This is a genomic window from Pseudomonas sp. NLJ1 (assembly GCF_049486705.1).
In the GTDB taxonomy this organism is placed as follows: Bacteria; Pseudomonadota; Gammaproteobacteria; order Pseudomonadales; family Pseudomonadaceae; genus Aquipseudomonas; species Aquipseudomonas inefficax.
Map to the genome: position 1 here is coordinate 4449420 of NZ_CP137735.1, position 229102 is coordinate 4678521.

General features: G+C 64.1%; 191 protein-coding genes, 5 tRNA genes and 1 pseudogene (2 of these 197 only partly in view). 115 read left to right on the forward strand and 82 right to left on the reverse strand.

Going from position 1 to position 229102, the window contains the following annotated elements; all coding sequences use genetic code 11:
• From R9B85_RS20170 to R9B85_RS20230, 13 genes are all read left to right on the forward strand, one after another.
• Positions 1-55, forward strand: partial view of a phosphoribosylanthranilate isomerase gene (locus tag R9B85_RS20170; RefSeq protein WP_025338242.1) — the 3' end only. It extends 566 nt beyond the left edge of the window; the window shows 55 of its 621 coding nt (coding positions 567-621); its start codon lies beyond the left edge, outside the window; the stop codon is at positions 53-55.
• A 222-nt stretch (positions 56-277) separates the two neighbouring features.
• On the forward strand, positions 278-1171 hold the full coding sequence (gene accD / locus R9B85_RS20175) for an acetyl-CoA carboxylase, carboxyltransferase subunit beta (RefSeq protein ID WP_013971609.1): 894 nt from the start codon (positions 278-280) through the stop codon (positions 1169-1171).
• Positions 1171-2478, forward strand: a complete 1308-nt coding sequence (gene folC, locus R9B85_RS20180) for a bifunctional tetrahydrofolate synthase/dihydrofolate synthase (protein WP_112251851.1) — start codon at positions 1171-1173, stop codon at positions 2476-2478. Before accD ends, folC begins: the two co-directional genes overlap by 1 nt.
• Complete coding sequence (locus tag R9B85_RS20185) at positions 2462-3124, forward strand: SPOR domain-containing protein (protein WP_207879929.1); 663 nt, start codon at positions 2462-2464, stop codon at positions 3122-3124. Before folC ends, R9B85_RS20185 begins: the two co-directional genes overlap by 17 nt.
• A 198-nt stretch (positions 3125-3322) precedes the next feature.
• Entirely contained in the window at positions 3323-3880 is a 558-nt protein-coding gene (locus R9B85_RS20190; RefSeq protein ID WP_013971612.1) for a CvpA family protein, read from the forward strand.
• 42 nt (positions 3881-3922) lie between these two features.
• Entirely contained in the window at positions 3923-5428 is a 1506-nt protein-coding gene (gene purF / locus R9B85_RS20195; protein WP_085625289.1) for an amidophosphoribosyltransferase, read from the forward strand.
• 16 nt (positions 5429-5444) lie between these two features.
• Positions 5445-6656 carry an O-succinylhomoserine sulfhydrylase gene (locus R9B85_RS20200; RefSeq protein WP_025338247.1) on the forward strand — a complete coding sequence of 404 codons (1212 nt, stop codon included), beginning with the start codon at positions 5445-5447 and terminating at the stop codon, positions 6654-6656.
• Positions 6653-7426, forward strand: a complete 774-nt coding sequence (locus tag R9B85_RS20205; RefSeq protein ID WP_013971614.1) for an SDR family oxidoreductase — start codon at positions 6653-6655, stop codon at positions 7424-7426. The genes R9B85_RS20200 and R9B85_RS20205 overlap by 4 nt, the downstream gene beginning before the upstream one ends.
• A gap of 238 nt (positions 7427-7664) precedes the next feature.
• Positions 7665-7740 (forward strand) — tRNA-Val (locus R9B85_RS20210).
• 66 nt (positions 7741-7806) lie between these two features.
• A tRNA-Asp gene (locus R9B85_RS20215) sits at positions 7807-7883 on the forward strand.
• A 99-nt stretch (positions 7884-7982) separates the two neighbouring features.
• Positions 7983-8059, forward strand: a tRNA-Asp gene (locus R9B85_RS20220).
• Between the two features lie 142 nt (positions 8060-8201).
• A tRNA-Asp gene (locus R9B85_RS20225) sits at positions 8202-8278 on the forward strand.
• A gap of 200 nt (positions 8279-8478) precedes the next feature.
• Complete coding sequence (locus R9B85_RS20230; protein ID WP_215521129.1) at positions 8479-9318, forward strand: DUF2242 domain-containing protein; 840 nt, start codon at positions 8479-8481, stop codon at positions 9316-9318.
• Positions 9319-9669: 351 nt separating this feature from the next.
• On the opposite strand, the gene R9B85_RS20235 is transcribed toward R9B85_RS20230, so the two are convergent.
• Both R9B85_RS20235 and R9B85_RS20240 read right to left on the reverse strand, forming a co-directional pair.
• Positions 9670-10710, reverse strand: coding sequence for an AraC family transcriptional regulator (locus R9B85_RS20235; RefSeq protein WP_423770516.1), 1041 nt, complete (start codon positions 10708-10710; stop codon positions 9670-9672).
• A gap of 4 nt (positions 10711-10714) precedes the next feature.
• A complete protein-coding gene (locus tag R9B85_RS20240) occupies positions 10715-11833 on the reverse strand; it encodes a carbon-nitrogen hydrolase family protein (RefSeq protein WP_252378828.1) in 1119 nt (372 codons plus the stop codon).
• Positions 11834-12026: 193 nt separating this feature from the next.
• Between R9B85_RS20240 and R9B85_RS20245 the strand changes: the two genes are divergently transcribed.
• Positions 12027-14063, forward strand: a complete 2037-nt coding sequence (locus tag R9B85_RS20245; protein ID WP_215521130.1) for an NADPH-dependent 2,4-dienoyl-CoA reductase — start codon at positions 12027-12029, stop codon at positions 14061-14063.
• A gap of 152 nt (positions 14064-14215) precedes the next feature.
• Positions 14216-15109, forward strand: a complete 894-nt coding sequence (locus tag R9B85_RS20250) for a 1-aminocyclopropane-1-carboxylate deaminase/D-cysteine desulfhydrase (RefSeq protein ID WP_313853456.1) — start codon at positions 14216-14218, stop codon at positions 15107-15109.
• Here the strand turns inward: R9B85_RS20250 and R9B85_RS20255 are convergent.
• Both R9B85_RS20255 and R9B85_RS20260 read right to left on the reverse strand, forming a co-directional pair.
• Positions 15100-15645, reverse strand: coding sequence for a cytochrome b (locus tag R9B85_RS20255; protein WP_423770517.1), 546 nt, complete (start codon positions 15643-15645; stop codon positions 15100-15102). The genes R9B85_RS20250 and R9B85_RS20255 overlap by 10 nt on opposite strands.
• A 225-nt stretch (positions 15646-15870) precedes the next feature.
• Complete coding sequence (locus tag R9B85_RS20260) at positions 15871-16803, reverse strand: DUF1853 family protein (protein WP_423770518.1); 933 nt, start codon at positions 16801-16803, stop codon at positions 15871-15873.
• A gap of 88 nt (positions 16804-16891) precedes the next feature.
• Here R9B85_RS20260 and R9B85_RS20265 point away from each other — a divergent pair, with 88 nt between their 5' ends.
• The 11 genes from R9B85_RS20265 to R9B85_RS20315 all read left to right on the forward strand — a co-directional run bounded on the left by R9B85_RS20265 (position 16892) and on the right by R9B85_RS20315 (position 28942).
• The gene (locus R9B85_RS20265) at positions 16892-17782 is read left to right on the forward strand and encodes an NAD(+) kinase (RefSeq protein WP_112252068.1); all 891 of its coding nucleotides are present in this window, start codon (positions 16892-16894) and stop codon (positions 17780-17782) included.
• Positions 17782-18753: a metallophosphoesterase gene (locus R9B85_RS20270; protein WP_423770519.1), complete on the forward strand. Its 972-nt coding sequence runs from the start codon at positions 17782-17784 to the stop codon at positions 18751-18753. The genes R9B85_RS20265 and R9B85_RS20270 overlap by 1 nt, the downstream gene beginning before the upstream one ends.
• Positions 18750-19637: a rhomboid family intramembrane serine protease gene (locus R9B85_RS20275; RefSeq protein ID WP_112252070.1), complete on the forward strand. Its 888-nt coding sequence runs from the start codon at positions 18750-18752 to the stop codon at positions 19635-19637. The genes R9B85_RS20270 and R9B85_RS20275 overlap by 4 nt, the downstream gene beginning before the upstream one ends.
• 13 nt (positions 19638-19650) lie before the next feature.
• The gene (locus tag R9B85_RS20280; RefSeq protein ID WP_003260154.1) at positions 19651-19911 is read left to right on the forward strand and encodes a YeaC family protein; all 261 of its coding nucleotides are present in this window, start codon (positions 19651-19653) and stop codon (positions 19909-19911) included.
• A complete protein-coding gene (locus R9B85_RS20285) occupies positions 19908-20738 on the forward strand; it encodes a DUF2797 domain-containing protein (RefSeq protein ID WP_112252071.1) in 831 nt (276 codons plus the stop codon). Before R9B85_RS20280 ends, R9B85_RS20285 begins: the two co-directional genes overlap by 4 nt.
• Positions 20739-20750: 12 nt before the next feature.
• Positions 20751-23408, forward strand: coding sequence for an aminopeptidase N (gene pepN / locus R9B85_RS20290; protein ID WP_207880010.1), 2658 nt, complete (start codon positions 20751-20753; stop codon positions 23406-23408).
• 265 nt (positions 23409-23673) lie between these two features.
• On the forward strand, positions 23674-24693 hold the full coding sequence (locus R9B85_RS20295; protein WP_252378823.1) for a WD40/YVTN/BNR-like repeat-containing protein: 1020 nt from the start codon (positions 23674-23676) through the stop codon (positions 24691-24693).
• A 20-nt stretch (positions 24694-24713) separates the two neighbouring features.
• The gene (locus tag R9B85_RS20300) at positions 24714-27089 is read left to right on the forward strand and encodes an efflux RND transporter permease subunit (protein ID WP_112252168.1); all 2376 of its coding nucleotides are present in this window, start codon (positions 24714-24716) and stop codon (positions 27087-27089) included.
• A 164-nt stretch (positions 27090-27253) separates the two neighbouring features.
• A complete protein-coding gene (locus R9B85_RS20305) occupies positions 27254-27544 on the forward strand; it encodes a DUF5629 family protein (RefSeq protein ID WP_112252074.1) in 291 nt (96 codons plus the stop codon).
• Positions 27510-28640 carry a lactonase family protein gene (locus R9B85_RS20310; RefSeq protein WP_423770520.1) on the forward strand — a complete coding sequence of 377 codons (1131 nt, stop codon included), beginning with the start codon at positions 27510-27512 and terminating at the stop codon, positions 28638-28640. The genes R9B85_RS20305 and R9B85_RS20310 overlap by 35 nt, the downstream gene beginning before the upstream one ends.
• Positions 28641-28762: 122 nt before the next feature.
• The gene (locus R9B85_RS20315) at positions 28763-28942 is read left to right on the forward strand and encodes a hypothetical protein (protein WP_063913828.1); all 180 of its coding nucleotides are present in this window, start codon (positions 28763-28765) and stop codon (positions 28940-28942) included.
• A 147-nt stretch (positions 28943-29089) separates the two neighbouring features.
• Here the strand turns inward: R9B85_RS20315 and R9B85_RS20320 are convergent, their stop codons facing one another.
• The 9 genes from R9B85_RS20320 to R9B85_RS20360 all read right to left on the reverse strand — a co-directional run bounded on the left by R9B85_RS20320 (position 29090) and on the right by R9B85_RS20360 (position 41732).
• Positions 29090-29683, reverse strand: coding sequence for a glutathione S-transferase (locus tag R9B85_RS20320; protein ID WP_423770521.1), 594 nt, complete (start codon positions 29681-29683; stop codon positions 29090-29092).
• Entirely contained in the window at positions 29680-33324 is a 3645-nt protein-coding gene (locus R9B85_RS20325; RefSeq protein WP_112252077.1) for an AAA family ATPase, read from the reverse strand. The genes R9B85_RS20320 and R9B85_RS20325 overlap by 4 nt, the downstream gene beginning before the upstream one ends.
• The gene (locus tag R9B85_RS20330) at positions 33321-34559 is read right to left on the reverse strand and encodes an exonuclease SbcCD subunit D C-terminal domain-containing protein (protein WP_112252078.1); all 1239 of its coding nucleotides are present in this window, start codon (positions 34557-34559) and stop codon (positions 33321-33323) included. Before R9B85_RS20330 ends, R9B85_RS20325 begins: the two co-directional genes overlap by 4 nt.
• A gap of 341 nt (positions 34560-34900) precedes the next feature.
• Complete coding sequence (locus R9B85_RS20335) at positions 34901-36535, reverse strand: BatD family protein (RefSeq protein WP_112252079.1); 1635 nt, start codon at positions 36533-36535, stop codon at positions 34901-34903.
• Positions 36532-38250, reverse strand: a complete 1719-nt coding sequence (locus tag R9B85_RS20340) for a tetratricopeptide repeat protein (protein WP_423770522.1) — start codon at positions 38248-38250, stop codon at positions 36532-36534. The genes R9B85_RS20335 and R9B85_RS20340 overlap by 4 nt, the downstream gene beginning before the upstream one ends.
• Positions 38247-39323, reverse strand: coding sequence for a vWA domain-containing protein (locus R9B85_RS20345; RefSeq protein ID WP_112252081.1), 1077 nt, complete (start codon positions 39321-39323; stop codon positions 38247-38249). Before R9B85_RS20345 ends, R9B85_RS20340 begins: the two co-directional genes overlap by 4 nt.
• The gene (locus tag R9B85_RS20350; protein ID WP_085625249.1) at positions 39316-39810 is read right to left on the reverse strand and encodes a DUF4381 domain-containing protein; all 495 of its coding nucleotides are present in this window, start codon (positions 39808-39810) and stop codon (positions 39316-39318) included. Before R9B85_RS20350 ends, R9B85_RS20345 begins: the two co-directional genes overlap by 8 nt.
• Before the next feature lie 13 nt (positions 39811-39823).
• Positions 39824-40768 carry a DUF58 domain-containing protein gene (locus tag R9B85_RS20355; protein ID WP_025338269.1) on the reverse strand — a complete coding sequence of 315 codons (945 nt, stop codon included), beginning with the start codon at positions 40766-40768 and terminating at the stop codon, positions 39824-39826.
• Between the two features lie 4 nt (positions 40769-40772).
• Complete coding sequence (locus R9B85_RS20360; RefSeq protein WP_112252082.1) at positions 40773-41732, reverse strand: AAA family ATPase; 960 nt, start codon at positions 41730-41732, stop codon at positions 40773-40775.
• A gap of 231 nt (positions 41733-41963) precedes the next feature.
• On the opposite strand from R9B85_RS20360, the gene R9B85_RS20365 reads away from it, so the two are divergent.
• A complete protein-coding gene (locus tag R9B85_RS20365; RefSeq protein ID WP_313853479.1) occupies positions 41964-43271 on the forward strand; it encodes a DUF2235 domain-containing protein in 1308 nt (435 codons plus the stop codon).
• A 77-nt stretch (positions 43272-43348) separates the two neighbouring features.
• On the opposite strand, the gene R9B85_RS20370 is transcribed toward R9B85_RS20365, so the two are convergent.
• From R9B85_RS20370 to R9B85_RS20380, 3 genes are all read right to left on the reverse strand, one after another.
• A complete protein-coding gene (locus tag R9B85_RS20370) occupies positions 43349-44239 on the reverse strand; it encodes a dihydrodipicolinate synthase family protein (protein WP_112252084.1) in 891 nt (296 codons plus the stop codon).
• 44 nt (positions 44240-44283) lie between these two features.
• Positions 44284-45066, reverse strand: coding sequence for an aldolase (locus tag R9B85_RS20375; RefSeq protein ID WP_047932985.1), 783 nt, complete (start codon positions 45064-45066; stop codon positions 44284-44286).
• Between the two features lie 221 nt (positions 45067-45287).
• Complete coding sequence (locus R9B85_RS20380) at positions 45288-46148, reverse strand: CAP domain-containing protein (protein ID WP_215521139.1); 861 nt, start codon at positions 46146-46148, stop codon at positions 45288-45290.
• A gap of 142 nt (positions 46149-46290) precedes the next feature.
• Here R9B85_RS20380 and R9B85_RS20385 point away from each other — a divergent pair, with 142 nt between their 5' ends.
• Complete coding sequence (locus R9B85_RS20385; RefSeq protein ID WP_112252086.1) at positions 46291-46587, forward strand: DUF3144 domain-containing protein; 297 nt, start codon at positions 46291-46293, stop codon at positions 46585-46587.
• Between the two features lie 191 nt (positions 46588-46778).
• On the opposite strand, the gene soxR is transcribed toward R9B85_RS20385, so the two are convergent.
• On the reverse strand, positions 46779-47234 hold the full coding sequence (gene soxR, locus R9B85_RS20390; RefSeq protein WP_016500816.1) for a redox-sensitive transcriptional activator SoxR: 456 nt from the start codon (positions 47232-47234) through the stop codon (positions 46779-46781).
• An 85-nt stretch (positions 47235-47319) separates the two neighbouring features.
• On the opposite strand from soxR, the gene R9B85_RS20395 reads away from it, so the two are divergent.
• Together R9B85_RS20395 and R9B85_RS20400 are read left to right on the forward strand one after the other, a co-directional pair.
• A complete protein-coding gene (locus R9B85_RS20395; protein ID WP_112252087.1) occupies positions 47320-48417 on the forward strand; it encodes an efflux RND transporter periplasmic adaptor subunit in 1098 nt (365 codons plus the stop codon).
• On the forward strand, positions 48414-51494 hold the full coding sequence (locus R9B85_RS20400; RefSeq protein ID WP_423770523.1) for a MexW/MexI family multidrug efflux RND transporter permease subunit: 3081 nt from the start codon (positions 48414-48416) through the stop codon (positions 51492-51494). Before R9B85_RS20395 ends, R9B85_RS20400 begins: the two co-directional genes overlap by 4 nt.
• Before the next feature lie 46 nt (positions 51495-51540).
• Here R9B85_RS20400 and R9B85_RS20405 read toward each other — a convergent pair whose 3' ends face one another.
• The 3 genes from R9B85_RS20405 to lysA form a co-directional block, all read right to left on the reverse strand.
• A complete protein-coding gene (locus tag R9B85_RS20405; RefSeq protein ID WP_423770524.1) occupies positions 51541-52278 on the reverse strand; it encodes a GntR family transcriptional regulator in 738 nt (245 codons plus the stop codon).
• Between the two features lie 57 nt (positions 52279-52335).
• A complete protein-coding gene (locus tag R9B85_RS20410) occupies positions 52336-52779 on the reverse strand; it encodes an acetyltransferase (RefSeq protein WP_112252090.1) in 444 nt (147 codons plus the stop codon).
• A gap of 313 nt (positions 52780-53092) precedes the next feature.
• The gene (lysA, locus tag R9B85_RS20415) at positions 53093-54325 is read right to left on the reverse strand and encodes a diaminopimelate decarboxylase (protein ID WP_207879710.1); all 1233 of its coding nucleotides are present in this window, start codon (positions 54323-54325) and stop codon (positions 53093-53095) included.
• Between the two features lie 123 nt (positions 54326-54448).
• Here lysA and R9B85_RS20420 point away from each other — a divergent pair, with 123 nt between their 5' ends.
• On the forward strand, positions 54449-55354 hold the full coding sequence (locus R9B85_RS20420; RefSeq protein WP_112252092.1) for a LysR family transcriptional regulator: 906 nt from the start codon (positions 54449-54451) through the stop codon (positions 55352-55354).
• A gap of 185 nt (positions 55355-55539) precedes the next feature.
• Here R9B85_RS20420 and R9B85_RS20425 read toward each other — a convergent pair whose 3' ends face one another.
• On the reverse strand, positions 55540-55893 hold the full coding sequence (locus R9B85_RS20425) for a hypothetical protein (protein ID WP_112252093.1): 354 nt from the start codon (positions 55891-55893) through the stop codon (positions 55540-55542).
• A 274-nt stretch (positions 55894-56167) separates the two neighbouring features.
• Between R9B85_RS20425 and R9B85_RS20430 the strand changes: the two genes are divergently transcribed.
• Positions 56168-61033: an NAD-glutamate dehydrogenase gene (locus tag R9B85_RS20430; RefSeq protein ID WP_207879706.1), complete on the forward strand. Its 4866-nt coding sequence runs from the start codon at positions 56168-56170 to the stop codon at positions 61031-61033.
• Positions 61034-61197: 164 nt separating this feature from the next.
• Here R9B85_RS20430 and ppsR read toward each other — a convergent pair whose 3' ends face one another.
• The gene (gene ppsR, locus R9B85_RS20435) at positions 61198-62016 is read right to left on the reverse strand and encodes a posphoenolpyruvate synthetase regulatory kinase/phosphorylase PpsR (protein WP_009684026.1); all 819 of its coding nucleotides are present in this window, start codon (positions 62014-62016) and stop codon (positions 61198-61200) included.
• 177 nt (positions 62017-62193) lie between these two features.
• Between ppsR and ppsA the strand changes: the two genes are divergently transcribed.
• The 8 genes from ppsA (at position 62194) to R9B85_RS20475 (ending at position 70540) form a co-directional block, all read left to right on the forward strand.
• Entirely contained in the window at positions 62194-64569 is a 2376-nt protein-coding gene (gene ppsA / locus R9B85_RS20440; RefSeq protein ID WP_112252095.1) for a phosphoenolpyruvate synthase, read from the forward strand.
• 102 nt (positions 64570-64671) lie between these two features.
• Positions 64672-65664 carry an alpha/beta fold hydrolase gene (locus R9B85_RS20445; protein WP_423770525.1) on the forward strand — a complete coding sequence of 331 codons (993 nt, stop codon included), beginning with the start codon at positions 64672-64674 and terminating at the stop codon, positions 65662-65664.
• Between the two features lie 219 nt (positions 65665-65883).
• Positions 65884-66375: a ribonuclease E activity regulator RraA gene (gene rraA / locus R9B85_RS20450; RefSeq protein ID WP_013971668.1), complete on the forward strand. Its 492-nt coding sequence runs from the start codon at positions 65884-65886 to the stop codon at positions 66373-66375.
• A 27-nt stretch (positions 66376-66402) separates the two neighbouring features.
• Complete coding sequence (locus tag R9B85_RS20455; protein WP_063913854.1) at positions 66403-67398, forward strand: zinc transporter ZntB; 996 nt, start codon at positions 66403-66405, stop codon at positions 67396-67398.
• A gap of 214 nt (positions 67399-67612) precedes the next feature.
• A complete protein-coding gene (locus tag R9B85_RS20460) occupies positions 67613-67885 on the forward strand; it encodes a hypothetical protein (RefSeq protein ID WP_004376140.1) in 273 nt (90 codons plus the stop codon).
• 2 nt (positions 67886-67887) lie between these two features.
• Positions 67888-68712, forward strand: a complete 825-nt coding sequence (locus R9B85_RS20465) for a mechanosensitive ion channel family protein (protein WP_133970849.1) — start codon at positions 67888-67890, stop codon at positions 68710-68712.
• A gap of 112 nt (positions 68713-68824) precedes the next feature.
• Positions 68825-69391 (forward strand): RNA polymerase sigma factor SigX, encoded by a 567-nt coding sequence (sigX, locus tag R9B85_RS20470; protein ID WP_003248665.1) that lies wholly within the window; start codon positions 68825-68827, stop codon positions 69389-69391.
• A 111-nt stretch (positions 69392-69502) separates the two neighbouring features.
• Positions 69503-70540 (forward strand): OmpA family protein, encoded by a 1038-nt coding sequence (locus R9B85_RS20475; protein ID WP_004376136.1) that lies wholly within the window; start codon positions 69503-69505, stop codon positions 70538-70540.
• 182 nt (positions 70541-70722) lie between these two features.
• Here R9B85_RS20475 and cobA read toward each other — a convergent pair whose 3' ends face one another.
• From cobA to R9B85_RS20500, 5 genes are all read right to left on the reverse strand, one after another.
• Positions 70723-71463, reverse strand: coding sequence for a uroporphyrinogen-III C-methyltransferase (gene cobA, locus R9B85_RS20480; protein ID WP_112252098.1), 741 nt, complete (start codon positions 71461-71463; stop codon positions 70723-70725).
• A 27-nt stretch (positions 71464-71490) separates the two neighbouring features.
• Positions 71491-73161, reverse strand: a complete 1671-nt coding sequence (locus tag R9B85_RS20485; protein ID WP_112252099.1) for a bifunctional protein-serine/threonine kinase/phosphatase — start codon at positions 73159-73161, stop codon at positions 71491-71493.
• Between the two features lie 9 nt (positions 73162-73170).
• Complete coding sequence (locus R9B85_RS20490; RefSeq protein ID WP_207878722.1) at positions 73171-74382, reverse strand: nitrate/nitrite transporter; 1212 nt, start codon at positions 74380-74382, stop codon at positions 73171-73173.
• A gap of 306 nt (positions 74383-74688) precedes the next feature.
• A complete protein-coding gene (locus R9B85_RS20495; protein WP_112252101.1) occupies positions 74689-75264 on the reverse strand; it encodes an ANTAR domain-containing response regulator in 576 nt (191 codons plus the stop codon).
• Between the two features lie 12 nt (positions 75265-75276).
• A complete protein-coding gene (locus tag R9B85_RS20500; protein WP_112252102.1) occupies positions 75277-76488 on the reverse strand; it encodes a CmpA/NrtA family ABC transporter substrate-binding protein in 1212 nt (403 codons plus the stop codon).
• Between the two features lie 321 nt (positions 76489-76809).
• Here R9B85_RS20500 and R9B85_RS20505 point away from each other — a divergent pair, with 321 nt between their 5' ends.
• Positions 76810-77832 carry a quinone-dependent dihydroorotate dehydrogenase gene (locus R9B85_RS20505; protein WP_423770526.1) on the forward strand — a complete coding sequence of 341 codons (1023 nt, stop codon included), beginning with the start codon at positions 76810-76812 and terminating at the stop codon, positions 77830-77832.
• A 215-nt stretch (positions 77833-78047) separates the two neighbouring features.
• On the opposite strand, the gene rmf is transcribed toward R9B85_RS20505, so the two are convergent.
• On the reverse strand, positions 78048-78263 hold the full coding sequence (rmf, locus tag R9B85_RS20510) for a ribosome modulation factor (RefSeq protein ID WP_003248687.1): 216 nt from the start codon (positions 78261-78263) through the stop codon (positions 78048-78050).
• 561 nt (positions 78264-78824) lie between these two features.
• Between rmf and rlmKL the strand changes: the two genes are divergently transcribed.
• Together rlmKL and R9B85_RS20520 are read left to right on the forward strand one after the other, a co-directional pair.
• Positions 78825-81017, forward strand: coding sequence for a bifunctional 23S rRNA (guanine(2069)-N(7))-methyltransferase RlmK/23S rRNA (guanine(2445)-N(2))-methyltransferase RlmL (rlmKL, locus tag R9B85_RS20515; protein WP_112252105.1), 2193 nt, complete (start codon positions 78825-78827; stop codon positions 81015-81017).
• Positions 81018-81111: 94 nt separating this feature from the next.
• Entirely contained in the window at positions 81112-83502 is a 2391-nt protein-coding gene (locus R9B85_RS20520) for a sensor domain-containing diguanylate cyclase (protein WP_215521148.1), read from the forward strand.
• A gap of 130 nt (positions 83503-83632) precedes the next feature.
• Here R9B85_RS20520 and dacB read toward each other — a convergent pair whose 3' ends face one another.
• The 8 genes from dacB to R9B85_RS20560 all read right to left on the reverse strand — a co-directional run bounded on the left by dacB (position 83633) and on the right by R9B85_RS20560 (position 92728).
• Positions 83633-85090, reverse strand: a complete 1458-nt coding sequence (gene dacB / locus R9B85_RS20525; RefSeq protein WP_085625203.1) for a D-alanyl-D-alanine carboxypeptidase/D-alanyl-D-alanine endopeptidase — start codon at positions 85088-85090, stop codon at positions 83633-83635.
• A gap of 185 nt (positions 85091-85275) precedes the next feature.
• Positions 85276-85620, reverse strand: a complete 345-nt coding sequence (locus tag R9B85_RS20530) for a YggL family protein (RefSeq protein WP_003248695.1) — start codon at positions 85618-85620, stop codon at positions 85276-85278.
• Between the two features lie 41 nt (positions 85621-85661).
• On the reverse strand, positions 85662-89294 hold the full coding sequence (locus R9B85_RS20535; protein WP_112252107.1) for an ATP-binding protein: 3633 nt from the start codon (positions 89292-89294) through the stop codon (positions 85662-85664).
• Positions 89295-89302: 8 nt separating this feature from the next.
• Positions 89303-89920, reverse strand: coding sequence for a response regulator transcription factor (locus R9B85_RS20540; protein WP_112252108.1), 618 nt, complete (start codon positions 89918-89920; stop codon positions 89303-89305).
• Positions 89921-90203: 283 nt separating this feature from the next.
• Positions 90204-91535: a deoxyguanosinetriphosphate triphosphohydrolase gene (locus R9B85_RS20545; RefSeq protein ID WP_423770527.1), complete on the reverse strand. Its 1332-nt coding sequence runs from the start codon at positions 91533-91535 to the stop codon at positions 90204-90206.
• Between the two features lie 168 nt (positions 91536-91703).
• Positions 91704-92033, reverse strand: coding sequence for a hypothetical protein (locus R9B85_RS20550; RefSeq protein WP_112252110.1), 330 nt, complete (start codon positions 92031-92033; stop codon positions 91704-91706).
• Positions 92030-92404: a phage holin family protein gene (locus tag R9B85_RS20555; protein ID WP_013971683.1), complete on the reverse strand. Its 375-nt coding sequence runs from the start codon at positions 92402-92404 to the stop codon at positions 92030-92032. The genes R9B85_RS20550 and R9B85_RS20555 overlap by 4 nt, the downstream gene beginning before the upstream one ends.
• Positions 92405-92413: 9 nt before the next feature.
• Positions 92414-92728 (reverse strand): DUF883 family protein, encoded by a 315-nt coding sequence (locus R9B85_RS20560; RefSeq protein WP_085625198.1) that lies wholly within the window; start codon positions 92726-92728, stop codon positions 92414-92416.
• 313 nt (positions 92729-93041) lie between these two features.
• On the opposite strand from R9B85_RS20560, the gene R9B85_RS20565 reads away from it, so the two are divergent.
• From R9B85_RS20565 to R9B85_RS20585, 5 genes are all read left to right on the forward strand, one after another.
• Positions 93042-94250, forward strand: coding sequence for an ammonium transporter (locus tag R9B85_RS20565; RefSeq protein WP_207878718.1), 1209 nt, complete (start codon positions 93042-93044; stop codon positions 94248-94250).
• A 71-nt stretch (positions 94251-94321) separates the two neighbouring features.
• Entirely contained in the window at positions 94322-94561 is a 240-nt protein-coding gene (locus tag R9B85_RS20570) for a glutaredoxin family protein (protein ID WP_063913871.1), read from the forward strand.
• A gap of 108 nt (positions 94562-94669) precedes the next feature.
• The gene (locus tag R9B85_RS20575; RefSeq protein WP_112252112.1) at positions 94670-95101 is read left to right on the forward strand and encodes a D-Ala-D-Ala carboxypeptidase family metallohydrolase; all 432 of its coding nucleotides are present in this window, start codon (positions 94670-94672) and stop codon (positions 95099-95101) included.
• A 65-nt stretch (positions 95102-95166) separates the two neighbouring features.
• Positions 95167-95475, forward strand: coding sequence for a hypothetical protein (locus R9B85_RS20580; protein WP_004376097.1), 309 nt, complete (start codon positions 95167-95169; stop codon positions 95473-95475).
• 51 nt (positions 95476-95526) lie between these two features.
• On the forward strand, positions 95527-96411 hold the full coding sequence (locus R9B85_RS20585; RefSeq protein ID WP_375149583.1) for a pseudouridine synthase: 885 nt from the start codon (positions 95527-95529) through the stop codon (positions 96409-96411).
• A gap of 239 nt (positions 96412-96650) precedes the next feature.
• On the opposite strand, the gene R9B85_RS20590 is transcribed toward R9B85_RS20585, so the two are convergent.
• From R9B85_RS20590 to acnA, 3 genes are all read right to left on the reverse strand, one after another.
• Positions 96651-98216, reverse strand: a complete 1566-nt coding sequence (locus tag R9B85_RS20590; RefSeq protein ID WP_252379095.1) for a methyl-accepting chemotaxis protein — start codon at positions 98214-98216, stop codon at positions 96651-96653.
• Between the two features lie 198 nt (positions 98217-98414).
• On the reverse strand, positions 98415-99191 hold the full coding sequence (locus R9B85_RS20595) for a type II CAAX prenyl endopeptidase Rce1 family protein (RefSeq protein ID WP_423770528.1): 777 nt from the start codon (positions 99189-99191) through the stop codon (positions 98415-98417).
• Positions 99192-99494: 303 nt separating this feature from the next.
• Entirely contained in the window at positions 99495-102236 is a 2742-nt protein-coding gene (gene acnA, locus R9B85_RS20600) for an aconitate hydratase AcnA (protein WP_207878712.1), read from the reverse strand.
• 216 nt (positions 102237-102452) lie between these two features.
• On the opposite strand from acnA, the gene rlmM reads away from it, so the two are divergent.
• The 3 genes from rlmM to pdxB all read left to right on the forward strand — a co-directional run bounded on the left by rlmM (position 102453) and on the right by pdxB (position 105138).
• Positions 102453-103517 (forward strand): 23S rRNA (cytidine(2498)-2'-O)-methyltransferase RlmM, encoded by a 1065-nt coding sequence (gene rlmM, locus R9B85_RS20605; protein WP_423770529.1) that lies wholly within the window; start codon positions 102453-102455, stop codon positions 103515-103517.
• Positions 103518-103692: 175 nt separating this feature from the next.
• Positions 103693-103935 carry a sulfurtransferase TusA gene (gene tusA / locus R9B85_RS20610; RefSeq protein WP_112252118.1) on the forward strand — a complete coding sequence of 81 codons (243 nt, stop codon included), beginning with the start codon at positions 103693-103695 and terminating at the stop codon, positions 103933-103935.
• A 60-nt stretch (positions 103936-103995) separates the two neighbouring features.
• Positions 103996-105138 (forward strand): 4-phosphoerythronate dehydrogenase PdxB, encoded by a 1143-nt coding sequence (pdxB, locus tag R9B85_RS20615; protein WP_207878710.1) that lies wholly within the window; start codon positions 103996-103998, stop codon positions 105136-105138.
• Between the two features lie 173 nt (positions 105139-105311).
• Here the strand turns inward: pdxB and R9B85_RS20620 are convergent, their stop codons facing one another.
• Positions 105312-105485: a PA1571 family protein gene (locus R9B85_RS20620; protein ID WP_166674232.1), complete on the reverse strand. Its 174-nt coding sequence runs from the start codon at positions 105483-105485 to the stop codon at positions 105312-105314.
• 212 nt (positions 105486-105697) lie between these two features.
• Here R9B85_RS20620 and R9B85_RS20625 point away from each other — a divergent pair, with 212 nt between their 5' ends.
• The 4 genes and pseudogenes from R9B85_RS20625 (at position 105698) to mqo (ending at position 111155) form a co-directional block, all read left to right on the forward strand.
• Entirely contained in the window at positions 105698-107461 is a 1764-nt protein-coding gene (locus R9B85_RS20625) for an ABC transporter transmembrane domain-containing protein (RefSeq protein WP_112252169.1), read from the forward strand.
• Between the two features lie 764 nt (positions 107462-108225).
• A pseudogene (locus tag R9B85_RS20630) lies at positions 108226-108336 on the forward strand (hypothetical protein); the annotation flags it as partial.
• 228 nt (positions 108337-108564) lie between these two features.
• A complete protein-coding gene (locus tag R9B85_RS20635) occupies positions 108565-109269 on the forward strand; it encodes a methyl-accepting chemotaxis protein (RefSeq protein WP_372239047.1) in 705 nt (234 codons plus the stop codon).
• A gap of 311 nt (positions 109270-109580) precedes the next feature.
• Positions 109581-111155 (forward strand): malate dehydrogenase (quinone), encoded by a 1575-nt coding sequence (gene mqo, locus R9B85_RS20640; protein WP_207878708.1) that lies wholly within the window; start codon positions 109581-109583, stop codon positions 111153-111155.
• A gap of 190 nt (positions 111156-111345) precedes the next feature.
• Here mqo and R9B85_RS20645 read toward each other — a convergent pair.
• Both R9B85_RS20645 and R9B85_RS20650 read right to left on the reverse strand, forming a co-directional pair.
• Positions 111346-111422 (reverse strand) — tRNA-Pro (locus R9B85_RS20645).
• 80 nt (positions 111423-111502) lie between these two features.
• Complete coding sequence (locus R9B85_RS20650) at positions 111503-111724, reverse strand: YgdI/YgdR family lipoprotein (protein ID WP_025338312.1); 222 nt, start codon at positions 111722-111724, stop codon at positions 111503-111505.
• Positions 111725-111912: 188 nt separating this feature from the next.
• Here R9B85_RS20650 and moaB point away from each other — a divergent pair, with 188 nt between their 5' ends.
• Positions 111913-112452 (forward strand): molybdenum cofactor biosynthesis protein B, encoded by a 540-nt coding sequence (moaB, locus tag R9B85_RS20655; RefSeq protein ID WP_025338313.1) that lies wholly within the window; start codon positions 111913-111915, stop codon positions 112450-112452.
• Positions 112453-112474: 22 nt separating this feature from the next.
• Entirely contained in the window at positions 112475-113662 is a 1188-nt protein-coding gene (gene glp, locus R9B85_RS20660; RefSeq protein ID WP_112252170.1) for a gephyrin-like molybdotransferase Glp, read from the forward strand.
• A 9-nt stretch (positions 113663-113671) separates the two neighbouring features.
• Here the strand turns inward: glp and R9B85_RS20665 are convergent, their stop codons facing one another.
• Positions 113672-114898, reverse strand: coding sequence for a glycosyltransferase family 4 protein (locus tag R9B85_RS20665; protein WP_112252122.1), 1227 nt, complete (start codon positions 114896-114898; stop codon positions 113672-113674).
• Positions 114899-115340: 442 nt separating this feature from the next.
• Between R9B85_RS20665 and yegS the strand changes: the two genes are divergently transcribed.
• Positions 115341-116228: a lipid kinase YegS gene (gene yegS / locus R9B85_RS20670; RefSeq protein WP_252379100.1), complete on the forward strand. Its 888-nt coding sequence runs from the start codon at positions 115341-115343 to the stop codon at positions 116226-116228.
• Here the strand turns inward: yegS and R9B85_RS20675 are convergent.
• From R9B85_RS20675 to R9B85_RS20685, 3 genes are all read right to left on the reverse strand, one after another.
• Entirely contained in the window at positions 116212-116871 is a 660-nt protein-coding gene (locus R9B85_RS20675; RefSeq protein WP_207878707.1) for a response regulator, read from the reverse strand. The genes yegS and R9B85_RS20675 overlap by 17 nt on opposite strands.
• Entirely contained in the window at positions 116861-117757 is an 897-nt protein-coding gene (locus R9B85_RS20680) for a sensor histidine kinase (RefSeq protein ID WP_112252125.1), read from the reverse strand. Before R9B85_RS20680 ends, R9B85_RS20675 begins: the two co-directional genes overlap by 11 nt.
• Positions 117758-118132: 375 nt before the next feature.
• Positions 118133-118642 carry a histidine kinase gene (locus tag R9B85_RS20685; protein ID WP_112252126.1) on the reverse strand — a complete coding sequence of 170 codons (510 nt, stop codon included), beginning with the start codon at positions 118640-118642 and terminating at the stop codon, positions 118133-118135.
• Between the two features lie 350 nt (positions 118643-118992).
• Here R9B85_RS20685 and R9B85_RS20690 point away from each other — a divergent pair, with 350 nt between their 5' ends.
• A complete protein-coding gene (locus R9B85_RS20690) occupies positions 118993-119928 on the forward strand; it encodes a chemotaxis protein CheV (RefSeq protein ID WP_112252127.1) in 936 nt (311 codons plus the stop codon).
• A gap of 57 nt (positions 119929-119985) precedes the next feature.
• A complete protein-coding gene (locus tag R9B85_RS20695; protein WP_112252128.1) occupies positions 119986-120789 on the forward strand; it encodes an MOSC domain-containing protein in 804 nt (267 codons plus the stop codon).
• Positions 120790-120918: 129 nt separating this feature from the next.
• Here the strand turns inward: R9B85_RS20695 and R9B85_RS20700 are convergent, their stop codons facing one another.
• Positions 120919-122844 (reverse strand): transglycosylase SLT domain-containing protein, encoded by a 1926-nt coding sequence (locus tag R9B85_RS20700; protein WP_112252129.1) that lies wholly within the window; start codon positions 122842-122844, stop codon positions 120919-120921.
• 221 nt (positions 122845-123065) lie between these two features.
• Between R9B85_RS20700 and R9B85_RS20705 the strand changes: the two genes are divergently transcribed.
• Positions 123066-124994, forward strand: coding sequence for an ATP-binding cassette domain-containing protein (locus tag R9B85_RS20705; protein WP_215521156.1), 1929 nt, complete (start codon positions 123066-123068; stop codon positions 124992-124994).
• A gap of 125 nt (positions 124995-125119) precedes the next feature.
• Here R9B85_RS20705 and R9B85_RS20710 read toward each other — a convergent pair whose 3' ends face one another.
• Positions 125120-125560 carry a universal stress protein gene (locus tag R9B85_RS20710; RefSeq protein WP_013971709.1) on the reverse strand — a complete coding sequence of 147 codons (441 nt, stop codon included), beginning with the start codon at positions 125558-125560 and terminating at the stop codon, positions 125120-125122.
• 110 nt (positions 125561-125670) lie between these two features.
• Here R9B85_RS20710 and R9B85_RS20715 point away from each other — a divergent pair, with 110 nt between their 5' ends.
• The 7 genes from R9B85_RS20715 (at position 125671) to R9B85_RS20745 (ending at position 134158) form a co-directional block, all read left to right on the forward strand.
• The gene (locus R9B85_RS20715) at positions 125671-126108 is read left to right on the forward strand and encodes a hypothetical protein (protein WP_112252131.1); all 438 of its coding nucleotides are present in this window, start codon (positions 125671-125673) and stop codon (positions 126106-126108) included.
• A gap of 598 nt (positions 126109-126706) precedes the next feature.
• A complete protein-coding gene (fadB, locus tag R9B85_RS20720) occupies positions 126707-128854 on the forward strand; it encodes a fatty acid oxidation complex subunit alpha FadB (RefSeq protein WP_112252132.1) in 2148 nt (715 codons plus the stop codon).
• Positions 128855-128885: 31 nt separating this feature from the next.
• Positions 128886-130061, forward strand: coding sequence for an acetyl-CoA C-acyltransferase FadA (fadA, locus tag R9B85_RS20725; RefSeq protein ID WP_112252133.1), 1176 nt, complete (start codon positions 128886-128888; stop codon positions 130059-130061).
• A 77-nt stretch (positions 130062-130138) separates the two neighbouring features.
• Positions 130139-130390 carry a DUF1653 domain-containing protein gene (locus R9B85_RS20730; protein ID WP_112252134.1) on the forward strand — a complete coding sequence of 84 codons (252 nt, stop codon included), beginning with the start codon at positions 130139-130141 and terminating at the stop codon, positions 130388-130390.
• A 100-nt stretch (positions 130391-130490) separates the two neighbouring features.
• Positions 130491-133100 carry a type I DNA topoisomerase gene (topA, locus tag R9B85_RS20735; RefSeq protein ID WP_133970878.1) on the forward strand — a complete coding sequence of 870 codons (2610 nt, stop codon included), beginning with the start codon at positions 130491-130493 and terminating at the stop codon, positions 133098-133100.
• Between the two features lie 258 nt (positions 133101-133358).
• Entirely contained in the window at positions 133359-133874 is a 516-nt protein-coding gene (locus tag R9B85_RS20740; RefSeq protein WP_423770530.1) for a DUF6586 family protein, read from the forward strand.
• A 50-nt stretch (positions 133875-133924) separates the two neighbouring features.
• Positions 133925-134158 carry a hypothetical protein gene (locus R9B85_RS20745; RefSeq protein WP_004376430.1) on the forward strand — a complete coding sequence of 78 codons (234 nt, stop codon included), beginning with the start codon at positions 133925-133927 and terminating at the stop codon, positions 134156-134158.
• A 49-nt stretch (positions 134159-134207) separates the two neighbouring features.
• Here the strand turns inward: R9B85_RS20745 and sulA are convergent, their stop codons facing one another.
• Both sulA and lexA read right to left on the reverse strand, forming a co-directional pair.
• Entirely contained in the window at positions 134208-134684 is a 477-nt protein-coding gene (sulA, locus tag R9B85_RS20750) for an SOS-induced cell division inhibitor SulA (RefSeq protein ID WP_112252137.1), read from the reverse strand.
• A gap of 13 nt (positions 134685-134697) precedes the next feature.
• Positions 134698-135306 carry a transcriptional repressor LexA gene (gene lexA / locus R9B85_RS20755; protein ID WP_004376420.1) on the reverse strand — a complete coding sequence of 203 codons (609 nt, stop codon included), beginning with the start codon at positions 135304-135306 and terminating at the stop codon, positions 134698-134700.
• 214 nt (positions 135307-135520) lie between these two features.
• Here lexA and R9B85_RS20760 point away from each other — a divergent pair, with 214 nt between their 5' ends.
• From R9B85_RS20760 to nagZ (R9B85_RS20775), 4 genes are all read left to right on the forward strand, one after another.
• A complete protein-coding gene (locus R9B85_RS20760; RefSeq protein ID WP_112252138.1) occupies positions 135521-136234 on the forward strand; it encodes a TetR/AcrR family transcriptional regulator in 714 nt (237 codons plus the stop codon).
• A 40-nt stretch (positions 136235-136274) separates the two neighbouring features.
• On the forward strand, positions 136275-136799 hold the full coding sequence (locus tag R9B85_RS20765) for a L,D-transpeptidase (protein ID WP_112252139.1): 525 nt from the start codon (positions 136275-136277) through the stop codon (positions 136797-136799).
• Between the two features lie 22 nt (positions 136800-136821).
• Entirely contained in the window at positions 136822-137820 is a 999-nt protein-coding gene (gene nagZ, locus R9B85_RS20770) for a beta-N-acetylhexosaminidase (protein ID WP_181457339.1), read from the forward strand.
• Positions 137821-138014: 194 nt separating this feature from the next.
• Positions 138015-139013, forward strand: a complete 999-nt coding sequence (gene nagZ, locus R9B85_RS20775) for a beta-N-acetylhexosaminidase (protein WP_112252173.1) — start codon at positions 138015-138017, stop codon at positions 139011-139013.
• Positions 139014-139254: 241 nt separating this feature from the next.
• Here nagZ (R9B85_RS20775) and R9B85_RS20780 read toward each other — a convergent pair whose 3' ends face one another.
• From R9B85_RS20780 to mfd, 3 genes are read right to left on the reverse strand one after another with little or no spacing between them, the layout of a single operon-like run.
• Positions 139255-142599 carry a DEAD/DEAH box helicase gene (locus R9B85_RS20780; RefSeq protein WP_215521157.1) on the reverse strand — a complete coding sequence of 1115 codons (3345 nt, stop codon included), beginning with the start codon at positions 142597-142599 and terminating at the stop codon, positions 139255-139257.
• A 1-nt stretch (position 142600) separates the two neighbouring features.
• Positions 142601-143173 carry a CsiV family protein gene (locus tag R9B85_RS20785; RefSeq protein ID WP_039614135.1) on the reverse strand — a complete coding sequence of 191 codons (573 nt, stop codon included), beginning with the start codon at positions 143171-143173 and terminating at the stop codon, positions 142601-142603.
• Between the two features lie 9 nt (positions 143174-143182).
• Complete coding sequence (gene mfd, locus R9B85_RS20790) at positions 143183-146632, reverse strand: transcription-repair coupling factor (RefSeq protein ID WP_112252143.1); 3450 nt, start codon at positions 146630-146632, stop codon at positions 143183-143185.
• A gap of 167 nt (positions 146633-146799) precedes the next feature.
• On the opposite strand from mfd, the gene R9B85_RS20795 reads away from it, so the two are divergent.
• From R9B85_RS20795 to sthA, 3 genes are all read left to right on the forward strand, one after another.
• Entirely contained in the window at positions 146800-148263 is a 1464-nt protein-coding gene (locus tag R9B85_RS20795) for a glyceraldehyde-3-phosphate dehydrogenase (protein ID WP_112252144.1), read from the forward strand.
• A 195-nt stretch (positions 148264-148458) separates the two neighbouring features.
• On the forward strand, positions 148459-149457 hold the full coding sequence (locus R9B85_RS20800) for an FAD:protein FMN transferase (protein WP_112252145.1): 999 nt from the start codon (positions 148459-148461) through the stop codon (positions 149455-149457).
• Between the two features lie 202 nt (positions 149458-149659).
• On the forward strand, positions 149660-151054 hold the full coding sequence (gene sthA / locus R9B85_RS20805) for a Si-specific NAD(P)(+) transhydrogenase (RefSeq protein WP_112252146.1): 1395 nt from the start codon (positions 149660-149662) through the stop codon (positions 151052-151054).
• Between the two features lie 42 nt (positions 151055-151096).
• Here the strand turns inward: sthA and R9B85_RS20810 are convergent, their stop codons facing one another.
• Together R9B85_RS20810 and R9B85_RS20815 are read right to left on the reverse strand one after the other, a co-directional pair.
• Positions 151097-151819 carry a glycerophosphodiester phosphodiesterase gene (locus R9B85_RS20810; protein ID WP_375149580.1) on the reverse strand — a complete coding sequence of 241 codons (723 nt, stop codon included), beginning with the start codon at positions 151817-151819 and terminating at the stop codon, positions 151097-151099.
• A 31-nt stretch (positions 151820-151850) separates the two neighbouring features.
• Positions 151851-152435: a PilZ domain-containing protein gene (locus tag R9B85_RS20815; RefSeq protein ID WP_112252174.1), complete on the reverse strand. Its 585-nt coding sequence runs from the start codon at positions 152433-152435 to the stop codon at positions 151851-151853.
• Between the two features lie 93 nt (positions 152436-152528).
• Here R9B85_RS20815 and R9B85_RS20820 point away from each other — a divergent pair, with 93 nt between their 5' ends.
• The 3 genes from R9B85_RS20820 (at position 152529) to R9B85_RS20830 (ending at position 155773) form a co-directional block, all read left to right on the forward strand.
• Entirely contained in the window at positions 152529-153779 is a 1251-nt protein-coding gene (locus R9B85_RS20820) for a lipoprotein-releasing ABC transporter permease subunit (RefSeq protein ID WP_207878693.1), read from the forward strand.
• Positions 153780-153786: 7 nt separating this feature from the next.
• On the forward strand, positions 153787-154470 hold the full coding sequence (gene lolD, locus R9B85_RS20825) for a lipoprotein-releasing ABC transporter ATP-binding protein LolD (protein WP_313853580.1): 684 nt from the start codon (positions 153787-153789) through the stop codon (positions 154468-154470).
• Between the two features lie 61 nt (positions 154471-154531).
• Positions 154532-155773, forward strand: a complete 1242-nt coding sequence (locus R9B85_RS20830) for a lipoprotein-releasing ABC transporter permease subunit (RefSeq protein ID WP_313853582.1) — start codon at positions 154532-154534, stop codon at positions 155771-155773.
• Between the two features lie 181 nt (positions 155774-155954).
• Here R9B85_RS20830 and R9B85_RS20835 read toward each other — a convergent pair whose 3' ends face one another.
• Both R9B85_RS20835 and cinR read right to left on the reverse strand, forming a co-directional pair.
• Entirely contained in the window at positions 155955-157307 is a 1353-nt protein-coding gene (locus R9B85_RS20835) for a heavy metal sensor histidine kinase (RefSeq protein ID WP_423770531.1), read from the reverse strand.
• On the reverse strand, positions 157304-157984 hold the full coding sequence (gene cinR / locus R9B85_RS20840) for a two-component system response regulator CinR (RefSeq protein ID WP_112252152.1): 681 nt from the start codon (positions 157982-157984) through the stop codon (positions 157304-157306). The genes R9B85_RS20835 and cinR overlap by 4 nt, the downstream gene beginning before the upstream one ends.
• 264 nt (positions 157985-158248) lie before the next feature.
• Between cinR and queF the strand changes: the two genes are divergently transcribed.
• On the forward strand, positions 158249-159079 hold the full coding sequence (queF, locus tag R9B85_RS20845) for an NADPH-dependent 7-cyano-7-deazaguanine reductase QueF (protein ID WP_423770532.1): 831 nt from the start codon (positions 158249-158251) through the stop codon (positions 159077-159079).
• A gap of 105 nt (positions 159080-159184) precedes the next feature.
• Here the strand turns inward: queF and R9B85_RS20850 are convergent, their stop codons facing one another.
• Positions 159185-159448, reverse strand: coding sequence for a DUF4404 family protein (locus tag R9B85_RS20850; RefSeq protein ID WP_004376395.1), 264 nt, complete (start codon positions 159446-159448; stop codon positions 159185-159187).
• A 122-nt stretch (positions 159449-159570) separates the two neighbouring features.
• Positions 159571-160137: a phosphonoacetaldehyde phosphonohydrolase-related protein gene (locus R9B85_RS20855; RefSeq protein ID WP_112252154.1), complete on the reverse strand. Its 567-nt coding sequence runs from the start codon at positions 160135-160137 to the stop codon at positions 159571-159573.
• A 200-nt stretch (positions 160138-160337) separates the two neighbouring features.
• On the opposite strand from R9B85_RS20855, the gene R9B85_RS20860 reads away from it, so the two are divergent.
• A complete protein-coding gene (locus R9B85_RS20860; protein WP_112252155.1) occupies positions 160338-161045 on the forward strand; it encodes an MlaA family lipoprotein in 708 nt (235 codons plus the stop codon).
• Positions 161046-161153: 108 nt separating this feature from the next.
• Here the strand turns inward: R9B85_RS20860 and R9B85_RS20865 are convergent, their stop codons facing one another.
• The gene (locus tag R9B85_RS20865) at positions 161154-161453 is read right to left on the reverse strand and encodes a PilZ domain-containing protein (RefSeq protein WP_112252156.1); all 300 of its coding nucleotides are present in this window, start codon (positions 161451-161453) and stop codon (positions 161154-161156) included.
• Positions 161454-161734: 281 nt separating this feature from the next.
• Here R9B85_RS20865 and rssB point away from each other — a divergent pair, with 281 nt between their 5' ends.
• Positions 161735-162916, forward strand: coding sequence for a two-component system response regulator RssB (rssB, locus tag R9B85_RS20870; RefSeq protein WP_112252175.1), 1182 nt, complete (start codon positions 161735-161737; stop codon positions 162914-162916).
• On the forward strand, positions 162913-163395 hold the full coding sequence (rssC, locus tag R9B85_RS20875; RefSeq protein ID WP_013971741.1) for an anti-sigma factor antagonist RssC: 483 nt from the start codon (positions 162913-162915) through the stop codon (positions 163393-163395). Before rssB ends, rssC begins: the two co-directional genes overlap by 4 nt.
• Positions 163396-163559: 164 nt before the next feature.
• Here the strand turns inward: rssC and R9B85_RS20880 are convergent, their stop codons facing one another.
• The 5 genes from R9B85_RS20880 to R9B85_RS20900 all read right to left on the reverse strand — a co-directional run bounded on the left by R9B85_RS20880 (position 163560) and on the right by R9B85_RS20900 (position 171787).
• Entirely contained in the window at positions 163560-165422 is a 1863-nt protein-coding gene (locus tag R9B85_RS20880) for an alkaline phosphatase D family protein (protein WP_423770533.1), read from the reverse strand.
• Between the two features lie 206 nt (positions 165423-165628).
• Positions 165629-166555, reverse strand: a complete 927-nt coding sequence (gene tal / locus R9B85_RS20885; RefSeq protein WP_087503032.1) for a transaldolase — start codon at positions 166553-166555, stop codon at positions 165629-165631.
• A 345-nt stretch (positions 166556-166900) separates the two neighbouring features.
• Positions 166901-167911 carry a tRNA dihydrouridine(20/20a) synthase DusA gene (dusA, locus tag R9B85_RS20890; RefSeq protein WP_215521160.1) on the reverse strand — a complete coding sequence of 337 codons (1011 nt, stop codon included), beginning with the start codon at positions 167909-167911 and terminating at the stop codon, positions 166901-166903.
• A gap of 289 nt (positions 167912-168200) precedes the next feature.
• Entirely contained in the window at positions 168201-169070 is an 870-nt protein-coding gene (locus R9B85_RS20895; protein WP_215521161.1) for an AraC family transcriptional regulator, read from the reverse strand.
• A 305-nt stretch (positions 169071-169375) separates the two neighbouring features.
• Positions 169376-171787, reverse strand: coding sequence for a TonB-dependent siderophore receptor (locus R9B85_RS20900; RefSeq protein WP_423770534.1), 2412 nt, complete (start codon positions 171785-171787; stop codon positions 169376-169378).
• Positions 171788-172031: 244 nt separating this feature from the next.
• Between R9B85_RS20900 and R9B85_RS20905 the strand changes: the two genes are divergently transcribed.
• Positions 172032-173069 (forward strand): sterol desaturase family protein, encoded by a 1038-nt coding sequence (locus R9B85_RS20905; protein WP_313853694.1) that lies wholly within the window; start codon positions 172032-172034, stop codon positions 173067-173069.
• Here R9B85_RS20905 and R9B85_RS20910 read toward each other — a convergent pair.
• Entirely contained in the window at positions 173066-173971 is a 906-nt protein-coding gene (locus R9B85_RS20910) for a LysR family transcriptional regulator (protein ID WP_207878175.1), read from the reverse strand. The genes R9B85_RS20905 and R9B85_RS20910 overlap by 4 nt on opposite strands.
• Positions 173972-174183: 212 nt before the next feature.
• On the opposite strand from R9B85_RS20910, the gene R9B85_RS20915 reads away from it, so the two are divergent.
• The 8 genes from R9B85_RS20915 (at position 174184) to R9B85_RS20950 (ending at position 183158) form a co-directional block, all read left to right on the forward strand.
• Complete coding sequence (locus R9B85_RS20915; RefSeq protein ID WP_112253306.1) at positions 174184-174870, forward strand: hydrolase; 687 nt, start codon at positions 174184-174186, stop codon at positions 174868-174870.
• A 701-nt stretch (positions 174871-175571) separates the two neighbouring features.
• Positions 175572-175829, forward strand: a complete 258-nt coding sequence (locus tag R9B85_RS20920; RefSeq protein ID WP_112253305.1) for a hypothetical protein — start codon at positions 175572-175574, stop codon at positions 175827-175829.
• A gap of 102 nt (positions 175830-175931) precedes the next feature.
• Positions 175932-176219, forward strand: a complete 288-nt coding sequence (locus R9B85_RS20925) for a DUF3077 domain-containing protein (protein WP_039614149.1) — start codon at positions 175932-175934, stop codon at positions 176217-176219.
• 176 nt (positions 176220-176395) lie between these two features.
• Positions 176396-177490, forward strand: a complete 1095-nt coding sequence (gene sfnG / locus R9B85_RS20930; RefSeq protein ID WP_313853700.1) for a dimethylsulfone monooxygenase SfnG — start codon at positions 176396-176398, stop codon at positions 177488-177490.
• A gap of 553 nt (positions 177491-178043) precedes the next feature.
• Entirely contained in the window at positions 178044-178526 is a 483-nt protein-coding gene (locus R9B85_RS20935) for a formate dehydrogenase subunit gamma (protein ID WP_054572333.1), read from the forward strand.
• The gene (locus R9B85_RS20940; protein ID WP_207878173.1) at positions 178520-180079 is read left to right on the forward strand and encodes a formate dehydrogenase beta subunit; all 1560 of its coding nucleotides are present in this window, start codon (positions 178520-178522) and stop codon (positions 180077-180079) included. Before R9B85_RS20935 ends, R9B85_RS20940 begins: the two co-directional genes overlap by 7 nt.
• On the forward strand, positions 180076-182958 hold the full coding sequence (gene fdhF / locus R9B85_RS20945) for a formate dehydrogenase subunit alpha (RefSeq protein ID WP_207878172.1): 2883 nt from the start codon (positions 180076-180078) through the stop codon (positions 182956-182958). Before R9B85_RS20940 ends, fdhF begins: the two co-directional genes overlap by 4 nt.
• Entirely contained in the window at positions 182955-183158 is a 204-nt protein-coding gene (locus R9B85_RS20950; protein WP_112253301.1) for a formate dehydrogenase subunit delta, read from the forward strand. Before fdhF ends, R9B85_RS20950 begins: the two co-directional genes overlap by 4 nt.
• Positions 183159-183301: 143 nt before the next feature.
• Here the strand turns inward: R9B85_RS20950 and R9B85_RS20955 are convergent, their stop codons facing one another.
• The gene (locus R9B85_RS20955; RefSeq protein ID WP_112253300.1) at positions 183302-184165 is read right to left on the reverse strand and encodes a universal stress protein; all 864 of its coding nucleotides are present in this window, start codon (positions 184163-184165) and stop codon (positions 183302-183304) included.
• Between the two features lie 153 nt (positions 184166-184318).
• On the opposite strand from R9B85_RS20955, the gene R9B85_RS20960 reads away from it, so the two are divergent.
• A complete protein-coding gene (locus tag R9B85_RS20960; RefSeq protein WP_015269630.1) occupies positions 184319-184936 on the forward strand; it encodes a tRNA-(ms[2]io[6]A)-hydroxylase in 618 nt (205 codons plus the stop codon).
• Between the two features lie 22 nt (positions 184937-184958).
• Here R9B85_RS20960 and R9B85_RS20965 read toward each other — a convergent pair whose 3' ends face one another.
• Positions 184959-185279: a DUF883 family protein gene (locus R9B85_RS20965; protein WP_112253299.1), complete on the reverse strand. Its 321-nt coding sequence runs from the start codon at positions 185277-185279 to the stop codon at positions 184959-184961.
• Between the two features lie 129 nt (positions 185280-185408).
• Here R9B85_RS20965 and R9B85_RS20970 point away from each other — a divergent pair, with 129 nt between their 5' ends.
• Complete coding sequence (locus tag R9B85_RS20970) at positions 185409-185672, forward strand: hypothetical protein (RefSeq protein ID WP_003256287.1); 264 nt, start codon at positions 185409-185411, stop codon at positions 185670-185672.
• 18 nt (positions 185673-185690) lie between these two features.
• Here R9B85_RS20970 and R9B85_RS20975 read toward each other — a convergent pair whose 3' ends face one another.
• On the reverse strand, positions 185691-186173 hold the full coding sequence (locus R9B85_RS20975) for an LEA type 2 family protein (protein ID WP_112253298.1): 483 nt from the start codon (positions 186171-186173) through the stop codon (positions 185691-185693).
• A gap of 135 nt (positions 186174-186308) precedes the next feature.
• On the opposite strand from R9B85_RS20975, the gene R9B85_RS20980 reads away from it, so the two are divergent.
• Complete coding sequence (locus tag R9B85_RS20980) at positions 186309-187430, forward strand: sigma-70 family RNA polymerase sigma factor (RefSeq protein WP_423770535.1); 1122 nt, start codon at positions 186309-186311, stop codon at positions 187428-187430.
• 226 nt (positions 187431-187656) lie between these two features.
• Positions 187657-190083 (forward strand): TonB-dependent receptor, encoded by a 2427-nt coding sequence (locus R9B85_RS20985; protein WP_207878221.1) that lies wholly within the window; start codon positions 187657-187659, stop codon positions 190081-190083.
• Positions 190084-190279: 196 nt separating this feature from the next.
• On the opposite strand, the gene R9B85_RS20990 is transcribed toward R9B85_RS20985, so the two are convergent.
• A complete protein-coding gene (locus R9B85_RS20990) occupies positions 190280-191170 on the reverse strand; it encodes a LysR family transcriptional regulator (protein WP_112253295.1) in 891 nt (296 codons plus the stop codon).
• 102 nt (positions 191171-191272) lie between these two features.
• Here R9B85_RS20990 and R9B85_RS20995 point away from each other — a divergent pair, with 102 nt between their 5' ends.
• From R9B85_RS20995 to R9B85_RS21020, 6 genes are all read left to right on the forward strand, one after another.
• The gene (locus R9B85_RS20995) at positions 191273-192352 is read left to right on the forward strand and encodes an extracellular solute-binding protein (RefSeq protein ID WP_112253294.1); all 1080 of its coding nucleotides are present in this window, start codon (positions 191273-191275) and stop codon (positions 192350-192352) included.
• Positions 192353-192377: 25 nt separating this feature from the next.
• On the forward strand, positions 192378-193343 hold the full coding sequence (speB, locus tag R9B85_RS21000) for an agmatinase (RefSeq protein ID WP_112253293.1): 966 nt from the start codon (positions 192378-192380) through the stop codon (positions 193341-193343).
• A 226-nt stretch (positions 193344-193569) separates the two neighbouring features.
• The gene (locus tag R9B85_RS21005; RefSeq protein WP_207878168.1) at positions 193570-193887 is read left to right on the forward strand and encodes a hypothetical protein; all 318 of its coding nucleotides are present in this window, start codon (positions 193570-193572) and stop codon (positions 193885-193887) included.
• Positions 193888-193910: 23 nt separating this feature from the next.
• Positions 193911-195059, forward strand: coding sequence for a PQQ-dependent sugar dehydrogenase (locus R9B85_RS21010; RefSeq protein WP_112253291.1), 1149 nt, complete (start codon positions 193911-193913; stop codon positions 195057-195059).
• A gap of 204 nt (positions 195060-195263) precedes the next feature.
• A complete protein-coding gene (gene zapE / locus R9B85_RS21015) occupies positions 195264-196370 on the forward strand; it encodes a cell division protein ZapE (protein WP_375149569.1) in 1107 nt (368 codons plus the stop codon).
• A gap of 14 nt (positions 196371-196384) precedes the next feature.
• On the forward strand, positions 196385-196966 hold the full coding sequence (locus R9B85_RS21020; RefSeq protein ID WP_133970941.1) for a DinB family protein: 582 nt from the start codon (positions 196385-196387) through the stop codon (positions 196964-196966).
• A gap of 31 nt (positions 196967-196997) precedes the next feature.
• Here the strand turns inward: R9B85_RS21020 and R9B85_RS21025 are convergent, their stop codons facing one another.
• The 4 genes from R9B85_RS21025 to yegQ form a co-directional block, all read right to left on the reverse strand.
• Positions 196998-197996, reverse strand: a complete 999-nt coding sequence (locus R9B85_RS21025) for an alpha/beta fold hydrolase (RefSeq protein WP_112253288.1) — start codon at positions 197994-197996, stop codon at positions 196998-197000.
• Positions 197997-198071: 75 nt separating this feature from the next.
• Positions 198072-198509, reverse strand: coding sequence for a YqaA family protein (locus R9B85_RS21030; protein WP_207878164.1), 438 nt, complete (start codon positions 198507-198509; stop codon positions 198072-198074).
• Positions 198509-198937 carry a DUF411 domain-containing protein gene (locus tag R9B85_RS21035; RefSeq protein ID WP_112253307.1) on the reverse strand — a complete coding sequence of 143 codons (429 nt, stop codon included), beginning with the start codon at positions 198935-198937 and terminating at the stop codon, positions 198509-198511. The genes R9B85_RS21030 and R9B85_RS21035 overlap by 1 nt, the downstream gene beginning before the upstream one ends.
• A 106-nt stretch (positions 198938-199043) precedes the next feature.
• A complete protein-coding gene (yegQ, locus tag R9B85_RS21040) occupies positions 199044-200378 on the reverse strand; it encodes a tRNA 5-hydroxyuridine modification protein YegQ (protein WP_112253286.1) in 1335 nt (444 codons plus the stop codon).
• Between the two features lie 133 nt (positions 200379-200511).
• On the opposite strand from yegQ, the gene R9B85_RS21045 reads away from it, so the two are divergent.
• Entirely contained in the window at positions 200512-201576 is a 1065-nt protein-coding gene (locus R9B85_RS21045; protein ID WP_112253285.1) for an AI-2E family transporter, read from the forward strand.
• Positions 201577-201619: 43 nt separating this feature from the next.
• Here the strand turns inward: R9B85_RS21045 and phnX are convergent, their stop codons facing one another.
• Positions 201620-202447: a phosphonoacetaldehyde hydrolase gene (phnX, locus tag R9B85_RS21050; RefSeq protein ID WP_207878163.1), complete on the reverse strand. Its 828-nt coding sequence runs from the start codon at positions 202445-202447 to the stop codon at positions 201620-201622.
• 34 nt (positions 202448-202481) lie between these two features.
• Positions 202482-203588 carry a 2-aminoethylphosphonate--pyruvate transaminase gene (locus R9B85_RS21055; protein WP_423770536.1) on the reverse strand — a complete coding sequence of 369 codons (1107 nt, stop codon included), beginning with the start codon at positions 203586-203588 and terminating at the stop codon, positions 202482-202484.
• A 357-nt stretch (positions 203589-203945) separates the two neighbouring features.
• Between R9B85_RS21055 and R9B85_RS21060 the strand changes: the two genes are divergently transcribed.
• The 13 genes from R9B85_RS21060 to R9B85_RS21120 all read left to right on the forward strand — a co-directional run bounded on the left by R9B85_RS21060 (position 203946) and on the right by R9B85_RS21120 (position 223315).
• The gene (locus R9B85_RS21060) at positions 203946-204809 is read left to right on the forward strand and encodes a LysR substrate-binding domain-containing protein (protein WP_112253282.1); all 864 of its coding nucleotides are present in this window, start codon (positions 203946-203948) and stop codon (positions 204807-204809) included.
• 54 nt (positions 204810-204863) lie between these two features.
• Positions 204864-205883, forward strand: coding sequence for an AraC family transcriptional regulator (locus R9B85_RS21065; RefSeq protein WP_207878162.1), 1020 nt, complete (start codon positions 204864-204866; stop codon positions 205881-205883).
• Between the two features lie 99 nt (positions 205884-205982).
• Entirely contained in the window at positions 205983-210470 is a 4488-nt protein-coding gene (locus R9B85_RS21070; protein WP_423770537.1) for an NEL-type E3 ubiquitin ligase domain-containing protein, read from the forward strand.
• A gap of 118 nt (positions 210471-210588) precedes the next feature.
• Positions 210589-215145 (forward strand): NEL-type E3 ubiquitin ligase domain-containing protein, encoded by a 4557-nt coding sequence (locus tag R9B85_RS21075; RefSeq protein ID WP_112253279.1) that lies wholly within the window; start codon positions 210589-210591, stop codon positions 215143-215145.
• 121 nt (positions 215146-215266) lie between these two features.
• A complete protein-coding gene (locus R9B85_RS21080; RefSeq protein WP_215521169.1) occupies positions 215267-216913 on the forward strand; it encodes an acyl-CoA synthetase in 1647 nt (548 codons plus the stop codon).
• Between the two features lie 13 nt (positions 216914-216926).
• Positions 216927-217694, forward strand: coding sequence for an SDR family NAD(P)-dependent oxidoreductase (locus R9B85_RS21085; protein ID WP_207878159.1), 768 nt, complete (start codon positions 216927-216929; stop codon positions 217692-217694).
• Positions 217695-217705: 11 nt separating this feature from the next.
• Positions 217706-218899, forward strand: a complete 1194-nt coding sequence (locus tag R9B85_RS21090; RefSeq protein ID WP_215521170.1) for an acetyl-CoA C-acyltransferase — start codon at positions 217706-217708, stop codon at positions 218897-218899.
• Between the two features lie 8 nt (positions 218900-218907).
• Positions 218908-220035: an acyl-CoA dehydrogenase gene (locus tag R9B85_RS21095; protein ID WP_025338375.1), complete on the forward strand. Its 1128-nt coding sequence runs from the start codon at positions 218908-218910 to the stop codon at positions 220033-220035.
• Between the two features lie 13 nt (positions 220036-220048).
• Positions 220049-220822, forward strand: coding sequence for an enoyl-CoA hydratase (locus R9B85_RS21100; protein ID WP_050704987.1), 774 nt, complete (start codon positions 220049-220051; stop codon positions 220820-220822).
• A 629-nt stretch (positions 220823-221451) separates the two neighbouring features.
• Positions 221452-221856, forward strand: coding sequence for a TraR/DksA family transcriptional regulator (locus R9B85_RS21105; protein ID WP_003259022.1), 405 nt, complete (start codon positions 221452-221454; stop codon positions 221854-221856).
• 178 nt (positions 221857-222034) lie between these two features.
• Entirely contained in the window at positions 222035-222229 is a 195-nt protein-coding gene (locus R9B85_RS21110; protein ID WP_112253275.1) for a hypothetical protein, read from the forward strand.
• A gap of 406 nt (positions 222230-222635) precedes the next feature.
• The gene (locus R9B85_RS21115) at positions 222636-223106 is read left to right on the forward strand and encodes a hypothetical protein (protein WP_003259020.1); all 471 of its coding nucleotides are present in this window, start codon (positions 222636-222638) and stop codon (positions 223104-223106) included.
• Complete coding sequence (locus R9B85_RS21120) at positions 223103-223315, forward strand: hypothetical protein (protein ID WP_112253274.1); 213 nt, start codon at positions 223103-223105, stop codon at positions 223313-223315. The genes R9B85_RS21115 and R9B85_RS21120 overlap by 4 nt, the downstream gene beginning before the upstream one ends.
• A gap of 12 nt (positions 223316-223327) precedes the next feature.
• On the opposite strand, the gene R9B85_RS21125 is transcribed toward R9B85_RS21120, so the two are convergent.
• The 6 genes in view from R9B85_RS21125 to R9B85_RS21150 are tightly spaced (each overlapping or abutting the next) and all read right to left on the reverse strand, a layout consistent with a single transcriptional unit that may run on beyond the window.
• A complete protein-coding gene (locus tag R9B85_RS21125) occupies positions 223328-223693 on the reverse strand; it encodes a Na+/H+ antiporter subunit G (protein WP_112253273.1) in 366 nt (121 codons plus the stop codon).
• A complete protein-coding gene (locus R9B85_RS21130; RefSeq protein WP_003259015.1) occupies positions 223690-223968 on the reverse strand; it encodes a K+/H+ antiporter subunit F in 279 nt (92 codons plus the stop codon). The genes R9B85_RS21125 and R9B85_RS21130 overlap by 4 nt, the downstream gene beginning before the upstream one ends.
• Entirely contained in the window at positions 223965-224453 is a 489-nt protein-coding gene (locus R9B85_RS21135; RefSeq protein WP_252379127.1) for a Na+/H+ antiporter subunit E, read from the reverse strand. Before R9B85_RS21135 ends, R9B85_RS21130 begins: the two co-directional genes overlap by 4 nt.
• Positions 224450-226129 carry a monovalent cation/H+ antiporter subunit D gene (locus R9B85_RS21140; protein WP_112253271.1) on the reverse strand — a complete coding sequence of 560 codons (1680 nt, stop codon included), beginning with the start codon at positions 226127-226129 and terminating at the stop codon, positions 224450-224452. Before R9B85_RS21140 ends, R9B85_RS21135 begins: the two co-directional genes overlap by 4 nt.
• Positions 226126-226470 carry a Na+/H+ antiporter subunit C gene (locus tag R9B85_RS21145; protein ID WP_013971840.1) on the reverse strand — a complete coding sequence of 115 codons (345 nt, stop codon included), beginning with the start codon at positions 226468-226470 and terminating at the stop codon, positions 226126-226128. Before R9B85_RS21145 ends, R9B85_RS21140 begins: the two co-directional genes overlap by 4 nt.
• Positions 226470-229102, reverse strand: the 3' portion of a protein-coding gene (locus R9B85_RS21150; RefSeq protein WP_207878155.1) for a monovalent cation/H+ antiporter subunit A. It continues 283 nt past the right edge of the window; the window shows 2633 of its 2916 coding nt (coding positions 284-2916); its start codon lies beyond the right edge, outside the window; the stop codon is at positions 226470-226472. Before R9B85_RS21150 ends, R9B85_RS21145 begins: the two co-directional genes overlap by 1 nt.

The window sequence follows — 229102 nt, forward strand, 5'->3', positions numbered from 1 at the left end:
CATCAAGGACGCGGCGAAGATCGAGGCATTCATGCGTGCGGTGAAACAGGCGTGATAGCAGATGTGACGGCTGGCTGCGCGCCATCGTCCATAGCTTTCGCAGCCCTGCGGGGCAGCCGCCTGCGCCTGTGGCGGCAAGACAACACATTAGCGGTGGGGTGGCGCGCTGGAAGTCCTGGCGGCCGGTCCATCATCGTTTCATGAAAGATTTTGAGCTCAAGGGCAGGGTAGGGCCGGCGACACCGGCCCACGCCTGCCAATACTGGAGAAAGAAAGCATGAGCAACTGGTTAGTCGACAAACTGATCCCTTCGATCATGCGTTCCGAGGTGAAGAAGAGCTCGGTGCCTGAAGGCCTGTGGCACAAGTGCCCGGCCTGCGAGGCCGTGCTGTATCGTCCGGAGCTGGAAAAGACCCTGGATGTCTGCCCCAAGTGCAACCATCACATGCGCATCGGCGCACGTGCGCGCATCGATATCTTCCTCGACGCCGACGGCCGTGCCGAGCTGGGCGCCGACCTGGAGCCGGTCGACCGCCTGAAGTTCCGTGATGGCAAGAAGTACAAGGACCGCCTGGCAGGCGCGCAGAAGCAGACTGGCGAGAAAGACGCCCTGATTTCCATGAGCGGTACCCTGATGGGCATGCCGATCGTGGTCAGCGCCTTCGAGTTCTCGTTCATGGGTGGCTCCATGGGTGCCATCGTCGGCGAGCGCTTCGTGCGCGCGGCCAACTATGCCCTGGAGCACCGCTGCCCGATGGTCTGCTTCTCCGCCTCGGGCGGTGCACGCATGCAGGAAGCGCTGATTTCGCTGATGCAGATGGCCAAGACCTCGGCCGTGCTGGCGCGCCTGCGCGAAGAAGGCATCCCGTTCATCTCGGTACTGACCGACCCTGTGTACGGTGGTGTTTCCGCCAGCCTGGCCATGCTCGGTGATGTGATCGTCGGCGAGCCGAAGGCGCTGATCGGCTTCGCCGGCCCGCGCGTTATCGAGCAGACTGTGCGCGAGAAGCTGCCGGAAGGCTTCCAGCGCAGCGAGTTCCTGCTGGAGCACGGCGCCATCGACCTGATTATCTCCCGTGGCGAGCTGCGCCCGCGTCTGGCCCGCCTGCTGGCGCAGATGACCGGCCAGGAAACCCCGGAGCAAGCGCGTGAGGCGGCTGCCGTCGCGTGATGAAACAACGATCCCTGGGCGAATGGCTCGCCTACCTCGAGCAGTTGCACCCCTCGGCCATCGACATGGGCCTGGAGCGGTCGCAGAAGGTGCTGGCCCGGTTGGCGCTGGGTAAGCTGGCGCCACGCGTGGTGACGGTAACCGGCACCAACGGCAAGGGCTCGACCTGCGCCTTCGTGGCCTCGCTGCTGCGTGCCCAGGGGCTCAAGGTCGGCGTGTACAGCTCGCCGCACCTGTTGCGTTACAACGAGCGGGTGCTGATCGATGGCCAAGAGGCCAGCGATGAGCGCCTGTGCGATGCCTTCGCCGCCGTCGAGGCGGCGCGGGGCGAAATTTCCCTGACCTACTTCGAGATGGGTACCCTGGCCGCTTTCTGGTTGTTCTACCAGTCGCAGCTGGATGCCGTGGTGCTGGAAGTGGGCCTTGGTGGCCGCCTGGACACCGTGAACGTGGTGGATGCCGACCTGGCCCTGGTGACCAGTATCGGCGTCGATCATGTCGATTACCTGGGGGATACCCGCGAGCTGGTGGCTTTCGAGAAGGCCGGCATCTTCCGTCAGGGCAAGCCGGCACTGTGCGGTGACCTGGATCCGCCGCAGCCGTTGCTGGACAAGGCTGCCGAACTGGCCGCGCCGCTGTTCCTGCGCGGGCGTGACTTCGACCTGGCCAGTGCCGATGGCAGCTGGATCTGGCGCGGTATTACGGCTGATGGTGCGCAGGTAGAGCTGCGTGACCTGCCTTTGCTTGACCTGCCCATGGAAAACGCCACGCTGGCCCTGCAGGCCTACCTGCTGATGGGCCTGCCCTGGGACGCCGGGCAGATTCGCCAGGCGTTGTTGGCTACGCGCATCACTGGCCGCCTCGACCGCCGCCTGCTGAGCTGGCAGGGCAAGCCGGTGGAGCTGTTGCTGGATGTGGGGCACAACCCGCATGCTGCGCAATACCTGGCCCGGCGCCTGGCGGCTCGGCCGCTCAAGGGGCGCCGCCTGGCGGTGTTCGGCCTGCTCGCCGACAAGGACCTGGACGGTGTTGTCGCGCCGTTGCAGGGCCTGATTCACGACTGGGCGGTGGCGCCGCTGGATACCCCGCGCAGCCGCCCGGCTGCGGAGCTGGCCACGGCCTTGACGAACGTCGGCGCCGCGGTGAAGTCTTATGCCAGCGTCGACGCTGCCCTTGAAGGGCAGTGCGCGCAGGCAACGGCGGATGACCAGATCTTGCTGTTCGGTTCGTTTTTCTGTGTTGCCCAGGCACTGGAATGGCTGGAGCGGCACGCCCAGGAGGGTGGAGTAGATGGCAGTGCTGGATAAAGGGATGAAACAGCGCATGGTCGGTGCGTTGGTGCTGGTGGCGCTGGCGGTGATTTTCCTGCCGATGCTGTTCACCCGCGAGGACGAGATGCGTCAGGTGCGCGTCGAGGCCCCGCAGGCGCCGGCCATGCCAAGCCTGCCGGAAGTGAAGGTGGAGCCGGTCGCCGTGCCGGAGCCGCAGGCTATTGCGCAAGAGCCGCAACAGCCACCGGTGGTGGTGGACGAGTCCACCGCGCCGGCGAGCACGCCCAGCCAGCCGATTACACCCTCACCTCAGACCCAGCCTCAGGTGCAGGCACAGGCGCAGGCACAGGCCCAGCCCGCCAAGCCGCAGGCGCCCGTGTCCAAGGTCGAGCCTCAGCCGGCAGCCAAGCCGGCCGCGCCGTCGAAGATCGACGTCAATGGCCTGCCGGTCAGTTGGTCCATCCAGTTGGCCAGCCTGTCCAACCGTGCCGGGGCCGAGAAACTGCAGCAAACCTTGCGTAGCCAGGGTTACAACGCCTATATCCGCTCGGCCGGTGGCATGAACCGCGTTTACGTAGGGCCGCTGATCGAGCGTGCCGAGGCCGAACGCGTACGTGACGCGATCAATCGCCAGAACAGCCTCAAGGGCTTTGTGGTGCGCTTCCAGCCTGAGCGCAGCTGATATCCCTGGGGCGGCTTTGCCGCCCATTCGCGGGTGAACCCGCTCCCACAGGGAGCGCGCAATGGCAGGGTTTGCACATCACCTGTGGGAGCGGGTTTACCCGCGAATGATCCAGCACCAATCCACCTGACATTCCGCTTACCCAACCCCCCACCGCTCTGTTAAAATGCGCCGCCTCAAACGTCTGCAGGCAGCACCGTGGCATTTACCTTGGTCGATTGGGCGATCATCGCGATCATCGCCGTCTCCACACTGATCAGTCTCAAGCGCGGCTTCGTCAAGGAAGCCTTGTCCTTGCTCATCTGGATCATTGCCGGTGCGGTTGCCTGGATGTTCGGCGGTTCGCTCTCGGTGTATCTTGAAAGCTACATCCAGACACCGTCGATGCGCGTCATCGCCGGCTGCGCCATTCTTTTTGTCGCCACCTTGCTGGTGGGGGCCATGATCAACTTCCTCATCGGCGAGCTGATCCGCGTGACCGGGCTGTCCGGTACCGATCGTTTCCTGGGCATGGCCTTCGGCGCCGCGCGCGGGGCCTTGCTGGTGGTGGTGGCCATCGGGCTGATCAGCCTGGGGCCGGTTCAACAGGACACCTGGTGGCAGGAATCACGCCTGATACCACAATTTCTCTTGGTCGCCGACTGGTCGAAAAACCTGATCCTGGGTTTTACCGGCCAGTGGACACCCAGTGGGCTGATCGGCACTCCAGCTGATCTTCCGTTCAAGGAACAGTTGCTCGGGCCGGCAAAGCCCTGAGCGCTATTCACTCAAGTTTCGTCAAAGTAGGGGTTGCGTCGCATGTGTGGCATCGTCGGTATCGTCGGTAAGTCGAACGTCAATCAGGCGCTGTATGACGCGCTTACGGTCCTCCAGCATCGCGGCCAGGACGCTGCCGGTATCGTGACCAGCCATGACGGCCGGTTGTTCCTGCGCAAGGATAATGGCCTGGTGCGCGACGTGTTCCAGCAGCGCCACATGCAGCGCCTGGTCGGCAGCATCGGCATCGGCCACGTGCGCTACCCGACCGCGGGCAGCTCTACCTCGGCCGAGGCCCAGCCGTTCTACGTCAACTCGCCGTACGGCATCACCCTGGCACACAACGGCAACCTGACCAACGTCGAACAGCTGGCCAAGGAGATCTACGAGTCCGACCTGCGCCACGTCAACACCAACTCCGACTCGGAAGTCCTGCTGAACGTGTTCGCCCATGAGCTGGCGGTGCGTGGCAAGCTGCAGCCGACCGAAGAAGACGTGTTCGCCGCGGTTTCCCACGTGCATAGCCGCTGTGTCGGCGGTTACGCCGTGGTGGCGATGATCACCGGCTACGGCATCGTCGGTTTCCGTGACCCCAACGGCATCCGCCCGGTGGTGTTCGGCCAGCGTCACACCGACGAAGGCGTGGAATACATGATCGCCTCGGAAAGCGTGGCCCTGGACGTGCTCGGCTTCACCCTGATCCGCGACCTGGCGCCGGGCGAAGCGGTGTACATCACCGAAGAAGGTCAGCTGTATACCAAGCAGTGCGCCGAAGCACCGAAGCTGCAGCCGTGCATCTTCGAGCATGTCTACCTGGCCCGCCCGGACTCGATCATGGATGGCGTGTCGGTGTACAAGGCCCGTCTGCGCATGGGTGAAAAACTGGCCGACAAGATCATGCGCGAGCGCCCCGAGCACGACATCGACGTGGTCATCCCGATCCCGGACACCAGCCGCACCGCGGCCCTGGAGCTGGCCAACCGCCTGGGCGTGAAGTTCCGCGAAGGTTTCGTCAAGAACCGCTACATCGGCCGTACCTTCATCATGCCCGGCCAGGCCGCGCGCAAGAAATCGGTACGCCAGAAGCTCAACGCCATCGAGCTGGAGTTCCGCGGCAAGAACGTGATGCTGGTGGACGACTCGATCGTGCGTGGCACCACTTGCAAGCAGATCATCCAGATGGCCCGCGAAGCCGGCGCCAAGAACGTCTACTTCTGCTCCGCAGCGCCTGCGGTGCGCTACCCCAACGTCTACGGCATCGACATGCCGAGTGTTCACGAACTGATCGCCCACAACCGTACCACCGAACAAGTGGCCGAGTTGATTGGCGCCGACTGGCTGGTCTACCAGGACCTGCCGGACCTGATCGACTCGGTCGGCGGCGGCAAGATCAAGATCGACCACTTCGATTGCGCGGTATTCAACGGTGAGTACGTCACCGGCGATATCGACGAAGCCTACCTTGACCGTATCGAGCAGGCTCGTAACGACCTGGCCAAGGTCAAGAACCAGGCGGTCAGTGCGATCATCGACCTCTACAACAACTGATTTCGGGAGCGACGGCATGACGGATCAATGGGATGCCGGGCGACTGGACAGTGACCTCGAGGGTGTCGGCTTCGACACCCTGGCGGTGCGCGCCGGTCAAAACCGTACACCGGAGGCCGAGCACAGCGAAGCGCTGTTCCTGACCTCCAGCTATGTGTTCCGCACGGCTGCCGACGCGGCCGCACGCTTTGCCGGCGAAACGCCGGGCAACGTCTATTCGCGCTACACCAACCCGTCTGTGCGTGCCTTCGAGGAGCGCCTGGCGGCCATGGAAGGCGCCGAGCAGGCCGTGGGCACCTCCACCGGCATGGCGGCGATCCTTGCCGTAGTGATGTCGTTGTGCAGTGCCGGTGACCATGTGCTGGTTTCGCAGAGCGTCTTCGGCTCGACCATCAGCCTGTTCGAGAAGTACTTCAAGCGCTTTGGCGTGCAGGTGGACTATGTGCCACTGGTCGATCTCGCTGGCTGGGAAAAGGCCATCAAGGCCAATACCAAGCTGCTGATCGTCGAGTCGCCGTCCAACCCGCTGGCCGAGCTGGTCGATATCACCGCGCTCAGCGAAATCGCCCATGCCCATGGTGCCATGCTGGTGGTGGACAACTGCTTCAGCACCCCGGCGCTGCAGCAGCCTTTGAAACTGGGGGCCGACATCGTGTTCCACTCGGCCACCAAGTTCATCGACGGCCAGGGCCGCTGCATGGGTGGCGTGGTTGCCGGCCGTGCCGAGCAGATGAAAGAAGTGGTGGGTTTCCTGCGTACCGCAGGCCCGACCCTCAGCCCGTTCAACGCCTGGATCTTCACCAAGGGCCTGGAAACCTTGCGCCTGCGCATGCGTGCGCACTGCGAAAGCGCCCAGGTACTGGCCGAATGGCTGGAGCAGCAGGAGGGCGTGGAGAAGGTGCACTATGCCGGCCTGCCGAGCCACCCGCAGCACGAACTGGCCAAGCGCCAGATGAGTGGCTTTGGTGCGGTGGTCAGCTTCGAGGTCAAGGGTGGCAAAGAGGGCGCCTGGCGCTTCATCGACGCTACCCGGGTGATTTCCATCACCACCAACCTGGGTGACAGCAAGACCACCATCGCCCACCCGGCCACCACCTCCCACGGCCGCCTGACGCCGCAGGAGCGTGAAGCCGCCGGTATCCGCGACAGCCTGATCCGCGTTGCCGTGGGCCTGGAAGATGTGGCCGATCTGCAGGCCGACCTGGCGCGCGGGTTGGCTGCCCTGTGATTGAAATCCGCGGCGGTACGCCCGGCCATAACGGCCGGGTAGCCCTGGTGACCGGTGCCGCGCGCGGCATCGGCCTGGGCATTGCCGCGTGGTTGATCTGCGAAGGCTGGCAGGTGGTGCTCAGTGACCTCGATCGCCAGCGCGGCGCCAAGGCGGCCAAGGCCCTGGGCGACAATGCCTGGTTCATCACCATGGACGTTGCCGATGAGGCCCAGGTCAGCGCGGGGGTGTCCGAGGTGCTGGGGCAGTTTGGCCGCCTGGACGCGCTGGTGTGCAATGCGGCCATCGCCAACCCGCACAACCAGACCCTGGAAAGCCTGAGCCTGGCGCAGTGGAACCGAGTGCTGGCGGTCAACCTCAATGGCCCGATGCTGCTGGCCAAGCATTGTGCGCCGTACCTGCGTGCGCACAATGGGGCGATCGTCAATCTCACCTCCACCCGGGCGCGGCAGTCCGAGCCCGATACCGAGGCCTACGCGGCGAGCAAGGGCGGCCTGGTGGCCTTGACCCATGCACTGGCCATGAGCCTGGGCCCGGAGATCCGCGTCAATGCGGTGAGCCCGGGCTGGATCGATGCCCGTGATCCGTCGCAGCGCCGTGCCGAGCCGTTGACCGAGGCGGACCATGCCCAGCACCCGACGGGCAGGGTAGGGACGGTGGAAGACGTTGCGGCCATGGTGGCCTGGTTGTTGTCTCGGCAAGCAGCGTTCGTCACCGGCCAGGAGTTCGTGGTCGATGGCGGCATGACCCGCAAGATGATCTACACCTGAGCATTCTGCATATCCTGTACCGGCCTCTTCGCGGGTAAACCCGCTCCCACAGGTACTGCACAGTTCTCAAGACCTGTGCAGTACCTGTGGGAGCGGGTTTACCCGCGAAGAGGCCGGCACAGACAACCACACCGCTTTTGCTTTTTTGAAAAAAATCCAACGGGGCTATTGACTTAGCTTCGCCATCTGCGTAAATTTCGCGGCCTCAGCGAAGCAAACGCAACAAGCAACATCGCGAGGGTGATTAGCTCAGCCGGGAGAGCATCTGCCTTACAAGCAGAGGGTCGGCGGTTCGATCCCGTCATCACCCACCACTTCCTGAGATGTTCCTGGTGCTTCAGGTTTCGCAAGAAGCCGATAGCCAGAGAGGAACGCACTGCGCAGCGGTAGTTCAGTCGGTTAGAATACCGGCCTGTCACGCCGGGGGTCGCGGGTTCGAGTCCCGTCCGCTGCGCCATTTTTCAGTACAGATGGGTGCCTGGCACCGGTCTGAAGCCACAAGGTAAAACGCCTTGGGCTGATCCCAGTTTCAATCGGGCGAAAGCCTGAACGATACGCAGCGGTAGTTCAGTCGGTTAGAATACCGGCCTGTCACGCCGGGGGTCGCGGGTTCGAGTCCCGTCCGCTGCGCCATCTTCGTTTCAAGGTCCCTTGAACACCTTGAAGCAAACACAAGAGAAGCGATCATGTTATCGCTTTTTTTTGTGCCTGCCCTGAGGCCATCGCGCCGAATGGGTAGACCCAGGTTTCAATCGGGCGCAAGCCTGAATGATACGCAGCGGTAGTTCAGTCGGTTAGAATACCGGCCTGTCACGCCGGGGGTCGCGGGTTCGAGTCCCGTCCGCTGCGCCATCTTCGCCTCGAGGCCCCTTGAACGCCTCGAAGCCACGAGAAAGCGACCTTCGGGTCGCTTTTTTCGTTTTTGCGCTTGGCAATTGCCGCCGTTGACCCAGATTTACACGAACCTGACAGACTCTTCACCGATCAGCGGTTCCTGTGCCTGCCTGCTGTGTTGCACAATAGGCACCTTCTCGACTTACCCGGAATTCGCAATGACCAGATCTTCCGTCTTTGGTGCGCTCGGGCTGGCCCTGGTGCTGGCGGGCGTGACCGGTTGTTCCTCGAAAAAAACCGCCGTCTACGAGCACGAGAACTTCGATGACTCGGGCACCTTCTCGCGCAGCTTCCCGGTGACCGATGCCGGCTCCTGCGAGGCCGCCCGGCGCGCCTTGCTCAGCCAGGGCTACATCATCACCAGCAGCGGCGCCAACCAGGTAGTGGGCAACAAGAGCTTCCAGCAGAACAGCGAGAACCACCTGCAGATCAGCTTCAACGTCACCTGTGCGCCGGATGTGAGCGACGAGCAGCGTTCGACCATGTTCGCCAACGCCCTGCAGGACCGCTACGCCCTGAAAAAGTCCAATACCTCCGCCAGCCTGGGCGTTGGTGTACTGGGATCGGTGTCGATGCCGATCGGCTCCAGCGACGACTCGATGGTCAAAGTGGCCAGCGAGACGGTGACGGCGGCGCAGTTCTATGACCGTTATTTCGCCCTGGTGGAGAGCTACCTGCCAAAGCCCAGGCCTGAACAGCAGAGCAAGACCAAGGTCGAGCAGCCCGCGCCGAAGGTCGAAGCGCCGGCGGCTGCCCTGGGGCTCCCGGAGCAGGCTGCGGCGGCGCCGGTGGCACCGGCCCCGACAGCGGCACCTTTGGTTGAAGCGGCGCCCGCCCCGGCTGCCGTCACCCCAGCCAGCGAGGCAGTAGCGGCACCGGTGGTGGATGACAGCCAGGGCTCGCAACCGGTGGCCCCGCCAGCGGAGGCGGCACCTATTGAAGTACAGCAGCAAGCCCAGCCTGCCGAGGCCGACGAGACCGCGGCCCCCGCACTTTGATGGCTTGCCTGTACCGGCCTCTTCGCGGGTAAACCCGCTCCCACAGGTACTGCGCAGAGGTTGAGAACTGCGCAGTACCTGTGGGAGCGGGTTTACCCGCGAAGAGGCCGGCGCAGCCAGTGCACATCCCCTGTTACAGACACCCGCTGATAACTTCTTGAACACCTGCTACGTTTACCACTCATAAGCTTGTCATCATTCCTTCACTCCACCTGCTTAGGTTGAAGGCGACACCGATAAAGATCATGAGATGAGAGGACGCAGGGCTATGGACGAATATCAGGAAGAGCTTCTCGAATTCCAGGCTTATGAACTGGACACCCCGGAGCCGGCTGACGACGCTACCGAGCTCTAGCCTACCCGCCGCTGGCTGCGGCGGAACTCCCCCGGTGTAAGGCCCGTCCAGCGCTTGAAGGCGCGCTGGAAGGCCTCGGCCGATGCAAACCCCAGCAGATAGGCAATTTCGCCGAAGGCCAGCTCCGTATCGCGGATATAGGTCTCGGCGAGGTCGCGCCGTGTTTCGTTGAGCAGGTCGCGAAAGCGCGTGCCTTCCTCGGCCAGTTTGCGGCGCAAGGTCCAGGTTGGCAGCTGCAGGTGCAGCGCCACTTCTTCCAGGTCCGGTTCACGGCCACCATTGAGCAACGGGCCCAGCAGATGGGTGATGCGCTCACCCAGGCTGCGTACGCGCGTGCGTTGCAGCATCTCCGTTTCGCACAACTGCAGCAGGTGCTGCCAGGTGCTCGGGCAGTGCCTGGGGTTGGCCAGTTGCAGCGTGGCACGGCTCAGGCGCAGCTGGTTGGCGTCGGCCGCGAACTGCACGGTTGCGCTACATAGTGGTTGGTAGCGCGCGGCGTAGGCGGGTGCGGTGAACTCGATATCCATATGTTCGGCCTGCACCGCCGTACCGACCAGGTCGGCGAGCTGGGCAAGCCAGCCGGCGAGTAGCGAATCGACCACGAAACGGTTGTAGGCGTTGTAGGGGCTGATGGAGTAGAAGCGTAGCCAGGCGCCCTGGGCATCTTCCTGAAAACTGGAGTGGCCGCGGTAGTTGGCGGCGTAAAGGGGCTCGAAGCGCAACAGGGTGCGTGCCGCCTCGCCCAGGTTCGGCGCCTGCGCAGCGGTGACCCCGGCCAGGCCTGCATGCGCCAGGCGGCTCAGGCGCCCCATGTGCAGGCCAAGTGCAGCCTCGCCGCACAGTTCGATGGCGGCGTGCCCCAGGTGCATGTAGCGCGGGATCGACAAGCGTGCATTGGCCTCGCCCAGGCGTGCCGCGTCCAGGCCATAGCGCTGCAGCAGCGGCTCCGGGTCGTGGCCGAGCTCGCGCAGGGACTCGCTCAGCGGCTGGACAAAGCCGACCGAAAGGTCGCCCAGGCGCACACGGGGGCGAGCCATTGGCCTACAACCACAGGTTCAACAGGCGGGCGCCAGGGCTGGGCGTTCCCGCCAGCAGTTCGCCGGCCTGGCGGGCAAAGCCCTGGCCGTCGCTACCCTGTTCCCAGAACTGCCCGCGCATGAACACGCTCATGCTGCTGACGCCGGCCCCGCCTGCCTCGGTCAGGCGTTGCCAGGCGGCCTGTTCACTGACTTCGCCGCGCTGCAAGGCCAGCCCGGCGCTGGCATCCTGATGGCGATTGCCGCGCCACGGCGCTTGCCAGCTGCCCTTGCCGCTTAGAAACACCGGGTTGGCGACCAGTTGTACCGCCTGTCGTGCCAGTTGCTGGTGGTTTTCCGGGTACCAGCTGTCACTGCCCACCAGTACGCCCAGGCGCCCCGCAGGGGTTTGCAATACCTGCAGCGGGTGCTGGCGGCCATCTTGCACATAACGGCGCATTTCGCTGTCGGGGAACTGCTGGTGTTGCGGTTGGCCCAGCAGCGAGCCGTCACCGGCGAACACCACGCTGCTGTTGAACAGCGGGCCGCTACCGGCATGCAGCACACCCTGTTTCACGTAGGGGGCGGGCAGCACGATGGAGCCGGCTACCAAAGTGACGTTGAATTCCTTGGCCAGGCCACCGAACAGTTGCTGGTAGTCCGCAGCCATCTGCTCGGCCTTCATGCGCAGGTGCGCGTCGGCGCGCCAGTCGTCCCCGTCGGCACGGAGCATGGCCAGGCCATAGCGCAGCGGGTTGCTCAGTTCCAGCCATTGCAGGGCTTCACGGCTTTGCGTGACCTGGTACAACTCGTTCTTTTCCCCACGCGCCCACAGCCAGGTACCGATGTGCTCCGGTAGCACCACCACCGTGCGCGGGCCCACCAGCCCTTGGGCGCGGGCCTGCTCCAGGTACGCCGCGAGCTTGCGACGCAGGCGTTGCAGGTTCTGGTAATCGCCAGGGTAGAGCACCGGCTCGATACCCAGCAGGTTGCCGTGCTCGCCCGGCACGCCATGGTTGAGCGCCAGTTCGATTCGTAAATCGGAAAGGTAGTGGCCTTCCGGGCGTTGCATCGTCCAGAAGCCATAGCCGCAGAGGGCGGCGATCATCACCAGCGCCAGGGCGCTTGCCAGGAGTTTTCGCATGGAGCAGAACAGCGCCTTGGAAACGAGAGTTTCCTAGGGTAGTCGCGCTGTGCGCGAGGATCAATAACTTGTCAGTTTCGATCATTGAGCCCATTCAAACGGCTGTTTAATGTCGCAGGCAGACAAACGACGGGGCCCGCCAGCCGGTGCGGCGCCCGCATCCCGTGATCACGCCACCTGGGGACCTTCTTCCATGGCCGCCGACCGCTACCCGCACCTGCTTGCCCCGCTCGACCTGGGCTTCACTACCCTGCGCAACCGCACCCTGATGGGCTCGATGCACACTGGCCTCGAAGAGCGCCCGGGCGGCTTCGAGCGCATGGCGGCGTACTTTGCCGAGCGCGCCCGCGGTGGCGTCGGCCTGATGGTCACCGGCGGCATTGCACCCAACGATGAGGGCGGGGTGTATTCCGGCGCGGCCAAGCTCAGCACCGAGGAAGAGGCCGACAAGCATCGTATCGTCACCGATGCCGTGCATGCCGCCGGTGGCAAGATCTGCCTGCAGATCCTGCATGCCGGGCGCTATGCCTACAGCCCGCGCCAGGTGGCGCCCAGCGCGATCCAGGCGCCGATCAACCCGTTCAAGCCCAAGGAACTGGACGAGGCGGGTATCGAGAAGCAGATCGCCGACTTCGTCAATTGCGCAGTGCTGGCCCAGCGCGCTGGTTACGACGGCGTCGAGATCATGGGTTCGGAAGGCTACTTCATCAACCAGTTCCTCGCCGCCCACACCAACCACCGTACCGACCGCTGGGGCGGCAGCTATGAAAACCGCATGCGCCTGGCGGTGGAAATCGTCAGCCGGGTGCGCGAAGCGGTAGGGCCGAACTTCATCATCATCTTCCGCCTGTCGATGCTCGACCTGGTCGAGGGCGGCAGCACCTGGGATGAAATCGAGCTGCTGGCCAAGGCTATCGAGAAAGCCGGCGCGACCTTGATCAATACCGGCATCGGCTGGCACGAAGCGCGTATCCCGACCATTGCCACCAAGGTGCCGCGGGCAGCATTCAGCAAGGTCACCGCCAAGCTGCGTGGCGTGGTGAACATTCCGCTGATCACTACCAACCGCATCAACACCCCGGAAGTTGCCGAGGCGGTGCTGGCGGAGGGCGATGCCGACATGGTCTCGATGGCTCGGCCTTTCCTGGCCGACCCGGACTTCGTCAACAAGGCCGCTGCCGGCCGCGGCGACGAGATCAACACCTGCATCGGCTGCAACCAGGCCTGCCTGGACCATACTTTCGGCGGCAAGCTGACCAGTTGCCTGGTCAACCCGCGTGCCTGCCACGAGACCGAGCTCAACTACCTGCCGGTGCGCACCGTCAAGCGCATTGCCGTGGTCGGCGCCGGCCCGGCGGGCCTGGCAGCGGCTACGGTAGCGGCCGAGCGTGGCCACGTGGTGACCTTGTTCGACAGCGCCAGCGAAATCGGTGGCCAGTTCAATGTGGCCAAGCGGGTGCCGGGCAAGGAAGAGTTCCATGAAACCCTGCGCTACTTCCGCAACAAGGTCGCCAGCACCGGCGTGGACCTGCGCCTGAACACCCGGGTCGATGTGCAGGCCCTGGTGGACGGTGGCTACGACGAGATTATCCTGGCCACCGGCATCGCCCCGCGCACGCCGGCCATCCCCGGTATCGAGCATGCCAAGGTGCTCAGCTACCTGGACGTGCTGCTCGAGCGCAAGCCGGTGGGCAAGGCTGTCGCGGTAATTGGCGCGGGTGGCATCGGCTTCGACGTTTCCGAGTACCTGGTGCATCAGGGCGTGGCCACCAGCCAGGACCGTGAGGCGTTCTGGAGGGAGTGGGGTATCGACACCCACCTGCAGGCACGCGGTGGCGTGGCCGGGATCAAGGCCGAGCCGCATGCCCCGGCGCGGCAGGTGTACCTGTTGCAGCGCAAGAAATCCAAGGTGGGTGACGGCCTGGGCAAGACTACCGGCTGGATTCACCGTACCGGGTTGAAGAACAAGCGGGTGCAGATGCTCAACAGCGTCGAATACCTGGGCATCGACGATGCCGGCCTGCATATTCGCGTGGCCGATGGCGAGCCGCAGATGCTGGCGGTGGACAACGTGGTGATCTGTGCCGGGCAGGAACCGCTGCGCGAACTGCAGGACGGGCTTGTGGCGACGGGGCAGTCGGTGCACTTGATCGGTGGCGCTGATGTGGCGGCCGAGCTGGATGCCAAGCGGGCGATCAACCAGGGTTCGAGATTGGCGGCTGAACTCTGAGATCGCCGGGCCGCTGCGCGGCCCTGTGGGAGCGGGTTCACCCGCGAAGAAGGGCACGCGGTGCATGGCACCGGCTCTGCCGGTGTTCGCGGGTGAACCCGCTCCCACAGGGGCGTAACGGGCTCCCAAGGTTTCCCTGTAAACTGCGATCCATGCCTGCACTCGACCTTCCCCAAGCCCCATTGCACCCCCTGAACCTGCCCTGGCTGCAGCAAGCCAAGGTCGCAGCCGCCATCCTGCGCCTGGACCTGATCGACCCGCTGATCAGTGGCAACAAGTGGTTCAAGCTTCGCCACCACCTGCAACAGGCCAGCGCCAGCAACGCCCCGGGCCTGATCAGCCTGGGCGGCAACCATTCCAACCACCTGCACGCCCTGGCAACCGCTGGCAAGCGCTTCGGCTTCGCCACCGCCGGCCTGCTGCGTGGCCACGCCCAGGACACGCCAACCGTGCGTGACCTGCAGGCGCTGGGCATGCAACTGCACTGGCTGGGCTATGGCGGCTACCGTGCACGAAACGAAGCGGGTTTCTGGGAGCCCTGGCAGGCACGCTACCCGGGTTGGCACTGCATCCCCGAAGGGGGCGGCGGGCTGGCCGGAGCACAGGGCTGCGCGCTGATCATGCAACAGGCGCAAGCGCAGATCGCGGCACTGGGCTGGTCGGGCTACGACGCCTGGTGGCTGGCCAGCGGAACGGGGACTACCTTGGCCGGCCTGGTAATGGCCGAGGCGGGCGCACATGTCGTGCATGGTGCATTGGCTGTACCCAGGAGCCATGGTGTACCGGAGGCGGTAGCGACATTGGCCGGTGCGCATGGCTACCAGCTGCACGACGCCTGCCGTGGCGGTTTCGGCAAGTTCGACGCTGAGCTGCTGGCGTTCGTTGCCGACTGCGAGCGGCACACCGGCGTGCCGCTCGAAGCCCTGTACACCGGCAAAGCCCTGCTGGCCCTGCGTGAGCAGGTCGAGGCCGGGCTGTTCGCGCCCGGCACCCGTCTGCTCTTCGTACACACCGGCGGCCTGCAGGGCCGGCGCGGTTACTTGTAGGGCAGCATGCGCAACAGCGTGTTGTCGCGCTTGATGTAGTGGTGGTACAGGCCGGCCACCGCGTGCAGGCCGATCAGCCAGTAGCCCCAGCTGCCGATGCGTTCATGCCAGCCTTTGATGAACTTGGCCTGGTCCGGGTTCGGGCCGATCAGGTGCGGCAGCTCCAGGCCGAAGAACGGCACCGGCTTGTCGGCGGCGCTGAGGATCAGCCAGCCGGCCAGCGGCAGGATGACCATCAGCAGGTACAACGCCAGGTGCATCAGGTGCGCCAGGCCGGTCTGCCAAGCTGCAGGCTTGGGCACGATGGGTGGGGTCGGGCGGCTCAGGCGGATGGCCAGGCGCAACCAGACCAGCACGAACACGCTGAGCCCGAGCATGAAGTGCAAGTCCTTCATCAGGTTGCGTTCGACGCTGTCCTTGGGGAACAGGCCACGCAGTTCGATAAGGGCATAGACAGCGGCCAGCAGCACCAGCATCAGCCAATGCAAGGCGATGGACAGGCGCGCGTAATGGGTCGCGGAGGTGGATGAAACCATTGATCGGTCCTCGTCATCAGGTCGGAATGGCGCTCTTGCTGGCGCTCAGGTAGTACTGTAATGGCTATGGGGGCACAAATCTTTGCGCCAGGTCTGTGAAAATTGTGTTGTCTGCACCGGCCTCTTCGCGGGTAAACCCGCTCCCACAAGGACTGCACAGTCTTCATGTGCTGCGCGGAACCTGTGGGAGCGGGTTTACCCGCGAAAGGGCCAGTAAAGGCAACATCAGACATCGGGTAGATGCGGCCAATCGTCAGCCACCAGAAACACCCGCTCGGCCTCCTGCCACGCCCCGTCAGCCTCTTGCTCCAACCTCACCAGCAACTGCGCCGGAGCCTGCCGCTCCAGCACGTAAAGCCACGCCGCAAACTGCTCCACCGCCCAGCACTCATGCGCCTCGACCCGCGCCAGCGCCAGCCAGGCATGCCGTTGCAGCGGCTGCCATCGCTCACCTTCGCCCATGACCCAGTCTCGCCGCCGCAGCCAGCGCCCGCGCAAATGCTGCGGGTTGGCGCCCAGTGGTGGCTGCGCATGCCCAGGCCACGGGTAGAACAGATAGCCACTCAGCCACACATGCGCCTGCACCTGCTCCACCCCCAGCCGCGCCAGTACCTCGCGGCTGTGCGCCGCCGACGACATGGGCAACTGGTGGCGTGCCAGGTGCGCCAGTTTGCTTCCCAGGCGGTCATGGCAGCCTGGCCCCAGCCAGGCGCCGGGGTCGCGCCCGGCGTGTTCCGGGCCCAGGTACAGCTTGATGGCCAGTTCCAGGTGGTGCACGCCGTCGCGGTCGCGCAGCACCACATCCAGCTCACCCAGGGTGCGCCCGGCTTCGCGAATCGCCAGGTTGGCCGCCAGCAGTTCGATGCCCGGCGCCTGGCCCAGGGCGAATTGCCACAGCCGTTCGTAGTAGTGCCCCAGGCGCCGGCTGCCCAGTTGCGCCAGCCAGTCGCGCAAGGGGCGGTCATCGTCATCCAGCGCCCGCAGCCAGTCTGCCAGGCACTGTGGCTGCTCCGCCCACAGGCTGCCCGCCAGCGGGTGGCGCTGGGGGCAGGGCGGGGCGCTGAGCAACGGGGGCGACAGCAGGGCCCAGGCCAGGTCGCGCACGTTGGGGCGACGTAGTTGCCGGGGCAGGTCGTGGAGCAGGGCGAATGGCATCATCCTGCGAGCATAGCCGGTTTGCCGCTAGCCGGTGGTTTCGCCCATAATCGCGGCATAGTCACCCGCCGCAGAGCCTCGCAGGAGCCCCATGGAGCAATTTCGCAATATCGGTATCATCGGCCGCCTTGGTAGCTCGCAGGTGCTCGACACCATTCGCCGACTGAAAAAATTCCTCCTCGAGCGGCACCTGCACGTGATCCTCGAGGACACCATTGCCGAAGTGCTGCCCGGCCATGGCCTGCAAACCTCAACCCGCAAGTTGCTGGGCGAGGTCTGCGACCTGGTCATCGTGGTCGGCGGCGACGGTAGCCTGCTGGGCGCCGCCCGCGCCTTGGCCCGGCACAACATTCCAGTGCTGGGCATCAACCGTGGCAACCTGGGCTTCCTCACCGACATCCGCCCTGACGAACTGGAACAGAAGGTCGCCGAAGTGCTCGACGGCCACTACCTGGTAGAAAACCGCTTCCTGCTGCAGGCCGAGGTTCGCCGCCACAACGAAGCCATTGGCCAGGGTGATGCACTGAACGACGTGGTACTGCACCCGGGCAAGTCCACGCGCATGATCGAGTTCGAGATCTACATCGATGGCCAGTTCGTCTGCAGCCAGAAGGCCGACGGCCTGATCGTCGCCACCCCCACCGGCTCCACCGCCTACGCGCTGTCGGCCGGCGGCCCGATCATGCACCCCAAGCTCGACGCCATCGTCATCGTGCCGATGTACCCGCACACCCTGTCGGGCCGGCCGATCGTGGTCGACGGCAACAGCGAGCTGAAGATCGTGGTGTCCAAGGACCTGCAGATCTACCCGCAAGTATCCTGTGATGGCCAGAACCACTTCACCTGCGCCCCCGGCGACACCATCACGGTGAGCAAGAAGCCGCAGAAGCTGCGCCTGATCCACCCGCTGGACCACAATTACTACGAGGTCTGCCGCACCAAGCTCGGCTGGGGCAGCCGCCTGGGAAGCAGGGACGACTGATGCTCGATCCGGCGCGTAGTTTCGACATCATCGGTGACGTGCACGGTTGTGCGCTGACCCTTGAACGCCTGCTCGACGCCCTCGGTTACAAGCGTGTGGCAGGTGTGTGGCGTCACCCACGGCGCCAGGCGCTGTTCCTTGGCGACATCGTCGACCGCGGGCCACGCATCCGCGAGGCGCTGCACATCGTCCACGACATGGTCGAGGCCGGCCAGGCGTTCTGCATCATGGGTAACCACGAGTACAACGCCCTGGGCTGGGTCACCCCGGCACTGCCTGGCAGCGGCAAGGCCTTCGTGCGCGAGCATACGCCGCGCCACGCCCGGTTGATCGACGAAACCCTGACCCAGTTTGCCCACCACCCCGCCGACTGGCACGACTTCGTCAACTGGTTCTACGAATTGCCGCTGTTCGTCGACGCCGGGCGCTTCCGCCTGGTGCATGCCTGCTGGGACCCGAGGCTGATCGAGCCGCTGCGCCAGCAGTACCCCGACGGGCGCATCGACGAGCACTTCATCCAGGCCTCGGCGGTGAGTAGCAGCTTTGCCGCTACCGTGTGCAATCGCCTGTTGCGCGGTACCGACATGCGCCTGCCGGACGGCCTGACCCTCACCGGTGGCGACGGCCTGACCCGTGCCTTCTTCCGTACCAAGTTCTGGGAAGAAGACCCGCAAACCTACGGCGACATCGTGTTCCAGCCAGACGCCCTGCCCGCGGAAGTGGCCAACACCCCGCTCAGCCACAGCCAGAAGAACGCCTTGCTGCGCTATGCCGAAGACGAGCCCATGCTGTTCGTCGGCCACTACTGGCGCAGCGGCCGCCCGGCGCCGATCCGCACCAACCTGGCCTGCCTGGACTACAGCGCCGTGCTCTACGGCAAGCTGGCTGCCTACCGGCTGGATGATGAAACCCGCATCGACCCGCACAAGTTCGTCTGGGTCGATGTCGACCGCCCACAGGCCAGCCAATGAACATTATCGAAGTGATGCGCCTGCCGCTGTCGGTCGATCTCAGCGGCTTCGTTCACCTGCTGCAGCGCCTGCAAGTGCCGCACCGGGTCAGCGAGGAGGGCGATGCCCAGGTGCTCTGGGCCCCCGACACCCTGGCCGATGACGTCCGCGAACTCTACCAGCGCTACCCTGACGGCAACGCCGACCTCGAACTTGCAAAGGGCCCTGTGGGAGCGGGTTCACCCGCGAATAGCCCCACACAGCCCTCCCTTGCGGAACAGGCCAAAGCCTGCAAAGTCACCACTATCACCCTGCTGCTGTGCTTCATCGTCGCCGGCCTGACCGGCCTGGGCGACAACTTCACCACCATCAGCTGGTTCACCTTCCTCGATTTCCGCGTGCAGGGCGACTACCTGTACTTCAGCCCGCTGGCGCAAAGCCTGGACGAAGGCCAGTGGTGGCGACTGGTATCGCCCATGCTGTTGCATTTCGGCGTGCTGCACCTGGCCATGAACAGCCTGTGGTACTGGGAGCTGGGCAAACGCATCGAATTGCGCCAGGGCCCGTGGGCGCTGCTGGGCCTGACCTTGCTGTTCAGCCTGGTGTCCAACCTGGCCCAGCACTACAGCAGCGGGCCGAGCCTGTTCGGTGGCTTGTCTGGTGTGCTGTACGGCCTGCTCGGGCACATCTGGCTGTTCCAGTGGCTGGCGCCAAACCGTTACTTCAACCTGCCCAAGGGCGTGCTGGTGATGATGCTGATCTGGCTGGTGGTGTGCCTGAGCGGCGTGATCGACACCCTGGGCCTTGGCCAGATCGCCAACGCCGCCCACGTCGGCGGGCTGCTCATCGGATGCCTGACCGGGCTCTTGGGTGGGGCGCTGGCCCGGCGTAAACTGTCGGCTTGAATCAGGAGACACTATGTCCACTTTCGCGCAAATGATTGAAAACATCACCCCTGAAATCTACGAGAGCCTGAAACTGGCCGTGGAAATCGGCAAATGGTCGGACGGCCGCAAGCTCACTGCCGAGCAGAAAGAGCTGTCGCTGCAAGCGGTAATCGCCTGGGAGATGAAAAACCTGCCCGAAGACCAGCGTACCGGCTACATGGGGCCGCAGGAATGCGCCTCGAAGTCCGCGCCGATCGCCAACATTCTGTTCAAGTCGGACTCGGTACATTGATCGAACTCGCTCGTGGCTCGTTGAGCAAGATGGCGGTAAGCCTGCAGGCGCCAGTGGTGCAGTACAGCTTCCGCCTGGATGACACCCAGGTGCCGGTCAACCCGCTGATCGGCCAGCGCCTGCGCCTTGAATACCTCGGCGCCATTCACTGCAGCCATTGTGGCAAGCGCACCAAGACCAGCTTCAGCCAGGGTTACTGCTACCCGTGCATGACCAAACTGGCCCAGTGCGATGTGTGCATCATGGCCCCGGAAAAGTGCCACTACGACGCTGGCACCTGCCGTGAACCGTCGTGGGGCGAACAGTTCTGCATGACCGACCATGTGGTCTACCTGGCCAATTCGTCGGGGATCAAGGTCGGTATCACCCGCGCCACCCAGCTACCCACCCGCTGGCTCGACCAAGGTGCCAGCCAGGCCCTGCCGATCATGCGCGTGGCCACCCGCCAGCAGTCCGGCCTGGTCGAAGACTTGCTGCGCAGCCAGGTGCCGGACCGCACCAACTGGCGCGCCCTGCTCAAGGGCGATGCCGAGGAGCTCGACCTGGTCGCCATTCGTGAACAGGTGTTCGACGCCTGCGCCGACGGCCTGCGCGAGCTGCAGGGGCGCTTCGGCCTGCAGGCCATCCAGCCGCTGGCCGACGCCGAAGTGGTGCAGATGAAGTACCCGGTCGAGGCCTACCCCTCGAAGATCGTCAGCTTCAACCTCGACAAGGACCCGGTAGTGGAAGGCACGCTGCTGGGCATCAAGGGCCAGTACCTGATCTTCGACACCGGTGTGATCAATATTCGCAAGTACACGGCCTACCAGTTGGCCGTGCTCCAGTAAAAGGACCTGCACATGCGTACCGAACAACCGCAAGTGATCTACCTCAAGGATTACCAGGCGCCCGAGTACCTGATCGACGAGACGCACCTGACCTTCGAGCTGTTCGAGGACCACACCCTGGTTCACGCGCAACTGGTCATGCGCCGCAACCCGGCACGCGGTGCCGGCCTGCCGCCACTGGAACTCGATGGCCAGCAGCTGGAGTTGCTGCGCGCCGCGCTGGATGACCAGGAGCTGCAGCCGGGCGATTACCAGCTCGATGCCGACAGCCTGACCTTGCAGCCCAAGGCCGAGCGCTTCACCCTCGACACCAGCGTGAAGATCCACCCCGAGAGCAACACCGCACTGGAAGGCCTGTACAAGTCGGGCAAGATGTTCTGCACCCAGTGCGAGGCCGAAGGCTTCCGCAAAATTACCTACTACCTCGACCGCCCGGACGTGATGAGCACCTTCACCACCACGGTCATCGCCGAACAGCATCGCTACCCGGTGTTGCTGTCGAACGGCAACCCCATCGGCAGCGGGCCGGCAGAAGACGGCCGCCACTGGGCGACCTGGGAAGACCCGTTCATGAAGCCGGCCTACCTGTTCGCCCTGGTGGCCGGTGACCTGTGGTGCGTCGAGGACAGCTTCACCCGCCAGTCCGGCCGTGATGTGACCCTGCGCATCTACGTAGAGCCCGAGAACATCGACAAGTGCGACCACGCCATGGTCAGCCTGAAGAAGTCCATGCGCTGGGACGAAGAAGTCTATGGCCGCGAGTACGACCTGGACATCTTCATGATTGTCGCGGTCAACGACTTCAACATGGGTGCCATGGAAAACAAGGGCCTGAACATCTTCAACTCCAGCTGTGTACTGGCTCGTGCCGAAACGGCCACCGACGCCGCGCACCAGCGTGTTGAAGGCGTGGTTGCCCACGAGTATTTCCACAACTGGTCGGGCAACCGCGTCACTTGCCGTGACTGGTTCCAGCTGTCGCTGAAAGAAGGCTTCACGGTGTTCCGCGATGCCGAATTCAGCGCCGACATGAACTCGCGCACGGTCAAGCGCATCGAAGACGTGGCCTACCTGCGAACTCACCAGTTCGCCGAAGATGCTGGCCCCATGGCCCACCCGGTACGCCCGGACAGCTTCATCGAGATCTCCAACTTCTACACCCTGACCGTGTACGAGAAGGGCGCCGAAGTGGTGCGCATGGTTCGTACCCTGCTGGGCGCCGACGGCTTCCGCAAGGGCAGCGACCTGTACTTCGAGCGCCATGATGGCCAGGCGGTGACCACCGACGATTTCATCAAGGCCATGGAAGACGCCAACGGCGTCGACTTCACCCAGTTCAAACGCTGGTACAACCAGGCCGGCACCCCGCGCCTGGAAGTCAGCGAGGCCTATGACGCGGCCGCGCAGACCTACAGCCTGACCTTCCGCCAGAGCTGCCCGCAGACCCCGGACAAGGCCGAAAAGCTGCCGTTCGTGATCCCGGTGGAGCTTGGCCTGCTGGATGCCGCAGGCAACGACCTGCCGCTGCAGCTGGCTGGTGAAGCTGCGGCGCAGGGCACCAGCCGCGTACTGTCGGTGACAGAAGCCGAGCAGACCTTCACCTTCCAGGGCATCCAGGCCAAGCCGCTGCCGTCGCTGCTGCGTGGTTTCAGCGCACCGGTCAAGCTGAGCTTCCCCTATGACCGGGACCAGCTGATGTTCCTGATGCAGCATGACAGCGATGGCTTCAACCGCTGGGAGGCGGGGCAGCAGTTGTCGGTGCAGGTGCTGCAGGAGCTGATCGGCCAGCATCAGCGTGGCGAAGCACTCAAGCTCGACCAGCGCCTGATCACCGCCCTTGGCACCGTGCTCGGCAACGAGTCGCTGGACCCGGCCATGGTTGCCGAAATGCTTTCGCTGCCAGGTGAGGCCTACCTTACCGAAATCAGCCAGGTGGCCGACGTGGACGCCATCCACGCCGCCCGCGAGTTCGCCCGCCAGCAGATCGCCGAGCAGTTGTTCGACGCCCTGTGGGCGCGCTACCAGGCCAACCGCGAAGTGTCGCGCAGCACCGCCTATGTGGCCTCGGCCGAGCATTTCGCCCGCCGCAGCCTGCAGAACATCGCGCTGTCGTACCTGATGCAGAGCGGCAAGCCGCAGGTGCTGCAGGCGACCCTGGAGCAGTTCAAGCACTGCGACAACATGACCGAGCGCCTTACCGCGCTGGCCGTGCTGGTCAACTCGCCGTTCGAGGCCGAACGCGCGAAAGCGCTGGAAGCCTTTGCCGAGCATTTCAAGGACAACCCGCTGGTCATGGACCAGTGGTTCAGCGTGCAGGCAGCCAGTGCGCTGCCGGGCGGGCTGGCGCGGGTCAAGGCGCTGATGCAGCACCCGGCGTTCACCCTGAAGAACCCGAACAAGGTACGTGCGCTGATTGGCGCCTTCGCCGGGCAGAACCTGGTCAACTTCCATGCGGCGGATGGCTCGGGCTATCGCTTCCTGGCGGACCTGGTGATCGAGCTGAATGCGTTGAACCCGCAGATTGCCTCGCGGCAACTGGCACCGCTGACCCGCTGGCGCAAGTATGACGATGCGCGTCAGGCCCTGATGAAGGGCGAGCTGGAGCGGATTCTGGCTTCTGGGGAGCTGTCCAGTGATGTGTATGAAGTGGTGAGCAAGAGCCTGGCTTGAGTTTTCTGTAGCCTGAGCTGGCCTCTTCGCGGGTAAACCCGCTCCCACAGGTACTGCACTGCTTTCATGGGCGGTGGAGGACCTGTGGGAGCGGGTTTACCCGCGAAGCTTTTTGGGCCGATAACAAAACATAACACCCCGTTCGTTGTGTTCCCGCAAACATCCCCGCTACGATCCCCTCAAGCTATTGCAGGCCTCTAGATCAGGCTTTTCGCAGTACCTGCAATGCATTGACCCGCCAAATAAAAACACAAAGGGGACAGTCATGAGGGAACAGAACAGGCGCTTTGCCTGGCCATTGGCAGCCGGCGCGGTACTGGCGCTGGGGCTTGGCGTGTGGGCTGACAGCGTGCAAGCCGCTGCCGCCGACGAATACTCCACCGAATCGGCCAAGGCCAGCCAAAGCCTGCTGATCGATGCCACACACGCCGGCAAGCGTCTGGTGGTGGTGGGCGATCGCGGTCATATCCTGTTCTCCGACGACCAGGGCAGCACCTGGACCCAGGCGCGGGTGCCCACCCGGCAACTGCTGACAGCAGTGTTCTTCCTCGACGACAAGCGCGGCTGGGCCGTCGGCCATGATGCGCTGGTCCTTGCCAGCAGCGATGGTGGTGCCACCTGGAGCAAGCAGTTCGAAGACCTGTCCCGCGAAGCACCCTTGCTCGATGTCGCCTTCCTCGATGCCCGGCACGGCTTTGCCGTCGGTGCCTACGGCGCCTTGCTGGAAACCACCGATGGTGGTCAGCACTGGCAGGACGTGGCCGAGCGCCTGGACAACCCCGACCAGTTGCACCTGAACGGTATCGCCCAGGTGCGCGATGCTGGCCTGTTCATCGTCGGCGAGCAGGGCGGCATGTTCCGCTCCGCCGACAACGGCCAGACCTGGGCCAAGGTCGAGGGCCCATACGAGGGGTCGCTGTTCGGCGTGATCGGTACTGCCCGGCCGCACACCCTGCTGGCCTACGGCCTGCGCGGCAACCTGTTCCGTTCCACCGACTTCGGTGACAGCTGGCAGCCGATCGAACTCAAGGCCGCACGTGGCACCCTCGAATTCGGCCTGGCAGGCGCTACGCTTGTCGAGGACGGTAGCCTGGTGCTGGTCGGCAACGGCGGCAGCGTGCTGCGCAGTACCGATGATGGCCAGACCTTCAGTGTCTACAACCGCGCCGACCGCATCGCCCTGGCCGGCGTCAGTGGCCGGGCCGATGGCGGCCTGCTGCTGGTAGGGCAGGGTGGCGTGCACCTGGCTGACCCGCAGGGTGCTGACCAGGAGGTGCGTCCATGACCAGCAGGGAGAGCATCACCATGCACCCGCATCACCAGGACAAGGCCACGCTGCTCGAACGCCTGATCTTCAACAATCGCCCCGTGGTCATCGCCCTGTGCGTACTGGTCAGCATCTTCCTGTTCTGGCAGGCCACGCAGATCCGCCCGTCCACCAGCTTCGAGAAGATGATCCCGCTGCAGCACCCGTTCATCGAGCAGATGATGGAGCACCGCAACGACCTGGCCAACCTCGGCAACACCGTGCGCATCTCGGTGGAGGCGGTGAATGGCGACATCTTCGACAAGGATTACATGGAGACCCTGCGGCAGATCCATGACGAAGTGTTCTACATCCCTGGCGTCGACCGTGCCGGGCTGAAGTCGCTGTGGAGCCCCAGCGTGCGCTGGAGCGAGGTCACCGAAGAAGGCTTTTCCGGTGGCGAGGTGATCCCCAACACCTACAACGGCTCGCAGGACAGCCTCGACACCTTGCGCGACAACGTGCTCAAGTCGGGCCAGGTGGGGCGCCTGGTGGGCAACAACTTCAAGTCCAGCATCGTCGATGTGCCGCTGCTGGAGAGCTACCCCGACCCGCAGGACCCGGGCAAGCAGGTGAAGCTGGACTACCAGCAGTTCTCGCACCAGCTGGAAGAAAAGATCCGTGACAAGTTCCAGGCGCAGAACCCCAACGTGAAGGTCCACATCGTCGGTTTCGCCAAGAAGGTCGGCGACCTGATCGACGGCCTGGTGATGGTGGCGATGTTCTTCGGTGTCGCCCTGGCCATCACCTGGGTGCTGTTGTACTGGTTCACCTGGTGCATCCGCAGCACCATCGCCGTGCTCATCACCACCCTGGTGGCGGTGGTCTGGCAACTGGGCCTGATGCATGCGGTGGGCTTTGGCCTGGACCCGTACTCGATGCTGGTGCCGTTCCTGATCTTCGCCATCGGCATTTCCCACGGGGTGCAGAAGATCAACGGTATCGCCCTGCAGTCGAGTGGCGCCGACAACGCCCTGACCGCCGCCCGGCGCACCTTCAGGCAGCTGTTCCTGCCGGGGATGATCGCCATTCTTGCCGACGCCGTGGGCTTCATCACCCTGCTGATCATCGACATCGGGGTGATCCGTGAGCTGGCCATCGGAGCTTCCATCGGTGTGGCGGTGATCGTGTTCACCAACCTCATCCTGCTGCCGGTAGCCATCTCCTATGTCGGCATCAGCAAGAAGGCCGTAGAGCGCAGCAAGCAGGACGCCACCCGCGAGCACCCGTTCTGGCGCCTGTTGTCGAACTTTGCCAGTGCCAAGGTGGCGCCCGTGTCGGTGGCTCTGGCGCTGGTCGCCTTCGCCGGTGGCCTGTGGTACAGCCAGAACCTGAAGATCGGCGACCTCGACCAGGGTGCGCCGGAACTGCGCCCCGACTCGCGCTACAACCAGGACAACAACTTCATCATCAGCAACTATTCGACCAGTTCCGACGTGCTGGTGATCATGGTCAAGACCCCACCGGAAAGCTGCTCGATCCACTCGACCATGGCGCCGATCGACGAGCTGATGTGGACCATGCAGAACACCCCTGGCGTGCAGTCGGCAATTTCCCTGGTGACCGTGTCCAAGCAGGTGATCAAGGGCATGAACGAGGGCAGCCTGAAATGGGAAACCCTGTCGCGCAATCCGGACATCCTCAACAACTCCATCGCCCGTGCCGATGGCCTGTACAACGGCGACTGCTCGCTGGCGCCGGTACTGGTGTTCCTCAACGACCACAAGGCCGAAACCCTGGAGCGGGTCACTGCCGTGGCCAAGGCGTTTGCCGACAGCCACAACAAGGAAGGCCTGCAGTTCCTGCTGGCAGCGGGCAACGCCGGGATCGAGGCAGCGACCAACGAGGTGATCAAGTCGGCCGAGCTGACCATTCTGATCCTGGTGTACATCTGTGTGGCGGTGATGTGCCTGATTACCTTCCGCTCGTTTGCCGCCACCCTGTGCATCGTCCTGCCGCTGGTGCTGACCTCGGTGCTGGGTAACGCGCTGATGGCCTACATGGGCATCGGCGTCAAGGTGGCGACCTTGCCGGTGGTGGCGCTGGGTGTGGGCATTGGCGTGGACTATGGCATCTACATCTACAGCCGGCTGGAAAGCTTCCTGCGCGCCGGGTTGCCGTTGCAGGAGGCTTATTACGAGACCCTGCGCTCGACTGGCAAGGCGGTGCTGTTCACCGGCTTGTGCCTGGCCATCGGCGTGTGCACCTGGATCTTCTCGGCAATCAAGTTCCAGGCGGACATGGGGCTGATGCTGACCTTCATGCTGCTGTGGAACATGTTTGGCGCGCTGTGGCTGCTGCCGGCGTTGGCGCGGTTCCTGATCAAGCCGGAGAAGATGGTGGGCAAGGAGGGCGGGTCGATTTTCGCCCATTGAATTGCAGGGGGGCCGCTTTGCGGCCCATCGCGACACAAGGCCGCTCCTACAGGGAACGCGTATTCGCAGATTGACGCGCTCCCTGTAGGAGCGGCCTTGTGTCGCGATGGGCTGCAAAGCAGCCCCAGGGTTATAATGCCGCTACATCCCTCACAGGTACCCCCATGTCCCCCCTCGCCACCGCCCTGCAGTCCTGCGACATGCTCCTGATCGACGGCCTGCACGCCTTCGACTTCACCTCCGATGAATCCGGCCTCACCATCGAATGCATGGACGGCCGCCAGCTCCGCCGCTGGTCGTTCACCCCCGAGCAAATCACCGCCGCTATCGCCAGCGGTGATGAATGGCAGCTCGACGATGCCAACGGCGCGCATCGGCTAGTCTGTATGAGTGCCTTTCGCGCCCCGGATGATGACGAAGATGAACCGGACCTGGACGAGCCTGCTGACCGCTAGCCTGATGAGCCTGACCCTCCACGCCCACGCCGCCACCTTGCTGGTGGGCAGTTACACCGATGGCGCCAGCCAGGGCATCTACCGCTATCAGTTCGACGAAAAGACCGGCCATATCGACCCTGCCCCCCAGCAGGTGGTGAAGAGTGTCAGCCCTTCGTGGCTGGTATTGTCGGCCGATCAACGCCAGCTGTTCGCGGTCAACGAAACCCCGAACGGCCATGCCAGCAGTTTCAGCGTCAGTGCAAAAGGCGAGATCAAGCTCCTCAACCAGGTGGCCAGCCAAGGTGATGAGCCGACCCACGCCAGCCTCAGCCAGGACCAGCGTTATCTGTTCGTGGCCAACTACGCGGTCAAGCCCGACCCCGGCGGCAGCCTGGTGGTTGTCCCGGTGGCCAAGGACGGCAAGCTCAAGCCGGTAGTGCAACAGGCTCGCCACAAGGCGAGCGGGGTCAACCCCGAGCGCCAGGCCGGCGCCCATGTGCATTCGCTGGTGCTGTCACCGGATGGCCAACACCTGTATGCCAGCGATCTGGGTGCCGACAAGGTGTTCATCTACCGTTACGATGGTGCCAGCGCAGACCACCCACTGACACCGGCAATACCCGCGTCGGTGGGCCTGCCGCCGGGCAGCGGGCCGCGCCATCTGTTGTTCGACGCCAGGGGCCGGCATGCCTACCTGACCCTGGAGATGAGTGCCGAAGTGGTGATGTTCGATGTGCAGGAGGGCAACCTGGTCGAACGCCAGCGCCTGCCCCTGACCGAGAGCAAGGAGGCTGCGGCGAAAGCGGCAGGTGGCTTGCACCTGTCGGCAGACGGTCGCTTCCTGTATGTGAGCAACCGTGGTACGGCCAACGAGATCGTGGCGTTCAGCGTGGGCAAGCAGGACGGCCAACTGGCATTCCTGCAGCGCCGTTCGGTGGAGGGGGATCATCCCCGCGAGTTCGCCCTCGACCCGAGTGACAACTTCCTGCTGGTGGCCAACCAGAAGAGCAACCAGATCGTGGTGATACGCCGCGATCCGCGCAGCGGCAAGCTGTTGGAGACGGTGCAGACGCTGAAGCAGGATGCACCGTCGGACCTGAAGTTCATCGAGTGATATCGATCGGCGTAATAATCGATACTGCCGCAATGAATTTTTGCCTGCGGCTTCGGCGGCGTAAGTTTGACCCAAGGCCCAGAAGGGCCAACGTCAAACCACCGCCGTCGAGGTCAGCCCAGATGAACTTCAATCTCTTCCCGGTCATTGCCGCATCCGCCATTTCCGCTTCGGTCGTATTGCCGACGCATGCCCATGCCGACAGCAGCGGCAAGGCGTCCGCTACGCATAGCTACACCGAACAGTACCTGCGCCAGAGCGCCAATTTTCATGCGGCCTTGAGTGGCAAGCACCACCATTGAACCTGACTCGGTCCCCTGTAGGAGCGGCCTTGTGTCGCGATAGGGCCGCAGAGCGGCCCCGGCAATTTCTGCTGTGACGCAAAAACCTGGGGCCGCTGCGCGCCCCTATCGCGACACAAGGCCGCTCCTACAAGGGATCGCGCGAAGCTACCTGGCCATGACTGCCCTGAACAGCTCCGAAGCCAACCACCCCTCCAGCCAGCTCCGCACCCGCGGATAAGCCGCCTCGGCGAACCACTGCGGTTCGACCCCGGCAAACTGGCGCATCAGGGGCAGCAACGCGGCATCGGCAATGCTCGGGTGTGTGGCCAGCAAGTAGGGCCTGCCTGCCAGCAGGCCTTCGAGCTCCGCCAGCCACGCTTCGGCCTGCTGGCGGTAATGCTCGCGGGTATGCTCGGGGTAGCGTTCGGCATACTTGTACAGGTTGACCTGCGCCTTGAACGTGCTGTCGTTGCGCGCAATCAGTGTTTCAGCATGCTGCGCTGCCACAGGGTCGGCCTTTAGCTGCCAGTCCTGCGGGTCGTTTTGCGCCAGCGCCCAGCGCATGATGTCCAGGCTTTCTTCAAGCACCCCGGCACCGGTATCCAGTACCGGCACCGTGCCCTTGGGTGACAAGGCCAGCAGTTCTGCCGGCTTGTTTTTCATCGCCACCTCGCGAATCTCCACCTCGCACCCCGCATAGCGCAGGGCCAGGCGCGCGCGCATGGCCCAAGGGCAGCGGCGGAACAAGTAGAGGATCACCCGCACACCTCCACATCACTCAGGCCATTGCCTTGGCGGCGCACCTGGATCTGCACCGGGATGCGTTCGTGCATTTCCTGCACGTGGGAAATCACCGCGACCTTGCGGCCCTGGGCCTGCAAGCCGTCGAGGGCATCCATGGCCAGCTGCAGCGACTCGGGGTCGAGGCTGCCGAAGCCTTCGTCGATGAACAGCGATTCGATGCGCAGCGTGCTGGAGGCCATCGAGGCCAGGCCCAAGGCCAGGGCCAGCGACACCAGGAAGGTTTCCCCGCCAGACAGCGAGTGCACCGAACGCAGTTCGTCACCCATCTCGGTGTCCAGCACCAGCAGGCCGAGGGCGCTGCCGCCGCGCTTGAGGCGGTAGCGGCGGGCCAGCTGGCGCAGTTGGGTGTTGGCGTGGTGCAACAGCAGGTCGAGGTTGTAGCCCTGGGCGATCTTGCGGAACACATCACCCGAGGCCGAACCGATCAGGGCGTTCAGGCGAGCCCAGCGTTGCCACTGCTGGTGGGCCTGTTCGATTTCCGCTGCCAGCGCCTGGTGCGCCTGTTGGCGACGCTGGTCATCGGCCTGCTGTGCACGCAGTTCGGCGCATTGCTGCTCATGCCCGGCCAGGCGCTCGCGCAATTCGGCAAGGGCCTGTTCCAAGGCATCGGCCGAGGTGTCCACGGTCATTTGCGCGGCATGTTGCTGCAGGCGTTGTTCACGTTCCTGCAACAGCACGCGGCCTTGTTCGATGGCCTTTTCGGCGCCTTGCAGACGCTGGCGCAGTTCGTTGACCTGCGTGTCCTCCATGGCCAGCAGGCGATCCAGGCCGGCGTCGTCCAGTTCCGGGTGCTCACCGCGCCACTGGGCGATCTGGCCCTGCAGCTGCTGACACTCGGCGGCCAGCGCTTGCTGCTGCTGGGTGTTGGCCTTGAGTTCGCTGGCCAGTTGCACGCCCTGGGTGCGCAGGTCTTGCAGGCGCTGGGCAGTGTCGGCGTCGAGGGCGCGGGCCTGCTCCAGCGCGGCGTCCATGTGCTGTTGCCAGGCCTCGGCGCTGGCGTGCTCGCCAAGCAGTCCGCCGAGCGAAGCCTGGGCCTGCTGGCGCTGCTCGTCGAGGGCGGCAAGTTTCTGCTGCAGCTGCTGTTGGGTCTGCACGCGCGCCTGCTGCTGGTCGCGCAGCTTGTCCAGCTGGGCCTGGCGGGCTTGCTGTTCTTCCTGCTCGTCCTTGCGCTGTTCCAGTTGCTGCAGGCGTTGGGCGATCTGCTGGTCCAGGGCGAGGAAGGCATTGGCCGGGTCGTCGTTCAAGGCTTTGAGGGCCTCTTCGGGCAACACGTCGGCCAGGTCGTCAAGGCCTTGCTGCAACTGCTGCTCGTCGCTGGCCAGGGCCTGGTGCTGTTGCTCCAGGTGGCGCTGGGCCTGCTGCTGGGCCTGTTGGGCGGCCTGCAGTTGCTGGTTGAGACGGGCTGCATCCTTTTGCAGGGCGAGCAGGGCGCTCTGGCGTTTCTCGTCCTTGCTGATTTCTTCTTCCAGGCGCTGCAGCTGGCTGTCGAGCCAGGCACTGCGGGCCTTGTCATCCTGCGGCGCCAAGGCTGGCCACAAGCTGTGCGCCTGCACCTGGGCCACCAGCGGTTGCAACTGTTCGCCCAGTTGCTGTTGTTGCTGCTGGTAATCCTTGAGCTGGGCGTTGACCACTCCCAGCTGGGTGCGCAGTTCCACCAGCTTGCCGTTGAGGGTTTCGACCTGCTTCTGCGCGGCGTCTTCCTCGGCCTGGTCATGGCGACCCAGGCTTTGCAGCAGCGCTTCAGGCTGGTGGAACGGGTGCTCGGCGCTGCCGCATACCGGGCATGGCTCACCGTCGCGCAATTGGCCGCGCAATTCTTCGACGCTGGTGTTACGTGCCAGGCGCTGGCGCTCCAGCAACTGGCGGGTGAGGTTGAGCGCTTGCTCGGCGGCTTCCAGCTCGGCCTTGGCGGCGGTGCCTTCGCCAATCAGCTGCTGGCGCTGCTGCATGGCCTGCTGCTGACGCACGCGCACGGCCTCCAGCTGCTGGCGCAGTTCCAGTTCACGGCCATGCAGGCGTGACAGTTCTTCCACGGCGCGTTGCTGCTTGCGGTTGTCCTGCAACATGCCACCCAGCAGGTCGATCTGTTCTGCCAAGGCCTGGGGTTCGGCCTTGGCTTCGCGGAACAGCAGCTCGAATGCATCGCGCTCGGCCTGCAAGTGTGCATTGGCCTGGCTGGCCTGGGCCTGCAGGCCGGGCAGCTCCTCACGGCCCTTGGCCAGGCGGCCACCGATCAGCATCACTTGCTTCAGTTGTGGCAGGTAGGCGTGCCAGGCATTGGCCAGGCCCGCAAGGTGCTGGCTGTCGGCGAGCGCGGCGTCGATCTGCGCCAGTTGCTGCAGGCTGCGCTGCTGGTTGTCTTCCAGTTGCTGCAAGTGCTGCTGGCCTTCGGCTACCTGCAGCTCGGCCTGCTCACTGGCGCTGCGCTGTGTTGCCAGCTCCTGCTCCAGGCGGGCCAGGTTGTCCTGGGCGGCAAAGGCCTGGCGCAGGCGAGGGGCGTTCTCGCTGTGTTGCACCTGGCTATCGGCAAGCGCCTGGCGCGCAGCGTCCAGCGCCTGTTCGAGCTCGCCGGTGCGCACTTGCAGTTCGGCTTGCTGCTGCTGTTGCTCGCTGATCTTCGCTGCCACCGGCGCCAGTTGTGCGGCCAGTGTCTGCTGGCGGTGGAACTGGTGGCGCTGCGGGGCCAGGCGCTCCAGGCGCACGAGGTCCAGGCGCTGGTCAGCCAGTTGCTGCCAGTCTTGTTCGGCAGCCTGCAGTGCGACGCCGGCCTCGGCGTGCTGGGCCTGCAGCTGGCGCTGCTCGTTCAGCCAGTTGCGTTGCTGTTCCAGCTGGCGCTCGCCGGCCTGGTCGGCCTTGAATTGCAGTTGCGCCTGCTCCAGGCGCTGGTCGAGCTCGGCGCGGGCTTCGGCGGCCATCGGCAGCAGATGGCTGGCACGGTCCTTCAGGGCATTGTGGGCCTCGCCGGCTTCGCGCGCCTTGCTGAAGGCGCGCTGGCCCAGGCGGGTGTAGATGGCGGTGTTGGTGAGCTTTTCCAGCAGCTCGCTGCGCTCTTTGTCGTCGGCCTTGAGGAAGGCGCCAAATTCGCTCTGGGCCAGCATCACCGCGCGGGTGAACTGTTCGAAGTTCAGGCCCAGGCGGGCTTCGACCAGTTGCTTGTATTCGTTCTTGCCGCTGCCCAGTACCTGCTCGCTGTCCAGGTCGTAGAAACTCTGGCGGCTGTGCTGCAGCTTGCCGTTGGCCTTGTCGCGGGCGCGGTTGGCTTCCCAGCGGGCGCGGTAGCGGCGGCCATCGATGCCGACGAAATCGACTTCGGCAAAGCCGCTGCCGGTACCGCGGCGCAGCAGATTGCGTGGGTCGGAGGTAGGGATTTCACCGTCGGCATCCGGTACCTTGGCCTCGCGGCCAATGTCGTTCAGCCGTGGCACGGTGCCAAACAACGCCAGGCACAGGGCGTCGAGCAGGGTACTTTTGCCCGCCCCCGTAGGCCCGGTGATGGCGAACAGGCCGGCGCTGGCCAGCGGTTCGGCGGTGAAATCGATGTCGACCGGGCCGGCCAGGGAGGCCAGGTTCTTCAGGCGGATGGCAAGAATCTTCATGGCTGTTCCTCTTCCTGCTGCACGTCCTGCAGCAGCAGGGCGAAGTCGGCCAGCGCCTGTTCGTCGGCGGGGTTGCCATAGGCCTGCTCCCAGGCGCGGCTGAACAGGTCTTGCGGGGTCATCTGGGCCAGTTCGACAAAGGCCAGGTCATCGTCTTCGGTGTTGTTGCGGCCGGCGTATTCGGCGCTGATGCGGATCAAGCGCACGGCCTTGCCTTGCAGTGCGGTTTCGATCTGCTGGCGCAGGTCGGGTTGCGGCTCGTCCAGTATCACCCGCACCTCCAGCCAGGGCTGGCGGTTGGGGTCTTCGAGCAGGTCGATCACTGGCAGGTCGGCCAACTGCTCCAGCAGTTCGCCCAGTGGTGCCGGGCCGACCCGCTGCAGGGCCACGGCGCGCGGCACCGGGCGCGGTTCGACGCTGACCAGGCCGGTGCCGTCCAGCTCCACTTCCAGTACCTGGTGCGGGTAGTTGATTTCGGCGAACGACAGCGGGATCGGCGAGCCGCTGTAGCGGATGCGTTCTTCGCGGTTGACCTTCTGCGGCTTGTGCAGATGGCCCAGGGCGACGTAGCTGATGGCCTTGTCGAACAGCTTGGCCGGTAGCGCCTCGGCGTTGCCGATGATCAGGCTGCGCTCGGAGTCCTCCGACACTGCGCCACCGGCCATGTGCGCGTGGCTGATGGCGATCAGCGCCTGGTCCTTCTTGCGCTTCTTTTGCGCGGCGGCGATCAGCTGCTGGTGCACCTGGGTGATGCCTTGCAGGTAATCGTCGCCCAATTGCGGGCCAGTCACCTCGGCCGGGCGCAGGAAGGGCAGGGCCAGGCACCAGGCGGCGACCTTGCCCCGGCCGTTGGTCAGCGGAATCAGCAGGCGCTCGGCATCCAGCTGGCCCTCGTCCAGCCAGTGCACACGGCCCAGGGCATGGGTGCGCAGACGCCGCATCAGCGCCGCGGGCAGCTCGATGCGCGAGCCGGAGTCGTGGTTGCCGGCGATCATCACAATGTCCAGCTTCGGCTGTTGTTCGTGGGCCTGGACGATGAAGTCGTAGAGACGTTCCTGGGCTTTGACCGGCGGGTTGACCGTGTCGAAGATATCGCCGGCGATCAGCAGCGCATCCGGCTGGCGCAGGCGCAGCTGGCCGAGCAGCCAGTCGAGGAAGCAGGCGTGTTCGAAGTCGCGTTCCTGGCCGTGCAGGCTTTGGCCCAGGTGCCAGTCGGAGGTATGAAACAGACGCATGGATGACCTGTTGGTGTCGAGTCGAGCAAGCGGAGAAAGGGCGGTATGGTAACCCAAGCATGGGGCCGCTGTGCGGCCCAATCGCCGGCAAGCCAGCTCCCACAGGTTCTGCACTGTCCTTGAGCTTTGTGCAGTACCTTTGGGAGCTGGCTTGCCGGCGCTGAGGCCGGTCGACTTTCCCTCAATACCAGGTAATATCACCGGTATGCCGGGGTGCCTGGCACCGGCTGCGCCGGTGTTCGCGGGTGAACCCGCTCCCACAGGTACTGCGCAAGGTTCTCGGCGTACGCGGTCATTGTGGGAGCGGGTTTACCCGCGAAGAGGCCTGCACAGGCAGCACATCACTTGGGATAGAGCGGCGGCAAGCTGCCGTTCTCCCCGGCTGGCAACAACACCTGCTCAGCCGGCGGAATCGTACCAATCGCCCGCCACAAATCCTCACCCTGCCAATACTGGCCACTCTCGCTGTACAGCGCCCCGTTCAACCCATCCAGCGCATCCGACAACGGCACAAAGCGCGCCGCCATCTCGGCCAGGGTTTCCGGCTGCTGCCGGGCCCAGGCGTCCAGCGCCTGGCGGGTGGCCTGCGGGTCGTTGGCCTGGCACGCGCGCTTGAGATCATCCAGCAAGGTACGCGGGCTCGGCCCGGCCTGCGCGGCGCGCAGCACCGCTGGCTGCGAGCGGGCGCGCCACCACAGGGCAAAGCCCAGCAACGTGGTGAGGGCGAACACCAGGGTGGCCAGCTGCCAGGGCCACAGCAAGCTGCTGGCACTGCTGTTGTCACCAACCGGGGTGTCGGCGCTCAGTGCCGGGTTGTCCTGCACGTTCAGCGTGCGCGCCGGCAAGCTGCTGTGCTCCAGGTGGTCTTCGCGGGTGTTCCACCAGGCCACTTCCAGCGCCGGCAGGGCCAGCGTACCGCTGTGGGTCGGCACCAGGGCTTCGCGCTCTTCGCGGTTGGCGGTCATGCCGCGGTCGCTGATTTCGTTGCGCAGCAACGGCTGGTCGGGATAGCGGCGCAGGCCGGTGATTTCGGTGGCTGGCAGCGGCGGCAGTTGGGTGCTGGACAAGCCTTCGGCACGCAAGGTGATGTTGCGGGTCAGCGAGTCGCCAATCTGCACCTGCTGGTTGCCAGGGTCGGGGTTCCAGTGCTCTTCCAGAGTCAGGCTGCGGGCCGGTAGCCATGGCACGCCAGCAGGCCAGGCCGCCGGAATCGGCCGTACGGCCAGGCGCAATGGCAGCGAGCTGACCTGCACCTGGTGGCCGGCCCGGGCCGTGCCGTTGGCTTGTGGGGCTTGGTCCGGGCTGGCGGCGGCGGTGGCGGTGAAGGTCAGTGGCGGGATTTCGAGGGTGCCGCTTTGCTGGGCATACACGGCATAGCGGGTTTCGATCACGCCGTGGCGGACGCCGTTGATTTCCTTTTCATAGGTGCGCGATTCACCCAGCGGTTCGACTTTGGCCTTCTCCAGTTGAAGCGGGCTGAGGCTGCTGTCGTCGTACAGTGCCACCGAATGGTAGATGCGCAGGGTGAGCACGGCCTGGGCCTGGACGTAGACCTCGCTGCTGTCGAGCGTGGCTTCGATGAACACCTGCGAGGCACTGTCCTGGCGGCTGGCATCGGCCTGCAGCACTTGCAGTTCGATGGCCTGGCTGTGCGACTGGCCCAGTTGCAGTTCGGGGATGCGCAGGCTGCCGCTGCGCCGCGGCAGCAGGGTGATGATCCAGCGGGTGCTGGCGCGGGTTTCGCCGTCGAGGCTGTGCAGGCTGTTCAGCTGGCGCGTGCCGCGCACTTCGAAGTCACCCTCCAGCGCGCGCAGGTCGGGCTTGCCGAACTGGGTGACGTCCTGGCTTTCCAGGGTCAGCTCCAGGCTTTCGCCGGCTTCCAGGCGGGTACGGTCGACGCTGGCTCGCAGCAACGGTTCGGCCTGGGCCTGCACGGCCCACAGCAGACTGAGGAGAAAGACGCCGAAGCGACTCATCGTGGGGTTTCCTGATGCAATTGCTGTTCATACCAGAATTTGCGCCGCAGCAGCTCCGCCGGGTTGTCGGGGATCTCCCGCAGCCATTGTTCCAGGGCCTGGCGCTGTTCGGCATCGAGGCTGGTCGATACCGGGCGCTGCGGCGGCTGGATGACGCTGTCATCCGCGCCCGCCTGGTTGCCGGGCGCTACCTGGCTGTTGCTGCTGCCTTCGCCGGGCTGTTCGGCGCTGGCTTGTTCGTCGTTGCCGGGCGTGCCCTGGGCCGGGCTGCTGGCCGAGCTGCTGTTGCCTTCGGTTTCGCTGCCGGGCGTGCCTTGGGCATCGCTGCTGGCCGGTTGTTCCTCGGCCTTGGCTTCGCGCTGTTGCAGCAGTTGCTGCACCAGGGCCTGGTTATCCAGCGCCGCTTGCAGGTCGGGCTGGCGTTCCAGGGCTTGTTCGTAGGCGTCCAGGGCGGCTTCCAGTTCACCGCTATGGGCCAGGGCATTGCCTCGATTGTAGTGGGCGGCGGCAGTGTCGCCTTGGGAAAAGGCTTCGGCGGCGCCAGCATAGTCGCCCGCCTGGTACAGGGCCATGCCGCGCCATTGCGGGTCCTGGAACTGGCGCGCGGCACTGGCGGGGCGGTTCTGCTCCAGCAGGCGCTGGCCTTGCTGGTCGGGGCGCAGCCACAGGTCGTTGAACTCGAAGGCCTGGCTGGGCTGGGGCAGGGCCAGCAGCAGCGGCAGGCAGAACAGCCAGCCGCGTCGGCCGGCACAGGCGGCCAGCAGCAACAGCGGCAGCAGCAGCCAGTAACCTTGGTCGGCCCAGCTGTCCAGTTGCAGGGTCTGGCCGTCATTGCGCCCGGCGCGCGGGTTGTCGAACAGGCCCAGGCCACGCAGGTCGAGGTCGTCGATGCGGGCATGGCGGTAGCGCCCGCCGGTGCTGCTGATGAAACCCTTGAGGCTGGCACTGTCCAGGCGCGGCAACAGGATGCCGCCCTGGTCGTCCTTGAGGTATTCGCCGTTGGCCTGGCGCACGGGTGTGCCTTCGCGGCTGCCGATGCCCAACATCAGCAAGCTCGGGCCCTGGCGGCCGAGGGCCTGGGCGATGCCTTGGCGCTCCGGGGCGCTGAGCGAGGAGCCGACAAGCAGCAGGCGGCCCTGGCCCAGGCCGCTCTGGGCCAGCAGGGCCAGGCCTTTTTGCACGGCCAGGTCGGCGCGCTGGCCGGGTTTGGGCATGATCGACGGGTCGATCGCCTCGAGCAGGTTGCGGCTGGTGGCCAGGTCGTCGGACAGCGGCACCAGGGTGTGCGCGGAGCCAGCATAGACCACCAGCGCGGTCTGGCTGTCGCGGCGGTGCTCCAGCAGGTCGAGGATTTTGCGCCGTGCCTGCTCCAGGCGGTTGGGCGGGCTGTCTTCGGCGAGCATCTGCGGGGTCAGTTCCAGCAGGATCACCAGTGGGTCGGCCGGGCGCTGGCGGCTTTCCTCGACGCGCTGCCAGCTGGGCCCGAGCAAGGCCAGGATCACCAGCGTCCAGGCCAGGCCCAGCGCTACCCACGGCAGCTTGCTGGTGCTGCCGCTGCCACCGCCGAGCAGCACGCCATGGAACGCCGGTGGCAGAATCATCTGCCAGCGCCCGGCGCGCTTGCGCCGGTGCCACAGTTTGTACAGCAGCCAACCGAGCAGGGGCACGGCCAGCAGCCACAGCGGGCGCAACCATTCGGGCCACAGTTGGATCATCGCCGCCTCCTCAGGCGCAGGCGCTTCAGGCGCTGGCGCCATTCCGGGTGCGGTTGCAGGAAGCGCGGCTTGCGCAGCAGGCGGTGCAGCAGGTTGTCGGGCCATTGCACGGCCAGCACCAGTAGCACGCTCAGCAGCAGGGCCAGGGCCAGGGGCCAGGCATACAGCGCCTTGGCGGTGCGTGCCTGGGTCGGTTGCTGGGCCACCGGTTCGAGTTGGTCGAGGGTGTCGCCAATGGCGTCCAGTTCGGCGCCGTCATGGGCGCGGAAGTAGCTGCCGTGGGTGATGTCGGCAACTTCCTTGAGCGAGGCTTCGTCCAGGTCCAGGCTCGGGTTCAGGCCGAGCAGGCCAGGGGTGCCGCTGGCTTCGGGGTTGGCGCCGATGCCGATGGTATAGATACGCACGCCTTCCTGGGCGGCCAGGCGGGCGGCAGTCAGCGGGTGGATCTGCCCGCCGTTATTGGCGCCGTCGGTGATCAGCACCAGCACCCGGCTTTGTGCCGGGCGTTGGCGCAGGCGCTTGACCGCCAGGCCAATGGCGTCGCCGATGGCGGTGTTCTTGCCGGCGATGCCGATCTGCGCCTCGTCGAGGAAGGTGCGCACGGTGCGCCGGTCGAAGGTGAGCGGGGCCTGCAGGTAGGCCTGGCTGCCGAACAGGATCAGGCCCACGCGGTCGCCCTCGCGGTCCTGCAGGAAGTCGCCGAGCAGCGCCTTGACCAGGTCGAGGCGGCTGATCTCTTCGTTCTGCCATTGCATGTCGGGGAAGTCCATCGACCCGGACACATCCACCGCCACCAGCAGGTCGCGGCCGCTGGCAGCTACCGGCACCGGCTCGCCCAGCCATTGCGGGCGGGCGGCGGCGCACAGCAGCAACAGCCAGATGACGACAAAGGGCGCCTGTTGGCGCCAGGTCGGCAGGTTGAGCCGCGCGCGGCGCCCGGCCAGGCTTTCCAGCTCGTCGAGGAAGCCCACCTTGAGCACCGGTTCGCCGCTGTCGGCGGCCGGTAGCACCAGGCGCGCCAGCCACGGCAGCGGCAACAGGACGAACACCCACGGCCAGGCCAGTTCAAACATGCTTGCGAATCCAGGTTTCGACGGCCTGGCTGAGCCCGGCGATGGCCTTGTCGTCGAGCTTGCACTCGGGTTTGTAGGCGCCTTCGACCAGTACCATCCAGCGGGTCAGGCCGGCGGCCGGGCAGCGGTTGTCGAGAAACGCCAGCCACTGGCGGCCGTTGAGGGTATGGCTGTTGGCGCCCGGGTAGTGGCTGCGGCACAGGCGCTTGAGCAGGGCGTTGATCTGTTGCAGCCATGCCCCGGCCGGGGCGCCGTCATAGGGGCGCGGCAGGCGCGCCAGTTCGGCCAGCGCTTCCACGCGTACCGGGTCCAAGGGTTGTTCGGCACGCACGATGCGGCGTTTGCCCGGGCGCCAGCGGCGCACCCGCCACAGGCCCCAGGCCAGCAGCGGCAGCACGGCCAGCAGCAGCCACCAGCCAGGTGCCGGTGGCCACAGGCCGATCGGCGCGGGGGCGATCAGCGGCTGCAGTTGGTCAAGCGGGTTCATTGGCCGCTGCTCTTCATGACGCGCTCCGCGGCCGCTGGGCATTCAGGTATTCGCGCAGTTGCTCGATCATTTCGCTTTGGGTACTCAGGGGCATCAACAGCACACGCAGCTTTTGCGCCATCAGTTCCCAGCGCTCGATACGCGCTTCGGCCTGCTGGCGGTAGGCCTGGCGCAGGTTGGCGTCCAGGGTGTCGAGCTCCAGCTGTGCGCTACGCTGGGCGAAGCGCAGCAGGCCGGCGGCGGGCAGGGCGTGGTCGAGCGGGTCTGACACCGGCATCAGCAGCAGGTCGCAATGGCGCGAGAGCATGGCCAGGTGCTGCTCCACCTGGGCGGTGAGCGAGCGCTCATCGCAGATCACGATGGCCAGGCTGCCGGGGCGCAGCACTTCGCGGGCGCGGCGCAGGGCCAGGCCGAGGCTGTCGGCGCCGGGGCTGGCTTCGGTGTGCAGCGCCTGGTTGACCTTGGCCAGGCGGTTGAGCAGTTGCAGCAGGCTCTGCTTGCTGCGCCGGGGCTTGATTTCGTGGTGCTCGTTGTCGCCGAACACCAACCCGCCGATGCGGTCGTTATGGCCCAGTGCGGCCCAGCCGAACAGCGCTGCGGCCTGGGCGGCCAGCACCGACTTGAACATCAGCCCCGAGCCGAAGAACAGCCGTTGGCTCTGCTCGACGAGGATGAAGATGGGGCGTTCGCGCTCTTCATGGAACAGCTTGGTGTGCGGCTCCTGGGTACGCGCGGTAACTCGCCAGTCGATGTTGCGTACATCGTCGCCGGCCTGGTACACGCGCACTTGGTCGAAGTCCACACCGCGTCCGCGCAATTTGGAGTGATGCAGGCCCACCAGCGGGCTGCGCTGGCCGGGCCGGGAAAACAGCTGGATTTCGCGCACGCGGTGGCGCATGTCGATCAGCTCGGCAAGGCCGATGCGGATGCCGGGTTCGGCCAGCGACGCGGTGGGCATGGGCTCAGGCAACGGCGACGACGTCGAGGATGCGCTGGACCACGCGGTCCTGGTCGATCCCTGCCGCCTCGGCCTCGAAGGAGAGGATTATGCGGTGACGCAGCACGTCGAACAGCACCGCCTGGATGTCTTCGGGGCTGACGAAATCGCGCCCGGCCAGCCAGGCGTGGGCACGCGCGCAGCGGTCCAGCGAAATGGACCCACGCGGGCTGGCGCCGTAGGCGATCCAGTCGGCCAGTTCGCTATCGAACTTGGCCGGGGTGCGGGTGGCCATCACCAGCTGCACCAGGTATTCCTCCACCGCGTCGGCCATGTACAGGCCGAGGATTTCCTTGCGGGCAGCGAAGATCGCCTGCTGGCTGACCCGGCGCTCGGGCTTGGTCTCGCCGCCCAGGGCTTCACCACGGGCCTGCAGCAGGATGCGCCGCTCTACCGCAGCGTCGGGGAAGCCGATTTTCACGTGCATCAGGAAGCGGTCGAGCTGGGCTTCGGGCAGCGGGTAGGTGCCTTCCTGCTCGATCGGGTTCTGCGTGGCCATCACCAGGAACAGCGGCGACAGGTCGTAGGTGCTGCGGCCCACGCTGACCTGGCGTTCGGCCATGGCTTCGAGCAGGGCGGACTGTACCTTGGCCGGGGCACGGTTGATTTCGTCGGCCAGCACCAGGTTGTGGAAGATCGGCCCCTGCTGGAACACGAAGCTGCCGGTTTCCGGGCGGTAGATTTCGGTACCGGTGATGTCGGCCGGGAGCAGGTCGGGGGTGAACTGGATGCGATGGAACTGCGCCTCGATGCCTTCGGCGAGCTCTTTGATGGCCTTGGTCTTGGCCAGGCCCGGCGCGCCTTCGACCAGCATGTGGCCGTCGGCCAGGAGCACGATCAACAGCCGCTCGACCAGTTTCTCCTGGCCGAGGATCTGGGAAGAAAGAAAGGTGCGCAGCGCGATCAGCGCTTCACGGTGTTCCATCGGTGACGGTTCCTGGTATGGGGCCGCAGGCGGCTGGAAGCAGCTGCCCTGGCAAGGGGTGATACTTTAATCCATCCGGGGGGGTGGCGACCAATGGCGGCAGGGAAATTTATCCTTGCCAGGGGCCATGCAGGTCCGGAATTGTCCTGCATGTGGCTGGCCATTGGCTGATAGCCCGCAGCGGTGTGCTGGCGCCTGCTTGTGCTTTTTGCACAAGCAGGAGGCACCAAGATGGACCTGAACAGCTGTAGCACTGCACGCATCACGCCGCTCACCCTGCGTTTTGGCGTGTTCTTCGATGGCACCGGTAACAACCATCACAATGTGATGGCGGTGGATGCACCGGCGGGCAAGGGGGCGAGTTATGCCAATGCCTTGAGCAATGTGGCCCTGTTGCATGCGCTATACCCGGCGCAGGGGGCCAATGCTGACGGGACCATGGCGTTTCTGAAGCGCTATGTCGAGGGCGTGGGCACCCTGGCGGGGGAGGCGGACCATGCCTATGCCTCGGCCACCGGGTGCGGAAGCAGGGGGACCGAGGCGCGGGTCGAGGAGGCCTTGGCGGGGATTGCCGGGCAGCTGCGGGACTGGCTTCGGGCGCACCCACAGGCAAGGCTCGAGCGGGTCGAGTTCGACCTGTTCGGTTTCAGCCGGGGCGCGGCGGCGGTGCGGCATCTGGCCAACCTCTTGCACGATGGCGGCGGCGAACGCTTGGCTGCACCCTGCGGCATCGTGATCAACTTCATCGGCCTGTTCGACACAGTGGCGGCGATCATCGCGCCGCTGCAGGGTGACTTCGATCCCGCCGACGACCGCCATGGTGGCTTGCGCCTGGGCCTGGGCGCGGGCATTGCCCGGCAAATGGTGCAACTGGTGGCGGGTGACGAGCAGCGGCACAACTTCCCGCTGGTGCGCAGTGGCCATGACATCCTGTTGCCGGGCGTGCATTCGAACATTGGCGGTGGTTACCCGGATACCGCGCAGGAGCAGGTGCTGCTGTGCAAACCGCAGTCACAGCGGGTGCCGCAGGGTATGCGCGCCGAGAAGACTCGCGTGCATGCCAGCGTCAGTGCCTTGCTGGGGTCGGCATTCGGCGAACTGGGGGCGCCCAGGCCGCAGGTGCTGGTCTGGGAGGAGCCGATTCCCGGTGGCCTGCCGAGCGAGGCGCAGAAGCAGGTTTATGCGGCGGTGTATCGCGAGCGGGAAGTAGCGGGGCAGCTTTCCCGGGTTTACCTGAGCATCATGCGCGAGTTGGCGGTGCGGGCGGGTGTGCCGTTTGCGCCTTTGGGCGGGCAGGCTGAGCATCGGTTGCCGGAGGAGTTGCTGGGCATCAGCCGCAAGTTGCACGGATTTGCTTTGGGTGAATGCGAAGAGCCTGGGTTGACCGAGGATGAGCTGTGTTTGTTGCGCGACAGGTATGTGCATGCGTCGGCGAACTGGAATGCGTTGAAGGGGTTGCGTAACAGTGTGCTGGATGTGTTGTTCGTCAATCGGCCGAGGGCAGGGGGGCGGGTGATGCATGCCAATCCAGTCGCTTGAGCCGCCTGTGGGAGGGGGTTTGCATGGCACCAGCTGCGCCGGTGTTCGCGGGTCAACCCGCTCCCACAGGACCTGCGTCAATTGCCGAGAACGGCGTCCAGCAGGCCCTTCAGGTAGGCGCTGCCTTGCGCATCCAGCGGCTGCAGGGGCAGGCGTGGAGCGCCGACATCCTGGCCGAGCATCTGCAAACCGGCCTTGATGGTGGTGGGCAGGCCGCGCCGGGTGATGTACTCCAACAGTTCGTACTGGCGGTAGAACAGCGCGCGGGCTTCAGCCAGGTCGCCTTGCTGGACCGCATCCCACAGCGCCAGGTTCAGCGTCGGGATCAGGTTGGGCGCGGCGGTGCACCAGCCGGTGGCACCGGCCACCAGGGCTTCCAGGGTGAGCGGGTTGCAACCGTTGTAGAAGGCCACCTGGCCATCGGTGGCCTTGAACAGGCGGTGCATGCGCTGGATGTCGCCGGTGCTTTCCTTGACCATGGTCACATTGTGCACTTCGCCGAGGATGCGCAGGATCAGCTCCACCGACAGGTCGGTGCCGCTGGTGCCCGGGTTGTTGTAGAGCATGATCGGAATGTCGATGGCCGTACCCACCGCCTTGTAGTGGGCAACCACTTCGGCTTCGGTGAGCTTCCAGTAGGAGATGGGCAGTACCATCACCGCCGTGGCACCGCATGCCTGTGCCAGGCGGGCGCGTTGCACGGTGCGCGCGGTGGTCAGGTCGGAGACGCTGACCACGCTGGGCACGCGGCCGGCAATGCGCGCTTGGCTGAAGCGCACCACGGTTTCCCATTCGCTGTCGGACAGGTAGGCGCCTTCGCCGGTGCTGCCCAGCGGTGCGATGGCGTGCACGCCGTCGGCGATCAGGCGGTCGATGGACAGGCCCAGGGCATCCAGGTCGAGCGTGCCGTCTGCCATGAAGGGAGTGATGGTGTAACCGATAACGCCGCGAATTACAGGTGTAGACATAACCAGGCACCTCTGCCGTTGTTGGGGAAAGCGTACAGCTTCAGTCAGCCCAGGCAGTCGCCATGGGCACGCAAGGCACGGCGCGCGTAGTAGCTGAACGCGGCACCATGACGTTTGGGGGTGGAGATCCAGTCGTGGGCTTCCTTGCCCAGGGCATCCGGGATGGGGCGGATGTCACCGGCACCCATGGCCAGCAGCTGCATCTTTGCTGCGCGCTCGAACAGCATGGCAAGGACGCAGGCTTCCTCGATCGAGCGACCGGCGATCAGCAAGCCGTGGTGGGAAAGCAGGATCGCGCGCTTGTCGCCGATCGCCCTGGAGATGATTTCACCCTCTTCGTTGCCCACCGGTACGCCGGGCCATTCCTTTAGAAACGCGCAGTCGTCGAACAGCGGGCACAAGTCCATGTGCGAGATGGCCAGTGGCACTTCCAGCATCGACAGGGCGGCGCTGTGCAGTGGGTGGGTGTGGATGATGCAATTGACGTCGGGGCGTGCGCGGTACAGCCAGCTATGGAAGCGGTTGGCCGGGTTGGCCATGCCGCGGCCTTGCAGCACGGTGAGGTCTTCGTCGACCACCAGCAGGTTGGAAGCGGCGATCTCGTCGAAGCCCAGGCCAAGTTGTTGCGTGTAGTAGGTGCCAGGCTGCTCGGCGCGGGCGGTGATCTGCCCGGCCAGGCCGGAGTCGTGGCCACCGTCGAACAGGATGCGGCAGGTGAGGGCGAGTTTCTGTCGAGGGGTGTAGGTGTTGTCGGCCAGCGCCGTCAGCATCTGCTGCTGGGCGAGTTTGACCAGTTGGTCCTTGGGGGTCTGCATGGTGGTCGTCATGGGCGGTACCTGCACGGAAAGGGCGATGGTTGGCTGATCGGCGAGGAACACCGTCAGGACACAGCTGCGATATTAATGACACAAAGTGTCATATGCAAGCGATGTGTCATCGACAGCGCCAGTCATGCGGACTGCGCGGCGGCGAGGTATGGCGGGTTGTCAGAGGTGGTGCAGGCAACGATCGGCAGGCCAGCCCTGATCACAGGGCTGGCACGTGCCCTTCAAGGCGCGCCGAACAGCATCGTCCAGTAAACGCCGTTATCGCTACGCGAGTTCTCGGCAAAGGCCGCGCCCACCTGGGTAAACATCGGGTTCATCAGGTTGGCGCAATGCCCGGGGCTGGCCAGCCAGCCTGCCATCGCCTTGCTCGGTGAGCCCTGGCCTGCGGCAATGTTCTCGCCGATCTGCCGCCCACGGTAGCCGGCATCCCAGGCCCGATCCGCGGGTAGATCACCGTCGAGGTCGCGGTGCGCGAAGAAATTGTCGTTGGCCATCGCCCGGCTGTGGCGCTGCGCCGCCGTTCCCAGGGCGGTGCTCCAGGTCAACGGGCGTGCAGCGGCAAAGCGCTTGCGACCACACAGGCGCGGCTTCGCCCGTGCAGCGTTCACCTGTGCCAGCAACGCGTTGCTGGCCGATCGCCCATCGCCGAGCTGGGCGTCGAGCAGAGGCCGAGCCAGCAGCACCCGCCATTCGTTGCGTGAGCGACTGACGCCGATATCGGCATATTGGCTATCGAGCAGGGCTGCGCAGTAGTCGCTGCGGAGCATGTCAAAGGCCTCCTCGGCATCTAGCGCGCCGACCAGACGGATGGCCCGCACCTTCACCGCCTGATAACCCGCAGCTTTCAATCCCTGCCGCAACTCCCCGCTGTAGCCGACCGGCAACGCCAGTTTCGGCTTCAGTACCAGCGGCGTCGAGCCTCGGATCACGCGCCGTTCGCAGCGCTGTGGCTGGGCGCGATAATCGTTGATGGCTGCCACAAGCTGCCTTTCCCCACTGGCATGGGCGGGGTTGGCGAACAGAGGGAACAAAGGAATGAGGCAGAGCGAGACGAAGGGGGAGCGACGGACTGCTTGGCGCATGGGGTGAATGGCTCGGGTGAATGACGGCGGCAAAGCCGAATTGAGGGCTCGGCTAAGACTGTGCGCCTCAATACAGGTTCACGTGCACGGGGTACAATTTTTCGCTAGTACTCAACTTGAATGCTGCAACAAGGTAAACGCAATGACACAAGCTACCGATCAGGCTTTTTATGACCGCGCCGATGCGCATATCGACCTGGCGAACCAGCAGATCGAGAAAATCGAAGACCTGGGCAAGGTCAGTGCCTCACTGACCTTCGGCGCCTCGCGCTTCAATGCCTGGATGAGCGCCCGCAGCTTCAAGACCAGTGCCGAGCTGGCTGCCGCGCGGGAGGAGCTGTTGAAGTATTTCTGCGAGCAGTACCGGATGATGCTCGAGGACAACCTGGACGAGCACATCGAGCATTTTGACCGGTTTGTGCTGGGTAAAGGCGACTGAACCATGGGGGCGCGATCTCATGGAACTGCACACGGCTCATTGAACTAGCAGGGACCCTGTGGGAGCGGCTTTAGCCGCGAACACCGGCGCAGCCGGTGCCATGCACCGCGTTGGATTCTTCGCGGCTAAAGCCGCTCCCACAGGGTACGCGGACCGCTTGCGGATTCAGTCCTCTACCTGCCAGTGCAGCCTTATCGGGCCTTCTTCTCCAGAATCCGCGCCCCGGTACCTTCCTTGCCCAGCACATCTTCGGGGTTGCGCAGCGGGCAATCCTCCAGCGACAGGCAGCCGCAACCAATGCAGTTGTCCAGGCTGTCGCGCAACGCTTCCAGGGTGCGAATGCGGGCGTTCAGGTCTTCGCGCCAGGCGGTCGACATCTCGCCCCATTGCGCTGCCGTGAGCTTGCTGTTGGGCGCATAGCGGCTGAAGGCCTGCTTGATCTCCTCAAGCGGAATACCCGTGCGCTGCGCCACCTTGATGATGGCCAGCGTGCGCAAAACCAGTGAAGGATAGCGGCGCTGGTTACCCGCAGTACGCACGCTGGCGATCAGCCCCTTGGTCTCGTAGAAGTGCAGCGCAGACACCGCCACGCCGCTGCGCTTGGCCACTTCCCCTACCGTCAGCATCCGTGTGTTGTCCGCTGCCATGCCTGTTGACCTCAAGTTAAGTTGAGCTCTTATAGTCCTGCCCGATCTTCTCCGCAACCGCTTTCCCTGATGATCGGAGCACTGCATGAACAAAAGGACGTTACTGGCCTGGGCTGGCGCTGTTGCAGGTGTGCTGGGCGCTGCCCATGCATTGGTCGGCAGCGGCTCGGCGCCACCGGCTGCAGCGGCATGGCCGGCGACCAAGGTGGCCCTGGCCACGGCCGAGCAGGTGCAGCTGGCACGGCAGAACTTTGCCTCGGGAGAGCTGGAGGCGGTCAACCAGGTACAGGTGGCGGCCGAGACGGCGGGGCGCATCACCCGCATCGCCTTCGAGTCGGGGCAATTGGTGAGTGCAGGGCAGTTGCTGGTGCAGCTGAACGATGCCCCGGAGCAAGCCCAGCGTGTGCAGTTGCGGGCCAGGCTGCGCAATGCCGAAGTGGTGCTGCAGCGCAGCCGCAAGCTGCGCGCGGTGAACGCCGTGTCACAGGAGCTGCTGGACAATGCCGCCACCGCCGTGGACGTGGCCAGCGGTGAGCTGCAGCATGTCGAGGCGTTGATCGCGCAAAAGGCCATACGTGCACCGTTTGCCGGCAAGCTCGGCATTCGCCGGGTGCATCAGGGCCAGTACCTGAGCGCTGGTGAGACCATCGCCAGCCTGGCCGATATCAGCCAGCTGCATGTCAATTTTTCCCTGGGCGAGCAAGCCGCCCCGCAGGTGCACGTGGGGCAACCGCTGGCGCTTACGGTGGATGCGGTGCACGGGCAGGACTTCCAGGCCCGGGTGGTAGCGGTGGACCCGGTGGTCAGCAAGGCGCGCCTGGTGCAGGTGCAGGCGGCCTTGCCGAACCCGGGCGGGCAGTTGCAGCCGGGCATGTACGCCGGCGTGCGTCTGGATGCCGCGCAGCCGTCAAGCGTGCTGGCCGTGCCGGAAACCGCGATCACCTACACCGCCTACGGGCAGACGGTGTTCGTCGCTACCCGGGACCCGCAGCATGGCACCCGGGTCAGCCGGGTACGGGTGACTACCGGCGAGCGCTGGCAAGGGCGGGTGGAGATCACCTCAGGCCTGGCGCCCGGTGACCAGGTGGTGGTTTCCGGGCAGCTGAAACTGAGCGACGGCATGCCGGTCGAGCCCGTGGCGCAGGACAGCCTGCAGGCCAGCCAGGGAGGGCGGCAATCGTGAAGTTCACCGACCTCTTTGTCCGCCGCCCGGTACTGGCGCTGGTGGTCAGCAGCCTGATCATCCTGCTGGGGCTGTTTGCCATGGGCAAGCTGCCGATCCGCCAGTACCCGCTGCTGGAAACCTCCACCATCACCATCAGCACCGAGTACCCCGGTGCCTCCGCCGAGCTGATGCAAGGCTTCGTGACCCAGCCGATCACCCAGGCGGTGTCGTCGGTCGAGGGCATCGACTACCTGTCCTCGTCGTCGCAGCAGGGGCGCAGCCTGATCACCTTGCGCATGGTGCTCGATCGCGACTCGACCCAGGCACTTGCCGAGACCATGGCCAAGGTCAACCAGGTGCGCTATCGCCTGCCGGAAAAGGCCTACGACCCTGTGGTGGAGCTGTCGGCAGGTGACTCCACCGCGGTGGCCTACGTGGGCTTTGCCAGCGAAACCTTGTCGATACCCGAACTTAGCGATTACCTGTCGCGGGTGGTGGAACCGCAGTTCTCCGGCATCGACGGTGTGGCCAAGGTGCAGTCGTTCGGCGGGCAGCGCCTGGCCATGCGCCTGTGGCTGGACAGCGAGCAGATGGCCGGGCGCGGTGTGACGGCCGCGGATGTGGCACAGGCGGTGCGTGCCAACAACTACCAGGCGACGCCGGGGCAGGTGCGTGGGCAGTATGTGCTGGCCGATATCCAGGTCGATACCGACCTGACCCGGGTCGAGGACTTCCGCGAGCTGATCATTCGCAACGATGGCACCGACCTGGTGCGCCTGCGCGATGTCGGTACCGTCGAGCTGAGCGCGGCAGCCACCCAGACCAGCGCCACCATGAACGGCAAACCCGCCGTGCACCTGGGGCTGTTCCCCACCCCGACCGGCAACCCGCTGGTGATCGTCGAAGGCATTCGCCAGCTGCTGCCGCAGATCCGCCAGACCCTGCCACCTGGGGTGGAGGTGGCGCTGGCCTACGAGACCGCACGCTTCATCGACGCCTCGATCGACGAAGTGCTGCGCACCCTGGTGGAAGCCATGCTGATCGTGGTGCTGGTGATCTGGCTGTGCCTGGGTTCGCTGCGCAGCGTGGTGATCGCAGTGGTGGCCATCCCGCTGTCGATGCTCGGTGCGGCGGGCTTGATGCTGCTGTTCGGCTTCAGCCTGAACCTGCTGACCTTGCTGGCGATGGTGCTGGCCATCGGCCTGGTGGTGGACGATGCCATCGTGGTGGTGGAGAACGTGCACCGCCATATCGAAGAGGGCAAGTCGCCGGTTGTCGCGGCGCTGGCCGGGGCGCGGGAAATCGCCGGGCCGGTGATCGCCATGACCCTGACCCTGGCCGCCGTATACGCGCCAATCGGCTTGATGGGCGGGCTGACCGGCACGCTGTTCCGTGAGTTTGCCCTGACCCTGGCCGGGGCGGTGATCGTGTCCGGCATCGTCGCGCTCACCCTGTCGCCGGTGATGAGTTCGCTGTTGTTGCAACCCGGCCAGCAGCATGGCGCCATGGCCAACATGGCCGACCGCCTGTTCGGCATGCTGACCGGGGCCTATGGGCGAGTACTCGCCTACACCCTGGCGCATCGCTGGATCAGTGGTGGGGTGGCGCTTCTGGTGTGCCTGAGCCTGCCTTGGCTGTACCTGCTGCCGCAGCGCGAACTGGCCCCGCCCGAGGACCAGGCGGCGGTGCTGACAGCCATCAAGTCGCCGCAGCATGCCAGCCTGGATTATGTGGAGCGCTTTGGTCTGAAGCTGGACCAGGTGATGAAGTCCCTCGCCGAAACCACCGACACCTGGATCATCAACGGCACCGACGGCCCGGCCGCCAGTTTCGGCGGCATCAACCTCAGCGCCTGGCAGGCCCGCGAGCGTTCCGCCGCGCAGGTGCAGGCGCAGTTGCAGCAGGCCGTGGCGGACATCGAGGGCAGCAGCATCTTCGCCTTCCAGGTGGCCTCGCTGCCGGGTTCCAGCGGTGGCTTGCCGGTGCAGATGGTGTTGCGCAGCGCACAGGACTACCCCAAGCTGTACCAGACCATGGAGATGATCAAGCAGCGCGCCCGTGACGGCGGCCTGTTCAGCGTGGTGGACAGCGACCTCGACTACAACAACCCGGTGGTCAAGGTGCGCATCGACCGGGCCAAGGCGGCCAGCCTGGGCATCAGCATGCAGGCCATCGGCGAGTCACTGGGTGTGCTGGTGGGCGAGCAGTACCTCAACCGCTTCGCCCTGTTCGGGCGCTCCTACGATGTGATCCCGCAAAGCATCCAGGACCAGCGCCTGACGCCGGCGGCGCTGAACCGCCAGTACGTACGCGCCGAAAACGGCAGTCTGGTGCCGCTGGCCACGGTGGTGCACCTGGACATCGAAGTGGCGCCCAACCGCTTGCTGCAGTTCGACCAGCAGAACGCCAGTACCCTGCAGGCGATCCCGGCGCCCGGTGTGTCGATGGGCAATGCCGTGGCATTTCTCGAACAGCTTGCCGCCGAACTGCCACCTGGCTTCAGCCATGACTGGCAGTCGGAGTCGCGCCAGTACGTGCAGGAGGGCTTTGCCCTGATGTGGGCATTTCTCGCCGCCCTGGTGGTGATCTACCTGGTGCTGGCCGCGCAGTACGAAAGCCTGGTGGACCCGCTGATCATCCTGGTGACCGTGCCGCTGTCGATCTGCGGTGCGCTGCTGCCGCTGGCGCTGGGCTGGGCCACGCTGAACATCTACACGCAGATCGGCCTGGTGACCCTGATCGGCCTGATCAGCAAGCACGGCATCCTGATGGTGGAGTTCGCCAACGAGATCCAGGTGCGTGACAACCTCGACCGTGCCAGCGCCATCGTCCGCGCTGCGCAGATACGCCTGCGGCCGGTGCTGATGACCACGGCGGCGATGACCTTCGGCGTGCTGCCGCTGCTGTTCGCCAGCGGCGCCGGGGCCAACAGTCGCTTTGGCCTGGGAGTGGTGATCGTGTGCGGGATGCTGGTGGGGACCTTGTTTACCCTGTTTGTGCTGCCGACGATCTATGCCTTGCTGGCGCGAGACCATCGGGTGACCACGGTGCGGGGGCGGCAGTTGGCGGAGGCTGAGCGGGTGCTGGGTATGTGAAGGGGAACCGGGCCATTGGGGCCGCATAGCGGCCCCGATTACTCGATCAGGACGGTGACCTGTCCCGGCGCATCTGGGTAACGAGGGTAAAGCGGTCATCCGGGTGCACCGTCTCGGACACCGCCATCAGGTCGCCGTTTTCCTCGCGGTAATGGCGAATGATCTTCAGCCCCGGCGCGCCTGCGTCGGCCATCAGCACCCGGGCCATTTCCGCGCTCAGCAACACTGCCCGCACCTGCTGGTCGACCACCGCGATCGCCCGGCCATAGTGCTGCTCGATCAGCCCCGCAATCAGCTGGTCGGGGTGTTCGCGGGCCAACTCGATGACCTCGGCATAGTCGCGCTGCGCGTACACATCGGTCCAGCACAGCGGCGCCGCGTTGTGCGCGCGGTCGACACGGATGCTCGACACGCAGAAGTAGTGCTCGCCCGGAACCAGCCCCAGCCGCGCCGCCTCGCTCAGGTCGGCGACGAAGTGGCGCACGTCCTGGATTTCCCGTTGCTGGGTTTCTGCCAGGTGCGCCAGTTCCGCCACGCTGGCCAGTGACTGCGAGTAGCCACCGCGCGGGCTGCTGGCCTCCACCCGGGTACCCACGCGCTTGCGCCGCGATACCAGCCCTTGGTCGAGCAACTGGTTGATCGCCGCGCGCACCGTGTGTCGGCTCACATCGTACAGGTCGCACAGCTCGAACTCGGTTGGCAGCAGGCTGCCCACCGGGTAGCGGCCGCTGGCGATGCCTTCCATCAAGTCCTTTGCCACGATGGAATAGCGCGTCGGGTTCATAGCTTTGGTCTGTCTCGCAAATTTGTAACAGCGGCGGGGGCAAAGCGGCCCCGGAAATCAAGCCTGCGCGGGCAAGCTCATATGCAACAAAGGGAACGGCCGGCCTTCGCCATCCAGCGGTGAGCGGCCAGTCTGGATGAAGCCGTAATGCTGGTAGAAGCCCACTGCCTGCGGGTTCTGCTCGTTGACATCGACGCTCATCGTGCTGCGCGATTGGCGGCCGAAATCCAGCAGTGCGCGGCCTATGCCCTGGCCGTGACGCTCAGGGTCGACGAAGAGCATTTCCACGTGGTCGCCATTGAAACCGATGAAGCCCAGCGGGCGGTCTTCGCTGTCAACCGCAACCCAGAGTTCGACGGCCTGAAAGTAGACGTCGCGCAGTTGTGGCAGCAGCGCGTCGATGTCGGAGGCTTGCAGAAAATGATGGGTGGCGCGTACGGCGCGCAGCCAGATATCGAGCAGTTGCAGGTGATCTGCAGCGATGCTTTGGCGAATGATCATGGAGTCGTGCCTGGCGGTATATGGTCGGGGCAGGGAGGAAGAAAAAGGGTACCCGGATTATGTGAGGCGGGGCAATGGACGGTGGGGCAAGGCACCAGCTGATGTGTCGCCCGGGCCGGCCCTTTCGCGGGTAAACCCGCTCCCACAAGCAAGCACTGCCCTCAAGCCCGGCGCCGTACCTGTGGGGGGCGCCATACCTGTGGGAGCGGCTTTAGCCGCGAACACCGGCGCAGCCGGTGCCATGCACCGAGTTGGATTCTTCGCGGCTGAAGCCGCTCCCACAGAGGTTGCGCACATGCCTGGAAAACAGTGTCTAGAAGCCCGCCTCCAGGCCCAGCAGGTCCTGCACCGTCTGCCTGCGGCGAATCATCCGCAGCGCCCCATCCTCGATCAGGAATTCCGGCAGCAACGGCCGGCTGTTGTAGTTTGACGACATCGACGCGCCATAGGCCCCGGCGTCGTGGATCACCAGCAGGTCACCCACCTGCGCCTGGGGCAGGTCATGTGGGGTCAGTTCCTGGTCATCCTGGGTAAATACATCACCCGACTCGCACAGCGGCCCGGCCACCACGGTCGGCTGACATGGGCGCTGCACCGGATGGCCGTCGGCGTCGAGCAGGGTCATGCTGTGGTAGGCGCCGTACATCGCAGGGCGTATCAGGTCGTTGAAGCCGGCGTCGATCATGACGAAGGTATTGCGGCCCACCTGCTTCACGGCGCGTACCTCGGCCACCAGGTAGCCCGATTCCGCCACCAGGAAGCGCCCTGGCTCGATCTCCATGCGCACGGGGTGGCCCAGCATCGCTTCGATCTCCTTGCGGGCCACGGCCCAGGTCCGGGCGTAGCGTTGCAGGTCGACCGGCTTGTCGCTGCTGCGGTACGGGGTGGAAAGGCCGCCGCCAATGGAGAACGCTTCGATGTCCACGCCCAGGCGGCCGATCAGCTCGATCATCGAGCGCGCCACTTGCTCCAGATGCTGATAATCCACCCCCGAGCCGATGTGCATGTGCACCCCTACCAGGTGCAGGCCATGGGTTTTCACGCAGGCCAGCGCTTCGCCCAGCTCTTCATGCCAGATGCCGTGCTTGCTGTTCTCGCCGCCAGTGTTGGTCTTGCGGCTGTGGCCGTGACCGAAGCCGGGGTTGATGCGGATCCACACGCGGTGGCCGGGCGAACGTTCACCCAGTTGGCGCAGCATGTCGATGGAGCCGGCGTTGACTTCGATCTTCGAGGCCACCACCCGCTCCAGGGTTGGCCGATCCAGCGCGTCGCAGGTCAGCACCACGCCGGCAGGGTCGCCATCTACGCTTGCACCCGCAGCAAAAGCCCGTTCCATTTCGCCCAGCGACACTGCGTCCAGCACCAGGCCGTGGGCGCGCATCAGGCGCAGCACATGCAGGTTGGGGTTGGCCTTCTGGGCGAAGCGCACGGTGTCGAACACCTTCAGCTGTTCGACACGCTCGGCGATGGTGCCGGCGTCGTAGGCCCACAGCGGCGAGCCGTGCTGGCGGACAGCCTCGGCCAGAAGAGTGAAGGGTGCAGTCATGGCGGCGCTACTCATATAAAGAAGGCCATGAGGATGAGCCAAAGCAGGAATTCAGAAAAATAGCTATTTTTCTGTCAGCCATTCATATCTGATATGGCTATTGCCGACTTACCAGGTATCGCTGTGAAACTGTCCGTCCGCCATATCGAAGTGTTCCGCGCCATCATGGCCGCTGGCAGCGTCACCGGGGCTGCGCGCCTGCTGTTCACCTCGCAGCCCACTGTCAGCCGCGAACTGGCGCGGCTGGAGCAGGTTACCGGGCTGAACCTGTTCGAGCGCGAAGGTGGCCGCCTGGTGGCGACGGCCCAGGCGCTGCTGTTGATCGAGGAGGTTGAGCGGGCTTACGTGGGGCTGGAGCGCATCGACCGCTTTGCCCAGGCCATCCGCAATTTCGAGCAGGGCCGGCTGGCCATTACCTGCCTGCCGCTGTTTTCCCAGACCTTGCTGCCCAAGGCTTGCCAGCGCTTTCACCAGCAGCACCGGGGCGTGAGCGTGAGTATCCTGGCGCAGGAGTCGCCGTTGCTGGAGGAATCACTGGTGGCCCAGCAGCATGACCTGGGCCTGACCGAGGTCGAGCAGATACCGCGTGGCGCCTACGGCGAATTGCTGTTCAGTGCCAACATGGTGTGCGTGCTGCCCGACGGGCACCCGTTGCAGGCCAGGGCAGAGCTGGAACTGAGCGATTTCCACGAGGTTGACTTCATCAACCTGGCCAGCCTGGACACCTACCGGCAACGCCTGGACCAGCACTTTCGCGCGGCAGGGGTGAACCGCCGCACGGTCATCGAGACCACCAGTGCTGCCTCGGTCTGCGCCATGGTCAGGCAGGGCCTGGGGGTGGCAATCATCAACCCGCTGAGCGGCCTGGAGGCGGCGCAGGGCGGGTTGCCGATCCGGCGCTTGCGGGTGTCGGTGCCGTATCAGGTGATGCTGATCAGGCCGGACCACCGGCCGGCGTCGGCGGCGGTGGAGCCGTTTTGTGAGGCGTTGCGGCAACAGGCCCAAGAGATGCAGGCGGCACTGATCTGATGCCCTCTGAGCCACCGCGGCGCCTGCTTCGCGGGTAAACCCGGTCCCATAGGGATCGCGCAGGTTTCGGGTTCATGCGGTCCCTGTGGGAGCGGCCGTGGCCGCGAACACCGGCGTAGCCGGTGCCAGCCACCGCGTCGCCTGCTTCGCGGGCACGCCCGCTCCCACAGGGGCCGCGCAAGTGTTCAGATTTCGCAGACGAAGGTACCAGTCCCGGCCAGGATGTTCTCCAGGGTTTCCTTCACTTCATCCATGTCGCTCAACTCGCTGGTCAGGTTGATTTCCAGCACCTCATCGCCCTTCAGTGCGTCGCGGTCGCCGGCCGCCACCTCGATCAGCAGGCGCTTGGCGCTCAGGGTCACTTTCAGGCCATCCAGCGTCGACGGCTCGTCATCCAGTGTCAGGTCAACGGTGTCTTCGTCCGGGTAGCGGGTCAGCAGGAACATCTGACCCTTGTCGCTGTGGCAGCACAGGGTCGCCATGTTGTCTTCCTCGTCATCGCAAGGGGTGGCGAACAGCAGGGCAGTATTGATTTGCATGGACAAGGCTCGGATCAAGGGGAACGGAAGGGAATTCTGACAGCCTTGCCGACAGGCATAAACGTAAAGTTACCCCCCCTTGACCGAAATTGTCGCAGCGCTGCAAGCCTTGATGACCGATCAGTCGTTAAGCTTCGGCGAGCCCTGGGCGTGCCTGCGCACGTTCAACGCCTGGTTTTACCGTCCGCCTTGCCACGGGTTGGCTATCGTTGATCCGTACACGGCGCACGCAGCGACGCTTCAATTATTACAAAGCCCAAGCGGAGTACCACAGATGGCGTTCTTCACCGCAGCCAGCAAAGCCGACTTCCAGCATCAACTGCAAGCGGCCCTGGCGCAGCACATCAGCGAACAGTCCCTGCCACAAGTTGCGCTGTTCGCCGAGCAGTTCTTCGGCATCATCTCTCTGGACGAACTCACCCAGCGCAGGCTTTCCGACCTGGCCGGCTGCACCCTGTCAGCCTGGCGCATCATCGAGCGTTTCGACCCTGAGTACCCGCAAGTACGGGTGTACAACCCCGACTACGAACGCAATGGCTGGCAATCGACCCACAGCGTGGTCGAAGTGCTGCACCACGACCTGCCGTTCCTGGTCGACTCGGTACGCACCGAGCTCAACCGCCGCGGCTACAGCATCCACACCCTGCAGACCACCGTGCTCAGTGTGCGCCGCGGCGCCAAGGGCGAGCTGCTGGAACTGCTGCCCAAGGGCACCCAGGGCGAGGGCGTACGCCATGAGTCGCTGATGTACCTGGAGATTGACCGTTGCGCCAACGCTGCCGAACTGACGGTACTGGCCCGCGAGATCGAGCAGGTGCTGGCCGAGGTGCGGGTGGTGGTGGCCGACTTCGAACCGATGAAGGCCAAGCTGCGTGAAGTGGTGGCGGAGGTGGAGCAGACCGCCTTTGGCCCGGCGCACCACGAAAAGGGCGAGGTCAAGGCGTTCCTCGAGTGGCTGCTGGACAACCACTTCACCTTCCTGGGCTATGAAGAATTCACCGTCAAGGGCGACGCCGATGGCGGCCAGATGGTCTACGACGAGCAGTCGTTCCTCGGCCTGCCGCGCCGCCTGCGCGTGGGCCTGACGAGCGACGAGCTGCGCATCGAAGACTACGCCGTGGCCTACCTCAACGAACCGTTGCTGCTGTCCTTCGCGAAGGCCGCCCTGCCAAGCCGCGTACACCGCCCGGCCTACCCGGACTACGTGTCGATCCGCCAGCTGGACGCCGATGGCAAGGTGATCAAGGAACATCGCTTCATGGGCCTGTACACCTCGTCGGTGTACGGTGAAAGCGTGCATGCCATCCCTTATATCCGGCAGAAGGTCACCGAAGTCGAGCGCCGCTCTGGCTTCGATCCCAAGGCCCACCTGGGCAAGGAACTGGCCCAGGTGCTGGAAGTGCTGCCGCGCGACGACCTGTTCCAGACCCCGGTCGACGAGCTGTTCAGCACTGTCATGTCGATCGTGCAGATCCAGGAACGCAACAAGATCCGCGTGTTCCTGCGCAAGGACCCATACGGCCGCTTCTGCTACTGCCTGGCCTATGTACCGCGGGAAATCTACTCCACCGAAGTGCGGCAGAAGATCCAGCAGGTGCTGATGGAGCGCCTGAAGGCCAGCGACTGCGAATTCTGGACCTTCTTCTCCGAATCGGTGCTGGCCCGTGTACAGCTGATTCTGCGGGTAGACCCGAAAAACCGCATCGACATCGACCCGCAGCAGCTGGAACGCGAAGTGATCCAGGCCTGCCGTTCGTGGCATGACGACTACTCGGCGCTGGTAATCGAAAACTTCGGCGAAGCCCAGGGCACCAACATCCTCGCCGACTTCCCCAAAGGTTTCCCGGCTGGCTACCGCGAGCGCTTTGCCGCGCATTCGGCAGTGGTCGACCTGCAGCACGTGCTGAACCTGTCGGAAAGCAAGCCGCTGGCGATGAGCTTCTACCAGCCGCTGACCCAGGTCGGCGAGCGCACCCTGCACTGCAAGCTGTACCACGCCGACACGCCGCTGGCGCTGTCCGACGTGCTGCCGATCCTGGAGAACCTTGGCCTGCGCGTGCTCGGCGAGTTCCCGTACCGCCTGCGCCATGCCAATGGCCGCGGCTACTGGATCCACGACTTCGCCTTCACCTACAGCGAAGGCCTGAGCCTGGACATCCAGCAGCTCAACGACACCCTGCAGGACGCCTTCATCCACATCGTCCGCGGCGATGCCGAGAACGACGCCTTCAACCGCCTGGTGCTTACCGCCGGCCTGCCATGGCGTGATGTGGCGCTGCTGCGCGCCTACGCCCGTTACCTGAAGCAGATTCGCCTGGGCTTCGACCTGGGCTACATCGCCAGCACCCTGAACAACCACACCGACATCGCCCGCGAGCTGACCCGGTTATTCAAGACCCGCTTCTACCTGGCGCGCAAGCTCACCCAGGAGGACCTGGATGACAAGCAGCTGCGCCTGGAACAAGCCATCCTGACCGCGCTGGACGACGTACAGGTACTCAACGAAGACCGCATCCTGCGCCGCTACCTGGACCTGATCAAGGCCACCCTGCGCACCAACTTCTACCAGCCGGACGCCAACGGCCTCAACAAGTCGTACTTCAGCTTCAAGTTCAACCCCAAGTTGATCCCCGAGCTGCCCAAACCTGTGCCAAAGTTCGAGATCTTCGTCTACTCGCCACGGGTCGAGGGCGTGCACCTGCGCTTTGGCAACGTGGCCCGCGGTGGGCTGCGCTGGTCCGATCGCGAGGAAGACTTCCGCACCGAGGTGCTGGGCCTGGTCAAAGCCCAGCAGGTGAAGAACTCGGTCATCGTGCCGGTCGGCGCCAAGGGCGGCTTCCTGCCGCGCCGCCTGCCGCTGGGCGGCAGCCGTGACGAGATCGCCGCCGAGGGCGTGGCGTGCTACCGCATCTTCATTTCCGGCCTGCTCGACATCACCGACAACCTCAAGGACGGTGGCGTGGTGCCGCCGGCCAACGTGGTACGCCATGACGATGACGACCCGTACCTGGTGGTGGCGGCCGACAAGGGCACCGCGACCTTCTCGGACATCGCCAACGGCATTGCCATCGACTACGGCTTCTGGCTGGGCGACGCCTTCGCCTCGGGCGGCTCGGCCGGTTACGACCACAAGAAGATGGGCATTACCGCGCGCGGCGCCTGGGTGGGCGTACAGCGCCACTTCCGCGAGCGCGGCATCAATGTGCAGGAAGACCCGATCACCGTCATTGGCGTCGGCGACATGGCCGGCGACGTGTTCGGCAACGGCCTGCTGATGTCCGACAAGCTGCAACTGGTGGCCGCGTTCAACCACCTGCACATCTTCATCGACCCGAACCCGGAGCCAGCCGCAAGCTTTGCCGAACGCAAGCGCCTGTTCGACCTGCCGCGCTCGGCCTGGAGCGACTACGACACCAGCATCATGTCCGAAGGCGGCGGGATCTTCCCGCGCAGTGCCAAGAGCATCGCCATCAGCCCGCAGATGAAAGAGCGCTTCGCCATCGACGCCGACCGCCTGACCCCGACCGAGCTGCTCAATGCGCTGCTCAAGGCACCGGTAGACCTGCTGTGGAACGGTGGCATCGGTACCTACGTCAAGGCCAGTACCGAGAGCCATGCCGATGTCGGCGACAAGGCCAACGACGCGCTGCGGGTCAATGGCAACGAACTGCGCTGCAAGGTGGTGGGCGAGGGCGGCAACCTGGGCATGACCCAGCTTGGCCGGGTCGAGTTCGGCCTGCACGGCGGCGCCACCAACACCGACTTCATCGACAACGCCGGCGGCGTGGACTGCTCCGACCACGAGGTCAACATCAAGATCCTGCTCAACGAAGTGGTGCAGGGTGGCGACATGACCGAGAAGCAGCGCAACCAGCTGCTGGGCAGCATGACCGACGAAGTGGCCGGCCTGGTGCTGGGCAACAACTACAAGCAGACCCAGGCGTTGTCGCTGGCGGCCCGCCGTGCCCGCGAGCGCATTGCCGAGTACAAGCGCCTGATGGCCGACCTGGAAGCCCGTGGCAAGCTGGACCGCGCCATCGAGTTCCTGCCGTCCGAGGAACAGTTGGCCGAGCGCCTGGCCGCCGGCCAGGGCCTGACCCGCGCCGAGCTGTCGGTGCTGATCTCGTACAGCAAGATCGACCTCAAGGAACAGCTGCTCAAGTCGCTGGTGCCGGACGACGACTACCTGACCCGCGACATGGAAACCGCCTTCCCACCGTCGCTGGTCAGCAAGTTCGCCGAATCCATGCGCCGTCACCGCCTGAAGCGCGAGATCGTCAGCACCCAGATCGCCAACGACCTGGTCAACAACATGGGCATCACCTTCGTCCAGCGCCTGAAGGAGTCGACCGGCATGAGCCCGGCCAACGTGGCCGGGGCCTATGTGATCGTGCGCGACATCTTCCACCTGCCGCACTGGTTCCGCCAGATCGAGGCACTGGACTACCAGGTGCCGGCGGAGATCCAGCTGACCCTGATGGACGAGCTGATGCGCCTGGGCCGCCGTGCCACCCGCTGGTTCCTGCGCAGCCGCCGCAACGAGCAGGACGCCGGGCGTGACACCGCGCACTTCGGGCCGAAGATCGCGCAACTGGGGCTCAAGCTCGACGAGTTGCTCGAAGGCCCGACCCGCGAGCGCTGGATGGTGCGTTACCAGGGCTTCGTCGACGCCGGTGTGCCGGAATTGCTGGCGCGCATGGTGGCTGGCACCAGCCATCTGTACACCCTGCTGCCGATCATCGAGGCGGCTGATGTCACCGGCCATGAGCCGGCGCAGGTGGCCAAGGCGTTCTTCGCCGTGGGCAGCGCGCTGGACCTGACCTGGTACCTGCAGGAAATCAGCAACCTGCCGGTGGAGAACAACTGGCAGGCGCTGGCCCGCGAGGCGTTCCGCGACGACATCGACCTGCAGCAGCGGGCGATCACCATCTCGGTATTGCAGATGGCCGATGCGCCGGAAGACATGGACGCCCGCGTGGCGCTGTGGGCCGAGCAGCACCGGGTGATGGTGGAGCGCTGGCGCGCCATGCTGGATGACCTGCGCAATGCTACCGGTACCGACTATGCGATGTACGCGGTGGCCAACCGCGAGCTGGTCGACCTGGCCATGAGCGGGCAGGCGGCGGTGGTGCCGTCCTGAGCCATGAGCTGAAATGAAAAGCCCCGGCAGTGATGCCGGGGCTTTTTTTGTATTCCTGTGCTGGCCCTTTCGCGGGTGAACCCGCTCCCACAGGGATATCACAAGACTTGAGTGTAGTGAGTCCCTGTGGGAGCGGGTTTACCCGCGAAGAGGCCGGTACAGGCTTACTTGAACCTGCGCTCCACCCCTTTCTCGACCAGGATCTTCGCCGAAATCTCCTCCACGGAAAAATGCGTGGAATTGATGTTGGGAATGTTCTCCCGGCGGAACAGGCTTTCCACCTCGCGCACTTCGAACTCGCACTGGGCAAAGCTGGAATAGCGGCTGTTGGGCTTGCGTTCATGGCGGATGGCGGTCAGCCGGTCCGGGTCGATGGTCAGGCCGAACAGCTTGTTGTGGTGCTTTTTCAGCACCGCCGGCAGTTGCAGGCGCTCCATGTCGTCCTCGGTCAGCGGGTAGTTGGCGGCGCGGATGCCGAACTGCATGGCCATGTACAGGCAGGTTGGGGTCTTGCCGCAGCGCGATACGCCTACCAGGATCAGGTCGGCCTTGTCGTAGTAGTGGGTCCGCGCGCCGTCGTCGTTGTCGAGGGCGAAATTCACCGCCTCGATGCGTTCCATGTAGTTGGAATTGCCGCCGATCGAGTGCGATTTGCCGACGGAATACGACGAATGGGCAGTCAATTCCTGCTCAAGCGGGGACAAAAACGAAGAAAAGATGTCGATCATGAAGCCATTCGAGGTCGCCAGTATCTCACGGATGTCCTGGTTGACGATGGTGTCGAAGATGATCGGGCGTACACCATCGCGCTCGGCCGCAGCGTTGATTTGCTGGACCATGGTCCGCGCCTTTTCCGGCGAATCGATGTAGGGACGGGTGAATTTATTGAACGGAATGCTCTCGAATTGAGCGAGCAGACTCTGGCCCAGGGTTTCGGCAGTGATGCCGGTGCCGTCGGAGATGAAGAACGCGGTTCGTTTCATTTGCGATCTGGGCCTTAAGCTGATGACGTTTTCTGGATATGATAAGTTCGGTTTGCCGAATGCGGCTGTCGGCATTCTCACTTATTTTCCGGGTACAGGCCACAAGCGTCCGGCCAAGTCAACGAAGGCAGGCGGGCGCCCTTGAGCTTTTCCAACACAGTTAGTGGAGAGATCACCTTGGTAGAGTACGTAGTTTCCCTCGATAAGCTCGGCGTCCATGATGTGGAGCATGTGGGGGGCAAGAACGCATCCCTGGGCGAGATGATCAGCAACCTCGCAGGTGCTGGTGTATCGGTGCCGGGCGGCTTTGCCACTACGGCGCAGGCGTACCGCGATTTTCTCGAACAGAGTGGTCTCAACGACCGTATCCACGCCGCGCTCGACGCACTCGATGTGGATGACATCAACGCCCTGACCAAGACCGGCGCGCAGATTCGCCAGTGGGTCATGGAAGCCGACTTCCCGGCCCGTCTGGATTCGGAAATCCGTACGGCCTTCGCCGAAATGGCTGCCGGCAACGACAACATGGCGGTTGCCGTGCGTTCCTCGGCCACTGCCGAAGACTTGCCGGACGCCTCGTTCGCCGGCCAGCAGGAAACCTTCCTCAACATCCGTGGCGTCGACAACGTGATCCGCGCGGCCAAGGAAGTGTTCGCCTCGCTGTTCAACGACCGCGCCATCGCCTACCGCGTGCACCAGGGCTTCGATCACAAGCTGGTGGCCCTGTCCGCCGGCGTGCAGCGCATGGTCCGTTCCGAAACCGGCACTGCCGGCGTCATGTTCACCCTTGACACCGAGTCGGGCTTCCGCGACGTGGTGTTCATCACCGGCGCCTACGGCCTGGGCGAAACCGTGGTGCAGGGTGCGGTCAACCCTGACGAATTCTACGTGCACAAACAAACCCTGGAGGCCGGCCGCCCGGCCATCCTGCGCCGCAACCTGGGCAGCAAGGCGATCAAGATGGTCTACGGCGAAGAAGCCAAGGCCGGCCGTTCGGTCAAGACTGTCGAAGTGGACCGTGCCGAGCGCGCGCGCTTCTGCCTGACCGATGCCGAGGTCAGCGAGCTGGCCAAGCAGGCCATGATCATCGAGCAGCACTACCAGCGCCCGATGGACATCGAATGGGCCAAGGACGGTGACGACGGCAAGCTGTACATCGTCCAGGCGCGCCCCGAAACGGTAAAAAGCCGCTCCAGCGCCAACGTCATGGAACGCTACCTGCTGAAAGAGAAGGGCACCGTGCTGGTCGAAGGCCGTGCCATCGGCCAGCGCATCGGCGCCGGCAAGGTTCGCGTGATCAACGACGTATCGGAAATGGACAAGGTCCAGCCGGGCGATGTGCTGGTTTCCGACATGACCGACCCGGACTGGGAACCGGTAATGAAGCGCGCCAGCGCCATCGTCACCAACCGCGGCGGGCGCACCTGCCACGCAGCGATCATCGCCCGTGAGCTGGGTATTCCGGCCGTGGTCGGTTGCGGCAACGCCACCCAGGTGCTGAAAGACGGCCAAGGCGTGACCGTTTCTTGCGCCGAAGGCGATACCGGCTTCATCTTCGAGGGCGAGCTGGGCTTCGACATCAAGCAGAACTCGGTCGATGCCATGCCCGACCTGCCGTTCAAGATCATGATGAACGTCGGCAACCCGGACCGCGCCTTCGATTTCGCCCAGCTGCCCAACGCCGGTGTCGGCCTGGCGCGCCTGGAGTTCATCATCAACCGCATGATCGGCGTGCACCCCAAGGCGCTGCTGAACTATGCAGGCCTGCCTGCCGACCTGAAAGACAGCGTCGACAAGCGCATCGCCGGCTACAACGACCCGGTAGGCTTCTATGTCGAGAAGCTGGTCGAGGGTATCAGCACCCTGGCTGCGGCCTTCTACCCGAAAAAGGTCATCGTGCGCCTGTCGGACTTCAAGTCCAACGAGTACGCCAACCTGATCGGCGGCAAGCTGTACGAGCCGGAAGAAGAAAACCCGATGCTGGGCTTCCGTGGCGCTTCGCGTTACATCAGCGAATCGTTCCGTGACTGCTTCGAGCTCGAATGCCGTGCGCTCAAGCGCGTGCGCAACGAAATGGGCCTGACCAACGTCGAGATCATGGTGCCGTTCGTGCGTACCCTGGGCGAAGCCAGCCAGGTCGTCGACCTGCTCGCCGAAAACGGCCTGGCCCGTGGCGACAACGGCCTGCGCGTGATCATGATGTGCGAACTGCCGTCCAACGCCATCCTCGCCGAAGAGTTCCTGGAATACTTCGACGGCTTCTCGATCGGCTCCAACGACCTGACCCAGCTGACCCTGGGCCTGGACCGTGATTCGGGCATCATTGCCCACCTGTTCGACGAGCGAAATCCTGCGGTGAAGAAGCTGCTGGCCAACGCCATTGCCGCGTGCAACAAGGCTGGCAAGTACATCGGCATCTGCGGCCAGGGCCCGTCGGACCACCCGGACCTGGCCAAGTGGCTGATGGAACAGGGCATCGACAGCGTGTCGCTGAACCCGGACTCGGTACTCGAAACCTGGTTCTACCTGGCCGAAGGGCAAGGCGCGGTCTGAAGCAGTAAAACGCGGGGGTACGTCTGGCGTATCCCCGCCTGGTTTTTTCCAGGGCGAGCTCCAGTAATGGATCCCGCCCTTTTTTGTGCACCAAGCAACCTTATGCAAAGCAGCAGCACTCTATTCCCCGTGGCCTTGCTCAGTGCCGAACGCCGCGGCGACCTCAGCGAAGACGTGTACCGGATCAAGGCCGGCAACAGCCCTGACCCCAGCGTCGAGCTGGCCGTCACCCGCCTGGGGCTGGCCGATCAGGGCCAGGCCCAGGGCGTGCCGGTCATTCTCCTGCATGGCAGCTTTTCCAACCGCCGCTTCTGGTACTCGCCCAAAGGGGTTGGCCTGGGGGCCTATCTCGCCCGCGCCGGCTTCGATGTGTGGATCCCGGAAATGCGCGGCCACGGCCTGTCGCCGCGCAACCATGACTGGAAGCACAACAGCGTTGCCGCCTATGCCCGCGATGACCTGCCGCTGATTGCCGCGTTCGTGCGCGAGCAATCGGGCCAGGCGCCGCACTGGGTCGGCCATTCCCTGGGTGGTACGACCCTGGCGGCAGCGCTGGGCGGTGGCTTTCTGCCTGCCGAGCAGGTGGCCAGCGTGGCGCTGTTCGGTACCCAGATCAGCCGCGTGTACTGGCCGTTGAAGGTGCCGCCGCTGGCCTGGGGGGCGAAGCTGCTGCTCAAGCGCTGGGGGCAGATTTCCGGTCCGCGCTTCAAGCGTGGGCCGGAGGACGAGCCGATTGGCCTGGCCCTGGAAAGCATGCGCTGGCATGGCCTGTTCGGGCGCTTTGGCGACAAGCAGAGCGACTGGTGGGCGGGGCTGGCCGAGGTGGATGTGCTGCTGCTGGCGGTGGCGGGTGCGGGAGACTTCCAGGACCCGGTGTGGGCTTGCCGCAAGCTGTTCGAGCAATTGGGCGGTGAGCGCAAGCAGTTTCTGCGGCTGGGCCCCGAGGAAGGCTTCGAGGCTTTCGGGCATGTCGACATGCTGGTGAGCAAGGCCGCGCAGGTGCAGGTGTGGCCGCTGGTGGAACGGTGGCTGCGTGACCCGCTGGTGCCGGTGCATGAGTCCACTGTGGTGGCGGAGCCGGTGCCCGCCAGTTGAATGGATTGCGCCTGTACTGGCCTCTTCGCGGGTAAACCCGCTCCCACAGGAACTCCACAGGGCTCGAGTGCAGTGAGGACTCTGTGGGAGCGGGTTTACCCGCGAAGAGGCCGGTACAGGCAAAACACAACTGACTGCTTGGTCCCGGATGACTGCAATGGGCTCTACGGTGTAGCCTTGGCCGATACCCGCTTTCGTTGTGACTGACAGGAGCTTCCCATGCAGCATTACGTTACGCCCGACCTGTGTGATGCCTACCCGGACCTGGTGCAGGTGCTGGAACCGATGTTCAGCAATTTCGGCGGCCGCGATTCGTTCGGTGGCCAGATCGTCACCATCAAATGCTTCGAAGACAACTCGCTGGTCAAGGAGCAGGTCGAACTCGATGGCAAGGGCAAGGTCCTGGTCGTCGATGGTGGTGGTTCGCTGCGCCGCGCACTGCTCGGTGACATGCTCGCCGAAAAGGCTGCCAGGAACGGCTGGGAAGGGCTGGTGATCTACGGCTGCGTGCGTGACGTCGATGTGCTGATCCAGACCGACGTCGGCGTGCAGGCGCTGGCCAGCCACCCTATGAAGACCGACAAGCGCGGCATCGGCGACCTCAACGTGCCAGTGACCTTCGCCGGGGTGACCTTCCGCCCGGGCGAGTATGTGTATGCCGACAACAATGGCGTGCTGGTCTCGCCAAGCCCGCTGAAAATGCCTGAGTGAGGCGCCGCCCGCGCTGATGGAGCTTTGATGTTCGAGGAAGACAACGCGCAGTGGGGGCTGGTACACGCCCTGGTGCTCGATGGCAAAGGCGGGGCGCGCTCGATTGCCCGTACCGAACTGGACGACCTGCAGCTGCAACCCGAGCAGAGCCTGTGGCTGCACTGGGACCGCAGCCATCCGCAAACCCGTACCTGGCTGCTGCACGACAGCGGCCTGAGTGCGTTCGCCTGCGAGCTTCTGCTGGAAGAAAACACCCGGCCGCGCCTGCTGCCCATGGCCGATGAACAGTTGTTGCTGTTCCTGCGTGGGGTCAACCTCAACCCGGGGGCAGAGCCTGAAGACATGGTCTCGGTGCGCATCTTCGCCGAGGCGCAGCGGGTCATCTCGCTGCGCCTGCGGCCGTTGCGCGCCAGTGACGAGATTCTTCAGCAGCTCGAAGAGGGCAGGGGCCCGAAATCGGCTTCCGAGCTGTTGCTGCTGATGGGCGAACTGCTGACCGAAAAGGTCCAGGGCCTGGTCAGCGACCTGTCCGAACTGGTCGACCTGGAAGAAGAAAAGGTCGAATCCGACGAACGGTACACCCCGGAGAATGGCTGCCTGCAGCAGATCCGCCGGCGTGCCGCCGGCCTGCGGCGTTTCCTGGCTCCGCAGCGGGAGATCTACGCCCAGCTGTCGCGTAGCAAATGGAGCTGGTTCGTCGATGCCGACGCCGATTACTGGAACGAGCTGAACAACAGCCTGATCCGCTACCTCGAAGAGCTGGAACTGACCCGCGAACGGGCCGCCCTGGTGCTGGAAAGCCAGGATCGCCGGCGCAGCGAGCGCATGAACCGCACCATGTACCGCTTTGGCATCATCACCTGCATCTTCCTGCCCATGAGCTTCATCACCGGGCTGCTGGGCATCAATGTCGGCGGCATCCCGGGGGCGGAAAACCCCTATGGCTTCCTGTTTGCCTGCATCGTCGTGCTGGGGCTGGCGGTGGGGCAGTGGTGGCTGTTCCGGCGGTTGCGGTGGGTATAGATGCTCATTGACCTGCACCGGCCCTATCGCCGGCAAGCCAGCTCCCACAGGTGCACCACAGGTTTCAAGGCTTGTGGTACCCCTGTGGGAGCTGGCTTGCCGGCGATAGGGCCAGTGCAGGCAAGCGCCATTCATTTTGAAACACTCGTCCCAATGCGATGTGTGACCCATCGACCGGCCATCTCGTCTCTGACTGACACTGCGCGAGGTGCCCATGCACGATCCGTTTGAAGAATCCCTGCGCGACCTGCTCAAGGCGTCACCCTCCGGCAATGACCGGGACGACCGGGACGACGCCGCCTGCCTGGGTCGCGTGCTGAAAACCGCCAACCGCCAGGTTGGCGCGGGTGATCTGTTCAGCCTGCTTGGCCGCTGGAGCCAGGCGCTGCTGATCGCCGTGAACAATGGCGCGGCGCATGTTGCGCCGGTGCGTCGACACTCTTCCCGCAACGCTGCCAACGGCAGCAAAGCAGATAAGGCCGATTGAATATGGAACTCGATCTCTGGACCCAGAGCCTGGTCACCGCCATGACTGCCCTTTGGACCAAGGTAGCGAACTTCATCCCCAACCTGTTCGGCGCGCTGGTCGTGGTGCTGCTCGGTTTCGTGGTGGCCAAGCTGCTCGACACACTGCTGTCCAAACTGCTGGCCAAGTTCGGCCTGGACCGCCTGATGGGCGGCACCGGCCTGACCAAGATGCTCGGCCGGGTCGGCATCCAGGTGCCGATCTCCACCTTGATTGGCAAGATCGTCTACTGGTTCGTGCTGCTCATCTTCCTGGTCTCGGCCGCCGAGTCGCTGGGCCTGGAGCGGGTCTCGGCAACCCTCGACATGCTTGCCCTGTACCTGCCGAAGGTGTTCGGCGCAGCCTTGGTGCTGCTGGCTGGCGTGCTGCTGGCCCAGGTGGCAAACGGCCTGGTACGCGGCGCAGCCGAAGGCATCGGCCTGGAATACTCGGCAGGCCTGGGGCGTATCACCCAGGGCCTGGTGATCATCATCAGCATCTCGGTGGCCATCAGCCAGCTGGAGGTGAAAACCGACCTGCTGAACCATGTGATCGTGATCGGGCTGATTACCGTTGGTCTGGCCGTTGCGCTGGCAATGGGCCTGGGCAGCCGCGAAATCGCCGGGCAGATCCTGGCCGGCATCTACGTGCGCGAACTGTATCAGGTCGGCCAGCAGGTGCGGATTGGAGAGGTCGAAGGGCATATCGAGGAGATCGGTACGGTCAAGACGACGCTGCTGACCGATGATGGCGAACTGGTGTCGCTGTCCAATCGCGAGTTGCTTGAACAGCGAGTCAATAGCCGCTAACCGCACAAAGCTGTTAATGTATGCCGCCGCGAAAATCGACCCACGGGGTCGCGCGGCGACATTGACCTGACTGTCGGCCAGATCCGTTTTGAATAAAGTTCATTCGCCGCCCATGCGTTATGACCCCCGCGAGCTCACCGACGAAGAGTTGGTGGCGCGTTCGCATGAGGAGCTGTACCACGTTACCCGCGCCTATGAGGAGCTCATGCGGCGCTACCAACGGACCCTGTTCAACGTCTGCGCGCGTTATCTGGGGAACGACCGTGACGCGGACGATGTCTGTCAGGAAGTCATGTTGAAAGTGCTGTACGGGCTGAAGAACTTCGAGGGTAAGTCCAAGTTCAAGACCTGGCTCTACAGCATCACCTACAACGAATGCATTACCCAGTACCGCAAAGAGCGCCGTAAACGCCGGTTGATGGATGCCTTGAGTCTGGACCCTGTGGAAGAGGCGTCCGAAGACAAGGCGCCGAAGCCGGAAGAAAAGGGCGGGCTGGACAAGTGGCTGGTGCATGTGAACCCGATTGACCGGGAAATCCTGGTGCTGCGTTTTGTCGCAGAGCTGGAATTTCAGGAAATTGCCGACATCATGCACATGGGCCTGAGCGCGACGAAAATGCGCTACAAGCGCGCGCTAGACAAGCTTCGGGAGAAATTTGCCGGCCTCGATGAAACTTAGTGGCATGCAAATATCTCTAACGAACCGGCGAGTTCTGCTAGACTTGCCGTCGAGTTGTCCCCCTTGTTTGTGGTGGGACTGCTTAACTATCACCAGATGGGGATTTAACGGATGAAATTGAAAAACACCTTGGGCTTGGCCATTGGCTCGCTCGTCGCTGCTACTTCGTTCGGCGTTCTGGCTCAAGGCCAAGGCGCTGTGGAAATCGAAGGCAACGTTACCAAGCAGTACTACGACAGCGAACGTAACTTCAAGAACGACGGCACCAATCCTGGTGTTCGCCTGGGCTACTTCCTGACCGACGACGTTTCCCTGGACCTCGGCTACAACGAGACCCACAACGCTCGTGGTGAAGTCTTCAACAAAGACATCAAAGGTTCCAAGGCCAAGCTCGACGCTACCTACCACTTCGGTACCGTCGGCGACGCTCTGCGTCCGTACGTTTCCGCCGGTTTCGCTCACGAGAGCCTGGGCCAGGCCACTCGTAGCGGCCGCGACCACTCCACCTTCGCCAACGTTGGCGCTGGCGCCAAGTGGTACATCACCGACATGTTCTTTGCCCGTGCCGGCGTAGAAGCCATGTACAACATCGACAACGGCAACACCGAGTGGGGTCCGACCGTTGGTGTTGGTCTGAACTTCGGCGGCAGCCCGAAGCAAGCTGAAGTCGCTCCGGCTCCAGTTGCCGAAGTGTGCTCCGACTCCGACAACGACGGCGTTTGCGACAACGTCGACAAGTGCCCTGACACCCCGGCCAACGTTACCGTTGACGCTGATGGCTGCCCGGCTGTTGCCGAAGTCGTTCGCGTTGAGCTGGACGTCAAGTTCGACTTCGACAAGTCGGTCGTCAAGCCAAACAGCTACGGCGACATCAAGAACCTGGCTGACTTCATGAAGCAGTACCCACAGACCACCACCACCGTGGAAGGTCACACTGACTCCGTCGGCCCAGACGCTTACAACCAGAAGCTGTCCGAGCGTCGTGCCAACGCTGTCAAGCAGGTCCTGACCCAGCAGTACGGCGTAGAATCCAGCCGTGTTGACTCGGTTGGCTACGGCGAAACCCGTCCGGTTGCCGACAACGCCACCGAAGAAGGCCGCGCTGTCAACCGTCGCGTTGAAGCTCAGGTAGAAGCCCAGGCCAAGTAATTGGTTTGAAGCTTCATGAAAAACCCGGCCTCGGCCGGGTTTTTCTTTGCCCGTAATTTGTGCCACTTGTGACGGCCCTTTCGCGGGTAAACCCGCTCCCACAGGTACTGCACCGATTTCAGCAGAGGTACAGTACCTGTGGGAGCGGGTTTACCCGCGAAGAGGCCAGATCAGGCACCCTATCATCCAGCAATTGCCACAAGGTCCCGCGCCACCTGCCCCCCAACCACCTCCCCAATCACCAATATCGCCGGGCTACGCAAGCCAAACCCCCGCGCATCCTCAACCATCCCCCGCACATCGCTCCTGCACTCCCGCTGCTGCGGCAACGAGGCATTTTCGATCATCGCCACCGGCGTCCCCGGTGCCATGCCCCCGTCCAGCAACCCTTGGCGCACCTGCTCCAGCCTGGCCACACCCATGTACACCACCAGCGTCGTCCCGCCCTGGGCCAAGGCTGCCCAGTTCAGTTCGCTGTCGTCCTGGGTATGTGCCGTGACCAGCGTCACGCCCCGGCTCACGCCTCGCGAGGTCAGGGAAATCCCGCATTGCGTGGCGCCGGCCAGACCGGCGGTGATGCCGTTGACCACTTCCACCTCGATGCCATGCCCCTGCAGCCACAGCGCCTCTTCACCGCCACGGCCGAAGATGCATGGGTCGCCGCCCTTGAGCCGCACCACGCAGCGCCCTTGCCGTGCATGGCGCAGCATCAGGCGCTGGATGAACGCCTGTGGCGTGGAGCGGCAGCCGCCGCGCTTGCCCACGGCGATCACCCGGGCCTGCGGGCAATGCTCCAGCACCACCGGGTTGACCAGGTCGTCGATCATCACCACCGCAGCTTGCTGCAACGCGCGTACAGCCTTGAGGGTGAGCAGTTCTGGGTCGCCAGGGCCAGCGCCAACCAGCCAGACTTTCGCATTCATCAGGGTTTCCTCATCGGCAAGGTGCGTTCAGCCCTTGAGCAGGGTGAGCAGCAATATCAGGTTGAACAGCAAGGACAGCAGCGCCAGGGTGCGCCATACCTTCAATGGCTCTCGCTCCAGCAACGGCCGTGGCCGGCTGGGCAGTTCCTGGCGGTCGCCACGTTCGAGCAGCAGCAGCCATTGTTCGGCGGTTTCGAAGCGCTGCGCCGGGTCGGCTGCCAGTGCCTGCTGCAGGTTGTGCTGCAGCCATTCCGGCAGGTCGGGGCGGTAGCGTGCGGCGTTGACCGGCTGGCCGAAGCGCGGGCGCTGGAAGGCCTCCACTTCACCGTAGGGGTAGTGCCCGGTCAGCAGGTGATACAGCGTCACGCCCACGGCATACAGGTCCTGACGTGGGCTGGGCGGTTGGCCATCGAATGCTTCCGGGGCAATGTATGACGGCGTGCCCGGCAACTCGTGCAGCGGGTCTTCGGACAAGCCCGGGCAGTAGGCCAGGCCGAAGTCCAGCAGGCGCAGCTGGCCATCGCTGCCCAGGTGCAGGTTCTCTGGCTTGATGTCGCGGTGCAGCAGGTTACGCCGGTGCAATACGCCGACCGCCTGCAGCAGTTGCCGGGCCAGCTCCAGCCACTGCGGCATGGGCAGCGGGCCGTGCTCGGCCAGCAGCGCTGCCAGGCTCTGGCCGGGGTATTCGCGCATCACGTAGTACAGGTGCTGGCGCTGGCTGGCGGTGTGCAGCTCGGGGAAGTGCCGGCCAGCGACCCGGCGCAGGAACCATTCTTCCAGCAACAGCCCTTGCGCTGCGCCAGGCTCCTGCCCGCGCGCGGGTGGCAGCGTCTTCAGCAGCCAGGCTCGGCCATGGCCATCGCGCACCCGGTACAGCAGCGACTGGCGGCTGTGCGAAAGCAGCTTTTCGGTTTGCCAGCCATCGATTACCTGGCCTTCACGCAGCGGGCCGGGCACAGGCCATTGCTGCAGTTGCGCCAAGGTGTCGCCCAGGTTGGCTGTGCCCAGTTGCTCGACCTGCACCAGCAAGGCACTGGCGTTGTCCTGGCTGCCGTTGAGGTGCGCGCTGGCGACCAGGGTGTCGACGGCCAGTTGCAGGTCGGGTTGCTCGCGCAGCACCGCCTGGATGTGTTGGTCGCCCAGGCTGGCCCATACGCCATCGCTCAACAGCAGGAAGCTCTCGCCCGGCTGCAGTTCGCCTTCCAGGTAATCCACCAGCAAGTGCTGGTCCAGGCCCAGCGCGCGCTTCAGCACATGCTGCATGCCGGGCTGATCCCATACGTGGTCTTCGCTCAGGCATTGCAGGCGCCCGGCGTGCCAGCGGTACGCGCGACAGTCCCCTACGTGGGCCAAGGTAAAGCGCCGGCCACGCAGCACCAACGCGCTGAGGGTGGTCAAAAGTGGCTGGCCGCTGCCTTGGGCGCGCAACCAGCGGTTCTGTGCCAGCAGCAGGCGGTCGAGTGCCTGGGCCACGCTCCAGGTCGCAGGGGTGGCGTAATAGTCCAGAGCCAGCGCCTGCAGGCTGGCACGGGCTGCCAGGCCACCATCGGCACATTGGCTGACGCCGTCGGCGAGGGCGAACAGGTAGCCCTTGCTGGCAGCCAGCTCCGGCGCCGGGGTAACCAGGCGCAGAGCGTCCTGGTTTTCCTCGCGCGGCCCGGTGGCGCTGGCCTGGGCAAACTTAAGTTGCAGGCTCATGGCTGTGCCTCAGACTCGCGCCGCAGTAACCGCAGCCGAGCCCCAGGTGGTGCGCCAGCGCTGTTTCACGCCGTGCAGGCCGAACCAGGCCAGCAAGCCCAGGCTGGCGAACAGCCACAGCCCCAGTTGGTAGTCTCCGGTGTGCTGCTTGATGGTGCCAAGCCCGGCGGCCAGCAGGAAGCCTCCGATGCCGCCGGCCATGCCGATCAGCCCGGTCATCACGCCGATCTCCTGGCGGAAGCGTTGCGGCACCAGCTGGAACACTGCGCCATTGCCGGCCCCCAGGCCGAGCATGGCGCTGACGAACAGGGCCAGTGCAGCGGCGGCGCTAGGCAGGTTGAAGCCGACTGCGGCGATGCAGATGGCCGCCACGCTGTACATGCCCAGCAAAGTGCGGATACCGCCGAAGCGGTCGGCCAGGGCGCCGCCGAGTGGGCGCATCAGGCTGCCGGCGAACACGCAGGCAGCGGTGTAGTAGCCGGCGGTGATCGGGCTCAGGCCATACTGGTCGCTGAAATAGCCGGGCAGGGCGCTGGCCAGGCCGATGAAGCCGCCGAAGGTGACGCTGTAGAAGAACATGAACCACCAGCTGTCACGGTCGCCCAGGGCCTTGAGGTAGTCGGCCATGGCTTTTGGCTTGGGGCGCTGCGGGGCATTGCGTGCCAGCAGGGCGAACACCAACAGGGCCAGCGACAGCGGGATCAGCGCGAAGCCGAACACATTGTTCCAGCCAAAGCCTGCAGCCAGCGCAGGGGCCAACAGGGCGGCGAACACTGTGCCGGAGTTGCCGGCACCGGCAATGCCCATGGCTTTGCCTTGGTGCTGAGGTGGGTACCATTGCGAGGCCAGCGGCAGTGACACGGCGAACGACGCGCCGGCAAAGCCGAGGAAAACACCCAGCAGCAGCGCTTGTTCATAGCTGTGCACGCCCAGGTACCAGGCAGCGGCGAGGGCGACGATGACCACCACCTGGCCGATCAGCCCGGCGGTCTTGGGCGACAGGCGGTCGACCAGCACGCCCATGGCAAAGCGCAATATCGCCCCGGCCAGGATCGGTGTGGCCACCATCAGGCCCCGTTGTTGTGCACTCAGCTGCAGATCGGCGGCAATCTGCACCGCCAGTGGGCCAAGCAGGTACCAGACCATGAAGCTGAGGTCGAAGTACAGGAACGCGGCGAACAGCGTGGGCACATGCCCGGATTTCCAGAAGCTGGTACTCATCGAACACCTCACTCGGCAATGCAACGGAACGAAAAAGACGCCGCCACCCGCTCCACATGGGTGGAGGGGAGAGCGACGTCTTTGTCGGGATCAAGTGGGCAACCGCCGTTGGCTACCGGTGATATTTGTTCAGCAAGAGATGGGCCAACTCGGAGAAGTTGCTGTCCCCTTGTAGGAGCGGCCTTGTGTCGCGATGGGCTGCGCAGCAGCCCCGGCAATCTCTGCCGCGAAGCTGAGATCCTGGGGCTGCTGCGCAGCCCATCGCGACACAAGGCCGCTCCTACAGGGACCGCGTGAAGCAGGTTGCTAGCCCAGCATTTCATGCATGGCAATGATCTGCTCGGCCACCTGGATCAGCTTCTGCTGCCGGCTCATGGCCTGGCGGCGCATCAGGGTGTAGGCCTGTTCTTCGTTGCAATCCTTCATCTTCATCAGCAAACCCTTGGCCTGCTCGATGCGCTTGCGCTCAGCCAGTTGCTGGTCGCGCGCCAACAATTGTGCCTTCAGTGCCTGGTCACTTTCGAAGCGGGCCATGGCCACATCCAGGATCGGCTGCAGCCGCGCCGCATGGATGCCTTCGACGATGTAGGCGCTGACCCCCGACTGAATCGCCTGGCGCATCACGGCGGGGTCATGCTCGTCGGTGAACAGAACGATGGGGCGTGGCTGGTCACGGCTGACAAGCACCACCTGTTCCATCACATCTCGGTCCGGTGAGTCGGTATCGATCAGCACCACATCCGGGCGCACCGTTTCGACGCAGGCGGGCAGGTCGATGGTCAGGCCGGGGGCTTCGATGACCTCGAAGCCGGCCTCGCTCAAGGCCGCCTTGAGGCGACCGAGTTTGCTCTGGGTGTCGTCGATCAGGAGGATGCGCAACATGAATGGTACCCCTCACGCGCCGACACGGGCATCGGGCAGGTCGCCCATGGCATGCAGGCTGAAACTGCGGGCATAACCGTAGGGGTCGCTGCCGTCCCAGCGGCTGCCATCAATCAACAGGCTGCTGCGCATTGGTTCAGGGCAGGCCACGCCGAGGCTTTGTGCCGCCTCGCCATACAACGCCAGCTGCTGGACCTGGCGGGCCACGCCGAGGTAGTCGGGATCATCGCGCAGCAGGCCCCAGCGGCGGAACTGGGTCATGAACCACATGCCGTCGGACAGGTACGGCAGGTTGGCCCGGCCATGGTCGTGCAGGCGCAGTGCATGGGGATCTTGCCAGTGGTTGCCCAGGCCATCGTGGTAGCTGCCCAGCAAGCGTGGTTCGATACTCGCCAGCGGGGTGGCCAGGTAGGCGCTGCCGCTGAGCAGTTGCGCAGTGCTGCGGCGATTTTCCGGGCTTTGCTCGATGAAGCGGCTGGCGGCCAGGACCGCCTTGATCAGCGCGCGGGCACTGTTGGGGTATTGCTCGGCAAAGGCGCGGGCGCAGGCCAGGACCTTCTCCGGATGGTCTGGCCAGATCGACTGACTGGTGGCCAGTGTGAAGCCCTGGCCCGTGGCCACTGCATCGGCAGCCCAGGGTTCGCCCACGCAGAAACCGTCGATGCGCCCGGCCTGGATATGCGCGGCCATTTGTGCCGGTGGCACCACCACGCTGTCGACGTCGCGCAATGGGTGGATGCCCTGGCTGGCCAGCCAGTAATACAGCCACATGGCGTGGGTGCCGGTGGGGAAGGTCTGGGCAAAGGTGAGGCGTGCGCCATGCTGGTGCGCCAGGCGCGCCAATGCTTCAGGGTTGGTCACGCCTTTGCGCTGCAGGGCCGGAGACAGGTTTATGGCTTGGGCGTTCTGGTTCAGCCCCATGAGCACGGCCATTTCGCTGGCCGGTACACCGCCGATGCCCAGGTGCACGGCATAGACCAGGCCATACAGGCAGTGCGCCGCATCCAGTTCGCCGCTGACCAGCTTGTCGCGCAGCCCGGCCCAGGAACCCTGGCGTTTGAGGTTGAGGGTAAGGCCGTGCTGCTGGGCAAAGCCCTGGGTGGCGGCGACTACCACCGAGGCGCAGTCGGTCAGGGCCATGTAGCCGATGTTCAGGCTGGGCTTTTCCGGCGCGTCGCTGCCGTTGACCCAGGCCAGGGGCGTTGCTCGGGGTACAGTGTTCACAAGGTTCCTCGCCCGTACTGATAAGGCTGTGGGCTTTTCCGGTGCAACGCATGTGCCAAAGGCCCTGGGGTCGCATTGCGGCCCCGTGAAAGCAACTGTCTTGCGCAAAGCTAAAAGCTTGTGCGATCCCTGTGGGAGTGGGTTCACCCCCGAAGCAGGCAGCTCGGTGGATGGCACCGGCTTCGCCGGTGTTCGCGGGTGAACCCGCTCCCACAGGTACTGCACTGGCTGTCAGAGCTTCACCGGCCCCACGATTTGCTGTCATGCCGGCCCCACGCTGGCTATAATCGCCCCCTCATTCACCCCGAGCCTTGCCCGCCCATGTATACCCTGGCCCGCCAGCTGCTGTTCAAGCTTTCCCCGGAAACCTCCCACGACCTGTCCTTGGACCTGATCGGCGCCGGTGGCCGTCTTGGCCTCAACGGCGTGCTGTGCAAGCAGCCGGCGGCTTTGCCGGTTACGGTCATGGGCTTGAACTTCGCCAACCCGGTGGGCCTGGCGGCCGGCCTGGACAAGAACGGTGCGGCCATCGACGGTTTCGCCCAGCTGGGCTTCGGCTTCGTCGAAATCGGCACCGTCACCCCGCGACCGCAGCCGGGCAACCCCAAGCCGCGGCTGTTCCGCCTGCCGGAGGCAACGGCCATCATCAACCGCATGGGCTTCAACAACCTGGGTGTTGATCACCTGCTCGGCCGGGTGCGGGCTGCGCGTTACAACGGCGTGCTGGGCATCAACATCGGCAAGAATTTCGACACCCCGGTGGAGCGTGCCGTCGATGACTACCTGATCTGCCTGGACAAGGTGTACACCGCGGCCAGTTACATCACGGTCAACGTCAGTTCACCAAACACCCCGGGCCTGCGCAGCCTGCAATTTGGCGATTCGCTCAAGCAGTTGCTCGATGCCCTGGTCGAGCGCCGTGAGCAACTGGCCGGCACGCATGGCAAGCGCGTACCTCTGGCAATCAAGATTGCCCCGGACATGAGCGACGAAGAAACTGCCCTGGTGGCCGCAGCGCTGATGGAGTCGGGCATGGATGCGGTGATCGCCACCAACACCACGCTGGGGCGTGAAGGTGTCGAAGGGCTGCCATACGGTGGCGAGGCGGGCGGCCTGTCGGGCGCGCCGGTGCTGGAAAAGAGCACCCACATCGTCAAGGTGCTGGCGGGCGAACTGGGCGGCAAGCTGCCGATCATTGCCGCTGGCGGCATTACCGAAGGCCGCCATGCCGCCGAGAAGATCGCTGCCGGCGCGAGCCTGGTGCAGATTTATTCGGGCTTCATTTACAAGGGGCCGGCGCTGATTCGCGAAGCGGTGGATGCTATCGCTGCGATGCCGCGGTGACCTGACACGGCCTCTTTGCGGGTAAACCCGCTCCCACAGGGACTACACAAGCTTGAGAGCAGTGAAGTACCTGTGGGAGCGGGTTTACCCGCGAAGAAGCCAGTGCCGTTGAGAAGGTTTGCCATGGCAAAAAAAGGGCCCCATCAAGGGGCCCCTGGGCCTTCGCCCGCCGCCCGGATAGGGCGTGCATGGTGAATCGAATTCAGTGTCCTCGTTCAGCCAACGGCGTGATTTTCGTTGAGTCTATGGATGCCAGCGGTGCCAGTCATTCCGTCCCAGTTATCACCGCGACCTTCACGCCAGCCGTTGATCCAGGCTTGGCGAACAGAAGGAAGATTGAAGGGGCAAAGTTCGCGGGATTTGCCGGTGACCCCGTATTGGTAGCCACGTGAATATGCTCTTTCCAACGGATCACGCTTAAGTCTTCTCATAGGGTGTTGCCCTCACTTGTTGACTGTAATGTCCCGTCGGCCTCTCCGAGGCCGGGCAGAGTCTTTCTGCCGGTGTGCGCTCGCTGCCGGCGTGGCGAGCTGAAAGTGCCGCCTCGTTGCGAAGCGGCCTGAGACCAGTTCTATCGAATGCGAGTCACGGTGTGAATGATCGATTTGTCATAAGCACGTAACCTTTCCAAGGGTGAGGGGATAAGTAAATAAATGCGACTCAACCTTGTTTAGCGTTGAGCCCGCTATGATCAGGGTTTGCCGATCATTGACGTCATTTCGCCAGCGTGGCTTGCGGATGACAGAAATAATTTGAAATGCGACGAAGGGTCACATCGGCCCCGGTATCGCCAGAATTTTTCGTACTGCCTGATGATCTAAGCTGTCTTTGCCACTGGGCCAAGCACAGATCGGTCAGGCGGCCCGGCCTTTCACCGCACGCTCGCGTGCCACGAAAGGCCACCCGCACGCCTGCTGGAAAGGTGTGCGGGCAAACATCGCGGGGCGATGCGTCGCCCCGTCAGTCAAATAGCCCAAGGCGCTGGATTACTCATGTCGGACCGTTTCGAACTTTACCTCACCTGCCCCAAAGGCCTGGAAGGCCTGCTTGCCGAAGAGGCCCGGGCCCTCGGCCTGGATGACGTGCGCGAGCACACCTCGGCCATTCGCGGCGCCGCCGACATGGAAACCGCCTACCGCCTGTGCCTGTGGTCACGCTTGGCCAACCGGGTGCTGCTGGTACTCAAGCGCTTCTCCATGAAGAACGCCGACGACCTCTACGACGGCGTGCACGCGGTCGACTGGGCTGATCACCTGGCAGCCGACGGCACCTTGGCAGTGGAGTTCAGCGGCCATGGCTCGGGCATCGACAACACCCACTTCGGTGCGTTGAAGGTCAAGGACGCGATCGTCGACAAGCTGCGCAACCGCGAAGGCCTGCGCCCGTCGGTGGAAAAGATCGACCCGGATGTGCGCGTGCACCTGCGCCTGGACCGTGGCGAAGCCATTCTCTCCCTCGACCTTTCCGGGCACAGCCTGCACCAGCGTGGCTACCGTCTGCAGCAAGGCGCCGCGCCGCTGAAGGAAAACCTGGCGGCGGCGGTGCTTATCCGCGCCGGCTGGCCGCGCATTGCCGCCGAAGGTGGCGCGCTGGCCGACCCGATGTGCGGTGTGGGTACCTTCCTGGTCGAAGCGGCAATGATCGCCGCCGATATAGCGCCCAACCTCAAGCGTGAACGCTGGGGCTTCAGTGCATGGCTTGGCCACGTACCGGCATTGTGGCGCAAGGTACATGACGAGGCGCAGGCGCGGGCACAGGCCGGCCTGGCCAAGCCACCGCTGTGGATCCGTGGCTACGAGGCCGACCCGCGGCTGATCCAGCCAGGCCGCAACAACGTCGAGCGTGCCGGCCTGGGCGACTGGGTCAAGATCTACCAGGGCGAAGTCAGCACCTTCGAGCCGCGCCCGGACCAGAACCAGAAAGGCCTGGTCATCAGCAACCCGCCCTATGGCGAGCGCCTGGGTGACGAAGCCAGCCTGCTGTACCTCTACCAGAACCTCGGCGAGCGCCTGCGCCAGGCCTGCATGGGCTGGGAAGCGGCGGTATTCACTGGCGCGCCGCAGCTGGGCAAGCGCATGGGTATTCGCAGCCACAAGCAGTACGCATTCTGGAACGGCGCCTTGCCGTGCAAGCTGCTGCTGTTCAAGGTGCAGCCCGACCAGTTCGTCACCGGCGAGCGCCGCGAGGCGCAGCCTGAAGGTGCGCAAACCCGCCAGCAGGCAGTACCGGCCAGCGAGCCGGCACGTTTGTCGGAAGGTGCGCAGATGTTCGCCAACCGCCTGCAGAAAAACCTCCGGCAGCTGGGCAAGTGGGCCCGCCGCGAGCAGGTCGATTGCTACCGCCTGTACGATGCCGACATGCCCGAATATGCCTTGGCGGTCGACCTGTACCAGGACTGGGTGCACGTGCAGGAATACGCCGCGCCACGTTCGGTCGACCCGGACAAGGCCCAGGCACGCCTGCTCGACGCGCTGGCAGCCATCCCGCAGGCCTTGGGCATTTCGCCGCAGCGTGTGGTGCTCAAGCGTCGCGAGCGGCAGAGCGGCACGCGCCAGTACGAGCGCCAGGCAACCGAAGGCCGCTTCCAGGAAGTGAACGAAGGCGGCGTCAAGCTTCTGGTCAACCTTACCGATTACCTCGACACCGGCCTGTTCCTCGACCATCGTCCGATGCGCATGCGCATCCAGCGCGAAGCAGACGGCAAACGCTTCCTCAACCTGTTCTGCTACACCGCCACGGCCACCGTGCATGCGGCCAAGGGTGGCGCCCGCAGCACCACCAGCGTCGACCTGTCGAAAACCTACCTGGACTGGGCGCGGCGCAACCTGGCGCTCAATGGCTTCTCGGATCGCAACCGCCTGGAGCAGGGCGATGTGATGGCCTGGCTGGAGGGTAACCGCGACAGCTACGACCTGATCTTCATCGACCCGCCGACCTTCTCCAACTCCAAGCGCATGGAAGGCGTATTCGATGTGCAGCGTGACCACGTGCAGCTGCTTGATTTGGCCATGGCCCGCCTGGCGCCGGGTGGCGTGCTGTATTTCTCCAACAACTTCCGCAAGTTCCAGCTGGACGAGCACCTGATGGCGCGTTACGCGGTGGAGGAAATCACGGCCCAGACCCTGGATCCGGACTTCGCCCGCAACAACCGTATCCATCGCGCCTGGCGCCTGCAGCTTCGTTGAGGCGACGAGGTACATTGCGCGGCTAATGGCCAATAGCTATAACTGGGGACAGGGCAAGATAATCCGCAGGACGCTGACGTGACGAGATGGGTGTATGTCAAAGGGTGGCGTGTGCGCGCGGTTGCTTGGCCTGTGCACAGAGGCATTATCCGCCTGGGCGGTAGCCTTGGTCGCCCTGGTCGTGGGCGGCCTGTTGACGGCCGTCCTGGCGCTAGCCGCGCAAACCTTTTACAAGCAGCAGCTGCGCCAGCGCTTCGAGCTGCTGGCAAGCGAGCGTTTCAGCCGTATCGCCGAGCGGTTTGATGAACAGCAGCAGCGCCTGGACGGGCTGCGGCGGTTTTTCAGCTTTTCCAACGAAATCACCCCGCACGAGTTCGACGGCTACGCCCGGCCATTGCTGCAACGGACCCTGGCCTACGCCTGGGCGCCGCGTGTCGAGGCCGCGCAACGCGCCGAATTCGAGCGCCAGGCCAGTGCGCATTCCGGCCCGGGCTATGTGATCCGCGACCAGGATGAACAAGGCCAGTGGCACCCATCCCCCCAGCGCGACCATTACTTCCCGGTACTCTATACCCAGTCGGGTGAATTGCCCGGGCTGCCCTATGGGCTGGACCTCGCCGGCCAGGAAGTGCCCCTGGCGGCCTTGGCGCGGGCGCTTGGGCCGGGCAGCATGGCGGTGTCCGAGCCACTGCCCATGTTCGATACCAGCTCGGATGCGCGTGGCCTGCTGATGGTGGCGCCGGTGTTTTCCGATGCCAACCCCCGCGGCGCGGCAGTGGGTTATGTGATGGCCTTGCTGAGCATGCGTGAGCTGATCAGCGACGGGCGCCCGGTTACGGCAGACGATAACCTTGTGGTGCGTATCGTCGACCCCACCGGGCTACATGGCCCCGAGGTGATGTTCGACTCGCAGAACCCGGTCGCACCCCTGCCGCTGGCCAGCAACCAGCTATTGCACCTGGCTGACCACCACTTCCAGTTGAGTATCCGGCCGAGCCAGGCGTTCGTGCGCGCCAACCGTTCCTCCGCGGTGCTGGCAGTGAGCCTGCTGGGCAGCTTGTTGAGCCTGTTGCTCAGCGTGTTGCTCTACAGCCTGTTCAGCCAGCGCCAGCGCGCATTGGCCCTGGTAGAGCAGCGCACTGCCGAGCTGCGTGTCAGCGAGCAGTCACTGCGCGGTACCCACAACCAGCTGCGCAGCGTGCTGGATGCCGCAACCCAGGTGGCGATCATCGCCACCAACCTCAAGGGCGTGGTCAGCACTTTCAACGCCGGCGCCGAGCGCATGCTCGGTTACCCGGCCAGTGAGGCGATCGGCCAGCTGCGCCTGGAGGACCTGGTGCTGCCCGAAGAGTTGAACCTGCGTGCCCATGCCTTGAGCCTGCGTTACGGCCGACCGATTGAAGGTGGCCAGGCCATGTTCGCCGAAACAGCGCAGGAGCATGGCGCCGAACCGGGGGAGTGGACCTTGTTGCGTGCCGATGGCAGCCAACTGGTGGCCAACATGCTGGTCACCGCCATGCTCGATGAACAGGGGTTATGGATCGGTTACCTGGCGATCTGCATCGATGTTACTGAACGGCGTCGGGTGCATGAGGCGCTGGCAGCGCGTGACCGCCTTCTGGAAAAGCTCAGTGCCGAGGTGCCGGGCGGCATTTACCAGTACCGCCTGGATGGCAACGGCCACTCCTGCTTTCCGTATGCCAGCATGGGCCTGTACGACATCTACGAAGTCGACCTGCAGCAGCTGCGCGAGGACGCCACCGCGGTGTTCGAGCGCATCCACCCGGACGACCTGGAGCGCGTGCGCCGCTCGGTGCGTTACTCGGCCGAACACCTGTCGCCCTGGCGCGAAGAATACCGCGTCTGCCTGCCGCGTGCCGGGTTGCGCTGGGTGCGTGGCGAGGCGACACCGGAGGTGGGCGAGCAGGGCTGCACCTTGTGGCATGGCTACCTGACCGACATCTCCGACCTGAAGGGCGTGGAGGAAGAGTTGCGTGCGCTGTCGGTGACCGACTCGCTGACCGGCATCCATAATCGCCGTTACTTCCAGGAGCGGCTCAAGCTCGAACTGGAACGAGCCCAGCGCGATGGCCTGGCGCTGGCGGTGATCATGCTCGATATCGATCACTTCAAGCGCATCAACGACCATTTCGGCCATGCCGTCGGCGACCGCGTGCTGCGCAGCCTGTGCCTGCGTATCGGCCAGCGTTTGCGGCGTACCGATGTGTTCTGCCGGCTGGGCGGCGAAGAGTTCATGGTGCTGTGCCCGGGCAGCGATGCCGAGCAGGCGCGGCTGCTGGCACTGGAGCTGTGGCAAGGCGTACGCAATGTGCCGGTGGAGGGCGTGGGCAGGGTGACCGCGAGTTTTGGTGTGGCGGGCTGGCGACCGGGGGAAGGGGCCGATGCCTTGCTGTTGCGGGCTGATGCCGGGGTGTATGCAGCCAAGCAGGCTGGGCGGGACCGGGTGGAGGGGGAGTTGGCCTGACAGCTGTCAGTTGCCAATGCCGGCCCTTTCGCGGCTGAAGCCGCTCCCACAGGGAAATTGCAGGTCTTGAACCCTGCGCTGAACCTGTGGGAGCGGCTTTAGCCGCGAAAGGGCCGGTACTGGCTACCTGTCAGTTGGCCGCTGTGCTGCCGGCCAGTTTCGGCTGGCGATACAAATCCAGCAGCACCTGGTCGAGCACCTGCGAGGCGCCCCACGGTTTCGGATCGTTGAGGATCGCCGCCACTGCCCAGGTATGGCCGTTGCTGTCACGGCTGAAGCCGGCAATTGCCCGTACGGTGTTCAGCGTACCGGTCTTGATGTGCCCTTCGCCGGTCATGGCGGTGCGCTTCAGGCGCTTGCGCATGGTGCCGTCCATACCCACCAGCGGCATCGAGCTCATGAACTCGGCAGCATAAGGGCTCTTCCACGCCGCCTGCAGCATTGCCGCCATCTCCCGCGTGCTGACCCGTTCGGCACGCGACAGGCCGGAACCGTTTTCCATCACCAGGTGCGGCGCGGTAATACCCTTCTTCGCCAGCCACTGGCGCACCACGCGCTGGGCGGCGCGAGCGTCGTCACCGTCGGCATCGGTGCGGAACTGCGCGCCAAGGCTCAGGAACAGCTGCTGGGCCATGGTGTTGTTGCTGTACTTGTTGATGTCGCGGATCACTTCCACCAGGTCTGGCGAGAAGGCACGGGCCAGCAGGCGAGCGCCCTTGGGCACGTTCTCGAAGCGGTCGCCGCCCTGGATGCTGCCACCCAGCTCGTTCCAGATCGCGCGCACGGCACCGGCGGCGTAGGTCGGGTGGTCGAGCAGCGACAGGTAGGTCTGCGAGTTGCAGCCGTCACCCAGCTGGCCGCTGACCGTTACGCTGATGCCGTCGGCTTGCTGCACGGGGTTGTAGCGCACATCACCCGAACACTGTTTGGAGGCTACCGCCTTGACCTGGTTGTCGATACGGATGCTGGCAATCGGCGGTTCGACCGCGATGGTGACCTTGCCGCCATCGTTGCGGGCCACGAAACGCAGGGCTTTGAGGTTGACCAGCAGCGAGTCGGGCTTGACCAGGAAAGGCTTGTTCTCATCGCCGCCGTCATCGTTGAACTGCGGCAGGTTCGGCTGCACGAAGTGGCTGCGGTCCAGCACCAGGTCGCCGGTGATGGTGCGCACGCCATTGGCGCGCAGGTCACGCATCAGCAACCACAGCTTTTCCATGTTCAGTTTCGGGTCGCCGCCACCTTTGAGGTACAGGTTACCGTTGAGTACGCCGTTGCTCAGGGTGCCGTCGGTGTAGAACTCGGTTTTCCACTGGAAGGTCGGGCCGAGCAGTTCGAGGGCGGCGTAGGTGGTGACCAGTTTCATGGTCGAGGCCGGGTTGACCGAGACATCGGCATTGAACACGGTCGGTGTGCCGGGGCCGTCCAGCGGCAGCATTACCAGCGACAGGGCAGAATCCTGCAGTTTGTTGGCCTTGAGGGCCTGTTGCACTTTGGCAGGCAGCGTGGTGTTGACGGCGGCGGCCTGGCTGGGCAGGGCGAGTGGCAACAGCAGGCCGGCAAGAACGAGGGGACGAAGCGTTTTGATCATGATCGATAAATACCCTACGGCGAGGGAAAAGGGCATTGGGGCTGTAAGGAATGATGGCCCCAGAATGAAAGAATACGCATTATGCCCCAAGCGCAGCGACGATGCGCCACGTTCGACGGAAAAGCACCCCCAATAAAAAAGCCACCCCTAAGGGTGGCCTTTTCAGCGATCGAGCCGGGCCGGTATCACTCGGCCTTGTTGATCGGCTTTTCCGGGTACCAGGCGTCCAGCAGCGGGCTGACCTCGATCTTGGTCAGTTCGCTACGGCCTTTGAGCCAGGCTTCAACGGCTGCACGCTGTTCTTCGCTGACCGAGCCGCGTTTGACCGAGCACACCAGGCCGAAATCGTCACCGCCTACATAGTCCAGGCCATTGGCGTCCATGGCTTCTTCCAGGAACGCGTCGAGGAAAGCATCGATTGCCTGGTCGTCCAGATCTTCCTTGAATTCCAGGTTCAGCTCGAAGCCCAATTCCTGAAACTCGTCGACACACAGCTTCTTGCGCAGACGACGGGAGCGGTTTGTGGCCATGAAACAATCCTCTTAGGTAATAACGCCGCGCAGTCTACCAGTTAACACGCCTGGCTGCCTGCCTGTGTGCAGCTACCGGTGGCCAGCTCCCTGGCCAGGGCACGTTCTACCCGGCACATATGCCGTGCCAGTGCCTGGCGCCGCAGGCGTATCTGGGCGGTAGGCAAGCCGCCTGCCTCCAGGGCTTCGCAAGCCTTCATCAGTTCGGGGGCTTCCAGCATCCGCGCGGCGCTGAGCACCTTGTGCGCCTGTTCGGCAATGGCATCGCTGTCGTGCTGCGGATGCAATGCCATCAAAGTTGCCAGGTCGGCCTGCAGGCTCTGCTGCAACGCCATCAGGAAGCGCTGGCGGTCGTTCGGGTCATGCCCGACCACTGTGGCCAGGCCGTCCAGGTTGTACAGCTTGCGCCGCGATTTCTGCCGGCGGCGCGGGCGGATGCCGGCCAGGCGCTGGCTGAGCGTACCCAGGCTTATGGGCTTGAGCAGGCAGTCGTCCATGCCGGCGCTCAGGCACTTGCGGCGTACCTCCGGCTGCGCGTTGGCGGTGTAGCCGAGAATGGTGCAGCGCGGCCGCTTGCCATGGCGTTCCTCGGTACGCACGGCGGTGGCCAGCTGGTAGCCGTTCATGTGCGGCATGTTGCAGTCGAGCACCAGCACATCGAAGTCCCCCGCCCGCCAGGTGGCCAGGCCTTCGCGACCGTCGCGGGCGCTGGTGTGCTCCAGCCCCAGGTAGCCAAGCTGCTGTGCCATCAGCTGCAGGTTGGCCGGGTGGTCATCGATCACCAGTACGCTCAGCCGCGGGTCCGGCACATCGAGGTTCTCGATCAGCGGGGCCGGCGGCGCTGCAGCGTCAACCCGCTGCAGCGGCATCTTCAGGCGCACCTGGGTGCCGACATCCTCCAGGCTCTTGATGGTCAGGCTGCCGCCCATCATTTCGCACAGGTTGCGACAGATGGCCAGGCCTAGCCCGGTACCCGCGCGGGCGCTCTGGCTATGCGGGTTGGCCTGGATGAACGGGTTGAACAGGCGTTGCAGGTCGTCGGCGTGGATACCGATGCCGCTGTCGCGCACTTCCAGCTCCAGCACGGCGGGAGTGGTGGCGCCGTCGTCTTCCAGGCCTACGCAGATGCGCACCTGACCATGCTCGGTGAACTTGATGGCGTTGCTCACCAGGTTGGACAGGACCTGCTTGAAGCGCAGGGGGTCGAGCAGGGCATGGCAGCGTGCGGCCGGCGCGATCATCACCTCCAGGGCCAGGCCTTTCTGCCGCGCCTGGCCTTCGAAAATACGCCCCACCGATTCGACCAGGGCCGCCAGGTCGACGGCCTCCGGAGCGAGGGACAAGTGCCCGGATTCGATGCGCACGATGTCGAGGATATCGCCGATCAGGCCCAGCAGGTCCTTGGCCGAATGGTGGGCCAGCTCCAGCGCGCAGCGGTCTACCCGGCCTTGGTCGGCACGCTTGACTGCCAGCTCGAGCATGCCGATGACCGCATTCATCGGGGTGCGGATTTCGTGGCTGATGGTGGCCAGGAACGTGCTTTTGGCGCGGTTCGCATCGTCGGCCTGCTGCTTGGCCTGGCGCAACTCCATGACCAGATGGCGGCGCTCGCTGATGTCGATCCAGCCACCGATGATGCCCTGCACCTCACCCAGTGAGTCGCGGTACGGCAGAATCCAGTGGTAGATGGTCATCTCCCGGTCCTGGATCCGTAGTGTCCGGTCCATGATCAGTGGCGAGCCTTCGGCCATTACCTTCAGGTAGTCGGCGTGGATCTGCCGGGTCTGCTCGCAATCGGCGAACAGGCTCCCCTCCAGGTTCTTGCCGATGACCTCCTCGGAGCGCGCCTGCACGGCTTCCAGGTAGCTGTAGTTGCAGCTTTGCAGGCGGCCCTCGCGGTCACGCACGTACATGGGGTGGGGCGTGCCGTTGAGCAGGGCGCGCATGAATGCCACCTGGTCGTTCAATGCCCGTTCGGCGCGTTGCCGCTGGCGAATCTGCAGGCGCAGGCGGGCATTCCACAACAAGGCCAGCAGCAACAGCACGGCGGTGCCGAGTACCACCTGTATCGCCAGCCTTCGGTAACCGTGGTCGTTGCCATCCTCGTGCAGGCTGAAGCCGCGCCAGCGGTTGTTGATGACCCCCAGTTCTTCCGGCGAGATGCTCAGCAGCGCCTTGTCGAGGATCGACACCAGCGCCTGCGACGGGGCACTGGTGGCCATGGCGAAGCTGGCAGGGTCGCTGCCGACAGTGGCCCGGATGACCAGTTCAGGGTTGCCGGCCAGCGCGTGGTTGGCGTCGATCAAGGTGGTGATCACCGCATCGACGGCACCACTGTTGAGCAACGCCATGGAATAGAACGAGCTTTCGGTCTCGACCCAGCCGATTTGCGGATAGTGCCGCGACAGCATGGCGTCCATGGCACTGTAGCGGGTAATGGCGATGCGATGACCCTGCAACTGTTCCAGCGAGGTGAAGGGTTGCTTGTCCTTGCGGCTGACCAGCACATAGGCGCTTTCCAGGTAGGGCTGGCTGATTTGCAGGTCGTCTTCGTTCACCCCGCCGGTGGCCAGTGCGGCGATGACATCGGCGCGGCCGTCCTTCAGGCGGGCAATCATGTCTGCAAGGCCGCTGGCGCGCTGCACTTCGAAACGCAAGCCGGTGCGCAGGCGAAGCAGTTCGAGCAGGTCGGCGGTGATGCCGCGAAAATGCCCCGAGCCATCGAAATAGGAGACAGGTGCAGCGGTGTCATCGATTGCCACACGCATTACCGGGTGGTCCTTCAGCCACTGCTCTTCGGTGTCGGTCAGTTGCAGCTTGCGGTCGGTCAGCAGCAGGTCGCTACCGGCGCTCCAGCGCTTGAAGATACTGGCGCGTATGGCCGAGGTCTGTCTGTCCAGGGTGGCGTTAACCATCTCCATCAACACCCTGTCCTCGTGACGCAGGGCAAAACCGAAGCCGATGGCTTCGTGCTTGCCGAAACTGGCCATGCGCAGGCGTGGCAGGTGGCCGCGGTTGAGCTGGTAATGGGTGGAAATGGTATCGCCGATAAACACGTCGGCCTGGCCGAACGCCACGGCACTCAGGGCCTGGCTGGACGAGCCGAAGGCCAGGAGCTCGGCCTTGGGGTAGGTTCTGTTCACCTCCTGCCGGGGCAGGTAGTGGTAGAGCATGCCCAGGCGCATGCCGGCCAGGCCCGTGTCCAGCGCCCGGCTTTCGTCCTCGCGCGTTACCAGTACCGGTTGGTCGATGGCATAGGGGTGCGACAGGGCCAGGCCATCGCTGGCCGCTTCGTAGCCGTTGGCGCTGCCAAGCAGGTCGATATCGCCATGCCGGAGCGCTTCCACCGCCGCTTGTCGGCTGGAAAAGCGCAGAACCCGCACGGGCAACTGCAGGGCCTTGCCGATCAGGCTCGCGTACTCGGCGGTAAGGCCTTGGTAGTCGCGGCCCCCACTGGTGATGTCGAACGGCGGGTAGTCCGGAGCCGAGGTCCCCAGCACCAGTTCCTGACGGCCTTCGAGCCATTGCCGTTGCTCGTCGGTGAGCGCAGGCAGTGCCGGCTTGGCCGATGAGCGTGCCAGCAAGGTATAGGATGAAGCCTCGTGATGGGTAGCCTGTGCCACGCCGCTGAACAGGAGCAGGGTGAGCAACAGGCGAACGATAGGGTACGCCATGACTACCCTCAGACCAGCGCGTTGCGTTTGGCCATTTCAATCAGGTCGACCAGCGTATTGACCTGAAGTTTGTGCATGAGGCGCTTCTTGTAGGTACTGACTGTCTTGCTGCTGAGGAACATGCCCTTGGCAATTTCCTTGTTGCTGCGGCCTTGGGCGAATAGTTGCAGTACCATCAGTTCGCGGTCATTCACCTGGCGGAAAAGTTGCAAGTCGGCATTTACCGCCTGGTCATGCTTGATTGCCTGGCTGGGGAAATAGTTGTAACCAGCCAGCACGGCCTTGATTGCACTGAGCAGTTCGTTCAGGTCTTCCTGCTTGCACACATAGCCTGCAGCACCGGAGTGCATGCAGCGCACGGCAAACAAGGCCGGAGATTGCGCGGTCAGTACCAGCACCTTCAGGGGCAGGGCCATGGCCTGGAACCGGGCAAGCACCTCCAGCCCGTCCAGCTTGGGGATGCTGATGTCGAGTATGACCAGGTCGGGGGCGGTTTCGCGAATCATCTGCATGGCGTCCACGCCGTTGTCCGACTCGCCGACAACCTTGTAATTCTGGTTTTCCAGCAACATACGAACAGCCAGGCGGATGACGGGATGGTCGTCGACGATAAATATGGAATGCATGTTCAACTTCCCTGCGGGCGATTGAGGGTGACAGGCGGCACCTTATCGCAGTTGAAAGTCATCGGGCATGCGAGGAAGGGCTATCAGCCCTATATGGGAAATGGCTTACAAGATAAAACAATTCGGGCTACGAAACAGGCGCGTTTAACCCAATGTCAAAATGTGTTTGGTAACTTTTCATTTGTTTTTATTCGTGCTGTTTAACTTGTCGCCAGCATATGTAGGAAGTTTCTCACAATGTACGGTGCAGCTCCGGGCGATACCCGGGCTGCACCGGCAGGGCTCAGGTCGGGCTGGAGCGCCCGGTCATTTCCCGGGCCATTTCGCTGGCATAGCTGTCGGTCATCCCGGCGATGAAGTCGATCATGCGCAGGAAGGCGGTGTGCAGCGAGCCGTGCGGGTCGGGGGCGTTGTTGCCGATCAGGTCCAGTACCCGGCGGCTCTTGAACGACGGCGTGCGTCCACCGTGCTGTTCGAGGGCGGCCCCGCAGAAGGTGTTCAGCAGAATCTCCAGCGTGGTGTAGGCGCCGATCTCGTGCAGGGTCTTGCGCTTGTCCTGGAAGATCTTGTTGCGTGCCATGTCCTTGGCCTGCAGCACGCAGCGCTTGGCCGGGCCGTGCATGTGTTCGACCAGGTCGCCCGCCAGCTGCCCGGCCAGCAAGGCTTGCTGCTGTTCGACGAAGGCGTGGGCGGCAGCGTTGGTCAGGTGCTCGATGGCCTTGCCGCGCAGGATCGCCAGCTTGCGCCGCCTGGAGTCGCCAGGGCCGAGCTGGCGGTAGGTTTCCGGCAGGTCCTCGCCGACCAGGTCGAGCAGCAGCGCTTCGACTTCGGCATATTGCAGCAGCTCCATTTCCAGGCCGTCTTCCAGGTCGATCAGCGCGTAGCAGATGTCATCCGCGGCTTCCATCAGGTAGACCAGCGGATGGCGCGCCCAGCGCTGATGTTCCAGTTGTGGCAGGCCGAGCTTGCGGGCGATCTGCTCGAGCAGCGGCAGTTCGCTCTGGTAACTGCCGAACTTGTGCTTCTTGTAACCCAGGGCGTCGGCGTGGCGTGCGCTCCACGGGTACTTCAGGTAAGTGCCGAGGGTGGCATAGGTCAGCCGGGTACCACCGTCGAACTGGTGATATTCCAGCTGGGTGAGTACACGAAAGCCTTGGGCGTTGCCTTCGAAGTTGAGGAAGTCGGCGCGCTCGTCGTCGCTCATGTCGTCCAGCCAGCCGCGCCCGGCGGCCTGCTGGAACCAGTGGCGGATGGCGTCTTCGCCAGAGTGGCCGAACGGTGGGTTGCCGATGTCATGGGCCAGGCAGGCCGACTGCACGATCATTCCCAGGTCACTGGGGGCGCACCAGTCCGGCAGGCTGTCGCGCAGGGTTTCGCCGACGCGCATGCCCAGCGAGCGGCCGACGCAGCTGACTTCCAGCGAGTGGGTCAGGCGTGTGTGGATATGGTCGTTGCTGGAAACCGGGTGCACCTGGGTCTTGCGCCCGAGGCGGCGGAAGGCACCGGAGAAGATGATGCGGTCGTGGTCCTTGTGAAAGGGGCTGCGCCCGAGTTCATCGGCGCTGTACAGGGCTTTGCCCAGGCGTTCGCGGGTGAGCAGGGTGTGCCAGTCCAAGGCGCGGTCTCCTGTGGATCGAAGGCATTAGCTTCCAGTGTCGCGTGCATATGCGCAAGGGGCAGGTCGATACCGACCCTGTGGGAGCGGGTTTACCCGCGAATGCGTCGGTGTCTCCAGTGCCGCATTCGCGGGTAAACCCGCTCCCACAAGGGGCAATACAGATCGTCAGGGGCGGCGGCTGCCTTGCAGGTACAGGCGCAGCAACGGCAGCAGGCTGGTGCCCAGACGCACCAGCCGCGCCAGGTTGCCGCTGCGCACGCCCTTGCCGGTGAGGAAGCCCAGCGCCACCACGGCGCCTATCCCCCACAGCGGTGCATGCTTGATGCCCAGCCCATCGTGCAGCGAGCTGCCCATGCCGCGCACGCGGCGCAGTGGCTCCAGCAACTGCGCGGACTCGTGGCGGATTTCCTGGCGGTGCATTTCCATGCGCAGGCGCAGCAGCGCCTTGCGCAGTTCGCGCGGGTTACGGGTGTTTGGCAGTTCTGGCAGGTTCATGGCAACAGGCGCTCCCGGTCCTTGGCAAGTTCCTCGAGGGTGGCGCCGAAGGGCGACGACTCGTCGAACACCGCTGCCTTCAGGCGCAGGCCGCAATACAGCGCGGCGATGCCGTAGAACACGCACAGGCCGATGATGCCGGCCAGGCGATAGCTGTCCCACAGCAGCACCAGCAGCAGCCCGGACAGCGCCGTCAGCAGCAGCAGGGCGAATACGAGGGCCAGGCCAGCGAACAGCAGCAGGCTCAAGGTGCGGCCCTTCTGCTCCTGCAACTCGATGCCGAACAGTTCGATATGGCTGTGCAGCAGCCCCAGGGCAGCCGCACCCAGGCGCTTGCCCGAGGCGCTGGCGCCGTTGGCGTCGTTCTCCATGGGAACCCCTTAGCGCCGGTTGGCCAGCAGGCCGATCAACAGGCCGACGCCAGCGGCAATGCCGATCGCCTGCCATGGTTTTTCCTGTACGTACTGTTCGGCACTGCCCAGTGCTGCCTGGCCGCGCTCGCGCACCGAGTCCTGGGTCAGCTGCAGGGTTTCGCGGGCCTGGGTCAGGCGGTCGTGGATCTGTTCTCGCAACTCGTCAGCCTGGTCGCCTGCCAGGTTGGCGGTGTCGGCCAGCAGCTTCTCGGTGTCGCGGACCAGTGCCTGGAAGTCAGCCATCAATATCTCTTGTGCAGTCTTTGCCGATTTGCTGGCCATGGGTGTCTCCCTGTCGATGAATGTTGGTAGTTCGAGTGATCGCACGCGCGGAAGGTTCAAGTGCCGACGCTGGTATGAGCCTTGCTATGGCTTTGCCACGTTGCGGGGCGCCCAGGGTGAGTATTGCGCCGACTCAGGGCGCCAGCGCAGCGGATACCGATAAACCTTAACCCAATCCACGACAAACCCAAGAAAAAACCACGCAGGCTCCGCCCGGCTCACCGGAACAGGGCAGGGAGCTGGCACCGATTCGGTGCAGGGATGCAGGTTCTTGAACTGTCCTGGTGCCTTTTTCAGCAGGCCTGCCTATTTCATGGAAAACATGCACAGCGCGATGGACTCTCTGGTCCACGGTTCCAACACCCTGTTCATTCTCATGGGCGCCATCCTGGTGCTGGCCATGCATGCCGGCTTCGCGTTTCTCGAAGTGGGCACGGTGCGTCACAAGAACCAGGTCAATGCCTTGTCGAAGATTCTCAGCGATTTCGCTATTTCTGCATTGGTGTACTTCTTCATCGGCTACTGGATCGCCTACGGGGTCAGCTTCTTCCAGCCGGCGGCGGCGCTGGCTGCCGACCATGGCTATGCGCTGGTCAAGTGCTTCTTCCTGCTGACCTTCGCCGCGGCGATCCCGGCAATCATCTCCGGGGGCATCGCCGAGCGGGCACGCTTCGTGCCGCAACTGTGCGCCACGGCGTTGATCGTGGCGTTCATCTACCCGTTCTTCGAGGGTGTGGTGTGGAACGGCAACCTGGGCGTACAGGCCTGGTTGCAGGCACGCTTCGGTGCGCCGTTCCATGACTTTGCCGGCTCGGTGGTGGTGCATGCCATGGGCGGCTGGCTGGCGCTGGCGGCGGTACTGCTGCTGGGCGCGCGCCGCGGGCGCTACCGTGAGGGCCGGCTGGTGGCGTTTGCGCCGTCGAGCATTCCTTTCCTGGCATTAGGGTCGTGGATCCTGATCATCGGCTGGTTCGGGTTCAACGTCATGAGTGCCCAGACCCTGCAGGGTGTCAGCGGCCTGGTGGCGATCAACTCGCTGATGGCCATGGTCGGTGGCACCCTGTCGGCCTTGCTGGCCGGGCGTAACGACCCAGGTTTCCTGCATAACGGGCCGTTGGCCGGGCTGGTGGCGGTGTGTGCCGGTTCCGACCTGATGCACCCGATTGGTGCGCTGGCCACCGGCCTGGTGGCGGGCGCGCTGTTCGTCTGGAGCTTCACCGCAGCGCAGAACCGCTGGAAGATCGACGATGTGCTGGGTGTGTGGCCGTTGCATGGCCTGTGTGGCGTATGGGGTGGCATGGCCTGCGGCATCTTCGGCCAGGAGGTACTGGGTGGCATGGGCGGTGTGAGCCTGGTCAGCCAGGTGCTGGGCAGTCTGATGGGCGTGGTGGTGGCATTGGCCGGCGGTTTTGCCGTGTATGGTGCAATCCGCGCGCTGAACGGACTGCGCTTGAGCCATGAGCAGGAGTTCCAGGGCGCGGACCTGTCGCTGCACCGTATCGGCGCCACCAGCCAGGATTGAGCCAGGTCAGGTGCACTGTGCGCAGGACGGACCTAGAATAGGTTTCCCTCCTGCCAACGCGGACTTGCCCCATGCTGCCTGAATGCCAACTGTTCGGCACCCTCGGCTGCCACCTGTGTGAAGTGGCCGAGGCCGTGCTGATGCCCTTCGTCGACCATGGCCTGCTGGTGGAGCTGGTCGACATTGCCGAGAACGAAGCCCTGTTCGAACGCTATGGCCTGATCATTCCGGTGCTGCGCCGCTGTGACAACGGCGCCGAGCTGCACTGGCCGTTCGATGCCGAACAAGTGGTGGCGTTTCTCGCGCAGTAATTGCGCCAGGGGAGGTCTGTCCCTGCTCCATGCGGCATGCTGCGTTGTGATGATCGGCTGCCGGCACCTTGAGGCCGGCATTTTTCACCGGTCATCAGGAACCCAGCCATGCTCATTTCACCCCATTTCACCCTCGATGAAATGACCGTTTCGCAGCTCGCCGCCAGGGAAGGGCTCGACAATAATCCACCAGCCGAGGCGCGTGCCAACCTGCAGTTGCTGTGCAATTCACTGGAGCAGGTGCGGGCGCTGTTCGGCGCACCGGTCATCGTCAGTAGCGGCTATCGCAGCCCCGCGGTCAACCAGCGCATTGGCGGGGCGCGGACGAGCCAGCATTTGCAGGGGCTGGCGGCTGACTTCACGGTGTTTGGAGTGAGCCCGCGCGAGGTTGTGCTCCGGGTCAGCGAAAGCGCCATTCCCTTCGACCAGCTGATCCTCGAATTCGATAACTGGGTGCACCTGGCCGTATCGCGCGGCGTCCCTCGGCGCCAGGTGTTGACCATTCGTAAAGGCAGCGGCTATCTGCCGGGGCTGCAATGAAGCGCATTGACGGCGGCAAGGGGATGTTCGTATGCTGTATATAAATACAGTGTCGAGGTGAAGCCATGCTCAATGTCGAGCAACTCAAGTACAGCGTCAACCGGATGCCCGTCGAGCGGGTGGCCGATGCTGTTCTGGAACTGCGCCTCGAAGGCCTGGTTACCGACGACCGTACGCCGTTCGGCAAGGTCCACTTCAATACCTGCTTCGCCGAGATCGAGGCCTTGTTCCAGCGTGCCGGCTACCACCGTGGGCTGGACGTGGTGGGTTACCAGGGGTTGCTGTATGCCCTCTATGACCCTGGGCGCTGGGAGCCGGTGCAGGTGTTGCGCTGGCTGAAGGAGCGCTGTGAGGCCATTGCCCAGGCTGGTTGAGGGCGCGGGCTTGGGGGATAATGCGCGACCGTGAACGTTTCGAGCCCTGCCATGACCACGCCTTTCGACCCCGCCCGCCAGCAAGCCAGCACGGTGTGCCTGCCCCCCGGTAACTGGGCGACGGTGCTCGACTGCCTGTGTGACCATTTCAAGGCCATCGACCGCGCCCAGTGGCTCGACCGCTTTGCCCGTGGCCGGGTGCTGGATGCCGAGGGCAGGGCGGTTTCTGCCGAACTGCCTTACAAGCGCGGTATGCGTTTGCACTACTTCCGTGAGGTGCCGAACGAGCGGCCGATCCCGGTGCAGGAGACCATACTGCATGTGGATGAGCACCTGGTGGTGGCCGACAAGCCGCATTTCCTGCCAGTGACGCCGACTGGTGAATACGTCGAACAGACCTTGTTGCGCCGCCTGATCCGCCGCCTGGGCAACCCGCATCTGGTGCCGTTGCACCGTATCGACCGGCATACCGCCGGGCTTGTGCTGTTTTCCGCCAACCCGCAGAGCCGCAGTGCCTACCAACGGCTGTTCCCTGAACGTCGCATCGACAAGCGCTACCAGGCCATTGCCGCGGCCATGCCGCAGCACGTTTTCCCGCTGGTGCACAAAAGCCGCCTGGGACATGGCGAGCCGTTTTTCCGCATGCATGAGGTAGAGGGGGAGGCCAACAGCGAAACCCTGGCCGAAGTGCTGGAGAAGAACGGTGAGCTGTGGCGTTACGGGCTGTCGCCGGTGACTGGCAAGACCCATCAGTTGCGTGTGCACATGGCAGCATTGGGGGCGGGGATCTGCAATGACCCGTTCTATCCGCAGTTGGTCAATGAAGAGGATGACTACCAGCGGCCGCTGAAGTTGCTGGCGCAGAGCCTGCGCTTTGCAGACCCGTTGAGCGGGGAAGAGCGCTACTTCGAGAGCCGCTTGCGGCTGGATTGGTAAAGCACACGCTCATTGCAGGAAGCAGTTGCAGTGAATGCACTCTGAAGGCTTGCGCGGTCCCCTGTGGGAGCGGGTTCACCCGCGAATAAGCCTGTGCGCTGGATGGCACCGGCTTTGCCGGTGTTCGCGGGTGAACCCGCTCCCACAGTGACCGCGCAATCTTCTGAGTTTTGCGCAAAGCAGTGAATCCCAAAGGTACGGCGCAGCTACAAGTGCATGCCGTACCTCTGGAAGCCGCCCTAGCGGTTGAACCGTTCCACCAGCGAATACTGGCTGCCAGCAGTACTGGTCAGCTCTTCGCTGAGCAGCGCAGAGTGCTGGGCCTGTTCGGCAGTCTGGTCGGCGAGGTCGGCGATGGTGCTGATGTTGCGGCTGATCTCGTCAGCCACCGCAGTCTGTTCCTCGGTCGCTGCAGCAATCTGGGTTGCCATGTCGGTAATGTTGGCAACCGCCTCACTGATGCCCACCAGCGCCTCGTCGGCCTGCATCACACGGTCGACGCCTTCCTGCGCCTGGCGATGGCCGGTTTCCATGGTCAGTACGGCATTGCTGGCGGTTTGTTGCAGCTTGGCGATCAGGCCGTGGATCTGCCCGGTGGATTCGGCAGTGCGCTGGGCCAGCTGGCGCACTTCGTCGGCCACCACGGCAAAGCCTCGGCCCATTTCACCGGCACGTGCCGCTTCGATGGCCGCGTTCAGCGCCAGCAGGTTGGTCTGGTCGGCGATGCCTTTGATCACATCGACCACGCCACCAATTTCATCACTGTCCTTGGCCAGTTGCGTCACCGTCTGGCCGGTCTCGCCCACCGCCGCCGAGAGGCGTTCGATGGCCTCGCGGGTTTCACCGGCAATCTGCCGGCCCTGGCTGGTCAGGCGGTTGGCTTCCTGGGTGGCATCGGCGGTGCGCTGCACGTGGTTGGCCACTTCCTGGGTGGTGGCGGCCATCTGGTTGACCGCAGCGGCAACCTGCTCGGTCTCCACTCGCTGGCGTTCCAGGCCCGAAGAACTCTTGTGCGCCAGCACATCGGACTGACGCGCCTGTTCGCTGAGGTGTTCGGCGCTGTCCTGCAGGCGGGTCAGGCAGGTTTTCATGCGTGCGTCCTGGCTGAGCATGGCCATTTCCAGGCGCGCCTGCACGCCACGGCTGTCGGTGTACATCTGCGCGATCAGCGGGTCGGAGGTGGTCTGTTCGGCCAGGCGCAGCAGGCGTTTGAGGCCGCGCTGCTGCCAGCTCAGGCCCAGCAGGCCCAGCGGTACGGAAAGCCCGGCAGCCAGGGCGAAGCCCCAGGAATGGCCCAGCCAGTTGCCGATCAGGAAGCCCACCTGGCTGACCAGAATGAACGGCAACCAGTCCTGCAGCACCGGCAACCACTTGTCCCGGCGCGGTACCGCCGGCTTGCCCTGGTTGATGCGCTGGTACAGCGCCTCGGCGCGGCGGACCTGCTCGGCGGTAGGCTTGACCCGCACTGATTCGAAGCCGACCACCTGGTTGTTGTCGAAGATCGGCGTGACATAGGCATTGACCCAGTAGTGGTCGCCGGACTTGCAGCGGTTCTTGACGATGCCCATCCACGGCTGGCCCTGCTTGAGGGTTTGCCACATATGGGCAAACACCGCTGGCGGCACATCGGGGTGGCGCACCAGGTTGTGCGGCGCACCGGTCAGTTCTTCGCGGGTGAAACCACTGATCTCGATGAAGGCATCGTTGCAGTAAGTGATCACACCTTTGGCATTGGTGGTGGAGATCAACCGCTGCTGGGCAGGGAAAGTCCGTTCTCTCTGGGTAATCGGCTGGTTGTTACGCATGGGTTGATAGTCCGCAGGGCTTTCGACAGGTATCGGCAAGCCGCTGGTTTTATTGAATGGATATTTAATGTGCTTGATCTGTGGCAATAAGCCATCAGTCGATCTGCGTTAGTCAGCGAGCACGTTCGAGCAAGTTAGGCTCATTATTGCGTTTTTACTGCTGCTTCATGACGGATAAGTCGAATGATGACCGATTGGCTAGCCAAGAGCCAGCATCGGATAGCTGAACAGGGTGAAGTGCACCAGGTTCAGGGCGAAATGGCAGAGCACCGCCGCCGCTACGCCGCCCCAGCGGTACGCCAGGCCGTAGCCGAAACCTGCAAGGGTGGCCAGGTACACCCATTGCCAGCCGGCCCCCAGGTGGGCCAGGCCGAACAGCAAGGCGGTGGCGAGCAATGCCAGCCCTTGGTGGCGCAGCAGCCGTTGCAGGCCGGCCTGGATGTAACCGCGAAACAACAGTTCTTCGGTCAGGCTTACCAGCAGCAGGTTGTTCAGCAGCCAGAGCCAGGCCTGGTCGGGCCATTTCGGGGCCCAGGCAAGCGTGCCCAGTGCCCAGGCACCACCCAGGCAGGCAAGCAGGGTCAGGGGCAGGGCGAATAGCAGGCTGGTCGCCAGGCCCTGGCTGCGCCACAGGAACAGCCAAGGGCAGGCCAGCAGCAGCCAGGCGCCAATCAGCGGTTTGTCCAGGTTCAGGTACATCGTGAAAGGCAGAGCGCCAGGGCTCAGGATGACCCCGTCGATGACCTTGGTTGAGTTGAAACCGGGCAGCCAGTGCAATGCCAGGGCGATGGCCAGCAGGATGAACGATGCGTGGCCCAGGGCTTGTAGCCAGCGCTGGGGGCGACGAGCGAGCAATGCGCTGGCGAGCAGGGCGAGGAAGGTGGGCAGGGTGGTGATGTCGAGGCTGCCATGGCTCAGGGCGAGGGTGTAGCCGAGTGCCAGGAGTAAAAGTGCGATCAGGTTGAAGCGAGGCACGAGTAGTCCTTCTCGTTGAACGATATTGGGGCCGCTGCGCGGCCCATCGCCGGCAAGCCAGCTCCCACAGGGATAGCCTCAAGGCTGAGGGCTGTACTTTGCCTGTGGGAGCAACTGCCTTGAATATCTCTTCAAGCCAGCACTGGCCCTTGTAGGAGCGGCCTTGTGTCGCGATGGGGCGCGCAGCGGCCCCGCTCGATAGCAGCGGCGAAGCTGAAATCTGGGGCCGCTATGCGGCCCATCGCGACACAAGGCCGCTCCTACAGGCGATCGGCGTGCACAGCAGCCCCAAGCATACGCGCCTCAACCAGCAATCAGCTGACGCAACACATAATGCAATATTCCCCCCGCCTTGAAGTATTCCACTTCATTCAGCGTATCGATCCGGCACAGCACCTCAAACTGCTCCTGCTGCCCATCCTCGCGGGTGATGCGCAAGGGCAGGCTCATGCCCGGGCGAATCTGTGCGCCGTTCAAGCCCAGCACATCGATCTTCTCCTTGCCGGTCAGCCCCAGTTGCTTGCGGTTGTGCCCGGCCTTGAACTGCAGCGGCAGCACGCCCATGCCTACCAGGTTGGAGCGGTGAATGCGCTCGAAGCTTTCCGCCAGCACCGCTTTGACCCCCAGCAGGTTGGTGCCCTTGGCCGCCCAGTCTCGGCTCGAGCCGGTGCCGTATTCCTGGCCGGCGATCACTACCAGCGCAGTGCCTTCCTGCTGGTAGCGCATGGCCGCGTCGTAGATCGAGAGCTTCTCGCCACTGGGCACGTGCAGGGTGTTGCCGCCTTCTTCGCCCGCCAGCATTTCGTTGCGGATGCGGATGTTGGCGAAGGTACCGCGCATCATCACTTCATGGTTGCCACGCCGCGAGCCGTAGGAGTTGAAGTCGCGGGGCTCCACTCCCTTCTCGCGCAGGTAGCGCCCGGCCGGGCTGTCGGCCTTGATGTTGCCGGCCGGGGAAATGTGGTCGGTGGTCACCGAGTCACCCAGCAGCGCCAGAATCCGCGCACCCTGGATGTCGGTGATTTGCGGGGGAGGCCCGCCGATGTCGTCGAAGAATGGTGGATGCTGGATATAGGTGGAGTCGGCCTGCCACACGTAGGTGGCCGCCTGGGGTACCTCGATGGCCTGCCACTGCGCATCGCCGGCGAACACTTCGGCGTATTCCTTGTGGAACATTGCCGTGTCGACCTTGGCCACGGCAGCGGCAATTTCCTGCTGGCTGGGCCAGATGTCGCGCAGGTACACCGGCTGGCCATCCTTGCCGGTGCCCAGCGGGTCGCGGGTCAGGTCCAGGCGCACGCTGCCGGCCAGGGCATAGGCCACCACCAGCGGCGGCGAGGCCAGCCAGTTGGTCTTGACCAGCGGGTGCACCCGGCCTTCGAAGTTGCGGTTGCCCGACAACACCGAAGCCACCGTGAGGTCAGCGCTGCCGATGGCTTTTTCGATCGCTTCATCCAGCGGGCCGGAGTTGCCGATGCAGGTTGTGCAGCCATAGCCGACCAGATCGAACCCCAATTGGTCCAGATAGGTGGTGAGCCCGGCGGCCTTGAAGTAGTCGGTGACCACCTTTGAGCCCGGCGCCAGCGAACTCTTGACCCAGGGTTTGCGTTGCAGGCCTTTTTCCAGGGCCTTTTTCGCCACCAGCCCGGCGGCCATCATCACGCTGGGGTTGGAGGTGTTGGTACACGAGGTGATCGCGGCAATCACCACGGCGCCATCGCGCAGGGTGTGGGTCTGGCCTTGATGGCTGTAGTCGATCTCCCCGGCCTGGTCGGCGTTGCCCACCGCCACGCCGCCGCCACCTTCGCTTTCCAGGCGGCTTACCTCTTTGGCCAGCGGTCTGGGTTGCAGTTCGATGAAGTGGTCGAAGGCCTGGCTGACCTGGCCCAGGGCTACCCGGTCCTGCGGCCGCTTTGGCCCGGCCAGGCTGGCCTCGACCTCTTGCATGTCCAGCGCCAGGCTGTCGCTGAACAGTGGCTCCTGGCCCGGCAGCCGCCACAGCCCTTGGGCTTTGCAGTACTGCTCGACCAGTTGCACGGTCGCCTCGGGGCGCCCTGACAGGCGCAGGTAGTCCAGGGTCACCTGATCGACCGGGAAGAAGCCGCAGGTGGCACCGTATTCCGGGGCCATGTTGGCAATGGTCGCACGGTCGGCCAAGGGCAGCTCGGCCAGGCCATCACCATAGAACTCGACGAACTTGCCCACCACGCCCTTCTTGCGCAGCATCTGCGTCACCGTCAGCACCAGGTCGGTGGCGGTGATGCCTTCGCGCAGCTTGCCGGTCAGCTTGAAGCCGATCACTTCGGGGATCAGCATCGACACAGGCTGGCCGAGCATGGCCGCTTCCGCTTCGATGCCGCCCACGCCCCAGCCGAGCACGCCCAGGCCATTGATCATGGTGGTATGTGAGTCGGTTCCGACCAGAGTGTCGGGGAAGGCGTAGGTGCGACCATCGGCCTCACGGGTCCAGACGGTGCGGCCGAGGTACTCCAGGTTGACCTGGTGGCAGATGCCGGTGCCCGGCGGTACCACGCGGAAGTTGTCGAAGGCACTCTGGCCCCAGCGCAGGAAGGCATAGCGCTCGCCGTTGCGCTGCATCTCGATGTCGACGTTCTCGCTGAAGGCCTGCGGCGTGCCGTAGCGGTCGACCATCACCGAATGGTCGATCACCAGGTCCACGGGTGACAGCGGGTTGATCCGCTGCGGGTTGCCGCCGGCCTTGGCCATGGCTGCGCGCATGGCGGCCAGGTCGACCACGGCCGGCACACCGGTAAAGTCCTGCATCAGCACCCGCGCCGGGCGGTACTGGATCTCGCGGTCGGAGCGTCGGTCACCCAGCCATTGGGCGAGGGCGCGCAGGTCGTCGCCGGTGACGGTCTGGCCGTCCTCCCAGCGCAGCAGGTTTTCCAGCAGCACCTTCAGCGACATGGGCAGGTGCTGCAGGTCGCCCAATTGGCGGGCGGCCTCGGGGAGGCTGAAGTAGTGGTAGGTCTGGTCGCCGACCTTGAGTGATCTGAGGGTATTCAGGCTATCGAGCGAGGGCATTGCCAACTCCTTCTGCGCCGGTGCCTGGCAAGATCTGCCGGTGGCACCGCTGTGTATCGATCCGCACGGCACGGACCTGGCTGAAAGGTCAGGTTAGACTGCTTTGCGCCACCTGACCCTTTTCTGGACCGGCGGGGCGTGTCGCAGGTTCCGATCTTCCTTTATCATCGCCGCCCTGCCAGCGCCTGTGGTGCGCCAGCCGTAGTGGAGTGAGAGATGAATACCCTGTTCATGCATTGCCGGCCCGGTTTCGAGGGTGAGGTGTGCGCCGAAATCAGCGAACATGCCGCCCGCCTGGGTGTTGCCGGCTATGCCAAAGGCAAGCCGCAAAGTGCCAGTGCCGAGTTTGTCTGTAGCGAGGAGGGCGGTGCCGAGCGCTTGATGGGGGAACTGCGCTTCAACCAGCTGATTTTCCCGCGGCAGTGGGCCCGTGGCGGTTATGTCGAGCTGCCGGAAAGCGACCGTATCAGTGTGCTGTTGGCGCACCTGGCCGACTTCCCGCTGTTCGGCAGCCTGTGGCTGGAAGTGCTGGACAGCAACGAAGGCAAGGAACTGTCCACGTTCTGCCGCAAGTTCGAGGTGCCGCTGCGCAAGGCCCTGGAAAAGGCCGGCCGCCTGGTCGACGACGCCAGCCGCCCACGCCTGCTGCTCACCTTCATCAGCGGTCGCCGCGTATTTGCCGGTGTTGCCCCGGCCAACAACGGTGCGCTGTGGCCCATGGGCATCCCACGCCTGAAGTTCCCCCGCGAGGCGCCCAGCCGCTCGACGCTCAAACTGGAAGAGGCCTGGCACCAGTTCATCCCGCGCGAGCAGTGGGAGCAGCGCCTGGGCGATGACATGACCGGCGTCGACCTGGGTGCGTCGCCGGGTGGCTGGACCTACCAGCTGGTGCGCCGGGGCATGCTGGTGACTGCCATCGACAACGGGCCGATGGCCGAGAGCTTGATGGACACCGGCTTGGTCCAGCACCTGATGGCCGATGGTTTCACCTGGCAACCGAAGCAGCCGGTGGACTGGATGGTGTGCGACATCGTCGAGAAACCGGCGCGTACCACCTCGCTGATCGAGACCTGGCTGGGCGAGGGGTTGTGCCGTGAGGCGGTGGTCAACCTGAAGTTGCCGATGAAGCAGCGCTATGCCGAAGTACGCCGGCTGCTCGAGCGCATGGAGGCGACCTTCAAGGCGCGCAAGATCAAGGTGTCGATTGCTTGCAAGCAGCTGTATCACGACCGTGAGGAAGTGACCTGCCATCTGCGTCGGCTCGATCTGAAACTGCGGTGATTTCGCGGGCTGCTTTGCAGCCCAATCGCCGGCAAGCCAGCCCCCACAGGGATGCAATTGTTTCAGGCTTGCTGCAATCCTGTGGGCACTGGCTTGCCGGCGATTGGGCCGCACAGCGCCCCCTTGGTCCACGCGGTACTATGCGCGACAATAGCGATCATTTGCGGAGTCCCTCATGACCGATTTCACCCCCGACGCCATCCTCGATGCCACCGGCCTGAACTGCCCGGAACCGGTGATGATGCTGCACCAGCACGTGCGCGCCCTGGCCGCTGGCGGCCTGCTCAAGGTCATCGCCACCGATCCCTCGACCCGCCGCGACATCCCCAAGTTCTGCAACTTCCTCGGCCACGAACTGCTGCAGCAGCAGGAAGACGCCGGTACCTTCCTGTACTGGATCCGCAAGAAAGCCGACTGAGCCGCTCTGGAACACGCCCGGCGTTGCGCCTACACTGCGTTCCCCAGACAGGAGAGCGCCATGCTGATAGTTGCAGACGAGAACATCCCGCTGCTCGATGCTTTCTTCCAGGGTTTCGGCGAAATCCGCCGTTACCCCGGCCGAAGCCTCGATGCCGCCAGCGTAAGGGACGCCGACATCCTGCTGGTGCGCTCGGTGAGCAAGGTCGACCGCCAGTTGCTCGAAGGCAGCCGCGTGCGCTTTGTCGGCACCTGCACCATCGGCACCGACCACCTCGACCTGGACTACTTTGCCGAAGCCGGCATCCAATGGAGCAGCGCACCGGGCTGCAATGCCCGCGGTGTGGTCGATTACGTGCTGGGTAGCCTGCTGACTCTGGCCGAGCTGGATGGCGTGGCACTGCCCGAGCGCGTATATGGCGTGGTCGGCGCGGGTGAGGTGGGTGGCCGCCTGGTGCGGGTGCTGCACGGCCTGGGCTGGAAGGTACTGGTATGCGACCCGCTGCGCCAGGCCGCCGAGGGCGGCGACTACGTCAGCCTCGAAACCATCCTGCAACAATGCGATGTGATCAGCCTGCACACCCCCTTGCAGCGTGGCGGCGAGCACCCGACCTGGCATCTGCTGGGCCAGGCGCAGCTGGCACAGTTGCGCCCGGGTGCCTGGCTGGTCAATGCCAGCCGTGGCCCGGTAGTGGACAACGCCGCCCTGCGCGAACTGCTGCTGGACCGCGAAGATGTACATGCAGTGCTGGATGTGTGGGAAGGCGAGCCGCAAGTCGACCTGCAACTGGCCGACCTGTGCACACTGGCTTCGCCGCACATTGCCGGCTACAGCCTCGATGGCCGCCAGCGCGGTACGGCGCAGATCTACCAGGCGCTGTGCCGCTTCCTTGGTGTCGGTGAACAGGTGCAACTGGCCGACCTGCTACCGCGGCCGCCGCTGGCGCAGATCGAGCTGGATGCCAGCACCGACCCGGCCTGGGCCTTGGCCACCTTGTGCCGCGCGGTGTACGACCCACGCCGCGACGATGCAGATTTCCGTCGCAGCCTCAGCGACGACCCGCAGCAACAGCGTGCAGCGTTCGATCAATTGCGCAAGCAGTACCCGCCACGGCGTGAGATCGAAGGGCTGGCGGTGCGCTTGCGCGGGGAATCGCCGCAGTTGGCGCAGCTGGTCAGTGCCTTGGGTGGGGTGTTGGTCTGACAGCCTGTCGAAGCTGTGCCGGCCTCTTCGCGGGTAAACCCGCTCCCACAGGGACCGCACAAGCCTTGAGGTCAACGGGTACCTGTGGGAGCGGGTTTACCCGCGAAAGGGCCAGCACAGGATTCAGGCAAATAAAAACCCGGCGCAAGCGCCGGGTTGCAAGAATTCGCCGATCAACCTTTGCGTACGCGCTCGACCCGGCTTTCTTCCAGGGCCTTGCAGGCCTGCTGGATCATCTGCTCGGTGATCGGTACTTCGCGCCCCTGGGCATCGATGATCGAACCGCACACCTGCGGCGGTGGGGTGGTCCGGGGCTTCTGGTTGTCGCTGCCATGCTGCAAGCTCATGTATTGTCTCCTCATCAGGTTCAAGCGCAGGTTAACCCTGTGCCGTGACTGGCCTGTGACAGTGCCGGCAGGGTCACGGCAGGCACAGTCCAGCAGAAACGGCAGCAAAGCTCCATAGCCTGGTTAGATCGATAGGCTATAGCAACCCGGCAAGGGTTCCATAGGCGTGGATGAGTGATAGGCTGCGGTTTCCCTCTATCGTGGTCAGCGCCATGCCCGAATCGGTTTCCCCGCGTCAACGCCGCGCCTTGCGCCTGGGTTGGCAGTTTGTCCGCCCATACCGTCGGCAGGTGCTGCTGGCCTTGTTGGCCCTGGTAGTCACCGCCGCCATCACCCTGTCCATGGGCCAGGGCATCCGCCTGCTGGTGGACCAGGGCTTCATGACCCGCTCCGCGCATCAGCTCAACCAGACCATCGGCCTGTTCCTGTTGCTGGTGGTGGCCTTGGCGGTGGGTACCTTCAGCCGCTTCTACCTCGTGTCGTGGATCGGCGAGCGCTGCGTGGCCGATATCCGTCGGGCCGTGTTCGACCACCTGATCGGCTTGCATCCTGGTTTTTTCGAAGACAACCGCAGTTCCGAGATCCAGTCGCGGTTGACCGCCGACACCACCTTGTTGCAATCGGTAATTGGCTCTTCGTTGTCGATGTTCCTGCGCAACGCACTGATGGTCATCGGTGGCGTGGTGTTGCTGTTCGTCACCAACCCCAAGCTCACCAGCATCGTGGTGGTGGCTTTGCCGCTGGTACTGGCGCCGATCCTGCTGTTCGGCCGCCGGGTACGCAGCCTGTCGCGGCAGAGCCAGGACCGGGTGGCCGATGTGGGCAGCTATGTGGCCGAGACCCTCGGGCAGATCAAGACCGTGCAGGCCTACAACCACCAGGCGCATGACCGCGAACTGTTCGCCGGCACGGTCGAAGCGGCGTTTGCCGTGGCCCGGCAACGGATTGCCCAGCGTGCCTGGCTTATCACCCTGGTGATCGTGCTGGTACTGGGAGCGGTGGGGGTGATGTTGTGGGTCGGCGGCATGGACGTGATCGCCGGGCGCATTTCCGCAGGCGAACTGGCCGCATTCGTGTTCTACAGCCTGATCGTCGGCAGTGCCTTTGGCACCCTCAGCGAGGTGATCGGCGAGTTGCAGCGGGCGGCGGGCGCGGCCGAGCGCATTGCCGAACTGTTGGCTGCACGCAGTGCGATCCTGCCGCCCGCTGTGGCGCAGGCGCTGCCCCAGCAGCGGGCCAGTGGGCGTATCGAGTTGCAGCAGTTGGTGTTCGCCTATCCGTCACGGCCGTCGGTGGCGGCTGTCGATGGCCTGAGCCTGGTCATCGAGCCGGGGCAGACCGTGGCGCTGGTGGGCCCCTCGGGGGCGGGCAAGTCGACCTTGTTCGATTTGTTGCTGCGTTTCTACGACCCCCAGCAAGGGCGCATCCTGCTCGATGGCCGGGCTATCACCGAACTCGACCCCGAACAACTGCGCCAGCAGTTCGCCCTGGTGGCACAGAACCCCTCGCTGTTTCGCGGCACGGTCGAGGCCAACATCCGTTATGGCAGGCCCGAGGCGACCCTGGCCGAGGTCGAGGCAGCGGCCCGGGGCGCCTATGCCGACGCATTCATCCGGCAGTTGCCGCAGGGCTACCAGACACCGCTGGGCGAGGGTGGCATCGGCCTGTCCGGCGGGCAGCGGCAGCGCCTGGCCATCGCCCGTGCATTGCTGGTCGATGCGCCGATCCTGTTGCTGGATGAAGCCACCAGCGCACTCGACGCACAAAGCGAACACCTGATCCAGCAGGCGCTGCCAAGCCTGATGGCCGGGCGCACCACCCTGGTTATCGCCCATCGCCTGGCTACAGTGCAGCATGCCGACCGTATCGCGGTCATCGACAAGGGCCGGCTGGTGGCAGTGGGGACGCATCGCCAGTTGATCGAAGAGAGCCCGCTGTATGCCCGGCTGGCGGCCTTGCAGTTCACCACGGGGTAGCTTGTAGTGGCGTTGTAACATTTCTGTAGTATTTGCCTGAGAGTATCTAGCTCAACTGTTGCGTAAGTGCTCGACCTGGCTGCCATTGCTTGATGGCAGCCTTTTTTTGGCCTGCCAGCAACCGGGCTGCGTTGCACCCTATTGCCAACTTGCGCGGCCCCCGGTCTTCCTCCTGTTTTCCGAGATCCAAGATGCTGCGTAAATCCCTCAGAGTGCAAATTCTCTCCCTGCTCGGCGGCAGTCTGGTGGCGATGTTGCTGATCGCCCTGGTGTGCTTCCAGTTTCTCTCTTCCAGCGTGCGCGGCTACGCCGAGCTGGTTGACGGGCCGCTGCGGGCCTCGCAATTGATCGACGAAGCCAACCTGCAGTTCAAGATCCAGGTGCAGGAGTGGAAGAACGTGCTGTTGCGCGGGCGCCAGCCGGCTGACATGGACAAGTACTGGCAGCAGTTCCAGGCTCGCGAGCAGCAGGTGCAGCAACTGCTCGGGCAATTGATCGATAGCAGCGACGCCAGGCTTGAAGCGCCGCTGCAGCAACTGCGTGATAGCCACCGACAGCTGGGCCAGGCCTATGCGCAGGGGCGCCAGGCATTCCTGGCGGCAGGCGGCGATCCGGTGGCTGGCGACCAGGCGGTAAAGGGTGTGGACCGCGCTGCCAGCGAGCAGATGAGCGAACTGGTCGAGCAACTGCGTGCCGAAGCCCGACAGCATGCCGCCAGCCTCAGTGCTGGCGCCGAACGCACGGTATGGCTGGGCCTGCTGGTGATGCTGGCTTCAGCCGTGTTGGTGGGGCTGTTCAGCCTGTGGCTGGTCAACCGCAGCCTGATCGAGCCGATCCGCCAGTTGATCGAGTATGTCGCGCAGCTTAGCCAGGGCCGCTTTGCCGCCCGGGTAGACAGCCGCCGCGAGGACGAACTGGGCCGCCTGGCGCGGGCCGCCAACACCCTGCGCGACTTTCTCGCCGACACGGTAGGCCGGCTGCAGGACAACGCCCAGGAACTGGAAGGCGCCAGCGGCCAGTTGCGCAGCATTGCCGGTGACATGGCCCGTGGTACCCACGACCAGTTCCAGCGCACCGACCAGGTGGCCACGGCCATGCACGAGATGTCCGCCACTGCCCAGGAAGTCGCCCGCCACGCCGCCGAGGCCGCTCGCGCGGCGGACGATGCCGACCACAGTGCCCAGGCGGGCGAGCAGGTGATGCAGCAGACCATCGACATCATCGGCGTGGTCAACCGCGAAATTGCCGGCACGGCGGCGGTGATTCGCGATCTGGAGCATGACAGCACACGCATTGGCAAAGTCCTCGAAGTGATCCGTGGCATTGCCGAGCAGACCAACCTGCTGGCGCTCAACGCGGCCATCGAAGCGGCCCGTGCCGGCGAGGCCGGGCGTGGTTTTGCCGTCGTTGCCGATGAGGTGCGCAGCCTGGCCCAGCGCACGGCGGCGTCGATCGCCGAAATCCACCAGATCATCGAAGCGGTGCAGTCGGGGGCGGTGGAGGCGGTCAAGGCCATCGAAAGCGGCCAGCAGCGCAGTGAGGAAGGTGCCGAGCAGGTGCAGCAGGCCGGGCAGATGCTGCAGCGCATCACCCTGGCGGTGGAGGCGATCCGCGACATGAATCGGCAGATCGCCACGGCGGCAGAAGAACAGACCAGCGTGGCGGAGGACATCTCGCGCAACCTGATCGAAATCACCCGCATCGCCACGGCCAATCAGCAGGCGGTGCAGCATACCGAACAGGCGGGGCAGCGCCTGCATGGGCTGTCGGGGCAGTTGGGCGAAGTCACCTCCCGCCTCACCGCCTGACGCCTCCACATGCCTGACGCGGTCCCTGTAGGAGCGGCCTTGTGTCGCGATGGGCTGCAAAGCAGCCCCCTTCGATATCAACATTTTTGCGAAATACTGGGGCTGCTTTGCAGCCCATCGCGACACAAGGCCGCTCCTACAAGGGCTGCGCAAGGCGGGGAAATCCGCCATTTCATTGCAATGCATCCGGCCCTCTGGCGGATTTTCGCCATCCTCCCAGTCATCTGTCCCCTGTATTCACTGCTCCAGACCCAGTTGGCACGTTCCCTGCTCAAGGCGCCGCGCGTGTACACAACAACTGGATAACATCAATGAAGAAATTCCTGCTGACGTTCCTCTGCCTGGGCGTCATCGGCTGCTCCAAACCCGCGGAGCCGGAAAAGACCGTCGACGTGTTGCTGATTGGTGGTGGCATCATGAGTGCCAGCCTGGGCACCTACCTCACCGAACTGGAGCCTTCCTGGAAGGTCGACGTCTACGAACGCCTGGATCAGGTAGCCGAAGAAAGCTCCAACGCCTGGAACAACGCCGGTACCGGCCACTCCGCGTTCTGTGAGCTGAACTACACCAGCGTCGGCAAGGACGGTAGCATCGACATCAGCAAAGCCGTGGGGGTCAACGAGCAGTTCGAGGTTTCCAAGCAGTTCTGGGCCTATCAGGTCGAACAGGGCGTGCTGAGCAACCCGAAGTCGTTCATCAACAACGTGCCGCACATGAGCTTTGTGTGGGGTGATGACAACGTCGCCTTCCTGCACAAGCGCGTCGACGCCCTGCAGCACAGCTCGCTGTTCCGCGGCATGGAAATTTCCGAAGACCATGAGCAGATCCGCAAATGGGCACCGCTGGTGATGGAAGGCCGTGACCCGGACCAGAAAATCGCCGCCACGCGCATGGCCATCGGTACGGACGTGAACTTCGGCGAAATCACCCGCCAGTTGTTCGCTGCGATGAGCCGCAACCCCAATGTGTCGCTTAACCTGCGTCATGAGGTGCGCGACATCGTGCGCAACGATGACGGCACCTGGCATGTGCGGGTGGCTGACCTGGCCAACGGCGGCGAGGAAAAGGCCGTCAACGCCCGCTTCGTGTTCATCGGTGCCGGTGGTGGCGCGCTGAAGCTGCTGCAGAAGTCGGGCATCCCCGAAGCCGAAGGCTATGCCGGCTTCCCGGTCGGTGGCCAGTTCCTGATGACCGACAACCCCGACCTGGTCGCCCGCCACCAGGCCAAACTGTACGGCAAGGCCTCGGTCGGTGCACCGCCGATGTCGGTACCACACCTGGACACGCGGATGATCGATGGCAAGCAGGTGCTGCTGTTCGGCCCGTTCGCGACCTTCTCCACCAAGTACCTCAAGCACGGCTCGCTACTGGATATGTTCGCCTCGCTGAACAGCCACAATGTGCTGCCGATGGTCAATGCCGGTATCGACAACATCGACCTCAGCACCTACCTGATGGGGCAGTTGATGCTCAGTTTCGATGACCGCATGAACGCGCTGCGCGAGTATTTCCCCAACGCCAAGAACGAGGACTGGAAGCTGCTGCAGGCCGGCCAGCGGGTGCAGGTGATCAAGAAGGACCCGGTACTGGGCGGTGTGCTGCAGTTCGGTACTGAAGTAGTGGCGGCACAGGACGGCAGCATCGCTGCGTTGCTGGGCGCCTCGCCGGGCGCCTCGACTGCGGCGCCGATCATGCTGACCGTGCTGGAAAAGACCTTCAAGGACCGTATCCAGTCGCCAGCCTGGCAGGCCAGGCTCAAGGAAATCGTGCCGAGCTATGGGCAGAAGCTGAACAACAACCTGGCGCTGACCAACCAGACCCGGGCATGGAGCAGCGAGCGCCTGCAGTTGCTGTATGTGCCGGTGGAGGCCGAGCAAGCGTTATGACCGGTTGACGCAGCCCTTTGTAGGAGCGGCCTTGTGTCGCGAGAGGGCTGCGAAGCAGCCCCGGCGATATGTGCAGCGATGCCGGGATCTGGGGCCGCTTTGCGGCCCATCGCGACACAAGGCCGCTCCTACAGGGACTTTTCAATGCGCAACAAAAAGCCCGCACAAGGCGGGCTTTTTGATGAGGATCTGGTCGGAGAGACAGGATTCGAACCTGCGGCCTTCTCGTCCCGAACGAGACGCGCTACCTGGCTGCGCTACACTCCGATGAAAGAAATCCTACTGCATACTTTTTTTGCACGCAAGCCCTTGTTGTTGAAAGGGCCTTTGCAAAAAACAGGCTGCGATCAGAGCTCTTTCACGGTGCGGATCTGGTCCTTGTTCAGGCGCGTGCGCTTGCCGTCCAGCTGCTCGAATTCGTAGAAGCCCGAGTCTTCGTCGAACTTCGGTGTGTCGGTGGCCTGGATTTCGCGACCGTCGTTCAGGGTAATGACGGTTGGCGATGCGCAGCCAGCGAGGGCGCCCAGGCCCAAGGCGAGCAGGAAGGCGGGTAGGGTCCGTTGAATCATCGTGTTTCTCCAGTGCGATGGTGCTAGATGACATTAAGACGCAGGGCGTCCACGCAAGTTCCGTCTACAGTGCAGCATAGCGGCAAAACCGTGGCATTGATCGAGGGCAAGGGCCATGGGCGTCACGCTGTGATGGGCGTGCGCTGTGTTATAACTGCCGCCATCCCATCCTGTTGTGACGGACCCCCATGAAAGCCAAGGCAGATACCCCCTTCGTGCCGCTGAACATCGCCGTGCTCACGGTCAGCGACACACGTACCTTCGACACCGATACCTCCGGCCAGCTGTTCGTCGACCGGCTGAGTGCAGCTGGCCATCGCTTGGCCGAGCGTGTGCTGCTCAAAGACGACCTGTACAAGATTCGCGCCCAGGTCGCCACCTGGATTGCCGATGACAGCGTGCAGGTGGTGCTGATCACCGGCGGCACCGGCTTTACCGGTCGCGACAGTACGCCCGAGGCCGTGGCCTGCCTGCTGGACAAGCAGGTAGAAGGTTTTGGCGAACTGTTCCGGCAGATTTCCGTGGCCGACATCGGCACCTCCACCGTGCAGTCGCGCGCCCTGGCCGGGCTGGCCAACGGTACCCTGGTGTGCTGCCTGCCGGGTTCGACCAACGCGGTGCGCACTGGTTGGGACGGTATCCTCGCCGAGCAGCTGGATGCCCGCCATCGCCCGTGCAACTTCGTGCCGCACCTGAAGCAGGCAGCGGCCTGCGACAGCCGTGGCTGAGGTGCGCCAGGCCCGGCCGCTGATGCCGGTGGAACAGGCCCTGGAGCAGCTGCTGGCGTTGGCCGAGGCGGCACCGATCCGCGATGCCGAGAACCTGCCGCTGGCCGAGGCGGAGGGCCGAGTGCTGGCCACCGACCTGGTGGCCTCGCTCGACCTGCCGCCTTGGCCGAACAGCGCCATGGATGGTTATGCCTTGCGCCTGGCCGACTGGCAGGGCGAACCACTGCCGGTCAGCCAGCGGATTTTTGCCGGCCATGCGCCGCAGCCGCTGCAACCGGGCACCTGTGCGCGCATCTTCACCGGGGCACCGCTGCCCGAAGGTGCCGACTGCGTCGAGATGCAGGAAAACACCGAAGTGACGGAGGATGGCCGGGTACGTTTTCTCGAAGCGCTGAAGACCGGGCAGAACATTCGTCCCCAAGGCCAGGAAACCCGCAAGGGCGAACAGGTGATGAGCGCCGGCACCCGGCTGGGGCCGATCGAGCTGGGCCTGGCTGCGACCTTGGGCCACGGCCGCCTGGATGTGGTGCGCAAGGTGCGGGTAGCGGTGCTGTCCACCGGTGACGAACTGGTCGAACCCGGCCTGCCGCTGGGGCCGGGGCAGATCTACAACAGCAACCGTCGGCTGCTGGTAAGCTGGTTGCAGCGGCTGGGCTGCGAGGTGGTCGATGCGGGCATCCTGCCGGATGACCTGGCACGCACCCGCACCTGCCTGGCCGAACTGGGCGATGTCGACCTGATCCTGTCCACCGGCGGTGTCTCGGTAGGCGAGGCCGACTACCTCGGCGCCGCCCTGCGCGAAGCTGGCGAACTGGCCTTGTGGAAGCTGGCGATCAAACCGGGCAAGCCGCTGACCTTCGGCCACTTCCAGGGTGTGCCGGTAATCGGCCTGCCGGGTAACCCGGCCTCGACCCTGGTCACCTTCGGCCTGCTGACACGACCCTACCTGTTGCGGCGCCAGGGCGTGACCGATGTCACGCCGTTGCGCTTCGACATGCCGGCCGGCTTTGACTGGCCCAAGCCCGGCACGCGCCGCGAGTACTTGCGCGCCCGCGTCGAACAAGGGCAGGTGCGCATCTACAAGAACCAGAGTTCTGGCGTGCTGCGCAGTGCGGCCTGGGCCGATGGGCTGGTCGAAGTTCGTGAAGGCAGTACGCCGAAGCAGGGTGACAGCGTGCCGTTCATCCCGTTCAGCGAACTGCTTGGCTGAGCGGGTCAGTCAGGCACTGGCCAGCGGCACGGCCGCGACTGGTGCCGCCTGAGCCAGGCGCATGTGCACGTTCTCCAGCTGCTGGGCGGCCACGCTCCAGTCGTGGCGCTGGCGGGCGAACTGGCGCCCGGCATCGCTCAACTGGCTCATGCGCCAGGGCTGGTTGAGCAACTGCGTGATCAGCAGGGCCAGCTGGTCGCCATCCTCACTGCCCAGGTAGTGCTCACCGTTGTTCGCAGCCAGGCCTGAAACACCTTTGCCGGTGGTGATCACCGGCAAACCGGCGGCCATCGCTTCGAGGATTTTCACCTTGGAGCCACCGGCATAGCGCAGCGGTGCGAAGAACAGTGCCGAACGCCGCTGCAGCTCACGCAGGTCTGGGCGGTAGCCGAACCATTCGATGCGCGGGTCGCTCCAGTGCAGTTTCCAGCTGGCCGGCATGGCATGCCCGGCAATCGCCAGGCGCACTGCCGGGTTGCTCATCCAGACCTGCGGCATGATGTCTTCCAGCGCCCATTCGATGGCCTCCAGGTTGGCGCCATACTCGAAGTTGCCAACGAACAGCAGGCGCTGGCTGTGTAGCGCAGGTTGCACGTGCTGGTAGAAATCACAGTCCACGCCATTGACCACCACGTTCACCGGGCGCCCGCTGATCTGCGCGATCAGCTCGGCATCGTGGGCGCTGACCGCCACCAGTTCGCTGGGTTGGCGCAATACTCGCTGCTCCCAGCGTCGATAGCGCCAGCGGTCGAAGGCGTTGAGCGGGCGCAGCCACAGCGGCAGGCGATCGTGGCTGGCGCTACCCATCACCGATTCCAGGGTGTGCTCGCTGAGCATGTATGGCAGTCCGCGTGCCTGCAGGGCCTTTTCGAAGGGCTGGAAACTGTAGCTGTGCTCGATCTGGATCACATCCCAGGGCTCGTCCAGCAATTGCTCGAAGCGGTGCCGCAGGCAAGGAGCCAGGCCATTGATGATTGCCCGCATAGGGTAGGCGATGATCGGCGAGGCCAGCAGATTGAGCGGGCTGTGCAGAGGGCGGCGGGGGATTACGATCAGGCGTTCGAGCAGCGGTTCCAGGGCATCGCGGGCGGCATCGCCGAGGGGCATCTTCGATTGCACCAGCAGGGTAATCCGGTGGCCCCGCTGGGCCAGTGCGCGTATCAGGTGGTATTGCCGGGTCTTGCTGCCGCTGGTGGTCGGCCAGGGCAGATATGGCAGTGTCCAGAGAATGCGCATGACCCGAAATCCTCGCTAAAGGCTGCGGATAGCAAGACGCGCCCGATGGCGGCAGTGGTGAAACCACTGCCGGGGCGCGTCCATGGCAAGAAAACGTATCTGCTGAGCATAGCTGTCCATTGCCAGGCGTGTGGGAATTGACCGGCCTACGCAATTAAATACTGGGAGCGGCCTAATGCCAGTCAGTTAAGGTTTCTACAGGCTTTACTGGGGCTGCTTTGCAGCCCATCGCCGGCAAGCCAGCTCCCACCCCGACCGCATAGACCTCAAGCATTGTGCAGTACCTGTGGGAGCTGGCTTGCCGGCGATGGGCCGCAAAGCGGCCCCGAATTGCTTAACTGACAGGAACTGGGGAGCGGCCTGCTATTTTTTTGGGCGCATGCAACGATCCGCAATTGCAAAGGGTCGAGATCTGGGTTGATCACTTCACGGAGGCGCACACATGCAAGGGCGCAAGGCAATGCTGATCCTGCACGGCAAGCAGGCCATGAACGAAGACTTGCGCAGTGCCGTGCATGGCTTGCGCGACAGCGGCTGGGTGCTGGATGTGCGGGTCACCTGGGAGGCCGGTGATGCCCAGCGCCTGGTCACCGAGGCGCTGGCCGCCGGTTATGGCCATATCGTCGCCGGAGGCGGGGATGGCACGCTGCGTGATGTCGCCGAGGCCATGGGGCTGGCCGGTACCGAGGCCAGCCTGGCGTTGTTGCCGCTGGGCACGGCCAACGATTTTGCCAAGGCCGCCGGCATACCCCTGGAGCCTGCCACGGCCCTGGCCTTGCTCAACATACCCGCAAAGCCGATAGACCTGGGCCAGGCCGGCGACCAGTTGTTCCTCAACATGGCCACCGGCGGTTTTGGCAGCCAGGTCACGGCCAATACCTCCGAAGACCTGAAGAAAGTGCTGGGCGGGGCCGCCTATCTGTTCACCGGGCTGTCGCGCTTCAGCGAACTGCAGGCAGCCTCGGTGGAGCTGCAAGGGCCGGGCTTCGAATGGCAGGGTGACCTGCTGGCGCTGGGGATCGGCAATGGCCGCCAGGCCGGGGGTGGGCAGGTGCTATGCCCCGAAGCCCTGGTGGACGACGGCTTGCTCGACATCGCCATCCTGCCGGCACCACAGGAGATGGTTGGGGCGCTGCGTGAGCTGTTGGCCGGTAACGGTCTGTTCGTCAGGGCCCGGTTGCCCTGGGTCGATATCAAGTGCTCGCAGGGGCTGGACATCAACCTCGATGGCGAGCCGGTGCAGGCCGACACGTTGCGCTTCCAGGCCAGGCGCGCCGCATTGCACTTGCACCTGCCAGACGGGTCGCCGTTGCTCAGTCGTCCAGGCTGATGATTTTCTCGCGCACGGCGAACAGCACCAGGCCGGCTACGTCATGGATCTGCAGGCGTTTCATGACTTGCGAGCGGTGGGTTTCCACTGTCTTGATCGACAAGCCCAGGCCGGTGGCGATTTCCCGGGTGGACTTGCCGCGCACGATCAGGCGCAGGATTTCCAGCTGCCGCGCCGTGAGGTTATGCCGCTCGCCAGCGGGTTGCTTGCCCTGCCTGTTGTGCTGCAGCGCCTGGTTGATGACCGTATGGGCGATGGCTGGGCTGAGGTAGCGCTCGCCGTTGCGCACCGCCGCCAGGGCCTGCTCCAGTTCAGTGGCGCTGGTGTCCTTGAGCAAGTAGCCGTGGGCGCCGCTTTCCAGGGCGCGCATGATCAGGTCCGGGTCGGTGTGCATCGACAGGATCAGCACTTTGCAGGTGCTGCCGCTGGCGCGCAGTTGGGTGAGGGCGTCCAGGCCGCTGGTCGAGCGCATGGAGATGTCCAGCAAGACGATGTCCGGCGTCAACGTGTGCACCTGTTCGAGCAACTGGCTGCCGTCGTCGGCTTCACCGATCACGTCATAACCGGGGATGTCGCAGACCAGCGCGCGCACACCGGCGCGGATCAGCGAGTGGTCGTCTACCAGCAGCAGTTTACAGGTCATGGGTAGCAGTACTCCTGGCGCGTTGCTGGGTGCGCGGTGGCCATGGGAACATCGCCTCGATGTGCGTGCCCAGGCCGAGCTGGCTGGTGATGTCCAGGCTGCCCCGTAACGCGGTTACCCGCTCCTGCATGCCGGCCAGGCCCCGTTGACCTGCTTCGGCCGGTTGCCTGGCGGGCACGAAACCGCGGCCATCGTCGTGGATCGACAACGCCAACCCCTCGGGGGTGCGCTGCAGGCGGACTACCAGGTTGCGTGCCTGGGCGTGACGCAGCATGTTGGTCACGGCTTCCTGGGTAATGCGGAACACCGCCATGGCCACGGCCTCGTCGATGCCCCCCAGGCGCTGGTTGCACGCCAGGCTCCAGTGCACGCCGCTGTTGCCCAGGGTGCGCACCAGGTGTGCGCGCAGGCTGGCTTCCAGGCCCAGGCTGGCCAACTGCCGCGGGTTGAGGAGGGCGGAAACATCGCGCACGTTGCCCAACGTGTCATCCAGCGTGCTGCGCAGGGTGTCGCAGTGGCCTTGAAGCTCATCGGGCATGCGCTTTTGCAGCCACTGCAGTTGCAGCTTGGCGGCGGTGAGCAGCTGGCCGATGTCGTCGTGCAGTTCCCGGCTCAGGTGCTGGCGCTCGTCCTCCTGGACTTTGAGCATGCGCTCGGCCAGTTCCGCCGGGCGCAGGCTGATCGACCTGGCGCCCAGGGCCAGGTGCACGGCTGCGCCCAGCGTGGCGGCGAGCTGCAGCACCAGCAGGCTGGCCGGAATCGCCTGGTCGGCCAGGTACAGCATCAGGTTGGCGACCAGCGAGGCCACGCACAGCCCGACCGTCGCCCAGCGCAGCAGGGTGGCGCGGAAGCAGCACCGCAAGGAAGTCTTCAAGTGTGGAAACATAGGTAGAGGAGCCACTGAAGTATTGCTGATGGAGGCCTTGCACTATCCATGTCAGAGGCTTTGTAGCAGTACTTGCTATTTACTTTCGAGCACGTGATCTTGCCACCTTGTTGCAGGGTGCAAGCGTTTGTGGGGGCGCATATTACCACTTCGCAGTGCATTGGTCGCGGTCGGGAAACGCCATGAAACGCTTGCGGGGCGGGCGCTGAAGGGTAGCAATGTGCCACTCGGCTTGATCACGCAACAGGCACTTGCCATGCAACTTGCGCGCTGTTGATTCAACTTGGCCCATGGCAACCTGGAAAACTTCTGGAACTTTCCAAGTTCGACCAGAGTGGGCTTGAATAAACGTGCCCGGCTGCATCTTGCGCCAGTTCAATAGGTGGTGGATGAGCGGCCGGAGTGCGTGCTGCCTGCCGTCTCGGAATGCGGGTGGATGCACACGCTGCCTTGCTCCTTGCAGGACGTGCAGGGTTGTGCGAACGGTTGCTGCACGGCCTTGGCCAGTTCACCTAGCAGCACCAGCTGTTCGCCGATGTCCAGGTTGAGCCGCCCGGTGCAAGGGTCGACCAGTTCCAGCTGCCAGGCCAGCAAGGTCAGGCAGGCCTCTACCGCAGGCAGGGCTTCGCGCTGCAGGCAACCGCCCTGGCAGGCCGGTGCCAGCAGCTGCTGCAGGGCGGTCGTGTAGTGGGCCACTTCGCGCAGGCCCAGGTGTGCGGCCTGTCGAGCGAGGTTGTCGAGGGCATTGTCCAGGCAGTGGCAAGCATCCGGGTCGTTGTCGATCAGTTCCAGGTGCTGCAGGCATTCCTGGGCCTGGGTCAGCAGGACCTGGGCATCCAGCAGGAACCCCTGCAGGGCGGTATCGAACGACAAGGCGCTGTCCATCATGATGCACCCGCGCGTGGGGCAGGCGCAGGGGACGGGCACGCCAAAACGATAGCTAACAAAAGCCTGACTCCATTCATGCAATGAGAATGGCGTCACATTAATGGCTAAAGGATATCGCGAACATCAGGTTGCGCCCGATTGTGGCTAAGGGTTTCCCTGATAAGGGGCTCAGGTGGGGAACTTTTACCGTTCCGCTCAATAACCTGCGCTTCTCGCAGTAAAGCATGATGGTAAAGTGATATCAATTACCTTCCCGGCATTTTCCCGAAGGGGTCAAGGTGTGGGTGAAGCCGCCGATACAGGGTAGATGATTTCACTTTTTCCGACTCAAGCCTGGGGGCTTTCCAATGGCTGGCATTCTCGACACGGTAGACCAACGTACGCAACTGGTGGGTGAGAACCGCCTGGAAATCCTGATGTTTCGCCTGGCCGGCCGCCAGCTGTTCGCGATCAACGTGTTCAAGGTGCAGGAAGTGCTGCAACTGCCCAAGCTGACCCTGATGCCCCAGCGCCACGCTTTCGTCTGCGGCGTGGTCAACCTGCGCGGCCAGACCCTGCCGGTGATCGACCTGTCCCAGGCGATCGGCATGCGCCCGCTGCAGCCGGGGCCGGACAGCACCATCATCGTCACCGAGTACAACCGCTCGGTGCAGGCCTTTCTGGTGGGCGGTGTCGACCGCATCGTCAACATGAACTGGGAAGCGATCATGCCGCCGCCGTCCAGCGCCGGGCGCCAGCACTACCTGACGGCCATCACCAAGGTCGACGACAAGCTGGTGGAAGTGATCGATGTGGAGAAGGTGCTGGCCGAGATCGTGCCGTATAACGCCCGGGTTTCCGGTGACAAGCTCGCCGACCCGGTGCTGGCCCGGGCTCGCGGCCGCGAAGTGCTGCTGGTGGACGACTCCAGCGTGGCCCTTGCGCAATTGCGCGACACCCTGTCCCAGCTGGGCGTGAAGCTGCACGTGGCCAGTGATGGCTTGAAGGCGCTGCGCATGCTCAAGGGCTGGGCCGACGCTGGCGAGAACGTGTGCGAGAAGCTGCTGATGGTGTTCACGGACGCCGAGATGCCGGAAATGGACGGCTACCGGTTGACCACCGAGATCCGTGGCGATGCCCGTCTGCGCCAGCTGTACGTGGTGTTGCACACCTCGCTGTCGGGTAGTTTCAACGAATCGATGGTGAAGAAGGTGGGCTGCGACAACTTCCTGTCCAAGTTCCAGCCCGATCGCCTGGTCGAAGTGGTCAAGCAACGCCTGTTGCTGGATGCCGCTACCGCGTGATCCCGGCCCCCTGCTGGGTATAAGCTTGGCGTTTTGGCATGACGCGAGGCGGCAGGGATGTTTCTCAGTGAGCTGTATCGGTACCCGGTGAAGTCGGGGCAGGCGCAACGCCTGCAGGCTTCACCGGTGGGGTTGCTGGGGTTGCAGGGCGACCGGCGCTGGATGGTGGTGGAGGAAGAGAACGGACGCTTCCTTACCCAGCGCGCCTGGCCTCAGCTGGGCCAGATCAAGGCAAGCGATGATGACAGCGGCCAGTTGCTGTTGGAAGCTCCTGGGCAGGCACCGTTGCGAGTGCCTGTGCCACCTGCCGATGACGCCCTGCGTGGTGTGACCATCTGGCGCGATACCTTGCGAGTGCCGGATGCGGGCGATGCGGCGGCGGTCTGGCTGAGCCAGTTGCTGGGCAAGGCCGTGCGCCTGGTCCATTGCCCGGAGCAGCGTGCGCGTTATCTGCCTAATGGCTATGGCTTCAACAGTGACCGGGCGGCGTTTCCGGACGGTTTTCCACTGTTGCTGATCGGCCAGGGTTCGCTGGATGAACTCGACCGGCGTGTCGGCCGGCCCATGGAAATGCTGCGTTTTCGGCCCAACCTGGTCGTGCAGGGGGGTGAGCCGTTTGCAGAAGACGGCTGGAAGCGGATTCGTATCGGCAGCCTGGAGTTTCGCGTGCTCAAGCCCAGTGTGCGCTGCATCTTCACCACTATCGACCCGGCTTCCGGCGAGCGCAGCGAGGACCGTGAGCCGATGGCCACGCTCAGGACCTTCCGCGAAAGGGAAGGGGATGTGCTGTTCGGGCAGAACCTGGCGGTGGATGGCAGCGGGTGGTTGGAGGTAGGGATGCAGGTCGAAATCCTGGAGTAGCTGTGTTGCCTGGGTCGGCCTCTTCGCGGGTAAACCCGCTCCCACAGGTACTGCACCGCATTCAGGACCGGTGAAATATCTGTGGGAGCGGGTTTACCCGCGAAAAGGCCGGCACAGGCTCAGCGACGATCACATGTCATCGAAGTACCGCTCATGCCAATCCACCAGCGGCTGCGGCGAGTTCAGCTTCTGCCCGTAGATCACCGAATACGACAGCACGTTCTGCACGTACTGGCGCGTTTCATCGAACGGGATCGACTCCACCCACACATCGAAGCTCAGGTGCTTGGCGCCTTTGAGCCACTGTCGCACCCGCCCGGGCCCGGCGTTGTAGGCTGCCGAGGCGAGCACCCGGTTGCCGTTGAACTGGCTGTGCACCTGGCTCAGGTAGGCAGCGCCCAGCTGGATGTTCTTGTCCGGGTTGAGCACCTGCGCCGGTGATGCCAGCGGGATGCTGAACTTGCGCGCGGTTTCCTTGGCCGTGGCCGGCATCAACTGCATCAGGCCGCTGGCACCTACCGGGGAGCGGGCATCCTCCATGAATGCGCTTTCCTGGCGGGTAATGGCGAATACCCAGCTCGAATGCAGGCCGCGGACCTTGGCCTCGCGCACCAGCGTGTCGCGGTGGGCCATCGGGAAGCGAATGTCCAGGTCGTCCCAGTACTGCGCCTGGCTGATGGTGCGAATGGCCGGGAAGTACCAGCGCAGGTCGTAGCCCAGGCGTGCCTGGGCGACCATTTCGTCGCGGCTGAAGTGGCGGCTGACGTGGTACCACTCGCGGCGGCCTTCGACGATCTGGCCGCGGGCGTGGAACTCCAGGGCACGGCGAATGCCTGGGGTGTTGCGTACCTTGTTGACCAATTGTGGGCTGAGCACCAGCGGCTTGTTGTTCAGCTGGTAAGGGGTTTGTGCCCGGTCGGCGGCGAGGAAGCCGTAGAAGTCACGCTCGCGCGCCACGGTCTTGTACAGCAGCGGGACCTGTGGATTGTTCGGCTGCGCCAGCTCCAGGCTGCGCGCCTGCCAGTACTTCCAGCGGCTGCTGCTGGCCAGGTCCTGGGGCAGGCGGCGGGTCAGCTCGTAGGCGTCTTCCCAGCGGCCCAGGCGCAGCAGCAGGCGCAGGCGCCATTCGCTGACGGTGTTGTCACGCAGTTCGGGGTCGTAGCGGGTCATCAGGTCGAGCGCGCGCGGGTCGTAGCGGCGCGCCAGGGTCAGGCCGATTTCGCGGGCGATGGCTACCTTCTCGTCACGGGAAAAGTGCATGCGCTGGGCGTAGTCGTCGAGCAGCGCCATGGCCCGCTCAGGGTCCTGCCGGGCCAGGCGGCGCAGGCCGAGGCTGACCACGTCGGACATGGCTTCGTTGACCGGGGTGAAGCGCGACGGCTGGTTGAGCAGCTCGGGTTTCTGCGCTACATCGACCAGCAGGCGCCCCTGCGGGGCGAGGGTGGTCAGGGTCTTGACCAGGTTGTTGGCCAGGCCGTAGTTGCGCGCCTGGGTCGCCAGCTTGGTGCGTTGCCAGCGCTTGGCCTCGGTCAGCTGGCCCTCGGCCGCCCACATGCCGAACAGCGTGTCGCAGGTGGCCGGCTGCGACTTGCCGACGTTCCACAGTTTGTCGGCCGTGGCAAAGCCCTCGGCGCGCAGGCCGTGGCTGAGCTGATACTGGCCGTTGAGGCAGTCCAGTTCGGTGAAGTTGAGCTTGGGGTCGTAGTACTTGACGAAGGTGTTCCATTCGCCGCGTTCGGCCAGCCAGCGCAACCAGCGCAGTTTCATCCAGTTGGCCTGGGGCAGGTCGCCATGCTTGGCGAGGAAGCCTTCGATTTCCTGGTTGCTGGCGGTTTTCAGGCGGGCGGTGAGTTCGTCATAGGCCAGATAGGGCGTCAGCGGGTAGTCGCTGAGGGCCTGGGCATAGCGCAGGTAGGGGCCTTTGTCGCCCTTGGCCAGTGCACGCTTGGCCTCGTCATAGTACTGACGTTGCAGGGTAAGGTCGGCGGCCTGCGCGGCGCAGGTGGCAGCGCTGAGCAGCAGGCAGGAAGCAATTTGTAACAGGCGGCTGCGCATGATACGTCCGGGCAGTTGAACCATGGGGAAGTGACGGCGGAGCCAGCACTGATGGAAGCTATTGCCTTAGCTTAGCTGTTTGCCGGCGGCGGGTGAAAGCACTGTGCTTGTATCCGGATATTAAGTTCGACCGGATGTCGCAAAGCCCTCGCCGGCTGGTCAGGCGGATGCCGTCGCAGGCCAAGTCAGGTAGAATGCGCGCCCGATTTATGGAGACCAACATGACCCTGCTCAAATTCAGCGATGTGTCCCTCGCATTCGGTGCCATGCCGCTGCTGGACCACGTGTCCTGGCAGATCGCTCGTGGCGAGCGGGTGTGCATCATCGGCCGCAACGGCACCGGCAAGTCGAGCATGCTGCGCCTGGTCAAGGGCGAGCAGAAAGGCGACGACGGCGAAATCTGGCGTGCCCCGGGCCTGAAGATCGGCGAGCTGCCGCAGGAGCTGCCGGTGGCCGACGAGCGCACTGTGTTCGACGTGGTGGCCGCAGGCCTGGATGGCGTGGGCGAGTTGCTGGCGCAGTTCCATCACCTGAGCCTGAACATCCAGGGCGATGAAGACCTGGAAAAACTCATGCATGTCCAGCACGAGCTGGAAGCCCGTGACGGCTGGCGCCTGCAGCAAGTGGTGGAAAGCACCCTCAGCCGCCTGCAGCTGCCGGCCGACAAGACCCTGGCCGAACTGTCCGGTGGCTGGCGCCGCCGCGTGCTGCTGGCCCAGGCGCTGGTGTCGGAGCCCGACCTGCTGCTGCTCGACGAGCCGACCAACCACCTGGACATCGGTGCCATCGCCTGGCTCGAAGAGGCCCTGCGCAGCTTCAACGGCGCCGTGCTGTTCATCACCCACGACCGTTCCTTCCTGCAGAACCTGGCCACCCGCATCCTGGAGCTGGACCGCGGCGGGCTGATCGACTGGAACGGCGACTACGCCAGCTTCCTGGTGCACAAGGAGGCTGCGCTGGCCGCCGAGGAAACCGCCAACGCGCTGTTCGACAAGCGCCTGGCCCAGGAAGAGGTGTGGATCCGTCAGGGCATCAAGGCCCGCCGTACCCGCAACGAAGGCCGCGTGCGTGCGCTCAAGGCGCTGCGCGTGGAGCGCAGCGAACGCCGCGAGCGCCAGGGCAAGGCCAACATCCAGATCGAGGCGGCGGAAAAGTCCGGCAAGCAGGTAATGGTGCTGGAAAACGTCAGCTTCCATCACCCTGAGGGGCCGGTGCTGGTCAAGGACTTCTCCATGGTCCTGCAGCGTGAGGACCGCATCGGCCTGCTGGGCGCCAACGGCACTGGCAAGACCACCCTGCTCAAGCTGATGCTCGGCGACCTGGAGCCGACCACCGGCAAGGTCGAGCGCGGCACCAAGCTGGAAGTGGCCTATTTCGACCAGATGCGCCACCAGCTCGAGCTGGAAAAGACCGTGATCGACAACCTGGCCGAAGGCCGCGATTTCATCGAGATCGACGGCCAGAACCGCCATGTGCTGAGTTACCTGGGCGACTTCCTGTTCAGCCCCCAGCGCGCCCGTACGCCGGTGAAGGCGCTGTCGGGTGGCGAGCGCGCGCGGCTGCTGCTGGCCAAGCTGTTCAGCAAGCCGGCCAACCTGTTGGTGCTCGACGAACCGACCAACGACCTGGATGTGGAAACCCTCGAGCTGCTCGAGGAAGTGCTGTCCAACTACAAGGGCACCGTGCTGATCGTCAGCCACGACCGGGCGTTCCTCGACAACGTCGTCACCAGCACCCTGGTGTTCGAAGGCGAGGGCAAGGTGCGTGAGTACGTCGGTGGTTACGAGGACTGGATTCGCCAGGGCGGTTCGCCGAAGCTGCTGGGCGTGACCGAGAGCAAGGGCGGCAAGTCTGCGCTCAACAGCGCGGTGGTGGAGAAGGTCGAGGCCAAGCCGGCGCCAGTGGCTGCTCCGGTGGCCGAAGAAGCATCGAAGAAGAAGCTCAGCTACAAGCTGCAGCGTGAGCTGGAGATGCTGCCAGGGCAGATCGACGCGCTGGAACAGCGCATGGCCGAGGCCCAGGAAGAAGTGAATGCGGCGGGCTTCTATCAGCGGCCGATTGCAGAAACTTCGGCGGTGCTGGCGAAGATCGAGAAGCTGCAGGCGGAGCTGGATGTGCTGGTTGAGCGCTGGGCCGAGCTGGAAGGCTGACCGGCGTTAGCCTGACCCGGCCTCTTCGCGGGTGAACCCGCTCCCACAGGTCCTCCACAGATTTTCAGGTCTGTGCGGTCCCTGTGGGAGCGGGTTTACCCGCGAAAGGGCCGATACAGGTCAAATCATTCTTTTTTCTGCAGCCTTACCGCCAGCACATCGCACGGCGCACCATGCAGCACGTCATTGGCCGTGGAACCCAGCAGCAATGCCAGGCCGTGACGGCCATGGCTGCCGACCACGATCAGGTCGCACTTCTGGTCCTTGGCCAGTTGGTGGATTTCCTGGCGCGGCTGGCCATAGGTCAGGTGCGAGTCGCCGCGGTGGATGTCCGGGTATTTGTTGAACAGCCGGTCCATGCGCTCCTTGGCCTGGTCGAACTGCTGCTGTTGCAGCTGCGACAGGTCCATTGGCACATCACCACCGAATGCCATGGCCATCGGCTCGACGATGTGTACCAGCGAAACCTTGGCATTCGACGGTGCAGCCAGCGCCATGGCACGCTTGATCACCGGGTCGCATTCTTCGGTCAGGTCGACGGCGACCAGAAGATGTTCGTAGGACATGAGCGGAACTCCTGACAATCGCGATAGAAGAAGTATGGTCGCTTTCGGGCGGGTCTTCCGTGAAAAATGGCTAACCAGCTCATTTGCAACGTTTTATGGGAACTACAGATATGACGGTATTGCTGGTGGTGTCAATCCTCGCGCTGATTCTCAGCCCGCTTTCCTGGCTGCGCACCTCGCGCAAGCAGAGCGAGCAGATGAAGCTGCGCCTTGAGGCTCGGCGCATGGGCCTGGCCATGCAGCTGGCGCCGCAGCAGTGGCCGCACTGGCTGGAAAAGGAGCCGCCAAGCCCGTGCCCGCAGTACCACCGGGCACGCCGCCGCGGGCACGAGGACTGCTTCAGCTTCTGGCAGATCACCCCGGGGGTTTGGTGGAACCAGTGGCGTGAGCCCTGCGAGGATCCGCGCTTCATGGAGCCCCTGTCGCGCTTGCCGGCGAGCGTCTACAAGGTCGAGGCCGATGCCCGGATGATCGCGCTGTACTGGACCGAGCGGGGGGATACGGCTGTGTTGCAGGATGTTGCCTACGTCCTTGAAACCCTGGCCTGATTGATGCTTTTACGCGGTCCCTGTGGGAGCGGGTTCACCCGCGAAGAAGACGACTCGGTGTATGGCACCGGCTTTGCCGGTGTTCGCGGGTAAACCCGCTCCCACAGGGCCGCTATGCCCCTCCGTCAGCCTTTTCTCTATAGGTAAGCCCAAACGACAAAGCGGCGGCTTGGCCGATCCCCTGAAGGGGTGGGGTGCCAAGTCGCCGCTTTGCGTTCTGCTGCGCAGAAAAGGCCAGGCAGGCCGGGTATGCATCAAGCAACTGCCAGTGTAGCCGTTCGAGGTCGCCGCGCAAGGCAATCGCCGACATGAATGGCCGGCAATCACTGTCATCATGTTTCGTACCAGAACGCTACAAAATGACCGGAAAGTCGTGTTTTCACCTTGCTCGCGAGCATTTGACAACGCCGATCTTTTCGGAGAATGTGTGCACACCCAAATCAAACGGGCGTATGAATTGAGCGTTTGTATGTCATGACGCCAAGCCATACTTCCGACTAGCGCGCTGACGGGTGTGCCTGGGGCAGGGCGGCTATGCCTGCTTTTGCTGCAGCGATCGGCGTGTACAGTTCAGCTTCCATATCGTGGAGATCAGTTGATGATTTACGAAGGTAAAGCCATCACGGTTAAGGCTCTTGAAAGTGGCATCGTCGAGCTCAAGTTCGACCTCAAGGGTGAGTCCGTCAACAAGTTCAACCGCCTGACCCTGAACGAACTGCGCCAGGCCGTCGATGCCATTCAGGCCGACGCCTCGGTCAAGGGCGTGATCGTCAGCAGTGGCAAGGACGTGTTCATCGTCGGCGCCGACATCACCGAGTTCGTCGACAACTTCAAGCTGCCCGAGGCCGAACTGGTCGCCGGCAACCTGGAAGCCAATCGCATCTTCAACGCCTTCGAAGACCTCGAAGTGCCGACCGTCGCAGCCATCAACGGTATCGCCCTGGGCGGCGGCCTGGAAATGTGCCTGGCCGCCGACTACCGGGTCATGTCCACCAGCGCCAAGATCGGCCTGCCGGAAGTCAAGCTGGGTATCTACCCGGGCTTCGGCGGTACCGTGCGCCTGCCGCGCCTGATCGGTTCGGACAACGCTATCGAGTGGATCGCCGCCGGGAAGGAAAACCGTGCCGAAGACGCCCTGAAAGTAGGTGCCGTCGACGCCGTGGTTGCGCCTGACCTGTTGATGGCTGGCGCCCTCGACCTGGTCAAGCGCGCCATCAGTGGCGAGCTGGACTACAAGGCCAAGCGCCAGCCCAAGCTGGAAAAGCTCAAGCTCAACGCCATCGAGCAGATGATGGCCTTCGAGACCGCCAAGGGCTTCGTCGCCGGCCAGGCCGGCCCGAACTACCCGGCCCCGGTCGAAGCCATCAAGACCATTCAGAAGGCCGCCAACCTCGGCCGTGACAAGGCCCTGGAAGTCGAAGCCGCAGGCTTCGCCAAGCTGGCCAAGACCTCGGTTGCCCAGAGCCTGATCGGCCTGTTCCTCAACGACCAGGAACTCAAGCGCAAGGCCAAGGCACATGACGAAATCGCCCACGATGTGAAGCAGGCCGCCGTGCTCGGCGCCGGCATCATGGGGGGCGGCATCGCCTACCAGTCGGCGGTAAAGGGCACCCCGATCCTGATGAAGGACATCCGCGAGGAAGCCATCCAGCTGGGCCTGAACGAGGCCTCCAAGCTGCTCGGCAACCGCGTCGAGAAGGGCCGCCTGACCCCGGCCAAGATGGCCGAGGCACTCAACGCCATTCGCCCAACCCTGTCCTATGGCGATTTCGCCAATGTCGACATCGTCGTCGAAGCCGTTGTCGAGAACCCGAAGGTCAAGCAGGCCGTGCTGGCCGAAGTGGAAGGCCAGGTGAAGGACGATGCGATCCTCGCCTCCAACACCTCGACCATCTCCATCAACCTGCTGGCCAAGGCGCTCAAGCGCCCGGAAAACTTCGTCGGCATGCACTTCTTCAACCCGGTGCACATGATGCCGCTGGTGGAAGTCATCCGTGGCGAGAAGTCCAGTGAAGTGGCGGTCGCCACCACCGTGGCCTACGCCAAGAAGATGGGCAAGAACCCGATCGTGGTCAACGACTGCCCGGGCTTCCTGGTCAACCGTGTGCTGTTCCCGTACTTCGGCGGCTTCGCCAAGCTGGTAAGCGCCGGTGTCGACTTCGTGCGAATCGACAAGGTCATGGAGAAATTCGGTTGGCCGATGGGCCCGGCGTACCTGATGGACGTAGTCGGCATCGACACCGGCCACCACGGCCGCGACGTGATGGCCGAAGGCTTCCCGGACCGCATGAAAGACGAGCGCCGCTCGGCCGTTGACGCACTGTACGAGGCCAACCGCCTGGGCCAGAAGAACGGCAAGGGCTTCTACGCCTACGAAACCGACAAGCGCGGCAAACCGAAGAAGGTCGCCGACGCCAGCGTGCTCGACGTGCTCAAGCCGATCGTTTTCGAGCAGCGTGAAGTCACCGACGAAGACATCATCAACTGGATGATGATCCCGCTGTGCCTGGAGACCGTGCGCTGTCTGGAAGACGGCATCGTAGAAACCGCCGCCGAAGCCGACATGGGTCTGGTCTACGGCATTGGCTTCCCTCCCTTCCGCGGTGGTGCGCTGCGCTATATCGACTCGATCGGTGTGGCCGAATTCGTTGCCCTGGCCGATCAGTACGCCGACCTGGGGCCGCTGTACCACCCGACCGCCAAGCTGCGTGAAATGGCCAAGAACGGCCAGCGCTTCTTCAACTGAGCGGTCAACGAGCTAGAGCGAGAGATTTGATATGAGCCTGAATCCAAGAGACGTGGTGATTGTCGACTTCGGTCGCACGCCGATGGGCCGCTCCAAGGGTGGCATGCACCGCAATACCCGCGCCGAAGACATGTCGGCGCACCTGATCAGCAAACTGCTGGAACGCAACGACAAGGTCGACCCGAAAGAAGTCGAGGATGTGATCTGGGGCTGCGTCAACCAGACCCTCGAGCAGGGCTGGAACATCGCCCGCATGGCCTCGCTGATGACCCAGATCCCGCACACTTCTGCGGCGCAGACTGTCAGCCGCCTGTGCGGCTCGTCGATGAGCGCGCTGCACACCGCCGCCCAGGCGATCATGACCGGCAACGGTGATGTGTTCGTGGTCGGTGGCGTGGAGCACATGGGTCATGTCAGCATGATGCATGGCGTCGACCCCAACCCGCACCTGTCCTTGCATGCCGCCAAGGCTTCCGGGATGATGGGCCTGACCGCGGAAATGCTCGGCAAGATGCACGGCATCACCCGTGAGCAGCAGGACCTGTTCGGCCTGCGTTCGCACCAGTTGGCCCACAAGGCCACGGTCGAAGGCAAGTTCAAGGACGAGATCATCCCTATGCAGGGCTATGACGAGAACGGCTTCCTGAAGGTGTTCGATTTCGACGAAACCATTCGCCCGGAAACCACCCTCGAAGGCCTGGCGTCGCTGAAGCCTGCGTTCAACCCGAAAGGCGGTACCGTCACTGCCGGTACCTCGTCGCAGATCACCGACGGCGCATCGTGCATGATCGTCATGTCCGGTCAGCGCGCCATGGACCTGGGTATCCAGCCATTGGCGGTCATCCGTTCCATGGCGGTGGCGGGTGTCGACCCGGCGATCATGGGCTACGGCCCGGTGCCGTCGACCCAGAAAGCCCTCAAGCGTGCTGGCCTGACCATGGCCGACATCGACTTCATCGAGCTCAACGAAGCCTTCGCCGCGCAGGCCCTGCCAGTGCTGAAAGACTTGAAAGTGCTCGACAAGATGAATGAGAAGGTTAACCTGCACGGCGGCGCGATTGCCTTGGGCCACCCGTTCGGTTGCTCCGGGGCACGGATTTCCGGCACCCTGCTCAACGTCATGAAGCAGAATGGCGGCACCCTGGGGGTGGCGACCATGTGCGTCGGCCTCGGCCAAGGTATCACCACTGTCTTCGAGCGCGTCTGATCGCGTAGCGGGACAGCGACCGGGGCCTTGTGCCCCGGTTTTGTTTTTTACAGGTTTTATTCAAGAGGGTGGGCAACATGCAGATACAACCAGGCGTATACCGGCATTACAAAGGGCCTGAGTACCGTGTCTTCAGTGTTGCGCGGCACTCCGAGAACGAAGAGTGGATGGTGTTCTACCAATGCCTGTATGGTGATTACAGCTTCTGGGTACGGCCACTTTCGATGTTCCAGGAGTCCGTCGAGGTTGACGGCGAGCAGGTGCCACGCTTTGCTTTGGTCAAGGCCGAAGAGGGGCTGCTCGAGGTGCTGGGCAAGTCGCACGAGTGATAGTCCGAACTTGACCTCACACTTTTGCCACTATATATAGCGGTGCCGCGTCTGGCACCTGACGCGTTTTTCATCTTCAGATTCAGGAATACTCCGATCCATGGGCAAATCGCTGGTCATTGTGGAATCCCCGGCCAAGGCCAAGACCATCAACAAGTACCTGGGCAACCAGTACGTGGTGAAGTCGAGTATCGGCCATATCCGAGACCTCCCCACCAGCGGTTCGGCCAGCGCCAGCAAAGAGCCGGCCGCAAAGCGTGGCAAGGCCGCGGGTGAGGCTCCGGCCCTGTCGCCGAAGGAAAAGGCCCGCCGCCAGCTGGTGGCGCGCATGGGCGTCGACCCCGATCACGGCTGGAAGGCCAAGTACGAGATCCTGCCTGGCAAGGAAAAGGTGATCGAAGAGCTGCGCCGCCTGGCGAAGGACGCCGACACCATCTATCTCGCAACCGACTTGGACCGCGAAGGGGAAGCCATCGCCTGGCACCTGCGCGAGGCCATCGGCGGCGACGACACCCGCTACAAGCGCGTGGTGTTCAACGAAATTACCAAGAAGGCCATCCAGGATGCCTTCTCGCAGCCGGGCGAGCTGGATATCGACCGGGTCAACGCCCAGCAGGCTCGACGTTTCCTCGACCGCGTGGTCGGCTACATGGTTTCGCCGCTGTTGTGGGCCAAGATCGCCCGTGGCCTGTCCGCCGGCCGTGTTCAGTCGGTGGCGGTAAAGCTGGTGGTTGAGCGCGAGCGTGAAATCCGCGCGTTCATCCCGGAAGAATACTGGGAAATCCACGCCGACCTCGGCACTGCCAAGAACGCCAAGGTGCGTTTCGAAGTGGCACGCGAGAAGGGCGAGGCCTTCAAGCCGCTGAACGAAGCCCAGGCCATGGCGGCGCTGGAGAAGCTCAAGGCTTCCAGCTTCAGCGTGGTCAAGCGCGAAGACCGCCCGACCAGCAGCAAGCCGTCGGCACCGTTCATCACCTCCACCCTGCAGCAGGCAGCCAGTAACCGCCTGGGCTTCGGCGTGAAGAAAACCATGATGATGGCCCAGCGCTTGTACGAAGCCGGCTACATCACCTACATGCGTACCGACTCGACCAACCTGTCGGCCGACGCCCTGGACATGGCGCGCAGCTACATCGAGCGCGAGTTCGGCAAGCAGTACCTGCCCGAGGCGCCGCTGGTGTACGGCAGCAAGGAAGGCGCCCAGGAGGCGCACGAAGCGATTCGTCCTTCCGACGTGAATACTCACCCGAGCAAGCTCAGTGGCATGGAGCGCGACGCCGAGCGCCTGTACGAGCTGATCTGGCGCCAGTTCCTGGCCTGCCAGATGCCGCCAGCGCAGTACCTGTCCACCAGCGTCACCGTGGCAGCGGGCGACTTCGAGCTGCGTGCCAAGGGCCGTATCCTCAAGTTCGACGGTTACACCCGTGTGCTGCCGCAGCAGAGCAAGCCTGGCGAAGATGACGTGTTGCCGGAAATGGTCCAGGGTGAAGCGCTGAAGCTGATCCAGATCGACCCGAGCCAGCACTTCACCAAGCCACCGGCACGCTTCACCGAAGCCAGCCTGGTCAAGGAAATGGAAAAGCGCGGCATCGGCCGCCCGTCGACCTATGCGGCGATCATCTCGACCATTCAGGACCGTGGCTATGTGACCCTGCACAACCGCCGCTTCTATTCCGAGAAGATGGGCGACATCGTAACCGAGCGCCTGTCCGAGAGCTTCTCCAACCTGATGGACTACGGCTTTACCGCCGACATGGAAGAGAACCTCGACGACGTGGCTCAGGGCGAGCGTGACTGGAAGAACGTGCTCGACGAGTTCTACGGCGACTTCAGCAAGAAGTTGCAGACCGCCGAGTCCAGCGAAGACGGCATGCGCGCCAACCAGCCGACCATGACCAACATTCCGTGCAAGGAATGTGGCCGGCCGATGATGATCCGCACCGCCTCTACCGGCGTATTCCTCGGTTGCTCGGGCTACAGCCTGCCGCCGAAAGAGCGCTGCAAGGCCACCGTCAACCTGGTGCCGGGCGACGAAATTGCCGCTGATGACGAGGGCGAATCGGAATCCCGCGTGTTGCTGGGCAAGCACCGCTGCCCGATCTGCGCCACGGCGATGGATGCCTACCTGCTGGACGAGAAGCACAAGCTGCACATCTGCGGTAACAACCCGGATTGCGCCGGCTACGAGATCGAGGAAGGCAACTACCGCATCAAGGGTTACGAAGGGCCGAGCCTGGAGTGCGACAAGTGCGGCAGCGAGATGCAGTTGAAGACTGGCCGCTTCGGCAAGTTCTTCGGTTGCACCAACCCGGCATGCAAGAACACCCGCAAGCTGCTCAAGAGCGGCGAGGCGGCGCCACCGAAGATGGACAAGGTGGACATGCCAGAGCTCAAATGTGAAAAGGTCGACGATACCTACGTGTTGCGTGATGGCGCTTCGGGGCTGTTCCTGGCCGCCAGCCAGTTCCCCAAGAACCGCGAAACCCGCGCACCACTGGTGTTGGAGATCGTGCCGCACAAGCACGAGATCGACCCGAAGTACCACTTCTTGTGCGATGCACCGCAGAAAGACCCGGAAGGCCGCCCTGCGGTGATCCGCTACAGTCGCAAGACCAAGGAGCAGTACGTGCAGTCCGAGGTGGACGGCAAGCCGACCGGCTGGAAGGCGTTTTACGACGGCAATGCGTGGAAGGTTGAAGACAAGCGCTGATTCTTTATCAGTCTCTGGCCTGCGCGCGCCCTTGTAGGAGCGGCCTTGTGTCGCGAAAGGGCTGCAAAGCAGCCCCAGGATTTCAGCGCAGATGCACAAATTGCTGGGGCTGCTTTGCAGCCCTTTCGCGACACAAGGCCGCTCCTACAGTTGACCGCGTTAACCGGTCAGGGGGGGCAAGCCCGCGAAGGGGCGCAAAGCGGCCCCAATCATTTATGATGCAGCTATCCGCCTTGCAGCCTTAGGGAGGGCACCGAAATGGCCCAGGAACTCTACACCCGCACCAACCAGAAACTGTTCTTCGCCGGCCTCGCCCTCGAGTCCATGGCCAAGGCTGAGCAAAGCCAGGCCATGAATGCCCAGGGCCTGGTCCAGGCCGAACGCGAGGCGGCACTGTTCCATCTCTACGGCGCACTGCTGGGCCTGTGCCATGAAATCGGTGGGTTCTACCGCCTGCCTGTGGTTGCAACGGTCGAGCAAGCACTGGCCGACGATGCCCTGAACGGTATCGCCATCCCTGAAGTAGCCGAGCTGCTGGAACTGGCCCGCCAGCGCGAAACCTGGCTGGCGCAAATGCTCGGTGCTTATGCCGATTTGTTCCGACCACCGGTCGCGAGAAAAGCACCGAAAACCGATGTTACCCAGCCCCTGATCCAGGCGGTCAATCTCGATGAACCCGAGCATCCGGCGCTGTCGCGTGCCGAGCTGGAAAGCTGGCGCAGCAACTTCAAGGGCCTGGTGCGACGTTTCCGTGACGCGTTGAGTGAGTGCTGATAGCTGCTACGGCTGGTACAATACTGGCCTTTCGCGGAGAACTGCCATTTATGTCTACGTCGTTTCTGGAAATTGTCGAGTTGCCTGATGGCCGCATCGAACTGCGTCGCGCCGAGGATGAGGGCTCTCTGGTAACCCTGGATTTTTCGGAAGACGCCAAGGCGTTTCTGCAGGGGCAGCATGTGGAAGTGGCCAAAGCCATGCTCAGCGTCGGCGTGCAGATGGCCGGCCGCCTGATGGATGGCGAGCTTGAGCGTGATGAAGGGCCGCGTGTGCTGCACTGAGGTGCAGCAGGGCGTCAGGTTTCATGCAGTGACAGGCAAAGCCTGAACATCAGCCGAGGCGGATGTTCAGGCTTTGTGCGTTTCCAGTACCGGCGGCGCGCAGCAATTGCTGGCGTGCAGTGGCGTTGACGCTGCCCAGCCAGCTGACCACGGTGTGGCTACGGCCCAGGCGCAAGGCTTCGCAGGCCAGTTGAAGCGGGCTTTGATTGCCGCGAGGTTGCAGCAGCAGGATACGTTCACGGTTGAGCCCGGCATCGCGCAGCCAGGCCTGGGTCAGGCTCGACGGTGGGGCGATCAGGGTCAGCCAGCGCGTCTCGTCCTCTTCGCTCAGTTCGCGTAACACTGGTGCCAGGAGGCTCTGGCAGTGCCCCGGGGCTCCGCGCAGCGACAGTTCGCTGAACAGCTCGGGCTGGCTGCTCTTGCGCGCCACTTCGCTGGCTTTCAGGCCAGGCAGTACGGGCTGAGCGAGGAATGCTTCGAACAATGGCAACTGGGCTTGCTCGGGTGCGTGAATGAACTGCTGCATGACGCCTCCTGGATCAGCGGCGAATGACGCCGACGCTCAAGCCCTCGATCACCAGCTCCTGTTCTTTCAGGTCGACTTCGATGGGGGCGAATTCGGGGTTTTCGGCAAGCAGCCAGACCTTGCTGCCTTCGCGCTTGAAGCGCTTGACGGTCACTTCGTCGCCGATGCGGGCCACGACGATCTGGCCATTGCGGGCTTCGCGGCAGGTGTGTACCGCCAGCAGGTCGCCATCGAAGATGCCGACGTCCTTCATGCTCATGCCGTGGACGCGTAGCAGATAGTCGGCCTGGGGGTGGAAGAAGTCGGGGTTGATGTTGCAGGATTGCTCGATGTGCTGTTCAGCAAGGATCGGCGCACCGGCGGCAACCCGGCCGATGATCGGCAGGCCGCTTTCTTCGGCCTTGGCTTCGAGGCCGGGAATGCGAATGCCACGGGAGGCGCCCGGGGTCATCTCGATCGCGCCCTTGCGGGCGAGGGCCTTGAGGTGCTCCTCGGCGGCGTTGGGCGACTTGAAGCCCAGCTCCTGAGCGATCTCGGCGCGCGTCGGCGGGAAACCGTTGTCTTCCAGGCAACGCTTGATGAACGCGAGAATTTCGGCTTGGCGTGGCGTCAGTTTCAACATGGTGAGCGCTCTGTCTTTTTGTACAGTGACTGGGATTATATACAGTACTGGATGCGCTGCAAGCCAAAACCTGCAATAACAGCAGGAATGGCGCTTGCAGCCGCCCGTCTGGCGCTTTTAAATGGCGACCGGCCGGTCACCGAGCCTTGACAGAAGCAGGGCTGAAACGTATGTTTCAAACACCTGTTTGTCTGACGGAGTAGTCGGAGTAGTCATGGCCCAATCGGAAACCGTTGAACGCATTCTCGATGCTGCCGAGCAGCTGTTCGCGGAAAGGGGGTTCGCCGAAACCTCGTTGCGGCTGATTACCAGCAAGGCCGGGGTCAACCTGGCGGCGGTCAACTATCACTTCGGCTCCAAGAAGGCTCTGATCCAGGCAGTGTTCTCGCGCTTCCTGGGGCCATTCTGCGCCAGTCTCGAACGTGAGCTGGAGCGGCGCCAGGCCAAGCCGGAGCAAAAGCCGAGCCTCGAAGAGCTGCTGGAAATGCTGGTCGAGCAGGCGTTGGCCGTGCAGCCGCGCAGCAACAACGACCTGTCGATCTTCATGCGCTTGCTGGGCCTGGCCTTCAGCCAGAGCCAGGGCCACCTGCGGCGGTACCTGGAAGACATGTACGGCAAGGTGTTCCGCCGCTACATGCTGCTGGTCAACGAGGCCGCGCCGCGCATCCCGCCGCTGGAGCTGTTCTGGCGCGTGCACTTCATGCTTGGCGCCGCCGCCTTCAGCATGTCCGGCATCAAGGCCCTGCGTGCGATTGCCGAGACCGATTTCGGCATCAACACCTCGATCGAGCAGGTAATGCGCCTGATGGTGCCGTTCCTGGCTGCGGGCATGCGTGCCGATAGCGGTGTTACCGACGACGCCATGGCCGCCGCACAACTGCGCCCGCGCACCAAGACCAGCGCAAGCGCCACCACCGCCAAGGCCTGAAGGCTGGGCGGGGCAGGGCGCTTCGGCTAAGCTAGCGCCCATGCCCGACCTCGACTTCCTGTACATTTCCCTCGCCGATCAGCGCCTTTATGGTTTTGCCGATGGCCAGCTGCGCGTGCGCCTGCCGGTTTCCACGGCGCGCAACGGTGCTGGCGAGTGCAACGGCTCGGGTTGCACGCCACGTGGCCTGCACCAGGTGCGGGCGAAGATCGGCGCGGGCTTGCCGCTGAATGCGGTATTGGCCGGGCGACGCTGGACTGGCGAGGTATGGTCGCCGACTTTGCATGCGCAATACCCCGGCCGGGACTGGGTCCTCACTCGCATCCTCTGGCTCAGTGGCTGTGAGCCGGGGGTCAACCGCCTGGGCACGGTCGACACCTTCCGCCGTTATATCTATTTGCACGGCACCCCGGATACGGAACCCTTGGGCGTAGCGCTGTCCCATGGTTGCATACGCCTGCGCAACACCGATTTGCTAAGCCTGTTCGAACAGGTGCCGGCCCATTGCCCGGTGCGCATCGAGCAGGCCGCCTGCCCCCAGTGGGCTTCTCTCAGTCTTCAATGAAGGATTACCCATGACTGTCAGCCTGCAAGGCTCCTTGATGGTGGATATCGCCGGTAAATGGCTGACCGCCGAAGACCGTCACCTGCTGCGCCAGCCTGAAGTGGCCGGCCTGATCATCTTTGCCCGCAACATCGACAGCCCGCGCCAGGTGCGTGAACTGTGTGCGTCGATCCGTGCCATTCGCCCCGACCTGATCCTGGCGGTGGACCAGGAGGGCGGCCGGGTACAGCGCTTGCGCCAAGGCTTTGTGCGGCTGCCTGCGATGCGGGCGCTGGCGGATAATGACAACGCCGAGCACCTGGCCGAGCAATGCGGTTGGTTGATGGCGACCGAGGTGCTGGCGGTTGGCCTGGACCTCAGCTTTGCCCCGGTACTTGACCTGGACCACCAGCGCAGCGCCGTGGTGGGCAGCCGCGCCTTCGAGGGTGACCCGCTGCGTGCCACGCAACTGGCCGGGGCGTTCATCCGTGGCATGAATGCGGCGGGCATGGCGGCTTGCGGCAAGCACTTCCCAGGGCATGGCTGGGCCGAAGCAGACTCCCATGTGGCCATTCCCACCGATGAGCGCAGCCTCGAGCAACTGCGCCAGGCCGACCTGGTGCCGTTCACCCGCCTGAGCGGGCAACTGGCGGCAGTGATGCCGGCACATGTCATCTACCCGCAGGTCGACAACCAGCCGGCTGGCTTCTCGCGGCGCTGGTTGCAGGACATCCTGCGTGGCGAGCTGGGTTTCGACGGGGTGATCTTCAGTGACGATTTGTCGATGGCCGGCGCACATGTTGTCGGGGATGCGGCCAGTCGCATCGAAGCGGCACTGAGCGCCGGTTGTGATATGGGGCTGGTTTGCAACGATCGGGCGGCGGCGGAGCTGGCGCTAAGTGCGGCGCAGCGGATGAAGGTCAAACCTTCGCCGCGCATCGCAGGCATGCGCGGGCAAGGGTTTGCGCGGACTGACTATCGTCAGCAGCCTCGTTGGCATCAGGCATTGTGCGCATTGAGGGAGGCCCAACTGGTCGACTGACGAGGCTCGACCCTGCTCGGTCCGAAACAGGATCCTGCGTTTGCGATGCGCGTGTTGCGTGAGTACTCCGGGAAATGCTCTCCGGTGTACCAGGCGACCCGCATTCCAGAGACTCGGGCAAAGCGGAGATTTCTCCGTTTTGCCCGTAATGGGTTTCTGATTTTCGCTTAGAGGATTTTGTCATGACATTTTGTATGCAGGGGGCCTTGATGGTCGATATCGAAGGCACCGCGCTGACGCCCGAGGATCGTCAGTTGTTGGTCCAGCCTGAAGTAGCTGGTTTGATCATCTTTGCACGTAATATTGCCCACCCGCGTCAGGTGCGGGAGTTGTGTGCATCGGTACGCGCTCTGCGCCCTGACCTGCTCATAGCGGTCGACCAGGAAGGCGGGCGGGTGCAGCGCTTGCGTGAAGGGTTCGTCAGGTTGCCATCCATGCGGCAGATCGCCCAGAGCGATGATGCCGAGCGATTGGCTGGACATTGTGGCTGGTTGATGGCAACCGAGGTGCTGGCGATCGGGCTGGATTTGAGTTTTGCTCCAGTGCTCGATCTGGATCATGGGCGCAGTGCTGTCATTGGTGCACGTGCCTTCGATGGTGATCCTGAGCGTGTCACGCAACTGGGTGCAGCGTTCGTCCGTGGCATGACTGCGGCGGGCATGGCAGCATGCGGCAAGCATTTTCCGGGGCATGGCTGGGCTGAGGCTGATTCGCATGTGGCCATTCCCGTGGATGATCGCAGCCTGGATGAACTGCGCAAGGCGGATTTGGTGCCATTTACCCGATTGGCACGCCAACTGTCGGCAGTGATGCCAGCACATGTGATCTATCCCCAGGTCGATAGCAAACCTGCCGGTTTTTCCAGGCGCTGGCTTCAGGACATTCTCAGGGGAGAGCTTGGCTTCGAAGGCGTGATTTTCAGTGATGACCTGTCCATGGCCGGTGCCCATGTGGTCGGAGACGTTGCTGGTCGCGTCGAGGCTGCTTTCGGTGCGGGTTGTGATGTGGGCCTGGTATGTAATGACCGGGCTTCGGCAGAGCTTGCTCTGCTGGCTGCGCAGCGCTTGAAAGTCACGCCATCACCGCGCCTTGCTATGATGCGAGGCTTCAGTTTTGCGCGGACTGATTATCGCCAGCAGCCGCGGTGGCTGGAGGCGTTGGCGGCGTTGCGGGAGGCACAGTTGGTCGATTGACCGCGCCGGCCCCTTCGCGGGCATGCCCGCTCGCACAGGTGCAGCGCTGGTTTCGATATTAGTGTTGTACCTGTGCTGGCCTCTTCGCGGGTGAACCCGCTCCCACAGGTCCTGCGCTGTCCTTGAGGGCACTGGTGTCCCTGAGGGAGTGGGTGCGGCGCTGTTCTTGAGGGCACTGAGATCACTGTGGGAGCGGGTTTACCCGCGAAGAGGCCAGTACAGACAACATAAGACTCAGGTTCTACCGCCCGCGCTTCCCGGGCAGTGGCGCAAACAGTGCCTCGATCTCCTCATCCCCCAGCCGCCATTGCCCGGCCTGCCCGCCATCGAGCAGGCTCGCGGCCAATGCCGCCTTCTCCTGCTGCAACAGCTGGATCTTTTCTTCCACCGTCCCCCGGGTGATCAGCTTGAACACGAACACCGGTTTGTCCTGGCCAATACGGTAGGCGCGGTCGGTGGCCTGGTTTTCGCTGGCCGGGTTCCACCAGGGGTCGAAGTGGATGACCGTGTCTGCGGCCGTCAGGTTCAAGCCCACGCCACCCGCCTTGAGGCTGATCAGGAACACTTCGCTGTCACCCTGCTGGAACTGTTGCACCGGCGTGCGTCGGTCGCGGGTATCGCCGGTCAGCAGGCTGTAGCGGATCTTGCGCTTCTCCAGCTCCTGTTCGATCAGCGCCAGCATCGAGGTGAACTGCGAGAACAACAGCACCCGGCGCCCTTCGCTGAGCAGCTCTTCGAGCATTTCCAGCAGCGCGCCCAGTTTGCCCTTGTCGGCCTGGTTGCCTTTGCTTTCCACCCCTTTGACCAGACGCAGGTCGCAGCAAACCTGACGCAGCTTGAGCAACGCATCGAGAATGACGATCTGGCTGCGCGCGGCGCCATTGCGGGTGATCTCATCGCGGACTTTCTTGTCCATGGCCACCCGCACGGCCTCATAGGTGTCACGCTGGGCATCGCTAAGCTCGACCCAGTGCACCATCTCGGTCTTGGCCGGCAACTCGGTGGCCACCTGCTCCTTGGTGCGGCGCAGCAGGAATGGGCGGATGCGGCTGGCCAGGTGGGCCATGCGCTCGCTGTCGCCGTGGCGCTCGATCGGTGTGCGGTAATCCTGGTTGAAGCGCTTCAGGTCACCCAGCCAGCCAGGCATAAGGAAGTGGAAAATCGACCACAGCTCGCCCAGGTTGTTTTCCATTGGCGTGCCAGTCAGGCAGACCCGCTGATTGGCCCGCAGCTCGCAAACCGCGAGGGCGGCCTTGCTGGTGCTGCTCTTGATGTTCTGTGCCTCGTCCAGCACCAGCACATGCCAGGCCTGGGCACGCAGGTGTTCGAGGTCGCGCGGCACCAGGGCATAGGTGGTCAGGACCAGGTCGTATTCGTGCAGTTTGGCGAAATGCTTGCTGCGCCCCGGGCCTTGCAGGGCCAGCACGCGCAGCCCGGGGGCGAAGCGCTGGGCTTCGTCCAGCCAGTTGGGTACCAGGCTGGTCGGCATCACCGCCAGGGCCGGTGCGCTCAGGCGCCCGGACTGTTTCTCCAACAGCAGGTGTGCCAGGGCTTGCAGGGTCTTGCCCAGCCCCATGTCGTCGCCAAGGATGCCGCCGGTGCCCATCTCGCGCAGTGCCTGCAGCCAGTTCAGGCCTTGTTGCTGGTAAGGGCGCAGGCTGGCTTGCAGCCCGGTTGGCGGTTCTACCTGCAAGTCACGGGCATCGCGCAGGCGACGGCCCAGTTCGCGAACGTGCTCGCCGCCTTCCCAGTGCAGGGGCAGGCCTTCGATTTCGTTCAGGCGCGCGGCATCTGCACGGTCCAGGCGCAGCGTCGGGCCTGCGGCGTCTTCGTGCAGGTACAACTCGCCCAAGGTACCCATTACCGCCTTGATCCGGCCGTAGGGCAGGGCAACGCGCAGGGCCGGGGCATCGAGGCGGCCACGGTTGAGGTCGATCAGCAGGTGCTCGTCGTCACTGCGCCGGGCCAGTTCGCTGGGGCGCAGCAGTTCCGGGTTGCTGCGCAGCAGTTGCAGCACGATCGGCAGCAGGCTGTGGCGCTGGCCATCGACCACGATGCCCAGCTCCAGATCGAACCACTCATGACCGGGCGCTTCGTCGATGCTGGCGTACCAGTCGTCCACCTCCTGCAGGTTGAAGGCGAAGTCACGGTGGATGTCGATGTTCCAGCCGGCTTCGCGCAGGCGTGGCAGGCCTTCGCGGGCAAAGCGCAGCCAGGCTTCGTCATCGGGCAGCTGGAGCATTTCGCCGGCGCTGTCAGGCAGTGCCTTGCTCTGCCGGGTGGCGGCCTTGAAGCCCAGGTCGCGCAGCACCTTGCGCAGCGCCTGCTCGGCCTGCGGCTGGCGGCGGATGCGCTGGCTGGTGTTGTCGACCAGGCGGGTCAGCGGTTTTTCGTCGCTGCCGCTGGCGCGTAAACCGTCATAGTCGAACGCCAGTGCGGCCCGATGCTGCATCTGCCGCTGCATGCGGCCGGTCTTGGGCATGTAGGCGCTGAATTCAAGGCTGCCCAGCGTCAGGTGCGGTCTGGGTTGAACACTGTCGATTTCTTCACTGCGTACGCTTGTAGGCGTTGGCACCTGCCGATTCAGCGCATTCAACCGGTGGCTCAGGGGGATGATCAAGTGTTCGGGCACCGTAGGTGCGCTTGCCAGTTGGCTGGCAATGAACGGGTCAAGATCATGCACAAGCTTGCCAGTCATGCCCGTCTGGGTATCGATGTAATAGAGCGGGTCGAGCGGCAGTGCCAGGTCATGCATTCGCTCATCATGGTGCCACGCCCCACGATAGCTGCCGTTCTCAAGCCTCATCCAGCGAAACTCGGCCGGCAGTGTCGGCCCGGGGGCTAGTGGTAACAATTGCTCGCCATAGATCAGGCGGCCACTGCCCAATGCGAACTCGTACAGCTCTGCGCCTTGCTTTCCTTCCAGTCTTGCGATTGGCATGTTGGTGTTTTTGCCTAGGGCGTCAATCAGCCTGAGGATGCGCAGGTCCTCATCAGTTACGTAACGTGGCGTGTAGTAGAGCATCTCAGGCAGCGAGCTGGCACGGGCGAGTTTCAGCTGGCCATCGGCTTCGCGGGTGCCTTTGGATACGCTGAGCGTGCAAAGGCCGCGCTCATTAACGACCTTGTAGTAGAGCGACGGGCCTTTGCGTTTGGCAGGCTCGGCAGGCTTTGTCGGAGCTTCCAGGGCCTCGACCCAATGGGCGAGTTCAGGTGGGAGGTCCAGAGATTGCCGGGCTGCGTCAACCGTTGGGTGAGGGGCATCATGGCTGCCCTCGGCGTAATCTGGCCCACGTTCCAGCAAATAGAGTGCAGCCGCACAATGCTTGCAGTCTTTGCCCACCGGGCATGAGCAAGTGCCTCGGCACTCCAGGCCATCTTCCGTCATGTCCAGCGTGATGCGCTGGTAGTAGGTCCGGCCGCCGGAACCTGCGCACTGAGCGCGGACGGTCATGTCGAGGATGGACACGATTTCGCTTCTGCCTTCCTCGGCATAGTCCAGGCCGCGTTGCAGGGACTTGCGGTCAAACGCGAACGTCCAGCCGTCGTGCTCCCGCACAAAGAACTGTGCATCGCTCTCGCTCACATCACTGCTCCATCATCTCCGGGTCCATCACCGGCATTTTAGGCGTGCCTGGTGGTGTCACCTTCAGTAGCACCGCCAGGTGCCCGCCGTCGAGGAAGGTCAGCTGGCCGCCCTTGACGTTGCTGTTGCTCTGCTTGAACTGCTCGCTTTGCAGCACGCTGCCGTTGCCGTCCAGCTGGTTGACCCAGAAGTTGGCCTCGACCGCGATGAAGCGGCCCTCGGCGATGCTGAGGTTGCCTTCGATGGGGAAGTGGCCGAACTGCTCGGCGCCTTCGCCCAGGGCGATGCGGCTGGGCTCGCTGCCCACTTGCTGTTGCCAGGCCTTGTGCAGCAGCACGGTGTAGTCGGCGGTAGCTTCCAGGCGAGTGGCTTCGTCTTCCAGCGCCAGGCGGCGCTCGGCGTCCTTCTCCAGGCGTGGAGCGCCAGCGCTCCAGTCTTCGGGGGCGAACGGGCTGGTGAAGGCGGGCACGCTGTTCTGCCGCACCAGGATCATTTCTACCTGATACAAGCCTTCGGCGAAGGCGGCCGGGGCGAACAGCGCCAGCAGCAGGGTCAGGCAACGGATGGCACGCATGGATCTTCCTTAGGCAGGCTGTGGGGTCAGGCGCTCGAACAGCGCCTCCAGGGTATTGAAGCGTTCGTCGGGGCGTTCCATGGGCACCAGGAAGCGGAACTGGGTGGCGCCTTCGAACTTGTAGCGTTTGGGCTGGCCCTGGATCAGCTTGATCAGGGTCAGCGGGTCGACCGGGGTCTCGGCTTCGAACTCGATCTTGCCGCCGTTGGGGCCGGCGTCGACCTTCTTGATGCCGAGCTTTTCCGCGTGCAGCTTGAGCGAGGTCAGGCGCATCAGGTTCTTGGTCGGCTCGGGCAGCAGGCCGAAGCGGTCGATCATTTCCACCTGCAGGTCCTTGAGGCCTTCTTCGTCGGCAGCCGAGGCAATGCGCTTGTACAGGATCAGCCGCGCATGCACATCGGGCAGGTAGTCCTCGGGGATCAGTGCCGGCAGGCGCAGGTTGATTTCCGGGCCGCCGCCCAGCGGCTGCTCGAGGTTGGGCTGGGTGCCCTTGCGGATCGCCTTGACCGCGCGCTCGAGCATTTCCATGTACAGGGTAAAGCCCACCGCCTGGATCTGCCCGCTCTGGCCTTCGCCCAGCAGCTCGCCGGCGCCGCGAATTTCCAGGTCGTTGGTGGCCAGCACGAAGCCGGCGCCGAGGTCCTGGGTGTTGGCGATCGCCTCCAGGCGTTTTTCGGCGTCGGCGCTGACCTTCTGCCGGGTTGGCGTCAGCAGGTAGGCATAGGCCTGGTGGTGGCTGCGGCCAACCCGGCCGCGCAGCTGGTGCAGCTGGGCCAGGCCGAACTTGTCGGCGCGCTCGATGACGATGGTGTTGGCGCTGGGCACGTCGATGCCGGTTTCGATGATGGTGGAGGCGACCAGCACGTTGAAGCGCTTGTGGTAGAAGTCGCTCATCACCTGTTCCAGCTCGCGCTCGCGCATCTGCCCGTGGCCGATGCCGATGCGTGCCTCGGGCACCAGCTCGGCAAGCTCGGCGGCGCATTTCTCGATGGTTTTCACATCGTTGTGCAGGTAGTACACCTGGCCACCGCGCAGCAACTCACGCAGCAGCGCTTCCTTGACCGTGCTCTTGTTCTGCTCCATGACGAAGGTGCGTACCGACAAACGGCGCGCCGGCGGCGTGGCGATGATAGACAGGTCGCGCATGCCCGCCACTGCCATGTTCAGCGTACGCGGGATCGGCGTGGCGGTGAGGGTGAGGATATCCACCTCGCTGCGCAGGGCCTTGAGCTGTTCCTTCTGGCGCACGCCAAAACGGTGCTCTTCGTCGATGATGGCCAGGCCCAGGTCCTTGAAGCGCACATCGTCCTGCAGCAGCTTGTGGGTGCCGATGAGGATGTCGATCTTGCCTTCGGCCAGCTCGGCGGCGGCGCTGGCCACTTCCTTGGCCGACTTGAAGCGGCTCATCACCTCCACGCGCACCGGCCAGTCGGCGAAGCGGTCGCGGAAGCTGTTGTAGTGCTGTTGGGCGAGCAGGGTGGTGGGCACCAGCACGGCCACCTGGCGGCCGCTGTGCACGGCGATGAACGCCGCGCGCATGGCCACTTCGGTCTTGCCGAAGCCGACGTCGCCACACACCAGGCGGTCCATCGGCTTGGGTGCCAGCATGTCTGCGCGCACGGCTTCGATGGCGGCCTGCTGGTCGGGGGTTTCCTCGAACGGGAAGCCGGCGCTGAAGGTGGCGTAGTCGGCGGATGGGTCGGCAAATGCATAGCCCTTGCGCGCGGCGCGGCGGGCATAGATGTCGAGCAGTTCGGCGGCCACGTCGCGCACCTGTTCGGCAGCTTTGCGCTTGGCCTTCTGCCAGGCCTCCGAGCCCAGCCGGTGCAGTGGTGCCAGGGCGTCGTCGCTGCCGGTGTAGCGGGCGATCAGGTGCAGGTTGGCCACGGGCACGTACAGCTTGGCGCCCTCGGCATATTCCAGGGTGAGGAATTCGGCGGCCTGGCCGTCGATTTCCAGGGTGGCCAGGCCCAGGTAGCGGCCCACGCCATGGTCGATGTGCACCACCGGCGCACCTTCGCGCAGCTCGGTCAGGTTCTTGATCACCGCGTCGTTGGCGGTTTCGCCACGCTTGTCGCGGCGCCGGCGCTGCATGACCCGCTGGCCGAACAGCGGGCTTTCGGCGATCAGGGCCATGGCTGGCTCGTCCAGCAGCAGGCCCTCGTCCAGCGGGGCGATGGTGATTGCCAGGCGCTCGCTGCCGGTGATGAAGTCGGCCCAGCCGTCGACGGTGTGCGGGCGCAGCTTCAGCCGCTCGAGCAGTTCCAGCAGCACTTCGCGGCGGCCCGCCGATTCGGCGGTGAATAACACCCGGCCGGGGAACTGGTCGAGGAAGTTGGCCAGTTCGGCCAGGGGCTGGTTGGCCTTGGCCTCGATTGCCAGGTTGGGCAGGGCGCGCGCCGGGAAGCGCTCGCGGCCCACGCCCGGGTCGAGGTCTTCGGTGCTGACCACTACCCGTGGCCATTGCTTGAGCCGGGCGAAGCAGTCTTCCACTGGCAGGAACAGCTCGGCCGGCGGCAGCAGCGGCCGGCTCAGGTCGCCACGGCGGTCTTCATAACGCCCGCGCACGTCGTTCCAGAAGTGTTCGGCGGCCTGTTCCACACCGGGCAGCGAGAACACCTGGGTGTCGGCCGGCAGGTAGTCGAACAGGGTCGAGGTTTCTTCGAAGAACAGCGGCAGGTAGTACTCGATGCCGGCGGGGATGATGCCGCTGGCCAGGTCCTGGAAGATCGCGCTGCGACGGAAATCGACATCGAAGCGTTCGCGGAAGCGCGCCTTGAAGCGGGTCACTTCCTCTTTCTGCATCGGGAACTCTCGCGCCGGCAGCAGGCGCACCGAATCCACCTTGTCGATCGAGCGCTGGGTCTCGGGGTCGAAGGTGCGCAGCGTCTCTATCTCGTCATCGAACAGGTCGATGCGGTAGGGCAGCTTGCTGCCCATCGGGAACAGGTCGATCAACGCGCCGCGCACGGCGAACTCGCCATGCTCGTAGACAGTGTCGACGCAGCGATAGCCACTGGCCTCCAGGCGCAGGCGCATCTGCTCCACATCGATGGTCTGGCCCACGTCCAGCACCAGGCTGCTGCCCAGCAGGAAGCGGGTCGGCGCCAGGCGGTGCAGGGCGGTGGTGACCGGCACCACGAGGATGCCGTGGCTCAGCTCCGGCAGGCGGTAGAGGCTGGCGATGCGCTGGGAAATGATGTCCTGGTGCGGCGAGAACAGGTCGTAGGGCAGGGTTTCCCAATCGGGGAACGGCAGCACCGGCAGGTCCGGGGCAAAGAAGCGAAGTTCCTGTTCCAGACGATCGGCAGCCTGGCTGTCGGCAGTCAGCAGCAAAGTGAAGCGGCCCGCGCTGCTGGCGGCCTCGGCGATGGCCAGGCTGAGGGCGGCACCGGGTAGATTGCCCCAGGTTTGTTTGCCGGCCGTGGCCGACATTTGCGGTAGGCGCAGAACTGACACGGGAGATTGCACTCCAAGCGTTGCGGCAAAGAGATCGATTGTACCGGTGACGGTGCCGGCTGTCAGGCTCGAAAGGGCGTGTTCGCTGGCTTGCGTTACCGCGACAGGCGCTCATTGCCCGTAACGCGTTGGGGCGTCATAATGTAGCCCCTTTTTTCTGTCCCTACATGTGGAAGGTTCCCGTGACTCAGAAGCCCGACCAGTGTCTTGGTGAGTGGATCGATCGTGAAGCCCTGGCTGAAGCGATGATCCCGCTTATCGGTCAGCTCTACCGCAACAACAACGTGGTGAGCTCGATTTATGGCCGTAGCCTGATCAACCGTTCGGTTATCTCGATCCTCAAGGCGCACCGCTTTGCGCGTCATCGTCAAGCCGACGAAACCGAACTGTCCGTCCACGAGACATTCCCCCTGCTCAAGGCCATGAGCGAGCTGAAACTGGGCGCCGCTTCGGTCGACCTGGGCAAGCTGGCCAACAAGTTCAAGCAGGAAGGCAATGGCCGCACTGCCGAGCAGTTCGTCCGTGAAGAACTGGCCGAGGTGGTTGGCCAGCAGAACGCTTCGGCGCGCAAGGGCACCGACGTTGTCCTGTACGGCTTCGGCCGCATCGGCCGCCTGCTGGCACGCATCCTGATCGAGAAGACCGGTGGCGGCGACGGCCTGCGCCTGCGCGCCATCGTCGTGCGCAAGGGCGCCGAGAACGACCTGGTCAAGCGTGCCAGCCTGCTGCGCCGTGACTCGGTGCACGGCCCGTTCGATGGCACCATCACCATCGACGAAGCCAACAACACCATTACCGCCAACGGCAACCTGATCCAGGTTATCTACGCCAAGAGCCCGAGCGAAGTCGACTACACCCAGTACGGCATCGACAACGCGCTGATCGTCGACAACACCGGCGTATGGCGTGATGCCGACGGCCTGGGCCAGCACCTGGCCTGCCCGGGCGCTGCCCGCGTGATCCTCACCGCACCTGGCAAGGGCGCGCTGAAGAACATCGTGCACGGCATCAACCACGGTGACATCACTGCCGATGACAAGATCATCTCGGCCGCTTCCTGCACCACCAACGCCATCGTGCCGGTGCTCAAGGCCATCAACGACCAGTACGGCATCGTCAACGGCCACGTCGAAACCGTTCACTCGTTCACCAACGACCAGAACCTGATCGACAACTTCCACAAGGGCAGCCGCCGTGGCCGTGCCGCGCCGCTGAACATGGTCATCACCGAAACCGGCGCCGCCACTGCTGCCGCCAAGGCACTGCCAGTGCTGAAAGGCAAGCTGACCGGCAACGCCATTCGCGTACCGACGCCGAACGTTTCGATGGCCATCCTCAACCTGAACCTCGAGAAGGCCACCAGCCGCGACGAGATCAACGAGTACCTGCGCCAGACCGCCATGCACTCGGAACTGCACAAGCAGATTGATTACGTCAGCTCGCAGGAAGTGGTTTCGACCGACTTCGTGGGCTCGCGCCACGCTGGTGTGGTTGATGCCGAAGCGACCATCGCCAACGACAACCGTGTTGTTCTGTACGTCTGGTACGACAACGAATTCGGTTACAGCTGCCAGGTGGTTCGTGTGATGGAAGAGATGGCCGGTGTGAACCCGCCAGCGTTTCCACGCTGATACGCTTGTAAGGCAATGAAAAAACGGGAACCTTCGGGTTCCCGTTTTTTTATCCGGAATTTTTGTTGCCTGTGCCGGCTTCTTCGCGGGTAAACCCGCTCCCACAGGGCCGCAGCGTCCGTGAGGGCAGTGGTATACCTGTGGGAGCGGGTTTACCCGCGAAGAGGCCGGCACAGGCAACCGAGAAGTCAAACCTTGCGCACAGTCTTGATGCTCATCCTCATGCTCCTGACCGCCTGCAACCAGGGCCCCACCCTGGAGCGCCTGGGCGGCCCGACCATGGGCAGCAGCTACAGCATCCAGTATGTGCGCGAACCCGGCGGCCCGGCGCCGGTCCAGGTGCAGGCGGCGGTCGAAACCATCCTGCACGACATCGATCAGCACTACTCGACCTACCGCGGCGACTCCACCGTCAGCCAGTTCAACCAGTTGCCCGCCGACCAGTGCCTGGTCTTGCCGCCCGACATGCTCGAACTGGTCAGCCTTGGTCAGCACCTGGCCGAGCAGAGCAAGGGCGCCTTCGACCTCACCGTCGAACCCTTGCTCGACCTGTGGGGCTTCGGCCCCCAGGCCCGTCACGAGCAGGTGCCCGAGCCGTCGGCCCTGGCCCAGGTGCGCCAGCGCGTGGGCTACCGGCATTTGCACATCGACGGCCAGGCCCTGTGCAAGGATGCCCCGGTGCAGCTCGACTTCAACAGCATCGCCGCCGGCCATGCCGTCGACCTGATCGCCGCGCGCCTGCAGGCCATGGGCGTGGCCAGCTTTGTTGCCGAAGCCACCGGCGAGCTCAAGGCCGCTGGCCGCAAACCCGATGGCAGCCCCTGGCGCATCGCCCTGGAGCTGCCCCGTGAAGATCGCCAGATAGCCCGCCAGATCATCCCGGTCAATGGCCTTTCGGTATCAACCTCGGGTGACTATCGGCACTATTTCGAGGAGAATGGCCGGCGCTATTCGCACACCTTCGATGCCCGCCTTGGGCGCCCGGTGCAGCACGACCTGGCCGCGGTCACCGTGCTCGATGCCTCGGCGCTGCACGCTGACGGCTATTCGACGCTGTTGTTGATCCTCGGCCCGGAACGTGGCTGGGATTTTGCCGTGGCGCATGGCCTGGCCGCGGTATTGGTGACTCGGGCCGAGGGTGGTTTCGTCTCCCGAGCTACGCCCGCATTCGAACGGGCAGTGAAAGGCGAATGAAAGCACAAGCAGGGATGATCGCCGCCAGGGAATGGTTCACACATGTAGTGCGGGCAAAATTGGCCTACGACGCGACCAAGGGTTAATGTGCGCGGCGTTCACGCTTGATTAGACTGCACCCGAATTTTCTCATGACGCCCCGGCGGCATGATCGCGCCCCGCGAGCGACCGTGGCTTGCGGGCCAGTTCTGAAGGAGTACGCATGGCTGTCTACAACTACGACGTAGTGGTGCTGGGTTCCGGCCCGGCCGGAGAAGGTGCGGCAATGAACGCCGCCAAAGCAGGGCGCAAGGTGGCGATGGTCGATAGCCGTCGCCAGGTCGGGGGCAACTGCACCCACCTGGGCACCATCCCGTCCAAGGCACTGCGTCACTCGGTGCGGCAGATCATGCAGTTCAACACCAACCCGATGTTCCGTGCCATCGGTGAGCCGCGCTGGTTCTCGTTCCCGGACGTACTGAAAAGCGCCGAAAGGGTCATCGCCAAGCAGGTAGCGTCGCGCACCGGCTACTACGCACGTAACCGCGTGGATGTGTTCTTCGGCACCGGCAGCTTCGCCGACGAGCAGACCGTCGAAGTGGTCTGCCCCAATGGTGTGGTGGAAAAGCTCAACGCCAAGCACATCATCATTGCCACCGGCTCGCGCCCGTACCGCCCGGCCGACATCGACTTCCACCACCCGCGCGTCTACGACAGCGACACCATCCTCAGCCTCAGCCATACCCCGCGCAAGCTGATCGTGTACGGTGCCGGCGTGATCGGTTGCGAATACGCCTCGATCTTCAGTGGCCTGGGTGTATTGGTAGAGCTGGTGGACAACCGTGGCCAGTTGCTGAGCTTCCTGGACTCGGAAATTTCCCAGGCGCTGAGCTACCACTTCAGTAACAACAACATCACCGTGCGCCACAACGAAGAGTATGAGCGCGTCGAAGGCCTGGACAATGGGGTGATCCTGCACCTGAAGTCGGGCAAGAAAATCAAGGCCGACGCCTTGCTGTGGTGCAACGGCCGTACCGGCAACACCGACAAGCTGGGCCTGGAAAACATTGGCATCAAGGTCAACAGCCGTGGCCAGATCGAGGTCGACGAGGCCTACCGCACCAGCGTGCCGAACATCTACGGTGCCGGCGACGTGATTGGCTGGCCGAGCCTGGCCAGTGCCGCCCATGACCAGGGCCGCTCTGCCGCTGGCAGCATCGTGGATAATGGCAGCTGGCGCTTCGTCAATGATGTGCCGACCGGCATCTACACCATTCCGGAGATCAGCTCGATCGGCAAGAACGAGCAGGAACTGACCCAGGCCAAGGTGCCGTACGAAGTGGGCAAGGCCTTCTTCAAGAGCATGGCCCGTGCACAGATCGCAGGTGAGCCGCAAGGCATGCTGAAGATCCTGTTCCACCGCGAAACACTGGAGGTGCTGGGCGTGCACTGCTTCGGCTACCAGGCTTCGGAAATCGTCCACATCGGCCAGGCGGTGATGAACCAGCCGGGCGAGCTGAACAACCTGAAGTACTTCGTCAACACCACGTTCAACTACCCGACCATGGCCGAAGCCTATCGGGTAGCGGCCTATGACGGCCTGAACCGGCTTTTTTGAGCGGCTCCGACCGGTGGCCTGAGCCGGTCGGAGAGACCGATTTCAACCCTGCCCGAGGGTGGTCCTGGCCAAACCGGGAAAGTCTGTAATCAGGCTGTCCACGCCAAAATCAGCGAGCCGGCGCATCAGTGCCGGTTCGTTGACCGTCCACACCGACACGTGCAAACCCTGGCCCTGGGCTTTCAACAGGCGCTCGGGGGTGCACAGTGTCCAGTTCAATGCCAGCAGATCGCAGCCGTAGTTCTGTGCCACTTTCAGCGGGTCGAGCCAGGCGTACTCGGCAACCAGCCCGCGCTTGACGTCCGGCACCAGTTCCAGGGCAGCACCCAGCACTTCGCGTGAGCTGGAGGTGATGGTCACCTTGTCCAGCAGGCCGTACTGCTGGGCCAGTTCGCGTATCGCCAGCACGGTGGTGGCGGCTCGGGTGCGCGAGGCGCTTTTCACCTCCAGTTGCCAGTGCTCGAACGGGCATTTCTCGAACAGTTCCTCCAGTTTCGGGATCGGGCAGGGCTGGACGTGGCCCGGGCCGCCTTTGCGGGCATCGATCCTGACCAGTTCGGCGGCCGGGTGCTCGACCACCTTGCCGCGTTTGCCGGTGGTGCGCTTGAGGGTTGGGTCGTGGATCACCATCAGCTCGTTGTCGGCCGACAGGTGCAGGTCCAGCTCGCAGCGGGTCACGCCATGGGCGAGGCACTGCTGGAAGCTCTTCAGGGTATTCTCGGGCGCTTCGCCCTTGGCGCCGCGGTGGCCGTAGATCAGGGTCACGTTCGTTCCTTCAAATCAGAGAAAAATGGGCTCAGGAGGCGGGGTCGTTCTGTTCCAGCTGCTGGCGCCGTTGCTGCTGCTGGCGCTGCAGGATGTAGCGGGCCAGCAATTGCCGTTGGGCGTCGGTCATGTCGGTGAATTCGGTGCCGACCTCGAAGCCGCCTTGCGGGCGTGGGTCGCAATGGGTGACCTTGCCGCGCAGCAGCAGGCCATGGGCGCGCGGCATCAGCACCATCTTCACCTTCACCCGGGTGCCGGGGGCAACCGCTGTGGCTTGCGCGAACTCGATGCCGCCCTCGGAGATGATCACCGGCTGGGGCTGGCCAATTTCGCCGATCAGGGTCTGGGCAACCACCGCGCTGAGCAGGTCGAGGCGTTTGTTCTGCGCGCGCAGGAAGGCGGCGAGGGTGCGGTCCTTTTCGCTCAGCTGGCGCAGCAGGTGCTGCGACTCGAAGTCGGACAGGTGCAGTTCGCTGAGCAGGTTGAACAATGGCGAATCATCTTGCAACACATCTGGGTCAAGGGCTTCGGCCGCACTGAGGGGGCTGATTTGAAGTGCGATCCGATCTTCGATGCGGTAGTATTCGCGGCGATCTTCTTCGTCTAATGTCGTCATGGCGAACCCAAGGTAGCGGCGGTGGTCCGAGTGTAAAGCCGCCGTAGGCGCCTCGCCACAAGGACGTTCCCTTTCATCCGAACAAGCCCCGACATGTTCAGACCTCTTTTCGCATTCATCGGCACGCGTTATACCCGTGCCAAACGTCGCAATCACTTCGTCTCGTTCATTTCCCTGACCTCGATGATCGGCCTCGCCCTGGGCGTGGTGGTGATGATCGTGGTGCTCTCGGTGATGAACGGTTTCGACCACGAGATGCGTACCCGCGTGTTGGGCATGATCCCCCATGCCACGCTGGAGAGCGGCCAGCCCATTGCCGACTGGCCGGCCCTTGCCCAACAAGTAAAGCAGAATCCGCAGGTGCTGGCGGTTGCGCCCTTCACCCAGATGCAGGGCCTGCTGACCCATGAAGGCAAGGTGCAGAAGGTGCTGCTCAACGGCATCGACCCGGCCCGCGAACGCGAAGTGTCGATCATCGACAGGTTCGTCCTGCAAGGCCGCCTCGACCAGCTGGCGCCGGGCGAGTGGGGCATCATGATCGGCGACAAGGCCGCGGCCAAGCTGGGCGTGGGCATCGGCGACAAGCTCACCTTCGTCGCCCCCGAGGTCAGTGTGACCCCGGCCGGCATGTTCCCGCGCATGAAGCGTTTCACTGTAGTCGGCACCTTCCACGTGGGCGCGGGCGAGATCGACGGCTACCTGGGGCTGACCAACATCAGCGACCTCTCCCGCCTGCACCGCTGGAAGCCCGACCAGGTCCAGGGCCTGCGCCTGAAGTTCGACGACCTGTTCCAGGCGCCGCGGGTGGCCTGGGACATCGCCCAGCACCTGGGTGACCAGGAGTTCTACAGCCGTGACTGGACCCGCACCCACGGCAACCTGTACCAGGCGATCCGCATGGAAAAGGCCATGATCGGCCTGCTGTTGTTGCTGATCGTGGCGGTGGCGGCGTTCAACATCATTTCCACCCTGGTGATGGTGGTCAACGACAAGCGTGGCGACATTGCCATCCTGCGTACCCTGGGCGCCACACCCGGGCAGATCATGCTCATCTTCATGGTCCAGGGCACGGTGATCGGGGTGATCGGTACCTTGATCGGCGCCGTGGTCGGGATCGTCGCCGCGCTGAACGTGAGTGCGGTGATCGCCGGCATCGAGAAACTGATCGGGCACAAGTTCCTCAACGCCGATGTGTACTTCATCGATTACCTGCCGTCGCAGATCCAGGCCCAGGACGTGTACATGGTCTGCGGTGCAGCGCTGGTCCTGAGTTTCTTCGCCACCCTGTACCCGGCCTGGCGTGCGGCCCGCACCCAGCCTGCAGAGGCGCTACGTTATGAGTGAGTCGCGCATGAGTGATAAAGCCGTTCTGAGTTGCCGCAACCTGGGCAAGTCCTACGACGAGGGCCCGGAGTCGGTGCAGGTGCTGTCCGGTCTCAACCTCGAGCTGCACGCCGGTGAGCGGGTAGCCATCGTGGGTAGCTCCGGTTCGGGCAAAAGTACCTTGCTCAACTTGCTGGGCGGCCTCGACCGGCCGACCCAGGGCAGCGTCTGGCTGGCCGGCGAGGAGCTGTCGGCACTGGGTGAGCGTGCCCGTGGCCTGCTGCGCAACCGCGAGCTGGGCTTTGTCTACCAGTTCCACCACCTGCTGCCGGAATTCACTGCCATCGAGAACGTGTGCATGCCGTTGCTGATCGGCCGCACAGCCATCCCCGAGGCCCGCGAGCGTGCCGAGGCGCTGCTCAAGCGCGTGGGCCTGGCCCACCGCTTGAACCACAAGCCGGCCGAGCTGTCCGGTGGTGAGCGCCAGCGGGTGGCGATTGCCCGGGCACTGGTCAATCGCCCCGGCCTGGTAATGCTCGACGAGCCGACCGGCAACCTCGACCACCACACCGCCCAGGGCATCCAGGAGTTGATGCAGGAACTGTCCAGCGCGTCCCGCACGGCGTTTCTGGTGGTCACCCACGACCTCAACCTGGCACGCCAGATGGACCGTGTATTGAAGCTCGACGACGGCCACCTGGTGGCGATCTGATCGACTGCACGGGGCGGCCGGTGCCGCCCCGTTTTCCTGTTTTCATTGGGTGATTTCGTACATGTTCAGACCCTTGCCCATCTTCATCGGCGCGCGCTACACCCGAGCCAAGCGCCGCAACCACTTCATCTCGTTCATCTCGATGACCTCGATGATCGGCCTGTCGCTGGGCGTGCTGGCGATGATCGTGGTGCTGTCGGTGATGAACGGCTTCCAGCGCGAAATGAGTTCGCGCATCCTCGGCCTGGTGCCGCATGCCGCCATCCTCGGCGTGCAGCCGCTGGACGACTGGCACAAGGTGGCCGAAGCGGCCATGCGCGACCCGGCGGTGATGGCGGTGGCGCCGATTACCGAAATGGAAGGCATGCTGTCGTTCAAGGGTGCGATGCAGCCGATCCAGGTGGGCGGTATCGACCCGGCCGAAGAGGGCAAGGTTTCGATCGTCGGCCAGCATATCGTCCAGGGCCGGCTGCAGGACCTGCAGCCGGGTGAGTTCGGTGTGGTCATCGGTGAGCTGACTGCGCGGCGCTTCCGCCTGAATACCGGCGACAAACTGACCCTGATCGTGCCGGAAATCAGCAAGGAGCCTGGCGGCATCACCCCGCGCATGCAGCGCCTGACCGTGGTCGGCATTTTCAAGGTCGGCGCCGAGCTGGACGGCTCGCAGGCTTACATTCATGTCGCCGATGCCGGCGCCATGCAGCGCTGGGCGCCGGGCCAGGTGCAGGGCGTTCGCCTGAAACTGCACGACCTGTATGCCGCGCCGCAGGTGTCCAAGGCCATCGCTGCCGGGCTGGGCGATGCCTACCGCGCCGATGACTGGTCGCATACCCAGGGCAGCCTGTTCAGCGCCATGAAGATGGAAAAGACCATGATCGGCCTGCTGTTGCTGATGATCATCGCGGTGGCGGCGTTCAACATCATCGCCACCCTGGTAATGGTGGTGAACGACAAGGGGCCGGACATCGCCATCCTGCGCACCCTGGGCGCCACGCCGGCGCAGATCATGGGCACGTTCATGGTCCAGGGCAGCCTGATCGGCATTGTCGGGACGCTGATTGGTGGTGTGCTGGGGGTGATTGCGGCGTTCAACGTCAGCCAGATCGTCGGTTGGCTGGAGCGGGTGAGCGGGCAGCACATCTTTACTTCGGATGTGTACTTCGTCAGCAGCCTGCCGTCGCAGTTGCAGTGGGGGGATGTAGCGCTCATCTGCACTGCCGGGTTGGTGATGAGCTTCCTGGCGACCATTTACCCGGCTTATCGGGCATCGCAGGTGCAGCCGGCGATTGGCCTGGCAGTTTGAGTAACTGTTGAGGGCCTCATCGCCGGCAAGCCAGCTCCCACAAGTACAGCGCATGCCTTGGGCTTGATGCGATCCTGTGGGAGCGGGTTTACCCGCGAAGAATCCAGCACGGTGCATGGCACCGGCTTAGCCGGTGTTCGCGGGTGAACCCGCCCCCACAGGGATCGTGCCAGCCCCGATGTCACCGGTCTTCAGTGAAATCGATCACGAATCGCGTCCATCCGTCCGCACACTCCGCCCTGATGCGCCCACCATGGGCCTGCACGATCGACCGGGTAATCGCCAACCCCAACCCGGCATGCTCACTACTGCCTTCCCGCCGCGCCGGGTCCACTCGGTAGAAACGATCGAACAGCCGCGGTAGCACCGTCGGCTCGATAGCTGCCCCGGTATTGGCCACGCCAATCCTCGGCCCTGACCCCAAGGTCACCCGTATCTGCCCTCCCGCCGGGGTAAAGCGCAAGGCATTGTCCAGCAAGTTGGACAGCGCCCGGCGCAGCATATGCCGGTCGCCCTGCAGCAGCGCTTCACCCTCGCGCAGCATCTGCACGCCGCTGTCTTCTGCCAGCGGCGCGTAGTACTCCAGCAGCGCATCCACCTCATCATGCAGCACCAGCGGTGCTTGCCCCGGTACCAGCAGGCCATGGTCGGCCTTGGCCAGGAACAGCATGTCGTTGATCATCTGCGCCATCCATTGCAGCTCTTCGAGGTTGCCGTGCAGGGCTTCGCGGTATTCCTCCAGGCTGCGTGGGCGGGTGAGGGTGACCTGGGTGTGGGTCAGCAGATTGGACAGCGGCGTGCGCAGTTCGTGGGCGATGTCGGCAGAGAATGCCGACAGGCGCTGGAAGGCATCGTCCAGCCGCTGCAGCATGGCGTTCATCGCGGTCGCCAGCTCGGCCAGCTCCTCGGGCATCTGTGCCACCGGCAGGCGGGTGGTGAGCGAGCGCGCCGATACGCTGGCCGCCACCTGGCCCATCTGCCGCAATGGGCGTAACCCGCGGCGTGCTGCCCAGGCGCCGAGCAGCGCCGTGGCCAGCGCCGACAGGCCTACCGTCAGCCAGATCAGCCGTTGCATGCCCTGCAGAAAGTGCTGGTGGTGGGTGATGTCGAGGTACAAGGTCAGTTGTGGCGACTGTGGGGCGCCTTGCGCCAGGTGCACGGCCAGGCTGCGGTAGTCGGTGCCTTGCGCATGCAGGGTGGCCAACCCGTCGGGCAGTGGCGCCGGGGGCAGGCCTGTGCGGCTTTCGAACCAGGTGGCGCCGTCGCTGCCGTTGATGCGCAGGGCCAGGTCGGCCTGGTGGCCCAGTTCATCGCGCAAGGCGGGCAGGCGCGCCTGCAGCTCGGCTGGGGTGGTGATGCCGGCGAGTTGGGTGCGGAACAGCGACAGGCGAGAGTCCAGCAGCTGTTGGTCCAGTTCGACGAAGTGCTGTTCGCTGGCCCGGCTGAATATCAGGCCGGCGCCGAGCGAGACAGCGGCAGTGCAGGCGGCGAACAGCAGGGCCAGGCGGCTGCCGAGTGAGACCCGGCGCATCACTCAGTGCGCTCTTCGAGTACATAGCCCATGCCGCGTACGGTATGGATCAGCTTGTTGGGGTGCGGGTCGTCGATCTTCAAGCGCAGGCGGCGGATCGCCACCTCGATCACATTGGTGTCACTGTCGAAGTTCATGTCCCACACCTGCGAGGCGATCAGCGATTTGGGCAGCACCTCGCCCTGGCGGCGCAGCAGCAGTTCAAGCAGGGCGAACTCCTTGGCGGTCAGGTCGATGCGCTGGCCGGCGCGTTCGGCGCGGCGGCGGATCAGGTCCAGGCGCAGGTCGGCCAGGCCCAGGGTGGTGTCCTGGCTGGGGCTGGCGCCCCGGCGCAGCAGGCTGCGCACCCGCGCCAGCAGTTCGGAGAAGGCGAATGGCTTGACCAGGTAATCATCGGCGCCCAACTCCAGGCCGTGCACCCGGTCTTCCACGGCATCGCGGGCGGTGAGGAACAGCACCGGGGTGTCCAGGCCTGCCTGGCGCACGGCCTGGAGGATCTGCCAGCCGTCACGGCCGGGCAACATCACGTCGAGAATGAGCAGGTCGTGGTCGCCGGTCAGGGCGAGGAACTGGCCGGTCTCGCCGTCGGTTGCCAGTTCGGTGGCGAAGCCAGCCTCGTTCAGGCCCTGGCTCAGGTACTGGCCGGTGCGGGCCTGGTCTTCGACGATCAGCAGTTTCATTGGGTGAATTGACTCCAGCAAACGGCACAAAACCCTGTGGGAGCGGGTTTACCCGCGAAGAATTCAACACGGTGCATGGCACCGGCTTTGCCGGTGTTCGCGGGTGAACCCGCTCCCACAGGGATTGGATGATGCTGAGATGATACGTGACGATGCACTCGCTCGCCGCAACCTGACGAAGATGTAATCCCGCTGACTTGCGCTCCAAGGCGAGGTGCAAAACCGGTAGACTAGGGGCAATTTCGAACCTTCAGGTCAGTTTCCATGCATCCCGCTGCCGAACATTCCCCGCTGGGCAAGTCCAGCGAATACATTGCCACCTATTCCCCGGAGCTGCTGTTCCCGATTCCGCGTACCGCCAAATGGGCCGAGCTGGGCGTCACCGCCCAGACTTTGCCGTGGCAGGGTGTGGATTACTGGAACTGCTTCGAGCTGAGCTGGCTGTTGCCGTCGGGCAAGCCGGTGGTGGCGATCGGTGAGTTCGCCATCCCCGCCGACTCGCCGAACATCATCGAGTCCAAGTCGTTCAAGTTGTACCTGAACTCGTTGAACCAGACGGTGTTCACCTCGCTTGGCGAACTGCAGGCGTGCCTGGAGAAAGACCTGTCCGCCGCTGCCGGCAAGCCGGTTGCCGTGAAGGTGCGCACCCTGGCCGAGGTCGAGGCCCAGGGCGTGGTGGCCTTGCCGGGGCAGTGCATCGATGCGCTGGACGTTGCCATCAGCAATTACGAACAACCACAGCCGGAGCTGCTGCGCTGCAACCCGGAGCAGCAGGTGGAAGAAACCCTGCACAGCCACCTGCTGAAGTCCAACTGCCCGGTCACCGGCCAGCCGGACTGGGGCAGTGTGGTGGTCGAGTACAACGGCAGGGCGCTGGACCATGCCAGCCTGCTGACCTACCTGATCAGCTTCCGCCAGCATGCCGACTTCCACGAGCAGTGTGTGGAGCGGATTTACCTGGACCTGAAGAACCTGTTGCAGCCGGAGCATTTGACGGTGTACGCGCGCTATGTGCGCCGGGGTGGGCTGGATATCAACCCGTACCGCAGCACCGGGGCGATCAGCCCGGATAACAAGCGCCTGGTTCGGCAGTAAGGTTAAAGCGGGGCCCTGTGGCAGCGGGTTCACCCCGCGAATTCGTCGGTGGCATCACCACGGCATTCGCGGGTGAACCCGCTCCCACAGAGGGCCTTGGGCAGCTTAGATCCCCATGCTGTGCAGCGAGTTGGCAATGCTGCGCAGGGTGGCGGTAAGGTCGGGGTGGTCGGCCTCGAAGCGTTCGATGGCCAGGTTCACGCCGTCCACCAGGTTATTGTCTGGCGTGGCTTCCTCAAGTTTGAGTTGCGCCTCGATCTGGCGCGCTTCTTCGTGCAGCGCGGCCAGCTCCTCGTCCGAAAGCGGCACGTTGCGGTCCAGTTGCTCGCGCAAGCTGTTCAGGCGCTCTTGCAATTCGCGGGCAGGCATTGGCATTTCTCCATCAATGGCTTGGCAAGCCATGGACCTCAGCGAAGCGGCAAAGGTTCTGGCCTGTCTTCAGCGTAATCCACCTGCCGTTGCTTTGCATGATCCGCATCAATGATGCTGTATCAGGGTTTTTCGCCTTTGCGCCGGCGCTGCGCGATGTCTTGCAGGCAGGTATCAAGCGCTTCCAGATGGTCGATCACCGAGTGCACACCCAGGCCGAACAGCTCCAGCGTTGCCTTGCCGCGGGCCAGGTCCCGCTCTTGCGGGGTCATGGCTTGCCATTGCTGCGAGCTGCGGTCGCAAAAGGGACTGCAGGCGGCCAGCCCCACCGTCCACAGGCCCGCGTTCAGGCCTGACTGCAACAGGCGTGGGTCGCCGCTGACCAGCACGCAGCCGTCCAGGCGTTCGCTGTCCAGCGTCATCAGGGCCTGCCAGCAGGCGTTTGGCGCCGGCCAGCGCACGCCGTTCACCGAATGCCCCGGCAGCCAGGCGGGCAGTACATGGGCCAGGCGCTTGCTTTGGGTGGCGTCCAGGTCGTCCAGCCAGATGCATGGCACCTGGCGCTGGCGCAGGCCGGCGAGGGTGGCCAGGGCGCCGGGGGCGGGCGAGGGGGCGCCATCATTGGCGGCTTGCACCAGGCAGCCGCGCAAGCCGAACAGCACAGCGGTGAAGGCGGGTGCAGCGTCCATGGCAACTTCCCTCAAATAGTCCGCAGGCTATTCGGCGACTGTTACCACCCTGTGACAGCGGGCGCCGCGCAACAGTTGTTCACAAATTATTGAGCAGAGGTGTGTAAAGCTGTTTATCAGCCCGCAAGCCTCTATACTGCCGCCGTACAGCAGCGCACCCGTTTGCGCTTGCGGCCGAGAAATTCGATGGAGAAACACCTATGCGTAGGATCGGTGCCAGTGTGATCGAACGAGTCACCCAGGCCTGTGTATGCGCCAGCATGCTGCTGGCGCCCGTGGCAGCCACCCAGGCCGCCACCGAGGAAGATCCCTGGGAAGCGGTCAACCGCCCGATCTTCCGTTTCAACGATACCCTCGACACCTATGCCCTCAAGCCATTGGCCAAGGGCTACCAGGCGGTTACCCCGCAGTTCCTCGAAGATGGCATCCACAACATCTTCCGCAACCTGGGTGATGTGACCAACCTCGCCAACAACCTGCTGCAGTTCAAGCCCCATGCGGCGGGCGTGGACACGGCGCGGCTGATCGTCAACACCACCTTCGGCCTGGGCGGTTTCTTCGACGTGGGCACCAAGATGGGCCTGCAGCGCAACGACGAGGACTTCGGCCAGACCCTCGGCTACTGGGGCGTGCCGAGCGGCCCGTACGTGGTCATCCCGCTGCTGGGCCCGAGCACCGTGCGTGACGGCGTGGCCAAGTACCCGGACACCTACACCGAACCCTACCGCTACATCGACCATGTGCCGACGCGCAATTCGATCTTCGCCCTGGACATCATCGACACCCGCGCCGACCTGCTGTCGGCCGAGAAGCTGATCCAGGGGGACAAGTACATCTTCATTCGCAATGCATACCTGCAGAACCGCGAGTTCAAGGTCAAGGATGGCGAGGTCGAAGACGACTTCTGATTGCAGTGCTGGCTTCATCGCCGGCAAGCCAGCTCCCACGGGAATTGCACCTGCCTCAAGGTCGGTGTGGGAGCCGGCTTGCCGGCGATGAGGCCGGGGCAGGCGCTATCAGTGCATTGCCAGAATCCGCAACCCGAACTTCTGCTGCCCGCCCGGCTGGTCGGCAATCCACACCACTTCCGTGCTGGCGTGCAGCCCTTTCAGCGCCGGGTGGTCGGACTCGATCCGTACTTCGATATGGTCACTCACCTGGAACCGCTGCGGTGCCTGCACCTGCATGCCGCCGCTGGACAAGTCCAGGCACACCGCCGCAATCACCTGGCCTTCGTGCAAAAGGCTGACCTCGGTGTCGATGCGCATGCGGATGAAATCGCGTTTCTCGCCATGGCTGGAGGGCGTGTGAGGCATGCTGCATCCTTCCCATCGGGTTGCGCTGGTCGACTTTCTTATAACTCCCGGTGATTTGCCCTGTAAAGTGCGGCGGGGTCGACCCTTGCATGCTTGAAACGCTGGGCGGATGGGAGTACCGTCTGCGCCTTACAAGGTAGCTCTCACAGTTGCCGGACAGTTGCCGGGCAGGTGTTCTTGTCCTACAACTCAAGTAGAGTGTGACCACAAAGAATTCCCGTAGCTGGCCGTCTGCCTTGCCGACACCGCTGCACCAACCTAAATCGGCGCCGTTCGCCCACATGCAGAAAACCAGTGCAACGCTGCTGATCATCGATGACGACGACGTGGTCCGTGCAAGCCTCGCCGCCTATCTTGAAGACAGTGGCTTCAGCGTCCTCCAGGCCGGCAATGGCCAGCAGGGGCTTCAGGTCTTCGAAGAACACCAGCCCGACCTCGTGATCTGCGATCTGCGCATGCCGCAGATGGGCGGCCTCGAGCTGATCCGTCAGGTCAGCGAGCGCGCCCCGCAGTTGCCGGTTATCGTGGTGTCCGGTGCCGGCGTCATGAGCGATGCGGTGGAAGCTTTGCGCCTGGGCGCTGCCGACTACCTGATCAAGCCGCTGGAAGACCTGGCCGTGCTCGAGCACTCGGTGCGCCGCGCCCTCGACCGCTCGCGACTGGTACTGGAAAACCAGCGCTACCGCGACAAGCTCGAAGCCGCCAACCGCGAACTGGAGGCCAGCCTGCACCTGCTGCAGGAGGACCAGACCGCCGGTCGCCAGGTGCAGATGAACATGCTGCCGGAAAGCCCCTGGGCGGCCAGCGAGTTCGCCTTCGAGCACCAGATCATCCCGTCGTTGTACCTGTCGGGTGATTTTGTCGATTACTTCCGTGTCGACGAGCGGCGCATTGCCTTCTACCTCGCTGATGTGTCCGGGCACGGCGCGTCGTCGGCGTTTGTCACCGTGTTGTTGAAATTCATGACCACTCGGCTGATGTTCGAGCTCAAGCGCAGCAGGATGCGTGAGTTCAAGCCCTCGGAAGTGCTCAGCCACATCAACCGCGGCCTGATCAACAGCAAGCTGGGCAAGCATGTCACCATGGTTGGCGGGGTGATCGACGAAGAGTCCGGCCTGCTGACCTACGCCGTTGGCGGCCATCTGCCATTGCCGGTGCTGCACACCCCCGAGCACACCCGCTACCTGGAAGGCCGTGGCCTGCCGGTGGGGCTGTTCGACGAGGCCACCTACCAGGACCTGGTAGTGGAACTGCCGCCGCAGTTCAGCCTCAGCCTGATGTCCGATGGCATTCTGGACCTTTTGCCGGGTGACACGCTCAAAGATAAAGAAACCGCCCTGCCGGAAATCGTCAGGGCAGCAGGTGGCAGCCTGGATGGGCTGCGTCAACGATTTGGATTGGCTACGCTTGGGGAGATGCCGGATGATATCGCCCTATTGGTGTTGAGCAGGAACCTTCAATGAGTACCGGTAGAATCCAGTTCGCCGAGCAGAGCGGTACCTTCGTCCTGAAATTTGTCGGTGAAGTGCGCCTGACCCTGTGTTCGGCATTGGATGCAACGATCGAGAAGATTTTCACTGCGTTGAACTTCTCGGCGATTGTCATCGACCTGACCGAAACCGAGAGCATCGATAGCACCACCCTGGGCCTGTTGGCCAAGTTGTCGATCCTGTCGCGCCAGAAGGTGGGCCTGTTGCCGACCGTGGTCACCACCAACCCGGACATTTCCCGGTTGTTGCAGTCGATGGGTTTCGATCAGGTGTTCAACATCGTCGATCGGCCGATTCCGTGCCCGGAATGCCTGACCGACCTGCCGTCCCAGGACCAGAACGAAGACGTGGTGCGCTCCAAGGTGCTGGAGGCGCACAAGATTCTCATGGGCCTGAACGACTCCAACCGCGAAGCTTTCCATGACCTGGTCAATGCCCTGGAGCGGACCTGATCTTCAGCCTGTACCGGCCTATTCGCGGGTGAACCCGCTCCCACAGGGTCAACACGGGTTTCGAATGCAGCACAGTACCTGAGGGTGCAGTGCATGACTCAAGGCTGGTGCATAACCTGTGGGAGCGGGTTCACCCGCGAATAGGCCGGCAAGGCCGACACCAGCTACTTGCCTGACCACTCCCGCCGAGCAAACTCGGTAGCCTCACCCCCACCCGCATCCAGCTGATACACCCGCGCCGGCCGCCCCTGTTCATCGAAGAACACCTGCCCCAACCCCGCACCATTCCACAACCGCTCGCCAGCCTTGCTATGGTTGGGCGTACGCGGCACCACCTCCATTTCCCGCCGCTTGGTAAACCAGTTCAGCGGCGAGCGCGGCGCATACAGCCAGCGGTTGAGCCGGTCGAGCACATCCAGCAGGCGCCGCGGGAATTCGTTCTTGATCCCGCTGCTGGTCACCTGCCACAAGTGCGGGCTGCGCTGGCGGTGGCGGATCAGCACCTCATAGACGAACGAGTAGTGCACATCGCCGGACAGCACCACGTAGTGCCCCGGCGTGCGCGAGTGGCGGAAGATGTTGAGGATGACCTGCGCTGCACCGCGGTGGGCCATCCAGTTCTCGGCATCCACCAGTAGCGGGTAGCCCAGCCAGCTGAACAGTTTCTGCACTGTCTCGATCAGTTTCACGCCAAAAATCGGCGCAGGCGACACGATGATCGCCGACGGGTGGTCCAGCAGTGCTTGCTGCAACTCGCTCAGCGCCTCCCAGTCGAGCAGGCCGGACGGCTTGGCCAGGCTGCTTTCGCTGCGCCAGCGGCGGGTGCGGGTGTCCAGCACCAGCAAGGGTGGGTTGGTGGGCAGGCTGAACTGCCAGCCCTGGAAGCGCAGCAGCGCGCCGATCAGCTCATCCTGTGTCTGGCTGTCCAACGCCTGGCATTGCCCGACCAGGGCCTTGCAACCCTGCGGGTCGTTACCCCAGGCCTGGCACAGCAGGTAGCCGAGCAGGGCATTGCCGATGATCCGCCGCGAGAAGGGGTGGCCGTAAGCGGTTTCTTCCCACTGCGCCGAGAGGTTCCAGTCGTCGGTGATGTCGTGGTCATCGAAGATCATCAGGCACGGCAGGTGGGCCATCACCCTTGCTACCTGGCCCAGGTTGCTCGCAAACGCCTGGATCAGCGGCAGTTCCTGCTGGTAACGGGCCTGGCGCGGTGCGGTGAGCCCGTTGGGCATGTCCAGGTTCACCAGCTGCCACGGCACCGGTGACCACACCAGCAGGTACATGGCCATGACCTCAGCGAAGGTCACCAGGTGGTTGTCGGCGTTGCTGGAGGAGAAGATCGGCTTGCGCTTGCCGCCGAAGAAGCGCTCGCGCAAGGTTTCGTTGCGCTCCTGCGCCGGCAGCAGGTCGGCGCGGTGGTAATAGCAGGCCGGGTGCTGGTACAGCGCCTGGCTGTCGGGCACCACCGCGCCCTCCAGTTGCTCGTCGAACAGGCCAAGGCGCGCTATCAGGCTGTGGACGGCGCGCAGCATCGGGCCGGCGACGTCGTCGGCATAGACCTGGTCGCCGGTCATCAGCAGCACGGCGGGGCGGTCTGTGGGTTTTTCGCAGGCCTGCAGCAGGCGGTCGGCGCACAGCAGGCCATCGGCGGCCGGAAAATGCGGCTTGCGGCAGGAACCGTGCAGCAGGTGGTCGAGCCGATCGCGCAGTACCAGGTTTGGGCGCTGGGTGCCTGCGTACAGCAGATGTGGCGCCCAGTCGGCGATACCCTGGCCTTTGATGAGCAGGTCATAGTCGAGCAACTGGTTGCAGGGCAGCGGCTGGGCGAAGTGGATGTCCAGCAAGTGGATGAAGGCGTGCTGACCCACCGCGACCACCTGGCAATCGACCTGGGCCTTGCTTGCCGGGAAGATGAGTTCGGGTTGCAGCGGTTGCGTGGCGACCAGCCAGATGGCCAGGCGCTGGGGTTCCAGGCGGCGCAGTATCGGGCCGGCGAGTACGAGGGGCAATGGGGTAGAGGAGGTCATCGACAGCTCGGGTGGCTTATCGGGCCTCTTCGCGGGTAAACCCGCTCCCACAGGTACAGCGCCAACTTCGGACCTGTGCGGATCCCTGTGGGAGCGGGTTCACCCGCGAAGAGGCCCTGGGATTCAATACACATCTGAAGCCAGGCAAAACAAAACGGGCGGAAAATGCTGAACACTTCCCGCCCGTCAGGCAATCCCGAAATGTATCAGGCCTTTTCAGCCATCAACTTCTCCAGCTTCTCCTGGTCCCGCGCGAACTGGCGAATGCCCTCTGCCAGCTTCTCGGTACCCATGGCGTCTTCGTTCATGGCCCAGCGGAACTGGCTCTCGTTCAGCTGCTGCTTGGGCTCGCCGGCATTGCCCGGCTTCAGCACCTGCGGCAGGTCACCCTGGTCATCGCTGAGCTGCTGCAGCAGCTCTGGGCTGATGGTCAGGCGGTCACAGCCGGCCAGCTGTTCGATCTGGCCGATATTGCGGAAGCTGGCGCCCATGACCACAGTGTTGTAGCCGTTGGCCTTGTAGTAGTTGTAGATGCGAGTGACCGACTGCACGCCCGGGTCTTCGGCGCCCACGTATTCCTTGCCGGTGCTCTTCTTGTACCAGTCGTAGATACGGCCCACGAACGGCGAAATCAGGAACACACCGGCATCGGCGCAGGCCTGGGCCTGGGCGAAGGAGAACAGCAGGGTGAGGTTGGTCTGGATGCCTTCCTTCTCCAGCTTTTCGGCGGCGCGGATGCCTTCCCAGGTGGAGGCCAGCTTGATCAGCACGCGGTCGCGGCCAACGCCGGCGGCTTCGTACAGCTCGATCAGCTTGCGCGCCTTGGCCAGCAGGGCGGGCTCATCGAACGACAGGCGGGCATCCACCTCGGTGGAGATACGCCCCGGGATGACCTTGAGAATGCCCGAGCCCACGGCCACCGCGAACTTGTCGCAAGCCAGGTCGACATTACCCTTGGCATCGGCCTTTACCTGCTTGAGCAGCTCGGCGTAACCCGGGATGGCCGCCGCCTTGAGCAGCAGCGACGGGTTGGTGGTGGCATCCACCGGTTTCAGGCGGGTGATGGCGTCCAGGTCCCCGGTGTCGGCGACCACGGTGGTGAACTGCTTGAGTTGTTCCAGCTTGGAGGTCATGGGCGTGCTCTGTCCTGTGCAATGACTCGACATTACCCGAGCCCCGACGGCCACTCAAGGGCTCGCGAAGCGCGGTGCGAAAGGTGAGGATTCGAGTCGCAAGCAGCCTCGAGGTTCCGCATCTGCTTGCACGGGCCGCTGGAGATACAACTGGCTTACACAAAATGTGGTGGTTTGCGCCATCCCTGTGGGAGCGGGTTTACCCGCGAACACCGGCGAAGCCGGTGCCACACACCGCGTTGTTTTCTTCGCGGGTAAACCCGCTCCCACAGAATCTGCATACATCTGAACCCCTGCAACATCCCGCAGGGGCTGGCTTGTTGGCGATCAGGCCCGCCTGCTGAATCACCGCCCCTGCAACAACTCCACCGCCTGGTCGAACACAGCCAACGGCTCTGCCGCCTTGTGAATATCCGCCGACAGCAGCTGGCGGAAGCGCCGGGCACCCTTGAACCCTTGGGCCAGCCCCAGAATATGCCGGGTAACGTGGTGCATCGCGCCACCACTTTCCATGTGCGCGACGATATAAGGCCGCAACTGCGCCAGCGCCTCGCTGCGGCTGACCACTGCCGCCTCGCTGCCGAACAGCTGCTGGTCCACCTCGGCCAGCAGGTAAGGGTTGTGGTACGCCTCACGCCCCAGCATTACCCCATCGAAGGTTTCAAGGTGTGCCTGGCACTCGGCCAGGGTCTTGATCCCGCCGTTGAGCACGATCTCCAGGTCCGGGAAGTCCGCCTTCAACTGCGCCGCCACGTCATAGCGCAGCGGCGGAATCTCACGGTTCTCCTTTGGCGACAGCCCTTCCAGGATCGCGATGCGCGCATGCACGGTAAAGCTCCGGCAACCTGCCTCGCGCACCTGGCCGACGAAGTCGCACAGCTCGGCGTAGCTGTCGCGGCCATTGATACCGATGCGGTGCTTGACCGTTATCGGGGTAGACACCGCATCGCGCATGGCTTTCACACAGTCGGCCACCAGCGCCGGGTGGGCCATCAGGCAGGCGCCGATCATGTTGTTCTGCACCCGGTCACTCGGGCAGCCGACGTTGAGGTTGACCTCGTCGTAGCCAGCCTCCTCGGCCAGGCGGGCACAGGCGGCCAGGTCGGCCGGCACACTGCCGCCCAGTTGCAGGGCCAGCGGGTGCTCGGAGGCGTCGTGGCGCAGGAAACGCTGGGCGTCGTTGTGCAGCAGGGCACCGGTGGTGACCATTTCGGTGTACAGCAGGGTGTTTTTGGAAAGCAGGCGCAGGAAGAACCGGCAGTGGCGGTCTGTCCAGTCCATCATCGGTGCAACGCTGAAGCGACGGGAAGGCTCAGGGCGCGTGGTTGCTGGGTTAGAGCCTGGGTTTGTGGTCATATCGTTCAACGTGTCTTGTACCAAATTCAGCAATTTCGAGGGGGTTTGTAGCAATCCGAGGGCGCGAGGTAGCAAAAGTCGACGGCGGGAGATCGGTGATTGCTAGGGCAGGCGGCTAGTTTATCAAGAGAGCAGGGTATCCGTCTGGACTCGATCTATGCGCGGCCCTGCAGCCTTATGCCGGATCACCTCCGGCATAGGGCACGCGTTTCCCGCCGATCTCAGCCGAAAACGGACGAAGGTCTCGCAGATGGCATACCTCAAAACCCCTGGCGGCCGTCTAGCCAAGTTACTTGAGCGGCACGTAGATATCCGTTTGCCATTGCTCCAGCGGCGTTTCCGGATACACGCTCAAATAGTGAAAGAACAACGGATGGTCACGCAGTTCCTCGTTACTCGAAGGCAACCAGTCCCGATAAACCGGATAGATGGTTTCACCAATGTAGTCAGGCGACCCGGTATGCCGGAGTACGGCGCAGCGGCCCGCCGGGATGATGCGTTCGTGCACGCCAAAATCATTCGGCTGCACGGCTTCGTCTATCTCGCCACACACGGCGAAGCGAAAGGCGTGCGCCGGGGTGGTATCGGGGTTGTCGTGGGGAATGCCGAAGGTTCGGCTGCTGGCCACCGGTGACTGACCGCTTTGAATGCGCCATTGGCGAAAACGCGCAACGCTTTCACTGATGAGGCTGGGCGCCCCTTGGTGTTCGAGCGCGGCTACATGAGTTTCGGCGAAATCCACGATACGGATCTGCATGGTGATGCTCCTGGAATGATGGGGAACAATGAAAACCGCACTCCAGGCCTGCCAGTTCGGGGCCTTGGCGAATACGCTCGGCGCCATGCCAAAAGCACGCTTGAAGGCCCTGGAAAAGGCTTCGGGGCTTTCGAAGCCGGCGCCGAGAGCTGCTTCCAGCACCGAGATGGCAGGCGAGGCGACCAGTTGATGCGCCGCGCGTCGAAGCCTCATCAGTTGCACATACCGTGAAACCGGAACGCCGATGTATGCCGTGAACTGCCGATGGAAATGAAATGCCGAGAAGTGGGCGACGCGGCTCAGGGCAGTTACCGACAGGTCACCTTCGAGGTGGCTGTCGATGTAGGCAAGCACGGCTTCGAACCGTTTTGCGTAGGTTGGGTTGTGCTGTGAGTCAGTCAACGAGCGGAATCTCCGGAAGGTGCGGTGAGCGCTAGCATCCGTTGTTCAGGCATGGAGGTGCCTAGCCGTGATTGCTGTATCCGGGATTGTCCTGACCGTACCGTGGATGGTACCGGTGCTTGCGGTGTTCGCAGGGGAGGGCAGTAGGGTGAGTGCGATCGCTGGCGCTTCCGTGCAAGGGAAAGCGCCAGCGTAACTGTCCCGGCATGATCAGTCGACTGGCCGCAGCGGTAGTTCACCCCGATCAATGAGGCGCGCTGGCTACCGCATTGCGTTCGCCAGAAAACGCTTGTAGGCCACCTGGGTCAGAATGCGTACACCAAGGTGGCCGTGGCGCTACGCGGGCTGCCATACCAGCCACGTGAGCCGATCGCCGTGTAGTAGGTCTTGTCGAACACGTTGTCGAGGTTCAGCGAGACGCTGGTTTGCGGCGTGAGGGCATATTGCGCCATGAGGTTGACCACGCTGTAGGCACCCTGGGTGAAGGTCTCGTGGTTGGGGCCTGCGTTTTTCTCGTACTCCGAGCCTTGCCAGCGCACACCACCGCCCACTTTCAACTGTGGCAGTGACTGCAGTCGGTAGCTGGTGAACAGTTTGAGGGTGTCGCGGGGTACTTCGGTGAGCAGGCGGTCGCCATCTGAGTTCTTGCTCACGGCATAGGTGTAGCTGGCCGATACTTGCCAGTCAGGCAGGATCTCGCCCGCCATTTCCATCTCGAAACCGCGGGTCCTGGTGCCGGACTCGGCACGGTAGGCCTGGTTGCCGTCCGGCGCCTTTTTGTCGCCGTCCTTCACGGCCAGGTTGTCCTGGTGCACTTCGAACACGCTGAGTGCAGCAGTCAGGCGCTTGTCCCAGAACTCGCTCTTCAGGCCCAGCTCGTAGTTCACGCCCTCCAACGGGTCGATGTAGCTGCCCGATGCAGTCTGTTTGTCTTGCGGGTTGAAGATGGTGGTGTAGCTGGCATAGGCCGACCAGTTGTCATTGATGTCGTAAACCAGCCCGATGTAAGGGGTGACGACCCCGGTTTCGCTGCGCGAGGTGTGTTTGGTTTCACCGCTCGCCAACTGCTCCTCGGTTTCGTCACGTCGCCAGTCGATCACCCGCGCGCCGGTAATCAGCGACAGGTCATCGGCCAGGCTCCAGCGCACCGAAGCCACCAGGCCGTCCTGGGTTTCGTCCAGCGCATTTTCCGTCGTCTTGTTGTGGATGGCGTCAGGTATTGGCAACGAGCCATCCCAGTCATGGATGTTGTCGATATCCTGACTCGTCCACAGATGGTAGCCGTCGTTGCGGTAGTAGGCCCGGTAGTGGCTCAGCCCGACGTACGCCTGGTGCTCGCGCGTCAGCAGTTCGAACGGGCCCGAAGCCGACAGGTCGAACGAGGTCTGCCGAGGTTCGCCTGCCCAACGACCAGTCCAGGTCTGGATGCCGCTGCCATCAGGGTTGACTGTGCCGCTGGCGGCGGTGGCAAATACGTCGTCGTAGCTTCGGCGACTGTGCTCAGCGTTGAATTTCAGGTGCCAGCCGTTGGCCAGGTCGTGATCCAGTGTGGTGAACAGGGTCTTGGTGCGACGCTTGTGATAACTCCAGTCCGAGGCCGAATTGAACGAGCGGGAAGGGCTGAAGTGACTGCCATCGGAGTTGAACATCGGGAAGCCGTGGTTACCGGCGCCGTCGTTGTCCATTTCCTGATATTCGGCCCCCACGGTCAGCATCGTGCTGTCGGTGATATCCCATTCCAGCACCCCATAGGCCACCTGCCGTTCCAGGGACTGGCGGTCTACGTAGCTCTGGCTGTCGGTGTTCGAGGCCACGAGGCGCCCGCGTACGTGGCCGCTTTCGGACAGCTTGCCGGACACATCCAGCTCGGTGCGGTAAGTGTCCCACGAGCCTGCTTTCAGGGTCAGCTTGCGTTGCGTTTCAAAGGTCGGCTTCTTGCGAATCAGGTTGACGGTCGCACCGGGGTCACCGGTGCCGGACATCAGCCCCGTGGCACCGCGTACCACCTCGACCCGGTCATACGACACCATGTCGGCAAGGTCATCGCGAAAGCCAAAGCTGTTGGGCCGGTTGAGGCCGTCGACCTGGATGGTGCCGACTTCAAAACCACGTACGTAGATATGGTTGGCGTCGCTGCCGGCCGGCCCCATGCTGTCGACGACCACGCCTGGGGTCTGTTCCAGTACCTGGGCAACATCGTTCAGGTTCTGGTCTTCGATCTGCTGGCGGGTCACCACGCTTATCGACTGTGGTGTCTCGCGTGCCGAGAGGCGCAGCCCGGTTGCCGTATTGGCCGAACCTGTGGTGTAGCTGCCGCTGCCTTCGGTGGTGGCACCCAGCCCTACGCTGGAGACCGTCGTTGCAGCGAGTTCCATCGTGCCGTCCTGGCCGGGTCGGGCCAGCATGTAGTGCTTGTCTCCCGCTTGCTGCACCTGCAGGCCGCTGCCTTGCAGCAGTTGTGCGAGGCCTTGCTCCAGCTCGTAACTGCCCTGCAGGCCCTCACTGCGCAGGCCAGTGATTTCTTCGTTGCTGGCGCTGACAGTCACCCCGCTTGCCGTGGCGAACTGGTTGATTGCAACCTCCAGCGGCCCCGCCGGGATGCTGTAGCTGACAGGAACGGCCCAGGCATTGGCACTGGCCAGCAGCGAACCCGAAAGGCTCACCACTAGTGCGGCTTGGCGAATGCTGAAGGCGGGGGGAAAAAAACAGGCGGACATCCATTGGCTCCTTTCGATGGACTTTGCGGGCGCAATGATGAGAAGCGTATTGATAATAATAATGCTTCGCATAAAGGCGGCCGGATACTTGTCTTTCCTCCTGCTGTTGTCAATCCGTGTCTTGCGTTTTTGCGGGCGGGTGCAAGCCACTGCTCGTTGCTTGCAGCACCAGGGCATGCATAAAACCACTGGAGTAAATAAATCTGATTTACAATTGCGTCCCTTTTGCCGAGGCTGACGATTCGTGGATGCGCTGTCGCTTGTCTATCAGCACCTGACCGAGTGGGTAATCACGCCTGTTACCGACCAGTTGCTCGGCATTTTCAATATGAACGGCCGTTTCGGGGCCTTGTTCCTTTGCATATCCTACGGTGCAGCCTATGGCCTGTTCCGCGTCAGGAAGCGGCGCGGCCTGAGCAGCGCCCATTCGTTCTGGCAATTCATCGGCGGCGCCCGTGTACATCTTCATCCCTCTGCGCTGCTGGATTACCGCTACTACTTCGTGCGGGCAATCCTCAAGGTTGCGCTGGTGCTGCCTGTCGTCCAGCTGGTCGATCCGTACATCCTGCGCTCCGGCGATTACCTGGCCTTTTTCAGCAACCTCTGGGGCGCACGCCCGCGCGTGGGCGAGAACCTCGCCCTGTCCCTGCTTTACGGGTTGGGAGTGTTCCTGCTCAAGGACTTCATTCATTACTGGGCGCACCGGGCCTTCCACTCCCGTTGGCTCTGGGCCTTTCACAAGGTCCATCATTCGGCACCCGTGCTGGTGCCGGCGACGGCGAGCCGGGTACATTTTGTGGAAAAGATCGTCGAGAAACTGAGCACCGGCATTTGCATCGGCCTCTACGCCGGGTGCTTCTGGTACCTGTGCGGCGGTGAAGTCAGCCGCTATACCCTGTTCGGCGTGACCTACCTGGTGTTCATCTTCAACAGCCTGGCGGCCAACCTGCGGCATAGCCATGTCTGGCTGTCGTTCGGCCCGCAGCTGGAGCATGTGTTGAACAGCCCGGCCCAGCACCAGATCCATCACAGTGACGCCCCACGCCATTTCAACCGCAACTTCGGCACCAACCTGTCCCTCTGGGACTGGATGTTCGGCACGCTCTATGTCACCACATCGACGCCTGAAAGCATCCGCTTCGGCACCGGCGAGCAAGACCACCAGCGTTACCTGACGGTCTATAGCCTGGTCATCACGCCATTTGTCGAAACAGGCCGCAAGGTCCTGGTGAAACGCCAGCGCAAGGCTGTGCTGGGCGCATCCGGCAGGGCAGGCCGTTAGCTGATCCCGCTGTTGGCAAATTCGTCGCCGAGAAAGTCCAGTAGCGCCCGCACCGATGGAAGCAGACCACGACGGGACGCATAGACGGCATGGACAACTCCCGTGCGGGGCGCCCAGTCTGGCAGCAGGTTCACAAGCTTGCCGTCATTCAGGTCTTCACGCACCACCACGGCGGGCATGTGCACCGCACCGGCTCCCGCAAGCGCGGCCTGGCGCAGGGCGACAAGGTCGTCGGTGACCATTCGCGGCTGATAGCGCACTTGCGCGCTGGCATCCTCGGGGCCATCCAGCTGCCAGTAGTATTCGCGTTGTACAACGCCCCAGTGCAGTGTCGGCAGGGCAGCAATATCGGTAGGGGTCGGCCTTGCCGGAAGGTGCTCGCGCAATGCCGGGGCGCCCACCACATGCTGCCGGCTTTCGCCCAGCACCTTCATCACCAGGTCACTGCTCTCCAGTGGGGGAAAGCGCACCCGCAAAGCGATGTCGATGCCTTCCGGGATCAGGTCCACCTGGCGGTTGGTGCTCTGCACATGCAACTCCACCAGCGGGTACCGCACCATGAATCGCGCCAGCATCGGGCCGACCCAGAAGTTCAGCAGCGCCGTGGGACAGCTCAGGTTCACCACTCCGCGCGGCTCGGCGCGGTGCTGCTCGACGGCCTCGGTGGCCGCCGCCGCTTCCACCAGCATCGCCACACAGTGCCGGTAGAACACCTGGCCGATCTCGGTCACCGAGAAGTGTCGCGTCGAACGCTGGATCAGCCTCACGCCCAGGCGCTCCTCCAGCCCGGCAATGCGCCGGCTGAGCTTCGACTTGGGTTCGCCCAGTGCGCGGCCGGCCGGGTTGAAACCGCCGTGCTCCACCACCTGGGCGAAATAGTAGAGGTCGTTGAGGTCTTCCATTTCAGTGTTCCTCTGGCAGAACACTGATAGTAGTTTTTGCCAACTACCGAAGCAATTGTTCCATCCGTATCGTGACTCCATAGCAGAGCGGACATTTCGGGCAGATGGCCCGCCATGTCACACCCCCGGACTTAGGCGACGCCTGGTCCGGATGAACGCCCGCGCAGGAGGCGCGGGTTTCCCGGCCCGGATGCCCTGTCAGGAGAACCGACATGACCAACTTCTCGCAGATTGCCAACTTCAACGGCCAGCGCCCGGTGATCGACCCCGACGACACTGCCATGCTGCTCATCGACCACCAGAGCGGCCTGTTCCAGACGGTCAAGGACATGCCCATGACCGAACTGCGCAACAACGCCATCACCCTGGCCAGGATCGCCACCCTGGCGAAGATCCCGGTGATCACTACCGCCTCGGTGCCGCAGGGCCCCAACGGCCCGCTGATCCCAGAGATACACGAGGCTGCGCCCCATGCGCAGTACGTGGCGCGCAAGGGTGAGATCAACGCCTGGGACAACCCCGAATTTGTCGCCGCTGTGCAGGCCACCGGCAAGAAGACCCTGGTCATCGCCGGCACCATTACCAGCGTGTGCATGGCCTTCCCGGCGATCGCCGCAGTCAACGCCGGCTACCGTGTGTTCGCGGTGATCGATGCCTCCGGTACCTATTCCAAGGCCGCCCAGGAAATCACCCTGGCCCGCGTCGTCCAGGCCGGCGTGGTGCCTATGGACACCGCCGCAGTCGCCTCGGAAATCCAGCGCACCTGGAACCGCCCCGACGCCGCGCAGTGGGCCGAGGCCTACAGCCTGATCTTCCCGCACTACCGCCTGCTGATCGAAAGCTACGCCAAGGCCCAGCAGGTCGTGACGGAGCACGAAGTGCTCGATTCGCAACGTTGATGGCTTGCGGCCCGGTGGTTTGCTGCCGGGCTGTACTTGTGGGAGCAACTGTCTTGCCCCATCAGGTTGCCTCATTGCCTGTAGGAGCAGCCTTGTGCTGCGAAGAGGCCGCTACCGGCAAAGAGGATTTTTTGCCCTACCGGCCTCTTCGCAGCACAAGGCTGCTCCTACTGATCCTGTGCATGTCTGGAAGTCGGTGCTGATAATGTGGGAGCGGCTTTAGCCGCGAAGAATCCAACTCGGTGCATGGCACCGGCTGCGCCGGTGTTCGCGGCTAAAGCCGCTCCCACAGGGGCCCTGCTAATGCAATGAGTTAGTGCTGCTCCATGAGAGCCCACGCCGCCGTGTTGCTGCTGTGCCGTGAGAATGGTTGTTCCTACAAGAACTAATCAGATTTTTCCCCTTCCTCGTAGTCCATTTCTGAATCATCCTTTTCAAGCCGTTTCACCATTGCGATGGAAACCTGAGCCCCCTAGTCTCGCCTTGTCGTTGCAAATTCAACGACCGGGTCTGCAAGCCCGTTGCTTGGTTTGGTCTCAGTTTGCTGTTGGCTTCGTTCAATGGTGGCTGCGTGCGGGTGGTCTTCGGGCCAGCCGGGAACCGACCTCCAAGCCCGGTCTTGCAGGCCCGCATGTAGCCGCCACCCTATCATCTGCAAGTGATCTGGCGACGGTCCGACTTGTTATTGTCTGGAGGCTGTCATGCTTAAACTCGTTCCCGATCCACCTTTCTCAAACGACCCATCTCATCACCTGGAAGACACCCTGACCCAGGCCACGGAATACGTGCTCTGCGCCTTGTCCGTAGGTCATCACGCCGTAGCCTCGCTGCCCAGATCTCCCGCCACGATCATGACCCTGGCGGTCATGCATGAAATGGAGGCTGTGCGCATGCTGCTGGAGTCGGCGATTGCGCAGGTGCAGCTTCGAGACGGGCAGCCGATGCATACATTGCATTGATGGGCTGACTTTCAAATTTTGCCAGCCTGGCGGTGCGGTTTTCCTACCAGGGACTGCAACCGGGAAATCGCACTGGCCGGCAGATTCAAAAGAGGGTTTCAGATGGACAAGGAATTGGATGACGACACTGGCACGCTGGGCCTGACCGTAGGCGCGGCCACCTTCCTGGACGGTGTGCTGGACGGCAAGAAACTGTTCCGCGTAGAGGCGGGAAACTGCTGTGACCATGCCATCGAACAAGCGTCGGTATTGATGGATTGCTCACGGCGAGCATCGTTTATCGGGGTGATGGACAACGAACCGGTGCTGGTCTGGGCTTCGCACTTTCTGTGCGACATGGCCAAGGCGCTGATGGATGACGCGCATATGGGCATGCGCAAGAACCGCTGACCTGCCCCCGGGGCGGCGATGTTGTGCAGGCAACAGCGTTCCAGCAGCTTGTTTGACCGCATGCAGCCAGCATCGCCGACAAATTGAACTAACCGATTGAAATAAAGGCACTTTAAAGCCTGGCATGTTTGCTGCTCCTGTCTCCTTGAACCCAAGGGTCACCAAGGAGCCTTACCATGAGCCAAGCCCCGATCAAGTTCGCCTACTGGGTCCCCAACGTCAGTGGTGGCCTGGTGGTCAGCACCATCGAACAGCGCACCAGTTGGGACATCGACTACAACCGCAAGCTCGCGCAAATCGCCGAACAGGCCGGTTTCGACTACGCCCTGTCGCAAATCCGGTTCACCGCCGGCTACGGCGCCGACAACCAGCACGAGTCGGTCACCATCAGCCACGCGCTGCTCGCTGCCACGGAAAAGCTCAAGGTCATCGCTGCCATCCTGCCGGGCCCGTGGAACCCGGCGCTGGCGGCCAAGCAGCTGGCGAGCATCGACCAGTTCACCAACGGCCGCATCGCCATCAACGTGGTCTCGGGCTGGTTCAAGGGCGAGTTCCACGCCATCGGCGAACCCTGGCTGGACCACGACGAACGCTATCGCCGTTCCGAGGAATTCATCCGTGCGCTGAAGGGCATCTGGACCCAGGACAACTTCACCTTCAACGGCGACTTCTATCGCTTTCGTAACTACAACCTCAAACCCAAGCCGCTGCAGCAGCCGCACCCGGAGATTTTCCAGGGCGGCAGCTCGCGCGCCGCAAGGGACATGGCGGCGCGCGTGTCGGACTGGTACTTCACCAACGGCAACAGCGTGGAAGGGATCAAGGCGCAGGTCGACGATATCCGCGCCAAGGCGGCGGCCAACGGCCATTCGGTGAAGATCGGAGTCAACGCCTTCATCATCGCTCGCGACACCGAAGAGCAGGCGCGCGCGGTGCTGCAGGAAATCATCGACAAGGCCAACCCCGAGGCGGTGCGGGCGTTTGGCCAGGAAGTGAAGCATGCCGGTTCTGCCAGCCCGGAGGGTGAGGGCAACTGGGCCAGGTCCAGCTTCGAAGACCTGGTGCAGTACAACGATGGCTTCAAGACCAACCTGATCGGCACACCGCGGCAGATTGCCGAGCGCATCGTTGCGCTGAAGGCAGTGGGTGTGGATCTGATCTTGTCCGGGTTCCTGCACTTCCAGGAGGAGGTAGCGTACTTCGGCGAACATGTGCTGCCGCTGGTGCGTGAACTGGAGGCCGGGCGCAGCGTGGACAAGGCTGTGGCCTGAAACCGGGCGCAGGGCGGGCTCGGCACCTTGCCTTGGGCTGCCGGAGCACCCCGTGGGAGCGGGCATGCCCGCGAACACCGGCGCAGCCGGTGCCATGTACCGCGTTGGATTCTTCACGGGCGCGCCCGCTCCCACAGGTATGGCGCATTCCTTGGGCTGCCGGAGCACCCTGTGGGAGCGGCTTTAGCCGCGAACACCGGCGCAGCCGGTGCCATGCACAGCGTTGGATTCTTCGCGGGCGCGCCCGCTCCCACAGGGTACGCGGACCGCTTGCGCATTCAGTTCTCTAAGCCACAGCGCGGCAGACTGCATAAGGCCAGAAACAACCCGCGTCGGTTTCAGGATGCGCCTGGTCGTTCGCACGCAATCCCCGGGCGCCACAAGTGCCATGCTTGCAGGATGCCTCGGACCAGTGCGCGCAGACGTGCGGCCGCAGGCAAGGAGGCCGCTGGCACCACGCAACCGTGACGTGGCCGGCGCGCCGCAGCAGAACACGCCGGATACCTGCCCTCACAACAATTCAGGCAGGGTCCGTGATGCCGAGGTCCGCTGTATGCCTGATGAATTGCTCCACCTGCCTGTGATCCACCGCATTCTGGCCCGTGACAAGGATACCCCCGGCGCGCTGTTGCCGATCCTGCATGCCATCCAGCACGACATCGGCTACATCCCCGATGCCGCTGTCGCCGAAATTGCCCATGCCCTGAACCTCAGCCTGGCCGAGGTGCGTGGGGTGATCAGCTTCTACCACGATTTCCGCACCACGCCACCGGCGCGCCACACCCTGCGCCTGTGCCGCGCCGAGTCGTGCCAGAGCCGGGGCGCCGAGGCGCTGGCCGCACAGCTGCGCGAACAGCTGGCGCTGGACGACCACGGCACCAGCGCCGACGGCGCCATCAGCCTGCGCCCGGTGTACTGCCTGGGGGCTTGTGCCTGCTCGCCAGCGCTGGAACTGGACGGCCAGGTGCATGCGCGCCTTACCCCTGAGCGCCTGCGCGCGCTGGTCAACGCCTGCCAGGAGGACGCAGCATGCTGAAGCTGTATATCCCCTGCGACTCTGTAGCCCGCGCCGTCGGCGCCGACCAGGTCGCCGATGCCTTGCAGCGGGAGGCCGAGCGCCGTCAGCTGCCGCTGGACATCCAGCGCACCAGTTCCCGCGGGCTGTACTGGCTGGAGCCGCTGCTGGAGTGCGACAGCGCGCAAGGGCGCCTGGGTTTCGGCCCGGTCACCCCGGAAGATGTGCCGTCCTTGCTCGACGCCCTCGCCAGTGAAGCCGATGGCCACTCGCTGGCGCTGGGGCCGGTCGAAGACCTCCCTTACCTCAAGACCCAGCAGCGCCTGCTGTTCGCCCGCGCCGGCATCACCCGCCCATTGTCGCTGGACGACTACCGCGCCCATGGCGGTTTCGCCGGCCTTGAAGCGGCCGTGGCCATGGACGGCGCCGAGGTGGTCGCCGCCGTGCTCGATTCCGGCTTGCGCGGCCGCGGCGGTGCGGCGTTCCCGGCCGGCATCAAGTGGCGCACCGTGCGTGACGCCGGAGCCGGGCAGAAGTACGTGGTGTGCAACGCCGACGAGGGTGACTCCGGTACCTTTGCCGACCGCATGCTGATGGAAGGCGACCCGTTCCTGCTGATCGAAGGCATGATCATTGCCGGCCTCGCCGTGGGTGCCGACAAGGGCTACATCTATGTGCGTTCGGAATACCCAGACGCCATCCGCGTGCTCGACCAGGCCTTCGCCATTGCCCGTGACGCCGGCTACCTCGGCAGCGACGTGGCCGGCAGCGGCCAGGCCTTCGACCTGGAAGTGCGGGTCGGCGCCGGCGCCTATATCTGCGGCGAAGAAACCGCGCTGCTCGAATCCATCGAAGGCAAGCGCGGCATCGTCCGCGCCAAGCCTCCGCTGCCTGCGCTGCAGGGCCTGTTTGGCCTGCCGACGCTGGTGCACAACGTACTCACCCTGGCCTCGGTACCCATCATCATGGCCAAGGGCGCGGCGTTTTATCGCGACTTCGGCATGGGCCGCTCGCTGGGCACCATGCCGTTCCAGCTGGCCGGCAACATCCGTCAGGGCGGCCTGGTGGAGCGCGCCTTCGGCCTGACCCTGCGCGAGCTGGTGGAAGGCTATGGCGGCGGCACGGCCAGCGGCCGGCCGCTGAAGGCCGCGCAGGTTGGTGGCCCACTCGGTGCCTGGGTACCGCCAAGCCACTTCGACACGCCGCTGGACTATGAAGCCTTCGCCGCCATGGGCGCGATGCTCGGCCATGGTGGTGTGGTAGTGGCCGATGACACCCTGAACATGGCCAGCATGGCGCGCTTCGCCCTGCAGTTCTGTGCCGAGGAGTCCTGTGGCAAGTGCACCCCGTGCCGCATCGGCTCGACCCGAGGCATGGAAGTGGTCGACCGGTTGATCGCCACCAGCGACATGACCGAACGCCACGACCACGCGCTGTTGCTGCGTGACCTGTGCGACACCATGCAGTACGGCTCGCTGTGCGCCATGGGCGGCATGACTGCCTATCCGGTGGCCAGCGCGTTGAAGTACTTCCCCGCCGATTTCGGGCTGACCCACACGGAGGCCGCGCAGTGATCAATTTCTTCGACCCCGCTTCTGATAAAAGCAGCGACCTCGGCACCCCGGCCCGTGACAGCGAGGTACAGGTCAGCCTGAGCATCGATGGCCGTGCCATCACTGTGCCCGCCGGCACATCGGTGATGCGCGCTGCAGCCATGCTCGGTACCAGCATCCCCAAACTGTGCGCCACCGACAGCCTCGAAGCCTTCGGCTCTTGCCGCATGTGCATGGTGGAAATCGAAGGCATGCGCGGTTACCCGGCCTCCTGCACCACCCCGGTCAGCGAAGGCATGGTGGTGCACACCGAAACCCCGCGCCTGGCCGGTTTGCGCCGCAACGTGATGGAGCTGTATATCTCCGACCACCCGCTGGACTGCCTGACCTGTTCGGCCAACGGCAACTGCGAGCTGCAGACCGTGGCCGGCCAGGTGGGCCTGCGCGAGGTTCGCTACGGCTATGACGGTGCCAACCACCTGGCCGAGAAGAAGGACGTATCCAACCCGTATTTCGACTACGAGCCAAGCAAGTGCATCGTCTGCAGCCGCTGCGTGCGCGCCTGCGAGGACATCCAGGGCACCTTCGCCCTGACTATCACCGGGCGCGGCTTCGAATCGCGCGTAGCGGCGGCGGGTGGGGAAAACTTCCTTGCCTCGGAATGCGTGTCGTGCGGCGCCTGCGTACAGGCTTGCCCGACCGCGACCCTGACGGAAAAGAGCCTGGTGCAGCTGGGCCAGCCCGAGCGTGCGGTCATCACCACCTGCGCCTACTGCGGCGTCGGCTGCTCGTTCCGTGCCGAAATGAAGGGCGACCAGTTGGTGCGCATGGTCCCCGACAAGAACGGCGGCGCCAACCACGGCCACGCCTGCGTCAAGGGCCGCTTCGCCTGGGGCTACGCCACCCACCCGGACCGCATCACCAAGCCGATGATCCGCAAGCGCCTGGAAGACCCGTGGCAGGAAGTCAGCTGGGACGAGGCGGTAACCTACGCCGCCAGCGAGTTCCGCCGCATCCAGCTGAAGTACGGTCGCGATTCCATCGGCGGCATCACCTCCAGCCGCTGCACCAACGAAGAAGCCTACCTGGTGCAGAAACTGGTGCGCACGGCGTTCGGCAACAACAACGTCGACACCTGCGCACGGGTATGCCATTCGCCCACCGGCTATGGCCTGAAGCAGACCCTGGGTGAATCGGCTGGTACGCAGAGCTTCGACTCGGTGATGCAGGCCGACGTGGTGCTGGTGATCGGCGCCAACCCCACCGACGCCCACCCGGTATTCGGCTCGCAGCTCAAGCGCCGCCTGCGTCAGGGTGCGCGGCTGATCGTGATCGACCCGCGGCGCATCGACCTGGTCGATTCGCCGCACGCCCGCGCCGAGCTGCACCTGCAACTGCGCCCCGGCACCAACGTGGCCATGCTCAATGCCCTGGCCCACGTGATCGTCACCGAAGGCCTGCTGGCCCAGCGCTTCATCGATGCCCGCTGCGAAACCGAGGATTTTGCCCGCTGGCGCGACTTCGTCAGCCTGGCGGAAAACGCCCCCGAAGTGCTTGGCCCGGTCTGCGGCGTGCCTGCCGAGCAGATCCGCGCCGCCGCCCGGCTGTACGCCACCGGCGGCAACGCGGCGATCTACTACGGCCTGGGCGTGACCGAGCACAGCCAGGGCAGCACCGCGGTGATGGGTATCGCCAACCTGGCCATGGCCACCGGCAACATCGGCCGTGAAGGGGTAGGGGTGAACCCGCTGCGCGGGCAGAACAACGTGCAGGGCTCGTGCGACATGGGCTCGTTCCCTCACGAACTGCCTGGCTACCGGCACATTTCCAACGAAGGCGTGCGCGCCGAGTTCGAGCGTGCCTGGGGCGTGACCCTGCAGCCCGACCCGGGCCTGCGCATCCCCAACATGTTCGAGGCGGCGCTGGATGGCAGCTTCAAGGCCTTGTACTGCCAGGGCGAGGACATTGCCCAGAGCGACCCCAACACCCAGCACGTCACCGCAGCCCTGCTGGCCATGGAGTGCGTGGTGGTGCAGGACATCTTCCTCAACGAAACAGCCAAGTTCGCCCATGTGTTCCTGCCGGGCAGCTCGTTCCTCGAAAAAGACGGCACCTTCACCAACGCCGAGCGGCGCATTTCGCGGGTGCGAAAGGTGATGGAGCCGCTGGCTGGCAAGGCTGACTGGGAGGCGACCGTGGCCCTGGCCAATGCCCTGGGGTACCCGATGAACTACCGCCACCCGTCCGAGATCATGGACGAGATCGCCCGCCTGACGCCTACCTTCCACCGCGTCAGCTACGCCGAGATCGACCGCCACGGCAGCCTGCAGTGGCCGTGTAACGACGCAGCGCCGGATGGCACGCCGACCATGCACATCGACCAGTTCGTACGTGGCAAGGGGCGCTTCATGCTCACCGGCTACGTGCCCACCGAAGAGAAGGTCAACAACCGCTACCCGCTGCTGCTGACCACCGGCCGCATCCTCAGCCAGTACAACGTCGGCGCCCAGACCCGGCGTACCGGCAACGTTGCCTGGCATGACGCCGACCGCCTGGAAATTCACCCGACCGATGCCGAGAGCCGTGGCATCCAGGACGGTGACTGGGTCGGTATCGGCAGCCGCGCCGGGCAGACGGTGCTGCGCGCCAAGGTCAGTGCACGGGTAGCGCCGGGCGTGGTGTACACCACGTTCCACTTCCCCGAGTCGGGGGCCAACGTGATTACCACCGACAACTCCGACTGGGCCACCAACTGCCCGGAGTACAAGGTGACGGCGGTGGAGGTGGTGAAAGTGTTCCAGCCTTCGCAGTGGCAGAAGCGCTATCAGGACTTCAGTGACGAGCAGCAGCGCTTGCTGAAGGAGCGCCGTATTGCGGAAAAAGCCGAGGTGCGCCGATGAGCAGTGAGAGCCTGGTCAAGATGGCCAACCAGATTGCCCATTACTTCGACAGCGAGCCAGACCGGGCGCTGGCGGTGCAAGGGGTACGCCAGCATCTGCAGAGCTTCTGGACGCCGGCGATGCGTCGGCAGCTGGCGCAATGGATCGAGGCCAATGCAGGAGAAGGGCTGGACCCGAAGGTCCAAGAGGCGTTGGCCTAGAGATTTCTTGTAAGAAATCTCCTGTGGGAGCGGGTTTACCCGCGAATGCGTCGTTGGACTCACCGCCGCTTTCGCGGGTAAACCCGCTCCCACAGGGGCCCTGCAATTTCAAGGAATCATGTGTCCTCCTGAGGAAGGCAAACTCAGCCGCGGGCCAATTCCGCCAGGTGGGCAATTGCCTCCTCGCTCTTGAGCACCAGCACATCCCCCTCCAGCGCATCCAGCACCACCTCCGAGGTATTACCAATCAATGCCCCGGAAATCCCCGTGCGGCACACCGTGCCGATCACCGTCACCACCGCATCCAGCTTCTTCTCGGTATGCGGAATCAGCACATCCGCCGGCCCTTCGGCCACATGCAGGCGGTCTTCGCTGATGTCGTACTCTGCCTGGAACGCCTTGCAAGCGTCGCGGTAGCGCTTTTCGATGGTCTCGCTCAGCTGGTACACCGGGTCCGATGCCGACAGCATCGGCGACGGATGGGCGCTGATGACGTGCAACTCACCCTTGGCCAGTTTGGCAATCTCGAAACCATGGTCGATGATGCTGGCATGCAGGCGGCGGTGGTCTTCGTCCTGGTTACCTACGTCCACCGCGGCCAGGATCTTGCCGCCGGTCCACGGCCGCTCGCTCTTGACCATCAGCACGGCACACGGGCACTGGCGCAGCAGCTTCCAGTCGCTGGGGGTGAGAAGGGCCTTTTTCAGCGGGTTGTCCGGGCGGTGTTCCTTGATCACCAGCTCGCAGCCCTCGGCCTGCTGCACGTAGATGATGGTGTCGTGCAGGCTGTCGCGCCAAGCCTCTTCATGGGTGACGTTGTCGTACCCATCATCATGCAGTTGGCTGCTCAGCAGGCTCAGCAGCGCGCTGTGGTCGTGCCTTTTGTCGCACATCAGCAGGTGCAGGCGGGCGCCGGTGAGGCCGGCGATCAGCTTGGCCCGGGTCAGCGCCCGGCTGTGGGCGTGCTCGGGGTCAAGGACGACGAGGATGCTGCGGACGGCTTGCATGGGCGTTAGCTCCCTTCAAAGGTGGCGACCAATGCCTGACTATAGTCGGCGCTTCCCCCGCTGGCGCTTGATGTACATCAAGCATAGTCACTGGCGCCGCCCGCCGCCGCCGGTATAATCGCCGGCCCTGCCTGTCCTGTGTGGTTGCACGTCATGTCCCTGATCCCCGAAATCGACGCCTTTCTTGGTTGCCCGACACCAGACGCCTGGATCGAAGCGGCGCTCGCCGACCAGGAAACCCTGCTGATCGACCACAAGAACTGCGAATTCAAGGCTGCCAGCACCGCCCTGAGCCTGATCGCCAAGTACAACACCCACCTCGACCTGATCAACATGATGTCGCGCCTTGCCCGCGAGGAGCTGGTGCACCACGAGCAGGTGCTGCGCCTGATGAAGCGTCGTGGCGTGCCGCTGCGCCCGGTGTCGGCGGGGCGTTATGCGTCGGGGCTGCGGCGGCTGGTGCGCGCCCACGAGCCGGTCAAGCTGGTGGATACGCTGGTGGTGGGGGCGTTCATCGAGGCGCGCAGCTGCGAGCGCTTTGCCGCGCTGGTACCGCACCTGGACGAGGAGCTGGGCCGCTTCTACCACGGCCTGCTGAAGAGCGAAGCGCGCCACTACCAGGGTTACCTGAAACTGGCGCACAACTACGGTGAAGAGGCCGATATCGCCCGCCGGGTGGAACTGGTGCGCGCAGCAGAGGTGGAACTGATTCAGTCACCGGACCAGGAGCTGCGCTTCCACAGCGGTATCCCGATGGCGCAGGCCGCCTGACTCGCGCCAGGCGGCCCAGGTGTCAGTGGCGGCGGCCCAGCAGCAGGCCGACCACCAGCCCGAGGCCTGCGGAAATGGCCACGGTCTGCCACGGGTGGCCACCGATGTAGTCCTGGGTAGCGTCCATCACCGGTTGCGCCTTGCTGCGCACCTTGTCGGCGGCATGGCGAGCCTGGCGTAGCTTCAGGCTTACCTGCGCGCGCAGGGTTTCCGCCTCGTCACCCACCAGGGCGGCGCTGTCGTTCAGCAGCCTTTCCGATTCTTCGATCAGCGCCTGCAGTTCGCTGAATACCTGGTCCTTGATCTGATCGCTGTCGGCCAGCGCGGCTTTTTTCCGGGCCATGAACTCGTCCTCGTCGATGGTGTGGCTTGAACAATGGATGCCGGCGCGTCGGGAAAGTTGCGGCGGCTTTGGGCTGTTGCAATACCTGGGTGTAAGATAGCGGCCATTTTCAAACTTGCAGGTACCTTCATGAGTTTCAATCTGGCCAACATGAGCTTCGAGGAACGGGCGCAGATCGAGGCAGAGAAGGCCCGGCTGTTCGAACTGTGGCAGAACAACCTGGGCAAGGCCAAGGGCGAAGCGGCGCGGCTGATCGCCGAAAAACCACGGCGCAAAGGCAAATGGGCCGAGTGGGTGCGTGCCGAGCTGGATGGCATGTCGCCGCCCGAATATGCCAACATGGTGCGCAGCGAAGTCAACAAGCTGATGGCCGCAGCCAGCGCCAGCCGCTGATCTCACTCTGCCAGGCGCTTACCAGTAAGTGCCCTTGGGCAGGTCCAGCTTGCCCTCGTCGGTAAAACGCACGGTCCCCAGCAGTCCGCCGGCCAGCTTGCCGCGCAGCACATAGGGCAGGCCTTGCAACGAGCCCGCCTGGCCCAGCCCATAGGCCTGGCGCAGGAAGGAAAACGCCGTGATGCTCACCGGCACCACGACCACTGCTTCGCCATAACGGCCGATGTGCCCCTGCTGGTCGCTGACCCCGGCAGCCAGCGGCTGGCCGTTCACTTCCAGGTTCAGGGCGATGCCGTTGTAGTCGATCGGCGCCTCGTTGGGGTTTTGTACCCGCATCTTCACCGCCATGCGCAGTTCCAGCTCCTGCCCGGGCAGCGGCTCGATACCGATCACGCTGATATTGACCGGGTCGCGTGCCTGGAACAGCGCACAGCCTCCCAGGCCGAAGGCCAGCAGCAGGACCAGAAACAGGCGGGCGTAGCGGTGCAGACGGGCAGCCATGGGGAGCGACCTTGCAAGATTGGGCGAATGGGCAGTGTGGCAAATACGCGTCGGCGTTGAAAGTCTCCTTCCAGATGAAAGATACTGTTTCTCATTAACGCCCGATAACTTCTCCTACTGGCCGTTCCCAAACCCATGCTGACCTCTCCCGCGCCGGGCTTGCTGGCAAGTTTCCAGGAGCACTACGACGACCTGCTGCAGTTCCTGACCCGGCGCATGAGCGACCGCCAGCGCGCTGCCGACGTCGCGCAGGAAACCTACCTCAGGCTGGTGAGCATCGACCAGCAGGCGGTGCCGGTGTTACACGCGCGCAGTTTCATCTTCCGCGTCGCCGGCAACCTGGCGATCGATGCCTTGCGCCGCGAGCAGCGCATTGCCGCCAGCCACGACGACAGCGAGCGGGCAGGTGAGGTCGCCTGCCCGGCACCGGCCCCCGAGGCGGCCTTGCTGGCCCGGGAGCGCCTGCAGATCCTCGACCAGGCGCTGCTGCAGCTGTCCGACAATGCCCGCCAGGCGCTGTTGCTCAACCGCGTCGACGGCCTGACCCAGGCGCAGATCGCGCAGCGCCTGGGGGTTTCCGAGAGCATGGTGGCAAAATACATCGGCCAGGCCTTGCGCCATTGCCGTAACTGGCTGAAAAAGGCTGGGGTGGCGGCTGCACTGGTGTTGGCCGTTGCTGTGGCGGGTTGGCAGCAGGCGCCGGTGCTGCTGGCGGATTACCACACCGGGGTCGGCGAGCGACAGGTGATCACCCTGGCCGATGGCACCCGGGTGACGCTGAACAGTGCCAGTGCCCTGAGCGTGGTGTTCAGCGACGATGAGCGGCGGGTGGTGTTGGAGGCTGGTGAGGCCTTGTTCGAGACCACCGATGATTCACGGCCCTTTGTGGTCGATACGGCTGGTGAGCGGGTGCAGGGGAGCGCGGCCATCTTCAGCGTGCGTCGCGATGGCAGCGTGGTATTGGCTCGTGGCGAAGCCAAGGTTGGCGCGCATGAACTGGCAATAACGGCCGATGCCGGCACGCAGTTGGCCTGGCAGCGCGGCAAGCTGATCTTCAACGGCAAGCCGCTGGGGCAGGTGCTGGCGGAGCTGGAGCGTTATCGGCATGGGCGGATCGTGCTGTCGGATGGCAAGCTGGCGGCGATGGAGGTGAGCGGGGTATTCGACCTCGATGAACCTGAGGCCCTGTTGCGCACCCTCGAGCAGCGCTATGGGCTGAAGGTGACCTACCTGCCGTGGTTGGCCGTGGTTCATTGATTCGCCTGTGCCGGCCTCTTCGCGGCTGAAGCCGCTCCCACAGATACTGCACAGGTCTGGAAGTCTGTGGAGATTCCTGTGGGAGCGGCTTCAGCCGCGAAAAGGCCGGCACAAGAAAATTTTTTTATCTTGCACTGCAAGTTCCTGCCAGCCAGATCGTCGTAGTGGGACTGATCAGCAACCAATTCTCATTTACGACTTGTCAGGAAGCTCATTCGTGCCTCTGATGCTCAAGCCTTTGCACCGCCGCCGCGGTCCGCTTCACCATGCCCTGATGTCTTGCAGTGCCCTGGCCATGCTGGTCGGTCCGCTGCAGGCGTTTGCCTCGCCCGCCACCGAACAGGCGCAGACCCAGGCCCGCCAGGTCCAGCTCGACCTGCCGGCCCAGCCGCTGGATCAGGCCCTGACCTCGTTCGCCGACCAGGCCGGCCTGCACCTGCTGTACACCACCGGCGATGTCGCCGGCCAGGCCAGCCCGGCCTTGCAAGGCAGCTACAGCATCGAGCAGGCCCTGCAGCAGTTGCTGGCCGGCAGCGGCATGAGCTGGCAATTCAGCGATGCCCGCACGGTAACCCTGCGCAAGGTCGACCCCGCGCCGCAGGCGGTCAACCTCAAGCCGATCGAGGTCAGCGTGGCCTCGCGCACCAGCACCGCGATCAGCGAAATCCCCGGCACCGTGTGGGTGGTCGACCAGCAGCAGCTGCGCGAGCAGATCGACAGCGGCGTCAGCCTGAAGGAAGCCATCGGCAAGCTGGTGCCAGGCCTCGACCTGGCGCCGGAAGGGCGTACCAACTACGGCCAGAACATGCGCGGGCGCAACGTGCTGGTGATGATCGACGGGGTCAGCCAGAACAGCTCGCGCGGCCTGTCACGCCAGTTCGACAGCATTTCGCCGTTCAACGTCGAACGCGTCGAAGTGCTGTCTGGCGCCAGCGCCATCTACGGTGGCGGCGCCACCGGCGGCATCATCAACATCGTGACCAAGAAGGGCGAACCCGGCCCGGCGCGCTTCGAGACCCAGCTCGGTGCCAGCAGCGGCTTCAACAACAGCGACGACCTGGCCACCCGCTTCGCCCAGTCGATCAGTGGCGGCAACGAGCGGTTCAACGCCCGGCTGGGGGTTTCCGGCGAGCAGAACGAAGCCTTCTACGATGGCGCCGGCGACCAGATCTTCATCGACAACACCCAGACCGACCTGCAGTACAACCGCACCATCGACGTACTCGGCACCTTGGGGATGCAGCTGAACGACCAGCAGAGCCTGGACCTGTTGGCCCAGTACTATGACTCGGGCAACCACGGCAGTACCGGCATCTACTTCCCCAACCTGAACTACAACGCCCCATCCGACCTGGAAGATGCCGAACTGCGCAGTGGCTACTCGTCGGACCTGGAGCCACGCACCCGGCGCCTGCTGCTGAACGCCAACTACCACCACACCGACGTGCTGGGCCAGGACTTCTACCTGCAGGCCTCGTACCGCAAGGAAGACGACAACTTCTACCCGTTCCCGTACTACAACCGCGCCACGCCCACCGGTTCGCGCGGGGTGTACTTTGCCGCCTCGCAGCAGAACTTCGAAGTCACCAGCCTCAAGGGCCTGTTCGCCAAGCAGTGGGACGCGCTGAAGCTGACCTACGGCGTCGACCTGGACCGCGAGCGCTTCAACGCCGAGCAGACCACCTTCAACGCCCAGACTTCGTCCGAGTCGGGTGGCCTGGAGCTGGAAAAGGACAGCAAGGCCGCACGCTACCCCAGCTACCGGGTCGATGGCGTGTCGGTATACGCCCAGCTGGACTGGCATGCCACCGATAACCTGACCCTGTCCGGCGGCGCCAGGCGCCAGCAGATGGATGTGGACGTCAGCGACTTCAAGGGTGTGCCGGGCGGCAGCAACGATTACCAGGTCAACCTGTTCAACGTCGGTGCCATCTACGACTTCAAGAATGGCCACCAGGTATGGACCAACTACGGCGAAGGCTTCGACCTGCCCGATCCGGCCAAGTACTACGGCAAGCCCGGGCTGAGCGTGGCCGACAACCCGCTGGCCGGCATCAAGAGCCGCCAGGTGGAACTGGGCTGGCGCTATGCCGACCTGGACTGGGATGCCCAGGCGGCGCTGTACTACATCTGGTCGGACAAGATCATCAACGTCGACTCGCAGACGCTGACCATCAATGTGGAAGATCAGAAGAGCCGTGACTTCGGTTTCGAAGGCGCACTGACCCGGCACTTCCAGACCGGCTGGGAAGCTGGTGGCACCCTGCACCTGACCCGCTCCGAGGAAGAAGATGCTGATGGCGGCTGGATCAAGCGCGATGCCCGCTATGCCTCGTTGTCGAAGGCTACCGCGTTCGTCGGCTGGAAGGGCGATGGCCGCAGTGCACGGCTGCAGGCCAACCATGCCTTCAGCCTGAAGGACGATGCCGACCACGAGATCGACGGCTACACCACCTTCGACCTGCTGGGCAGCCAGGACACCGGCTTCGGTACTTTCAGCGCCGGCATCCAGAACCTGCTGGACAAGCAGTACAGCACGGTCTGGGGGCAGCGTGCGACGCTGTTCTACTCGCCGACCTACGGGCCGGCGTACCTGTATGACTACCAGGGGCGCGGGCGTACCTACACCCTGACCTGGAGCATGGCTTACTGAGCCTGCGCGGTTCTGTGGGAGCGGCCTTGTGTCGCGAAAGGGGTGCGAAGCGCCCCCAGGATTTCAGCTTTGCAGCACATATTGCCGGGGCCGCTTTGCGGCCCTTTCGCGGCACAAGGCCGCTCCTACAGAGACCGCACATGCCTGAGGAAGTCGCGGTCCCTGTGGGAGCGGGTTTACCCGCGAAGAGGCCCGGTCAGGCAAACGCCGCCAGTAAATCCTGCGCAAACGCCTGCTGTGCCTCGCCAACCACCTGCGCCCGGTGCCTGGCCAGGGTAAACGGCACCACGAAGTCCAGCCCAGGGTTCAGCGCCCACAGCAGCCCCTCAGCCTCCCACGCTTGCGCGCAGTGGCACGGCAGATAACCAATATGCCGCCCCGACAGAATGAACGTCAGCACGCTCTCGATCTGCTCCGCCACCGCCATGCTGCGCTGGCTCTGGAACGGCTCGCCGCCCTTTAAAAACCGGTACGGATGGCGCACCTGGTCCATCGCCGACAACCGCTCCCGCCCAACGCCAGCCTCACCGAACAGCACATGGCCCTTGCCGCAATACAGCCGTTGCCGTTCCTCGAACAGCGGCTGGTAATCGAAGGCTGCCTGGTTGCCGGAAAAGTAGCTGATGGCGTAATCCAACCGCTGCTCCAGCAACAACCGCTCCAGCTCCGCCGGCGGCGCACTGATCAGCTCCAGCTGCACCGCCTCCTCGCGCCTGCGAAACGCGGCAATGGCCGCCGCCAGCTTCAGGCTCACCGCCTTGTCCTGGTTCTCCGCCATGCCTAGGCGCACGGTCCCCAGCAGCCGCCCGGCAACGCCATTGGCCTGCTGGCGAAACTGTTCGATGTTCAGCAACAAGCCACGGGCGGCGTCCAGCAACAACGTGCCTTTCTCCGTCAGGTGAAAACCGCCCTTGCCGCGACTGCACAGGCGGTAACCCAGCCGCGCTTCCAGCTGCGCCATGCGCTGACTGATGGTGGGCTGGCTCAGGCCCAGCACCCCTTGCGCGGCGCTGAAGCCACCGGCCTCGACTACAGTGACGAACAGCCGCAGCAGGTGCAGGTCGGGGTCATGCACTTGTCCGAGCATTACATTGCTCCTGATGAATGTCAGCTTTGCAAACTTGCCATTTCAGCAATGTAACCCGGCTGGCATGCTCGCGGCATCCACCCATTTGCCGAGGTGTCCGCCATGCGTCGATCGTTGTGCCTGCTGTCCCTGGTCCTGGCCTTGCCGCTGCAGGCCGAAGAAAAGGTCGTCAACCTCTACAGCTGGGCCGACTATGTCGCCCCGCAAACTCTCCAGCGCTTCGAGCAGGAAACCGGCTACAAGGTGCGCTACGACACCTTCGATACCACCGAAGTGCTGGAAACCAAGCTGCTGACCGGTGGCAGCGGCTATGACGTGGTGGTGCCGTCGTCGGCGGTGCTGGCCCGGGCGCTCAAGGCCAACGCCCTGCAGCCGCTCGACCCCCAGGCCATGCCCGGCTATGCCAACCTCGACAAGGACCTGCTGGCCAAGCTCGCCGAGGCCGACCCCGGCAACCGCCATGCCGTGCCCTACACCTGGGGCACCTTGGGCCTGGGGGTGAATGTGGAGGCTGTGCGCCAACGCCTGGGGGATGTGCCGCTGGACAGCCTCGACCTGCTGTTCAAGCCTGAGTACGCCAGCCGGCTGAAGGACTGCGGCATCGCCATGCCCGACTCGCCCCAGGAGGTGATCGGCGTGGCCCTGAACTACCTGGGCAAGGACCCTTACAGCCAAGACAAGGACGACCTGGCCGCCGCGCAGAACCTGCTGAGCCAGCTGCAGCCGTCGATCAGCTACGTCGCCAATGGCCGGCAGATCAGCGACCTGGCAAACGGTAGCGTGTGCCTGGCGCTGACCTACAACGGCGATGCGGCGATGGCCGCCGACCAGGCGCGCCGTGCCGGCAAACCGTTCGAGCTGATCTACCGCATCCCCCGCGAAGGCACGCTGGTGTGGCAGGACAACCTGGTCATTCCCAAGGACGCCCCGCACCCCGAGGCCGCGCGGGCGTTCATCGCCTTCATGCTCAAGCCCGAGTCGGTGGCCGCGCTGACCAACACGCTGTTCTTCGCCAACGCCAACCAGGCGGCCACGCCGTTGGTGGACGAAGCGGTACGCAACGACCCGGACATCTACCCGTCGGCCGCAGTACGCCAGCGCCTGTATGCCGACCGCAGCATGGCCCTGGCCGACCTGCGCCAGCGCAACCGCCTGTGGACCGCGTTCCGCAGCCGCCAGTAACCAATAACGACAAAGGAGCCCGACCGTGGAGCAAGCCGCAAACAACGACCAGGCCATCACCCGCGACAGCCTTTATGGCACCGCTGCGGAAAGTACCTACGCAGGCATTACCAGTTTCTCCCGCCGCCGTTACAGCCGCGACCTGCGTGGTGTCGATGTGGTGGTCAGCGGTGTGCCGTTCGATACTGCCACCAGCAACCGCCCCGGTGCGCGCTTCGGCCCACGGGCGATTCGCGCCGCCTCGGTGCAGCAGGCCTGGGCCCGGCACTGGCCGTGGGCGTTCGACCCGTTCGACCACCTGGCGGTGATCGACTATGGCGATTGCGCCTTCGACAGCGGCACCCCGCAGTCGGTACCGGACAGCATCGAGGCCCATGCCACGCATATTCTGGAAGCAGGCTGCGCCATGCTCACCCTGGGCGGCGACCATTTCATCAGCTACCCGCTGCTCAAGGCCCATGCCCGCCGCCATGGCCCGCTGGCGCTGATCCACTTCGATGCGCACAGCGACACCTGGCCGGACGAGGAAGGCAAGCGCATCGACCACGGCACCATGTTCTGGCATGCGGCCCGCGAAGGCCTGGTGGACCCGGCCAGCTCGGTGCAGATCGGCCTGCGCACCACCAATGACGACAGCCAGGGCTTTGCCATCCTCGACGCCCGCCAGGTGCATCGGCAGGGCACCGAGGCGGTGATCGCGGCGATTCGCCAGCGGGTGGGCGAGCGGCCGGTGTACCTGACCTTCGATATCGACTGCCTCGATCCGGCCTATGCGCCCGGTACCGGCACACCGGTGTGCGGCGGGCTGAGCACGGTGCAGGCGCTGGAGATCCTCGGCGGGCTGCGCGGCATCAACCTGGTGGGCATGGACCTGGTGGAGGTGGCGCCAGCCTATGACCATGCCGATATCACCGCGCTGGCGGGGGCCACCCTGGCGATGGAAATGCTGTGCCTGTATGCGGCGCGGCACAAGGTGGACAAGGGCCAGTAACCTGGGGCCGCTTTGCAGCCCATCGCGACACAAGGCCGCTCCTACAGGTAATCGCATACCCCTGTAGGAGCGGCCTTGTGTCGCGATGGGCTGCAAAGCAGCCCCCAGGGCCCATACTGAAACATCAGGAATCATCTCCACCCGCATTCACACTTTTGCCGCGAACCCTTCGCGCCTTAGGCTATCAAACCCACCAGGCGCGGCATTCTCGTACAGGAGGTGAAGCATGACCCCGACATTGCCCATCCTGGCCCTCGGCCTGGTGCTGTGGTTGCCCGCGCAAGCAGCCCCGGAGCTGCCCGTGCAACTCGCCGCCGGCAACAACAACCCCTATAACAGCCCGATCCAGCGCGCCAACCCCAACAGCCGCCAGGGCAGCATGCCGGCCGCACCTCCCGTGCGCGGCCCATCCACCGACCCATACCAGCGCACGCCCACCCTGGACAACCGCGGCATTGGCAACGGCGACAACCTGCGCCGCCAGCAGCAAACCCCGAGCCTGGAGCCCACCCGACCACCTCGCGACAACCCGCGCGCGCCATGAGCGCCCTACGAAAGGAATCCTGCATGCTTCGAGCACCCTGGCTTGTAACCCTGACCGCCGCCGCACTCCTGCCCCTGCTGGCGCAGGCGGCGGCCGAACAGCAGCTGCGCAGTGAAGAAGGCACCTTGACCGTCAGCACAGTGGCCGACGGCCTGCGCAACCCCTGGGCTTTGGCGTTCCTGCCGGGTGGCAAGGACATGCTGGTCACCGAGCGCGCCGGCAACTTGCGGGTGGTCAATGCCGAAGGCAAGGTCGGCCCACCGATCAGCGGTGTGCCCAAGGTCTGGGCCGAGGGCCAGGGCGGCCTGCTGGATGTGGTGCTGTCGCCGGAGTTCGCCAAGGACCGTACCGTGTACCTGTCCTACGCCGAAGAGGGCAGTGACGGCAAGGCTGGCACGGCGGTCGGCCGTGGCCAGTTGTCCCAGGACCGCGCCCGGCTGGAAAACTTCAACGTCATTTTCCGCCAGCAGCCCAAGCTGTCGGAGGGCAACCACTTCGGCTCGCGCCTGGTGTTCGACCGCGACGGTTACCTGTTCATCGCCCTCGGCGAGAACAACCAGCGCCCGACTGCCCAGGACCTGGACAAGCTGCAAGGCAAGATCGTGCGTATTTTGCCGGACGGCGAAGTGCCCAGGGACAACCCCTTCGTCGGCAAGGACAACGTACGGCCGGAGATCTGGTCGTTCGGCCACCGCAACCAGCAAGGCGCCGCACTCAACCCGTGGACCGGCAAGCTGTGGACCCACGAACACGGCCCGCGCGGTGGCGACGAGATCAACATTCCCGAGCCCGGGAAGAACTACGGCTGGCCGGTTGCGACCCACGGCATCAACTACTCGCTTCTGCCGATCCCCGAGGCCAAGGGCAAGCATGTGCAGGGTATGGTCGACCCGCACCATGTGTGGGAGAAGTCGCCGGGTATCAGCGGCATGGCCTTCTACGACAGCCCCACGTTCAAGGCCTGGGACCACAACCTGTTCATTGGCGCGCTGGCCACCCAGGAGCTGATCCGCCTGCAGCTGGATGGCGACAAGGTGGTGCATGAAGAGCGTTTGCTGGGTGAGTTGAAGTCGCGTATCCGCGATGTGCGGGTGGGGCCGGATGGTTACCTGTATGTGCTGACCGATGACAAGGACGGCGCGCTGCTCAAGGTAGGCCTGGGCGACGCTTGATCACCACTGTTGTACGCGGCCCCTGTGGGAGCGGGCGTGTCGAGGCGTCGAACCGCCGCGAAGCAGGCGCCGCGGTGGATGGCACGGGCTTCGCCCGTGTTCGCGGGCACGCCCGCTCCCACAGGGATCGCCGCAGCCTTTTGAATTTGGGTAATACCGTTGTTCCCACAAGGTCCGCGGTGTGTCAGCCGTGTAGAATGCCGCATGGCTATCGATCCCCACTCCCTCTACCAGCAGGCCCTGACCACCCAGGGCTATGTCGCCGACCCTGCCCAGGCCTGCGCTGTCGAGGCCTTGCAGGTCTGCTTCCAGGCCCTCGAACAGGGCCGCCCAACCCAGGGTATCTACCTGTGGGGCCCGGTCGGCCGGGGCAAGACCTGGCTGATGGACCAGTTTCACCGCTGCCTGCGGGTACCCAGCCGGCGCCAGCACTTCCACCACTTCATGGCCTGGGTCCACCAGCGCCTGTTTCAGCTCAACGGCACTGCCGACCCGCTGCTGGCGCTGGCCGGGGAACTGGCCGGGCAGATTCGCGTGCTGTGCTTCGACGAACTGTTCGTCAACGACATCGGTGACGCGATCATCCTCGGCCGCCTGTTCCAGGTATTGTTCGACCAAGGCGTGGTGATCGTCGCCACCTCCAACCAGCCACCCGAGCAGCTGTACCGCGACGGCTTCAACCGCGAGCGTTTCCTGCCGGCCATTGCCGCCATCCAGCGGCACATGCAGGTGCTGCCGGTAGCCGGCGAGCAGGACCACCGCCTGCACCCCGGCGCCGAGCGCCAGCGTTACTGGGTGGCGCAAGCGGGGCAGGCCAGCCAGCTGGACGAGGTGTTCCGCCAGCTCAGCCCCGGCGATGCAGGCCAAGACCAGCCCTTGGCGATCGGCTCCCGGCAGGTGCAGGTGGTGCGGCGCAGCGCGCAGGCCATCTGGTGCCGCTTCACCGACCTGTGCGAGCAGCCGCTGGCAGCCATGGAGTTCATGGCCCTGTGCGACCGGTTCCCGGCCATTCTGGTGTCGGGCATTCCGACGCTGGGTGGGGAGCAGCGGGCCGGGCGCATTGCCCGGGGCACCGAGGATGCTGCGGCGCGGGTGGTGGCGGGCGACCGCGAGCTGCCGGCGCTGTCGCCCAAGGACGACGCGGTGCGCCGCTTCATTGCCCTGGTCGACGAATGCTACGACCGGCGGGTGGCGTTGTACCTGGAGGCACAGGTGCCGCTGGATGCGCTCTACACTCAAGGGTATCTGGCGTTCCCGTACCAACGGACCCTGAGCCGGCTACGGGAGATGCAACTGCAACGCTTCGCCTGAAAAGGAGCCGAACCATGGAGCCGTTGTCGCATCATCTGCTGACCCAGGCCTACAACAATGGCTGGGCCAACCACCGCCTGTACAAGGCCTGCCTGCAACTGACCCAGGACGAATTCGTCGCACCCCGCTGCAGCTTTTTCCCCTCGATCAAAGCCACCCTCAACCACCTGCTGACGGTGGACTGGTTCTACCTGCACATGCTCGAGTGCGAGCAGCGTGGCGAGCAGCCCGACGCCGACGGCGAGCGCTTCTTCGAGCCGGAACAGCCGTTTGCCACCTGCACCGACCTGCATGCCGAACAGGCCCAGGCCGACCACCGGCTGATCGCCTATTGCCGCGGCCTGCGCGACGGTGAACTGGGGCGCTATGTAAGCATCGTGCGCCCCGAGCGGGTGCAGCGCGAGCAACGGCTGCGGCTGTTGGCGCACCTGTTCGAGCACCAGGTGCATCACCGTGGGCAGGTGCATGCGATGCTCAGTGACACGGCAGTGAGGCCGCCGCAGCTGGATGAGTTTTTCTGTGAAGAAGAGGCAGGGTTGCGGGCGGTGGACTTTGCCGAGCTGGGCTGGACAGAGGAGCAGGTCTGGAAAGTGTAGGGGGCCGTAAAGCGGCCCCCCGCCTATTGGCTCACTTGCCCAACCACTCCACCAGCGTACGGTTGAACCGCACCGGCTCCTCGATCTGCGGCGCATGCCCCATGCCTTCAAAGGTAATCAGCTCACCCTTGGGAATCAGCTTGGCCACCTGCGGCCCCAGCTCTGCATACTTGCCCAGCTTCGCTTTCACCTCTGGCGGCGCGATATCACTGCCGATGGCCGTGGTGTCCTGGTCACCGATCAGCAGCAGGGTGGGCATCTGCAGGTCCTTGAATTCGTGGTACACCGGCTGGGTGAAGATCATGTCGTAGATCAGCGCCGAGTTCCACGCCACCGCTTCATGCCCTGGCCCCTTGTTCAGGCCCACCAGCATCTGCACCCAGCGCTCGTACTCCGGCTTCCAGCGCCCGGCGTAGTAGGTCTTGCGCTCATACTCGCGCACGCCTTCGGCATCCAGCTTGAGTTCGCGCGCATACCACTGGTCCACCGTGCGGTAGGGCACGCCCAGGGCTTTCCAGTCTTCCAGCCCGATGGGGTTGACCATCGCCAGGCGCTCTACCTGCTGCGGGTACATCAGCGCATAGCGGGTGGCGAGCATGCCGCCGGTGGAGTGGCCAAGCACGATGCTTTGCTTCACGCCCAGTTGTTCGAGCAGGGCATGGGTGTTGCTCGCCAGTTGCTGGAAGCTGTACTGGTAATGGGCTGGTTTGCTGGAGCTGCAGAAGCCGACCTGGTCGGGGGCGATGACCCGGTAGCCGGCCTTGCTCAGGGCATCGATGGTGGTTTCCCAGGTGGCGGCGCAGAAGTTCTTGCCGTGCATCAGCACCACGCTGTGGCCGTTGGCCTGGCCCTGGGCGGGTACGTCCATATAGCCCATCTGCAGGGCCTGGCCCTGGGTCTTGAAGTCGAAATGCTTGAGCGGATGCGGGTAGCTGAAGCCCTCTAGCTGGGGGCCATAGGTGGGCGATTCGGCAGCGATGGCCGAACTGCCGGCGAGGCAGGCCAGGGCCAGGGCGGTTGCGCGCAGCATGGGGGCACTCCGTGTAGGGCCATGTAGGAAGGGGCGACTGTAACAGCCAGTGGACCACGCGGAACGTGAAAGGTGTTACCAGGCGTGAAACCAGCCCAGGGTAATCATCGCCAGCACCCCATAACGGCCGGCCTTGGCCAGGGTCACCAGCAGCAGGAAGCGCCAGAACGGCTCACGCATGATGCCCGCGATCAGCGTCAGCGGGTCGCCGATCACCGGCATCCAGCTGAGCAGCAGCGACCATTGCCCCCAGCGCTGGTAGCGCTGTTGCGCGCGCTCTAGCTGGGCAGGGCTGAACGGGAACCAGCGCTTGTCGCGCAGGTGCTCGATGGCCCGCCCCAGCACCCAGTTGAGCACCGAGCCCAGCACATTGCCCAGGGTAGCCACCAGCAGCAGGGTGGTCCAGGCTTCGGGCTGGCGCAGCAAAAGGCCGACCAGCACGGCCTCCGATTGCAGCGGTAGCAGGGTGGCGGCACCGAAGGCGCTGAGGAACAGCGCCCAAAGGCTGAGCATCAGTAGTTGGCGACCACGGTGTCCTTGCCGTCCTGGGTCACGCCGATGACCTGGTAGGCATCCTTGTGGTCACCCATTTCCATGCCGGGCGAGCCCATGGGCATGCCCGGCACGGCCAGGCCCTTGAGGTCGTTGCGCTTGGCCAGCAGGCGCACCTGCTCGGCCGGCACGTGGCCTTCGACGAACTTGCCGTCGATCATCCCGGTATGGCACGACGCCAGGCGTGGCGCCACGCCCAGGCGTTGCTTCACCTCGCTCATGTTCGGCTCGACATGGTCGTTCACGGTGAAACCGTTGTCGCGCAAGTGGCTGATCCAGGCCTTGCAGCATCCGCAGTTGGGGTCGCGGTAGACGTCGATGGTCTCGGCGGCCTGGGCCAGGCCAGTGACGGCCAGCAGGCCCAGGGTCAGCAAGTGTTTGCGCAGCATGGTGAAGCACTCCTTCCAGCGGTAGTTCAGCAGCATAGCGTAAGCGGCTTGCACGATGTTCGCCGCTGGCACCTGTCAGGTACCTGAGGCGCACATTACAGGTTTGTCAGCTGGCCGCCTCGTCGGTGCCGAGGTCGCGCATCAGCAAGGCGTAGTCGAGCGTGACCTGCTCCGGAATCGGCAGGTACACCACGTGGCCGTCACCCGGAGCCACCTCGATGGCCTGCTGCTGGCGGTCGCACAGGCGGTGCAGGTCGAAGTGGTAGTTGCCGCGCGGGGTCATCAGCTCCAGGTGGTCACCCACGGCGAAGCGGTTTTTCACCTTGACCTCGGCCAGGCCGTCGACGCGCACCCCGGTCAGTTCGCCAACGAACTGCTGGCGCTCGGACACCGAGTTGCCGCGCTGGTAGTTCTGGTATTCGTCGTGCACGTGGCGGCGCAGGAAGCCTTCGGTGTAACCGCGTTGGGCCAGGGATTCGAGGTTGTCCATCAGGGCGCGGTCGAATGGCCGCCCGGCCACCGCGTCGTCGATCGCCTGGCGGTATGACTGCACGGTACGGGAGCAGTAGAAGTGCGACTTGGTGCGGCCTTCGATTTTCAGCGAGTGCACGCCCATGGCCGCCAGGCGCCCGACGTGCTGGATGGCGCGAAGATCCTTGGCATTCATGATGTAGGTGCCGTGCTCGTCTTCGAACGCCGGCATTTCGGTACCGGGGCGGTTGCTTTCCTGCAGCAGGAATACCTGCTCGGTGGGGGCGCCCAGGCCCAGGGTCGGCTGCACTTCGCGCACGATGTCGCCGTTGGCGTTCTCGGTGGCCGGGGTGGCGTCATACTTCCAGCGGCAGGCGTTGGTGCAGGTGCCCTGATTGGCATCACGCTTGTTGAGGTAGCCCGACAGCAGGCAACGGCCGGAGTAGGCCATGCACAGGGCACCGTGAACGAACACCTCCAGCTCCATGTCCGGCACCTGCTGGCGGATTTCCTCGATCTCTTCGAGCGACAGCTCGCGCGACAGGATCACCCGGCTCAGGCCCAGTTGCTGCCAGAACTGCACGCTGGCCCAGTTGACCGTGTTGGCCTGCACCGACAGGTGCACCGGCATCTGCGGGAAGTGCTGGCGTACCAGCATGATCAGGCCTGGGTCGGACATGATCAGCGCGTCCGGTGCCATCTCGATCACTGGTGCCAGGTCCTTGAGGAAGGTCTTGAGCTTGGCATTGTGCGGGGCAATGTTGACCACCACGTAGAAGCGCTTGCCCAAGGCATGCGCCTCCTGGATGCCCAGGGCCAGGTTGGCATGGTCGAACTCGTTGTTGCGCACCCGCAAGCTGTAGCGTGGCTGGCCGGCGTAGACCGCGTCGGCGCCATACGCGAAGGCGTAGCGCATGGTCTTGAGGGTGCCGGCGGGGGCCAGCAGTTCGGGCTTGGCGATAAGGGTCATGTGCGCACCGGAGCGAAAGGCGCGGATGCTAGGGTTGGCAGACACGGCGCGTATTGATTTGCATCAAGGGAATGGCGGCACTTTTGCCCAGGTGCGGTGCACTAATAACGCATAAGCCATGCGAGGACCCGCAATGAACCAGACCGCCCTGCAGAACAAAGCCCTGGCAGTACTGCTGGCGCTGGTGACCATAGCTTTCATCTGGATCCTGCTGCCGTACTACGGTGCGATCTTCTGGGCGGTGATACTCGGCATCCTGTTCGCCCCGCTGCAGCGCCACCTGCTGCTGCGTTTCGGCCGCCGGCGCAACCTGGCCGCAGCGACCACCTTGCTGGTGTGCCTGCTGGTGGCGATCCTGCCGGTGATCATCACCAGCGCGCTGCTGGTGCAGGAGGGAGCCGCCCTGTACCAGCGCATCGAGCACGGGGAGCTGGACATTGCCGGTTATGTCGAGCGCGGCAAGGAGATGCTGCCGGCGTTTGCCCAGCAGGGCCTGGACAGCATGGGCATGGGCAACCTCGACGGGCTGCGCGACAAGATCAGCAAGTGGGCCACCCAGGGCAGCCAGGTGTTGGCCAGCCAGGCGTTCAACTTCGGTCAGGGAACGTTTGAGTTCGTGATCAGCTTCGGCATCATGATGTACCTGTTGTTCTTCTTCCTGCGCGAAGGCGCGGAGGTGGCCCGCCAGGTGCGTCTGGCAGTGCCGCTGCCCGAGCAGCAGAAGCGCCGTTTGCAGTTGAAGTTTAACCGTGTGGTGCGGGCGACGGTGAAAGGCAACGTGCTGGTGGCCATTACCCAGGGGGCATTGGGCGGTTTCATCTTCTGGGTGCTGGATATCCCGAGTGCGCTGGTGTGGGCGGTGCTGATGGCGTTTCTGTCGCTGCTGCCGGCGGTAGGGGCAGGGATCGTGTGGGCACCGGTGGCGGCGTATTTCCTGTTGACCGGGGCGATATTGTCGGGGGTGATCCTGACCGCGTTTGGCGTGCTGGTGATCGGCCTGGTGGACAATTTGTTGCGGCCGATTTTGGTGGGCAAGGACACGCGCATGCCGGACTACCTGATTCTGGTGTCGACGCTGGGCGGGCTGGCGGTGTTCGGGCTCAACGGTTTCGTGATCGGGCCGTTGATCGCGGCGCTGTTTGTGTCGAGCTGGGCGATCTTCGCGGCGACCAAGCCCCAGGTGCAGTTGCCGGAGTAGGGGTGGGCCTTCATGGGGCCGCAAAGCGGCCCCAGTGGCCGGGTCAGGATGTTTGCGGCATCTCACCCTGGGCCAGGCGCCGGTTGATGTCGGCGATCACTTCGGGCAGTTCGTTGATGGTGTCTATCAGATAGTGCGGTCGAGAGCCGGCGAACAGGGCGTGGATGCGCTGGCGCTCGCTTTCCAGCTTCTCGGCGCTAAGCGCGCGGTAGCCTTCCCAGGTCAGCCCCAGGGCATTGCCCGAGCACACCAGGGCCACGGTCCACATGCCGGCGCGGCGGCCTTCGAGGATGCCCGGCACGGTGTCGTCGACCTTCACGCAGGCCGCCACATCGTCGATACCCAGCGCAATCACGTTGGCCAGGGCCTGGGCCGGCCATGGGCGGCCGTTCGGGGTTTCGTCGGTGGCCACCACATGGTCGGCCACATAGCCGTTCTGCGCGGCCAGCTCCACCACCTTGTCCATCACCACCTTCGGGTAACCCGAGCAAGAGCCGATCTTCAGGCCGTCCTGGCGCAGCCCGGTGAGGGTGTCCAGGGCGCCGGGGATCAGTGCCGAGTGCACGGCGATCTTCTCGATCTGCAGCGGCATGAAGCGGTTGTAGATCGCGGTGACATCATCGTCGGTCGGGGTACGGCCGAACACCTTGCGGTAGCGCTCGGCAATTTCCGGCACATTGCACAGGGTGCGGATGTGGTCCCACTTGCCCATGCCCATCGGGCCGCGGGCTTCTTCGATGGACACCTGCACATCGAATTCGGCAAAGGCTTCGACAAAGATCTGGGTCGGGGCGAAGGAGCCGAAGTCGACCACGGTGCCGGCCCAGTCGAGGATGGCGGCTTGCAGCTGCGTTGGGTTGCTGTAGTTCATGTGCGCGTGTTCCTGAAATTGGGTGGGCAAAGGGTCAGATATCCAGCACTTCCATTTCCCGCAGCACTTCGGCCACGGCATTCACGGCAGCCTGCATGCCATCGGCTCCGACCACGCCGATGCAGCCGACACGGAAGGTTTCCACCTGGGTCAGCTTGCCCGGGTAGAGGATGAAGCCCTTGGCCTTGACCCGCTCGTAGAAGTCCTTGAACTGATAGCGGGGATCCTTCGGTGCGTGGAAGGTGACGATGATCGGCGCCTGGATATCGGCAGGCAGGAAGCTGCGCAGGCCGATGGCGGCCATGCCGTCGAGCAGGGTCTTGCAGTTGTCGGCGTAGCGCTGGTGGCGCGCTGGCAGGCCACCTTCCTCGTTGTATTGCTGCAGCGCCTCGTGCAGGGCAGCGACCACGTGGGTCGGCGGGGTGAAGCGCCACTGGCCGGTCTTGGCCATGTAGGCGTGCTGGTCGTGCAGGTCCATGGCCAGCGAGTGGGCGTTGCCTTCGGCGGCGGCCAGGGCGGTTTTCTCGGCGAAGACGAAGCCCATGCCGGGTACGCCTTCCAGGCATTTGCCGGAGGCGGCAATCAGCGCCTCGAAGGGGATCGCGCGGGCATCGATCGGCAGTGCGCCGAACGAGCTCATGGCGTCGATGATCAGGCGCTTGCCGTGGCCTTTGATCACCTGGGCGATCTCGGGCAGCGGGTTGAGGATACCGGTGCTGGTTTCGCAGTGGATCAGCGCGACATGGGTGATGGTCGGGTCGGCGGCCAGCAGGCGGTCGACGTCGGCGGCGGTGGTCGGTTGGTCTTCGGCGGTTTCGAAGGTGCTGTAGTTGCGGCCCAGTACCTTGCAGATCTTTGCCAGGCGCTGGCCATAAGCGCCATTGATCAGGACCAGAACCTTGCCATCACGTGGCACCAGGGTGCCTATCGCGGCTTCCACGGCGAAGGTGCCGCTGCCCTGCAGAGGCACGCAGTGGTGGCTGGCGCTGCCATCGATGATGGCCAGCAGTTGCTCGCAGACACTGGCAGTCAGTTGGTTGAAGTCGCGGTCCCAGGAGCCCCAGTCCACCAGCATGGCTTGGCGGGTGCGGATTGATGTGGTCAGGGGACCGGGAGTCAGCAGAATCGGGGCGTTGCTCATTCCGTTATTCCTCACAAGCGGTGGGCTGAAACTACGGGGCCTAGGTTGCAATTGGCGCTGTCATCAATCAAATTGTTTGTTGTTATCCGAGCTATAAGTCGTGCCGATAAATGGCCCCGCGTTCCTCTGCTTTACGCCTGTTTCCCTCGACGATTTCATCGCGCAGCACCTGCCTGCCTGGCCAGTCAGAAGCAACTGGCCACGTTTACCGGTCCACCTGTCATACGTGCTATCGCGCTCATTCGAGAAGCAGTTGGTACCTGGCCACACATGCCTTCGCTGATTGCCCTTGCTAGCTGACGCCCTCATCAGTCAAATTGCTCGCAGACAATTCGAGCATTAGCCAGGCCTATGTCCATGAACCTGTTCCAGTTGCGTGCTTTCGACGCGGTAGCCCGTGAAGGCAGTTTTACCCGCGCCGCCGCACGCCTGTTCATCAGCCAGCCGGCGGTGACCGGTCACATCAAGGCGCTGGAGGAGCATTATCAGATTACCTTGCTGCGGCGCACGGCCCGCCGGGTGGAGCTGACAGAAGAGGGCACCCGCCTGGCAGCCATCACGCGGGCCATGTTCAGCCTCGCCGACGAAGCGCAAGCCATGCTCGAAGCCAACCGGCAACTACTGACCGGGCGTCTGGAAGTGGCCGCCGACGGCCCGCATCGGGTCATGCCGATGCTGGCAATACTGCGCGAGCGCTACCCGGGTATCACCGTCAATCTGCGGCTGGGCAATGCCCAGGAAACCCTGGCCGCGTTGCTCGGTGAACATGCCGATGTCGCCGTGCTGACCGAGATCGAACCGCGCAAGGGCTTGCATTTGCAGAGCCTTTGCCAGTCACGCCTGTGTGCCTTGCTGCCAGTGGGGCATGCCTGGGCGGCAGAGCAGGGCGACCTGCCGCTGACAGCGCTTCATCAGCAGATCATGGTACTGCGCGAGCCCAGTTCCACTACCCGCCGCACGTTCGACAAGGCCTGCCTGGCGGCGACGGTGCAGCCGCGCGTACTGCTGGAGCTGGACAGCCGCGAAGCGGTCACCGAGGCAGTGGCAGCGGAACTTGGCATTGGCGTGGTTTCGTCCACCGAGGTCGCCAGTGACCCGCGGGTGGTCGCCCGGCCCCTGGCCGGGCAGGGGCTGGTCAACCAGCACCTGGTCGGCTGCCTGGAGCGGCGCCGGGAACTGCGCCTGATCCAGGCTTTTCTGGGGCTGGCGGCAACACTCTGATGGCGGTTGCCCAAGGTGGCCGTAACTACCGAGATCAAGCCGACGGGACGGCCGATGAGCGAAAAAGACACCATCTCCATGCACCTGGTGCGTGAGGCACTTTTACAAACCTGCCCGGCCGGCGAGCCTGACAGGGGTTTGCTGACGCGCGCCGGTATCGACGCCGACCAGTTGCACCAGCCGGATGCGCGCGTTGGGGCGCAGGCCTATGCCCGGCTCTGGCGCCTGCTGGCGCGGCGTTGCAACGATGAGTTTTTTGCCATGGACCCGCGCGGCTTGCGCAATGGCAGCCTGGCGTTCATGTGCCGGGCCAGCATGGCGCAACCTACCCTCGGCGCCGGTCTGGAAACGGCCCTGGCCTTTTTGTCATTGATGCTGCAGGACCTGCAACCGGCCCTGGTGCGTCAGCAGGGCTTGGCCGAGATCGTGATCAACGAACCCCGCGATCAACCCCGCCGGGCGTTTACCTATTTCACCTTCTGGATGATCGTGCATGGTGTTGCGTGCTGGTTGGCCGGGCGACGCATTCCGATACTGGCCATCGACCTGCGTTGCAGCGCGCCGCCATTTTGCGAAGACTATCGCGTGATGTTCTCGGACAACCTGCACTTCGAGCGGCCATTGACCCGGCTGGTAATGGCGGCAGACGGCCTCGACCAGCCGCCGCGTCGTACCGAAGAAGAGCTGCAGCGCTTTCTTGCCGAAGCGCCGGGCAATATCCTGGTGAAATACCGTGACCCAGCCAGCCTGGGCCTGCGTATCCGGAGCGATCTATTGGGCCTGGACCCTGGCCGTTGGCCCGACAGCGACAGCCTGGCAAGGCGTCTGTGCTTGTCACCTTCCACCTTGCGCCGTCGCCTGGCTGAAGAAGGGCAGTCGTATCAAGGCCTTAAAGACAGCGTCCGGCGCGAGCTCGCCATTGCCTGGTTGAGCCAGCCACAGCCAGGCATGGTTGAAATTGCCGAGCGCCTGGGGTTTGCCGACAGCAGCTCGTTCTACAAGGCATTTCGCAAATGGTTTGGCTGCAACCCTGGGCAATATCGCGAGCAGACCCAGGCCCGCGGCAGGCGTTGACGGGCTGTTGAAGGCTAGCGGGTGAGGTAGTTCCCCCTGACCGGCAGGGCGCTTCGATGAAAGATTGTGCGTCTCTTTCCGCCGATCAGAGCACAGCCCATGCGCCAGTTTGCCGCCGTTTCGCAAAAGCCCCTCGCATACACCGTGGAGGATGAGCAACGGGCCACCGACCGTTTCATCCAGCAGCGCTTGCCAGACTGGCTAAAAGAAGCATCCGTGGGGCAAATCAGCGAACTACGCCGCCTGCTCGACGCGCACAAGGCCAGCCAGAAGCGAGTGAAGGATGCGACGCAAGCGGTCGCCCCAGTGCAGCAGTTTGCCGCAACCCAGTTCGCCCGGGCCCTGAGCCGGTTTCTGCCAGCGGGCAAATCACTCAGCAAGCTGCAGTGGCGAGACAAGGGAGTGGAGCTGCTGGGTGTCTCGCTGCCGCACCTGCGATACACCTACAAGGAAGGCCCTGCCTTGTTGCGCCTTATGCAGAACTTCGCCGAAGGCGCCACCCCGCTGGATGGCAGTGGCCTTTACGATCCTGTCACGCAAACGCTGGTGTCCGAGGATATCGATTCGCTCGTGTTTGCCTGCCGAAGCCTGGATGCGGGTGGCAGGTATCAGACCTTGCTCACCGACAACTTCAGACGCCACCGGGCGGTACTGGTCGGTGACAAACTCGCCGCGCTGCGGCTTGCCGCGCAGGTCGCGCTCTTGCGCGGGCAGATCGACGCGACAGTGAAAGCAGCGTTGGATGCCTGTTTCGCGCCCAGTGCCAGGGCACCACAGGATCCCGCTCCCGCATTGATCGCGTATCCTGGCTTGCTGAGCATGCTCGGCCATACCGTGCACGAGGCGCTGTACATACAGTTGCGCGGCCACGATGACAGTGATCAAGGGGTAATCCTGTACCTGGCAGATGGCTCCGATCATCCGTTGCGCCGCTATGACTCGAAGCTGGCCCTTGAGCAGGCGCTGGTCCGCCAGTTATCGACGCCGGAGCCCCTGGCAGCATTCAGCCAACGCATAGCCCTGCGCGAGCGAAAGCCGTTTCTTGATCAACTGGGATTGCGCCTGGCAGATGCTGAACCCGATCTTGAAGTGGAAGGCGAGGCGGGGCATGGCGCCATTGGCGAGCGTTGGGTAGCGGCGCTGATCGATCGGGCCAAAGATGATGCGCGGCTGCTTTTGGTGCCCACCGCTGATGCCGACGCCAAGGCCAGTCAGGAGCGCCTGGCGACCTGGAGTTCGGCCGGTTGGAACCTGGCCAACCTCGCCGGATTCTTCATTCCGCTGGTGGGGGCAGCATTGCTGGCCGACTTGCTGCGCCAGGTTTGTTCCCATACCTATGAAGGGATGGCCGACTGGGCCGAGGGGCATGACCACGAGGCACTTGAACATTTGCTTGGCGTTGCGCAGATTGCTGCGGGCGTAGCCATCACCACCGGCGCGGTGGCGGGTGCCGGGGCTGTGGTACGGCTGTTACAGCGCAGTACATTCGTCGACGACCTGGTGCCGGTCAGCCTCGAAGGTGGAGGCGCACGTCTCTGGCAAAATGATCTGACGGCGTATGCCTGTGATCTGGAGCAACATGCGTTGCTGGATGAGCGAGGCCTCTACAGCACCGGTCAGCGGCACTGGCTACGCATCGCTGATGATTACTATGAGGTGCACCAGCCGAACGTGGGTGGCGGCTGGCGCTTGCGTCATCCACTGCGCAGTGAAGCCTATGGGCCTGCAGTCGATTTCAACGGGGAGCGCTTTTGGCACTTGCCGCAAGAGCGCCTCGCAGCCTGGAGCGATCCAGCGCAGATGCTCAACCGGCTGTGGCCGCAGGCACAGCCACTGGACTCACAGCGTGCCGAAGCAATATTGCGAGTAGCAGGCAGTGACCTGGACGAGCTGCGCGGTATCGTCCTTGATAACCGCGCCTTGCCAGCCAACCTGCGTGATACCTTGCGCCGCTTCGAGGCGGATCGGCGCATCGAGATGTTTTTTGCCGCGCTCGGCGCCGCCGAGGCTGGGGCGGATCCAGCACTCCTCCAGTACTGCCGGCAACGTCCGCAATTTGCCGGCGTCGAGGACGCCGACCTGGCTGCTGCGGTTGTCGAACACAGCTCGACATTGCGCGCGGAACTGTTTGCCCACCTGACCCAGGAAGCGACCACGGAGGACCGCGTTGCAGGCGTAGTCATGCGTGACTTTGCAGGGTTGCCTGTGGGCTATGCTCTGGAGTTGGCTCACTCGGTCACTGGCGAAACCCGGCAGCAGATCGAGCTGTTGCAGCGGCTGCCGCTGCCGGTCGCCGAAAAAGCCCGAGCGTTGCTGCAGCTGGCCAGGCTGAGCCGGGCTCAACAAGGCCTGCTGCTGCGCAACGCTTACAGTGACGAAAGCGGCGAGCTGCTGATGCAGCTGTTACCACACCTGGCCAACTGGTCTTTCCAGCAGCGGCTGGAGCTGCGCGCAAAAAGCGCGTCGGGCCGCCTGATCGCGATCCTCAACTTGCAAGCACCTGCAGAGGCCGGGGTAGTACTGGTGCACGCCGAGGGGCAATTCAAGTTGTATGATCATCGAGGCGCGTTGCTCGATAAAGAGGTGGATGCACCAGACGACATCTTCGCGGCGGTTGTTGCCACGCTGTCACCCGGACAGCAAAGCCGGTTGAAGCTTGACCCCGCGAACCCGGCCGGTGCGCTGCGCCGACTGATTACCAAGGCAATACCGACGACGCGTACGCAGTTGCTCAGGCGGCTCGGCTGGCGAGAGCAGCCAGGTTGGTTCAACCCCGGGCAGCGCTTGCCTGACGGGCGAGTGGGTTACCCTCTGGGCGGTCAGCAGTCTACCGAACAGGGCTATGTGGGCCAACTGCGCGCGCGGCTCAGAAGCCTTTACCATGGTGCGAGAGAAGCAGAAATCGATGAACACCTGGACAGGATCAACCGCAGCGAAGACCCGTTCGCAGCGATGCTTGCCGAGGAAGAAAATTTTCGCCTGCTCAACCACCGTCTAGGCCGATGGGTTTCGTATGCCAGGGGCAACGAGGCGGGGCCGCGGCGGTTGTTTGCAGCCCGGTTACGCCAGGCTTGGCGCCGGCAATTGCCCCTCGACACGATGCATGCCGAACTGGGTGGGCGGATTCTTGACCTGAGCGGCTTTCAGGTCAGCAGCCTGCCGGAACTGGCAGAGGCCCTCGACTTCCATTTCGTGACCACGCTGGTGATGATCAATACGCCGCTGGTCGTGGAGCCTAACGAGTTCTTCAGCTGCTTCAGAGAAGTGCGCAGGCTGAATTTTTCCAGAAACCACCTGCGCCGGGTGCCCGCCGGGCTGCGGCACATGGCCAACCTGGAAAACTTGCAACTGTCTTATAACCGCATCCGGTGGGGCGAAATGGGAAGCGAAACCTTGAGCGGGTTACAGCATCTGGCCGTGCTGGACCTGAGCGCCAATCCGTTGCGGCGCCTGGCACTGCGTTTCAACTCGGCTCCGCAGTTGCAAGCGCTGCATCTGCGCCATTGCAGCCTGGTGGAATGGCCCACAGGGCTGGAACAATGTGCCCTGCTCACCGTGGTGGATCTGCGCTGTAACCAGATTACCGAGGTGCCACAGGCGATCATGCAAATGCCGTATGAGTTTCGTATGGCTTTTCAGGTGCAGAACAACGCCATCTCTGCACGGCAGTTGGCCAGATTGCATGCTCCGCCGGCCCATTTGGCGCACCCACAAGCCGCACCGATGGCGCAAGTCCCGGCTCGCCAGCTGTGGCTGGGCGAGGCCGCCACCCAGGTGCAGCGCGATCTTTGGGACCGAGTGTTCGGCGTGGCGGGCCGTGCGCGTGTGCTGGATATCTTGCAGGCGCTGCAGAACACCAAGGATTACCACAGGCACCGAGCCGATCTGACACTGCAGGTGTGGGGGCTGCTCGAGGCGATGGATGAAAATGCCGAGCTTGCAGGCCAGGTGACAGCCATCGCCGAAGACAGGACGACCTGCGCCGACAGCATTGCCGAGCGCTTCAGCGAAATGCATCTGCAAGCCCTGATCGCCCAGACCAACCGAGCCACCGACGTCCAGCAGGATGGCTTGTTGCAACTGGGGCTTGGTTTGTTCCGGCTGGAAAGGTTGCAAAGGTTCGCACGCATGGACATTGCTACGCGCGAGAGCCTGCACCAACAGGTAGACCCGATAGAGGTCAAGCTCGCCTACAGCGTGGCATTGGCGCAGGAAATGGGCTTGCCAGGGCAACCCTCGTCATTCAGGTACGGCGATCTGGCCAATGTTACTCCAGCCCAGCTGGAGGCAGCGCGTGCATTCGTCCGCGAGGGCGAGACCGTAGAGGCGCAAGCCGAGTTTCTCGCGTTGCAACCGTTCTGGAGCGGCTGGGTGGAAAGCCAGAATCAGCAGCGCTTCGAGGCGCTTGATACGCACTATGCGCAGCAGGCAAACGCATTGTCCGCACAGACGGAGCAGGGCGCCGGCGCGCAGGCACCTCAGGCTGAATGGGATGAGCTTGAATACAGGCGGACCTCGGACCGCTACAGGTTGGTTGTGGAATTTACCAAGGAAATATTGCAAGCCAGGCCTGACCACGGCGCCTGATCGCCCTGCTATCGATCGCGCAGGAGAGTGAAATTCGTATCTCGCCCAGGACGCTTGCCCGAGATGGTTGCTGCCCAGAGGCAAGCGTTCCTGCTGTCTGTACCGAGGCTGGCTGATCATGGTGATGGCCCTTCAACCAGACAGGGCTCTGCCTATGTGTCCCGCAAAGGCGCTCCGCGCCTCCTCTTACCCTGGCAATGGCTTCATTGCCAGTCATTTGCCCGAGTGGCTTGCCAAAGCCAGTGCGCAACAAGTCAGGCGCTTGCATGACTGTGTGACTGCGCATTTGCAAAGCCAGAAGCAGATGGCCCGTTATAGCGGCCAGTTGCAACCGCTTGGGGAATTCGCGAAAGGTCTGCTTCAACCAGCCATTGCAAGCCGGCTGGGGCAGGTGATCGAGCTGGATACCGCCGTCTGGCGAGAAGCGCGCATTCATGTCAGCCAGCGGCCATTCGAGCCCATTCCGGGTTTGCTTCCGCCAGACTTCGAAACACGTTTCGTCCAGCAGCCGTTGCTGCAAAAACTGCTGCAAAATTTTACTGCAGGCGAGTCTTTCGCCAACCAGACCGCAGTGCTCGGGCCACAGGCTGCGGGCCAGCAAGCGCCCGTCATATTGACCGACCGAATCGATGATCTGGTCGCCGTCTGCCGGGAAGTCGATGTCGGGGCCGCTTACCAGGCGCATCTTGCCCGGGTACTGGGCCCAGCCTTCGTCGATGCGCTGGCGCAAGACAAACGCCAGGAGCTGGCACTCGCCATCGAGCTGGCCTGCCTGAAAGGGCAGCTCAACAGTGCCGATGGCATGGCGTTAAGCTTGATTTGCCAAGACAAGCCAGCACTCCATGCCGAGGGGCTGGTCGTTGACACCGGGGCGTTAAAGGTTCTGGGAAAACGGGTCGACGGCGCCCTGGCCTTCGAGTTGCGCGAGCCGATCCGGCGGCAGAGTGATTTCCCGGTGGGGCCGCCTGATCGTCTCAAAGGCGTGATCATTTACCTCCCCGGCGCGGCGTCAGCGTCGTTACGTCGTTTTGCGGATTGGGGCGCTGTCAAGCAAGCTCTGGTCCGTGAGCTGGCGCAAGTGGCATTTCAGCATGCTTTGCTGCAGCGCATCGCTTTGCATGATCGGGCGGGTTTCCAGGCTTTGTTGGCTGTGCGCTTGAGTGATGCCCAGCCAGACTTGCAGCCTGGCCGGTCGAAAACCGATGGTAAGTGGTTCATCGATATGGCCCGCTGGCAGGCGCGTCGTATCAAGAACGACGCGATGTTTGTGGCGGTTCCCTCGGCTCGCGTGGATAGCCAAGCGGCTGCGGTGCGCCTGACCGCACTGAAAAACGCCGGCATCGGTCTGCTGACCCTGGCCGGTTTGTTCGTGCCTGTGGTGGGCACCTTGCTGTTGGCAGACATGGCCAGGCAAGTGTTGGGGCATGTGTACGAAGGCGTCAGCGACTGGTCCCAAGGTCACCAGCACGAAGCCTTGCAGCATTTGCTGGAGGTGGCTGGCGCGGTTGCAACGCTTGGGGTGGCGTCCGTGGCGGCCTACACGGCGCGTAGCGTTTTTGTCGAGACGCTCGAACCCGTTATCACTGAGCAGGGGCAGGAGAAACTCTGGTTGTCCGATCTGGCGCCGTATCGACAAGCAGACCCTGATGTTGAGATGACTGAACGCCACGACGGGCTGTTCAGCGGTGCCGGTGAATTATGGTGGCACAACGATGGGAAATTTTACGGCGTGTATCAGGACAGCAAGGGCGCGTGGCGCTTGCTGCACCCGGATGGCCCGCAAGCATTCGGCCCGCTGCTGCGCAGTAATGGCGAACGCGGCTGGTGGCTGAGCCTGGACCGGCCACAGCAATGGCAAGGGAGCGCGTACTTGCTCACACGCCTGTGGCCGGCGGCCAGAACCCTGTCAGCCGAGCAGGTGGCGCAGATACTGCTGGTTGCGGGCACAGACGAGGCGGGGTTGCGTCGGCTGGTGGTCGAATCCCGACCGTTACCGGTGACGCTGCGCGACACCCTCGAGCGGTTCGCGGTGCATACTCAGAACCAAGCCTTTTTTGACGGTTCGGCTGAAGGCGCGGCCTTTGCCGATCGGCTCAACTGGTGTAGCCAGAAACTGGGTGCGCCAGTGGATGCCGCGAGCGACCAGGCCGGCCAACTGCGCCCTGCCATGCTGGATCATTTTGCTGAGCGATACCTGCGCGAAGAGCCGTTGTGGCCGTTGTTCGCTCGCCATTTCCCGCAACTGCCCAAAGCCTATGCGTCGGATATCCTCAGAACGGCCACCAGCGAAATGCGAGCAAGCATGCAGAGCAGTTCGCGCCTGCCGCTGGTATTGGCTCAACAGGCGCGGCTGCAGCAGCAGCGTGCTCGGCTGACCCGCCTGCGCGAGGCATTGTGTTTGCGTGACAGCTACAGCCATGATGCCGTTACTTTGGTATTTCGTCTGTTGCAACGTCAGGGGCTCGCTGCCGACCAGACCGACCTGGTGCTGCATGAGCGCTCGTCCAGCAGCCCGGTACTCGAGCGCTTGCTGCCGGCATTTGGCAAGCCGCCGCAAAGGCTGCACATGGTCTGGTCAGCGGGGCGCTTCGAGCTGTATGACGACGCTGGCAGGCGCAGCGACCTGGATGTCGCGCAGCCGCAAGGCTTGTTCGAAGTGCTCGCGGCCTGCCTTTCCCCTGCCTACTGCCGTCGGCTGGGCTGGCTGGGTGACGATGCGCCGCAGCGCATCCGCGCGCAGATACAGGCCTGGCTGCCATCTGAACCCAAGGAACAGCTGGCCTTGTTAGGCTGGCGTGAAGCCAGGCCGCTTGGCGCCACCTTCCAGCGGCTCGGCGATGGCCGCGCCGGCTACCCGCTCGGCCCGGTGCTGTCGTGCCTGGACTCGCCTGAGTGCGTGTTACGCCGCAGGATCCTCGCGCTTTATCCGAGCTTGAATGAAGTGCAGGCCGAGCATTACATCGATTTGCTTTACCAGCACAGCGCGTCACCGTTCAGCTCGGTACTGCGGCTGGAGCTGGAATACGATCAGCTGTCCCAGCGCCTCAATGCCTGGGCGCGGCATGCCAATAGACATGTGCGTGATCATCGCCTGCAAGCCAGCATCGAATTTCAGCGGGCGTGGCGAATGGAGACCTTCCGTTTGGCGGCCCGGCCGCAGGGCGGCAGGCAGGCAAACGTTTCTCTGATCTCCATTCCTCTGGGCGAGCTGCCCGAATTGCCCGCCGGCACGGATTTTGGCCACATCGACCAGTTGGTGTTGGTCAACCTGCGCCTGCCGGCGCTGCCTGAGGATTTCCTGTCGTTCTTCCCCAATGTGCAGGTACTCAACCTTGCCTACAACGATCTGCATGCACTGCCTGCCGGCTTGGAGAACCTCGGCCAGCTGCGCGAGCTGAACCTTGCCGGTAATCAGATTCGCCTGGACGAGGACCAGGCGGCGGTGCTGGCTGGCCTCGGCGAACTGCGCAGCCTCGAGCTCAGCGATAACCCGTTGGGCGCGGTGACTCTGCAGTTGGGAGCTCTACATAGCCTGGAAACCCTGAGCCTGCGCCGCGTTGGCCTGACGGCAATGCCCGAAGGGCTAGAACTTTGTGAACAGCTGACCTATGTCGACATGCGTAACAACCAGATCACCGACCTGCCGCAAGCACTCATCGATTCACCAGTGCCGCGGCGCCAGCTGCTTATCCTGTCTGGCAACCCATTGTCGGAGCAAGTGATGGACCAACTGCGCAACCCTGCGCACCCCGGCCAGCCGACGCTGGTCGAGCTGGAGCCCGTCGTATCGAAGAACACCTGGCTGGGCACGCTCGATGACAACCAGCGTCAAGCCCATGAAGCGCTGTGGGATGCGCTGCGCATCGAAGCGGACAGCGATGCATTTTTCGGGCTGCTCGACGAATTGGTGGAAAGCGCCGATTTCAGGGCAGCGCCGCAGGAGACCGGGCGAAGGGTATGGAGGGTGGTGGCAGCAGCCAAGGGCGATGCCCGGGTGCGCAGGGACCTGTTCGACTTGGCGGCCGACCCGCGTACTTGTGCCGACAGCGTAGCGCATTGTTTCAGTCAGTTGGAGGTGGGTATGCATGTGGCCGAGTTCACCCACAACGGTGAACCCGGCGCAACTGCCAAGGAACGCCTGATGCTCGCTCGGCGCCTGTTCCGCTTGGACCAGGTCGAAAAGCTCGCCCGCGCGAACATGGACGCAAGGTATGCAGATGGCCGCTGGGAGCAAGGTGAGCACGACGAGGAGGAGGTGGAGGTCAGCCTGGCTTATCGGGTGGGGCTGGCGCAGCGTCTCAATCTGCTCGGTCAGCCCACCAGCACCTATTTTGCGCACATGGTCGAGGTTAGCCCGGCAGACCTGGACGCGGCCTATGTTTCGGTGCTTACAGCTGAAGCCAGCGAGGAGCGACCTGCATTCATCAGCAAGCTCGGGTTCTGGATCAAGTCCTTGCGGGCACTTCATCCATCGCTCTACAGCGCGGTCGAGGACGACTTCCTCGAACAATGGCAGGCTGTGGAAGCACAAGGGCAGGCGCAGCGCAGTGCTGCCGCCGCGCTGGGTGACCCTGGCTATCTGCAGCAGGCGCGAAACCTTCAGCAAGCCCGCGCACGGGCGCTTGCCGCGCTGAACTTGCGCCTGACCAGAGAAGCGCTGGCGCGGCCGGTCTGACGCGCCCAAACGGCCAAACCGGTCATCCATATTGACAGCTTTGGCCATTGTCGCCGCGCCCGGGCAGCGCGAATATCGTCGAACCGATGGTTAACAAAAACAACAAACCAGGAGTTCGACGATGCGCGACTACGCTCAGGCCGCTCGTACGTTTGACCATGACCAGGCTGTTGCGGCGGCGCTGCAGGGTAGCCTTGAAGCCCTCAATGCCTGTGTCGAATGCTGCGACCGCCACGCCGGTACCGGCAAGCTGGCGCTGGTCTGGGAAGACCGTGATGGCAACAGCGCACGATACAGCTTCGATCAGCTCAAGGACCAGGCTGCGCGGTTCGCCACGGTGCTCAGGGAGCATGGCGTAGGCGCCGGCGACCGGGTCGCCGGACTGATGCCGCGTACTCCCGAGCTGCTGGTCACCATCCTCGCCACCTGGCGTCTCGGGGCGGTGTACCAGCCACTGTTCACCGCGTTCGGCCCCAAGGCCATCGAACATCGCCTGGAGCAGTCCCACGCCCGCGTGGTCGTCACCGACAGCCACAACCGCGCCAAGCTGGACGATGTGCACGCCTGCCCGACCATCATCACCGTCAACGCCCGCAGTGGCGAGCTGGACTTCCAGCAGTGCCTGGACAATGCCGCAGACCAATGCGAGCCGGTCATGCGCTCGGGCAACGACCCGTTCCTGCTGATGTTCACCTCCGGCACCACTGGCCCGGCCAAACCGCTGGAAGTGCCGCTGCGTGCCATCGTCGCGTTCCAGGGCTACATGCGCGATGCCATCGACCTGCGCCCCGAGGACAACTTCTGGAACCTGGCCGACCCGGGTTGGGCCTATGGCCTGTATTACGCGGTCACCGGCCCGCTGTCGCTGGGCCATGCCACCACCTTCTACGACGGCCCGTTCAGCGTTGAAAGCTGCGCGCAGGTGATCGACAAGCTGGGCATCACCAACCTGGCCGGCTCGCCCACCGCGTACCGCCTGCTGATTGCCGCCGGGCCGGATTTCTCGGCACCGATCAAGGGCCGCCTGCGGGTGGTCAGCAGTGCCGGCGAACCGCTCAACCCGGAAGTGATCCGCTGGTTCGCCGACGAACTGGGCGTGACCATCCACGACCACTACGGGCAGACCGAACTGGGCATGGTGCTGTGCAACCACCATGGCCTGCAGCACCCGGTACACCTGGGCTCGGCCGGTTTCGCCATCCCCGGCCACCGCATCGTGGTGCTGGACGAGCAGGGCAACGAACTGCCTGCCGGCCAGCCGGGCATCCTCGCGGTCGACCGCGAGCAGTCGCCGTTGTGCTGGTTCGCGGGTTACCACGGCCTGCCGACCAAAGCCTTCGTCGGCAAGTACTACCTCAGCGGCGACACCGTCGAACTGAACCAGGACGGCAGCATCAGCTTCGTCGGCCGCAGCGACGATGTGATCACCACCTCCGGCTACCGGGTCGGCCCGTTCGATGTGGAAAGCGCACTGATCGAGCACCCGGCGGTGATCGAAGCGGCGGTGATTGGCAAACCGGACCCGGAACGCACCGAGCTGATCAAGGCCTTCGTGGTATTGGCCAGCGGTTACCAGGGCAGCGCCGAGCTTGAAGAGGCTTTGCGCCAGCACGTACGCCAGCGCCTGTACGCCCATGCCTACCCAAGGGAAATCGAATTCGTCAGCGAGCTGCCCAAGACCCCGAGCGGCAAGCTGCAACGCTTCATCCTGCGCAACCAGGAAGTCGCCAAACAACAAGCGCAACAGGCCACCCCTGCCAGCGCCTGAAAGGAAACCGATCATGCAAATAGCCAACAAACACTTCATCGTCAGCGGCGCTGCCTCCGGGCTGGGTGCTGCTACCGCACAGATGCTGGTCGAGGCCGGCGCCAAGGTCATGCTGGTCGACCTCAATGCCCAGGCCGTCGAAGCCAAGGCACGCGAGCTGGGCGACAATGCCCGCTTCGCGGTGGCCGACATCAGCGACGAGCAGGCCGCCCACGCGGCAGTGGATGCGGCTGTCAACGCCTTTGGCAGCCTGCACGGGCTGGTCAACTGTGCCGGTATCGTCGGTGCCGAAAAAGTGCTGGGCAAGCAGGGCCCGCATGGCCTGGCCAGCTTCGCCAAGGTCATCAACGTCAACCTGATCGGCAGCTTCAACCTGCTGCGCCTGGCAGCCGCAGCCATGGCCGAAGGGGCTACCGGTGAGGACGGCGAGCGCGGGGTGATCATCAACACCGCGTCCATCGCCGCCTATGACGGGCAGATTGGCCAGGCCGCCTACGCGGCTTCCAAGGGCGCCATCGCCAGCCTGACCCTGCCGACCGCCCGCGAACTGGCGCGCTTTGGCATCCGTGTGATGACCATCGCCCCGGGCATCTTCGAAACGCCGATGATGGCCGGCATGACCGAGGAAGTACGCGCCTCGCTGGCCGCCGGCGTGCCATTCCCACCGCGTCTGGGTCGCCCGCAGGAATATGCCGCGCTGGCCCGCCACATCATCGAGAACAGCATGCTCAACGGCGAGGTGATCCGCCTCGACGGTGCACTGCGCATGGCTGCCAAGTAAGGAGAGCGAACATGACCCTCGCCAATGACCCGATCGTTATCGTAAGCGCCGTGCGCACGCCCATGGGCGGCCTGCAGGGCGACCTCAAGAGCCTGACCGCGCCGCAGCTGGGCAGCGCCGCCATCCGTGGTGCCGTGGAGCGCGCCGGCATCGATGCTGCCAGTGTCGAGCAGGTGCTGTTCGGCTGCGTGCTGCCGGCCGGCCAGGGCCAGGCACCGGCGCGCCAGGCCGCGCTGGGCGCCGGCCTGGACAAGCACACCACCTGTACCACCCTGAACAAGATGTGCGGTTCGGGCATGCAGGCGGCAATCATGGCCCATGACCTGCTGCTGGCCGGCACCGCTGATGTGGTGGTGGCTGGTGGCATGGAAAGCATGACCAATGCGCCCTACCTGCTGGACAAGGCCCGTGGCGGCTACCGCATGGGCCACGGCAGGATCATCGACCACATGTTCATGGATGGCCTGGAAGACGCCTACGACAAAGGTCGCCTGATGGGCACCTTTGCCGAAGACTGCGCCCAGGCCAATGCCTTCAGCCGCGAAGCCCAGGACCAGTTCGCCATCGCCTCGCTGACCCGCGCCCAGGACGCTATCAAGAGCGGTCGCTTTGCTGCCGAGATCGTGCCGGTCGAGGTCACCGAAGGCAAAGAGAAACGCGTCATCAAGGACGACGAACAGCCGCCCAAGGCACGCCTGGACAAAATCCCGCAGCTCAAGCCGGCCTTCCGCGAAGGCGGCACGGTGACCGCCGCCAACTCCAGCTCGATTTCCGACGGCGCTGCGGCGCTGGTGCTGATGCGCCGTTCCGAAGCCGACAAGCGCGGCCTCAAGCCGCTGGCGGTGATCCACGGCCATGCCGCCTTTGCCGACACCCCGGCACTGTTCCCGACCGCACCGATCGGTGCCATCGACAAACTGATGAAACGCACTGGCTGGGACCTGGCCGAGGTCGACCTGTTCGAGATCAACGAGGCCTTCGCCGTGGTCACCCTGGCGGCCATGAAGCACCTCGACCTGCCGCATGACAAGGTCAATATCCATGGCGGCGCCTGCGCCCTCGGCCACCCGATCGGCGCTTCCGGCGCGCGCATCCTGGTGACCCTGCTGTCGGCCCTGCGCCAGAACAACCTGCGCCGTGGTGTGGCGGCCATCTGCATTGGCGGCGGCGAGGCCACTGCCATGGCTGTCGAATGCCTGTACTGAGGTGAACCATGCTGGTAACTGACGAGCAACAACAGATCGCCGACGCGGTTCGCGCCTTTGCTCAGGAGCGCCTGAAGCCGTTTGCCGAACAATGGGACAAGGAACACCGCTTCCCGAAGGAGGCCATCGAGGAGATGGCCGAGCTGGGCCTGTTCGGCATGCTGGTGCCGGAGCAGTGGGGCGGCAGCGACACCGGCTACGTGGCCTATGCCATGGCCCTGGAGGAAATCGCCGCGGGTGACGGCGCCTGCTCGACCATCATGAGCGTGCACAACTCGGTGGGCTGTGTGCCGATCCTGCGCTTTGGCAGCGAGCAGCAGAAAGAGCAGTTCCTCACCCCGCTGGCCAGCGGCGCGATGCTCGGTGCCTTTGCCCTGACCGAACCACAGGCCGGCTCTGACGCCAGCAGCTTGAAGACCCGTGCACGTCTGGATGGCGACCACTACGTGCTCAATGGCAGCAAGCAGTTCATCACCTCCGGGCAGAATGCCGGGGTGGTGATTGTGTTCGCCGTGACCGACCCGGACGCCGGCAAGCGCGGCATCAGTGCTTTCATCGTGCCCACCGATTCGCCGGGCTACCAAGTGGCGCGGGTCGAGGACAAGCTCGGCCAGCACGCCTCCGACACCTGCCAGATCGTATTCGACAATGTGCGCGTGCCGGTGGCCAACCGCCTGGGTGCCGAAGGCGAGGGCTACAAGATCGCCCTGGCCAACCTCGAAGGCGGCCGTATCGGCATCGCCTCGCAGGCGGTGGGCATGGCCCGCGCGGCGTTCGAGGTGGCGCGTGACTACGCCAACGAGCGGCAGAGCTTTGGCAAGGCGCTGATCGAGCACCAGGCGGTGGCCTTCCGCCTGGCCGACATGGCGACGAAGATTGCCGTGGCCCGGCAGATGGTGCTGCACGCCGCCGCGCTGCGCGATGCCGGGCGCCCGGCGCTGGTTGAAGCGTCGATGGCCAAGCTGTTTGCCTCGGAAATGGCCGAAAAGGTCTGTTCGGACGCCTTGCAGACCCTGGGCGGTTATGGCTATCTGAGTGACTTCCCGCTGGAGCGCATCTACCGCGACGTTCGGGTTTGCCAGATCTACGAAGGCACCAGCGACATTCAGCGCATGGTCATTGCGCGCAATCTTTGAAGGAGCAGACTGCATGGCATTCGAAACCATCCTGTTGGACATCCACGGCAAGGTCGGCCTGATCACCCTCAACCGCCCGCAGGCGCTGAACGCGTTGAACGCGCAGATCGTCGGCGAGATCAACCAGGCGCTGGACCAGCTCGAGCGCGATCCGAACATCGGCTGCGTGGTGCTGACCGGTTCCGCCAAGGCCTTTGCCGCTGGCGCCGACATCAAGGAAATGGCCGAGCTGCAATACCCGCAAATCTACGTTGACGACCTGTTCAGCGATGCCGACCGCATTGCCAACCGGCGCAAGCCGATCATTGCCGCGGTGTCCGGTTTTGCCTTGGGCGGTGGCTGCGAGTTGGCGATGATGTGTGACTTCATCCTGGCGGCGGATAACGCCAAGTTTGGTCAGCCGGAGATCAACCTGGGCGTGCTGCCGGGGATGGGCGGCACCCAGCGCCTGACCCGCGCGGTGGGCAAGGCCAAGGCCATGGAATTGTGCCTGACCGGTCGCCTGATGGGGGCTGAGGAAGCTGAGCGTGCCGGGCTGGTGGCGCGCATCGTGCCACAGGCGGAGCTGGTGGAAGAGGCGTTGAAGGTGGCTGCGACCATCGCCAGCAAGTCGATTCCGGTGAGCATGATGGTCAAGGAGAGTGTCAACCGTGCGTTCGAAGTCACCCTTAGCGAGGGTGTGCGCTTCGAGCGGCGGGTGTTCCATGCGGCGTTTGCTACCGAAGATCAGAAAGAGGGTATGGCTGCGTTCATTGCCAAGCGCGAGGCGCAGTTCAAGGATCGGTGATTCTGGTTGTGGATTTGCGTTGGGCCTTTGGGGCATGCCTTTAGAGGTCCGGCGCCTGTGAGATCGAGCGCCGCCCGCGCGGCGCTTCGCGGGGCAAGCCCGCTCCCACATTTGTTGCAACGTGCCGAACCTGCCAGGCCATGGTTGCCTGCCTTGGAGCACGTCTTGAAACTGGTGAGGCGGCAGCAGCGCCAACCGAGAAATTGAGTCAGACCAACAAGGCTGACAACCATGGCCTAACAGACATGGCCACGTTGCAACAAATGTGGGAGCGGGCTTGCCCCGCGAAGCGCCGCGCGGGCGGCGCTCGATCTCACAGGCACTGAAAATGTCATGGCAAACACCTGATAGCCCTAACCCAATCTCCAGACATGCACCTGGCGGCCCTGACCCAATTCCCCGCCATACTCCACGGCCCCTACCAAGCATCTTCTTTGCACCGACCAGCGGATTCCGAGCGCCGAAAGCAAATTCCCACCCAATTGCAGTTGCTCCACGCGACGCGGCGCCTTAGACTGCCGCCCCCTGTAAAAGAGTGCCGGTTGGCGCTTGAAGAATTCCGCTGCCGATGCCAAGGCGTCGGCGGCACCGGGAATCGCCCAAATGCACATTTTTTCATAGAGAAATCGATGACCAAGGAACAGTTGCTGGCCATGTCGGCCGATGACTACATGAACGCTGACCAGCTGGCTTTCTTCGCTGGCCTGCTGCAGGCGATGAAAGTCGAAACCCATGAACGCATCGAGCTGAGCCGTGCCACCATCGAAGGCCTGGACACCCCGTCGGACCCTGCCGACGTGGCTTCGGTCGAAGAGGAGCGTAGCTGGCTGGTGAATGCCATCGACCGCGACCAGCGCCTGCTGCCGCAGCTGGAAATGGCCCTGGACCGTATTGCCGACGAAAGCTTCGGCTGGTGCGATGACAGTGGTGAGCCTATCGGCCTGAAGCGTCTGCTGATCAGCCCGACCACCAAGTACTGCATCGAAGCCCAGGAGCGCCACGAGCAGCTCGACCGCCACCAGCGCCAGGTGTAACCACGCGCGGTGTGCCAAGCCCCACGGAGCGATCCCTGGGGCTTTTTGCGTTTCTTGTCGGCTGCGGTTTTGTTGCCCCGTACGTAACACTGCTATACCGGGATGCGCTGTTTCCGCGCCGTAAGCAGGCGTATCATGGCTCTATCGTTAGGGTGCTAATTAAATTCCGGAGGGAATGATGAATAGCCGGGTCGATGTAGCCGTGATGATTGGTTCGGGTGTGCCTGCCGCACTACGGGCGCTGGGTGTGCGCAACTGCTGGGTAGTGCTGGTCAATGGCGAACGCCGTGGCACCGCATTCGCCACCCGTGAAGAGGCGCTGGAGTGCCAGGCGGCCTGGCAGCAGCAGTTGAAGAAGGGCTTGGCTGCCTGAGCGCCGTGAGTGCTGTCGGCGAGTGAGCAGGGTTGTTCAGGGCGTTCCCTGTAAGAAATGTACTTTACCTCTCGACGAATTTCGGTGTTTTCGTGCATATTCTTCCCCCAGTAATGCGCTGATGGATTGCAGGGCCCGTTCTCACGTGCGCTCTGGCATTGCCTGCCGCATCTTTTCTGGCGGTTTTGTTGTCAGACATTACGCTTCCCGAATTGGGAATATGCCGAAAGCCTGTATTCGAGGCCAGATCTGGCAAGCCAGAGTAAAGATTCCTGCACGCTGCAGCGCCAGCGGGCACAGACATTTCGCATATCGCTTTATTATTCTTTCGCCTATCGATAAGAAATGACCGTGCCTCACCGAGCTTTGGGTGAGGGCGGGTTGTAACCGGTTGAGGATTACTTCATTGGCAGTCAGCACTCTTGATACCCATGCGTTGTTCGCCCTGGGCGACTTGCGCGGTAAATTGGCCCAGTTGTTTCAGGGCCGCTTTGTCTATGTCACCGAACAGAGTCCCGAAGGCCTGTACATGGCCGAAATCGACACCGAAAGCGCATTGGTCGTCGATGACAAGCAACGTTTGGAACTGAAGGTCGGCGACCACTTTCGCGCCGCGGTACTGCCCAGCCGTGAAGGCGGCAAACTGGAAATGCGCTTTCGTGAAATCAAGCTGAACGTATATGGCGTGGGCGATTACGCCTTCGTGTCGGTGCCCGAAGGCGAAGGCATCGTGTTCCGTGAAGGTCACGGTGTGATGCTGGTGTTCGCTGCGCAGCAGCAAGTGCAGGAAGGCCTGGGCAAGTTGCTCAAGGCGGTGACCGGAAAGGTTGCCAAATGGCGCAAAGGTGAGCTGACCACCTTCAAGGCCAGTGAATGACCCACAGTGACGAGGTGCCCGCCACGCGTGCCGAGTTCCATCGGCAGCACCAGGCGGATGCCTTGGCCGAGGCCGAGCGTTTGCTGGCCAGGCGCGATGAACTGCAAGGCGCCTGGTTGAACTGGGTGGCAGGCGAATTATATCGCCTTGGCCCGCCGCCTTATGTGGCCATGGTCCGGCGCGAGTTGCAGCGCCTTGCCCAAGGGTGAGGCCGCGATCTGTCAGTTGCCTCGATCGCGGCCGCTGCTGACTTCTTCAGGTACCGGCTCTTTCGCCATGCGCTTGCGGAACAGTGCTGCCCGGGCCAGCAACAATGTGGTCACCGGTACGGTGATCGACAGCAGGATCGGAATCAGCCAGGCGTGCAACACCGGGGCTTCCTTGAGCCAGGAAAAGTAGATGATCGAAGCCAGTGCCACGCACCAGGCGCCAATGGTCGAGGCCAGTGCCGGTGGGTGCATGCGCTGAAAGTAGTCCTTCAGCCGCAACAGGCCCACGGCGCCGATCAGGGCGAAAAGGCTGCCGGTCAGCAGCAGTGCGGAAGTGACCAGCTCCAGCCAGAAGGGGAGTTGCAGGTTTTCAGTCATTCGATCACCTCACCGCGCAGCAGGAACTTGGCCAGGGCAAACGAGCCAACGAAACCGAACAGCGCAATCAGCAGGGCACCTTCGAAGTAGGTGTCACTGGCATAACGGATTCCCAGTACCAGCATGGTCAGCATGGCCAGGATGTACAGGTAGTCCAGCGCCAGCACCCGGTCCTGGGCGGACGGGCCGCGGAACAGCCGGATAAGTGCCAGGGCCATGGCCAGGGCAAAGATGAACAGGCTGGCGAGGACAGCATTGGCGAGCAGGCCTGTCATTGGAAAATCTCCATAAGCGGGCGTTCGTAGGTGTCCTTGAAGTGCTGGATGAAGGCCGCCTCGTCATCCAGGTCGAACACATGCAGCAGCAACACGCTGCGGTCCAGCGCCAGTTCGGACCAGACCGTGCCGGGCACCACCGTGGTAATCATCGACAACGCTGCCAGGCCATGCGGGTCGCGCAGGGCCAGCGGGATGTGCACGAACGCAGAGCGTGGCGGCTGCTTGCCGGCGCGCAGCACGCCACGGGCAACCAGCAGGTTGGACATGATCACATCGATACCGACCCGGCCAATCAGCCGGGCGATCGCCAGCGGCCGTCGCACATGGGCATGCTGCGGGCGCAGTGGCGCCATCAACAGAGGCGCCAGCACGCCGAGCGCGGCAGCCAGCAACAGATTGCCGGGGCTGACCGAGAGGTTCAGCAACAGCCACAGTGCGAACAGCGAAACCGATAAGAGCGGTGCGGGGAACAGTCGATTCATGGCTGCACCTGTACGTCAAGCGAGGTGGGGCCAGGAATCGGCCGCGCGGCCATCACGGCTTCGATATAGGCGTCGGGGGCCTGCAGGCCGGCAGCGGTGTCCTGGGTGTAGCGCAGCAGTGGCTCGGCCTTGAAGCTGAGGATGATGCACAGGCCGAGCAGGATAACGATGGGCAGGCATTCATAGCGGCGCAGCACCGGCGAAGGGCGTTCCTCAGGCTTCCAGAAGCGCTGGATGCCGACACGGCCGAAGGCGATCAGCGAGGCCATGCCAGACAGGATCAGCAACGCCACCAGGCCCCAGCCTGCCGCCCCCAGCGGCTGCTCGGCAGGCACACCCAGCCCTTGCGGGTTGAACAGCGCGCTGATCAGGTTGAGCTTGCCGACAAAGCCCGACAGCGGCGGCATGCCGATGATCAGCAGGGCGCAGGCGATGAAGCTGAGGCCGAGGAAGGCCATGGTCCACGGAATGATCTGGCCGATCACCACCTTCTGTTCGTCGTCGAGGTTGATGCCCTTGGGTGGGTGCAGTGATTCCAGCGGTGGGGGCATGGCGTCTTCTTCGTCGTCCAGCGGTGCTTCGTTGGCCGAGCGCGAACGTTCGACCAGTTCGGCGAGCAGGAACAGCGCGCACAGAGCCAGGGTCGAGTTGACCAGGTAGAACAACGCCGCGCCGGTCAGCGCCGATTGAGCGAAACCGACGGCGCCGAGCAGGGTGCCGGCCGAAACCAGGATGCTGAGGGCGGCCATGCGCTCCAGGCGCTGCGCGGCCAGGATCGACACCGCCGCCACCGCCAGGGTGACCAGGCCACCGTATACCAGCCATTCACCACCGAAGTGCGCCGAGGCCCCGGCCTGCCCGGAGAACAGCAGTGTCCACAGGCGCAGTACGGCATACAGGCCGACCTTGGTCATGATGGCGAACAGCGCAGCCACCGGCGCGCTGGCCGAGGCATAGGCCGGCACCAGCCAGAAGTTCAGCGGCCAGATGCCGGCCTTGACCAGGAACGCCATGGCCAGGATCGCCGCGCCAGCGTGCAGCAGGCCACGGTCGGCCTCTGGCACCAGCGGAATCTTCAGGGCCAGGTCGGCCATGTTCAGGGTTCCGGTCACGCCATACAGCATCGCGGCGCCGATCAGGAACAGCGACGAGGCGAACAGGTTGATGGCAATGTAGTGCAGGCCGGCTCGCACCCGGGCGCGGCCCGAGCCGTGCAGCAGCAGGCCATAGGAAGCCGCCAGCAGCACCTCGAAGAACACGAACAGGTTGAACAGGTCGGCAGTGAGGAAGGCGCCGTACAAGCCCATCAGCTGGATCTGGAACAGCGCGTGGAAGCTGGCCCCCGCACTATCCCAGCGAGCGCGGGCAAACAGCAGGGCACTGAAGGCAATGATCCCGGTGAGCGTCAGCAGCAGGGCCGACAGGTGGTCGACCACCAGCACGATGCCGAACGGCGCCGGCCAGTTGCCCGGCAGGTAGACACCGATGGATTCCGCCTGGCCCTGGGTGCGCACCCACAATAACAGGCTGACCGCGATGCCCAGGCCGGCGAAAGTCGACAGGAGGTTCAGCCGGGCTTTTGTCTGCCGGTGTTTCTCGCCCAGCAGCAACATCACTGCCGCGGTCACCAGTGGCAGCAGGATGGGCGCGATGATCAACTGGCTCATGCCACTCATTCGTCACGCTCCCGGCCATCCACGTGGTCGGTACCGGTCAGGCCGCGCGAGGCCAGCAACACCACCAGGAACAGCGCGGTCATGGCGAAGCTGATGACGATGGCGGTGAGCACCAGGGCCTGCGGCAGCGGGTCGGTGTAGTGCAGCAGGTCTTGGGGCACGCCGTCCTTGATGATCGGTTCTTTGCCAATGAACAGGCTGCCCATGCTGAAGATGAACAGGTTGACCCCGTACGACAGCAGGCACAGGCCCATGATCACCTGGTAAGTTCGCGGGCGCAGGATCAGCCATACCCCCGAGGCGGCCAGCACGCCGATGGCAACTGCAATCACTTCTTCCATCAGGCGGCTCCTGCTTGGCTGGTTTTCGCCGGGTTGCCCGGGCGGTAGGCGCGCACCGACTGGTGCGCCAGGGCAGTGAGGATCAGCAGGGTCGAGCCGACCACCACGGTGAACACACCGACATCGAAGAACAGCGCGCTGGCCACGTGCACATCACCGAGCAACGGCAGGTGCAGGTGGGCGGTATGGGTAGTGAGGAACGGGTAGCCCAGCAGCATCGCGCCGGTGCCGGTCAGGGTTGCGCACAGCAGTCCGGTGCCCATCCAGCGCAGCGGGCGCAGGCTCATCTGCGCCTCGACCCACTGGGTGCCGGCCACCATGTACTGCAGGATGAATGCCACCGACATCACCAGGCCGGCGACAAAGCCGCCACCGGGCTGGTTGTGGCCACGCATGAACAGGTACATCGACACCAGCAGGGCGATCGGCAGCAGCAGGCGCACCAGCACAGCGGGCACCATCATGAAACCCAGTGCGGTGTCGGTGGCATGCCGCGGATTGATCAGGTCGGTGACCACATCGGGTGCCAGCTGACGCTGCTGCGCCGGCAGTTGCATGCTTTCCTTCGGTGGGCGGAAGCGCCGCAGCAGGGCGAACACGGTCAGCGCCACGGCCACCAGCACGGTGATTTCACCAAGGGTATCGAAGCCACGGAAGTCGACCAGCATGACATTGACCACGTTGGTGCCACCGCCCTGGGGCAGGGCCCGGCTCAGGTAGAACGAGGAAATGTCGTTCGGCGTCGGCCGGGTCAGCATGGCATAGGACAGCACGGCCATGCCGCCACCTACCAGCACCGCCAGCAGCAGGTCGCGCAGGCGACGCATGCGTGCACGCTCCAGGCTGCCCGGCAGCGGCGATACGCCTTCGATCCGCCGCGGCAGCCAGCGCAGACCGAGGAGGATCAGCACGGTGGTGACCACTTCCACTACCAGCTGAGTCAGGGCCAGGTCGGGCGCGGAGAACCAGACGAAGGTGATGCAGGTCATCAGGCCGCAGACGCTGACCATGATCAACGCTGCCAAACGGTGGTACTTGGCCTGGTAGGCGGCGCCGATGGCGCAGGCGATGGCAATCAGCCACAGCGCGACGAACACGCCCGAACCTGGAATCTTCGGCCGATCGCCCCAGCTCAGGCCGCTGTAGAGCATGGGCGTGAGGCCGGCGAGGAAGGCGGCGAGCACCAGCATGAACAGCTGCGACTGCAGGCGGCGGCTGGTGAGCAGGCGCTCGATACGCCGCGCCAGCAGCATCAGCTGCACCTGACCGTACTCGAACAGGCGCTTGCCGTTGAAACGCTCGATCACCGGCGGGTAGGGGAAGCGGCCCAGGCGCAGCTGCTTGCGCAGCAACAGGTACAGCACGATACCGCCGCTCATGGCCACCAGGCTCATGACCAGCGGCGCGTTCCAGCCATGCCAGATGGCCAGGCTGTATTCCGGCAGGGTGCCGCCCACCACAGGCAGGGCGGCAGCGGCCAGCAGCGGGCCGACCGACTGGGCAGGGAAGATGCCCACCACCAGGCAGGTGAGCACCAGCAGTTCGACCGGCGCACGCATCCAGCGTGGCGGTTCGTGCGGGGTGTGCGGGAGGTCCTGCGCAGTGGGGCCGAAGAACACATCGACGGTGAAACGCAGGGCATAGGCCACGCTGAAGGTGCCGGCCAGGGTGGCGATTACCGGCAGCGTGGCCTCGACCCAGGCGCTGGAGCTGATGAACACCGTTTCGGCAAAGAACATTTCCTTGGACAGGAAACCGTTCATCAACGGCACGCCGGCCATCGAGGCGCTGGCCACCATGGCCAGGGTGGCGGTGTATGGCACCAGGCGTATCAAACCGCTGAGGCGGCGGATGTCACGGGTGCCGCTTTCGTGATCGATGATGCCGGCGGCCATGAACAACGAGGCCTTGAAGGTGGCGTGGTTGAGAATGTGGAATACCGCTGCGACCGCGGCCAGCGGGCTGTTCAGGCCCAGCAGCAGGGTAATCAGGCCCAGGTGGCTGATGGTCGAGTACGCCAGCAGACCCTTGAGGTCGTTCTGGAACATGGCGGCGAAGGCGCCGAGCAGCAGAGTGAGGGCACCGGCACCGCCGACGATCCAGAACCACTCCTCGCTGCCCGACAGCACCGGCCACAAGCGCGCCAGCAGGAATACCCCGGCCTTGACCATGGTCGCCGAGTGCAGATAAGCCGATACCGGGGTGGGCGCTGCCATGGCATGGGGCAGCCAGAACTGGAAGGGGAATTGTGCACTCTTGCTAAGGGCGCCGATGAGGATCAGCGGCAGCAGCACCGGGTACAGCGCATGCTGGCGAATGGTGTTGCCGGCAGCCAGGACCTTGTCCAGGTCGTAGCTGCCGACCACATGGCCGAGCAGCAGGGCACCCACCAGCAGGCACAAGCCGCCCGCGCCAGTGACCATCAGCGCCATATAGGCGCCGCGGCGGGCGTCGGCACGGTGGTGCCAGTAGCCGATCAGCAGGAAGGAGAACAGGCTGGTGAGTTCCCAGAAGAACACCAGCTGGATCAGGTTGCCGGAGATCACCAGGCCGAGCATGGCGCCCATGAAGGCGAGGAAGAAGGCGAAGAAGCGCGGCACCGGGTCTTGCGGTGACATGTAGTAGCGGGCAT

Bases quoted from the DNA above. Each gene is read 5' to 3' on its own strand.
- R9B85_RS20405 (WP_423770524.1), bottom strand. From the start codon at position 52,278: ATGAACCCGACGCGCTATTCCATCGTGGCAAAGGACTTGATGGAAGGC.
- R9B85_RS20460 (WP_004376140.1), top strand. From the start codon at position 67,613: ATGCACGATCCGTTTGAAGAATCCCTGCGCGACCTGCTCAAGGCGTCA.
- R9B85_RS20860 (WP_112252155.1), top strand. From the start codon at position 160,338: ATGCGTAGGATCGGTGCCAGTGTGATCGAACGAGTCACCCAGGCCTGT.
- R9B85_RS20650 (WP_025338312.1), bottom strand. From the start codon at position 111,724: ATGATTCAACGGACCCTACCCGCCTTCCTGCTCGCCTTGGGCCTGGGC.
- yegS (WP_252379100.1), top strand. From the start codon at position 115,341: ATGCAAGGGCGCAAGGCAATGCTGATCCTGCACGGCAAGCAGGCCATG.
- R9B85_RS20185 (WP_207879929.1), top strand. From the start codon at position 2,462: ATGGCAGTGCTGGATAAAGGGATGAAACAGCGCATGGTCGGTGCGTTG.
- R9B85_RS21055 (WP_423770536.1), bottom strand. From the start codon at position 203,588: ATGAGCAACGCCCCGATTCTGCTGACTCCCGGTCCCCTGACCACATCA.
- R9B85_RS20960 (WP_015269630.1), top strand. From the start codon at position 184,319: ATGTCCCTGATCCCCGAAATCGACGCCTTTCTTGGTTGCCCGACACCA.
- sfnG (WP_313853700.1), top strand. From the start codon at position 176,396: ATGAGCCAAGCCCCGATCAAGTTCGCCTACTGGGTCCCCAACGTCAGT.
- R9B85_RS20925 (WP_039614149.1), top strand. From the start codon at position 175,932: ATGGACAAGGAATTGGATGACGACACTGGCACGCTGGGCCTGACCGTA.
- R9B85_RS20900 (WP_423770534.1), bottom strand. From the start codon at position 171,787: ATGTCCGCCTGTTTTTTTCCCCCCGCCTTCAGCATTCGCCAAGCCGCA.
- R9B85_RS20760 (WP_112252138.1), top strand. From the start codon at position 135,521: ATGGCCCAATCGGAAACCGTTGAACGCATTCTCGATGCTGCCGAGCAG.
- R9B85_RS20695 (WP_112252128.1), top strand. From the start codon at position 119,986: ATGTTTCTCAGTGAGCTGTATCGGTACCCGGTGAAGTCGGGGCAGGCG.
- R9B85_RS20795 (WP_112252144.1), top strand. From the start codon at position 146,800: ATGTGGAAGGTTCCCGTGACTCAGAAGCCCGACCAGTGTCTTGGTGAG.
- R9B85_RS20385 (WP_112252086.1), top strand. From the start codon at position 46,291: ATGACACAAGCTACCGATCAGGCTTTTTATGACCGCGCCGATGCGCAT.
- cinR (WP_112252152.1), bottom strand. From the start codon at position 157,984: ATGAAACTGCTGATCGTCGAAGACCAGGCCCGCACCGGCCAGTACCTG.
- R9B85_RS20855 (WP_112252154.1), bottom strand. From the start codon at position 160,137: ATGGACGCTGCACCCGCCTTCACCGCTGTGCTGTTCGGCTTGCGCGGC.
- R9B85_RS21135 (WP_252379127.1), bottom strand. From the start codon at position 224,453: ATGAATCGACTGTTCCCCGCACCGCTCTTATCGGTTTCGCTGTTCGCA.
- R9B85_RS21045 (WP_112253285.1), top strand. From the start codon at position 200,512: ATGAACCAGACCGCCCTGCAGAACAAAGCCCTGGCAGTACTGCTGGCG.
- sulA (WP_112252137.1), bottom strand. From the start codon at position 134,684: ATGCAGCAGTTCATTCACGCACCCGAGCAAGCCCAGTTGCCATTGTTC.
- R9B85_RS20565 (WP_207878718.1), top strand. From the start codon at position 93,042: ATGGAAAACATGCACAGCGCGATGGACTCTCTGGTCCACGGTTCCAAC.
- R9B85_RS20570 (WP_063913871.1), top strand. From the start codon at position 94,322: ATGCTGCCTGAATGCCAACTGTTCGGCACCCTCGGCTGCCACCTGTGT.
- R9B85_RS20475 (WP_004376136.1), top strand. From the start codon at position 69,503: ATGAAATTGAAAAACACCTTGGGCTTGGCCATTGGCTCGCTCGTCGCT.
- R9B85_RS20540 (WP_112252108.1), bottom strand. From the start codon at position 89,920: ATGCATTCCATATTTATCGTCGACGACCATCCCGTCATCCGCCTGGCT.
- phnX (WP_207878163.1), bottom strand. From the start codon at position 202,447: ATGAACTACAGCAACCCAACGCAGCTGCAAGCCGCCATCCTCGACTGG.
- R9B85_RS21080 (WP_215521169.1), top strand. From the start codon at position 215,267: ATGCGCGACTACGCTCAGGCCGCTCGTACGTTTGACCATGACCAGGCT.
- R9B85_RS20970 (WP_003256287.1), top strand. From the start codon at position 185,409: ATGAGTTTCAATCTGGCCAACATGAGCTTCGAGGAACGGGCGCAGATC.
- R9B85_RS20340 (WP_423770522.1), bottom strand. From the start codon at position 38,250: ATGATCCAACTGTGGCCCGAATGGTTGCGCCCGCTGTGGCTGCTGGCC.
- R9B85_RS20555 (WP_013971683.1), bottom strand. From the start codon at position 92,404: ATGGAGAACGACGCCAACGGCGCCAGCGCCTCGGGCAAGCGCCTGGGT.
- R9B85_RS21145 (WP_013971840.1), bottom strand. From the start codon at position 226,470: ATGGAAGAAGTGATTGCAGTTGCCATCGGCGTGCTGGCCGCCTCGGGG.
- R9B85_RS21025 (WP_112253288.1), bottom strand. From the start codon at position 197,996: ATGCTGCGCGCAACCGCCCTGGCCCTGGCCTGCCTCGCCGGCAGTTCG.
- R9B85_RS21065 (WP_207878162.1), top strand. From the start codon at position 204,864: ATGAGCGAAAAAGACACCATCTCCATGCACCTGGTGCGTGAGGCACTT.
- R9B85_RS20765 (WP_112252139.1), top strand. From the start codon at position 136,275: ATGCCCGACCTCGACTTCCTGTACATTTCCCTCGCCGATCAGCGCCTT.
- R9B85_RS20230 (WP_215521129.1), top strand. From the start codon at position 8,479: ATGACCAGATCTTCCGTCTTTGGTGCGCTCGGGCTGGCCCTGGTGCTG.
- R9B85_RS20240 (WP_252378828.1), bottom strand. From the start codon at position 11,833: ATGCGAAAACTCCTGGCAAGCGCCCTGGCGCTGGTGATGATCGCCGCC.
- R9B85_RS20260 (WP_423770518.1), bottom strand. From the start codon at position 16,803: ATGATGCCATTCGCCCTGCTCCACGACCTGCCCCGGCAACTACGTCGC.
- R9B85_RS21010 (WP_112253291.1), top strand. From the start codon at position 193,911: ATGCTTCGAGCACCCTGGCTTGTAACCCTGACCGCCGCCGCACTCCTG.
- R9B85_RS20745 (WP_004376430.1), top strand. From the start codon at position 133,925: ATGTCTACGTCGTTTCTGGAAATTGTCGAGTTGCCTGATGGCCGCATC.
- R9B85_RS20485 (WP_112252099.1), bottom strand. From the start codon at position 73,161: ATGAGCCTGCAACTTAAGTTTGCCCAGGCCAGCGCCACCGGGCCGCGC.
- R9B85_RS20295 (WP_252378823.1), top strand. From the start codon at position 23,674: ATGAGGGAACAGAACAGGCGCTTTGCCTGGCCATTGGCAGCCGGCGCG.
- R9B85_RS20850 (WP_004376395.1), bottom strand. From the start codon at position 159,448: ATGCCTGCCCGCGAATTGCAAGAGCGCCTGAACAGCTTGCGCGAGCAA.
- moaB (WP_025338313.1), top strand. From the start codon at position 111,913: ATGAAAGCCAAGGCAGATACCCCCTTCGTGCCGCTGAACATCGCCGTG.
- R9B85_RS20530 (WP_003248695.1), bottom strand. From the start codon at position 85,620: ATGGCCACAAACCGCTCCCGTCGTCTGCGCAAGAAGCTGTGTGTCGAC.
- soxR (WP_016500816.1), bottom strand. From the start codon at position 47,234: ATGGCAGCGGACAACACACGGATGCTGACGGTAGGGGAAGTGGCCAAG.
- R9B85_RS20585 (WP_375149583.1), top strand. From the start codon at position 95,527: ATGACCACGCCTTTCGACCCCGCCCGCCAGCAAGCCAGCACGGTGTGC.
- dusA (WP_215521160.1), bottom strand. From the start codon at position 167,911: ATGACCACAAACCCAGGCTCTAACCCAGCAACCACGCGCCCTGAGCCT.
- R9B85_RS20315 (WP_063913828.1), top strand. From the start codon at position 28,763: ATGAACTTCAATCTCTTCCCGGTCATTGCCGCATCCGCCATTTCCGCT.
- folC (WP_112251851.1), top strand. From the start codon at position 1,171: ATGAAACAACGATCCCTGGGCGAATGGCTCGCCTACCTCGAGCAGTTG.
- R9B85_RS20280 (WP_003260154.1), top strand. From the start codon at position 19,651: ATGTCCACTTTCGCGCAAATGATTGAAAACATCACCCCTGAAATCTAC.
- R9B85_RS20575 (WP_112252112.1), top strand. From the start codon at position 94,670: ATGCTCATTTCACCCCATTTCACCCTCGATGAAATGACCGTTTCGCAG.
- R9B85_RS20730 (WP_112252134.1), top strand. From the start codon at position 130,139: ATGCAGATACAACCAGGCGTATACCGGCATTACAAAGGGCCTGAGTAC.
- R9B85_RS21085 (WP_207878159.1), top strand. From the start codon at position 216,927: ATGCAAATAGCCAACAAACACTTCATCGTCAGCGGCGCTGCCTCCGGG.
- R9B85_RS20355 (WP_025338269.1), bottom strand. From the start codon at position 40,768: ATGCCCACCGCGTCGCTGGCCGAACCCGGCATCCGCATCGGCCTTGCC.
- R9B85_RS21070 (WP_423770537.1), top strand. From the start codon at position 205,983: ATGCGCCAGTTTGCCGCCGTTTCGCAAAAGCCCCTCGCATACACCGTG.
- pepN (WP_207880010.1), top strand. From the start codon at position 20,751: ATGCGTACCGAACAACCGCAAGTGATCTACCTCAAGGATTACCAGGCG.
- topA (WP_133970878.1), top strand. From the start codon at position 130,491: ATGGGCAAATCGCTGGTCATTGTGGAATCCCCGGCCAAGGCCAAGACC.
- R9B85_RS21140 (WP_112253271.1), bottom strand. From the start codon at position 226,129: ATGAGTGGCATGAGCCAGTTGATCATCGCGCCCATCCTGCTGCCACTG.
- R9B85_RS20560 (WP_085625198.1), bottom strand. From the start codon at position 92,728: ATGGCCAGCAAATCGGCAAAGACTGCACAAGAGATATTGATGGCTGAC.
- R9B85_RS20710 (WP_013971709.1), bottom strand. From the start codon at position 125,560: ATGTCCTACGAACATCTTCTGGTCGCCGTCGACCTGACCGAAGAATGC.
- R9B85_RS20305 (WP_112252074.1), top strand. From the start codon at position 27,254: ATGTCCCCCCTCGCCACCGCCCTGCAGTCCTGCGACATGCTCCTGATC.
- lysA (WP_207879710.1), bottom strand. From the start codon at position 54,325: ATGACTGCACCCTTCACTCTTCTGGCCGAGGCTGTCCGCCAGCACGGC.
- rlmKL (WP_112252105.1), top strand. From the start codon at position 78,825: ATGTCGGACCGTTTCGAACTTTACCTCACCTGCCCCAAAGGCCTGGAA.
- R9B85_RS20310 (WP_423770520.1), top strand. From the start codon at position 27,510: ATGAACCGGACCTGGACGAGCCTGCTGACCGCTAGCCTGATGAGCCTG.
- R9B85_RS21005 (WP_207878168.1), top strand. From the start codon at position 193,570: ATGACCCCGACATTGCCCATCCTGGCCCTCGGCCTGGTGCTGTGGTTG.
- R9B85_RS21035 (WP_112253307.1), bottom strand. From the start codon at position 198,937: ATGCTGCGCAAACACTTGCTGACCCTGGGCCTGCTGGCCGTCACTGGC.
- R9B85_RS20255 (WP_423770517.1), bottom strand. From the start codon at position 15,645: ATGGTTTCATCCACCTCCGCGACCCATTACGCGCGCCTGTCCATCGCC.
- R9B85_RS20330 (WP_112252078.1), bottom strand. From the start codon at position 34,559: ATGCGTCTGTTTCATACCTCCGACTGGCACCTGGGCCAAAGCCTGCAC.
- R9B85_RS20680 (WP_112252125.1), bottom strand. From the start codon at position 117,757: ATGTTTCCACACTTGAAGACTTCCTTGCGGTGCTGCTTCCGCGCCACC.
- R9B85_RS21125 (WP_112253273.1), bottom strand. From the start codon at position 223,693: ATGACTGAAAACCTGCAACTCCCCTTCTGGCTGGAGCTGGTCACTTCC.
- R9B85_RS20590 (WP_252379095.1), bottom strand. From the start codon at position 98,216: ATGCGTAACAACCAGCCGATTACCCAGAGAGAACGGACTTTCCCTGCC.
- R9B85_RS20335 (WP_112252079.1), bottom strand. From the start codon at position 36,535: ATGAGTCGCTTCGGCGTCTTTCTCCTCAGTCTGCTGTGGGCCGTGCAG.
- R9B85_RS21105 (WP_003259022.1), top strand. From the start codon at position 221,452: ATGACCAAGGAACAGTTGCTGGCCATGTCGGCCGATGACTACATGAAC.
- R9B85_RS20910 (WP_207878175.1), bottom strand. From the start codon at position 173,971: ATGGAAGACCTCAACGACCTCTACTATTTCGCCCAGGTGGTGGAGCAC.
- R9B85_RS20785 (WP_039614135.1), bottom strand. From the start codon at position 143,173: ATGCGTGCCATCCGTTGCCTGACCCTGCTGCTGGCGCTGTTCGCCCCG.
- R9B85_RS20705 (WP_215521156.1), top strand. From the start codon at position 123,066: ATGACCCTGCTCAAATTCAGCGATGTGTCCCTCGCATTCGGTGCCATG.
- R9B85_RS20430 (WP_207879706.1), top strand. From the start codon at position 56,168: ATGGCGTTCTTCACCGCAGCCAGCAAAGCCGACTTCCAGCATCAACTG.
- R9B85_RS20300 (WP_112252168.1), top strand. From the start codon at position 24,714: ATGCACCCGCATCACCAGGACAAGGCCACGCTGCTCGAACGCCTGATC.
- yegQ (WP_112253286.1), bottom strand. From the start codon at position 200,378: ATGACCCTTATCGCCAAGCCCGAACTGCTGGCCCCCGCCGGCACCCTC.
- R9B85_RS20265 (WP_112252068.1), top strand. From the start codon at position 16,892: ATGGAGCAATTTCGCAATATCGGTATCATCGGCCGCCTTGGTAGCTCG.
- R9B85_RS20740 (WP_423770530.1), top strand. From the start codon at position 133,359: ATGGCCCAGGAACTCTACACCCGCACCAACCAGAAACTGTTCTTCGCC.
- R9B85_RS21075 (WP_112253279.1), top strand. From the start codon at position 210,589: ATGGTGATGGCCCTTCAACCAGACAGGGCTCTGCCTATGTGTCCCGCA.
- R9B85_RS20505 (WP_423770526.1), top strand. From the start codon at position 76,810: ATGTATACCCTGGCCCGCCAGCTGCTGTTCAAGCTTTCCCCGGAAACC.
- R9B85_RS20270 (WP_423770519.1), top strand. From the start codon at position 17,782: ATGCTCGATCCGGCGCGTAGTTTCGACATCATCGGTGACGTGCACGGT.
- R9B85_RS20535 (WP_112252107.1), bottom strand. From the start codon at position 89,294: ATGGCGTACCCTATCGTTCGCCTGTTGCTCACCCTGCTCCTGTTCAGC.
- purF (WP_085625289.1), top strand. From the start codon at position 3,923: ATGTGTGGCATCGTCGGTATCGTCGGTAAGTCGAACGTCAATCAGGCG.
- R9B85_RS20820 (WP_207878693.1), top strand. From the start codon at position 152,529: ATGTTCAGACCTCTTTTCGCATTCATCGGCACGCGTTATACCCGTGCC.
- R9B85_RS20990 (WP_112253295.1), bottom strand. From the start codon at position 191,170: ATGCTCGGACAAGTGCATGACCCCGACCTGCACCTGCTGCGGCTGTTC.
- R9B85_RS20350 (WP_085625249.1), bottom strand. From the start codon at position 39,810: ATGAACCCGCTTGACCAACTGCAGCCGCTGATCGCCCCCGCGCCGATC.
- R9B85_RS20985 (WP_207878221.1), top strand. From the start codon at position 187,657: ATGCTCAAGCCTTTGCACCGCCGCCGCGGTCCGCTTCACCATGCCCTG.
- R9B85_RS20325 (WP_112252077.1), bottom strand. From the start codon at position 33,324: ATGAAGATTCTTGCCATCCGCCTGAAGAACCTGGCCTCCCTGGCCGGC.
- R9B85_RS20940 (WP_207878173.1), top strand. From the start codon at position 178,520: ATGCTGAAGCTGTATATCCCCTGCGACTCTGTAGCCCGCGCCGTCGGC.
- R9B85_RS20950 (WP_112253301.1), top strand. From the start codon at position 182,955: ATGAGCAGTGAGAGCCTGGTCAAGATGGCCAACCAGATTGCCCATTAC.
- R9B85_RS20665 (WP_112252122.1), bottom strand. From the start codon at position 114,898: ATGCGCATTCTCTGGACACTGCCATATCTGCCCTGGCCGACCACCAGC.
- R9B85_RS20495 (WP_112252101.1), bottom strand. From the start codon at position 75,264: ATGTTGCGCATCCTCCTGATCGACGACACCCAGAGCAAACTCGGTCGC.
- R9B85_RS20360 (WP_112252082.1), bottom strand. From the start codon at position 41,732: ATGGAACACCGTGAAGCGCTGATCGCGCTGCGCACCTTTCTTTCTTCC.
- R9B85_RS20685 (WP_112252126.1), bottom strand. From the start codon at position 118,642: ATGGACAGCGCCTTGTCGTTCGATACCGCCCTGCAGGGGTTCCTGCTG.
- rraA (WP_013971668.1), top strand. From the start codon at position 65,884: ATGCAGCATTACGTTACGCCCGACCTGTGTGATGCCTACCCGGACCTG.
- R9B85_RS20200 (WP_025338247.1), top strand. From the start codon at position 5,445: ATGACGGATCAATGGGATGCCGGGCGACTGGACAGTGACCTCGAGGGT.
- R9B85_RS21130 (WP_003259015.1), bottom strand. From the start codon at position 223,968: ATGACAGGCCTGCTCGCCAATGCTGTCCTCGCCAGCCTGTTCATCTTT.
- R9B85_RS20815 (WP_112252174.1), bottom strand. From the start codon at position 152,435: ATGACGACATTAGACGAAGAAGATCGCCGCGAATACTACCGCATCGAA.
- R9B85_RS20955 (WP_112253300.1), bottom strand. From the start codon at position 184,165: ATGCAAGCCGTCCGCAGCATCCTCGTCGTCCTTGACCCCGAGCACGCC.
- R9B85_RS21120 (WP_112253274.1), top strand. From the start codon at position 223,103: ATGACCCACAGTGACGAGGTGCCCGCCACGCGTGCCGAGTTCCATCGG.
- R9B85_RS20700 (WP_112252129.1), bottom strand. From the start codon at position 122,844: ATGCGCAGCCGCCTGTTACAAATTGCTTCCTGCCTGCTGCTCAGCGCT.
- R9B85_RS21030 (WP_207878164.1), bottom strand. From the start codon at position 198,509: ATGCTCAGCCTTTGGGCGCTGTTCCTCAGCGCCTTCGGTGCCGCCACC.
- R9B85_RS20375 (WP_047932985.1), bottom strand. From the start codon at position 45,066: ATGACGACCACCATGCAGACCCCCAAGGACCAACTGGTCAAACTCGCC.
- R9B85_RS21060 (WP_112253282.1), top strand. From the start codon at position 203,946: ATGAACCTGTTCCAGTTGCGTGCTTTCGACGCGGTAGCCCGTGAAGGC.
- R9B85_RS21020 (WP_133970941.1), top strand. From the start codon at position 196,385: ATGGAGCCGTTGTCGCATCATCTGCTGACCCAGGCCTACAACAATGGC.
- R9B85_RS20465 (WP_133970849.1), top strand. From the start codon at position 67,888: ATGGAACTCGATCTCTGGACCCAGAGCCTGGTCACCGCCATGACTGCC.
- R9B85_RS20245 (WP_215521130.1), top strand. From the start codon at position 12,027: ATGGCCGCCGACCGCTACCCGCACCTGCTTGCCCCGCTCGACCTGGGC.
- ppsR (WP_009684026.1), bottom strand. From the start codon at position 62,016: ATGAAACGAACCGCGTTCTTCATCTCCGACGGCACCGGCATCACTGCC.
- cobA (WP_112252098.1), bottom strand. From the start codon at position 71,463: ATGAATGCGAAAGTCTGGCTGGTTGGCGCTGGCCCTGGCGACCCAGAA.
- rmf (WP_003248687.1), bottom strand. From the start codon at position 78,263: ATGAGAAGACTTAAGCGTGATCCGTTGGAAAGAGCATATTCACGTGGC.
- tusA (WP_112252118.1), top strand. From the start codon at position 103,693: ATGACCGATTTCACCCCCGACGCCATCCTCGATGCCACCGGCCTGAAC.
- R9B85_RS20345 (WP_112252081.1), bottom strand. From the start codon at position 39,323: ATGTTTGAACTGGCCTGGCCGTGGGTGTTCGTCCTGTTGCCGCTGCCG.
- glp (WP_112252170.1), top strand. From the start codon at position 112,475: ATGCCGGTGGAACAGGCCCTGGAGCAGCTGCTGGCGTTGGCCGAGGCG.
- fadA (WP_112252133.1), top strand. From the start codon at position 128,886: ATGAGCCTGAATCCAAGAGACGTGGTGATTGTCGACTTCGGTCGCACG.
- R9B85_RS20920 (WP_112253305.1), top strand. From the start codon at position 175,572: ATGCTTAAACTCGTTCCCGATCCACCTTTCTCAAACGACCCATCTCAT.
- R9B85_RS20365 (WP_313853479.1), top strand. From the start codon at position 41,964: ATGGACCTGAACAGCTGTAGCACTGCACGCATCACGCCGCTCACCCTG.
- R9B85_RS20455 (WP_063913854.1), top strand. From the start codon at position 66,403: ATGTTCGAGGAAGACAACGCGCAGTGGGGGCTGGTACACGCCCTGGTG.
- R9B85_RS20620 (WP_166674232.1), bottom strand. From the start codon at position 105,485: ATGAGCTTGCAGCATGGCAGCGACAACCAGAAGCCCCGGACCACCCCA.
- rssC (WP_013971741.1), top strand. From the start codon at position 162,913: ATGAGTACCGGTAGAATCCAGTTCGCCGAGCAGAGCGGTACCTTCGTC.
- dacB (WP_085625203.1), bottom strand. From the start codon at position 85,090: ATGATCAAAACGCTTCGTCCCCTCGTTCTTGCCGGCCTGCTGTTGCCA.
- lexA (WP_004376420.1), bottom strand. From the start codon at position 135,306: ATGTTGAAACTGACGCCACGCCAAGCCGAAATTCTCGCGTTCATCAAG.
- R9B85_RS20965 (WP_112253299.1), bottom strand. From the start codon at position 185,279: ATGGCCCGGAAAAAAGCCGCGCTGGCCGACAGCGATCAGATCAAGGAC.
- lolD (WP_313853580.1), top strand. From the start codon at position 153,787: ATGAGTGATAAAGCCGTTCTGAGTTGCCGCAACCTGGGCAAGTCCTAC.
- zapE (WP_375149569.1), top strand. From the start codon at position 195,264: ATGGCTATCGATCCCCACTCCCTCTACCAGCAGGCCCTGACCACCCAG.
- R9B85_RS20410 (WP_112252090.1), bottom strand. From the start codon at position 52,779: ATGATCATTCGCCAAAGCATCGCTGCAGATCACCTGCAACTGCTCGAT.
- R9B85_RS20915 (WP_112253306.1), top strand. From the start codon at position 174,184: ATGACCAACTTCTCGCAGATTGCCAACTTCAACGGCCAGCGCCCGGTG.
- rssB (WP_112252175.1), top strand. From the start codon at position 161,735: ATGCAGAAAACCAGTGCAACGCTGCTGATCATCGATGACGACGACGTG.
- R9B85_RS20235 (WP_423770516.1), bottom strand. From the start codon at position 10,710: ATGGCTCGCCCCCGTGTGCGCCTGGGCGACCTTTCGGTCGGCTTTGTC.
- R9B85_RS20445 (WP_423770525.1), top strand. From the start codon at position 64,672: ATGCAAAGCAGCAGCACTCTATTCCCCGTGGCCTTGCTCAGTGCCGAA.
- nagZ (WP_112252173.1), top strand. From the start codon at position 138,015: ATGCAGGGGGCCTTGATGGTCGATATCGAAGGCACCGCGCTGACGCCC.
- R9B85_RS21100 (WP_050704987.1), top strand. From the start codon at position 220,049: ATGGCATTCGAAACCATCCTGTTGGACATCCACGGCAAGGTCGGCCTG.
- R9B85_RS20690 (WP_112252127.1), top strand. From the start codon at position 118,993: ATGGCTGGCATTCTCGACACGGTAGACCAACGTACGCAACTGGTGGGT.
- R9B85_RS20520 (WP_215521148.1), top strand. From the start codon at position 81,112: ATGTCAAAGGGTGGCGTGTGCGCGCGGTTGCTTGGCCTGTGCACAGAG.
- rlmM (WP_423770529.1), top strand. From the start codon at position 102,453: ATGAATACCCTGTTCATGCATTGCCGGCCCGGTTTCGAGGGTGAGGTG.
- R9B85_RS20275 (WP_112252070.1), top strand. From the start codon at position 18,750: ATGAACATTATCGAAGTGATGCGCCTGCCGCTGTCGGTCGATCTCAGC.
- R9B85_RS20980 (WP_423770535.1), top strand. From the start codon at position 186,309: ATGCTGACCTCTCCCGCGCCGGGCTTGCTGGCAAGTTTCCAGGAGCAC.
- fadB (WP_112252132.1), top strand. From the start codon at position 126,707: ATGATTTACGAAGGTAAAGCCATCACGGTTAAGGCTCTTGAAAGTGGC.
- tal (WP_087503032.1), bottom strand. From the start codon at position 166,555: ATGACCTCCAAGCTGGAACAACTCAAGCAGTTCACCACCGTGGTCGCC.
- R9B85_RS20715 (WP_112252131.1), top strand. From the start codon at position 125,671: ATGACGGTATTGCTGGTGGTGTCAATCCTCGCGCTGATTCTCAGCCCG.
- R9B85_RS20425 (WP_112252093.1), bottom strand. From the start codon at position 55,893: ATGCAAATCAATACTGCCCTGCTGTTCGCCACCCCTTGCGATGACGAG.
- mqo (WP_207878708.1), top strand. From the start codon at position 109,581: ATGAAGAAATTCCTGCTGACGTTCCTCTGCCTGGGCGTCATCGGCTGC.
- R9B85_RS20880 (WP_423770533.1), bottom strand. From the start codon at position 165,422: ATGACCTCCTCTACCCCATTGCCCCTCGTACTCGCCGGCCCGATACTG.
- acnA (WP_207878712.1), bottom strand. From the start codon at position 102,236: ATGCCCTCGCTCGATAGCCTGAATACCCTCAGATCACTCAAGGTCGGC.
- R9B85_RS20865 (WP_112252156.1), bottom strand. From the start codon at position 161,453: ATGCCTCACACGCCCTCCAGCCATGGCGAGAAACGCGATTTCATCCGC.
- R9B85_RS20395 (WP_112252087.1), top strand. From the start codon at position 47,320: ATGAACAAAAGGACGTTACTGGCCTGGGCTGGCGCTGTTGCAGGTGTG.
- accD (WP_013971609.1), top strand. From the start codon at position 278: ATGAGCAACTGGTTAGTCGACAAACTGATCCCTTCGATCATGCGTTCC.
- sigX (WP_003248665.1), top strand. From the start codon at position 68,825: ATGCGTTATGACCCCCGCGAGCTCACCGACGAAGAGTTGGTGGCGCGT.
- R9B85_RS20250 (WP_313853456.1), top strand. From the start codon at position 14,216: ATGCCTGCACTCGACCTTCCCCAAGCCCCATTGCACCCCCTGAACCTG.
- R9B85_RS21095 (WP_025338375.1), top strand. From the start codon at position 218,908: ATGCTGGTAACTGACGAGCAACAACAGATCGCCGACGCGGTTCGCGCC.
- R9B85_RS20675 (WP_207878707.1), bottom strand. From the start codon at position 116,871: ATGACCTGTAAACTGCTGCTGGTAGACGACCACTCGCTGATCCGCGCC.
- R9B85_RS20830 (WP_313853582.1), top strand. From the start codon at position 154,532: ATGTTCAGACCCTTGCCCATCTTCATCGGCGCGCGCTACACCCGAGCC.
- R9B85_RS20580 (WP_004376097.1), top strand. From the start codon at position 95,167: ATGCTCAATGTCGAGCAACTCAAGTACAGCGTCAACCGGATGCCCGTC.
- R9B85_RS20975 (WP_112253298.1), bottom strand. From the start codon at position 186,173: ATGGCTGCCCGTCTGCACCGCTACGCCCGCCTGTTTCTGGTCCTGCTG.
- R9B85_RS20380 (WP_215521139.1), bottom strand. From the start codon at position 46,148: ATGCGCCAAGCAGTCCGTCGCTCCCCCTTCGTCTCGCTCTGCCTCATT.
- R9B85_RS20625 (WP_112252169.1), top strand. From the start codon at position 105,698: ATGCCCGAATCGGTTTCCCCGCGTCAACGCCGCGCCTTGCGCCTGGGT.
- queF (WP_423770532.1), top strand. From the start codon at position 158,249: ATGCATCCCGCTGCCGAACATTCCCCGCTGGGCAAGTCCAGCGAATAC.
- R9B85_RS20550 (WP_112252110.1), bottom strand. From the start codon at position 92,033: ATGAACCTGCCAGAACTGCCAAACACCCGTAACCCGCGCGAACTGCGC.
- pdxB (WP_207878710.1), top strand. From the start codon at position 103,996: ATGCTGATAGTTGCAGACGAGAACATCCCGCTGCTCGATGCTTTCTTC.
- R9B85_RS20490 (WP_207878722.1), bottom strand. From the start codon at position 74,382: ATGAGTACCAGCTTCTGGAAATCCGGGCATGTGCCCACGCTGTTCGCC.
- R9B85_RS20935 (WP_054572333.1), top strand. From the start codon at position 178,044: ATGCCTGATGAATTGCTCCACCTGCCTGTGATCCACCGCATTCTGGCC.
- R9B85_RS21090 (WP_215521170.1), top strand. From the start codon at position 217,706: ATGACCCTCGCCAATGACCCGATCGTTATCGTAAGCGCCGTGCGCACG.
- R9B85_RS20635 (WP_372239047.1), top strand. From the start codon at position 108,565: ATGTCCGCCACTGCCCAGGAAGTCGCCCGCCACGCCGCCGAGGCCGCT.
- R9B85_RS20370 (WP_112252084.1), bottom strand. From the start codon at position 44,239: ATGTCTACACCTGTAATTCGCGGCGTTATCGGTTACACCATCACTCCC.
- R9B85_RS21110 (WP_112253275.1), top strand. From the start codon at position 222,035: ATGAATAGCCGGGTCGATGTAGCCGTGATGATTGGTTCGGGTGTGCCT.
- R9B85_RS20995 (WP_112253294.1), top strand. From the start codon at position 191,273: ATGCGTCGATCGTTGTGCCTGCTGTCCCTGGTCCTGGCCTTGCCGCTG.
- sthA (WP_112252146.1), top strand. From the start codon at position 149,660: ATGGCTGTCTACAACTACGACGTAGTGGTGCTGGGTTCCGGCCCGGCC.